The sequence below is a fragment of the Sphingopyxis sp. GW821-FHT12F08 genome, from assembly GCF_058806755.1.
This window is the reverse complement of record NZ_JBXAQA010000003.1, coordinates 1-228,146: the sequence shown is the minus strand read 5'-3', so window position 1 is coordinate 228,146 and position 228,146 is coordinate 1. Positions and strand designations below refer to the sequence as shown.

203 protein-coding genes, 1 tRNA gene, 1 pseudogene and 2 riboswitches (1 of these 207 running past the window's edge) are annotated in these 228,146 nt (G+C 66.9%); of the genes and pseudogenes, 89 read left to right on the top strand and 116 right to left on the bottom strand.

Annotated elements, in window-relative coordinates; all coding sequences use genetic code 11:
• Positions 1-3,162: the 5' portion of a TonB-dependent receptor gene (locus tag AC1RNQ_RS09985; RefSeq protein WP_493170930.1), read on the bottom strand. 9 nt of this gene lie to the left of the window's left edge; only the first 3,162 of its 3,171 coding nucleotides appear in the window; its start codon is at positions 3,160-3,162; its stop codon lies off the left edge, out of view.
• A gap of 216 nt (positions 3,163-3,378) precedes the next feature.
• Between AC1RNQ_RS09985 and AC1RNQ_RS09980 the strand changes: the two genes are divergently transcribed.
• The 5 genes from AC1RNQ_RS09980 to nagE all read left to right on the top strand — a co-directional run bounded on the left by AC1RNQ_RS09980 (position 3,379) and on the right by nagE (position 10,933).
• Complete coding sequence (locus AC1RNQ_RS09980; RefSeq protein WP_493170928.1) at positions 3,379-4,455, top strand: acyltransferase family protein; 1,077 nt, start codon at positions 3,379-3,381, stop codon at positions 4,453-4,455.
• 101 nt (positions 4,456-4,556) lie between these two features.
• Complete coding sequence (locus AC1RNQ_RS09975; protein WP_493170926.1) at positions 4,557-5,594, top strand: SIS domain-containing protein; 1,038 nt, start codon at positions 4,557-4,559, stop codon at positions 5,592-5,594.
• Entirely contained in the window at positions 5,591-6,754 is a 1,164-nt protein-coding gene (gene nagA, locus AC1RNQ_RS09970; protein ID WP_493170924.1) for an N-acetylglucosamine-6-phosphate deacetylase, read from the top strand. Before AC1RNQ_RS09975 ends, nagA begins: the two co-directional genes overlap by 4 nt.
• 19 nt (positions 6,755-6,773) lie before the next feature.
• Positions 6,774-9,263: a phosphoenolpyruvate--protein phosphotransferase gene (gene ptsP, locus AC1RNQ_RS09965; protein ID WP_493170923.1), complete on the top strand. Its 2,490-nt coding sequence runs from the start codon at positions 6,774-6,776 to the stop codon at positions 9,261-9,263.
• A complete protein-coding gene (gene nagE, locus AC1RNQ_RS09960; protein ID WP_493170922.1) occupies positions 9,260-10,933 on the top strand; it encodes an N-acetylglucosamine-specific PTS transporter subunit IIBC in 1,674 nt (557 codons plus the stop codon). The genes ptsP and nagE overlap by 4 nt, the downstream gene beginning before the upstream one ends.
• A gap of 76 nt (positions 10,934-11,009) precedes the next feature.
• On the opposite strand, the gene AC1RNQ_RS09955 is transcribed toward nagE, so the two are convergent.
• Complete coding sequence (locus tag AC1RNQ_RS09955) at positions 11,010-11,852, bottom strand: glycoside hydrolase family 16 protein (RefSeq protein ID WP_493170920.1); 843 nt, start codon at positions 11,850-11,852, stop codon at positions 11,010-11,012.
• An 83-nt stretch (positions 11,853-11,935) separates the two neighbouring features.
• On the opposite strand from AC1RNQ_RS09955, the gene AC1RNQ_RS09950 reads away from it, so the two are divergent.
• Positions 11,936-12,454 carry a hypothetical protein gene (locus AC1RNQ_RS09950; protein ID WP_493170918.1) on the top strand — a complete coding sequence of 173 codons (519 nt, stop codon included), beginning with the start codon at positions 11,936-11,938 and terminating at the stop codon, positions 12,452-12,454.
• 219 nt (positions 12,455-12,673) lie between these two features.
• Positions 12,674-15,331: a TonB-dependent receptor gene (locus tag AC1RNQ_RS09945; RefSeq protein WP_493170916.1), complete on the top strand. Its 2,658-nt coding sequence runs from the start codon at positions 12,674-12,676 to the stop codon at positions 15,329-15,331.
• A 211-nt stretch (positions 15,332-15,542) separates the two neighbouring features.
• Here AC1RNQ_RS09945 and AC1RNQ_RS09940 read toward each other — a convergent pair whose 3' ends face one another.
• The gene (locus AC1RNQ_RS09940) at positions 15,543-16,301 is read right to left on the bottom strand and encodes an AraC family transcriptional regulator (protein WP_493170914.1); all 759 of its coding nucleotides are present in this window, start codon (positions 16,299-16,301) and stop codon (positions 15,543-15,545) included.
• 171 nt (positions 16,302-16,472) lie between these two features.
• Here AC1RNQ_RS09940 and AC1RNQ_RS09935 point away from each other — a divergent pair, with 171 nt between their 5' ends.
• Genes AC1RNQ_RS09935 through AC1RNQ_RS09925 form a run of 3 tightly spaced genes read left to right on the top strand, consistent with a single transcriptional unit; the run spans position 16,473 to position 18,992 of the window.
• A complete protein-coding gene (locus AC1RNQ_RS09935; RefSeq protein ID WP_493170912.1) occupies positions 16,473-17,435 on the top strand; it encodes an alpha/beta hydrolase in 963 nt (320 codons plus the stop codon).
• The gene (locus tag AC1RNQ_RS09930; protein ID WP_493170910.1) at positions 17,419-17,991 is read left to right on the top strand and encodes an FMN-binding negative transcriptional regulator; all 573 of its coding nucleotides are present in this window, start codon (positions 17,419-17,421) and stop codon (positions 17,989-17,991) included. Before AC1RNQ_RS09935 ends, AC1RNQ_RS09930 begins: the two co-directional genes overlap by 17 nt.
• Positions 17,988-18,992, top strand: coding sequence for a histone deacetylase family protein (locus AC1RNQ_RS09925; protein ID WP_493170909.1), 1,005 nt, complete (start codon positions 17,988-17,990; stop codon positions 18,990-18,992). The genes AC1RNQ_RS09930 and AC1RNQ_RS09925 overlap by 4 nt, the downstream gene beginning before the upstream one ends.
• Positions 18,993-19,149: 157 nt before the next feature.
• Here AC1RNQ_RS09925 and AC1RNQ_RS09920 read toward each other — a convergent pair whose 3' ends face one another.
• Positions 19,150-21,357, bottom strand: a complete 2,208-nt coding sequence (locus AC1RNQ_RS09920; RefSeq protein WP_493170907.1) for a TonB-dependent receptor — start codon at positions 21,355-21,357, stop codon at positions 19,150-19,152.
• A 527-nt stretch (positions 21,358-21,884) separates the two neighbouring features.
• Between AC1RNQ_RS09920 and AC1RNQ_RS09915 the strand changes: the two genes are divergently transcribed.
• Positions 21,885-24,059 carry a S9 family peptidase gene (locus tag AC1RNQ_RS09915; RefSeq protein WP_493170904.1) on the top strand — a complete coding sequence of 725 codons (2,175 nt, stop codon included), beginning with the start codon at positions 21,885-21,887 and terminating at the stop codon, positions 24,057-24,059.
• Here AC1RNQ_RS09915 and AC1RNQ_RS09910 read toward each other — a convergent pair.
• Positions 24,056-24,454: a hypothetical protein gene (locus AC1RNQ_RS09910; RefSeq protein ID WP_493170903.1), complete on the bottom strand. Its 399-nt coding sequence runs from the start codon at positions 24,452-24,454 to the stop codon at positions 24,056-24,058. The two genes, AC1RNQ_RS09915 and AC1RNQ_RS09910, sit on opposite strands and share 4 nt — an antisense overlap.
• 235 nt (positions 24,455-24,689) lie before the next feature.
• Here AC1RNQ_RS09910 and AC1RNQ_RS09905 point away from each other — a divergent pair, with 235 nt between their 5' ends.
• Positions 24,690-26,498 (top strand): arylsulfatase, encoded by a 1,809-nt coding sequence (locus tag AC1RNQ_RS09905; RefSeq protein WP_493170902.1) that lies wholly within the window; start codon positions 24,690-24,692, stop codon positions 26,496-26,498.
• Here the strand turns inward: AC1RNQ_RS09905 and AC1RNQ_RS09900 are convergent.
• Positions 26,481-27,107, bottom strand: coding sequence for a TetR/AcrR family transcriptional regulator (locus AC1RNQ_RS09900; RefSeq protein ID WP_493170900.1), 627 nt, complete (start codon positions 27,105-27,107; stop codon positions 26,481-26,483). The two genes, AC1RNQ_RS09905 and AC1RNQ_RS09900, sit on opposite strands and share 18 nt — an antisense overlap.
• A 122-nt stretch (positions 27,108-27,229) precedes the next feature.
• On the opposite strand from AC1RNQ_RS09900, the gene AC1RNQ_RS09895 reads away from it, so the two are divergent.
• Positions 27,230-27,874: a hypothetical protein gene (locus AC1RNQ_RS09895; protein ID WP_493170899.1), complete on the top strand. Its 645-nt coding sequence runs from the start codon at positions 27,230-27,232 to the stop codon at positions 27,872-27,874.
• Positions 27,875-27,885: 11 nt separating this feature from the next.
• Positions 27,886-29,532 carry a sulfatase-like hydrolase/transferase gene (locus AC1RNQ_RS09890; RefSeq protein WP_493170897.1) on the top strand — a complete coding sequence of 549 codons (1,647 nt, stop codon included), beginning with the start codon at positions 27,886-27,888 and terminating at the stop codon, positions 29,530-29,532.
• Positions 29,533-29,721: 189 nt separating this feature from the next.
• Here the strand turns inward: AC1RNQ_RS09890 and AC1RNQ_RS09885 are convergent, their stop codons facing one another.
• Entirely contained in the window at positions 29,722-30,654 is a 933-nt protein-coding gene (locus AC1RNQ_RS09885) for a winged helix-turn-helix transcriptional regulator (protein ID WP_493170896.1), read from the bottom strand.
• Between the two features lie 135 nt (positions 30,655-30,789).
• Complete coding sequence (locus AC1RNQ_RS09880) at positions 30,790-33,090, bottom strand: TonB-dependent receptor (RefSeq protein ID WP_493170894.1); 2,301 nt, start codon at positions 33,088-33,090, stop codon at positions 30,790-30,792.
• 182 nt (positions 33,091-33,272) lie between these two features.
• Between AC1RNQ_RS09880 and AC1RNQ_RS09875 the strand changes: the two genes are divergently transcribed.
• Genes AC1RNQ_RS09875 through AC1RNQ_RS09850 form a run of 6 tightly spaced genes read left to right on the top strand, consistent with a single transcriptional unit; the run spans position 33,273 to position 40,457 of the window.
• Positions 33,273-34,175, top strand: a complete 903-nt coding sequence (locus AC1RNQ_RS09875) for an NAD(P)H-dependent flavin oxidoreductase (protein WP_493170893.1) — start codon at positions 33,273-33,275, stop codon at positions 34,173-34,175.
• Positions 34,172-35,668: a carotenoid oxygenase family protein gene (locus AC1RNQ_RS09870; protein ID WP_493170891.1), complete on the top strand. Its 1,497-nt coding sequence runs from the start codon at positions 34,172-34,174 to the stop codon at positions 35,666-35,668. The genes AC1RNQ_RS09875 and AC1RNQ_RS09870 overlap by 4 nt, the downstream gene beginning before the upstream one ends.
• A 1-nt stretch (position 35,669) precedes the next feature.
• Complete coding sequence (locus AC1RNQ_RS09865) at positions 35,670-37,361, top strand: class I adenylate-forming enzyme family protein (RefSeq protein WP_493170889.1); 1,692 nt, start codon at positions 35,670-35,672, stop codon at positions 37,359-37,361.
• Position 37,362: 1 nt separating this feature from the next.
• Positions 37,363-38,592 carry an acetyl-CoA acetyltransferase gene (locus AC1RNQ_RS09860; protein ID WP_493170888.1) on the top strand — a complete coding sequence of 410 codons (1,230 nt, stop codon included), beginning with the start codon at positions 37,363-37,365 and terminating at the stop codon, positions 38,590-38,592.
• 1 nt (position 38,593) lies between these two features.
• Positions 38,594-39,748, top strand: a complete 1,155-nt coding sequence (locus tag AC1RNQ_RS09855; protein ID WP_493170887.1) for an acetyl-CoA C-acyltransferase — start codon at positions 38,594-38,596, stop codon at positions 39,746-39,748.
• Between the two features lie 40 nt (positions 39,749-39,788).
• The gene (locus AC1RNQ_RS09850; protein WP_493171363.1) at positions 39,789-40,457 is read left to right on the top strand and encodes a DUF7010 family protein; all 669 of its coding nucleotides are present in this window, start codon (positions 39,789-39,791) and stop codon (positions 40,455-40,457) included.
• Between the two features lie 3 nt (positions 40,458-40,460).
• On the opposite strand, the gene AC1RNQ_RS09845 is transcribed toward AC1RNQ_RS09850, so the two are convergent.
• From AC1RNQ_RS09845 to coxB, 21 genes are all read right to left on the bottom strand, one after another.
• Entirely contained in the window at positions 40,461-41,765 is a 1,305-nt protein-coding gene (locus AC1RNQ_RS09845; RefSeq protein ID WP_493170885.1) for a sugar MFS transporter, read from the bottom strand.
• Positions 41,766-41,805: 40 nt separating this feature from the next.
• Complete coding sequence (locus tag AC1RNQ_RS09840; RefSeq protein ID WP_493170883.1) at positions 41,806-44,271, bottom strand: glycoside hydrolase family 3 protein; 2,466 nt, start codon at positions 44,269-44,271, stop codon at positions 41,806-41,808.
• Between the two features lie 94 nt (positions 44,272-44,365).
• Positions 44,366-45,574, bottom strand: coding sequence for an MFS transporter (locus AC1RNQ_RS09835; RefSeq protein ID WP_493170881.1), 1,209 nt, complete (start codon positions 45,572-45,574; stop codon positions 44,366-44,368).
• Positions 45,567-46,625 carry a LacI family DNA-binding transcriptional regulator gene (locus tag AC1RNQ_RS09830; RefSeq protein ID WP_493170880.1) on the bottom strand — a complete coding sequence of 353 codons (1,059 nt, stop codon included), beginning with the start codon at positions 46,623-46,625 and terminating at the stop codon, positions 45,567-45,569. The genes AC1RNQ_RS09835 and AC1RNQ_RS09830 overlap by 8 nt, the downstream gene beginning before the upstream one ends.
• Positions 46,625-47,563, bottom strand: a complete 939-nt coding sequence (locus AC1RNQ_RS09825) for a glycoside hydrolase family 16 protein (RefSeq protein WP_493170878.1) — start codon at positions 47,561-47,563, stop codon at positions 46,625-46,627. The genes AC1RNQ_RS09830 and AC1RNQ_RS09825 overlap by 1 nt, the downstream gene beginning before the upstream one ends.
• Positions 47,560-49,056 (bottom strand): tryptophan halogenase family protein, encoded by a 1,497-nt coding sequence (locus AC1RNQ_RS09820; RefSeq protein ID WP_493170876.1) that lies wholly within the window; start codon positions 49,054-49,056, stop codon positions 47,560-47,562. Before AC1RNQ_RS09820 ends, AC1RNQ_RS09825 begins: the two co-directional genes overlap by 4 nt.
• Positions 49,053-50,084: a cupin-like domain-containing protein gene (locus AC1RNQ_RS09815; protein ID WP_493170874.1), complete on the bottom strand. Its 1,032-nt coding sequence runs from the start codon at positions 50,082-50,084 to the stop codon at positions 49,053-49,055. The genes AC1RNQ_RS09820 and AC1RNQ_RS09815 overlap by 4 nt, the downstream gene beginning before the upstream one ends.
• Positions 50,077-50,796 (bottom strand): SapC family protein, encoded by a 720-nt coding sequence (locus AC1RNQ_RS09810; RefSeq protein WP_493170872.1) that lies wholly within the window; start codon positions 50,794-50,796, stop codon positions 50,077-50,079. Before AC1RNQ_RS09810 ends, AC1RNQ_RS09815 begins: the two co-directional genes overlap by 8 nt.
• Positions 50,797-50,806: 10 nt before the next feature.
• Positions 50,807-52,324, bottom strand: coding sequence for a tryptophan halogenase family protein (locus AC1RNQ_RS09805; RefSeq protein WP_493170871.1), 1,518 nt, complete (start codon positions 52,322-52,324; stop codon positions 50,807-50,809).
• Between the two features lie 104 nt (positions 52,325-52,428).
• The gene (locus AC1RNQ_RS09800; RefSeq protein ID WP_493170869.1) at positions 52,429-55,443 is read right to left on the bottom strand and encodes a TonB-dependent receptor; all 3,015 of its coding nucleotides are present in this window, start codon (positions 55,441-55,443) and stop codon (positions 52,429-52,431) included.
• Between the two features lie 181 nt (positions 55,444-55,624).
• Entirely contained in the window at positions 55,625-55,996 is a 372-nt protein-coding gene (locus tag AC1RNQ_RS09795) for a PRC-barrel domain-containing protein (RefSeq protein WP_493170867.1), read from the bottom strand.
• Positions 55,997-56,251: 255 nt separating this feature from the next.
• Positions 56,252-57,130, bottom strand: a complete 879-nt coding sequence (locus AC1RNQ_RS09790) for a class I SAM-dependent methyltransferase (RefSeq protein ID WP_493171362.1) — start codon at positions 57,128-57,130, stop codon at positions 56,252-56,254.
• Between the two features lie 4 nt (positions 57,131-57,134).
• Complete coding sequence (gene thrC, locus AC1RNQ_RS09785) at positions 57,135-58,532, bottom strand: threonine synthase (RefSeq protein ID WP_493170865.1); 1,398 nt, start codon at positions 58,530-58,532, stop codon at positions 57,135-57,137.
• Between the two features lie 26 nt (positions 58,533-58,558).
• Entirely contained in the window at positions 58,559-59,200 is a 642-nt protein-coding gene (locus AC1RNQ_RS09780) for an SURF1 family protein (protein WP_493170864.1), read from the bottom strand.
• Positions 59,193-59,579, bottom strand: coding sequence for a DUF983 domain-containing protein (locus AC1RNQ_RS09775; RefSeq protein WP_493170863.1), 387 nt, complete (start codon positions 59,577-59,579; stop codon positions 59,193-59,195). Before AC1RNQ_RS09775 ends, AC1RNQ_RS09780 begins: the two co-directional genes overlap by 8 nt.
• Positions 59,580-60,455 (bottom strand): cytochrome c oxidase subunit 3, encoded by an 876-nt coding sequence (locus AC1RNQ_RS09770; protein ID WP_493170862.1) that lies wholly within the window; start codon positions 60,453-60,455, stop codon positions 59,580-59,582.
• 83 nt (positions 60,456-60,538) lie between these two features.
• Positions 60,539-61,108, bottom strand: a complete 570-nt coding sequence (locus AC1RNQ_RS09765; protein WP_493170861.1) for a cytochrome c oxidase assembly protein — start codon at positions 61,106-61,108, stop codon at positions 60,539-60,541.
• Complete coding sequence (locus AC1RNQ_RS09760; protein WP_493170860.1) at positions 61,105-61,281, bottom strand: cytochrome c oxidase system small membrane protein; 177 nt, start codon at positions 61,279-61,281, stop codon at positions 61,105-61,107. The genes AC1RNQ_RS09765 and AC1RNQ_RS09760 overlap by 4 nt, the downstream gene beginning before the upstream one ends.
• Entirely contained in the window at positions 61,278-62,189 is a 912-nt protein-coding gene (locus AC1RNQ_RS09755; RefSeq protein ID WP_493170859.1) for a heme o synthase, read from the bottom strand. The genes AC1RNQ_RS09760 and AC1RNQ_RS09755 overlap by 4 nt, the downstream gene beginning before the upstream one ends.
• A 59-nt stretch (positions 62,190-62,248) precedes the next feature.
• Positions 62,249-63,925 (bottom strand): cytochrome c oxidase subunit I, encoded by a 1,677-nt coding sequence (ctaD, locus tag AC1RNQ_RS09750; RefSeq protein ID WP_493170857.1) that lies wholly within the window; start codon positions 63,923-63,925, stop codon positions 62,249-62,251.
• 16 nt (positions 63,926-63,941) lie between these two features.
• Positions 63,942-65,063 (bottom strand): cytochrome c oxidase subunit II, encoded by a 1,122-nt coding sequence (gene coxB, locus AC1RNQ_RS09745; RefSeq protein ID WP_493170856.1) that lies wholly within the window; start codon positions 65,061-65,063, stop codon positions 63,942-63,944.
• Between the two features lie 244 nt (positions 65,064-65,307).
• On the opposite strand from coxB, the gene pyrE reads away from it, so the two are divergent.
• Genes pyrE through AC1RNQ_RS09710 form a run of 7 tightly spaced genes read left to right on the top strand, consistent with a single transcriptional unit; the run spans position 65,308 to position 70,274 of the window.
• On the top strand, positions 65,308-65,889 hold the full coding sequence (gene pyrE / locus AC1RNQ_RS09740; RefSeq protein ID WP_493170853.1) for an orotate phosphoribosyltransferase: 582 nt from the start codon (positions 65,308-65,310) through the stop codon (positions 65,887-65,889).
• Positions 65,886-66,959, top strand: coding sequence for a serine hydrolase domain-containing protein (locus AC1RNQ_RS09735; protein ID WP_493170851.1), 1,074 nt, complete (start codon positions 65,886-65,888; stop codon positions 66,957-66,959). The genes pyrE and AC1RNQ_RS09735 overlap by 4 nt, the downstream gene beginning before the upstream one ends.
• Entirely contained in the window at positions 66,956-67,687 is a 732-nt protein-coding gene (locus AC1RNQ_RS09730; protein ID WP_493170849.1) for a pyridoxine 5'-phosphate synthase, read from the top strand. The genes AC1RNQ_RS09735 and AC1RNQ_RS09730 overlap by 4 nt, the downstream gene beginning before the upstream one ends.
• Positions 67,684-67,917 carry a hypothetical protein gene (locus tag AC1RNQ_RS09725; protein ID WP_493170847.1) on the top strand — a complete coding sequence of 78 codons (234 nt, stop codon included), beginning with the start codon at positions 67,684-67,686 and terminating at the stop codon, positions 67,915-67,917. The genes AC1RNQ_RS09730 and AC1RNQ_RS09725 overlap by 4 nt, the downstream gene beginning before the upstream one ends.
• Positions 67,914-68,315 carry a holo-ACP synthase gene (acpS, locus tag AC1RNQ_RS09720; RefSeq protein ID WP_493170846.1) on the top strand — a complete coding sequence of 134 codons (402 nt, stop codon included), beginning with the start codon at positions 67,914-67,916 and terminating at the stop codon, positions 68,313-68,315. Before AC1RNQ_RS09725 ends, acpS begins: the two co-directional genes overlap by 4 nt.
• A 12-nt stretch (positions 68,316-68,327) precedes the next feature.
• Positions 68,328-69,167 carry a signal peptidase I gene (gene lepB / locus AC1RNQ_RS09715; RefSeq protein WP_493170845.1) on the top strand — a complete coding sequence of 280 codons (840 nt, stop codon included), beginning with the start codon at positions 68,328-68,330 and terminating at the stop codon, positions 69,165-69,167.
• Between the two features lie 12 nt (positions 69,168-69,179).
• Positions 69,180-70,274, top strand: a complete 1,095-nt coding sequence (locus AC1RNQ_RS09710) for an AI-2E family transporter (RefSeq protein ID WP_493170843.1) — start codon at positions 69,180-69,182, stop codon at positions 70,272-70,274.
• Positions 70,275-70,422: 148 nt separating this feature from the next.
• Here AC1RNQ_RS09710 and AC1RNQ_RS09705 read toward each other — a convergent pair whose 3' ends face one another.
• From AC1RNQ_RS09705 to AC1RNQ_RS09690, 4 genes are all read right to left on the bottom strand, one after another.
• Positions 70,423-70,962, bottom strand: coding sequence for an FKBP-type peptidyl-prolyl cis-trans isomerase (locus AC1RNQ_RS09705; protein WP_493170841.1), 540 nt, complete (start codon positions 70,960-70,962; stop codon positions 70,423-70,425).
• A 290-nt stretch (positions 70,963-71,252) separates the two neighbouring features.
• On the bottom strand, positions 71,253-71,459 hold the full coding sequence (gene rpsU, locus AC1RNQ_RS09700; protein WP_037510267.1) for a 30S ribosomal protein S21: 207 nt from the start codon (positions 71,457-71,459) through the stop codon (positions 71,253-71,255).
• Between the two features lie 184 nt (positions 71,460-71,643).
• On the bottom strand, positions 71,644-72,204 hold the full coding sequence (locus AC1RNQ_RS09695; protein WP_493170839.1) for a hypothetical protein: 561 nt from the start codon (positions 72,202-72,204) through the stop codon (positions 71,644-71,646).
• Between the two features lie 64 nt (positions 72,205-72,268).
• Positions 72,269-74,335, bottom strand: coding sequence for a YadA-like family protein (locus tag AC1RNQ_RS09690; protein ID WP_493170837.1), 2,067 nt, complete (start codon positions 74,333-74,335; stop codon positions 72,269-72,271).
• Positions 74,336-74,648: 313 nt separating this feature from the next.
• Here AC1RNQ_RS09690 and AC1RNQ_RS09685 point away from each other — a divergent pair, with 313 nt between their 5' ends.
• The 4 genes from AC1RNQ_RS09685 to AC1RNQ_RS09670 all read left to right on the top strand — a co-directional run bounded on the left by AC1RNQ_RS09685 (position 74,649) and on the right by AC1RNQ_RS09670 (position 78,722).
• Entirely contained in the window at positions 74,649-75,413 is a 765-nt protein-coding gene (locus tag AC1RNQ_RS09685; RefSeq protein ID WP_054729410.1) for a class II aldolase/adducin family protein, read from the top strand.
• Between the two features lie 27 nt (positions 75,414-75,440).
• Complete coding sequence (locus tag AC1RNQ_RS09680; protein WP_187138855.1) at positions 75,441-75,986, top strand: (2Fe-2S)-binding protein; 546 nt, start codon at positions 75,441-75,443, stop codon at positions 75,984-75,986.
• A 135-nt stretch (positions 75,987-76,121) separates the two neighbouring features.
• The gene (locus AC1RNQ_RS09675) at positions 76,122-77,144 is read left to right on the top strand and encodes an RcnB family protein (RefSeq protein WP_493170835.1); all 1,023 of its coding nucleotides are present in this window, start codon (positions 76,122-76,124) and stop codon (positions 77,142-77,144) included.
• Positions 77,145-77,450: 306 nt separating this feature from the next.
• Positions 77,451-78,722 carry a metal-dependent hydrolase family protein gene (locus AC1RNQ_RS09670; RefSeq protein ID WP_493170832.1) on the top strand — a complete coding sequence of 424 codons (1,272 nt, stop codon included), beginning with the start codon at positions 77,451-77,453 and terminating at the stop codon, positions 78,720-78,722.
• 253 nt (positions 78,723-78,975) lie between these two features.
• Here the strand turns inward: AC1RNQ_RS09670 and AC1RNQ_RS09665 are convergent, their stop codons facing one another.
• Positions 78,976-81,588 (bottom strand): EAL domain-containing protein, encoded by a 2,613-nt coding sequence (locus tag AC1RNQ_RS09665; protein ID WP_493170829.1) that lies wholly within the window; start codon positions 81,586-81,588, stop codon positions 78,976-78,978.
• Between the two features lie 179 nt (positions 81,589-81,767).
• Between AC1RNQ_RS09665 and AC1RNQ_RS09660 the strand changes: the two genes are divergently transcribed.
• The gene (locus tag AC1RNQ_RS09660; protein ID WP_493170828.1) at positions 81,768-82,808 is read left to right on the top strand and encodes a fatty acid desaturase family protein; all 1,041 of its coding nucleotides are present in this window, start codon (positions 81,768-81,770) and stop codon (positions 82,806-82,808) included.
• A 95-nt stretch (positions 82,809-82,903) separates the two neighbouring features.
• Here the strand turns inward: AC1RNQ_RS09660 and AC1RNQ_RS09655 are convergent, their stop codons facing one another.
• The 9 genes from AC1RNQ_RS09655 to AC1RNQ_RS09615 form a co-directional block, all read right to left on the bottom strand.
• Positions 82,904-83,674: an HvfC/BufC family peptide modification chaperone gene (locus tag AC1RNQ_RS09655; RefSeq protein ID WP_493170827.1), complete on the bottom strand. Its 771-nt coding sequence runs from the start codon at positions 83,672-83,674 to the stop codon at positions 82,904-82,906.
• Entirely contained in the window at positions 83,667-84,512 is an 846-nt protein-coding gene (gene bufB / locus AC1RNQ_RS09650) for an MNIO family bufferin maturase (protein ID WP_493170825.1), read from the bottom strand. Before bufB ends, AC1RNQ_RS09655 begins: the two co-directional genes overlap by 8 nt.
• 70 nt (positions 84,513-84,582) lie before the next feature.
• The gene (locus tag AC1RNQ_RS09645) at positions 84,583-84,891 is read right to left on the bottom strand and encodes a BufA2 family periplasmic bufferin-type metallophore (RefSeq protein WP_493170824.1); all 309 of its coding nucleotides are present in this window, start codon (positions 84,889-84,891) and stop codon (positions 84,583-84,585) included.
• Between the two features lie 231 nt (positions 84,892-85,122).
• Positions 85,123-85,605 (bottom strand): asparaginase domain-containing protein, encoded by a 483-nt coding sequence (locus AC1RNQ_RS09640; RefSeq protein ID WP_493170823.1) that lies wholly within the window; start codon positions 85,603-85,605, stop codon positions 85,123-85,125.
• On the bottom strand, positions 85,602-86,087 hold the full coding sequence (locus tag AC1RNQ_RS09635; RefSeq protein WP_493170821.1) for a DUF3291 domain-containing protein: 486 nt from the start codon (positions 86,085-86,087) through the stop codon (positions 85,602-85,604). The genes AC1RNQ_RS09640 and AC1RNQ_RS09635 overlap by 4 nt, the downstream gene beginning before the upstream one ends.
• A gap of 11 nt (positions 86,088-86,098) precedes the next feature.
• Entirely contained in the window at positions 86,099-87,715 is a 1,617-nt protein-coding gene (locus AC1RNQ_RS09630) for a lysine--tRNA ligase (RefSeq protein ID WP_493170818.1), read from the bottom strand.
• A 201-nt stretch (positions 87,716-87,916) separates the two neighbouring features.
• Positions 87,917-88,453 carry a DUF4199 domain-containing protein gene (locus AC1RNQ_RS09625; RefSeq protein WP_493170815.1) on the bottom strand — a complete coding sequence of 179 codons (537 nt, stop codon included), beginning with the start codon at positions 88,451-88,453 and terminating at the stop codon, positions 87,917-87,919.
• A 98-nt stretch (positions 88,454-88,551) separates the two neighbouring features.
• On the bottom strand, positions 88,552-88,962 hold the full coding sequence (locus AC1RNQ_RS09620) for a response regulator transcription factor (RefSeq protein ID WP_493170814.1): 411 nt from the start codon (positions 88,960-88,962) through the stop codon (positions 88,552-88,554).
• Positions 88,963-89,006: 44 nt separating this feature from the next.
• The gene (locus AC1RNQ_RS09615; RefSeq protein ID WP_493170813.1) at positions 89,007-89,918 is read right to left on the bottom strand and encodes a copper chaperone PCu(A)C; all 912 of its coding nucleotides are present in this window, start codon (positions 89,916-89,918) and stop codon (positions 89,007-89,009) included.
• A 115-nt stretch (positions 89,919-90,033) separates the two neighbouring features.
• Here AC1RNQ_RS09615 and AC1RNQ_RS09610 point away from each other — a divergent pair, with 115 nt between their 5' ends.
• The 3 genes from AC1RNQ_RS09610 to AC1RNQ_RS09600 all read left to right on the top strand — a co-directional run bounded on the left by AC1RNQ_RS09610 (position 90,034) and on the right by AC1RNQ_RS09600 (position 94,206).
• A complete protein-coding gene (locus tag AC1RNQ_RS09610; protein WP_493170812.1) occupies positions 90,034-90,405 on the top strand; it encodes a PilZ domain-containing protein in 372 nt (123 codons plus the stop codon).
• 461 nt (positions 90,406-90,866) lie between these two features.
• On the top strand, positions 90,867-93,602 hold the full coding sequence (locus tag AC1RNQ_RS09605; RefSeq protein ID WP_493170811.1) for an ATP-dependent DNA helicase: 2,736 nt from the start codon (positions 90,867-90,869) through the stop codon (positions 93,600-93,602).
• 58 nt (positions 93,603-93,660) lie between these two features.
• Positions 93,661-94,206 carry a SixA phosphatase family protein gene (locus AC1RNQ_RS09600; protein ID WP_493170810.1) on the top strand — a complete coding sequence of 182 codons (546 nt, stop codon included), beginning with the start codon at positions 93,661-93,663 and terminating at the stop codon, positions 94,204-94,206.
• Positions 94,207-94,346: 140 nt separating this feature from the next.
• On the opposite strand, the gene AC1RNQ_RS09595 is transcribed toward AC1RNQ_RS09600, so the two are convergent.
• The 5 genes from AC1RNQ_RS09595 to rpmF all read right to left on the bottom strand — a co-directional run bounded on the left by AC1RNQ_RS09595 (position 94,347) and on the right by rpmF (position 97,394).
• Positions 94,347-94,751, bottom strand: a complete 405-nt coding sequence (locus AC1RNQ_RS09595; RefSeq protein WP_493170808.1) for a MerR family transcriptional regulator — start codon at positions 94,749-94,751, stop codon at positions 94,347-94,349.
• 2 nt (positions 94,752-94,753) lie between these two features.
• Positions 94,754-95,047: an integration host factor subunit alpha gene (locus AC1RNQ_RS09590; RefSeq protein ID WP_493170806.1), complete on the bottom strand. Its 294-nt coding sequence runs from the start codon at positions 95,045-95,047 to the stop codon at positions 94,754-94,756.
• Between the two features lie 148 nt (positions 95,048-95,195).
• Entirely contained in the window at positions 95,196-96,161 is a 966-nt protein-coding gene (locus AC1RNQ_RS09585) for a beta-ketoacyl-ACP synthase III (protein WP_493170803.1), read from the bottom strand.
• A complete protein-coding gene (plsX, locus tag AC1RNQ_RS09580) occupies positions 96,158-97,192 on the bottom strand; it encodes a phosphate acyltransferase PlsX (protein ID WP_493170802.1) in 1,035 nt (344 codons plus the stop codon). The genes AC1RNQ_RS09585 and plsX overlap by 4 nt, the downstream gene beginning before the upstream one ends.
• A gap of 22 nt (positions 97,193-97,214) precedes the next feature.
• Positions 97,215-97,394, bottom strand: a complete 180-nt coding sequence (gene rpmF, locus AC1RNQ_RS09575) for a 50S ribosomal protein L32 (protein ID WP_056348227.1) — start codon at positions 97,392-97,394, stop codon at positions 97,215-97,217.
• Between the two features lie 301 nt (positions 97,395-97,695).
• Between rpmF and AC1RNQ_RS09570 the strand changes: the two genes are divergently transcribed.
• Positions 97,696-98,130: an MAPEG family protein gene (locus tag AC1RNQ_RS09570; RefSeq protein ID WP_493170800.1), complete on the top strand. Its 435-nt coding sequence runs from the start codon at positions 97,696-97,698 to the stop codon at positions 98,128-98,130.
• A 117-nt stretch (positions 98,131-98,247) separates the two neighbouring features.
• On the opposite strand, the gene AC1RNQ_RS09565 is transcribed toward AC1RNQ_RS09570, so the two are convergent.
• The 4 genes from AC1RNQ_RS09565 to ygfZ all read right to left on the bottom strand — a co-directional run bounded on the left by AC1RNQ_RS09565 (position 98,248) and on the right by ygfZ (position 101,040).
• Positions 98,248-98,913 (bottom strand): MBL fold metallo-hydrolase, encoded by a 666-nt coding sequence (locus tag AC1RNQ_RS09565; RefSeq protein ID WP_493170799.1) that lies wholly within the window; start codon positions 98,911-98,913, stop codon positions 98,248-98,250.
• Positions 98,914-99,091: 178 nt separating this feature from the next.
• Positions 99,092-99,646, bottom strand: coding sequence for a retropepsin-like aspartic protease family protein (locus AC1RNQ_RS09560; RefSeq protein WP_493170798.1), 555 nt, complete (start codon positions 99,644-99,646; stop codon positions 99,092-99,094).
• A gap of 45 nt (positions 99,647-99,691) precedes the next feature.
• A complete protein-coding gene (locus tag AC1RNQ_RS09555; protein ID WP_493170796.1) occupies positions 99,692-100,282 on the bottom strand; it encodes a hypothetical protein in 591 nt (196 codons plus the stop codon).
• A gap of 32 nt (positions 100,283-100,314) precedes the next feature.
• Positions 100,315-101,040 carry a CAF17-like 4Fe-4S cluster assembly/insertion protein YgfZ gene (gene ygfZ, locus AC1RNQ_RS09550; protein WP_493170794.1) on the bottom strand — a complete coding sequence of 242 codons (726 nt, stop codon included), beginning with the start codon at positions 101,038-101,040 and terminating at the stop codon, positions 100,315-100,317.
• Between the two features lie 67 nt (positions 101,041-101,107).
• Between ygfZ and pyrC the strand changes: the two genes are divergently transcribed.
• Positions 101,108-102,127 carry a dihydroorotase gene (gene pyrC / locus AC1RNQ_RS09545; protein ID WP_493170792.1) on the top strand — a complete coding sequence of 340 codons (1,020 nt, stop codon included), beginning with the start codon at positions 101,108-101,110 and terminating at the stop codon, positions 102,125-102,127.
• Positions 102,128-102,314: 187 nt separating this feature from the next.
• Here pyrC and rarD read toward each other — a convergent pair whose 3' ends face one another.
• Together rarD and AC1RNQ_RS09535 are read right to left on the bottom strand one after the other, a co-directional pair.
• Positions 102,315-103,232, bottom strand: a complete 918-nt coding sequence (gene rarD, locus AC1RNQ_RS09540) for an EamA family transporter RarD (protein ID WP_493170790.1) — start codon at positions 103,230-103,232, stop codon at positions 102,315-102,317.
• Positions 103,233-103,251: 19 nt separating this feature from the next.
• Entirely contained in the window at positions 103,252-103,473 is a 222-nt protein-coding gene (locus tag AC1RNQ_RS09535; RefSeq protein WP_493170789.1) for a hypothetical protein, read from the bottom strand.
• Positions 103,474-103,666: 193 nt separating this feature from the next.
• Here AC1RNQ_RS09535 and AC1RNQ_RS09530 point away from each other — a divergent pair, with 193 nt between their 5' ends.
• A complete protein-coding gene (locus AC1RNQ_RS09530) occupies positions 103,667-104,065 on the top strand; it encodes a glycine zipper 2TM domain-containing protein (protein ID WP_493170787.1) in 399 nt (132 codons plus the stop codon).
• A 263-nt stretch (positions 104,066-104,328) separates the two neighbouring features.
• On the opposite strand, the gene AC1RNQ_RS09525 is transcribed toward AC1RNQ_RS09530, so the two are convergent.
• A complete protein-coding gene (locus AC1RNQ_RS09525) occupies positions 104,329-104,673 on the bottom strand; it encodes an arsenate reductase family protein (protein ID WP_493170785.1) in 345 nt (114 codons plus the stop codon).
• 168 nt (positions 104,674-104,841) lie between these two features.
• Between AC1RNQ_RS09525 and AC1RNQ_RS09520 the strand changes: the two genes are divergently transcribed.
• A complete protein-coding gene (locus AC1RNQ_RS09520) occupies positions 104,842-105,588 on the top strand; it encodes a murein L,D-transpeptidase catalytic domain family protein (protein WP_493170784.1) in 747 nt (248 codons plus the stop codon).
• A gap of 148 nt (positions 105,589-105,736) precedes the next feature.
• On the opposite strand, the gene AC1RNQ_RS09515 is transcribed toward AC1RNQ_RS09520, so the two are convergent.
• The 5 genes from AC1RNQ_RS09515 to AC1RNQ_RS09495 form a co-directional block, all read right to left on the bottom strand.
• Positions 105,737-107,071 carry a L,D-transpeptidase family protein gene (locus tag AC1RNQ_RS09515; protein WP_493170782.1) on the bottom strand — a complete coding sequence of 445 codons (1,335 nt, stop codon included), beginning with the start codon at positions 107,069-107,071 and terminating at the stop codon, positions 105,737-105,739.
• Positions 107,072-107,275: 204 nt separating this feature from the next.
• Complete coding sequence (gene accC, locus AC1RNQ_RS09510) at positions 107,276-108,637, bottom strand: acetyl-CoA carboxylase biotin carboxylase subunit (RefSeq protein WP_493170780.1); 1,362 nt, start codon at positions 108,635-108,637, stop codon at positions 107,276-107,278.
• A 7-nt stretch (positions 108,638-108,644) separates the two neighbouring features.
• On the bottom strand, positions 108,645-109,127 hold the full coding sequence (gene accB, locus AC1RNQ_RS09505; protein ID WP_493170779.1) for an acetyl-CoA carboxylase biotin carboxyl carrier protein: 483 nt from the start codon (positions 109,125-109,127) through the stop codon (positions 108,645-108,647).
• Positions 109,128-109,208: 81 nt separating this feature from the next.
• Entirely contained in the window at positions 109,209-109,649 is a 441-nt protein-coding gene (locus AC1RNQ_RS09500; RefSeq protein ID WP_493170777.1) for a type II 3-dehydroquinate dehydratase, read from the bottom strand.
• Between the two features lie 154 nt (positions 109,650-109,803).
• A complete protein-coding gene (locus AC1RNQ_RS09495) occupies positions 109,804-109,959 on the bottom strand; it encodes a hypothetical protein (RefSeq protein ID WP_493170775.1) in 156 nt (51 codons plus the stop codon).
• Between the two features lie 70 nt (positions 109,960-110,029).
• On the opposite strand from AC1RNQ_RS09495, the gene thiS reads away from it, so the two are divergent.
• The 5 genes from thiS to AC1RNQ_RS09470 all read left to right on the top strand — a co-directional run bounded on the left by thiS (position 110,030) and on the right by AC1RNQ_RS09470 (position 112,830).
• Positions 110,030-110,236 (top strand): sulfur carrier protein ThiS, encoded by a 207-nt coding sequence (thiS, locus tag AC1RNQ_RS09490; RefSeq protein ID WP_493170774.1) that lies wholly within the window; start codon positions 110,030-110,032, stop codon positions 110,234-110,236.
• Positions 110,233-111,003 (top strand): thiazole synthase, encoded by a 771-nt coding sequence (locus AC1RNQ_RS09485; RefSeq protein WP_493170772.1) that lies wholly within the window; start codon positions 110,233-110,235, stop codon positions 111,001-111,003. Before thiS ends, AC1RNQ_RS09485 begins: the two co-directional genes overlap by 4 nt.
• Before the next feature lie 30 nt (positions 111,004-111,033).
• Complete coding sequence (locus AC1RNQ_RS09480; RefSeq protein WP_493170770.1) at positions 111,034-111,639, top strand: nucleotidyltransferase family protein; 606 nt, start codon at positions 111,034-111,036, stop codon at positions 111,637-111,639.
• A gap of 30 nt (positions 111,640-111,669) precedes the next feature.
• Positions 111,670-112,521 carry an amidohydrolase family protein gene (locus AC1RNQ_RS09475; protein ID WP_493170768.1) on the top strand — a complete coding sequence of 284 codons (852 nt, stop codon included), beginning with the start codon at positions 111,670-111,672 and terminating at the stop codon, positions 112,519-112,521.
• A 126-nt stretch (positions 112,522-112,647) separates the two neighbouring features.
• Positions 112,648-112,830 (top strand): CsbD family protein, encoded by a 183-nt coding sequence (locus tag AC1RNQ_RS09470; protein ID WP_493170767.1) that lies wholly within the window; start codon positions 112,648-112,650, stop codon positions 112,828-112,830.
• A 94-nt stretch (positions 112,831-112,924) separates the two neighbouring features.
• Here the strand turns inward: AC1RNQ_RS09470 and AC1RNQ_RS09465 are convergent, their stop codons facing one another.
• The 4 genes from AC1RNQ_RS09465 to recF form a co-directional block, all read right to left on the bottom strand.
• The gene (locus AC1RNQ_RS09465) at positions 112,925-113,671 is read right to left on the bottom strand and encodes a hypothetical protein (RefSeq protein WP_493170765.1); all 747 of its coding nucleotides are present in this window, start codon (positions 113,669-113,671) and stop codon (positions 112,925-112,927) included.
• A 347-nt stretch (positions 113,672-114,018) separates the two neighbouring features.
• Positions 114,019-114,465: a DUF1330 domain-containing protein gene (locus AC1RNQ_RS09460; RefSeq protein ID WP_493170763.1), complete on the bottom strand. Its 447-nt coding sequence runs from the start codon at positions 114,463-114,465 to the stop codon at positions 114,019-114,021.
• Entirely contained in the window at positions 114,462-115,037 is a 576-nt protein-coding gene (locus tag AC1RNQ_RS09455; RefSeq protein WP_493170761.1) for a GNAT family N-acetyltransferase, read from the bottom strand. The genes AC1RNQ_RS09460 and AC1RNQ_RS09455 overlap by 4 nt, the downstream gene beginning before the upstream one ends.
• A gap of 193 nt (positions 115,038-115,230) precedes the next feature.
• Positions 115,231-116,340, bottom strand: coding sequence for a DNA replication/repair protein RecF (gene recF / locus AC1RNQ_RS09450; RefSeq protein WP_493170759.1), 1,110 nt, complete (start codon positions 116,338-116,340; stop codon positions 115,231-115,233).
• Between the two features lie 341 nt (positions 116,341-116,681).
• Here recF and AC1RNQ_RS09445 point away from each other — a divergent pair, with 341 nt between their 5' ends.
• Both AC1RNQ_RS09445 and AC1RNQ_RS09440 read left to right on the top strand, forming a co-directional pair.
• On the top strand, positions 116,682-116,810 hold the full coding sequence (locus AC1RNQ_RS09445) for a hypothetical protein (RefSeq protein WP_493170757.1): 129 nt from the start codon (positions 116,682-116,684) through the stop codon (positions 116,808-116,810).
• Positions 116,811-116,871: 61 nt separating this feature from the next.
• On the top strand, positions 116,872-117,051 hold the full coding sequence (locus AC1RNQ_RS09440) for a PspC domain-containing protein (protein ID WP_493170756.1): 180 nt from the start codon (positions 116,872-116,874) through the stop codon (positions 117,049-117,051).
• A 97-nt stretch (positions 117,052-117,148) separates the two neighbouring features.
• On the opposite strand, the gene AC1RNQ_RS09435 is transcribed toward AC1RNQ_RS09440, so the two are convergent.
• The 3 genes from AC1RNQ_RS09435 to rpoB form a co-directional block, all read right to left on the bottom strand.
• The gene (locus tag AC1RNQ_RS09435; protein ID WP_493170755.1) at positions 117,149-117,865 is read right to left on the bottom strand and encodes a TonB-dependent receptor; all 717 of its coding nucleotides are present in this window, start codon (positions 117,863-117,865) and stop codon (positions 117,149-117,151) included.
• A 364-nt stretch (positions 117,866-118,229) separates the two neighbouring features.
• On the bottom strand, positions 118,230-122,510 hold the full coding sequence (rpoC, locus tag AC1RNQ_RS09430) for a DNA-directed RNA polymerase subunit beta' (RefSeq protein ID WP_493170753.1): 4,281 nt from the start codon (positions 122,508-122,510) through the stop codon (positions 118,230-118,232).
• A gap of 122 nt (positions 122,511-122,632) precedes the next feature.
• The gene (rpoB, locus tag AC1RNQ_RS09425; protein ID WP_493170752.1) at positions 122,633-126,811 is read right to left on the bottom strand and encodes a DNA-directed RNA polymerase subunit beta; all 4,179 of its coding nucleotides are present in this window, start codon (positions 126,809-126,811) and stop codon (positions 122,633-122,635) included.
• Between the two features lie 424 nt (positions 126,812-127,235).
• On the opposite strand from rpoB, the gene AC1RNQ_RS09420 reads away from it, so the two are divergent.
• Positions 127,236-127,616 carry a RidA family protein gene (locus AC1RNQ_RS09420; RefSeq protein WP_493170750.1) on the top strand — a complete coding sequence of 127 codons (381 nt, stop codon included), beginning with the start codon at positions 127,236-127,238 and terminating at the stop codon, positions 127,614-127,616.
• A gap of 5 nt (positions 127,617-127,621) precedes the next feature.
• Here the strand turns inward: AC1RNQ_RS09420 and AC1RNQ_RS09415 are convergent, their stop codons facing one another.
• Positions 127,622-128,236 carry a TetR/AcrR family transcriptional regulator gene (locus AC1RNQ_RS09415; protein ID WP_493170748.1) on the bottom strand — a complete coding sequence of 205 codons (615 nt, stop codon included), beginning with the start codon at positions 128,234-128,236 and terminating at the stop codon, positions 127,622-127,624.
• A gap of 210 nt (positions 128,237-128,446) precedes the next feature.
• Here AC1RNQ_RS09415 and AC1RNQ_RS09410 point away from each other — a divergent pair, with 210 nt between their 5' ends.
• Both AC1RNQ_RS09410 and AC1RNQ_RS09405 read left to right on the top strand, forming a co-directional pair.
• Positions 128,447-130,798 carry a TonB-dependent receptor gene (locus AC1RNQ_RS09410; RefSeq protein ID WP_493170746.1) on the top strand — a complete coding sequence of 784 codons (2,352 nt, stop codon included), beginning with the start codon at positions 128,447-128,449 and terminating at the stop codon, positions 130,796-130,798.
• Positions 130,799-130,967: 169 nt separating this feature from the next.
• A complete protein-coding gene (locus tag AC1RNQ_RS09405) occupies positions 130,968-131,855 on the top strand; it encodes a DMT family transporter (RefSeq protein ID WP_493170745.1) in 888 nt (295 codons plus the stop codon).
• A 218-nt stretch (positions 131,856-132,073) separates the two neighbouring features.
• Here AC1RNQ_RS09405 and AC1RNQ_RS09400 read toward each other — a convergent pair whose 3' ends face one another.
• Both AC1RNQ_RS09400 and AC1RNQ_RS09395 read right to left on the bottom strand, forming a co-directional pair.
• On the bottom strand, positions 132,074-133,858 hold the full coding sequence (locus tag AC1RNQ_RS09400) for a sensor domain-containing diguanylate cyclase (RefSeq protein WP_493170743.1): 1,785 nt from the start codon (positions 133,856-133,858) through the stop codon (positions 132,074-132,076).
• 91 nt (positions 133,859-133,949) lie between these two features.
• Positions 133,950-134,555, bottom strand: coding sequence for a TetR/AcrR family transcriptional regulator (locus AC1RNQ_RS09395; protein ID WP_493170742.1), 606 nt, complete (start codon positions 134,553-134,555; stop codon positions 133,950-133,952).
• A gap of 85 nt (positions 134,556-134,640) precedes the next feature.
• Here AC1RNQ_RS09395 and AC1RNQ_RS09390 point away from each other — a divergent pair, with 85 nt between their 5' ends.
• A complete protein-coding gene (locus AC1RNQ_RS09390) occupies positions 134,641-136,083 on the top strand; it encodes an 8'-apo-carotenoid 13,14-cleaving dioxygenase (RefSeq protein WP_493170741.1) in 1,443 nt (480 codons plus the stop codon).
• Positions 136,084-136,184: 101 nt separating this feature from the next.
• The gene (locus AC1RNQ_RS09385) at positions 136,185-136,517 is read left to right on the top strand and encodes a beta/gamma crystallin-related protein (protein ID WP_493170740.1); all 333 of its coding nucleotides are present in this window, start codon (positions 136,185-136,187) and stop codon (positions 136,515-136,517) included.
• Here the strand turns inward: AC1RNQ_RS09385 and AC1RNQ_RS09380 are convergent.
• A complete protein-coding gene (locus tag AC1RNQ_RS09380; protein ID WP_493170739.1) occupies positions 136,449-137,336 on the bottom strand; it encodes an NTP transferase domain-containing protein in 888 nt (295 codons plus the stop codon). The genes AC1RNQ_RS09385 and AC1RNQ_RS09380 overlap by 69 nt on opposite strands.
• On the bottom strand, positions 137,333-138,361 hold the full coding sequence (locus AC1RNQ_RS09375) for a D-alanine--D-alanine ligase family protein (protein WP_493170738.1): 1,029 nt from the start codon (positions 138,359-138,361) through the stop codon (positions 137,333-137,335). Before AC1RNQ_RS09375 ends, AC1RNQ_RS09380 begins: the two co-directional genes overlap by 4 nt.
• A 135-nt stretch (positions 138,362-138,496) precedes the next feature.
• Between AC1RNQ_RS09375 and AC1RNQ_RS09370 the strand changes: the two genes are divergently transcribed.
• Complete coding sequence (locus AC1RNQ_RS09370) at positions 138,497-140,011, top strand: hypothetical protein (RefSeq protein WP_493170735.1); 1,515 nt, start codon at positions 138,497-138,499, stop codon at positions 140,009-140,011.
• Between the two features lie 209 nt (positions 140,012-140,220).
• Positions 140,221-141,195, top strand: coding sequence for a hypothetical protein (locus AC1RNQ_RS09365; protein WP_493170733.1), 975 nt, complete (start codon positions 140,221-140,223; stop codon positions 141,193-141,195).
• Between the two features lie 100 nt (positions 141,196-141,295).
• Here the strand turns inward: AC1RNQ_RS09365 and rplL are convergent, their stop codons facing one another.
• Both rplL and rplJ read right to left on the bottom strand, forming a co-directional pair.
• Positions 141,296-141,667 (bottom strand): 50S ribosomal protein L7/L12, encoded by a 372-nt coding sequence (gene rplL / locus AC1RNQ_RS09360; RefSeq protein WP_493170732.1) that lies wholly within the window; start codon positions 141,665-141,667, stop codon positions 141,296-141,298.
• Between the two features lie 59 nt (positions 141,668-141,726).
• Entirely contained in the window at positions 141,727-142,242 is a 516-nt protein-coding gene (rplJ, locus tag AC1RNQ_RS09355; RefSeq protein WP_493170730.1) for a 50S ribosomal protein L10, read from the bottom strand.
• A 436-nt stretch (positions 142,243-142,678) separates the two neighbouring features.
• Between rplJ and AC1RNQ_RS09350 the strand changes: the two genes are divergently transcribed.
• The 5 genes from AC1RNQ_RS09350 to AC1RNQ_RS09330 all read left to right on the top strand — a co-directional run bounded on the left by AC1RNQ_RS09350 (position 142,679) and on the right by AC1RNQ_RS09330 (position 144,864).
• Positions 142,679-142,885 carry a hypothetical protein gene (locus tag AC1RNQ_RS09350; RefSeq protein WP_493170728.1) on the top strand — a complete coding sequence of 69 codons (207 nt, stop codon included), beginning with the start codon at positions 142,679-142,681 and terminating at the stop codon, positions 142,883-142,885.
• A gap of 120 nt (positions 142,886-143,005) precedes the next feature.
• On the top strand, positions 143,006-143,623 hold the full coding sequence (locus AC1RNQ_RS09345; protein ID WP_493170726.1) for a PadR family transcriptional regulator: 618 nt from the start codon (positions 143,006-143,008) through the stop codon (positions 143,621-143,623).
• Between the two features lie 2 nt (positions 143,624-143,625).
• A complete protein-coding gene (locus tag AC1RNQ_RS09340; protein ID WP_493170724.1) occupies positions 143,626-143,946 on the top strand; it encodes a DUF2218 domain-containing protein in 321 nt (106 codons plus the stop codon).
• A 184-nt stretch (positions 143,947-144,130) separates the two neighbouring features.
• A complete protein-coding gene (locus AC1RNQ_RS09335; RefSeq protein WP_493170722.1) occupies positions 144,131-144,655 on the top strand; it encodes a DUF2975 domain-containing protein in 525 nt (174 codons plus the stop codon).
• Positions 144,655-144,864, top strand: a complete 210-nt coding sequence (locus tag AC1RNQ_RS09330; RefSeq protein ID WP_493170721.1) for a helix-turn-helix domain-containing protein — start codon at positions 144,655-144,657, stop codon at positions 144,862-144,864. The genes AC1RNQ_RS09335 and AC1RNQ_RS09330 overlap by 1 nt, the downstream gene beginning before the upstream one ends.
• Positions 144,865-144,962: 98 nt before the next feature.
• On the opposite strand, the gene AC1RNQ_RS09325 is transcribed toward AC1RNQ_RS09330, so the two are convergent.
• Positions 144,963-146,579, bottom strand: a complete 1,617-nt coding sequence (locus AC1RNQ_RS09325) for an LCCL domain-containing protein (RefSeq protein WP_493170720.1) — start codon at positions 146,577-146,579, stop codon at positions 144,963-144,965.
• Between the two features lie 307 nt (positions 146,580-146,886).
• Here AC1RNQ_RS09325 and AC1RNQ_RS09320 point away from each other — a divergent pair, with 307 nt between their 5' ends.
• Positions 146,887-147,144 carry a TFIIB-type zinc ribbon-containing protein gene (locus AC1RNQ_RS09320; RefSeq protein WP_493171361.1) on the top strand — a complete coding sequence of 86 codons (258 nt, stop codon included), beginning with the start codon at positions 146,887-146,889 and terminating at the stop codon, positions 147,142-147,144.
• On the opposite strand, the gene AC1RNQ_RS09315 is transcribed toward AC1RNQ_RS09320, so the two are convergent.
• Together AC1RNQ_RS09315 and AC1RNQ_RS09310 are read right to left on the bottom strand one after the other, a co-directional pair.
• Positions 147,145-148,542, bottom strand: coding sequence for an amino acid permease (locus AC1RNQ_RS09315; protein WP_493170718.1), 1,398 nt, complete (start codon positions 148,540-148,542; stop codon positions 147,145-147,147). It lies immediately after the preceding gene.
• A 231-nt stretch (positions 148,543-148,773) separates the two neighbouring features.
• Positions 148,774-149,061 (bottom strand): 4a-hydroxytetrahydrobiopterin dehydratase, encoded by a 288-nt coding sequence (locus AC1RNQ_RS09310; RefSeq protein ID WP_493170717.1) that lies wholly within the window; start codon positions 149,059-149,061, stop codon positions 148,774-148,776.
• 52 nt (positions 149,062-149,113) lie between these two features.
• Here AC1RNQ_RS09310 and AC1RNQ_RS09305 point away from each other — a divergent pair, with 52 nt between their 5' ends.
• Genes AC1RNQ_RS09305 through AC1RNQ_RS09290 form a run of 4 tightly spaced genes read left to right on the top strand, consistent with a single transcriptional unit; the run spans position 149,114 to position 151,177 of the window.
• Positions 149,114-149,545 carry a metallopeptidase family protein gene (locus tag AC1RNQ_RS09305; RefSeq protein WP_493170715.1) on the top strand — a complete coding sequence of 144 codons (432 nt, stop codon included), beginning with the start codon at positions 149,114-149,116 and terminating at the stop codon, positions 149,543-149,545.
• The gene (gene ccmA / locus AC1RNQ_RS09300) at positions 149,542-150,126 is read left to right on the top strand and encodes a heme ABC exporter ATP-binding protein CcmA (RefSeq protein WP_493170713.1); all 585 of its coding nucleotides are present in this window, start codon (positions 149,542-149,544) and stop codon (positions 150,124-150,126) included. The genes AC1RNQ_RS09305 and ccmA overlap by 4 nt, the downstream gene beginning before the upstream one ends.
• A complete protein-coding gene (locus AC1RNQ_RS09295) occupies positions 150,123-150,770 on the top strand; it encodes a heme exporter protein CcmB (RefSeq protein ID WP_493170712.1) in 648 nt (215 codons plus the stop codon). Before ccmA ends, AC1RNQ_RS09295 begins: the two co-directional genes overlap by 4 nt.
• Entirely contained in the window at positions 150,767-151,177 is a 411-nt protein-coding gene (locus AC1RNQ_RS09290; RefSeq protein ID WP_493170711.1) for a VOC family protein, read from the top strand. The genes AC1RNQ_RS09295 and AC1RNQ_RS09290 overlap by 4 nt, the downstream gene beginning before the upstream one ends.
• 601 nt (positions 151,178-151,778) lie before the next feature.
• Here the strand turns inward: AC1RNQ_RS09290 and rplA are convergent.
• The 6 genes from rplA to AC1RNQ_RS09260 all read right to left on the bottom strand — a co-directional run bounded on the left by rplA (position 151,779) and on the right by AC1RNQ_RS09260 (position 156,295).
• Complete coding sequence (gene rplA / locus AC1RNQ_RS09285) at positions 151,779-152,477, bottom strand: 50S ribosomal protein L1 (protein WP_056373862.1); 699 nt, start codon at positions 152,475-152,477, stop codon at positions 151,779-151,781.
• 4 nt (positions 152,478-152,481) lie between these two features.
• Positions 152,482-152,913 (bottom strand): 50S ribosomal protein L11, encoded by a 432-nt coding sequence (gene rplK / locus AC1RNQ_RS09280; protein WP_325545309.1) that lies wholly within the window; start codon positions 152,911-152,913, stop codon positions 152,482-152,484.
• Between the two features lie 157 nt (positions 152,914-153,070).
• Complete coding sequence (locus AC1RNQ_RS09275) at positions 153,071-153,997, bottom strand: acyl-CoA thioesterase (protein ID WP_493170710.1); 927 nt, start codon at positions 153,995-153,997, stop codon at positions 153,071-153,073.
• 40 nt (positions 153,998-154,037) lie between these two features.
• Entirely contained in the window at positions 154,038-154,574 is a 537-nt protein-coding gene (gene nusG, locus AC1RNQ_RS09270; protein ID WP_058808268.1) for a transcription termination/antitermination protein NusG, read from the bottom strand.
• Positions 154,575-154,602: 28 nt separating this feature from the next.
• Entirely contained in the window at positions 154,603-154,800 is a 198-nt protein-coding gene (gene secE, locus AC1RNQ_RS09265) for a preprotein translocase subunit SecE (RefSeq protein WP_077028836.1), read from the bottom strand.
• A 184-nt stretch (positions 154,801-154,984) separates the two neighbouring features.
• Complete coding sequence (locus AC1RNQ_RS09260) at positions 154,985-156,295, bottom strand: MFS transporter (protein WP_493170709.1); 1,311 nt, start codon at positions 156,293-156,295, stop codon at positions 154,985-154,987.
• A gap of 369 nt (positions 156,296-156,664) precedes the next feature.
• Here AC1RNQ_RS09260 and AC1RNQ_RS09255 point away from each other — a divergent pair, with 369 nt between their 5' ends.
• The gene (locus AC1RNQ_RS09255) at positions 156,665-158,314 is read left to right on the top strand and encodes an alkaline phosphatase family protein (RefSeq protein ID WP_493170707.1); all 1,650 of its coding nucleotides are present in this window, start codon (positions 156,665-156,667) and stop codon (positions 158,312-158,314) included.
• Positions 158,315-158,394: 80 nt separating this feature from the next.
• Here the strand turns inward: AC1RNQ_RS09255 and AC1RNQ_RS09250 are convergent, their stop codons facing one another.
• Positions 158,395-158,583, bottom strand: coding sequence for a hypothetical protein (locus AC1RNQ_RS09250; RefSeq protein ID WP_493170706.1), 189 nt, complete (start codon positions 158,581-158,583; stop codon positions 158,395-158,397).
• A 179-nt stretch (positions 158,584-158,762) separates the two neighbouring features.
• Here AC1RNQ_RS09250 and AC1RNQ_RS09245 point away from each other — a divergent pair, with 179 nt between their 5' ends.
• Positions 158,763-160,034, top strand: coding sequence for an FAD-dependent oxidoreductase (locus AC1RNQ_RS09245; protein WP_493170704.1), 1,272 nt, complete (start codon positions 158,763-158,765; stop codon positions 160,032-160,034).
• Between the two features lie 23 nt (positions 160,035-160,057).
• Positions 160,058-160,927 (top strand): alpha/beta hydrolase, encoded by an 870-nt coding sequence (locus tag AC1RNQ_RS09240; protein ID WP_493170702.1) that lies wholly within the window; start codon positions 160,058-160,060, stop codon positions 160,925-160,927.
• Positions 160,928-160,949: 22 nt separating this feature from the next.
• Here AC1RNQ_RS09240 and AC1RNQ_RS09235 read toward each other — a convergent pair whose 3' ends face one another.
• On the bottom strand, positions 160,950-162,290 hold the full coding sequence (locus AC1RNQ_RS09235; RefSeq protein WP_493170701.1) for a metal-dependent hydrolase family protein: 1,341 nt from the start codon (positions 162,288-162,290) through the stop codon (positions 160,950-160,952).
• A 103-nt stretch (positions 162,291-162,393) separates the two neighbouring features.
• The gene (locus AC1RNQ_RS09230) at positions 162,394-162,873 is read right to left on the bottom strand and encodes a hypothetical protein (protein WP_493170700.1); all 480 of its coding nucleotides are present in this window, start codon (positions 162,871-162,873) and stop codon (positions 162,394-162,396) included.
• 199 nt (positions 162,874-163,072) lie between these two features.
• Between AC1RNQ_RS09230 and AC1RNQ_RS09225 the strand changes: the two genes are divergently transcribed.
• On the top strand, positions 163,073-163,540 hold the full coding sequence (locus tag AC1RNQ_RS09225; RefSeq protein ID WP_493170698.1) for a cupin domain-containing protein: 468 nt from the start codon (positions 163,073-163,075) through the stop codon (positions 163,538-163,540).
• 7 nt (positions 163,541-163,547) lie between these two features.
• Here the strand turns inward: AC1RNQ_RS09225 and AC1RNQ_RS09220 are convergent, their stop codons facing one another.
• From AC1RNQ_RS09220 to AC1RNQ_RS09195, 6 genes are all read right to left on the bottom strand, one after another.
• Complete coding sequence (locus AC1RNQ_RS09220) at positions 163,548-165,752, bottom strand: M20/M25/M40 family metallo-hydrolase (protein ID WP_493170697.1); 2,205 nt, start codon at positions 165,750-165,752, stop codon at positions 163,548-163,550.
• An 86-nt stretch (positions 165,753-165,838) separates the two neighbouring features.
• Complete coding sequence (locus tag AC1RNQ_RS09215; protein ID WP_493170696.1) at positions 165,839-167,149, bottom strand: MFS transporter; 1,311 nt, start codon at positions 167,147-167,149, stop codon at positions 165,839-165,841.
• A gap of 69 nt (positions 167,150-167,218) precedes the next feature.
• Positions 167,219-167,980, bottom strand: a complete 762-nt coding sequence (locus AC1RNQ_RS09210; RefSeq protein WP_493170694.1) for an IclR family transcriptional regulator — start codon at positions 167,978-167,980, stop codon at positions 167,219-167,221.
• A 57-nt stretch (positions 167,981-168,037) separates the two neighbouring features.
• Positions 168,038-168,802 (bottom strand): SDR family NAD(P)-dependent oxidoreductase, encoded by a 765-nt coding sequence (locus AC1RNQ_RS09205; RefSeq protein WP_493170692.1) that lies wholly within the window; start codon positions 168,800-168,802, stop codon positions 168,038-168,040.
• Between the two features lie 9 nt (positions 168,803-168,811).
• On the bottom strand, positions 168,812-170,293 hold the full coding sequence (locus tag AC1RNQ_RS09200; RefSeq protein WP_493170690.1) for an aldehyde dehydrogenase: 1,482 nt from the start codon (positions 170,291-170,293) through the stop codon (positions 168,812-168,814).
• 132 nt (positions 170,294-170,425) lie between these two features.
• The gene (locus AC1RNQ_RS09195; RefSeq protein WP_493170688.1) at positions 170,426-173,122 is read right to left on the bottom strand and encodes a helix-turn-helix transcriptional regulator; all 2,697 of its coding nucleotides are present in this window, start codon (positions 173,120-173,122) and stop codon (positions 170,426-170,428) included.
• Positions 173,123-173,327: 205 nt separating this feature from the next.
• On the opposite strand from AC1RNQ_RS09195, the gene AC1RNQ_RS09190 reads away from it, so the two are divergent.
• The 4 genes from AC1RNQ_RS09190 to AC1RNQ_RS09175 are packed head-to-tail and all read left to right on the top strand — an operon-like array spanning position 173,328 to position 178,192.
• Positions 173,328-174,932 carry a hydantoinase/oxoprolinase N-terminal domain-containing protein gene (locus tag AC1RNQ_RS09190; RefSeq protein WP_493170686.1) on the top strand — a complete coding sequence of 535 codons (1,605 nt, stop codon included), beginning with the start codon at positions 173,328-173,330 and terminating at the stop codon, positions 174,930-174,932.
• On the top strand, positions 174,922-176,028 hold the full coding sequence (locus AC1RNQ_RS09185) for an S-methyl thiohydantoin desulfurase family protein (protein ID WP_493170685.1): 1,107 nt from the start codon (positions 174,922-174,924) through the stop codon (positions 176,026-176,028). The genes AC1RNQ_RS09190 and AC1RNQ_RS09185 overlap by 11 nt, the downstream gene beginning before the upstream one ends.
• Positions 176,025-177,302: a purine-cytosine permease family protein gene (locus tag AC1RNQ_RS09180; protein WP_493170683.1), complete on the top strand. Its 1,278-nt coding sequence runs from the start codon at positions 176,025-176,027 to the stop codon at positions 177,300-177,302. The genes AC1RNQ_RS09185 and AC1RNQ_RS09180 overlap by 4 nt, the downstream gene beginning before the upstream one ends.
• Positions 177,303-177,313: 11 nt before the next feature.
• A complete protein-coding gene (locus AC1RNQ_RS09175) occupies positions 177,314-178,192 on the top strand; it encodes an alpha/beta hydrolase (protein ID WP_493170682.1) in 879 nt (292 codons plus the stop codon).
• A 16-nt stretch (positions 178,193-178,208) separates the two neighbouring features.
• Here AC1RNQ_RS09175 and AC1RNQ_RS09170 read toward each other — a convergent pair whose 3' ends face one another.
• Positions 178,209-179,948, bottom strand: coding sequence for an amidohydrolase (locus AC1RNQ_RS09170; protein WP_493170681.1), 1,740 nt, complete (start codon positions 179,946-179,948; stop codon positions 178,209-178,211).
• A 270-nt stretch (positions 179,949-180,218) separates the two neighbouring features.
• Between AC1RNQ_RS09170 and pdxR (AC1RNQ_RS09165) the strand changes: the two genes are divergently transcribed.
• The 4 genes from pdxR (AC1RNQ_RS09165) to AC1RNQ_RS09150 all read left to right on the top strand — a co-directional run bounded on the left by pdxR (AC1RNQ_RS09165) (position 180,219) and on the right by AC1RNQ_RS09150 (position 184,266).
• Positions 180,219-181,670 (top strand): MocR-like pyridoxine biosynthesis transcription factor PdxR, encoded by a 1,452-nt coding sequence (gene pdxR / locus AC1RNQ_RS09165; RefSeq protein ID WP_493170680.1) that lies wholly within the window; start codon positions 180,219-180,221, stop codon positions 181,668-181,670.
• Between the two features lie 25 nt (positions 181,671-181,695).
• The gene (locus tag AC1RNQ_RS09160) at positions 181,696-182,799 is read left to right on the top strand and encodes a PepSY-associated TM helix domain-containing protein (protein ID WP_493170679.1); all 1,104 of its coding nucleotides are present in this window, start codon (positions 181,696-181,698) and stop codon (positions 182,797-182,799) included.
• Positions 182,800-182,945: 146 nt separating this feature from the next.
• Positions 182,946-183,575, top strand: a complete 630-nt coding sequence (locus tag AC1RNQ_RS09155) for a hypothetical protein (protein WP_493170678.1) — start codon at positions 182,946-182,948, stop codon at positions 183,573-183,575.
• A 19-nt stretch (positions 183,576-183,594) separates the two neighbouring features.
• The gene (locus AC1RNQ_RS09150) at positions 183,595-184,266 is read left to right on the top strand and encodes a Fe2+-dependent dioxygenase (protein WP_493170676.1); all 672 of its coding nucleotides are present in this window, start codon (positions 183,595-183,597) and stop codon (positions 184,264-184,266) included.
• Positions 184,267-184,269: 3 nt separating this feature from the next.
• Here AC1RNQ_RS09150 and AC1RNQ_RS09145 read toward each other — a convergent pair whose 3' ends face one another.
• Together AC1RNQ_RS09145 and AC1RNQ_RS09140 are read right to left on the bottom strand one after the other, a co-directional pair.
• Positions 184,270-186,207: an NAD(P)-binding protein gene (locus AC1RNQ_RS09145; protein WP_493170674.1), complete on the bottom strand. Its 1,938-nt coding sequence runs from the start codon at positions 186,205-186,207 to the stop codon at positions 184,270-184,272.
• A 96-nt stretch (positions 186,208-186,303) separates the two neighbouring features.
• Entirely contained in the window at positions 186,304-188,334 is a 2,031-nt protein-coding gene (locus AC1RNQ_RS09140) for a TonB-dependent siderophore receptor (RefSeq protein WP_493170672.1), read from the bottom strand.
• 372 nt (positions 188,335-188,706) lie between these two features.
• Here AC1RNQ_RS09140 and AC1RNQ_RS09135 point away from each other — a divergent pair, with 372 nt between their 5' ends.
• On the top strand, positions 188,707-189,897 hold the full coding sequence (locus AC1RNQ_RS09135; protein ID WP_493170671.1) for a CaiB/BaiF CoA transferase family protein: 1,191 nt from the start codon (positions 188,707-188,709) through the stop codon (positions 189,895-189,897).
• 96 nt (positions 189,898-189,993) lie between these two features.
• Here the strand turns inward: AC1RNQ_RS09135 and AC1RNQ_RS09130 are convergent, their stop codons facing one another.
• From AC1RNQ_RS09130 to AC1RNQ_RS09105, 6 genes are read right to left on the bottom strand one after another with little or no spacing between them, the layout of a single operon-like run.
• On the bottom strand, positions 189,994-193,233 hold the full coding sequence (locus tag AC1RNQ_RS09130; protein ID WP_493170670.1) for an amidohydrolase family protein: 3,240 nt from the start codon (positions 193,231-193,233) through the stop codon (positions 189,994-189,996).
• On the bottom strand, positions 193,218-194,264 hold the full coding sequence (locus tag AC1RNQ_RS09125) for a hypothetical protein (protein WP_493170668.1): 1,047 nt from the start codon (positions 194,262-194,264) through the stop codon (positions 193,218-193,220). The genes AC1RNQ_RS09130 and AC1RNQ_RS09125 overlap by 16 nt, the downstream gene beginning before the upstream one ends.
• Positions 194,265-194,287: 23 nt before the next feature.
• A complete protein-coding gene (locus tag AC1RNQ_RS09120) occupies positions 194,288-195,625 on the bottom strand; it encodes an MFS transporter (RefSeq protein WP_493170666.1) in 1,338 nt (445 codons plus the stop codon).
• A gap of 54 nt (positions 195,626-195,679) precedes the next feature.
• On the bottom strand, positions 195,680-196,966 hold the full coding sequence (locus tag AC1RNQ_RS09115; protein WP_493170664.1) for an amidohydrolase family protein: 1,287 nt from the start codon (positions 196,964-196,966) through the stop codon (positions 195,680-195,682).
• Positions 196,963-198,345, bottom strand: coding sequence for an amidohydrolase family protein (locus tag AC1RNQ_RS09110; protein WP_493170661.1), 1,383 nt, complete (start codon positions 198,343-198,345; stop codon positions 196,963-196,965). Before AC1RNQ_RS09110 ends, AC1RNQ_RS09115 begins: the two co-directional genes overlap by 4 nt.
• A 16-nt stretch (positions 198,346-198,361) precedes the next feature.
• Positions 198,362-199,018, bottom strand: a complete 657-nt coding sequence (locus AC1RNQ_RS09105; protein ID WP_493170659.1) for an FMN-binding negative transcriptional regulator — start codon at positions 199,016-199,018, stop codon at positions 198,362-198,364.
• A 165-nt stretch (positions 199,019-199,183) separates the two neighbouring features.
• On the opposite strand from AC1RNQ_RS09105, the gene pdxR (AC1RNQ_RS09100) reads away from it, so the two are divergent.
• The 7 genes from pdxR (AC1RNQ_RS09100) (at position 199,184) to AC1RNQ_RS09070 (ending at position 209,025) form a co-directional block, all read left to right on the top strand.
• The gene (gene pdxR, locus AC1RNQ_RS09100; protein WP_493170658.1) at positions 199,184-200,644 is read left to right on the top strand and encodes a MocR-like pyridoxine biosynthesis transcription factor PdxR; all 1,461 of its coding nucleotides are present in this window, start codon (positions 199,184-199,186) and stop codon (positions 200,642-200,644) included.
• Positions 200,645-200,738: 94 nt separating this feature from the next.
• On the top strand, positions 200,739-201,233 hold the full coding sequence (locus AC1RNQ_RS09095) for a hypothetical protein (protein WP_493170657.1): 495 nt from the start codon (positions 200,739-200,741) through the stop codon (positions 201,231-201,233).
• On the top strand, positions 201,230-202,900 hold the full coding sequence (locus tag AC1RNQ_RS09090; RefSeq protein ID WP_493170656.1) for an amidohydrolase: 1,671 nt from the start codon (positions 201,230-201,232) through the stop codon (positions 202,898-202,900). The genes AC1RNQ_RS09095 and AC1RNQ_RS09090 overlap by 4 nt, the downstream gene beginning before the upstream one ends.
• Positions 202,901-203,067: 167 nt before the next feature.
• Positions 203,068-205,218 (top strand): TonB-dependent receptor, encoded by a 2,151-nt coding sequence (locus AC1RNQ_RS09085; RefSeq protein ID WP_493170655.1) that lies wholly within the window; start codon positions 203,068-203,070, stop codon positions 205,216-205,218.
• Positions 205,219-205,375: 157 nt separating this feature from the next.
• Positions 205,376-206,476 (top strand): PepSY-associated TM helix domain-containing protein, encoded by a 1,101-nt coding sequence (locus AC1RNQ_RS09080; protein ID WP_493170653.1) that lies wholly within the window; start codon positions 205,376-205,378, stop codon positions 206,474-206,476.
• Positions 206,477-206,530: 54 nt separating this feature from the next.
• Positions 206,531-207,832: a putative porin gene (locus AC1RNQ_RS09075; RefSeq protein ID WP_493170651.1), complete on the top strand. Its 1,302-nt coding sequence runs from the start codon at positions 206,531-206,533 to the stop codon at positions 207,830-207,832.
• Positions 207,829-209,025: a carbohydrate porin gene (locus tag AC1RNQ_RS09070; RefSeq protein WP_493170649.1), complete on the top strand. Its 1,197-nt coding sequence runs from the start codon at positions 207,829-207,831 to the stop codon at positions 209,023-209,025. Before AC1RNQ_RS09075 ends, AC1RNQ_RS09070 begins: the two co-directional genes overlap by 4 nt.
• Before the next feature lie 136 nt (positions 209,026-209,161).
• Here the strand turns inward: AC1RNQ_RS09070 and AC1RNQ_RS09065 are convergent.
• Positions 209,162-209,237, bottom strand: a tRNA-Trp gene (locus AC1RNQ_RS09065).
• 155 nt (positions 209,238-209,392) lie between these two features.
• Here AC1RNQ_RS09065 and AC1RNQ_RS09060 point away from each other — a divergent pair.
• Genes AC1RNQ_RS09060 through AC1RNQ_RS09050 form a run of 3 tightly spaced genes read left to right on the top strand, consistent with a single transcriptional unit; the run spans position 209,393 to position 211,755 of the window.
• The gene (locus AC1RNQ_RS09060) at positions 209,393-210,325 is read left to right on the top strand and encodes a DMT family transporter (RefSeq protein WP_493170647.1); all 933 of its coding nucleotides are present in this window, start codon (positions 209,393-209,395) and stop codon (positions 210,323-210,325) included.
• Complete coding sequence (locus tag AC1RNQ_RS09055) at positions 210,322-210,942, top strand: glutathione S-transferase family protein (RefSeq protein ID WP_493170645.1); 621 nt, start codon at positions 210,322-210,324, stop codon at positions 210,940-210,942. Before AC1RNQ_RS09060 ends, AC1RNQ_RS09055 begins: the two co-directional genes overlap by 4 nt.
• A gap of 12 nt (positions 210,943-210,954) precedes the next feature.
• Positions 210,955-211,755: an SDR family NAD(P)-dependent oxidoreductase gene (locus AC1RNQ_RS09050; RefSeq protein ID WP_493170643.1), complete on the top strand. Its 801-nt coding sequence runs from the start codon at positions 210,955-210,957 to the stop codon at positions 211,753-211,755.
• 9 nt (positions 211,756-211,764) lie between these two features.
• Here the strand turns inward: AC1RNQ_RS09050 and AC1RNQ_RS09045 are convergent, their stop codons facing one another.
• The 3 genes from AC1RNQ_RS09045 to AC1RNQ_RS09035 form a co-directional block, all read right to left on the bottom strand.
• Positions 211,765-212,439, bottom strand: coding sequence for a hypothetical protein (locus AC1RNQ_RS09045; RefSeq protein ID WP_493170640.1), 675 nt, complete (start codon positions 212,437-212,439; stop codon positions 211,765-211,767).
• 149 nt (positions 212,440-212,588) lie between these two features.
• The gene (locus AC1RNQ_RS09040; RefSeq protein WP_493170638.1) at positions 212,589-212,996 is read right to left on the bottom strand and encodes a GFA family protein; all 408 of its coding nucleotides are present in this window, start codon (positions 212,994-212,996) and stop codon (positions 212,589-212,591) included.
• Complete coding sequence (locus AC1RNQ_RS09035) at positions 212,993-214,549, bottom strand: fatty acid--CoA ligase (protein WP_493170636.1); 1,557 nt, start codon at positions 214,547-214,549, stop codon at positions 212,993-212,995. Before AC1RNQ_RS09035 ends, AC1RNQ_RS09040 begins: the two co-directional genes overlap by 4 nt.
• 280 nt (positions 214,550-214,829) lie before the next feature.
• On the opposite strand from AC1RNQ_RS09035, the gene AC1RNQ_RS09030 reads away from it, so the two are divergent.
• Together AC1RNQ_RS09030 and AC1RNQ_RS09025 are read left to right on the top strand one after the other, a co-directional pair.
• A complete protein-coding gene (locus AC1RNQ_RS09030) occupies positions 214,830-216,050 on the top strand; it encodes a hypothetical protein (protein WP_493170634.1) in 1,221 nt (406 codons plus the stop codon).
• 71 nt (positions 216,051-216,121) lie between these two features.
• Entirely contained in the window at positions 216,122-217,375 is a 1,254-nt protein-coding gene (locus AC1RNQ_RS09025; RefSeq protein WP_493170632.1) for a hypothetical protein, read from the top strand.
• On the opposite strand, the gene AC1RNQ_RS09020 is transcribed toward AC1RNQ_RS09025, so the two are convergent.
• The 11 genes from AC1RNQ_RS09020 to AC1RNQ_RS08970 all read right to left on the bottom strand — a co-directional run bounded on the left by AC1RNQ_RS09020 (position 217,345) and on the right by AC1RNQ_RS08970 (position 227,813).
• The gene (locus AC1RNQ_RS09020) at positions 217,345-217,995 is read right to left on the bottom strand and encodes a DUF938 domain-containing protein (protein ID WP_493171360.1); all 651 of its coding nucleotides are present in this window, start codon (positions 217,993-217,995) and stop codon (positions 217,345-217,347) included. The genes AC1RNQ_RS09025 and AC1RNQ_RS09020 overlap by 31 nt on opposite strands.
• Positions 217,996-218,009: 14 nt before the next feature.
• Positions 218,010-218,456 carry an ABA4-like family protein gene (locus tag AC1RNQ_RS09015; protein ID WP_493170629.1) on the bottom strand — a complete coding sequence of 149 codons (447 nt, stop codon included), beginning with the start codon at positions 218,454-218,456 and terminating at the stop codon, positions 218,010-218,012.
• Between the two features lie 48 nt (positions 218,457-218,504).
• Positions 218,505-218,855 (bottom strand): hypothetical protein, encoded by a 351-nt coding sequence (locus AC1RNQ_RS09010; RefSeq protein WP_493170627.1) that lies wholly within the window; start codon positions 218,853-218,855, stop codon positions 218,505-218,507.
• A 9-nt stretch (positions 218,856-218,864) separates the two neighbouring features.
• Entirely contained in the window at positions 218,865-219,797 is a 933-nt protein-coding gene (locus tag AC1RNQ_RS09005; RefSeq protein WP_493170625.1) for a hypothetical protein, read from the bottom strand.
• Positions 219,798-219,837: 40 nt separating this feature from the next.
• Positions 219,838-221,430, bottom strand: a complete 1,593-nt coding sequence (gene gcvPB / locus AC1RNQ_RS09000; RefSeq protein WP_493170623.1) for an aminomethyl-transferring glycine dehydrogenase subunit GcvPB — start codon at positions 221,428-221,430, stop codon at positions 219,838-219,840.
• A complete protein-coding gene (gene gcvPA / locus AC1RNQ_RS08995) occupies positions 221,427-222,785 on the bottom strand; it encodes an aminomethyl-transferring glycine dehydrogenase subunit GcvPA (protein WP_493170621.1) in 1,359 nt (452 codons plus the stop codon). The genes gcvPB and gcvPA overlap by 4 nt, the downstream gene beginning before the upstream one ends.
• Before the next feature lie 118 nt (positions 222,786-222,903).
• Positions 222,904-223,275 carry a glycine cleavage system protein GcvH gene (gcvH, locus tag AC1RNQ_RS08990; protein ID WP_493170619.1) on the bottom strand — a complete coding sequence of 124 codons (372 nt, stop codon included), beginning with the start codon at positions 223,273-223,275 and terminating at the stop codon, positions 222,904-222,906.
• Positions 223,276-223,278: 3 nt separating this feature from the next.
• On the bottom strand, positions 223,279-224,421 hold the full coding sequence (gene gcvT, locus AC1RNQ_RS08985; protein WP_493170618.1) for a glycine cleavage system aminomethyltransferase GcvT: 1,143 nt from the start codon (positions 224,419-224,421) through the stop codon (positions 223,279-223,281).
• A 54-nt stretch (positions 224,422-224,475) separates the two neighbouring features.
• Positions 224,476-224,582: riboswitch (glycine riboswitch) on the bottom strand.
• Positions 224,583-224,684: riboswitch (glycine riboswitch) on the bottom strand.
• Between the two features lie 59 nt (positions 224,685-224,743).
• On the bottom strand, positions 224,744-225,397 hold the full coding sequence (locus tag AC1RNQ_RS08980; protein ID WP_493170616.1) for a Rossmann-fold NAD(P)-binding domain-containing protein: 654 nt from the start codon (positions 225,395-225,397) through the stop codon (positions 224,744-224,746).
• 296 nt (positions 225,398-225,693) lie between these two features.
• Positions 225,694-226,869 carry a deoxyguanosinetriphosphate triphosphohydrolase gene (locus AC1RNQ_RS08975; protein WP_493170614.1) on the bottom strand — a complete coding sequence of 392 codons (1,176 nt, stop codon included), beginning with the start codon at positions 226,867-226,869 and terminating at the stop codon, positions 225,694-225,696.
• Between the two features lie 164 nt (positions 226,870-227,033).
• Positions 227,034-227,813, bottom strand: coding sequence for a hypothetical protein (locus AC1RNQ_RS08970; RefSeq protein ID WP_493170612.1), 780 nt, complete (start codon positions 227,811-227,813; stop codon positions 227,034-227,036).
• Between AC1RNQ_RS08970 and AC1RNQ_RS08965 the strand changes: the two are divergent.
• Positions 227,797-228,146 (top strand): annotated as a pseudogene (locus AC1RNQ_RS08965) (hypothetical protein); the annotation flags it as partial. The gene AC1RNQ_RS08970 and the pseudogene AC1RNQ_RS08965 overlap by 17 nt on opposite strands.

Here is a 228,146-nt window from a genome sequence, read left to right as displayed (position 1 = left end):
CAGGCGCGCGCCGATCTGGTAGCGGCGGTCGTTCTTGAACCAGGCGTTGCGCTTGAGCGGCCCGGTCGAGTCGACCTGCTGGAACAGCACGGTGTCGGTGCCGAGCAGGTTGGTCGCCTCGAGCACGAACTCGACATTCTTCGTCGCGCGGAGGCGGAAGGAGGCGTCGAGATAGCCCGTGCTCTTCTGCCAGATCGGGAAACCGACGCAGCAGTCGATCGCGGTGACGAGATATTTGGAGCGCCAGTTATAGGCGACGCGCGCCGAAACGGGGCCCCTTTCGTACATGCCGACGAGGTTGTAGCTGTGCTTCGACACCCCCTCGAGCGCGTTCGCCTGCACGGTCGAGGTATCGTAGCTGATCCCCCCGCCCGCGGTGCCGGCGCCGGTCTCGTTGGTCAGGTTGACCGTCTCGATCCCGTTGTTCTTCACATAGGTGTAGTTGGCCTGGATCCCGAAGCCGTCGAGCGGCGACGGCAGGAAGTCGAAGAAGGTCTGGAACTGGAACTCGGCGCCATAGATGGTCGCGCCTTCGCCGTTGACCGGCCGATTGACGCGCACTTCCTCGGTCACCCCATTGTTGGTGACGTCGAGGTTGAACACCCCGGCCTGGATATAATCGTAGAATTTCTTGTAGAAGCCGGTCGCGGTGAAGCTGCTCGACCGGCCGAAATAATATTCCATCGTCAGGTCGAACTGGTCGGCGGTGATCGGTTTCAGCCCCGGATTGCCCGATTGGCCGGTATATTGCCAGTCATAGGCGATCGCCTCGCCCGCCGCGTTGCGCGTGACGCGCGTGTCCGAGCGGTCGTTGAGGTTCGGCGTGAGCCGGTTCACGGTCAGGAAGTTGCGCAGGAGGCCAAAGTCGGGCCGCGACATCGCGCGCGAATAGGCGAAGCGCGACACCAGCTTGTCGGTCAGGTCGAATTTGATGTTGAAGCTGGGCAGCGCGTGGAAATGATTGACCTTGGTCACGTCGCCCACCGTGGCGCCGTTGCCGAAGGCGATTTCCTTCTGCGTCACGACGCAACCCGACGAGGCGAGCGGCAGGCCGGTGCCGGGGTCGGTGCCGCGCTCGCAGATCAGCCCGGTGGGGGTGAACGGCACGGGCAGCGTCGTCGCCCCCTCGGTGTCGTCGCGCGTCCAGATCAGGCGGACGCCGACATTGCCCGAAATCGGCACCCCGCCGATCGCCAGATCGTCGCCGCCGAACTTGGCCATCGCATAGGCCGACACAGTACGCTCGCTGACGCGGTGGACCTCGCTCGGGAAATAGCAGCCATAGGCCTTTTCGATCGTCTCGGCCCCGCGATAGCCCGCGCCCGAGCAGACCGGGAAATAGTCGCCGACGCCGATCGTGGGCCGGCCGAGCGTCGCCGCGAGCGATTCGCGGTTGGCGAGCAGGTCCATGTTGAAGAAGGCGAAGGCGTGGTGGTCGATCTGGTTGCCGGCGAAGAAATCGCCGCCGAAGCTGTGGATGCCGTTACTGCCCGGCGCGTAGACGGGGCGGTCGATGTTGAAATAGGGCGCCTGGGTGAAGGTCCAGGTGTTCGAGATATTCGCCCAATTATAGGCGCCCCAGCGCACCGTCTGGTCGCGGTCCGAATAGCGCGCGCCGACCTTGATCGCGTCGAGCCAGCCCGAATCGACGTCATATTCGACGTCGGCGCGCAATGCGACTTCCTTGCCGTCGCTGTCCTCGGTGTGGTCGGTGACCGCATAATAGAAATAATTGTTCGGATTGGTCAGCCCGCCACCCGCGAGGTTGATATTGTCGGCGGTCGTCGGCTGGAATTCGAGCCGCGGATATTTGCCGGTCAGGTCGACATAGGTGTTCGCGAAGCTGCGCGCGGTGACCGAGGCGTTGTAGTTGTTGACGCTGGCGTCGACATATTGCCCGTCGAGCGTGACGCGCACCTGCTCCGAGACGTCCCAGCGGAACTTGAGCCCGAAATCCTGGGTGATCTGCTTGTTCTTGAGCGCGTTGGCGGCGGTATCGACCTGCGGCGCGCGCTGCGAATTGGTGCAGCCTTCCCAAGCATAGCAGCGGTTGAAGAAGGCCTCGCCATCCTCGTTCACGCCGAGGCCGAGATTGTCGTTGCCTTCGCCCACGTAAGGACGCGGTGCCGACCACCAGCCCGAGAGGAAATTGCCCTCGTCGTCGAAGGCGAAGGGCGCGGTGCCCTGTAGCGGGTTCACCAGCGTCGGGTCGGTGACGAGATAGTCGCTGGGCTGGCCATAGATGCTGAACGCGCTGGAATAGACGGCATATTCGCGCCAGCTGTTGTTGTACTGCGACCGGTTGTACTGGCCGGTCAGCTCCATGTCGCCGTCGAGCGAGCGCCACTGGAACGCCGCGGCGACGCCATAGCGTTTGCGGTCATATTCGTTGTCGCGCATGTAGATGCCGCTGGGGATATATTGCTTGCCCGGGCCGAAGACGCCGTCGAAGATCGCCATGCGGTCGAACTGGATGCCCTGGCTCGCGGTCTTCGAATGCGCATAGGCGCCGTTGAGCATCAGGCCGATCTCGCCGATCCCGGTCTCCCAGCGGTCCGAGACGATGCCCGAGATTTCGGGCGTCGATTTCTTCGCGATGTCGCCATAGGTGTTCTTGATCGAGATCGAGATCAGGCGGCCGTCCTGGTCGAAGGGCACGCGGGTGCGCAGGTTCACGGTGCCCGCGATGCCGCCCTCGATCATGTCGGCGGTCTGGTTCTTGTAGGTGTCGATGCCGCCCAGCAGTTCGGGCGAGATGTCCTGCCACGACAGGCCGCGCGACGAGTTGGCGCTGAAGGTGTCGCGGCCGTTGAATTCGGAACGGACCTGGCTGAGGCCGCGGACGATGACGCCCGAGGGCTCGGCCGAGAAGTGCGCGGTATCGTCGGTGCCCGCGAAGCGGTTGACCGTGATGCCGGGGACGCGCTGCAGCGCTTCGGCGACCGACTTGTCGGGGAAGGAGCCGATGTCTTCCGCCGTGATCGAATCGACGACGGTGTCGGCGTTGCGCTTGCGGTTCTGGGCCGATTCGAGGTTGGCGCGGATGCCGGTGACGACGATGTCGGTCTCATTCTCGTCGGTCGAATCGGCGGGTGTTTCCTGCGCCGCGGCGGGCAAGGTGATCGCGCCCGCGAGCGCGGCGACGCAGATACCCTGCAGCAATTTGCTGCGATTTCCGGCGGTTCTTGCAGCCCCATCAACCATATTATTATCCCCCACTCGGTCCGTCGCGATTGCTTCCCTACAATCTTTATAAGACCAATTGCGTCATTGGACTATTACCAATAGACTACAAATCCGACGCGCTGTCCATTGCAAAAATATGGCAGTGCGCGGAAAACCGCCGCGGGGGTGCGGCCAAACCGGGGAGGATGCGCGATGCGCCTGATTTCGCTCGACGTGTTGCGCGGGCTGACCGTGGCGGGGATGATCCTCGTCAATTCGGCAGCCGGCATGAAATATGGCGCCGAGGCCGATGTCGCGCCGATCCTGCTGCACGTGAGATGGGACGGGCTGACGCTCGCCGACCTGGTTTTCCCCGGATTCCTGACGATGGTGGGGATCGCCATCCCCTTTTCGCTGCGCGCCGGCGGCGACCCGCAGACGGGGCGGATCGTGGCGCGCGCGGGGCGGCTGCTGCTGCTCGGCTTCCTCCTGAGCAACCTCTACTGGTTCCAGAGCTTTGCGTCGGGCGAATGGCGATTGTTCGGGGTCTTGCAGCGAATCGGGCTGGTCTATGCCGCCTGCGCGCTGCTGTTCCTCGGCACCGGGCCGAAGCTGCGAATCGGGCTGATCGTGGCGATTCTCGCGCTCTATTGGCCGCTCGCGCTGCTACCCTCGCTCGACGGGCTCGCGACCGACATCTGGGTGCGCGGGCATAATTTCGTCGCTTCGGTCGACCGGTTGTTGCTCGGCACGCACCTCTATGTACAGGGCCCCGAGGGCTATGATCCCGAGGGGATATTGGGCACGTTGCCGGCGATCGCGCAGGGGCTGATCGGGGTCGCGATCGGCGAGCTCTTGATCCGCCGCGAGGGCGCCGCGACAAGGCAATTGGCGATGGCGGGCGCGGCGATGCTGGCGGTCGGCGGGCTATGGTCGCTCGCCTTTCCGATCGTCAAGGATATCTGGTCGAGCAGCTTCGTGCTGATCACCAGCGGCGTCACCGCACTGGCGCTCGCGGCGCTCCACCATCTGCTCGACCGCGAGGGGCGCAAACCGGGGATCGCCGCGACCGTAATGCTGGCGTTCGGCGCCAATGCGATCGCGGCCTACACACTGCACCAAATCACCGCGGGCATGGTCACCTGGGACCTGTTCCTCGCGCCCTTTCGCGCGACGCGGGGCACGCTGGGCGATCCGGTCGCATCGCTGATCCCGGTGCTTTTCTACATGATCTTCATCTGGGCCGCGATGGAATGGCTGCGCCGCAAGCGCTGGTTCGTCAAAATCTGACCCGGAGCGAAGATACCTCTTGATGAGACATATATAACCTATATAGTACCAATAATAGGGCACGACCGAGAGGCCCGTCCGATTACGGAGTCGAACGAGAGATGTCGCGGCATAGCGCAATGAAGGTTCCCGAGACGCTGATGGAGGCCGAGGCCGGCGAAGCCGCCGCCGCGGTCGCGACGATGCTGGCCGCCAATGCCGGGGCCTTCGCCGCTATCGGCGCGCGGCTGCGCGCCTCGCCGCCCGCCGCGGTCGTCACCTGCGCGCGCGGATCGTCGGACCATGCGGCGACCTATGCCAAATATCTGATCGAGACGATGACGGGCACGCCGACGGCGTCGGCGGCGCTGTCGGTCGCCTCGCTCTACGACGCGCCGACGCTGGCCGGCGAGCGGCTGTGTCTCGCGATCTCGCAGTCGGGCAAGAGCCCCGACCTGCTGGCGGCGGTCGAGGCGCAGAAGAAAGCCGGCGCCTATGTCGTCACGCTGCTCAACGCCGAGGATGCGCCGCTGTGCGCACTCGCCGACGTGGTGATCGCGCTGAAGGCGAGCCCCGAGCGGTCGGTCGCCGCGACCAAATCCTACATCAGTTCGCTCGCCGCCATCGCGGCGCTCGTCGCCGCCTGGGCCGAGGATGAGGCGCTGGGCGAAGCGCTGACCGCCCTGCCCGGGCAGCTCGCCGACGCCTTCGCGCTCGACTGGTCGGCAGCGATCCCCGCCTTTGCCGAGGCGCAGAACCTGTTCGTGCTCGGGCGCGGCTATGGCTATGGCGTCGCGCAGGAAGCGGCGCTGAAGTTCAAGGAAACCTCGTCGCTCCACGCCGAAAGCTTCAGCGCCGCCGAGGTGCGCCACGGGCCGATGGCGATCGTCGGCGATGCCTTTCACGTCCTGGCCTTCGGCGGCAGCGACCGTGCGGCGGAGAGTGTGCGCGAGGCGGCGGCCGAGTTTCGCGGACGCGGCGCGACAGTGCTGCTCGCCGACCCGGCAGGCGGCGACCTGCCCGCGCTCGCCGCGCATCCGGCGATCGAGCCAATCCTGCTGATCCAGAGCTTTTACCGCATGGCGAGCGGGCTGGCGATCGCGCGGGGCCGCAACCCCGACTCGCCCCCGCACCTCAACAAGGTTACCGAGACGATATGATGTTTCGCTTTCACAACGGCCGGGTCGCACTGCCGGGCGGCGTCGTCGGCGCGGCGGACATCGCCATCGCCGATGGCGCCGTCGCCGCCGTGAAGACCGAGGAAACCGGTGGCGCCGATCGCGTGATCGATCTGGAGGGCGGCTGGCTGCTGCCCGGCTTCGTCGATACGCAGGTCAACGGCGGCGGCGGAATCCTGTTCAACGACCATGTCGACGTCGAATCGATCGCGGCGATCGGCGAGGCGCATGCGCGCTTCGGCACCACCGCCTTCCTCCCGACCTTGATCAGCGACACCGCCGAGCAGATCGCGTCGGCGCTGGCGGCGGTCGATGCCGCGATCGAGGCGGGGGTGCCCGGGGTCGTCGGCATCCATATCGAGGGGCCGTTCATCAACGAGGTGAAGCGCGGCATCCACGAGGCGCACCGTATCCGCAAGCTCGACGATGCGATGCTGACGCTGCTCACCGCGCCGCGCCGCGGCAAGGTGATGCTGACGCTGGCGCCAGAGCTGTGCGACGCCGAGGATATCGCCACGCTGGTGCGGCATGGCGTGATCGTCAGCGCGGGGCACAGCGACGCGACCTATGACGAGGCGCAGCGCGCGATCGCCGCGGGGCTGTCGGGTTTCACCCATTTGTTCAACGCGATGTCGCCGCTGCACCATCGGGGTCCCGGCGCGGTCGGCGCGGCGTTCGATTCGGACTGTTATTGCGGGCTGATCGTCGACGACGTTCACCTGCACCCCGCGGTCGTGCGGCTGGCGGTGAAGGCCAAGGGGCTGGAGCGCATCATGCTGGTCACCGACGCGATGCCGAGCGTCGGCACCGACGACAGCGAGTTCACGCTGCAGGGCAAGCGCATCGCGGTGAAGGACGGCGTCTGCATCTTCGAGGACGGCACGCTGGCGGGCACGCATCTCGACATGGCATCGGCGCTGCGCAAGACGGTCGAAGTCACCGGTCTTCCGGTCGAGAAGGCTGCCGTGATGGCAAGCGCGACACCCGCGGCCTTCCTGGCGCTGTCGGAGAGCCATGGCGCGATCGCACCGGGGTGCCGCGCCGATTTCGTATGGCTCGACAGCGCGCTCGCGCCGCGCGAGACATGGATCGGTGGCAGTGCCGTCGCGGACGCACCGCCTTTCGTCCAGGCCGCTCAATAATATAAGAGGATATTAGCCGATGAGCCTGATCATCACCTCGCCGCTCAGGGGTTGGGCGTCGGCGCTCGATCAGGTTCCCGATCCGGTGTTTGCGCAGCGGATGATGGGCGACGGCGTCGCGATCGAGCCGCTGGGCGACACCGTCGTCGCGCCGTGCGACGGCGAGGTGACGACGCTCCACGATTCGGGCCACGCGGTCGCGCTGCGCAGCCCCGAGGGCGCCGAACTGCTGATCCATATCGGGCTCGACACCGTGACGCTGAAGGGCAAGGGGTTCGAGCCGTTGGTCAAGGCGGGCGACCGGGTGGCGCGCGGCGATCCGCTGATCCGTTTCGACATGGACGCCATTGCCCTCGCCGCGCCGAGCCTGATCACGCCGGTGATCGTCACCAACGCCGAGGCCTTCACGATCGTGAAGCGCACGATCGATTGCGCGGTCGGCGCGTGCGAGGCGCTGATGGTGCTCGCGCCGGTCGCGGCCGATGCGCGGCGGCGGTCGGACGACGGGACGCTCGTCGAGCAGGCGGTGACGCTGTCGCTGCCGCACGGCATCCATGCGCGCCCGGCGGCGCGGATCGGCGAGGCGGCGCGTGGCTATGAGGCGGACGTCCATTTGCTGCTCGGCGAGAAGCGCGGCGATGCCCGGAGCACCGTCGCGCTGCTCGCGCTCGGGACGCGTTTCGGCGACGAAGTGACGGTGCAGGCGCGCGGCGACGATGCCGAGGCGGCGCTGGCAGCAATCGTGGCGCTGCTGGGTACCGATATGGACGAAGGCGCGCCTGTCGCCCCTGCCCCCGTCGCGGCGCCGGCGGCGGCGCTGGCCGAGGGGCAGATCGGCGGGGTGATCGCCGCGCCGGGGTTGGCGATGGGGCCGGCGGCACGATTGCAGCGCGCCGAGATCGCAGTAGCACGCGAGGGCACGGGCGCGGTCGAGGAGCGCGCCGCGCTGATCGCGGCACGGGCCGAAGTACGTGGCCGGATCGCGGCGCGCGCCGAAAGCGCGGGCGGCAGCGTCGCGGCGGTGATGGCAGCGCATCTGGCCTTGCTCGACGACCCCGAGCTGCTGACAGGCGCCGAGCGGCGCATCGCCGAGGGCGCGAGCGCGGGCTTCGCCTGGCGCGGCGCGGTGCACGACCAGATCGACGCGCTGCGCGCGACGGACAATAGGCATCTGATCGAACGGATCGACGACCTGGTCGATATCGAGCGGCAATTGCTGCTGGTGCTGAGCGGCGCGCCCGCCGAAAGCGCCGCGATCGCGGCGGGATCGATCCTGGTCGCCGACGATTTACTGCCCTCGCAATTGGTGACGCTGGCGGCGAGCGGTCTGGCGGGGGTCGCGCTGGTCCGCGGCGGGCCGACGTCGCACGTCGCGATATTGTGCGCGGGCATGGGATTGCCGGCGCTGGTGGCAATGGGCGAGGCGCTCGACGGCGTGGCGGATGGCGCGATGCTGCTGCTCGATGCCGAGGCGGGGCATGTGACGGTCGATCCGGATGCCGGCGCGGCGGCGGCTTTTGCGGCACGAATCGCGGCGCGCGACGCCCGACGCGCGGCGGCGCGCACGGCGTCGACCGACGCCTGTCATAGCGCCGACGGGACGCGGATCGAGGTCTTCGCCAATATCGGCACCGTCGAAGACGCCGCGCTCGCCGCGGCGCAGGGCGCCGAGGGATCGGGACTTGTGCGCAGCGAATTCCTGTTCCTCGGCCGCGACAGCGCGCCGTCGGAGGCGGAGCAGCTGGCGGCCTATCAGGGGATCGCCGACGCATTCGCGGGCAAGCCGGTGATCGTCCGCCTGCTCGACATCGGCGGCGACAAGCCCGCGGCCTATATCCCCTTCGCGGCCGAGGAAAATCCGGCGCTGGGCCAGCGTGGCATCCGCGTCGGCCTCGCCCATCCCGACCTGCTCGAGACGCAGCTGCGTGCGATCTTGCGGGTGCAGCCCGTGGGCCAGTGCAGGATCATGGTGCCGATGGTCGCGAGCGTCGCCGAACTGGTCGCGGTGCGCGCCATGGTCGAGCAGCTGCGCGGCGAAATGGGGATCGCCGAGGCGGTCGAGGTGGGCGCGATGGTCGAGACGCCCGCGGCGGCGGTGACTGCGGACTTGCTCGCGGCCGAGGCGGACTTCCTGTCGATCGGCACCAACGACCTCACCCAATATGTGCTCGCGATGGATCGTGGCAATCCGGCGGTCGCCGCCGGGGTCGACGCGCTGCACCCCGCAGTGCTGCGGATGATCGGCGAGACGTGCCGGCTCGCAGCGACGCGCGGGACGTGGGTCGGGGTGTGCGGCGGACTGGCGTCCGACCCAGCCGCGCTGCCGATCCTGGTCGGGCTGGGGGTGACCGAGATTTCGGCGGTGCCGGGCTTCGTCGCCGAGGCGAAGGCGATCGTCCGCGGCGTGACGATCGAGGCGGCGCGCGCGCATGCGGCGCGCGCGCTGGCCTGTACATCGGCGGCGGAAGTCCGCGCGTTGGCGCGGCAATTCGAAGGAGTGGCGGCGTGAGGAAGATACTCGAAACGCTGCAGCCGCTGGGCCGCGCGCTGATGCTGCCGATCGCGGTGCTGCCGATCGCGGGCCTGCTGCTGCGCATCGGCCAGCCAGACCTGCTCGACATCGCCTTCATTTCGGCGGCGGGCGGCGCGATCTTCGAAAATCTCGGCATCCTCTTCGCGATCGGGGTCGCGGTGGGCTTCGCGCGCGACGGCAATGGCGCGGCGGCGTTGGCGGGGGTGGTGTGCTACCTCGTGACCACGACGGGGGCGCAGACCTTCCTTGTCGCGCCGCCCGACGTCAGCGCGGGGCTGCCCGAGGCGGCGACGGCGTTGGCGGCAAAGAACTGGGCGCTGACGCAGATCGACAAGCTCGAAGTGCCGATCGGCATCCTGTCGGGGCTGATCGGGGGCAATTTCTACAACCGGTTCGCGACGATCGCGCTGCCCGAATATCTCGCGTTCTTCGGCGGGCGGCGCTTCGTGCCGATCGCGAGCGGGGTCGCGGGGCTGCTGCTCGCGGCGGTGATCGGCTATGGTTACGCGCATATCAGCGGCGCGATCGACGCGGCGAGCCGCACGGTGGTCGAGAGCGGCGGCACCGGCCTGTTCGTCTATGGCGTGCTCAACCGGTTGCTGATCGTCACCGGGCTGCACCATATCATCAACAATGCGGCGTGGTTCGTCGTCGGCGATTTCGCGGGGGCGACGGGCGATTTGCGGCGCTTCTTCGCCGGCGATCCCAACGCCGGCGCCTTCATGTCGGGCTTCTTCCCGGTGATGATGTTCGGCCTGCCCGCCGCGTGCCTCGCCATGTATCACGAGGCGCGGCCCGAGCGGAAAAAGGCGGTGGGCGGCATGCTCTTCAGCCTCGCCTTCACCAGCTTCCTGACCGGGGTGACCGAGCCGATCGAGTTCAGCTTCATGTTCGTCGCGCCGCTGCTTTACGGCATCCACGCGCTGCTGACGGGGGCGTCGATGGCGCTAATGAACGCGCTGGGCGTCAAGCTGGGCTTCGGCTTTTCGGCGGGACTGTTCGACTATGTGCTCAATTTCAGCCTGGCGACGAGGCCGTGGCTGCTGCTGCCGATCGGGGCGGCTTATGCCGGCATCTATTACGGATTGTTCCGCTTCTGCATCCGCCGTTTCAACCTAGCGACCCCGGGGCGCGAGAGGGGCGATGTCGCCGAAGCCGCGACTGCGTCGGCGGGGAGCGCGCGCGGCGAGGCTTTCGTCGCGGCGCTGGGCGGACCGGGCAATCTGTCGAGCGTCGATGCGTGCACGACGCGGCTGCGGCTGATCGTCGCCGACCAGGAAAAGATCGACGAGACGGCGCTGACCGCGCTCGGCGCGCGCGGGATCATCCGGCCGTCGGCCAACGCCGCGCAGGTGGTGCTGGGGCCGGTCGCCGACCTGGTCGCCGAGGAAATCCGCGGCGCGCTGGCGGGCGGCGGGGCTACGGTCGCCGCGGTGGCGGCGCCGGTGGTAGCGGCCGAAGCCGAACTGCCGGCGGCGATCGTCGCGGCGCTGGGCGGGCAAACCAATGTGCGCAGCGTCAAGGCGCTGGGCGGACGCGCGCGCGCCGAGGTCGCCGATCCGGCGCTGGTCGACGAAGCAGCGCTCGCGGCGGCGAGCCGCGGCGTCGCGCGGCCGGGCACCGACGTGCTGCATATCCTGATCTAGGTTCCCGCCTCATCTTCCCAGAGGTCGCGGAAGTGGCGGCGCGGCCCGAAATGGACTGAGGGCCGCGCCGCCACGTTCATTCGGGGGTGGCGGCAGGCGCCGCGCCGCGCACCGCCTGGCGGTAGACGCGGACATGCTCGATCTCGAAGGTCGTCGGGAAGATCGCATCGTCGACTTCGCCGCCCATCTCGCCGCCAACCGCTAGGTTGAGCAGCAGATAATGCGGCCGGTCGAACGGCCATTGCTCGGTGCCCGTGCCGGCGTTGGAGTAGCGGTGATAGGGTTTGCCATCGACCGCGATGCGCAGCTCGCGCGGAGTCCAGAGCAGCTGGTAGTCATGGAAGGCGGTGCAGGCGTCCTCGACGCGCGCCTTGCCGCCGTTGCCGAAGGTCCCGGCGGTCGCGCGGTTATGGATCGTGCCGAAGACGTCGCCGGGAGTCGCGCCGACATGCTCCATGATGTCGATCTCGCCGCCATCGGGCCACGGCGCGGTGGCGCCGAGGGTCCAGATCGCGGGCCAGCTGCCCTTGCCGCACGGCAGCTTGGCGCGGACCTCGATCAGGCCGTAGGTGAATTCGGCCTTGCCCTTGGTGATCAGCCGCGCCGAGCTATAGCCCTGCCCGCCATGGTCGGGGCGGTCGGCGAGCGTCTCCTTTCGCGCGGTGATGATCAGGCGGCCGCCCTCGACGCGGGCGTTTTCGGGGCGGTCGGCGGCGTAATATTGCAGTTCGTTGTTGTACCAGCCGATCTTGTTGGCGTGGGTGTCCCACACCCATTTGGCGGGATCGGGCGGGCCGTCGGTGTCGAATTCGTCGGCCCAGACGAGTTCGTAGCCGCCGCCTGCCCGCTCCTGCGCCTCAGCGGGAACCGCGGCCAACGCGATGACAAGGCCGATGTTGGCGAAAGTGCCACGCAGCATAAGCTTTCCCCTCGACAATTGGTATTAGATTGATATTCTACTTGTACGCATAAGATCATGCGATTGCCAAGGGGAGAATGGCGATGAGGATGCTGCGTGCTGCCCTGTTTTCCACGATGATCGCCCTCGCCGCCATGCCCGCGGCGGCGCAGGAGGCGAGCGCACCGCCGATGCTCAACACGCCGACCGCGGGATGGAATGTCTACGGCCCCGGCCAGACGCACAAGGCGCGCAAGGACGGCGCGGTGCAGGGCGGCAGCGCGATGCGCGTCGCGATCCCTACGAAGCCGGCGAACGCCTGGGACATCGGTGCGTCGGTGCCGATCGACAAGGCGATCGCCAAGGGCGACAGGCTGATCCTCGCCTTCTGGGTGCGCAGCGCCGAGGGCGGCACGCTGGGCGCCGCGATTCAGCAGAACAGCGCGCCCTATGCGCCGATCGTCGCGGGGCGTGTCGACGTGGGGGCCGAATGGAAGCTCGTGCACATCAAGGGCATCGCCGCCGCCGATCAGGCCGCGGGCGCGGCGAATGTCGCGCTGACCTTGGGCGATCAGGCGCGAACGATCGACCTGGGGCCGGCATTCGTGATGAAGGCGGAGTGAGTCCCGCCGGCGGCAGCGCCTCCCGACCGAAACATGCTTAGCCAGCTAATTACCATTCCAATACCAAAATGGGTCAAAACGCCGCCGAAGCGATAGAAAAATGCGGCGAAATGCCCCGCCCAAACTCTCCGCTTGCGGTGAATCGATAGAATTGGTACTTTTAGCATGATACCAATCAAAACCATCAATAAAACCAAAAGAGGGAGAATGACTGTGGCCATGTCCAACAAATTTCTGGCGACCGCGAGCGTGCTCGCGAGCATCGCCTGCACCGCCCCCGCCTTTGCGCAGGAGGCTGCGCCGGCCGAAGGCGAGGAAATCGTCGTCACCGGCTATCGCGGGTCGCTGAGTCAGTCGATCGACGCCAAGCGCGAGCTGTCGGTGATCGCCGACGTGGTCAGCGCCGAGGATATCGGCAAGTTCCCCGACAAGAATGTCGCCGAGGCGCTGCAGCGCGTCCCCGGCGTCGTCGTCAACCGCGAATTCGGCGAGGGCGAGCGCGTGTCGCTGCGCGGCACCGCGCCGAATCTGACCAAGACCCTGCTCAACGGCCACAGCGTGGCGACCGCCGACTGGTTCATCCTCGACCAGGTCGCCTCGACGCGCAGCTTCAACTACCTCACTTTGCCCGCCGAGATCGTCGGCCGGCTCGAGGTCTACAAGAGCCCGCAGGCCGATGTTGAGGAAGGCGGCGTTGGCGGCACGATCAACGTCATCACGCGCAACCCACTCGACCTCGATCCCTTCACGGTGTCGGCATCGGTGCAGGCGGCCTATTCGGACCTGTCGGACAAGCTGGACCCGCAGGTGTCGGGGCTGGTGAGCTGGAAGAACGAAGACGAGACCTTCGGCGTGCTGGTCGGTGCGATCTATCAGAAGCGCCGCACGCGCCGCGACGGCATCGAGCTGTTCGGCTATCGCTCCTTTGCCGTCGGCGGCGGGCAGAATGCGCTGGTGCCGACCTTGATCGGCTCGACGATGTTCGAGCAGGAGCGCGAGCGCTACGGCGCGAATATCGGCATCCAGTTCCGTCCCTCGGACGAGCTCGAAATCAACATCACCGGGCTCTATTCGCGGTTCAACGCCGATAACTTCAACCAGAATTACATCGCCTGGGGCGAGCAGGCGCTGGCCGGCGGCGGCACGATCACCGGCGCGGTTGTCGAGGACGGGGTCGCGGTCGCGGGCAATATCGCCTCGCTCAACGGCGGCACCGCGGGCTTCGGCACGGTGTACGACGCGATCGACCGAAAGGCGGTCGCCAAGACGGTCTCGGCCGATTTCGACCTGACCTGGCGCCCCGCCGACGCGCTGTCGGTGCATTTCAAGGCGGGCTGGACCAAGGCCAATGGCGACACGAGCAACGAGAATTTCATCGAGTTCGCGGGCCCCGGCGCGTTCAGCTACGATTTGCGCAGCGGGCGGCCCGAGGTCCAGTTCACCCGCCCCGATCCGCTCAATCCGCTGGGCATCCGACCCGATTTCGCGCGCATCCAGTCGGTGACCAACGACGATGAGGAGAAATATTTCTACCTCGACCTGGAAAAGGAAGTCGAATGGGGGCCGCTGACCGCGCTCAAGGTCGGGGTCAAATATACCGACCATGACCGCGTCGCCGACCGCTTCGCGACAAACGGCGGGGTCTTCACCCCCGGGCTGCGCTGCAATGGCGCGCCGTGCACCTCGGCCGATTTCGCGACGGGCGGCGGCATGCCGGGCGATTTCCTTGACGGCATCGCCGCGCCGGGGACGCTCACCGATTATTGGCGCGTCGACCCCGCGAAGCTGCGCGCCATCTATGCCGCGCAGACCGCGCCGGGCACCGACCGCTTCCTGGTCCCCGGCAACAGCTATGCGATCAACGAAAAGGCCTATGGCGGCTATGCGCTCGCCAAATTGGGCGGCGAGGGCTGGCGCGGCAATGTCGGGGTGCGCGTGGTGCGCACCGACCAAAGATCGGACGGCTTCATCATCGGCGGCGCCAATCCGCAGTTCACCAACCCGTTCGGCGGCTTCACCCCGTCGACCGCGAAGCGCTCCTACACCGACGTGCTGCCGAGCGCGAACGTTTCGGTCGACCTGTCGGAGCAGGTTGTGTTGCGCTTCGGCGCGGGCAAGACGGTGACGCGGCCGGACTTCGTCGACATCACGCCGGGGATCGACCTCAACGGCACGCTGCTGACCGGGCGCGGCGGCGACCCGAACCTCGATCCCTATCGCGCCAATCAGTACGACCTGTCGCTCGAATGGTATCCCGATCGCGAGACGATCGTCGCGCTCGCGCTCTTCTACAAGGATATCCAGTCGTATATCGTCAACACGACCTCGGTCGAGATATTGCCCGGCGTGTTCGTGCCGGGGTCGCAGCCCGCGGGCTGCGTCGCGGCGGGCGGCGGCAATCCGAACCTGTTCAACTGCCCCTATCAGATCAACCGGCGCAGCAACGGCGCGGGCGGGCGCAACCAGGGCTTCGAAATCCAGGCGTCGCGCCCGATCTGGGGCGGCTTCGGCGTGGCGGCGAATTACACTTATTCGGACGCCAAGGCGAGCAACGGCGACCCGATCCCGGGCAATTCGAAGCATTCGCTGAACCTGACGGGCTATTTCGAAAACGATCTGGTCAGCGCGCGGCTGTCGTATAATTACCGGTCGAAATTCTTCATCGACATCGACCGGGCGGCGCCGCTGAACCAGGCCGCGCTGTCGTCGCTCGACGCGTCGGTGAGCTTCAACCTGACCGACCAGATCGCGCTGACCGCCGACGCGGTGAACCTGACCAACGAGCCGATCGAGCAATATTCGGGCACCCCGGCACGCCCGCGCGCGATTTACGACAATGGCCGGCAATTTTATTTCGGCGTGCGCGCGAAATTCTGATCCGCCCTAGGGTGGTCGCAGGAGGCCCGCCGTGGTCCCGGGAAGCCGGGGTTGCGGCGGGTTTTCTGTTTGGAAGCTGATCCTCCCCCAACGGGGGAGGGGGACCACCCGGAGGGTGGTGGAGGGGTACGTGCAGTCTAGCGCGGCGTATGCCTTCTGTGCCCCTCCACCATGCTTCGCATGGTCCCCCTCCCCGTGCCGGGGAGGATCCTCACGCCTTCAGATACTGGCTCGGCGGGACGCCGAAGGCGCGGCGGAACATCGCGGCGAAGCCGCTGGGGCTGTCGTAGCCGACCTCGTAGGTGACCTGGGTGATCGAGGCGCCCGCGGCGAGCATCGACAGCGCCTCCATCAGCCGCACCTGCTGGCGCCAGACCGCGAGGCCCATGCCGGTTTCCTGCTTGAAGCTGCGCGTGAAGGTGCGGCGGCCCATCGCGGCGAGCCCCGCCCAATCGTCGATGTCGCGCGGGTCCGCCGGGTCCGCGAGGATCGCGTTGCAGACGCGCAGCAGCCGGAGGTCGGCGGGCATCGACACCTGATAGGGGGCGTTGGGCATCAGCTCGATCTCGTCGAGGAGCAGCCCGATGATCCGCCCCTCGCGCCCCGCGACGTCGTAGAGCGGCGGGAAGTCGCACGCCGCGAGGATCAGCGACTTCAAGAGGTTGGAGACTTCGAACACGCGGCAGGCGCGGGCTTCCTCGCCCGGCGCGCTCGGCAGGTAGAGCGTGCGCAGCGACACCGGGCCGCGGCACGCGACCTCGTGCTTCATGCCCGCAGGCAGCCACACCGCGCGTTGCGGCGGGATGACGAAGCTGGTTTCGGGGGTGCGCACCGACATCACGCCGGAAGAAGCGTAGAGGATCTGGACATGCTCGTGGCTGTGCATCGGGTCGACGAAGCCCGCGGGATATTCGTCCTGCAGCGCGATCACGGGGCGATCGAACGAGAGAACGTCGACACTGTGCTTCATGGCCCGATCTCCACAAATATCAGTAAACGCCATGTTACAGGCCTTCGCGGTCACTGAACAGTCACAAGCCGGGCTATGGCCTGTGCGGCGTGGTGATTGGCCCGAACGGGCGATAGAAGCGAGGGCACAAAAGCTATCAGGATGGAAAGACCGTCCGGGGAGAATGCCAATATGTCGAAGGGCTTGGATGCCGTGCAGGACGCGATGGTCGACCCCGACATCCGCCGCTTCGTCGATGCGATCAATGCCGCCTATGCCGAGCATGGCGTCCCCGATGCCGACATGGCGACGCGGCGCGCCATAGCCGAGCGGGTGCGCCGGCCGTGGCGCGAGGCTGGCCCGATCATGGCCGAAAGCCGCGACATCGCGCTGGACGGCATAAGGCTGCGGCTGCACCGGCCGGTGGCCGATGCGGTGTTGCCGGCCATGCTCTACATCCACGGCGGCGGCTGGACGCTGTTCAGCATCGACACGCACGACCGGCTGATGCGCGAATATGCGGCGCGCGCGGGGATCGCGGTGGTCGGGATCGATTACAGCCTGTCGCCCGAGCATAAATTCCCGGTGGCGCTGGAGGAATGTTCGGCGGCGCTCGACTGGATCGCGGCCAATGCCGAAGCGCTGCGGCTCGATGCGGAGCGCGTGCTGATCGGCGGGGATTCGGCGGGGGCCAATCTGTCGGTCGCGGCCTGCCTGTTGCGGCGCGCGCAGGGCAAGGCGCTGCCCGCGGGCATGGTGCTGAATTACGGCGCCTTTGCGCCCGAGCATCTGCCGAGCTATGCCCGTTTCGGCGAGGGCTTTTCGCTCGAGGTCGGGGAGATGGACATCTTCTGGGACAATTATGTCGACGGTCCGGAGCAACTGAGCGAGCCGCTGGTGGCGCCGCTGCTGGCCGATCTGGCAGGGCTGCCGCCGGCGTTCGTCGCGATCGCCGAATGCGACATTTTGGCCGACTGCAACCATGGGTTCGCGGCGAAGCTGGCCGCGACGGGCGTGGCGGTGCGCGCCGAGACCTATCAGGGAGCGACGCACAGCTTTTTGGAGGCGATGTCGATTTCTTCGCTCGCGCGGCGTGCGCTGTGCGAGCAGGCGGCGTGGATCGGCGAGACGGTCGGGCATGACCGGGGTCTTTGAGCCGCGCCGCGCGGACGATCCCGCGCGGCTGATCGCCGACTATCCGCTCGGCTGGCTGGTGTCGGCGAATTTCAACGCGAGTCCCCTGCCCCTGCTCGCCGAGACCGACGCCGACGGCGCGGTGGTGTCGCTGTTCGGGCACTGCGCGCGGGCCAATGTGCTGGTCGCCGATTTCCGCGCCGATCCCAAGGGGCTGGTGCTGTTCAACGGGCCGCATGGCTATGTCTCGCCGGCGCTGGTGTCGAAGCCCGACTGGGCGCCGACGTGGAATTATGCGGCGCTGCGCTACCGCGTCGAGGTCGAGCTGGTCGAGGGCGAGACGCGCGAGGCGATCGAGCGGCTGGTCGCGGCGATGGAGCGCGGCAACTGGTCGACCGACCGGGTCGGGCCGCGCTATGAGACGATGCTGACGCACATCGTCGCCTTTCGCGCGCATATCCGCTCGGCCGAGCCGGTGTTCAAGCTGGGGCAGGACGAAAGCGCGGCGGGCTTTGCCGAGATCGTCGCGGGGCATAACGACCGGACGCTCGCGGCGTGGATGGAAGGACAGAGGTGAAGCTTTTCTTCGACGATCGACAGGCCGAGCACGCACCCGAGCGCGAGCTGCACAATGGCGAGTTCGTGCCCTATGCCGAGAATGCCGAGCGGCCGCGTTCGATCGTCGACGCGCTCGCCGACTGGCAGCCGGTGCAGGATTTCGGACGCGAGCCGCTGCTGGCGGTGCACGACGCCGACTATCTCGCCTTCCTCGAGCGCGCGTACGACGGCTGGGTCGCCGCGGGACGCAAGGGCGATGCGATCGGCTACAGCTTTCCCGTGGTGCGGCGGCGGGCGCGGAAATTCGCGCGGATCGATGCCGATATCGGACTCTACAGCTTCGACGCCTCGACGCCGATCGCCGCGGGGACCTGGACCTCGGCCTATTGGTCGGCGCAATGCGCGCTGACCGCGCTCGAGCGGCTCGCCGAAGGCGATGCCCATGCCTTCGCGCTGTGCCGGCCGCCGGGGCATCATGCCGGGCGCGACTATATGGGCGGCTATTGCTACCTCAACAACGCCGCGATCGCGGCGCGGCGCGCGGCGGCGCTGGGGCTGGGGCCGGTCGCGATCCTCGATGTCGACTATCATCATGGCAACGGAACGCAGGACATCTTCTATGAGGATGGAAACGTGTTCTTCGCGTCGATCCACGCCGATCCGGTGACCGATTACCCCTTCTACTGGGGGCACGCCGACGAACGCGGCGAAGGCGCGGGCGAAGGGTCGACGCTCAACCTGCCGCTGCCGCGCGGGACCGACGGGGCGGCTTACCGGCCTGTGCTCGAGACAGCGCTGCGGGCGATTACGGACTGGGGCGCGCGCTGCCTGATCGTGTCGTTCGGGGCGGATACGCACAGCAGCGACCCGATCTCGAACTTCATGCTCGAGCGGCCCGATTATGCCTGGATCGCGGGGGCGATTTCGGGGCTGGGACTGCCAACGCTGGTCGTGATGGAGGGCGGTTATGCCGTCGGCGACCTGGGGAAGAATGTCGCGGCGTTTCTGTCGGGGTTTTAGCTAAATTCCTCCCCGCTTGCGGGGAGGTGGCAGCGCGGAGCGCTGACGGAGGGGGTTCGCGTCCTTACGCTACGCTACGTTGCGTTAGGCTGCGAGCCCCCTCCACCACCCGCTTCGCGGGCGGTCCCCCTCCCCGCAAGCGGGGAGGATTTCCCGGTCAATTCAAACTGAACCGCAGCGTCGCGCCCAGCGTGCGCGGGCGCGTCACCGAGCCCGCGAAGGAGAAGGGCGCGTTCAATATGCCGTACTGGTTGAAGAGGTTCTTCGCGAACAGCCCGAGTTCGACGCGATCGGCGACCGTCACCGAGGCGTTCAGGTCGACGATGTGATAATCGCCCTTTTCGAGCGCCGCGCCGAATGCCACCGGCGCCCCCGACATATAGCGGTGCGACAGGTTGAACCGTGGTTTCAGCGATGAATCGGGGAAATTGAGATCGATGCTGTTCGACAGGATCCAGTCCGACGCACCCGGAAGCTGCGTCCCCTTCGCATAGCCACCGCCGGGCGCGAAGCTGTCGGGGAGCAGCGACGACAGCCGCGCATCGTTGTAGGTCACGTTCGACGCGAAGGTCAGGTTGCGCGTCGGACGCAGCGTCAGGCTGATCTCGACCCCGTCGACGTCGGCGCCGCCGCCGTTCACCGTATAGGCATTGAAGTCGACCGGCGTGAACAGCCGCGCCTGGATATTGTCCCAGTCGATGTGGAAGGCGGTGACATCGACGCTGAGCGTCTTGTCGATCAGGTCGAAGCGCGTGCCGATTTCGTAGTTCTTGGTGGTATCGCTCTCGAAGGTCAGCGGCAGCCCGGGCACCGCCGCCGAATAGACGTTGATGCCGCCGATGCGGAAACCCTCCGAATAGAGCGCATAGACCATGACGTCGTCATCGGGCTTGTACGTCAGCGAGACCTTCGGGATGAAATCCGAATCCTTGCTGGTGCCAGGCGCAAAGTCGAAGGGCGGGATGAGGTTGGCGTTGGGCAGATATTGGAGGCGCGGGCTCGAGCGATATTCGAACAATCGCCCGCCGAGCGTCAGCGTCAGGCTGTCGACGATATCGAACGAAGCTTCGCCGAAGACCGCCTTTTCGGTGACGCGGTTGCTGCTGACGGTGCGCGTCGCGAGGTCGCCGGGGGCCAGCGTGTCGCCCGATTGGCCGCCGAACATGCCGGGATTGGCATCGATATAGTCGCCGATCCCCGCGATGAAGGTGCCGTCGACATTGTTCGAGCGCAGGCGGGTATAGTTGGCGCCGATCAGCCAGCGGAAGCGCCCGGTGTCGGGCGACGCGAGACGCAGCTCGCCATATTCGGTCTTCGACTTGCCGTCGCTGCTCGCCAGCGCGGGCGTGCCGGTACGCGGATCGTTGCCGCCGAAGATCGAATTGTCGAACGCCAGATTGGCCTTTTTCTCGGTGTAGCTGCCGATCGCGGTCAATGTCGCGAAGCCGAGGTCTTGTTCGAGCTTCAGGCTGTGAAGCATGAAGCTGGTGTCCTGGAATTCGGCGACATTGGTCGCGCGGTCGAAGGTCCTGGGCGGCCCGAAGATCACATAGGTCTGATCGTCGAGATCATATTCCTGATACATGCTGAGCGCCGAGAGCGTCGTCGTCTCGGTCGGGGTGAAGACGATCGACCCGCGCAGGCCGCGTACGCGCAGGTCGTTGCTGCCGTCCTCGCCGAGCAAGGTGTTGTCGAGATAGCCGGCGTCGACGCGCTGGAGCGCGACGAGGCGCACCGCCAGTTTGTCGGTCGCGATCGGCACATTGACCATCGCCTTGGCGGCGTAATTCACCTCGCCCGCGCGCCTCGTCGACGACAGACTGCCCTCGAAACCGGCGTCGAAGCCGCCGGGGTCGGCTTCGTTGACGACATAGTTGACCGCGCCGCCGAGCGACGACGAGCCGAAGAGCGTGCCCTGCGGCCCGCGCAGCACCTCGACACGGTTGACGTCGAACGCGTCGACGTCGGGAATGACGAGCGGAAAGCCGGGCTCGATCAGCGGCACCTGGTTGAGATAATAGCCCGTCGTCGCCTGGTTCGCCTCGTGATAGGTGGTCGAGGCGATGCCGCGGATCACGACCTCGGAGACGCCCGGCTGGTAATCGTTGAAGACGATGCCGGGGACACGGGTGATATAGTCGGAGAGGCTTTGCGCGTTGAGCTTCCGCAGCGTCGCCTCGCTGACCGCGGAGACCGATCCGGAGACGTCGCGCACCGACTGTTCGCGCTTGGCGGCGGTGACGACGATCTCGCTGTCGTCGGTCGGCGCGGCGGCCGCATCCTGCGCCATCGCGCCCGTCGCCTGGCCGAGCGCCAGCGCCGAAATCCCCCAAACCACGACCCGCTTTACCGATGCAATGGACATGCTTGCCTCCCTGATTGCGACTGCGATGCAATTTCCGACGATCAAGCTATCAGGTTGAAGGCGCGTGTCGGCGATGGTCGGGCCATTATCGCGCCCTATCGGGCCAGCGGGTTGGCAGGCGGATGGCGGCGCGAGATGGCGGCTTTGGGGTGGGGAGCGGGATTGCCGATCCTCCCCCGCAGGGGGAGGGGGACCACCCAAAGGGTGGTGGAGGGGCACAGGACGTTTGCGTAACGTCGGACCGATAAGCCCTTCATTTCCGGCAACGTCGCCGTAGCGAAGCACCTCACCGGCAAGACAAGCCGCCTGTGCCCCTCCACCAGCTTCGCTGGTCCCCCTCCCCGTGCCGGGGAGGATCGCTTTCGTCCGCTAACGCCCGCAACCCGTCATCCCGCGTCGCATCCTCGACGAACACGATCACCGCCGATTTTGCCCGAACGGTGGAACGGCGGGCCTGATCGGCGCAGTATGCCAGCGCTTGTTCCATAGGCTGGGGCCATTAGGACGAACCCGAGGGAGCGGTCGAGATGGCGAAGCTGGACAATGCGGCAAGGCGGACATTCATGGGCGGCGGCGCAGCGCTGGCGTTCGTGGCGAGCGGCGGCAGCGGCTGGGCCAAGGCGGCGGCGAAAGCGGCGGGGCGCTGGCCCGCGGCGAAGCCGCCGACCTCGCCGCGCATCCCGCAAGCGATCGAACAACTCGGCCGCACGCGCGACGACGCCTATTCGTGGATGAAGTTCATCCCGGCCGAGGGCGAGCGCACGCGGACCAACCTGCCCGCGCCGATCGCGAAGATGCTGGGCGACGAGAACGCCTATGCCGAGGCGGTGCTGAAACCCGTGCGCGCCGAGCAGGACGCGCTGGTCGCGGCGATGCTCGCGCGGTCGGCGGGTGCGGTCGCGGCGCCAGCGGTGGTGCGCGGGGGGTGGGCCTATAGCTCGGCGCTGCCCGAGGGGGCGGCGCATGCGGTTTACAGCCGCCGCAAGGATGATGGCCCGGTCGAGACTTTGGTCGACGAGGCGGTGCGCGCCGACGGCCGGCCCTATTATCGCAGCACGGGGCACCAGCCGAGCCCCGACCAGCGCTGGTTCGCCTGGGCCGAGGATATCATCGGCAACGACCGCCACCGCATCTGCCTCCGCGACAATGACAGCGGCGAGATCCGCACGCTCGTCGAGAAGGACGCCTATGGTTATGGCGGGCTGGTCTTCGGGCCCTCGTCGCGCTGGCTGTTCTGGATCTGGCGCGACGCGCGCAACCGGCCGACGCGGCTCTATCGCACCTCGCTCGACGGCAAGACCACCGCGCTGGTCTATGAGGAAAAGGACCCGGCGATCTTCATGGGGGTGAAGCGCACCGCGGCCGACGGCTTTGTCGCGCTGACTTTGTCGGGCCCCGAGACCGCCGAGGTAAGGCTGGTCGCGGCGGGCGACGAGACGGGCGAGCCGCGTATCGTGTGGCCGCGCCAGAGCGGCGTGCGCTACGAGATCGACGAATGGGACGGCGCGCTGATCGCGACGACCGACGCCGACGATTCCTATGACATGAAGTTGCTGCGGCTTGACGCGAAGAGCTTCGAGACAGCGGCAACGCTGGTGCCGCACCGGCCGGGGGTGCCGATATTGCAGGTGCAGCCCTTCGCGGCGGCGTTGGTGCGGCTCGAGCGCGTCGAGGGATTGCACCAGCTGGTCGTGCAGCGCGCCGACGGGAGCGAGCATAAGGTCGCGTTCGCCGATCCCGCCTATGCGATCGAACTGCCCGCCGAGCAGGACTTCGCCGCGCTCGCGGTGCTGATCGTCCATGAATCGCCCAAGTCGCCGCGCCGCTGGATTTCGGTCGACCTGAAGAGCGGCACGCAGACCGTCGTCCAGCGACAGGCGGTCGCGGGCTTCGATCCCGACGATTATGTCGTCGAGCGATTGATGGCGCCCGCCCCCGACGGCGAGACGGTGCCGATCACCCTGCTGTCGCGGCGCGGGACGCCAAAGGACGGCAAGGCGCCGCTGCTGCAATATGGCTATGGCTCGTACGGCGTGAACAGCGATCCGCTCTTCTCGATCCCCGCGCTGACGCTGGTCGACCGGGGGTGGCGCTATGCGATCACGCATGTGCGCGGCGGGTCCGAAAAAGGCCGGCGCTGGTTCCTCGGCGGGCGCAAGTTCACCAAGCGCAACAGCTTCACCGATTTCGTCGCCTGCGCCGAATATCTGGCCGCCGAGGGCTATACGGCGAAGGGCAAGGTCGTCGCTTACGGCCTGTCGGCGGGCGGGCTGCTCGTCGGCGCGAGTATGAATATCGCCCCGGCTTTTTGGGGCGGCGTGATCGCCAAGGTTCCCTTCGTCGACATGCTCAACACGATGAGCGACGCCGCGCATCCTTTGGTGCCCTTGTTCCGGCCCGACTGGGGCGATCCGCTCGCCGAGGAGCGGGCGTACGACTATATCGCGTCGATCTCGCCCTATGAGAATGTCCGCGCGGTGCCCTATCCGCCGCTGCTGTGCACCGCGGGGCTGAAGGACGACCGCGTGCCCTATTGGGAGCCCGCGAAGCTGGTCGCCGAGGTGCGGCACCAATCGACGAGCGCCAACCCGGCGCTGCTGCTGACCGACATGGACAGCGGGCACCAGGGCAGCGGCGATCTGAAGAGCGAATATCGCGAATATGCGCTGTTCTGGGCCTTTGCGATGCGCTGCGTCGGTTAGGCGGCGGCGGGGCGGCCGTCATCCTTGCCGGCGAGGCCGAGCAGGGCGCGCGTCGAGCAGAGCGCGCAGTCGAGCGTCTGCGCGGCGCCCTCGTCGAGCGCGAGGCAGCGCGGCAGCTGGCCCGTGGTGCGGAGGAGATTGGCGAGCAATTGCTCGTCCTCGGACAATCCCGCCGACCAGCCCACCGCGAAGGAGCGGCCGACCGCGGCCTCGTAGAGGCCGAACAGGCTGTCGAAGGCGGCGGCGAGCATTGGGCATTGCGCTTCCGCGAGCAACGCGTGGAGCGGCGGCGTCGGGGCGCGGCCAGCGTCGCGTTCGGTGCGCCAGCAGCGCGCCGCAGCGGTGAGCAGGTCGGCGCGGACGGGCGGCGCTTCGGGGAAGGTGACGTGCTTCATGCCGCGGCCCGCGACCACAGCCGCCCTGAGCGGCGGTGACAGGCATTTCCTCGTTGGGCTTTTTGGATCATGGCTTCACCTCTCCGCTGGCTTGGCCTTTCATAATATGATTGAGAATAATTCTCAATAGCAGAGAATGAGGCGCAACGGGACAGGGCGAACGCGGACATTGCCATGCAGCGAAACTATCGGCATTATATGTGTCATAATATGCGGCAGGGGGAGGATTCGCGGGATGAAGAGGCTGGGAACGAGCGCGCTCGCGGCGGCGCTGCTGCTGGCTCCGGTTCAGGCCGCGCGCCCTGTCCCCGCGCCCAAACAGCCGAACATCGTGATCCTGCTCGCCGACGATTGGGGGTTCAGCGATGTGGGTGCCTTCGGCGCCGAGTTTGCGACGCCCAATCTCGACGCGCTGGCCCATGCGGGGATGCGCTTTTCGAACTTTCATGTCGCGGGGTCGTGCTCGCCGTCGCGCGCGATGCTGCAGACGGGGGTGATGAACCACCGCAATGGGCTGGGCAACATGCCCGAAACGATCCCCGACGCGCATCGCGGCAAGCCGGGGTACGACACGGCGATGAGCCACCGCGTGGTGACGATCGCCGAGCTGTTCGGCGCCGCGGGCTACAACACCTATCTCACCGGCAAATGGCATCTGGGGAGCGACCGGACGCGGCTGCCCGAGGCGCGCGGCTACGACCGCGCCTTCAGCCTGGCCGACGCCGGGGCGGACAATTTCGAGCAGCGGCCGATCGAGGGGATGTACGATACGGCGGCGTGGACCGAGAATGGCAAGCCCGCGACGCTGCCCAAGAATTTCCATTCTTCGACCTTCGTCGTCGAGAAAATGATCGACTATATCGACGCCGACCGCGCGAGCGGCAAACCCTTCCTCGCGTCGATCAACTTCCTCGCGAACCATATCCCCATCCAGGCGCCCGACAGCGACATCGCGCGCTATGCGGCGATGTACCGGGACGGCTGGACGAAGCTGCGCGAAGCGCGCGCGAAGCGCGCGGCGGCGCTGGGCATCGTCCCCGCGGGCGCGCCGATGGCGGTGATGGCGACCACCCCCGACTGGGTGAAGCAGAACGAAGAAGAGCGCGCGGCGGCGGTGCGCGTGATGCAGGCCTATGCCGGCATGGCGACCGCGATGGACCGCGAGATCGGGCGACTGGTGACGCATCTCAAGGCCAGCGGCCAATATGAGAATACGATCTTCGTCTTCCTGTCGGACAATGGCGCCGAGCCGACCAATCCCTTCGGCAGCCTGCGCAACCGGCTGTTCCTCGACATGCAATATGATCTGTCGGCCGCCAACATCGGCCGGCGCGGCAGTTTCGCCGCGATCGGGCCGGGCTGGGCGAGCGCGGCCGCGTCGCCGCTGTCGGGCTACAAGTTCAGCGCGGCCGAGGGCGGACTGCGCGTGCCGCTGATCGTCGCCTGGCCGGGCAATGCCAAGGTCCAAGCGGGCGCAGTGAACGGCGGGCTGGCGCATGTCACCGACATCTTGCCGACCTTGGCCGAACTGGCGGGGGTCGAGGGCCATGGTGGCGAGTGGAAGGGCAAGGCGGTCGAGCCGGTGACCGGGCGCAGCCTGGTGCCGATGCTGGGCGGCGCGGCGGGCAGCGTGCATGGCGACGATCCGCTGGGTTACGAGCTTTCGGGCAACAGCGCGCTGTTCCGCGGCGACTACAAGCTGGTGCGCAACCTGGCGCCGACGGGCGACGGCAAATGGCGGCTCTATGACCTGAAGCGCGATCCCGGCGAGACGCGCGACCTGTCGGGGGCCGAGCCCGACCGCTTCGCGGCGATGATGGCCGACTATCGCGCCTATGCGAAGGCGAACGGCGTGCTCGACATGCCCGCGGGCTATACGGCGGACGAGCAGATCAACCGCTATGCGTGGGAGCAGCAGGGCAAGAAGCGCGCGATCGCGGCCGGGCTGTGGCTGGGCGGCGGGATCGCGGTACTAACCCTGCCGATCTGGGGCTGGCAGCGCCGGCGGCGCGCGCGGCGCGCCGCGTCAGGCGGCGGCGTCTGAGATCGCGGCGATCAGCGCTTCGACCATATGCGCGGTGACCCGGCCCGCTTCCGCGGCGGTCAACCCCTGATCGTGACGCAGCGCGCGCCAGGTCTGGAAGGAGAGCGCGGCGCACAAAGCCTCGACGCTGACCTTGTCGCGGCGCACCGCGTCGGGGAGCAGGCGCAGCGCATAGTCGCGCTCGAGCGCGACGACCTGGCCGTACTGCCCCATCAGGAAGGGCGACTGGTAGCGCTTGATGTTCGCGGCAAGGCGGAAGGGCAGCATCGTTTCGAAGACGCGCACGCGTCGCCCGACGAGATCGCGCATATCGGCGCGCCAATCGGTACCGGCATAGGGCGCGTTGGCGATCGGCAGCACGCGCGCAGCAATGGTCTCGGACATTTCGCGGTAGAGCGTGTCCATGTCGTCGAACTGGCGGAACACGGTGCGCAGGCCCACCCCCGCTTCCTCGGCGACGCGCGCTGCGCTGGGGGTCAGATCGCCGCGGTCGATGAGGTCGAGCATCGCGGCGACGATGCGCGCGCGGCTCGACCGGCTGCGCTCGCGCCGCCCGTCGATGCGCGGCGGTGCCGGCTCTTTCTGCTTCGATTCCACCTTCGTTCCCATGAGTCTCCGCTGGCCCAGCTCGGCGCCGGGGTCAATGCCGCGCCGAACGATCTTGCATCGCGCGGTACATAATGACACATATAGTGCCATAATATACGAAACAATCGAAAGTCGGTGGGACGATGGAGGATCGGGGGCTGGTGATCGCGGCGATCTGGGCGGGTGCGCTGCTGCTGTGGCTCGCCTTCCTGTTCTTTTACGACGGCTTTCGCCGCCCGCTCCGGCGCGGCGAGATCGATGATTTTCTCGCGACGCTTGGCCCGCGCATGGATGCGACGGGCAATGATGCCGAGCGGCTGCGCGCCTTCCTCGAGGCCGACGACGGGCGCGAGTTCGTGATGCTCAACCTCGTGCGGACGCGCCCGGGGCCGGTCACCGATCCCGCGAGCGGCGAGACGCGCGAGGGCAGCGAATGGCTGCGGCGCTATTCGGACCCGTTCGTGCGCGGATTGATGCGGCGCGGCGGGCATCCCCTGTTCGTCGGGCACAAGGTCGGCGGCTATATCGATGCCTGGAACACCGAAGCCGATCCCGGCTGGTCGCTGGTCGGCACGATGCGCTACCGCAGCCGCCGCGACCTGGTGCGGATGGCGAGCGATCCCCGGTTCCGCGCGGCGCATCCGGCGAAGTCGCTGGGGATCGAGAGCACTTTCTCTTTCCCGACGCAGCGCCAGATCGGTTTTTACGCGAGCCCGCGCGTCACCGTGGGGCTGTCGCTCGCGCTCGCGGCGGCGCTCGTGCACCTCGCAATACTGACATTCGGATAGGAGGGGCCGGGATGAGGAAGCGCTGGATCGCATCGGGTGTGGTCGCTCTGCTGGGAGCGGGGGGCTATTGGGCGTATGAGGCGAACAAGTTTCGCCTGCCCGGGCTGATCCAGGACTGGCAGGAGCCCGTGCAGCCCAACCGGCGGGTGGCGTGGCAAGCGGGGCCGGCGGCGGCGCCCGCCAGTCCGTCCGGGGGCGAGCGACCGCCGAACATCATCCTGATCGTTGCCGACGACCTGGGGTGGAACGACATCAGCTTGAACGGCGGCGGGGTCGCGGGCGGGATCGTCAAGACGCCGAACATCGACGCGCTCGCGCAGCAGGGCATGAACTTCACCACCGCCTATGCCGCCAACGCGACCTGCTCGCCATCGCGCGCGGCGATGATGACGGGGCGCTATGCGACGCGCTTCGGCTTCGAATATACCGCGGTGCCGGTGCAATTTTCAGAGAATCTCGCGCATGGCGACGGCGTCGGACCGCTGAAGGCGATATTCCACAAGGAGCTGATCACCCCTGACATTCCCGATTATTCCGACATGGGGGTGCCGCCAAGCGAGGTGACGATCGCCGAGGCGGTGAAGACCGCGGGCTATCACACGCTGCACATCGGCAAATGGCATCTGGGCGAGGCGCCGAAGCTGCAACCCCAGCGCCAAGGGTTCGACGAGAGCCTGGCAGTGCTCGGCGGCGCGGCGATGTTCCTGCCCGAGGACGATGCCGACGTCGTCAACGCCAAACTGCCGTGGGACCCGATCGACCGCTTCCTGTGGGCGAACCTCCGCCACGCGGTGACCTTCAACGGCGGCGAACGTTTCCATCCCAAGGGGCATATGACCGACTATTTCGCCGATCAGGCGATCGCCGCGATCGAGGCGAACAGGAACCGGCCCTTCTTTATGTACCTCGCGTTCAACGCGCCGCACACCCCGCTGCAGGCGACGAAGGAGGATTATGCGAAGCTCTCGGCGATCAAGGACCACAAAACGCGTGTCTATGGCGCGATGATCGCGCAGCTCGACCGGCGGATCGGCGACATCATGGCGAAGCTGAAAGCCGCGGGGATCGACGACAATACGCTGGTCATCTTCACCAGCGACAATGGCGGTGCGTGGTACAATGGCATGCCCGATCTCAACAAGCCGCACCGCGGGTGGAAGGCGACCTTCTTCGAGGGCGGCATCCGCACGCCCTTCTTCATGCGCTGGCCGGCGAAGATCGCACCCGGATCGACGCGCGCCGACATGACGGGGCATATCGACATCTTCTCGACCATCGCGGCGGCGGCGGGGGCGAGGCTGCCGACGGGCCGCGTGATCGACAGCGAGGACATATTGGCGGGGCCGGCGAAGCGCGCAGCCCTGTTCTGGCGCTCGGGCGAGTATCGCGCGGTGCGCGCGGGCGACTGGAAACTGCAGGTGACCAAGCGGCCCGCGAAGGCGCGGCTCTATGATCTCGCCGAGGACCCGACCGAGCAATATGACCTCGCCTCGGCCGAACCGGCGCGCGTCGCCGCGATGACGGCGATGCTCGAGGCGCAGAACAAGGGCATGGCGAAACCGATCTGGCCGGGGCTGGTCGAGGGGCCGGTGCGTATCGACGTGCCGCTGAACGCGCCGTGGCAGGACGGGCAGGATTATATCTACTGGACGAATTGAATCATTCCCCCTCCCCCTCGATGGGGGAGCTAGCGAGACTTACGAACTTGTTCGTTAGTCGCAGCGGCGGGGGTGCGGTCCGAACCTGAAACGGATGGTGCGAGGACGCACAATCACCCTCATCCAACTCCGCCTAACCCGCTGCGCGGCCAAGGCTTCGTATCCTTCTCCCATCGAGGGAGAAGGAGGTCAGGCCGCGCCGGTTTCCTCGATCGTAAACCCACTGTTGGCGAGCTGGAGCTCGTCGCCGCAATGGCTGCATGCGACAAGCATGTGGAGGTCGTGGCTGCACGGGCTGTGGGTGAGCAGCAGCGGCGGGCCGCGCTCGTCGGCGAACCAGCGGTCGCCCCATTGCAGCAGCGCGAGCAGCACCGGATAGAGGTCGCGGCCCTTTTCGGTCAGCCGATATTCGACGCGGTCGGCGTGCGCCGAATATTGGCTGGTGCGCAGGATACCCTGCCGCACCAGCCGTTCGAGCCGGCCGGTCAGGATGTTGGTCGCCATCAGCGTGTCGCGCTGGATGTCGTCGAAGCGGTTGATGTGCGTGAACATCGCGCGGACGACGAGCGTCGCCCAGCGGTCGCCGAACAGCTCGATCATCGTGTCGACCAGCGGGCGCCCGCCGGGGCGGCGGACGTCGCCGTTGAAGCGGCGGCGCTCGTAATGCGGGATCACCTGCGCAAGCCCCGGCCCTTCGCGCCAGGCGACGTCGCGCGGGTCGATTTCGGCACGGCAATGGCCGCACACCGGCACCGGCTCGGTCGCGTGGCCACAGGTCGCGTGGTGGAGGCGGACCTGGAAATCGCGCTCGGCGGCCTCCCACTTATGCTGCCAGCGCAGCATCATCAGCGCGTTGGGAAACTGGTCGCGGCCCTTCTGGGTCAGGACATAATGGAAACCGCGGCCGCCCGTCCTGGGCTTCTTGGCGAGGCAATCCTCGTCGACCAGCTTCTTGAGCCGGCCGTTGACGACCGAGCGCGCGAGGCCCGTGCGGCTCACGAATTCGTCGAAGCTGTGCGTGCCGAGGAAGGCCTGCTCCATGATCAGCAGCACCGGCACGTCGCCGACCACGTCGAGCGCGCGCCAGATCGAACAGGCCCTGATCATACGGTCGTGTTTCAAGCGCTTCCCTATCCAAGATCGTCATCCCGGCGAAGGCCGGGATCTCGCCGCTGCGCAGAAACGCGAGGGTGAGGTCCCGGCCTTCGCCGGGATGACGTCTTTATGATAAAGGCGGCGGAAATTGAAACACTCCCCTCAAAAGCGCCCCGTCAGCTGCACCGCGATGGTGCGCGGGCGGTCGACGATGCCGTTGTATGCATTGCCGGCGCCCCGCGTGATCGTGGTGGCGAGCGGCATCGAACTCGCGGTCTGCAGGATGCGCTGATTGGTGAGGTTGCGCCCGATCAGCGCGATTTCCCATTTGTTGTCGATCTCGGCGAGCGCGAGGCGGGCGCCGAGCTTGGCATAGCTGCCCTGCCGCGTGCGCGGGTCGAGGTTCGCCGCGGCGATATAGGCCGAGGAGAAATCGACGTTGAAATTCGCCGCGATCTTGATGCCGCTGCTGATCGGTGTCGTATAATCGAGGTTGAGGTTGCCCGACCATTTGGGCGACAGCGCGTTGCGCTTGCCCGTATAGTCGCAGAAACCCCCCGGCCCCGGCGTCTGCAGATAGAAGCATTGGCCGTTGGTGAAGTTGGTGAATTTGAAGTCGAGATAGGCGATCGCACCACTGAGCGTCAGCCCCTCGGTGAGCGCGGCGCGGAAGTCGGCCTCGACCCCCTGCGTCTTCGCCCCCGCGGCGTTGCGGACGTTGAAGTTCAGCGTGCCGTCGAAGATGTTGACCTGAAGATCGTGATATTTGGTCCGGTAAACCGACAGGTTGAACGCGAGGTTGCGCCCCTTGTATTTGAGCCCGCCCTCGAAATTGTCGGCGCTCTCATCCTCGAACATGAAGGCGCCGGCCTTGGCGACGGTGGTCGAGGTCGGCAGCGAGTTCGATCGAATGTCGAAACCGCCCGCCTTGGTGCCCTTGGCGTAGGAGGCGTAAAGCATCAGATCATCGGTGGCGTCATACTGGACGTTGACCATCGGGTTAAAGCTGTCCTCGCTGAGTTTGCCCGAAATGCTGTGAGCCTCGATATTGAGCGCGCGGAACACCGCCGCGACGACCAGCGGATTGAAGGTGTTGAGCGGCCCCTGGACGATCGCGAGGGTGCGACTGCCGCTCTTCTTCTCATGGTTGAAGCGCGCGCCCGCGGTGATGCGGAGTTGATCGGTGATCGACAATTCGCCCTGCGCAAAGGCCGAGATCAGGTCCGACTTCTGGGCATAGTCGCGGTCGTTGCGCGTGTCGCCGATCGCGTTGAACGGCGGACCCAGCGCGAGGAAGGTCGGGTTGAACAGGGTGAAGTCCTGCACGTCGAGCTTGGCGTTCTGGTAGTAGACGCCCACGATATAATTGAACGCCTCGCCGCCCGGCGAGGCAAGGCGCAGTTCCTGCGAATATTGGCGATAATCTTCGCGGAGGTTCGTGCCGTCGAGGAAGCTGATGCCCGAGAAGTCGACATCGACGATCTCGCGCGTCTTGTAATCGAGCAGCGCGCTGGTCGAGGTCAGCGTATGCTCGCCGATCTCGAGATCCATGTTGAGCGTCGCGCCGAACACCTTGTTGCGGCTCTGATAGCCATTGTCGGCGCGGACATAGTCGGGGGTCGTGCTGACAAAGAAAGGCCCCTGGAAGACGGTGTTGTAATTGCCGACCGCGCCGAACACGTCGCGCGGCTGGCCCTTGGCTTCGAAGTCGGCATATTCGAGCTTGAGCTCGGCCGCGAACGGCCCGCCCTTGTCGAAGTCCAGCTTGCCGCGGAAATATTTCTCGTCGACGTTGGGCTCGTCGCGGTCGAGCTTGGTGTTGTAGAAATAGCCGTCCATCGCGCGATAATAGCCGACCACACGCGCCTCGACGCCGTCGGCGAGCGGCCCGGAGAGCACGCCGTTGAGCTGGAATTCCTTGTGGTTGAACTCGTAGAGGCCGCTGAGCGAGCCTTCGAAGGTGTCGGTCGGGCTGCGCGTCGTGATGTTGACCGCGCCGGCGATTGCGTTCTTGCCGAACAGCGTCGGCTGCGGCCCGCGCAGCACCTCGACGCGCTCCATGTCGATCAGCGGCAGGCGCGACAGCTGGTCGCGGCCGTAATAGACGCCGTCGACGAACATCGCGACCGACTGTTCGAACCCCTTGTTGTCGCCCGAGGCGATGCCGCGGATCGCGATGCGATTGGCGATCGCGGTCTGGGTAATCTTGAGGTTCGGGACCGCCGACGAAATCTGTTCGAGGTTGGTCTGGCCGTAATTTTCGATCTGCTTGCCGCTGACCGCCGAGATCGAGATCGGCACGTCGGAAAGGCCTTCGGCACGCTTCTGCGCGGTGACGATGATTTCCTCGAGCCCGCCCTGATCCTCCGTCGCTTCGGGGGCGGGTGCGGCATCCTGCGCGAAGGCGATTCCGGGGGCGCTCAGCGCGGTCGCGGCGAACAGCATGGCAAAGCCGGTCTTCATATAATGTCTCCCTCCCACCATCATCGGGTTCGCCCCGCGATGTCTTTCTGACCTTGCGACTCATATCGTCTTTAAGTATCGTTATGCAAGTCAGATATTTCGAGAGAGGACAAAAGTTGCCAAAACACGGCCTTCCACCGGCGCTGACGCGGGGTTTGCGCCTGCCCGCGATTGCCGCACCGATGTTCCTCGTCTCGGGCCCCGAGATGGTGATCGCCGCCTCGCGCGCGGGCGTGATCGGCAGCTTCCCTGCCCCCAATGCGCGCACGTCGGCGGACCTTGAGGATTGGGTGAGCCGGATCGACGCGGCGCTGTCGAACGATCCCGAGGCGGCGGCATGGGCGGTGAACCTGGTCGTCCATCCGTCGAACAGCCGGTTGCCCGAAGACCTCGCCTGCGTCGTCCACCACAAGGTGCCGCTGGTGATCACCGCGCTGGGCAGTCCGGCGCGGGTGGTCGAGGAAATCCATGGCTATGGCGGGCTGGTCTTCGCCGACGTCAATTCGGTCGGCTTTGCGCGCAAGGCCGCCGCGGCCGGAGTCGATGGGCTGGTGCTCGTCGCAGCGGGCGCAGGCGGACATACGGGCGCGACCGCGGGCTTCGCCTTCGTCGAGGAGGTGCGGCAGTTCTGGGACGGACCGCTGGTACTCGGCGGCGCGATCTCGACCGGGCACGCCGTGCGGGCGGCCGAAATCCTCGGCGCCGATCTCGCCTATCTCGGCACCGCGCTGATCGCCTGTACCGAGAGCATGGCGGTGCCGGGCTACAAGGAGATGGTCGTTGCCGCGGGCGCCGAGGATATCGTGCCCTCCAAGGGCATCACCGGCGTGACCGCCAACTGGCTGAAATCGAGCCTGATCGCGGCGGGCTACGACCCCGCGAACATGCCCGAGGACAAGCGCCCGAACTTCTCGGACGCGCAGGACGATGCCAAGGCGTGGAAGAACGTCTGGTCCGCCGGACAGGGCGTCGGTGCGGTGCGCGGCATCGAACCCGTCGCCGCCATCGTCGACCGCCTGGTTTCCGAATATGATGCGGCCGCCGCAAGGCCGCGCTTTGCAGCCGCCGAAGGAGTCCCCGCATGACCGCCGAACTCGTTGACACGATCGCCACCACGATCCAGCCGAACGACCACCCCTATATGAAGGGCGCGTGGCGCCCGACGTATAACGAGTGGAACGCGATCTTCGCCAATGGCGATGCCGAGGTGGTCGGGACGATCCCCGACGACATCGACGGCGTTTATGTGCGCACCGGCGAGAACCAGGTGCACGAGCCGATCGGGCGCTATCATCCGTTCGACGGTGACGGTTTCATCCATTCGATTTCGTTCAAGGATGGCCGCGCGAGCTATCGCAGCCGCTTCGTGCGCACCAAGGGTTTCGAGGCCGAGAAGGAAGCCGGGCGTTCGCTGTGGGCCGGGCTGATGGAGCCGCCGCACAAGTCGACCCGCCACGGCTGGGGGGCGCAGGAATGGCTGAAAGACTCGAGCTCGACCGACGTCACGATCCACGCGGGCAGGATCATCTCGACCTTCTATCAGTGCGGCGAGGCATACCGCCTCGACCCGTTCACGCTCGAACAGTTCGGCACCGAAAGCTGGGTCCCGCTCGACGGCATTTCGGCGCATTGCAAGGTCGACCTCGCGACCGGCGAGCTGATGTTCTTCAACTATTCGAAGCACGCGCCCTTCATGCATTATGGCGTCGTCGGGGCGGACAATAAGCTGAAGCACTATATCCCGGTGCCGCTCGCCGGGCCGCGGCTGCCGCACGACATGGCGTTCACGAAGAATTACACGATCCTCAACGACATGCCGCTCTACTGGAACGCGGAGCTGCTCGAGCGGAACCTGCACGTCGTCCAGTTCCACCCCGACGAGAAGACGCGCTTCGCGATCATCCCGCGCCACGGCCAGCCCGAGGATATCCGCTGGTTCGAAGCCGAGCCGACCTACACGCTGCATTGGCTCAACACGTGGGAGGAAGGCGACGAGATCATCCTCGACGGCTATTATCAGGAAGAGCCGATGCCGAAGTCCTATCCGAACGCGCCCGAGGGGCTCGAACGGATGATGGCCTATCTCGACCAAGGGTTGCTCAAGCCGCGCCTCCACCGCTGGCGCTTCAATTTGAAGACCGGCGAGACCAAGGAAGAGCGGCTCGACGACCGCGATCTCGAATTCGGCATGTTCAACCATCGCTATGCGGGCAAGCCCTATCGCTACGCATACAGCGCGATCCCCGAGCCCGGCTGGTTCCTGTTCCGCGGGCTGGTCAAGCACGACCTCGATGCGCGAACGAGCGAGAGCTACGAGTTCGGCCCCGGCCGCTTCGGAAGCGAAGCGCCCTTCGCGCCGCGCATCGATGCGAAGGACGAGGACGACGGCTATCTCGTCTCCTTCATCGCCGACCTCGAAACCGACACATCCGAATGCGTGCTGATCGACGCGAAAAATGTTGCGGCGGGGCCGGTGTGCCGGATCATCCTGCCCGAGCGCATCTGTTCGGGAACGCACACCGTGTGGGCGAGCGGCGATGATATCGGGATGGGCGAAAATAGCGTGCTGGCCGCCTGAGATGATCGCAGCGGGAGAGGATAAGAGGCGGCGACATCGGGAGAGCGGCTGGTGGGGAGACAGGACGTTCGCCGACCTGTTTTTCGCCAATGCGGTGGCGCACCCCGATCGGTTGGCGCTGGTCGACGCGCCGAATCGCGGCGACTTCGCTTTCGGCGAACCGCAGCGGCTGACCTATGCCGAACTCGAGGCCAAGATCGACCGGATCGCGGGCGCGCTGGTCGTCGCGGGGATCGGCAAGGACGATGTGCTGCTCGTCCAGCTTCCCAACATCAGCGAGTTCGTCGCGCTCTATTTCGCCGCGGCGAAGATCGGCGCGATCGTCAGCCCGGCGGCGGTGCAATATCGCAGCCACGAGCTGAAGGGCATGCTCGGGGTGGTCGAGCCCAAGGTCTTCGTCTGCGCGACGACGGTCAAGGGATGCGACCATGTCGGCGTCGCGGCGCCGTTGCTGGACGGCATCCAGTTGATGACCTTCGGCCCCGACGCGCCTGCGAACGCGCTCGACCTGTCCACTGCCGAGGGCGACGAAGCCGCCCTCGCGGCGCATGTCGCCGCAAACCCGGTCGATGCCGACGATATCTTCACCATCTGCTGGACCTCGGGCACGACCGGCGTGCCCAAGGGCGTACCGCGCAGCCATAACCACTGGATCGCGGTCGCGGGCGCCGGTTACGAGGCGATGAAGGTCGGGCCGGGCGATGTGCTGCTCAACCCCTTCCCGCTCATCAACATGGCGAGCATCGGCGGCATCACCATGTGCTGGCTGACCAGCGCGGGGACAATGGTGCTGCACCATCCCTTCGACCCCGGCATCTATCTGAAGCAGATCGCGACCGAGCGGCCGAGCCTGACGATCGCCCCGCCCGCGGTGCTCAACATGCTGTTACAGAATGAAGCTTTGCTCGCGTCGGTCGACCTGTCGAGCCTGCGCGTCATCGCCTCGGGCTCGGCGCCGCTCGCGCCCGCGATGGTCCGCGGTTTCCAGGAAAAGCTCGGCATCATCATCGTCAACGTCTTCGGGTCGAACGAGGGGATGAGCTTCATCACCGGCGAGGGCGACATGCCCGATCCCGACAAGCGCGCGAGCCTGTTCCCGCGGCGCGGTACCTATCAGCGCCCCTATGGCGAGGGCCGCGCGCCCAATATCGAAAGCCGGCTCGTGCCGCCCGGCGGTGGCGAACCGATCGGGCGGGACGGCGTCTCGGGCGAGCTGCAAATCCGTGGGCCGACCTTGTTCGAGGGCTATCACAACGCCCCCGACCGGACCGCAGAAGCCTTTACCGACGACGGCTGGTTCCGCACCGGCGACCTGTTCGAGATCGCCGAGGGGGGCGACTTCTATCGCTTCGTCGGGCGCTGCAAGGATCTGATCATCCGCGGCGGCGTCAATATCTCGCCCGAGGAGATCGACCAGTTGCTCGGGGGGCATCCGCTGCTCGCCGAAGCCTGCACCTTCTCGCTGCCCTGCGCGAAGATGGGCGAGCGCATCGGCCTCGCTTACGTTCCGCGCGGGGCCGACAACGTCGGGCTCGGCGAGGTCGCCGACTATCTGCGCGGGCACGACCTCGCAGTGTTCAAACTGCCCGAGCGATTGTTCCGCTTCGACGCTTTGCCGCGCAACGTCACCAACAAGGTGATGCGCAGCGAAGTGCGCGAAATGGCGCTCGCAACCCTCGAAAAGGAAGCCTGACATGGCGAAAGACGTCTTCATCCTCGGCGGCGCGCAGACCGACTTTGCGCGCAACCTCGAACGCGAGGGGGGCGGGCTGTTCGAGCTGTTCCGCGATGTCGCCGAAGCGGCTTTCGTCGCGACCGGGATCGAACCCAGGGAAGTCGAGACCGCGCATGTCGGCAATTTCGTCGGCGAACTGTTCGCGGGGCAAGGCCAGCTCGGGGGCTTCTTCGGCCATGTCCATCCCGACCTCGCCGGCATCCCCGCGTCGCGGCACGAGGCCGCCTGCGCCTCGGGCAGCATCGCGATCCTCGCCGCCGCCGCCGAGATCGAAGCCGAGCGCTACGGCCTCGCGCTCGTGCTCGGCATCGAGCTGATGCGCAACGTTCCCGGCCAGCGCGCCGCCGAATATCTCGGCGCCGCCGCCTGGGCGGGGCGCGAAGCGCAGGAGGCCCGTTACCTCTGGCCGTACATGTTCGCGCGCGTCGCCGAGGAATATGACGAGCGCTTCGGGCTCGATCGTGCCCATCTGCGCGGGATTTCGGCCAATAATTTCGCCAATGCGAAGAAGAACCCATATTCGCAGACGCGCGGCTGGGCGGTCACCGACGACCATCTCGGCGAGAATGACGAGGTCAATCCGCTGATCGAAGGGTCCTTGCGCAAGTCCGATTGCGGGCAGGTTACCGACGGCGCGGCGGCGACCTTCCTCGCCTCGCGCGAGGTTGCCGAAGCTTATGCGAAGCGCCGTGGCATTCCGCTGGACACCATCCCCCGCATCAAGGGCTGGGGGCATTCGACCGCGCCCCTGCTCTATTCGACCAAGGTCACGGACAGCCGCGGCGGCGACTATGTCTTCCCGAGCGTGCGCAAGGCGATGATGGACGCGCTGCGCCGCGCCGAGATGCCCGACATCTACGCCTGCGACGGGGTCGAGGTGCACGACTGTTTCTCGATCACCGAATATATGGCGATCGACCATTTCGGGATCACCAGGCCCGGCGAAAGCTGGCGCGCGGTCGAGGATGGCACCATCGCGCTCGGCGGCAAGCTGCCGGTCAATCCGTCGGGCGGCCTGATCGGGCTCGGCCATCCGGTCGGTGCGACGGGCGTGCGGATGCTGCTCGACAGCTGGCGGCAGGTGACGGGCAACGCCGGCGACTATCAGGTCGAGGGCGCGAAGAATTTCGCGACCTTCAACGTCGGCGGCAGCGCGACGACTGCGGTCAGCTTCGTCGTCGGCACCTGATTTGACCGACGCCTTTCTCTACGATGCGGTGCGCACGCCGCGCGGCAAGGCGCGGCCCGATGGCGGGCTCGCAAGTCTGAGCCCGCAGGAGCTGGTGCATAGCCAAGCGGTGGCGCTCGCCGCGCGCTGCGGTGCGTTTGAACCCGAAGCGCTGATCCTCGGCTGCGTGACGCAGAGCGGCGCGCAGGGCGGGCATATCGCGATGCTGGCGAAGCTGCATGCCGGGCTGCCCGATGCCTGCGCGGCGCACAGCCTCAACAATTATTGCGCCTCGGGCCTGTCGGCGATCGGCCAGGCGGCGGCGAAGGTCGCGAGCGGCGAAATCGGCGTCGCCTTGGCGGGCGGGGTCGAATCGATGAGTTCGGCACCCTTCCTCGGCGACCGCGCAGGTTTCTATATCAACGACGAACTGCCGCCCCGCGCACGCTTCGTGCCGCCGGTGCTCGCCGCCGACCGGCTGGCGAACAACGAGAGTATCACGCGCGCCGAACTCGACGCGGTCGCCCTCGCCTCGCAGCAAAAAGCCGCAGCGGCGGAGCAGGATGCGGCGTTGCAGGCCTCGCGCATCGCGACCGGCGCGCTGGCGGGCGAGGAGTGCATCCGGCCGCAGACGACGGCGGAAACGCTCGCCGCCGCGCCGCCCGCCTTCGGCGAATTGCAGGCGCAATATGCGGGCGCGCTCGAGGGCGCGAGGTTCGAGCCGCTGCATGCCGTCGCGCACGCGCCGCCGATCTGCGACGGCGCGGGGTTGGCGCTGGTCGGCGGCGAAGGACTTGGCCCCAAACCGCGAGCGCGCGTCGCCGCCTTTGCCGAGAGCGGCGGCGACCCGGCGGCGTCACTGACCGCGGGCTTTGCCGCGATGGACAAGGTGCTCGCGCGCGCTGGAATGACTCTCGCCGACATGGACCGCATCGAATTCATGGAGGCCTTCGCGGTCACCATCGCCAAATTCCTGCGCGACCAGGGCGCCGATCCGGCGCGCGTCAATGTCGGCGGCGGGCACCTTGCCAAGGGGCATCCGATGGGCGCGAGCGGTGCGATCCTGACCTCGTCGCTGCTCGATGCGCTCGATGCCTGCCGCGGGCGCTATGGGCTCGTCGTGCTCACCGGCGCGATGGGGGTCGGCGCGGCGATGCTGGTTGAGCGGCTCAGCTGATCCTCAACGGCGTTGAAACGGGACCCGTTTCACCGTAGCGCTGAGCCTGTCGAAGGGCTCCTCGCCGAGAAGCGCCCTTCGACAGGCTCAGGGCTGCGGTATAGTATCGGGCCACAGAAGATTCGAGGAGGCAGTCATCGATATCGAACAGGCACAGGCGGAACTACGCGCGGCCTATCAGGGCGGCGCGCCGGGGGTCTTCGCTTCGGGGCTGGCGTGGCTCGCCGCCGACGCGGCCTGGTATATCGCGGGCGGGCTCAACGCCTTTTTCACGATCTTCATCGGTGGAATGCTGATCATGCCGCTGGCGATGCTGATCGCGCGGCTGTTCCGCGCGCCCAGGACGAGCAAGGGCAATCCGCTGGTCCTGCTGGCCTTCGAGGCGGTGCTGCCGTTATTCGCCGGGCTGCTGATCGCCTGGGGCCTGATGCCGGTGTCGGAGAGTTTCGCCTTCGCCGCGCTCGCGCTGGTCATCGGCGCGCGCTACCTGAGCTTTGCGACCATGTATGGCGAACGGCTCTATTGGGCACTCGGCGCGGTGCTGTTCGCAATCGGCACCGGCTTTGCAATCAGGGCCGACCTCGCGCCGTTCCACGTCACGCTGGCGGTGGGTTGCGCCGAACTGCTGTTCGCCGCCTGGCTGTTCACGCGCTGGAACGCATCGGTCGCGCGAACATCAGCCGGCGCCGGCCAGGCGGGCATCACCTGACCGTTACGCGGTGGCCCGGCGCGCCGCCCACAGCCCGAAGCTCGCGATGATCGCATAGCAGATCAGCGGCACCGCCAGCGCGAGCCGGATGTCACCGCTCAGGTCAGCCACGGTTCCGAACAGGAAAGGGACGATGGCCCCGCCGATGATCGCGGTGCACATGATGCCCGACCCCTGCGGTGTCTGGTCGCCCAGCCCCTCGGTCGCGAGGCTGAAGATCGTTGGGAACATCAGCGAATTGCAGAAGCCGACGAGGATCAGCGCCCAGCCCGACAGCGCACCCGTGGTCACCGCCGACAGGATGATCAGCGAAATCGCGCCCGCCGCGAAGGTCGCGAGCACGCGTCCGGGCTTCGCCAGCCGCAGGATGAAGCCGCCGAGCAACCGGCCGACCAGCGCGCCCAGCCAGTAGATCGCGACCAGCTTGCCCGCGGTCTGGAGATCCAGTCCCATCACGCTTGGATCGCCGAGATAGGCCATCAGGTTCGAGCCGATCGCCACTTCGGCGCCGACATAGACGAAGATACACAGCGCGCCGAACTGGACGCGGCGGTTGTGGGTGAGCAGGCCCCAGGTGCCCTCGAGCTTCACATCTTCGGTCTTGGCGTGGTCGAGCGCCGACCGGTACATCCAGAACACCGCCGCGATCACCAGCATCAGCACGCCGAGCCACATATAGGCGGTGCCGATCGACGCGCCCTCGGCAACGCGATAGGCTTGGATCTGCGCCTCGCTCGAGGTTTCGGGATCGATCGGCGTCGAATCGCCGAGCAGGAAGGTCGCGCCGCCATAGACCATCAGGAACACGCCGATCGAATTGAACGCCTGCGCGAAGGTCAGCCGGCTGTGCGAGGTTTCGACGGGCCCCAGCGTGGTGATCACCGGGTTCATCGCGACCTGCAGCACCGTGATTCCCGCGCCGATGCAGAAGAGCGCGGCGAGGAAGCCGGGGTAGGAGGCCGCGGCCGAAGCCGGGATGAACAGGAAGGCGGCGGCCGCCACGATGATGAAGCCGAGCACGAAGGTGCGGATATAGCCGAGCTTCGACATGATGATGCCGGCGGGGATCGAAAAGGCGCCATAGGCGATGAAGAACGCCATCTGCACCAGGTTGGCCTCGGCGTGCGTCAGGTGGAACATCGGCTTGAACTTGCCGACGAGCAGGTCGTTGATGTTGGTCACCCCGCCGAGCAGGAAGAATACCGCGAAGGCGAGGATCAGCACCACCTTCGTGCTGCCACCGCCGCTGCCCGGCTGGTGGGCCGCGTTCGGATCCGCGCTCGTCGCGACGTTCGGCGCCAATGCCATGTCTCTCTCCCCGACCTTTGTTATTTATCGCGTGGTGTCGTCATTTTACCTTGGGCGGGCAAGGCAGATTCTCGCCGACCGCCTGGACATTCGTATGCAGCAGGGTGGCGGCGAAACCCTTGTCGGCGGCGACGCTGAGCGCATAGTCGAGCTTCTGGAGGTTCGCGCCGGCGTCGGCGAAGCAACGCAGCGGAATGCGGAACGAGCTCACCTGCCCCTTGGGCGCAGCCTTGACCCAGTCCGAGACGTCGAACGCCTGCCCGCCGAGCGCAACCGTCACCGGCCCGGTGCCGAGCGCATCGACGCGCCATTCGACACGCAAGGCAAAGCTGTTGTTGAGCTGGCGCGAGAGGTCCGCATAAGGCCCCGAGAGGTGGAAGGACGCGGGGCCGGTCCAGACGAAGCTCTTGCCGTCCTCCTGCGCCTTCACGTCGACCGAGCGCGCGGCGATCAGCCCGCCGGGGCTGGTGACCGGCGGCGATTCGACCGGGCGCGCGCCGCCCGCGTCGGTGACGGTGAGCACCCACGGCGCGCGCGCGCGGCCGCCGGCGAAATAGGTTTCGACGTTAAGCGCGGCGGCGACGTCGATACCGAGCGCTTCGGACAGCGGCCCGACGGGCTTGCTCTCGCCATATTTGAGGCCGTAGCCGGTGGCGAAGAGCGGCTTTTCGACCGGTGAGCGCGCGTCGGCGGGCCAGGCGAAGGGGAGCGTGCCGGTGAAGGCGCGCGCCGGCTTGTCGCCCTTGCCCGCAACGATCACGTCGGCGACGCCCGCGCCCTGCGAGCCGGGCAACCAGCCCGCGACGAAGGCATCGGCGGCGTTGATTTCGGGGCTGGTAAACATCGGGCGGCCCGAGAGGAACAGCGCGACCACCGGGATGCCCGCGGCCTTCAGTTTCTTGAGCGTCGCCAAGTCGGTGGCGTCATTGGGCTGGTAATCGAGCGTCGGCACGTCGCCCTGGAATTCGGCATAAGGCGCCTCGCCGAAGACGACGATCGCGACGTCGGGCTTTTCCTTATAGGCGCCGCCGTCGGACAGCGTCGCGATGCCCCCTGCGTCGCGCACCGCCTTGTCGAGGCCTTCCCAGATCGTCTGGCCGTTGGGGAAGTCGCCGCGCACGACGTCGGTGCCCTGCCAGCTGATCGTCCAGCCGCCCGACTGCATCGCCATATTGTCGGCGCCGGGGCCCGTGACCAGCACGCGCGCGCCGGGCCTGATCGGCAGCAGGCTGCCATTGTTCTTGAGGAGAACCAGCGACTTGGCGACCGCTTCGCGTGCGACGGCGAGATGCTCGGGGGTGCCGATCGCCTTGACCCGGCTGCGGTCGACATGTCCCTCGGGGAACAGGCCGAGCTTGTACTTGACGCGCAGGATGCGGCGGACGGCGTCGTCGAGGCGGGCTTGCGAAATGGTGCCGTCCTTCGCCTGCTTGACGGTGGTTTCGTAGAGGCCCTTCCAGCTGTCAGGCGCCATGAACATGTCGAGCCCGGCGTTGATCGACCGGGCGCAGTCGGTGACGCTGCACCCCGCGACCTGGCCGTGGCCGTTCCAGTCGCCGACGACGAAGCCCTCGAAGCCCATCTTTTGCTTGAGCGCGTCGGTGAGCAGCCCCTTGTTGCCGTGGTGCTTGACCCCCTGCCAGCCCGAGAAGCTGGCCATCACCGTCAGCGCGCCGGCGTCGATCGCGGCGGGATAGCCTTGTCCGTGCTTGGCGATCAGCTCCTTCTCGTCGATCCTGGCGTCGCCCTGGTCCTTGCCCTCGAAGGTGCCGCCGTCGGCGAGGAAATGCTTGGCGGTCGCTGCGACATGCGCGGGGCCGACGCTCTTGCCCGAAGCGAGCGGGCCTTGCAGGCCGATCACCATCGCCTTGGCATAGTCGGCGATCAGCCCCGGATCGGCGGCATAGCCCTCATAGCTGCGCCCCCAGCGCAGGTCCTGCGGCACCGCGAGCGTCGGGGCGAAGGTCCATTCGATGCCGCTGCCCGCGATCTCGGCGGCGGTGACCGCGCCGATGCGCTGGATCAGCTCGGGATCGTGCGCGGCGCCGAGGCCGATATTGTGCGGAAAGAGCGTCGCGCCGGGGATATTGTTATGGCCGTGGACGGCGTCGACGCCGAAGATGATCGGGATGGCAACGCCGTTCGCCTGCGGCTTCATCGACACCGCGCGGAATTCGCCGACGAGCTTCGCCCAGTCGGCGGCGCTCGCGCGCTCGTTGCCGTTCGGGCCGCTGTTGCCGCCCGCAAGGATCGAACCGAGCGGCCAGGTTTCGAGATCCTTCGGCGTGATCGTGCTGATGTCGCCCTGGATCAGCTGGCCGACCTTCTGCTCGACCGTCATCCTGGCGAGCAGCGCGTCGATGCGCTTTTCGGTCGCGGCATCGGTGATCGTCGCGGGGCTTTTCGCGGCGGGCCAGAGGTCAGGATGAACCGCCGCGGCACCGGTGTCGGCGGGCTGCGAGGCCACCTTGGTCGCGGTCCCGGCCAGCAGAAGCGCCGTCGTCATGGCAAGTGCGGAACGCCGCATCGTCTCTCCCATCCCTCTTATGTGAACGTTATCAAATTTCCCTCTCGCATAGCATGCGAAGGAAAGCAAGCCGCTATTCGGGAAAGGATCGGCGGAGGTTGGGCATCGTCGCGAGGAGCAGCACCGCCGCGCTCGCGAGCGCTGCGAGCAGCAGGAACAGCGCATCGAAACCGAAGCTCGGGACGAGCGAAATGGTGAGCCAGGGCATGATCAGCGACGGCACGGTGTTGGTGAGGTTGAAGAGGCCGAGGTCGCGCCCGCGATGCTCGGGGCGCGGCAATATGCGCAAAGTCTGGCCGCTGTGGAGCGAGAGGAAGATCGTCGCGGCGATCCCGAAGACGACATAGCTTGCCTTCGCCGCGAACAGCGTTTCCGAAATCCCCATCGCAGCGAGGCCGAGGGTCAGGATCGTCGCGCAGATTACGAGCGGCAGGATCGGGCGGTCGTGGCGGTCGGCCCAGCGGCCGGTGAGCAGCGCCAGCGGCACCGCAACGGTGAGCACGACGCTGAACAGCCGCGCGGTCTCGCTGTCGGTGATCGCGGAGTCGATCGAGCGGAACCAGAAGAAAAGATAGGCGAAGAGCGCCGCCTCGGCGATCTGGACGAGAAGGCGCGCGAGCCACATGCGCACGACGATCGCGGCCGGGCGCGTGGGCTCTCCCCCGACTTCCTGGGGTGCGCGCGGCGCCGAGAGTTCGGGAAAAGGACGCGGGCGGCCGAGCAGCAGCACGGGCAGCACCGCCGCCGCGACGAGCAGGCCGACGAGCACGAGCCGGCCGTCGGCATCGGCGAGGCCGGGGATGGTGACGAGCGCGCACGACACCGCGCCGAGCGCCGGCGAGAAGGCGAGCAGCCCGCCGAGCAGCCCCTTTTGCTGGTCGGGCACGCAGTCGCCCGCCCAGGCGGCGAGCGGGCCGAGCATCATGTTGAGCGCGAGCTGCCAACCGACGATGATCGCGATCAGCGCCGGCACGTCCTCTGCCAGCGGCACCGCGACGAGCAGCGCGATCGTGAGTATCAGCCCCGCCGTCACCCAGCCGCGCCGGTTCCGCGTGCGGTCGCTCAGCCAGCCGAAGAGCACGCCGCCGGTGCTGGCGGCGATGGCGCCGAAGAAGGTGACGTAGCCCAGCGCCTGAATGTCGTTCGCGCCCGCGAGCGCGGTCATGCGCACCGGCAGCAATATCGTCAGGAAGGGCACATAGGCGATGGCACCGCCCGCCGCAGCGAGCGCGTAGAGCAGCAGGAAGCGGGTCGTCTGGCGGGGCTGGAGCGCCTCAGCCATCGCTGGCGGGCGCCGCCGTCGAGCCGCGCTCGATCAGGCTGGCATGGACGATGGTCGGAACGGTCGGGCGCGGTTCGCCGCGCTGGGCCGCGATGATCAGCTCGACCGCGCGCGACACGGTGGCGGCGATCGGCTGGTCGACCGCGGTCAGCGCGGGCTGGGTGAAACGCACGATCGGGGTGTTGTCGAAGCTGACCAGCGACAGCTGGCGCGGCACGTCGATACCGAGCTCGCGCGCAACCTCGAGCGTCGCGAGCGACATCTGGTCGTTGCTCGCGACGATCGCGGTCGGCGGGTTGGCGCCGCCGAGCAGCTGCCGCGCCGCCGCCTCGCCCGAGGCGAAGCTGAAGTCGCCCTCGGCAAGCAGGCCGTCGGTCGCCAGCCTCGCGGCGTCCATTTCGGCGCGCCAGCCGTCGATGCGCCAGTGGCTGAGGTCATATTCGACCGAGCCCGAGATGAAGCCGATGCGGCGGTGGCCGAGATCGATCAGGTGCCGCGTCGCGAGCGCCGCCGACCCCTCGTCGTCCATCGTCAGCGCAATCCCGGCGTCGCCGCCGTGCGAGCCGATGCGCGCGAAGGGGATTTTCTGGTAGTGCAACAGATCGACGATCAGCACATTGTCCGAATGCGGCGGGGTCAGGATCACGCCGTCGGGCTGGAGCGCGGCGATGATCGCGCGGAGCTCGCGCTCGACATGGTCGTTGTGCGTGTCGACCAGCTCGAAGATCATGCGGTAGCCGAGCTCGGCGCATTTGAGCATGCCGCCGAACAGCATCTGGTCGACCCAGTCGGTGCCCTGCCGCGCTTTCCAGTCGGCGATCGTGCGTTCGCGGTCGTTGATCGCGAGGATGAGGTAGGAGCGCGAGCCGCTCATCCGCTGCGCCGCGATCGAGGGGACATAACCCAGCTTGTCGATCGACGCCTGGACGCGTTCCTTCATCTCGGGACGCACATTGGGCTCGTCGTTGATGACGCGGCTCACCGTCTGCAGCGACACCCCTGCGTCGGCCGCCACATGCTTGATCGTCACCGACTGCCGCCGACGCCCCATTATCGTGCCTGGTCCCCGCTTGTCGAACAGGCGGCCCTGCTAGCGGCATCTTCGCCGCATTGCCAGACGCGAACCCAGTCGATCTCGAAGCTTTTGGGATAGCCGCGCCCGTCGACGCCCTTTTCGGTACGGCTTTCGGCGAGCCCGCCACCGACCGCGAGGTTGAGCAGCAGGTGGAAGGGACGGTCGAAGGGGGCGTAAGGGACGCTTGAACCTGTGGTGCTCCAGTCGCCCGCGCGCTGGGTCGCATAGACTTTGCCGTCGATCGTCCAGTCGATCCGGCCCGCCTCCCAGATGATGCCGAAGACATGGAAATCGTCGATCGGCGCGGGCAGCACCGTCTCGTCGCCCTTGTGCTTGTTGCCCGGCCATTGCCCGCCGGAGTGGAGCGTGCCGAGGATGCGGTTCTCGATCCCGCCGGGGCACTCCTTGCATTTGGCGCCGAGGTTCACCGCCTCGAGGATGTCGATCTCGCCCGAGGCGGCCCAGGTGCCATAATGATGATCCTCGGGCAGCATCCAGATCGCGGGCCAGGTCCCCTGCCCCTGCGGCAGCTTTGCGCGCACCTCGACCTTGCCGTAGGTCCACGCCGCCTTGCCGCGCGTGACGAGGCGGGCAGAGCTGTATTCCTTGGTCGCGCGGGCGTTGGCCTTGGCGGGGTCGCCGCGCTGCGCCAGCGGGAAGGCGGGGCCGCTCGCGGCCTCCTTGCGCGCGGTGATGATGAGCTTGCCGTCCTTGACAGAGGCATTGGCCTTGCGGTCGGTGTAGCATTGGCGCTCGTTGTTGCCGCCGCCCCAGCAATCGACGTCATAATCCCATTTCGACCGGTCGATCTCGGGCCTGTCGAACTCGTCGGACCAGACGAGATTCCAGCCGTCGGAGGCTGCCGCGGAGGGCCCCACGAGCGCGGCGAGCAGCAGGGGGAGCGCGCGCCTCATGCGGCCTGCGACACGTCGGCGCCGCAATAGCGCGCGACATAGGCGTGGTGCTCGGGCAGCTTGGCGACGGTTTCCGACACCTGCTGGCGGATCATGCCGAGCAGCCGGTCGAGTTCGTCGTCGCTGAGCTTGGCGGCGATCGGGTGATAGCTTTGCGGCGCGATCCCCTGCCCCATCATCACCTGCACCCAGCTGTTCTCGGCGAAAAGTTCCTCATTCTTGCGGAAAACGCGGCCGGTTTCGCGGAACAATTCGATCTTCTGCGCCAGGCTGTCGGGGATCGCCATGTCGGCGCATTGGCGCCAGAAGGCGCTGTCGCGGCGGTTGGTGGCCTTATAATGGAGGATCAGGAAGTCGCGGATCTGCAGATTGTCCTGAAGCTGCTGTTCCTCATATTCGGCGATGTCGCGCGCGCTGGGGCGCCCCAAGGGCAGCATGCGGATGAAGCGCAGGACGCTGCGCTGGATCAGGTGGATACTGGTGGACTCGAGCGGCTCCATGAAGCCCCCCGACAGGCCGACCGCGACGCAGTTGCGCATCCATTGGCGACGGCGGATGCCGGTGGTGAAGCGCAGGAAATTGGGCTCGGTCAGCACCTCGCCCTCGACATTGCCGAGCAGGCGACCCAGCGCTTCGTCGCGGCCGAGGTAGCGGCTGCAATAGACGAGGCCGTTGCCGGTGCGGTGCTGGAGCGGGATGCGCCATTGCCAGCCCGCGTCATGCGCCATCGCACGCGTATAGGGGACGGGCGGGCGGACATTCGGCGTCTGCAGCGCGATCGCGCTGTCGCACGGCAGCCAGTGCGTCCAGTCGTCGAAGCCCGCGTGCAAGGCGCCCTCGATCAGCAGCGCGCGAAAGCCGGTGCAGTCGAGGAAGAGGTCGCCCTCGACGCGGCGCTCGCCGTCAAGGATCAGCGCGGCGATGTCGCCGCTCTCCGCGTCGAGCTCGACATGGCCGATCTTGCCCTCGATCCGGACGGTGCCGTCGCCCTCGGCCATCTGGCGGAGGAAGCGGGCGTAGAGGCCGGAGTCGAGCTGATAGGCGTAGTTGATGCCGTCGTTCGGCAGATGCGCGAACTTGCCTGCCAGTGCGGCGAGCAATTCCATGCAATAATCGTCGTAGCTCTGGTCGTGACCCTTCGTGCGGCCGTGGAGCCAGAAATGCTGGAAGCCCGCCGACCAGTGGTCCTTGCCGGTCAGCCCGAAGCTGTGGAAATAGCGGTGCCCCTCTTCCTTCCAGTTATCGAACAGGATGCCGAGCTTGAAGGTCGCCTGCGTCGCGCGCATGAAATCGGCCTCGTTGATCCCGAGCAGCCGGTTGAAATTGACGAGCGGCGGGATGGTGCTTTCGCCGACGCCGATCGTGCCGATCGCCTCCGATTCCACCAGCGTCACGCTGACCGCGCGGCCCATGGTGCGCGCGATCGCCGCGGCGGCCATCCAGCCGGCGGTGCCGCCGCCCGCAATCACGATACGCTGGATGGGCTGGGTCATCGGCTGAGCGTCCTAAGCAGGAAAGCGCGGAGGCGTCTGGCGCTTTCGGGGGTGAGCGGGGCGAGCACGCTGCGCGCGGCCTCGGGGATATGGTCGGTGACGCTGGCGTCATTCTCGAACACATAATGATCGAACAGCGCGCGCCAGATCGCCTTGTCCACGTCGGGCAGGTCGCGGATCGCGAGGATCGCGTGGTTGAGCGCTTCCTGCGGCTGGCCGAGGAAGGCGGGGGTTTCGCGCCACCAGTAGTTGACGAGGATGTTGAAGGCTTCGAGCCCCTCGACATGGTGCCACCACATCGACGGGATGAAGAGCGCGTCGCCGGGTTCTAGCTCGGCGACCTGCGCCTGCGCCATCGCCTCGGCGAAGCGCGGATGGGCGGCGAGGTCGGGGGCGTCGAAATCGACCATGGAGACCGCGCGGCCAGCGGGGGTGTTGTCGATCGGCCCCAAATAGAGGTTCTTGTACTGGTCGGGCGGGAAGAGCGTGAAGCGGCGGCGGCCGGCGGCGCAGCAGGCGAGATTGTCGGGGAAGTCATTGTGCGCGGCGATGCGCGTCCTGGTGCCGATCCAGATGCTTTTCAGCGGGTTGCGGGTGCCGAGGTCGAGCGGGTTCGCCGCGTCGAGCCCGTCGAAATGCGCGGGGATGTCGATCGACGCGAGATAGACGGTGCGATCCTCGCCGCGTTCCTCTGCAGTGTCGATCCCGGCGAAGATGTCGGGCAGCTTGCCGGTGCCGGTGCGGAAATTCATCGCCATCTCGGCGTCGTAGAAGAGCCGCCCGTCGTGCCCCGGCGCGCCGATCGACACGGTGAAAGGGCGGTCGCGCGCATGATCGAGCAGATGCTGCCGCGCCTCGCGCGCGCTGCGCCGCGCCGCCTGCACCAGCGGCCAATCGGCGACGAGGCCGCGCAAAATGAAGGGCTCGCGCACGCCCGAAAGCAGCGCGTCGAGCCCTTCCCCCTTATTCCAGGCGCGCTTGGCCACTTTGGCGAGCCGCGGGTAGATGGCGCCGTCGCGCTCAGCCATGGCCGAGCTTCGTGTTGCGGCGGTCGACGAGCCCCGCGAGCTGCGACAGCGAGGCGAGCGCCATGAACATCGGCATCAGATGCCCCTCGGCGTGGAGCTTGCCGAGCGTCTCGGCACCCAGCGCACGCAGCTTCGCCTCGTCGATGATGTGAAAACCGACGAGCGAATTGACCGAGCCATCGTCGAGCGTGACCTCGAGCGTGAAGGGTTCGAGCAAGTCGTGGTCGGCGAGCGCGGCGAAGAACGTGCCGCTGGTCCGATAGCCTTCGTCGAGTGCACCGAGCTTTTCGGCGACATCCTCCAGATAGGGAGTCGCCTGCCCCTCGGCATCGAACAGGCGGATGCCCTCGCCCCCGGCGGCGATGCGCGGATGGTCGAGGTCGATATGCACCTGCCCCGGCCCGTCGCCGTTCGCCGGGCGGCCGACGAGGAAGGGCTGGATCGCGATCGACAGCGGGCGATAGCGCGCGTCCCACCGCTCGCCGTCGAGAAAGAGATTCTCGCCATTTTCGAAACCGAAGAGCGCGACGGCGATGAACGGGTCCTGCGGATTTTCGCGACGGAAGAGGATCGGGTAATGCGCCTGCACCTGGCGGAACTCGCTCGGCACCGTCAGCGTCGCCATCACCGCATCGCCGCGCGCCGCGCCGGCGCGCGGATCGATGCGCAGGTCGCGGTGGGCATTGGTATCAAGGGCGGCGTGCTTTGTCATTTAAGACCCTTCATTCGGCGGCAGCGACGCAAGCGCCGAGCGCGCCCAGATAATCGCGGTTGGTGGGGAGCGCGGCGGCGAGCGACCGGGCGCGCTGGCGCTGTTCGGCGAGCGCGGCGGCGGCGCGGTCGCTCGGCGCGAGGCCGGGCGGCGGGGCGAAGCCCATGCCGTAGAGAATATACTGGTGGCTTTCGGCCGGGAAAATCTCGTCGACCTGCGGGAAGTCCCAGGTCGAGGGCGGCTGATCCTGCCATAACGTCAGCATCGCGGCGAGGCCGGGCGGGATATGCGCCGGATCGCGCTGCGCGAGCCAATAAGGCTCGGTGCGGCGGCTCAGCACATAATGGAGCTTGAGGAAGTCGACGATGCGATCCCAGCGGTAGCGGAACAGCGTATTGAAGCGCGCGGCGTGGATCGGCAGTGCCGCCGCGCTCGCGGGGAAGTTGTCGATCAGCGCGTTCAGCGACAGCTCGATCATCACGATCGCCGAGGCCTCGAGCGGTTCGATGAAGCCCGCCGACAGGCCCACGGCGAGGCAATTGCCCTGCCAGAATCGCGCGCGGTGGCCGGTCGGGAAGCTGAGGCGGCGGACCGGCACCGCAGGCGCGTCCGGCAGCCACTCGGCGATATAGGCGCGCAGCACCGCCTCGGCCGCGTCGTCGGACAGGAAGCAGCTGGCGTAGACGCAGCCGATGCCGCGCCGCGTGGGCAGCGCGATGTCCCAGATCCACCCCGCGCGGTGCGCAGTCGAGATCGTCTGCGAGGCGATCGGGCTGTCGGGGTCGGTCGGCACCTGCGCCGCGAGCGCGCGATCGTTGAAGAGCGTGTCGCTGCGGTCGATCCATTCGACGCCGAGCGCGCCGCCGATCAGCAGCGCGGCGTGGCCGGTACAGTCGAGGAAGAGGTCGCCGGCGATCTCGCCATGCGCGCGCGTGACGACCGCGGCGATATGGTCGCCCTCTCCGCGCCGTACGCCGGTGACGTGATCGGCGACATGGCGGACGCCGAGGCGCTGCTTCGCATGCGCCATCAGCAGCGCGGCGAATTTGCCGGCGTCGAGATGATAGGCGTAATTGGCCGCGCCCTGATAGCCGGGCATCGTACGCTGGCGCGGCGCGAGATCGAGGTCGCAGACCACCGCCTGCGCGGTCATCGCCGCGGCGAAGGGCTGCCCCGGCTCGCTCGCCTGCCACGCCGCGAGCAGCTCACGCGTCGCCAGCGGCGGCGGCGGGGTGAAGGGGTGGAGATAGCGGTCGTCAGCCGCCCCGCTCACCCAGCCGTCGAAGCGCGAACCCTGTTTGAACGATCCGTCACAGGCGGTCAGGAATTCGCCCTCGTCGATGCCGATAGCGGCGAGCGTCGCGCGCATCGTCGGCCAGGTCCCCTCGCCAACCCCGATCGTCGGGATGTCGGGCGCCTCGATCAGCGTGACGGAGAGCGCGGGACGCGCCGCAGCGATGCGCGCCGCCGCCAGCCAGCCGGCGGTGCCGCCGCCGACGATGACCACCCTCTCCACTTCGCTCGTCATTTGGAACGTTCCTACGCGTTTCGCCCCGGCGCGTCACGCAAAAGAGCCGCACCTCACGGGGAGATGCGGCCCTCTCGCCAGGAACCCGGCGGGCGGAGCCGCCCTTAGAAGTTGAACCTGACACCCGCCGCGTAGCGGGCGAAGCCCGGCGAGGCGAAGGCGACGTTGTTTTTGTGGCGCAGGTGACCGCGGCGGCTTTCACCGGTCAGGTTGATCGCCTCGACGAATGCGGTGAAGCCCGGGATGAACTCGTAGCTCGCACTCGCGTCGATCTGCCAATATTCCTCTACATAGAAGGGGTTGGGACCCGTTCCTGCGAGGAATTTGTCGCGCCAGTTCCATGCGACGCGCGCCTGCAGCCCATTCTTGTCGTAATAGGCGACCGCGTTGGCGCTGTCGGAGAGGCCGGTCAGCGCGAACTGCGGCACGGTCGACGGCTTGCTATTGTCGTATTTCGCGTCGCCGCGCACGATCGTGTAGTTCAGCAGCACGCCGAAGCCCGTGTCCCAGAAGCTGTGCTGGAGCGCGAATTCGAAGCCGTGAATCTTCGCCGACTGGTCGCTGTTGATCGGCGTCGCGATCTCGAAATTGAGCAGCGGATCGTCGGGGGTACTGAAGATGATCCCGTCGCGGAGGCCATTGGCATCCTCGACCGGCAGGCCGGTGTTCGGATCGAGCCGCACCTGCACCGTGTTCGGATAGTTGCGGATGATGAAGTCGCGGATCTGCTGCGCGGTAGCGTTGGCCCCCAGCGACGCGAGCGCGGCATTGTAGCGCGGACCGAAGGCCGGCGTGCGCAGCCCGAAGGCTTCGGAGTCGATCCGCGTCGACGACAGGAAGTTCGACACGCGCTTGTGGAAGAAGCCCGCCGAAATATAGCTGTCGCGGGCATAATACCATTCCGCCGACAGGTCGATGTTCTTCGACTTGTAGGGAAGCAGCCCCGGGTTGCCCTGGCTGCCGCCGCCGCCGCCGATGCGGAACAGCGAGTCGATGGTGCGACCGCCCTGCAGGCTGGCATAGTCGGCGCGGGTGATCGTGTGGCTGTACGAGGCGCGCAGCTTCACATTCTCGATCGGCTCGATGTCGAAGTCGATCGCGGGCAGCCAGTGGTCATAATCGCCCTTGAAGCGCGTGAAGTCCGAATCGGGGCCATAGATGACGTTGAACTCGTTCGCGGCGACCCAGCTCGTCCCCGTGGGGATCGGCACGAGCGCCGAGGAATCGACGCTGGTATGTTCGTAGCGGACGCCCGCGGTCAGATGCGCCTGGCCGGCGCCGACGTCGAACTCCGTGCCCACCTGGAGATAGGGCGACAGCGTCTTTTCGGTCAGGCGGCGATCGACGGTATAGTTGGCGAGACAGGTGCCGGGCATCGCGCTGCCCGTCGCGGGATCGCTGCACACTTCGTACAGATCCTCGATCAGATCGGCCATGCGTTCGAAGTCGAACGTATAGAAGCTGGGGATGATGCCCGATGCGCCGTTCACCCCCTTGAACTTGTCGGGCAGCGTCTGGAGCTGGAAGATATCGTCGGGGATATCCGACGGCGGCCCCGCACCGCCCCAGGTGTCGTTCTGGATGAAACCATAGGCCGACCGGACCTTGTTCTCGATGTACGAGACGCCGAAATCGATGCTGTCGAGGAAGGCCCCGTCGTGATCGTAGCGGCCCTTGAGCTGAACCTGATCGATCGTGTCCTTGAAATAGGCGTTGCGAAAGGCGTTGCCCGTCGAGCGGATCAGCCCCGCGTTCAGCGGATCGATGCCCGGGTGCATGTTGTAGGAAATCACCGGCAGATCGGATTCGAAGTCGATCCGCTGGTTGGCGACGCCGAAGATCGCGTTGCCGACCGAGACGCTGGTCCCATATTTGTTCGTCGGCTTCGATTCGGCGGTCGAGTGGTGGAAGTCGAGCGCCATCGTCACCCCGCCGGGGGCATCCCAGGTGAGATTGCCGCCGAGCGACTTGTTCTCGGTGCGGTTCGCGACGAGCGAGCCGCTGTACGACAGATCCTTGTTCTCGCCCGCGCCAAAGGCTTCGGAATAGAAGATCGGGCCCGCGACGGGACCGTCGGTCCAGCTGCTCGAGGTGTTGTTGTGGTTGAACCACACGCCGACATTGCTGTTCCGCACTTCGACGGTGTTGCGCGAATAGGTGTAGTCGATCGTCGCGGTGAGCGAGTCGATCGGGCGGAATTGCAGCACCGCCTGGCCGTTGATGCGCTCGCGGTTGATGTCGTTGAGGTCGTAGGAGGCGTTCTGGGGCACCTGGTAGACGTCGGTCGCGTCGGGACGGTTGGTGATCTGCGCGAAGCGCGGATCGGCGGGGTTCTGGGTCAGCGAGCCCCAGTTGTTTTCATTGCCCAGATAGCCGTCGCGCCAGCCGACGTTCGCGGTGTTCACGCTCGCCTTGCGCTTCTGCCACGAACCCGCGATCATGATGCCGATGCGGTCGTCGGCGAAGGTGGTCGACAGGATGCCCGACACTTCGGGGGTGATCGGATTGCCCTCGTTGCGCGAGCTATCGTAAACGCCCTTCACCGCGAGGCTGCCCGACAGGCCGGGCTTGTCGAGCGGGCGCGGGGTCTTGATGTTGATCGACGAGCCGATGCCGCCCGAGGGGATGGCGGCGCGGCCGGTCTTGTACACCTCGACCGAGGCGATGCCTTCAGATGCGAGATTGGCGAAGTCGAACGAGCGCGACGAGGGCGCGCTGGCGCCGTCGCCGAGCGACGAGGTCGGCATCGCGCGGCCGTTCAGCGTGACGAGGTTGAATTCGGGGCCGAAGCCGCGAACGGTGACGAAGCTGCCCTCGCCGTTCGAGCGGTCGATCGACACGCCCGAGATGCGCTGGAGCGATTCGGCGAGATTGGTGTCGGGGAACTTGCCCATGTCTTCGGACGAGATCGCATCGACGACGCCCTGGCCTTCGCGCTTGATATCCGCCGAGGCCGCAAGGCTGGCGCGGATGCCGGTGACGACGATTTCGTCGCCGTCTGCGACGCCCTCAGCCGGCGGCGCGTCCTGCGCCATTGCGACCTGCGCCATGCCCATCAACGCCACCGCCGATGTGCCGGCCAGAATCCTGGCGAGCCGAAGCTTATGCGAAGCCTGCATCCCATTCCCTCCCGTTTAACCGCTCGTTTTTCGGCGGCATTTCTTCAATGTGAACGTTATCTAAATGAGAACGTTCTCATTGTCAACGCGGGTCGCATTGCATTCCTATGCAATCGGAAGGTCTGTGGCGAGGGGCGCCGCGAAGCGGGCGGACGGATCACTCCGCCCGCCCCGCACCGGATCAGAGCATCGGGTAGCTCAGCCCGTAATAGCCGTAGATCGTCCGGCCATATTCGTCGGTATATTCGGGGGTGTCGTCGACGCCGTAGCGCGGCGCACCGGTCACCTGTTCCTTGCTGATGTCGACGACATAGCCGCCCTTGGTCGTGTCGTAGGACAGCATGTCCCAGGGAATCGGATAATGGTCGCTGCCAAGGCCGAAGAGGCCGCCGAACTGGAGCACCGCATAGTCGGCCTTGCCCGAATATTTGTCGATCATGACATTGGCGATGGTACCGAGCTTTTCATCCTGCGGATTATAGACCGCGGTGCCCTCGACCTTGTCGGAGGCGATGAGGCGGTTGGTTTCGCTGCGTTCGAGTGTGTCGGCCATGATGCGTCTCCTTGCTGGGCGGAGGCGGATCGCGGGCGAGAGGGAGTCGGCCCGCGCCGCCCCCAGTTCCGAGCAACGGCGCGCGCGGAACGGAGTTGCTCCGCTCATCGCAAAGGATCGTCCGTTGGAAGCTTCGAGCCGAGCGACATTCATCTAGGTGCTCACCCCTCCCTCTCCCAGCGGGAGAGGGAGGGAGGCGCGAAGCGCCGGAAGGGTGAGGGTCAACGCCGGTACGACGAGATCACATCATCCCGATCAGCGGCTCCAGCGCGCAAAGATCGCGGTCGGGAGCAGCAGTCCCCGCGCCTCTTCGCGCACTGCGAGTTCGCCGCATTCGACCTTGCCCGGCAGGTCGGCGAAGAGCTGGTTCAGCAGCTCGCCGATCGCGAGCGCCGACATGCGCACCGCATAGACGGTGAGGAACAAGGCGCGGCTGTCGGCATCGAGCAATTGGCGGCAGTCGGCGAGCAGCGGCGCGAGCCCCTCCTCGAGCTGCCAGCGTTCCTGGTTCGGGCCGCGGCCGAATTTGGGCGGGTCGAGCAGGATCGCGTCATAGCGCTTCTTGCGCCGCACCTCGCGCGCGGTGAATTTGCCGGCGTCGTCGACGATCCAGCGCACCGGCTTGTCGGCCATGCCCGCGAGCGCGGCATTTTCGCGCGCCTGCGACACCGACTTCTTGGACGCGTCGACATGCGTCACCGAGGCGCCCGCGGCGGCGAGCGCCTGACTGCCGACGCCGGTGTAGCCGAACAGGTTGAGGAAGGCAGGGTCGGGCTTGTCCGCGAGCCTTTCGCGCAGCCAGTCCCACACCGGCGCCATGTCGGGGAAGAAGCCGAGGTGGCGGAACGGCGTGCACGACGCGGTGAAGCGCGTCTCGCGCCAGCCGAGCGGCCAGCCCTCCTGCGGCACGGGCTTGTTGTAATACCAGCGACCGCCGCCGTCGTCGTCCGACGCGGGGACGAACTCGCCATCGGCCTGATCCCATTCGCTTTGCGGCAGCGCGGGCGCCCACATCGCCTGCGGCTCGGGGCGGATGAAGCGATAGCGGCCATAGCGCTCGAGCTTGCGCCCGTTTCCGCTGTCGACCAGCCCATAATCGTCCCACGCCTCGCCGACGAGCGTGACGAGGGGCAGGAGCTCAGCCACGCGCGGCTTCCGCGAGGATGAAGTCCTTGACTGTGCCATAGTCGCCGGGGAGCCTGGTGTAGCGTTCCTCGCGGTCGAACAGGTTGCCGAGCCGCGCGGGCAGCGCCGGACGCACGCCGGTCGCACGCTCGACCGCCTCGCGGAACTTCGCCGGGTGCGCGGTCGCGAGGGTGACGACAGGGATGTCGGCATCGATGTCGAGCTGGCGTGCCGCGGCGAGGCCGACCGCGCTGTGCGGATCGATGACCTGCCCGCCCTTCTCCTGCGCCCAGCGCAGCGCGAGCGACATGCTGTCGCCGTCGATGCTGGCGCTGGAGAAGAGGGTGCGCGCGCCGCTCAGCATGTCGGCGGGGATCGTCATCGCGCGCTTCGCGTCGAACTCGCCCATCATGCCGGTGATCGCCCCGCCGTCGCGGCCCGACAGATCGAACAGCAGCCGTTCGAAATTGCTGCTGACCTGGATGTCCATGCTCGGCGTCGCGGTCGGCGTCACGGTTCCGGCGCTGTAGTCGCCGCTGGTGAGCGCGCGATGCAGGATGTCGTTGACGTTGGTCGCGACGACGAGCCGGGCGATGGGGAGGCCCATCTGCGCCGCGACATAGCCCGCGAAGACGTCGCCGAAATTGCCTGTTGGGACCGCGAACGCCACCGGGCGGTCGGGGCCGCCGAGGCGGACCGCGGCGTAGAAATAATAGACGACCTGAGCCATCAGCCGCGCCCAGTTGATGCTGTTCACCGCCGACAGCGTGACCTGGCTCCGCGCCTCTTCGTCGCCGAACAGGCGCTTCACCATCGCTTGGGCATCGTCGAAGCTGCCGTCGATCGCGATATTATGGACGTTGGGGGCGAGCACGGTGGTCATCTGGCGGCGCTGGACGTCGCTGACGCGGCCCTCGGGGTGGAGCATGAATATCTGGATATGCTCGCGCCCCGCGACCGCCTCGATCGCCGCCGAGCCGGTATCGCCCGAGGTCGCGCCGACGATCGTGATGTCGGTGCCGCCGCCGGCGAGGAATTTCTCGAACAGCTGGCCGAGCAATTGCAGCGCGACATCCTTGAAGGCCAGCGTCGGCCCGTGGAACAGTTCGAGCAGCCAGTGGCGATGGTCGAGCTGGACGAGCGGGGTCACCGCGTCGTGGCTGAAGCGGCCGTAGGCGGCCTTGCACAGGGTACGCAGCTCGTCCTCGGAGAGCACGTCCGCGACGAAGGGGGTCATCACGCGCACCGCGGTTTCGACATAGTCGAGGCCGGCGAGCGCACGGATCTCGTCCTGGCTCAGTTGCGGCCATTTCGCCGGCACATAGAGGCCGCCGTCGCTGGCGAGGCCCGCGAGGGTGGCGGCGCGAAAGTCGAGGGTCGGCGCAGAGCCGCGCGTGCTGATATAGTCCATGGCGCCCCGCGCCTAGCCGCCTGCGATCAAGGCCGCAAGCGGCGGCGCACGGCGATGATGTAGATGACCAGCGCAGAGATCGCGAAGAAGAACCATTGCCCGGCATAAGCGAGATGGTTGTTCGGCGTATCGGCGGCCGAGGGCACCGCGCTCGGCCGCAGCCCCGGCGCCGGCACGTCGGCGACGAGCAGCGCGCGCGCGGGCATCGCCTTGCCCGTCAGCCGCTCGATCATCGTCGGCTGTTCGGGACCGGGGACGATCGTGCCCTGCACGATACCGCCCTTCCACACCGGCGGCTTGAAATCGTCGGCGGTACCCATGTCGACCAGCACGCCGGGTCCCTCGGCGCCGGTGCGGCAGTCGGCGATCATGCGGATGCCGTTCTTGCCCGCGCGGTCGGTCCCCCCGCGCTGGTCCCAGCGCACCGGCTCGAGGCAGGTGACGCTGCTCTTGCGATAGAGCATCGCATCGGGAACCGGCGGCAGTTCGGGATAGGTCACCATCGACGACATCGCCATGTTGCGCTGGAAGAGCGCGATCAGCGCTTCCTTCTCGCCCTTGCGCTGCCATTGCCAGACGCCGAGCGCGATCATCGCCGCGACCGCGGCGAGGACGAGAATCGTCGGGATCACCGGCCAGCGGCGCGGGCCTTGCGCGGGATCAGTCATCTTTTACCTTCCCTTCGGCCGCCTGGCGCTGATGCTCGCTGGCGAGCAGCGCCGCCTTGCCGACGCGCAGGCCATAGATCACCGCGACGAACGTCAGCGGCACCCAGAGCAGGACATGCACCCAGAACGGCGGGTTGAGCGCCGTATCGAGCGTCAGCGCGGCGGCGATCAGCAGCGCGCCGATGATCATCGTCAGGAACGCCGCGGGTCCGTCGCCGACATTGTAGCGGCCATTATCCAACCCGCACGACGGGCAACGCTCGCGGAACTTGGCGGGCCATTCGAACAGCCCGGGCGCGCCGCATTCGGGGCAGAGCGCAAAAAGGGCAGCGCGCCAGACCGGCGGCTGCCCCTTTTGGCTTTGGTCGGATGCCGTCACTTAGTGCGCGGCGACCGGTGCGCCCCAGCCGCCCCAGACATAGACGATGATGAAGAGGAACAGCCACACGACGTCGACGAAGTGCCAGTACCAGGCGGCGGCTTCGAATCCGAAGTGCTGCTGGGGGGTGAAGTGGCCCTTGTAGCTGCGCACGAGGCAGACGCTCAGGAAGATCGTGCCGACCAGCACGTGGAAGCCGTGGAAGCCGGTCGCCATATAGAAGGCCGAGCTGTAATTGCTCTGGCCGAAGGCGAACGGCGCATGGGCATATTCATAGGCCTGGATCGAGGTGAAGATCGCGCCGAGGATGATCGTCGCCCACAGGCCCTTCTTCAGGCCCTCGCGGTCGCCGTGGATCAACGCGTGGTGCGCCCAGGTGATCGTCGTGCCCGAGCAGAGCAGGATCAGCGTGTTGAGCAAGGGCAGCGAGAAGGCGTCGATCACTTCGATGCCCTTCGGCGGCCACATGGTGATCGCGGTCGCGCCGTCCTGGCCGAACAGCGAGGTCACGCCGTCGGCGGTGACTTCGATCGGCACCGGGAACAGCGAGAAGTCGAACCACGCCCAGAACCAGCCGACGAAGAACATCACTTCCGAGGCGATGAACAGGATCATGCCGTAGCGCAGGTGGAGCTGGACGACCGGGGTATGGTCGCCGCTGTGCGCCTCGTTGATGACGTCCGACCACCAGCTGAAGAAGGTCGCGATCACGCCCATGAAACCGAGGCCGAGGACCCATTTGCCGGCGGCGCCGAAATGATCCTCGTGCATGAACATGACCAACCCGAAGAACATCGTCAGCGCCGCGACCGAGCCGATCAGCGGCCAGACGCTGGGGTTTACGAGGTGATAGTCATGATGTTTGGCACCGGACATGGCGTGTTTCCCGTTTTTAGCAGCCCCAGCATCGCGATTCCCCATCGCCCGCCGGTCTTGTTAAGACTCTGTCGATGGCGGCCTTAGCTCGCCTTTTTGCCCCCGTCTACCGGCTCTACAGGATGGAAGGTGTAGCTGAGGGTGATTTCCTGGATGTCGCGCGCGTCGGGATCGTCCATGATCGCGGGATCGACGAAGAACAGCACCGGCATGCGAACCTGCTGCCCCGGCTCGAGCTTTTGCTCGGTGAAGCAGAAGCACTGGATCTTGGTGAAATATTTGCCCGCCTGCGTCGGCGTGACGTTGAAGCTGGCGGTCCCGGTGACGGCATGCGCCGACTGATTCTCGGCGATGAAGATCGCCATGTCGCGCGCGCCGACGCTGACCGTGTCGGTCGGATGCTCGGGGTGGAATTTCCACGGCAGCCCCGGCGACACATTGGCGTCGAAGCGGATCGACATGGTGTTGCTCAGCACCTGCGGCGTCGCCGCGGCGGCGACGGGATCGTAACGCTGCGTCGTTCCGCCGAAGCCGGTGACGCGGCAGAACAGGTCGTAGAGCGGCACCGCCGCGAAACCAAGGCCCACCATCGCCACCGCGAGCAGGCCCGCGAGGCTGGCTGTCTTCGCATTGGGGGACAGGCGCGCGATCATTGGAAGATCTGCATCTTCGCGATGGTGATCAGGAAGAACAGCACCGCGAGCGCGATCAGCAGCACCCCCATCAAATTCGCGCGGCTGCGCTGGCGGCGGCGATATTCCTGTTCGTCGAACGGCGGAGGCGTCGCCTCGGCCGGGTCGGGGGCGTCTTTGTTCAGATCGGTCATAGCGGCCACCAATGGTCGGCGACGACCGCGCCGAACAGAATGAAGAGATAGGCGATCGAGAAAGCGAAGAGCCGCTTTTCGGGCAACATCGCATCGGCCTCGCGCGTGGTGCGTGTGCCGACCTGGACCGAGAGCGCGACGAAGATCGCCGACATCAGGATCGCGGTCCAGCCGTAGAGCGCGCCGGTGTAGCCGAGCGGCCAGGGCGCGATCGCCCCCGCCGCCATGATGACGGCGTAGAAGAGGATCTGGCGCCGCGTCGAGGTCTCGCCTGCGACGACGGGCATCATCGGGATGCCCGCGGCGGCATAGTCCGAGCGCATGAATAGCGCGAGCGCCCAGAAATGCGGCGGGGTCCACAGGAAGATCAGCAGGAACAGCAGCACCGGCAGCGGCGCGACGCTGCCCGTCGCGGCGACCCAGCCGATCAGCGGCGGAAAGGCGCCCGCCGCGCCGCCGATGACGATATTCTGCGGCGTCCGCGGCTTCAGCCACATCGTGTAGACGAAGACGTAGAAAAGGATCGAGACGAGCAGCAGCAAAGTCGCCTGCCAGTTCGACGCGAAGAGCATCAGGAACAGCGAGAAGGCCGCGAGCCCGACCCCGAACTGCAGCGCGGTCTGCGGGTCGAGCCGTCCGGCGGGCAGCGGCCGCCCGGCGGTCCGCTTCATCTTGGCGTCGAGCCCCGCCTCATACCATTGGTTGAGCGCGCCCGAGGCCCCTGCCCCCAACGCGATCGCGAGGATCGACGCGAAGGCGAGCACCGGATGCACGTCGCCCGGCGCGGCGAGCAGGCCGCACAGCGCGGTGAACACCACTAGCGACATGACGCGCGGCTTGGTCAGCGCGAACAGGTCGCGCCAGTCGGCGGGGAGGGCCGTTTCGCCGTGGGTCAGGCTCTGCGCCATGCTAACTCCGGCCTGCGGGGTCGCGCCCCCTGCCGGATGTCAGCAGGGGGCGATACCGATCAGGCGATACGCGGCAGTTCGTTGAACTGGTGGAACGGCGGCGGGCTGGGCAGCGTCCATTCGAGCGTCGTCGCGCCTTCGCCCCACGGATTGTCGGCCGCCTTCTTGCCCGCGAACAGGGCCCAGCCGATGTTCAGGAAGAAGAAGATCATGCCGACGCCCATGATCACATAGCCCCACGACGAGACGAGGTGCCAATAGGCATAGGCTTCCGCATAGTCGGGGTAGCGGCGCGGCATGCCCTGCTGCCCCAGGAAGTGCTGGGGGAAGAACAGGACGTTGACGCCGATGAAGAAGACCCAGAAGTGCAGCTGTCCGAGGAACTCGTTGTACATCCGGCCCGACATTTTCGGGAACCAGTAATAGAAGCCGGCGAAGAGCGAGAAAACCGCGCCCAGCGACAGCACATAGTGGAAGTGCGCGACGACATAATAGGTGTCGTGGAATGCGGTGTCGGCGCCCGCATTGGCGAGCACCACGCCGGTCACGCCGCCGACGGTGAACATGAAGATGAAGCCCATCGCCCAGACCATCGGGGTCTTGAAGCTGACCGAGCCGCCCCACATGGTGGCGATCCAGCTGAAGATCTTGATGCCCGTGGGAACCGCGATGACCATCGTCGCGGCGGTGAAGTACATCTTGAGGTTCACGCTCATGCCGACGGTGAACATGTGGTGCGCCCACACGATGAAGCCGACGACGCCGATCGCGACCATGGCATAAGCCATGCCGAGATAGCCGAACACCGGCTTCTTGCTGAAGGTCGAGATGATCTGGCTGACCATGCCGAAGCCCGGCAGGATCATGATGTAGACTTCGGGGTGGCCGAAGAACCAGAAGAGATGCTGGTAGAGCACCGGATCGCCGCCGCCCGTGGCATCGTAGAAGGTGGTGCCGAAGTTGCGGTCGGTGAGCAGCATCGTGATCGCCGCGGCGAGCACCGGCAGCGCGAGCAGCAGCAGGAAGGCGGTGACGAGGATCGACCACACGAACAGCGGCATCTTGTGCAGGGTCATCCCCGGCGCGCGCATGTTGAAGATGGTGGTGATGAAGTTGACCGCGCCAAGGATCGAAGCCGCGCCCGCGAGATGGAGCGAGAAGATCGCCATGTCGACCGCGGGCCCTGCCGAGCCGCTGGTCGACAGCGGCGCATAGACCGTCCAGCCGGTGCCCGCGCCGAGCCCGCTGCCGCCGGGGACGAAGCTCGACCCCAGGAGCATCACGAAGGCGACGAAGGTCAGCCAGAAGGACACGTTGTTCATGCGCGGGAACGCCATGTCGGGCGCGCCGATCATCAGCGGCACGAACCAGTTGCCGAACCCGCCGATCATCGCGGGCATGACCATGAAAAAGACCATGATCAGGCCGTGCGCGGTGATCAGCACGTTCCACAGATGCTTGCCCTGCACCTCACCCGCGGCGGGGTCGAGGAAGGCGGCCCAGCCCTGGAGATACTGGATGCCGGGATGCGCCAGTTCGAGGCGCATCATGCCCGAAATCGCGCCGCCGACGATGCCGGCGACGATCGCGAAGATCAGGTAGAGGGTGCCGATGTCCTTGTGGTTCGTGGACATGAACCAGCGGACGAAAAAGCCCGGCGTGTCGTGATCATGGTCGTCATGCGCGTGAGCATGATCGTGGCCATGCGCGGGTGCAGTCGCTGCGATATCGGTCATCTGTCGGACCCCTTGATTATTTCTTGGCGGCCGAGGCAGCGGCGGGAGCCGCAGCCGGCGCTGCTTCGGTCGTGGCGGCGGCAGGGGCCGCAGCGGGGGCGGCGGCCGGCGTCGCAGCGGCGGGCGCCGGCGCGGCCGCGGCGGGGGCCGCGGGCTTGGGCGCGGGATCGCCGCCCTTCGAACGGACCCACGCTTCCCACTTTTCGACCGGGAGAACCTCGACGGCGATCGGCATATAGCCGTGGTCGACGCCGCAAAGCTCCGAACACTGGCCGTAATAGACGCCAACCTTGGTCGCGGTGAAGGTCGTCTCGTTGGCGCGGCCCGGGACCGCGTCCATCTTGGTCCAGAAGGCCGGGACCGCGAAGCTGTGGATCACGTCGGCGCCGGTGATGATCAGCTTCACCTGGCGCCCGACGGGGACGACCATGCGGTTGTCGACCGCGAGATGATAGGGCTCGCCGGCGGCCTTGGCCTGCTCTTCGGTCAAAATCTTCGAGACATATTCGGCGATACCCTGGTCGGGATAGGCATAGCCCCAATACCATTGATAGCCGGTGACCTTGATCGTCAGCGCTTCCTTCGACGGCGGCTCATATTGCTTGGCGAGCAGGCGGATCGACGGCACCGCGATCACCGCGAGGATGAGCACCGGAATCGCGGTCCAGATGATCTCGATGAAGGTGTTGTGCGTCGTCTTCGACGGCACCGGGTTCGCCTTGGCACGGTAGCGGACGACCACCCAGAGCAGCAGGCCGAGCACGAAGATCGAAATGCCGAAGATCACCGGCACCAGGATGACATGGTTGAACCAATAGGCATCCTCGCCGATGGGGCTGACCTGCGGCTGGAAATCGATGCCTGCGTCGATCGGCTGGCCGACGCCGGGCGTGGGCTTCATCGGCACATAGGTCGCGTCGCCGGCCGGCGCAGCGGCCTTGGTCGCCTCGGTTGCCGCCGGAGCCGCGGTCAGCGCCGCCACCACGGGGGCCAGCGGGGCCGGATTCGCCGTCGTCGTGGCCGCGGGGACCGTGGCGGGTGCCGCCGCCGGCGCTGCCGCCTGGCCTGCGCCAACCGCGCCGAGCGACAAAGCCGCCGCGATTAGCGCCTTCATTACAGGGGTTTTCAAGCTCTTCATAAGGATAGTGCCGCCCGTTGCCTGTTGTTCTTATCGATGCTTCATTCCCGCCGAAAGGGCACCGGACATGCGTCGCGGCAGCCGTCCGGCGGGCTGAATCTCGCGGGCGCTATAGACCCGCTTGCCGCTTGCCTCAAGCATCTCTAACACTATTTTACGGCTGGCAAATCTGCCCGCCCCAAACCCCGCCGCACACCCCGCCCGACCAGGGGCGCGGCGTCCTGAACAAAAGACCCATTCTCCCATGACCGACGACGAAATCCTGGCCGAATTCCGCGCCGCCGACGCGCTGCTGCAGGGACATTTCCTGCTCTCCTCGGGCCGCCACAGCGAATATTATCTGCAATGCGCGCGCGTGCTGATGGACACCGAGCGCGCCGGGCGGCTCGCCATCGCGCTCGCCGCCAAGCTGCCGCGCGAGCTTCGCCAGGCGATCGACATCGTCGTCTCGCCCGCGATGGGCGGGGTGATCATCGGGCACGAAATGGGCCGCGCATTGGGCAAGCCCGCGATCTTCGTCGAGCGCCCGACGGGCAGCTTCGAACTGCGCCGCGGCTTCACGATTCCCCAAGGCGCGAAAGTGCTGATGGTCGAGGATGTCGTGACCACCGGCCTGTCGTCGCGCGAAGCGATGGCGTGCGTCGCCGGGGCGGGCGGCGACGTCGTGGCCGAAGCCGCGCTGGTCGACCGATCGGCGGGCAGCGTCGACCTCGGCGTTCCCTTCTACCCGCTCGTCGCGATCAATTTCCCGACCTATGCCGAGGACGAACTGCCGCCCGAATTGGCCAAGAGCAAAGCGGTGAAACCCGGGAGCCGCGCGAATTGACGATCCGTCTCGCCCTTGCGGCGATGATGATGGGGCTGCCCGGCGCGGCGGCCGCGGCTGCGCCCGTCGATGTCGATGCCGACGCGATCATCGTCCGCGCCGAGGCGGCGAAGTTCGACGGGGTGATCCTGATCGGCGAAGCCGACGGCCGATATCGCATCCTGACACCGCCAGCCGGTTCGGCACTGGCCGACGCGACATGGCGCTGGGCGTCGATCACCAAGCAGCTGGCGGCGGTGATCGTAATGCAGGAAGTCGCCAGGGGGACGCTCGACCTCGACGCGCCGGTGACGCGCTACTGGCCCGAATGGAAAGCCCCCGAAGGTGCGAATATCCGCATCCGCGACCTGCTGCTCCACAACAGCGGCCTGCCCCAGCCCGACACCAGCCCCGCCGACGCCGACGGCGTGCCCTCCTTCTATCGCGCGTCGGCCGCGACCCCCGATAGGGCCGCCGCCGGTTTCTGCGCCGGCCCGGCCCGCGCGGCGGCACCCGCCAAGTACGACTATAATAATTGCGACACGATCGTCCTCGCCGAAGTCCTGCGCCGCATCACCGGGAGCGATTTCGCCGCGCTGCTGCAGGGCCGCCTCGCCGCGCCGCTGGGCATGAAGAGCCTCGGCGTCTATCCGCTCGGCGGCGCGCCGGGCCATGTCGTTCCGACCGGCGAATATGCCGATCTCGACCCGCTGCTGAACCTCGGCGTCTACGGCGCCTCGGGCGGCGCCTATGGCACGATCGCCGACCTGTGGCGTTTCGACCACGCGCTGATGAAGGGCGATCTGTTGCCCGAGCCGGCGCGCGCGGCGATGTGGCAGAGCGAGCGCAGCAACGGATTTTACGGGTTCCAGCAATGGATATTCCCCGCGACGCTCGCGGGCTGCGATGGCGAGACGCAGGTCGTCGAGCGACAGGGACAGATTGCCGGCTTCGAACATCGCAACTATCTGCTTCCCGCCAGCGGCCGCGCGGTGATCTTCTTCTCGCGCCACCGCCCCGCCGATTATGGCGATCCCTGGGAAGGCAAAGGGTTCGCTTATGATATTTTGTCGAAAGTGAATTGCCGATGAGCTCGCGCCTGCGCCTGGGGGTCAATATCGATCATGTCGCGACGATCCGCAACGCGCGCGGCGGCGAGCATCCCGATCCGGTGCGCGCGGCCGAAATCGTCGCGGCGGTCGGCGGCGACGGCATCACGGCGCATCTGCGCGAGGATCGGCGGCATATCCGCGACGACGACCTCGCGCGTATCCAGGCGGCGACCGACCTGCCGCTCAACCTCGAAATGGCGGCGACCGACGAGATGGTCGAGATCGCGCTGCGCCATGCCCCGCACGCCGCGTGCATCGTCCCCGAAAAGCGCGAGGAGCGCACGACCGAGGGCGGGCTCGACGCCGCAGGGCAGCACAACCACCTCGCGCCGATCGTCGCCCGCCTGTCCGATGCGGGCATCCGCGTCAGCCTGTTCATCGAACCCGATCCGCGCCAGATCGAGGCCGCGATGCGGCTGCGCGCGCCCGTCGTCGAGTTCCACACCGGCCGCTACGCGCATGTCGAGGGCGCGGAGCGCGCCGCCGAGCTGCGCCGGATCGCCGACGCCGCGGCGCTGGCGTGGAAGAACGGCATCGAGCCGCACGCGGGCCACGGCCTCACCTATGACAATGTCGTGCCCATCGCCGCGATCCCGCAGCTCGCCGAGCTCAACATCGGCCATTATCTGATCGGCGAGGCGATCTTCACCGGGCTCGACACCGCGGTGCGCCGGATGCGCGATCTGATGGACGAGGCGCGCGGGTGAAGGCGGGCAGCCAAGCCTTGTGGTTTTGGGCGACCGCCGTCTGCAAGGCGATCATGTTGCTGCTTGGCACCCTGATCCTTTGGAAAGTCGGCGTCGGCCTTTATCGCGACGCCGTGGTCGACCTCGGCAGCCTGCCCGCCCTCTTCGCCGCCTCTGCCGCAATCTATCTCTTGTCGTGGGCAATCTGGCGCAACGCCCGAGCCTCAGAAGCTCGAAAGACGCGTCCATGATCATCGGCCTCGGCTCCGACCTCTGCAATATCGAGCGGATCCAGAATTCGCTCGACCGCTTCGGCGAGCGCTTCGAGAAGCGCGTCTTCACCGAGGTCGAGCGCGCCAAGGCGGCGCGGCGGCCGTTCACGCGCGCCGGCACCTATGCCAAGCGCTTCGCCGCCAAGGAGGCTTTTTCGAAAGCCGTCGGCACCGGCTTCAAGCGCGGGGTGTTCATGAAGGACATCGGCGTCGTCAATGCCCCATCGGGCGCGCCGACGCTGGCGCTGACCGGGGGCGCCGCCGAACGGCTCGCAGCGATGATCCCCGCGGGGCACACCGCGCATATCCATCTGACGCTGACCGACGACCATCCCTGGGCGCAGGCATTCGTCATCATCGAGGCGCTGAAAGATTAGACAAGGACCGACATGGCGAAGAACAAGGAAAAGGGCGAGGAAAGCTGGGGCAAGTTCAGCCGCGACATCGCGGTGATCCTGCTGCTGGTGCTCGGCATCCACAGCTGCGCGGCCAAGCCCTTCTATATCCCCTCCGATTCGATGATGCCGGTGCTGCTGAGCGGCGACCGGCTGCTGGTCAGCAAATATCCCTATGGCTGGTCCTATGCCTCGGTCAGTTTCCACCTCGCGCCGAAGATGGCGGGGCGCATCTTGGCCAAGCTGCCCGAGCGCGGCGACATCGTGGTGCTCGAGCATCCGGTCGACCGCACCGACTATATCAAGCGCGTGATCGGCCTGCCCGGCGACACGATCGAGATGCGCGATGGCGCGCTGGTGCTCAACGGCACACCCGTGAAGCGCGAGGTCCAGCCGATGATGGCGATCCCGGTCGATACCAACACGCCCTCGTTCGACAGCAGCCTGAAAAGCCTGATCCGGACCGACGCCGAGGGCCGCGCCACGCTCGAACTGCCGATCTACCGCGAGACGCTACCCGGCGGCGCCTCCTATGACACGATCGATATGGGCGATTATGAAGTCGACCATTTCGGGCCGTACAAGGTCCCGGCCGGCCATCTGTTCCTGATGGGCGACAACCGCGACGGCAGCGCCGACAGCCGCGTCAAGGTCAGCCAGAAGGGGCTCGGCGGTGCGGTGCCGTTCGACGCGATCGCCGGCCGCGCCGAAATCGTCACGTTCTCGACCGACGGCACCGCAGAATGGTACAACCCGATCACCTGGTTCAGCGCGCTGCGATCGGGCCGCGCGGGAACCGATCTGACCCCCGAGCGTGAGGGCATAGCGAAGTAGGGAGTGAGCGGCATGGCGGATACCGACGGTAAGGCCAGAGTCCGCGCCCGCGCCGAGGCGCCCGGCCCCACCGAGATCCGCAGCCAGCTGGTCCGCACCGAATTGCTGAAGGCCGGCGTCTGGCTGGGCCTCGCGCTGCTCGTCGGCGCGTGCATCATCCTGATCCAGCCGATCCTGCTGATCTTCGCGGGCATCGTCGTCGCGGCGATGCTCGACGGCGGCACGCGCCTGCTCGGGCGCATCCTGCCGATCGGGCGCGGATGGCGGCTGATGATCGTCTGCCTGCTGCTCGTCGCCTTCCTCGGCTGGACGGTAATGTTCGCGGGTTCGCAGATCGCCGACCAGGTCGCGACCTTCCAGCGCGTCGTGATGGCGCAGGTCGAGCGGCTGGCCAATTGGGCGAGCGAGCACGGCATGGGCAATTTCCAGCTCGACGCCAAGACGATCTCCGACAATCTGGCGGGAACCGTCGGCCGCGTCACCGCGGCGGTCGGCTCGGTCGTCGGCGCGCTGACCAGCGCGGTGATGATCGTCGTGCTCGGCATCTTCATCGCGATCGAACCGCGGCTCTACGAACGCGGGGTCGCGTGGATGCTGCCAATGAAGAGCCGCGAGAATTTCTATATCACCACCGCGCGCATGGGCTTCACGCTGCGCCGGCTGATGGCGGGACGGCTGCTCGGCATGGCGGTCGAGGGGGTCGGCACCTGGCTCGCCTGCCTCGCCTTCGGCGTGCCGATGGCGGCGCTGATGGGGCTGCTCACCGGGTTGCTCGCCTTCATCCCCAATATCGGCGCCATCGTGTCGGGGATGCTGCTGGTGCTCGTCGGCTTTTCGGCGGGGACCGACACCGGGCTCGCCGCGATCGTCATCTATCTGGTCGTCCAGACCGTCGACGGCTATCTGATCGTCCCGATGGTCGCGAAGCGCACGGTCGACCTCGCCCCCGCGCTGGTGCTCGGCGCCCAGATCTTGCTGGGGGCCCTGCTGGGGATCATGGGGCTGGCGCTCGCCGATCCGATCGTCGCGATGATCAAGGTCGCGCTGGAACGCGAGGCCGAGCGCAATGCGGGCGCAGCACCCGAAACAAAGGCGGCGGCCGGATAACTAAACACCAGGGATCTTACGTGCCCAAATAGAACCGTAGCCCTGAGCCTGTCGAAGGGCGCTTCTCGGCGAGGCGCCCTTCGACAGGCTCAGGGCTACGGTGACGGAACAGGCCCGTCGCTTTCGTTTGTGAGATTAGCCGACCGCCTTACGGCTGCGGCGGAACCGCGCCCGGCGGCGGGCCGCCCGGTGCGCCGGGACCGCCCTGCATCTGCTGCATCATCTGTTGCTGCTGCATCATCTGCTGCTGCATCGCGCGCACTTCGGCCTCGGTGCGATAGTCGAGCAGTTCGACGTCGAAATGCAGCGTGCTGTTCGCGGGGATCGGCCCGGTCGCCTTGTCGCCATAGCCGAGCGCGGGGGGGATGGTGACCTTGTACTTGCCGCCCTTCTTCATCTTGACCAGCGCCTGCGAAAAGCCGGGGACGACCTGCGACACCTGCATCGGCGCCTGTTCGTTGGCGTCGAACACCGTACCGTCGTCGAGCTTGCCTTCATATTTGAGGAGCACGACGTCGGCCTTGGTCGGGCTGAGGCCGGTGCCTTCCTTGACGACCTCGAACCCGATGCGCGGGGTCGATTTGATCGCAAAGCCGATCGCCACCGCGATCAGCGCGGCGACGCCGAACCACATCAGCCACAGCCCGCCCTTGCTCACCGGGCGCAATGGAACCGTCGTCACGCTCATCGTCTGATCCTTCCCCTGCCGCCAAGATCTTTGGCGCGGCAAAATGTTGCGCCAGCCTATAGGCGTAGCGGCAAGGGACGGTCCAGAGGGAAGTTCGGCGGGGCGGCGGGAAACGCTGGCCGCTTCGGCGTGGATTCCCGGTCATTAAACCCCTCCTCTTCAGAGGAGGGGCTTGGGAACATCCGCAGCCACCCGAAACCGCCCCTCACCGCCGTCCGCCAACGAAAAAGGGCGCCGCGTTGCCGCAGCGCCCCTTTCACGATCAGGATCCCGAACGGGAGTGACGGGTCTTACTTGATCCCGTCGCGCTCCATCCGCTTGCGCTCCATCTTGCGGGCGCGGCGGACGGCGGCGGCGTGCTCGCGCGCACGCTTTTCGCTCGGCTTCTCGTAATGACGACGCAGCTTCATCTCGCGATACACGCCCTCACGCTGCAGCTTCTTCTTGAGCGCGCGAAGGGCCTGGTCGACATTATTGTCGCGAACGATGATCTGCATAAACCGTCTCGTCTCCTGTTCGTCAAAACGACCCCGACCGGGAGGATATCCGGTTCATCATGAGTCGCCGATATTCGGGCAATAAAAAGAGCGCCACGAACCCGCGACGTTCCGATGGAGCGCCACTAAAGGGATTCGCGGCCAAATGCAAGCCCCTGCGCGGCGGCAGGGGCCGAAAACGTGGCTACTGCCCGCCTCGGCGCCGGGCGTCGGGCACCACGGGGCCCGAACCCGGCTGCTGCGTGGCGAGCGGCATCGGCGAGATCGCGACCCCGAACAGCCGCCACTTGCCGTTATACCACTGGAATTCGAAGTCGAAGGCGACCGCGGTCGGGCGCAACCCGAAACTGCCCCGCACGCGCAGGATATTGCCCGCGCCGACCTGCGGCGCGCCGTTGTAGACGGGCGCGAGCAGCAGGCTGTTCGACAGGTCGACGCGATTGTCGCGCAGCGAGGCGAAGATCTGCCCCAGCCGCGACGGATCGTTGGCGATCTGGAACGCCGGCGAGCTGATGTCGCGCAGCACCGAATAATTGCCCGACTGGTTGGCGTGGTCGATCGCGGTGATCGTCGACCAGATCAGCTTGGCGAGTTCGAGATCGCCGGGCACGGGCATCGCCGCGACGGGCGGCGCTGCGGCGGCACCGGTCTGCGCCTGCACCGGCGACGCGATCGCGAGCAGCGCGGCGGACAAAGAAAAAGCGGCCGCTTTCGCACCGCGTTTCGAAGGGATGATGCTGTCCATAAAATCCATCATGAAAGGGCGATGCTCCCTTGGCAAGGAAGCATCGCCCGATTTCATCGCAAGCTTACCAGACGACCTGGAAGCCGCCGCGCGCGCCGATCTCGCCCGAGTCGAAGCCCGCGCCGACGCCGGCCGAGAAGGTGGCCTTCTCGCTGATCCGCGCGGTCAGCGCGACCGATCCGGCGGTGCGGTCATTATAGTAGCCGATGCCGCCCGACAGGCCGAACTTGGCATCGGCGGGCAGCGACGGGGTTTCCATCGACAGCGCCAGCGCCACACCCTCGTTGGCGAGACGCGCCTGCCGCGCATTTTCGCCCGACTGCGCGAACAGCGTGTTGATCTGACCGGTGTGAATGGCCGTCAAGCCCTGCAGCGCAGTGACATTGGCGTTGGTCGCGGCCAGCGCCGCGGCCGTCGCCAGGCTGGCGACCGTCGGACCCGCGCCCAGCGTGCCCGACGCATCGACGGTGGCGACACTGATCGTCCCCGTCTGCGCGGCGGTGCTGGCGGCGAGGTCGCCGACCGTCACGCTGCTGCCCGCACCGCCCAGCTTGACCTGGCCCGCGCGGTTGGTGGTGGCGCCGAAGCCGATCGCGGTCGAATTGTCGAACGCGGCATTGGCGTTCTTGCCGACCGCGGAGGCGTTGATCCCCGCTGCATTGGCCTGGTGACCCACGGCAAGGCTGAGGTTGCCGCTCGCGACCGCCTGCCAGCCGAACGCCTGCGCGCCGCGACCCGAAGCGACCGATTCGCCGCCGACGGCGGTCGAATGGAAGCCCGAGGATAGCGCGCCCTGGCCGACCGCCACGGCATCCTCGTCGGTTGCACGCGCGAAGCTGCCGACTGCGGTCGAGGTAAAGCCCGATGCGAGGGCCGAGTCACCAAGCGCATGCGCCTGCTGTCCCGAAGCCACCGTCTGCGTGCCGGTCGCGGTCGAGAAGTCGCCGGTGGCGCTGGCGACGGCGCCGACCGCGACCGACTGAATGCCCGACGCGACCGCCTGGGCTCCGAGCGCCGTCGAAGCGGTACCGCTGGCGTTCGCGAGCTGGCCGATGGCCGTCGACAGCGTGTTGCTCGCGCTCGCCGCGTCGCCGATGGCGATCGAGGAGGCGCCGCTGGCGCTGGCGGCAAAACCGCCGGCATAGCTGTTGCTGCCCGCCGCATTGGCGTTCTTGCCGACCGCGGTCGCCTGCAGCCCCGACGCATTGGCCTGATGGCCGATGGCGGCGCTGAGGTTGCCCGTCGCCGACGACTGCCAGCCGAACGCCTGCGCGCCGCGGCCCGAGGCGAGCGATTCGCCGCCGACGGCGGTCGAGTGGAAGCCGCTGGCCGTGGCGTTATCGCCGATCGCTACCGCATCTTCGTCGCTGGCCGTCGCGAGATTGCCAACAGCCGTGCTGGTGGTGCCGCTCGCTTCGGCCAACCGTCCGATCGCGGCCGAAGCGTCGCCGCTCGCCAGAGCGGCCGTGCCTATCGCTATGCCATCGTCGCCGCTGGCGGTCGAGCTGTTGCCGATCGCCACGCCGCTGGTACCCGATACGGTGTTGAACGCACCGACCGCGACACCGAACGCACCGGTATCGGCAATCGTGTTGAAATCGCCAACCGCGGTTGCGCCGGTAGCACCGGCTGCGATTTGGCTTCCCGTACCGACCGCGGTGCTGAAACCCGCTGCCGCGATCACCGGCCGCGACGCAACGCCCCCGCTGCCGAGCGCGGTCGACGAACGGCCGCTGGCGACCGCCGCGTCACCGACGGCAACGGTGTGCGTGTCCGACGCCTGGCTTTGCACGCCGACGGCGATCGATCGCGTGCCGCTCGCGGTCGAGAGATAGCCCAGCGCCGAACTGGCGGAGCCCGATGCGGTTGCCGTGGAGCCGACCGCGGTCGATCCGCTGGCATTGGATTGCGCATTGGCGCCGACCGCGGTCGAATTATTGCCCTGCACCAGCGTGTTCGGGCCGCAGGCAAGCTGCGTGTCGTTCGACGAGATCGCACCGCCGTCGGTGTCGCCGGCATCGGCCACGCCATTGTTGTTGGTGTCGAGAATGCATTCGGCCGCCTGTGCGGGCGTCGCCGAAAAGGCCGAATAGGCCGCCAGCGCCAGTACCGACGCGGACAGTTTGATCATGGTACGCATTTCACCCTCACTCCCCAAAACGCGGGCAGCAGGAGGCCGCACCGCGAAAACACGCGCTGCAACCAGCATGAGGGAATGGCCGGGTCGGACCATGCGCACGCACGCCAGCGGACCACATTGCCTCTTCGGACAAATGGAAGCCCCGCAGCTCGACCCGATTCGAAGCCTGACGATTAACGCTACCGACGTCAACGTTTTATCGCTTTTGTTAACCAGTCCGCCGCAGCCGCCCGCGGGATTGTGCACGCGCCCCCGGCTGTGGCATAGGTGGCACAACGAAACCGACTGCGAAGAGGATCAGGCGATGGCGACCCAGCTGAAGCGCAACAGCAAATATAGCGAAGCCGAATGGACGGCACGGCAGGAGCTGGCCGCCTGCTACCGCATCTTCGCGATGATGGGCTGGGACGAGATGATCTTCAACCACATCACGGTGAAGCTGGAGGATCAGGAAGGCGCCTTCCTGATCAATCCCTATGGCATGCATTTCAGCGAAGTGACCGCGTCGAGCCTGATCAAGATCGACATCGACGGCAACAAGCTGGACGAGGATAACCCCTGGCACGTCAACAAGGCGGGCTTCGTCCAGCACAGCCTGTTCCACCGCGTGCTGCCCGACGCGCATGCGATCATCCATACCCACACCACCGCGACGATGGCGGTGTGCGGGCTCGAAGGCGGGCTGCAGCCGACCAACTTCTATGCCTGCAACTTCATGGGCCAGCTCGCCTATCACGACTTCGAAGGCGTGACGGTGCGCGAAGAAGAAGGCGAACGGCTGGTCGAGCATCTCGGCAACAAGCGCATCCTGATGCTGCGCAACCACGGCCCCGTGGTGATGGGCAAGTCGCTGAGCGACGCCTTCATCAAATATTGGGCGCTGCAGCGCGCGTGCGAGATCCAGCTCGCGACGATGAGCATGGGCAAACCGATCCTCGTCGACGAGGAAGTGATCAAGGTCCACCAGCGCGACCTCTACATGGCGGCGATCCCGGGCCAGTCGGGCAAGGCCGAGTTCGACGCGATGGTGCGCAAGGTCGACAAGATCGACACGAGCTGGCGTGACTAATCGGACGGGGCCGCTACTAGGGGCCTTATGACGCGCTTTTCGGTCAACGACCGCCCGATCGAATATCGGATGGATCCCGAGACGCCCCTCTTGTGGGCGCTGCGCGACGCGTCGAACCTGACGGGCACCAAATATGGCTGCGGCACCGGCGAATGCGGCGCGTGCACCGTCGATATCGACGGCGAGGCGATCCGCAGCTGCCTGGTCACCATTGCCGAATGCGAAGGCCGCTTCGTCACCACGATCGAGGGGCTGACCCGCGATCGCAGCCACCCGGTGCAGCAGGCGTGGGTCGCGGAGCAAGTGCCGCAATGCGGCTTCTGCCAGTCGGGGATGATCATGGCCGCCGCAGCCTTGCTGCGCACCAACAGCAACCCCAGCGATGCCGAGATCGATGCGGCGATGACCAACATCTGCCGCTGCGGCACCTATCCGCGCATCCGCGGCGCGATCAGGCGCGCCGGGCGCGTGCTGCGCGGCGAGGAGCGTATCGCCGCCGCCCCGCCGCCGGGCATCCGGCCGCAGGATGCCGCGGGCGCGGTGCCCGCGATGCGCGCGCCGCCGGAACACTGAAACCCCGCCGTTCATCTAGCTGAACCGCAGGCAACATTGCGGTTCAGCGGTGACTCATCTTGCCGCCGGTAAATATCGTTTCATCTTCCCGGTCGGCCCTTTGCCGCCCATGGGACCCGAGTTCGGAGACAAGAGATGAAGAAGTTTATCGGAGGGTTGCTGATCGCCGCGACGATGCTCACGCCGATCACGCCGGTCCTGGCGCAGGCGCGCGAGGGTCAGCAACTGGCGCAGCGCGGCGACGGCGATCGTGGTAATCGCGGCGGCAATCGCGGTCCCGGCGCCAACCGCGACAACCGCGGCGGCGATGCCCCCCGCGCCCAGCGCCAGCAGGTGCGCCAGCCGCAGGTCCAGCGCCAGCAGGTCCAGCGTCAGCGCGATGCTGCGCCGCGCCCGCAGCAACAGCAGCGCCGCGACTGGTCGCTGAACCGCGACCGCCCGGCGCCGCAGGTCCGCCGCGACGGCAATGCCCAGGTGCAGCGTCAGCAGGCCCAGCGCCAGCAGTGGCAAGGCCAGCGCCAGGACCGCAACCGTGGCGCCGCCGACCGCAATCGCAATGGCGGCGCCTATGACCGCAACCGCGACGGCCGCGTCGACCGCCAGTGGGACCGCAACCGCAACGGCCAGGTCGACCGGCGCTATGACCGCAACGACAACAACCGCGTCGATCGCCGCTACGACCGCAATCGCAACGGCGACCTCGACCGCCGCTGGGATCGCAACGACAACGATCGCATCGACCGGCGCGACCCGCGGTACGATCGCAACCGCGACGGCCGGATCGACCGGCGCTACGACCGCAACGACAACAACCGCGTCGACCGCCGCTATCGCGACAACCGCGGCTCGAACTGGAACCGCGGCTGGCGAGGCGACAACCGTTACGACTGGCGCAACTATCGCCAGCGCTACGGCAACCACTATCGCCTCGGCAGCTATTATTCGCCGTACCGCAACCATCGCTACACGCGGTTCAGCATCGGCTTCAGCCTGAACTCGTTGTTCTACAGCCAGCGCTACTGGATCAACGATCCCTGGTATTATCGCCTGCCGCCCGCCGACGGGGGATATCGCTGGGTCCGCTATTATAACGACGTGCTGCTCGTCGACACCTACAGCGGCGAAGTGGTCGACGTGATCTACGATTTCTTCTGGTAATAGCTTTCGGTTATCAGCGGACAAACTGTAGGGGCCGGGTTTCCGGCCCCTCTTTTCGTGCGCCGAACCGATGTTGGTTTTCGGGCGGGGACGGTCGTCCTTCTCCCCTCCCTGCAAGGGAGGGGTTGGGGGTGGGTGGCCGCCGAAGGCGGCGCTCTTCCTTCTTGCTCGCTGCGCTCGCTACCCACCCCTAACCCCTCCCTAAAAAGGGAGGGGAAAATCCGTCGCAAACCGCCTCTCCCGTTTGCCCCCTTGCCCTCCCCCGCGCGGCGCGCCACCTTGGCTGCACAGAACAGGGGAAATCTCATGCGTAAACTGGGACTCGTCGCCGCGGCGACACTGGCGCTGCTCGGCACGACCGCCGCCGCCAAGACCACAATCATCTATGCCGGACGCGTCATCGCCGATGCCGACAAACCGGCGCTCGGCGCCTCGACCGTCACCGTCGCCGACGGCCGTATCGTCTCGATCGTCGACGGCCGCACCCCTGCTCCCGCGGACGCCGAAGTCGTCGATCTCGGCGACAAGACGCTGCTCTCCGGCCTTATCGACCTCCATGTTCACCTGACCGGCGATCCCGGCGGCGATTATCGCAGCGAGGCGGTCGATCCCGAAGAATGGGGCGTCGTCGTCGGGGTCAAGAACGCCGGCATCACGCTGCGCGCGGGCTTCACCACGGTGCGCGAGGCGGGGTCGGCGCAATATAGCGCCTATTCGCTCCGCCGCGGCACCGCGAACGGCTTCATCCAGGGACCGCGGATCATCGCCGCGGGCCCGGCGCTGTCGATCGTCGGCGGGCACGGCGACGTCACCGGCTTTCGCGAGGACGTCCACGGCGTGCTCGATTACGGCTATACCTGCACCGGCGCGGTCGAATGCGCCGAAAAGGTGCGCAAGGCATCGCGCGCCGGCGCCGACATCATCAAGATCACCGCGACCGGCGGCGTGCTGTCGCAGCAGGGCCGCGGGCTCGAGGGGCATTTCAGCCGCGCCGAACTCGACAGCATCGCATCGACCGCGCATTCGCTGGGGCTGAAGGTCATGGCGCATGCGCATGGCGCGCGCGGGATCGAGGATGCCGCCGCGGCGGGCATCGACACGATCGACCATGGCACCTTCGCCGACGACGCGGCGCTCAAGGTGATGAAGGCGAAGGGCACCTATCTGGTCCCGACGCTGATGGCGTTCGAGGGGATCAAGGAGCGGCTCGGCAAGAATATCTACACGCCCACAGTGGAGGAAAAGGTCCGCATGACGATGGGGAGCGTCGGCAAGGCGGTGACCCGCGCCAAGGCGCTCGGCGTCCCCGTCGCCTTCGGCACCGACGCCGGGGTGTTCGAGCATGGCCGCAACGGCGGCGAGTTCGCGCTGCTCGTCGCCAACGGCCTCACGCCGCGCGAGGCCATCGCGGCGGCAACGACGGTCGCGGCGAAGGCGCTGTCGATGGAAAGCGAAATCGGCCGCATCGCGCCGGGCATGTCGGCCGACCTGATCGCGGTGTCGGGCGATCCGCTGGCCGACGTGCGCGTGCTCGAAAAGGTCGAATGGGTGATGGCGCGCGGACGGATCGCGGAATGATACGGGACTGGCGGGAGCGGACAAGAGCGATCCTCCCCCAAGGGGGGAGGGGGACCACCCGAAGGGTGGTGGAGGGGCACAGGAGGTTTGCGTAACGCCAAACCGACAAGCCGCTCATTTCCAGCCGCGGATCTGCAGTGCGTTACCTGACCGGCAAGACAAACCGCCTGTGCCCCTCCACCAGCTTCGCTGGTCCCCCTCCCCGTGCCGGGGAGGATCGGCTACCACCCCAAAGCCGCCCTAGCCTCGCGGCCTAAGCCGCCCGGTCGATCCTCGCCCGCACCGCCGCCGCCGCCGGCACCGCGCCGCCGATCAGCGAGGCGATCTCCACTGCCCGCGCAAATTGCACGCCGACGCGGTTCTGTTCGGACCAGCGCGCCTGGGCGTCGAGAATCAGCTCGGGTCCGAATTCGAGGCGGAAATTGGTACCCTCGGGTACGTTCCACAGCCCCTCGATCAGCGCGCCGCGCGTCGAGACGTTGCGGATGATCGCCTCGTAGCGATAGCCGCCGCTTTCGACATGGATCGTGCGGAAGGTCAGCCGCCGCGGCTCGCGTGCACTCTTGTAGCCCTCGGCCGACACGCGCCCACCGCCGGTGCGCAATAGGTCGAGCGCGTCGGCGAGCGCCATCGGCTTGCCATAGATATAGCCCTGGACATGGCTGCAGCCGAGACCACGGATCAGGTCGAGGTCGTCGTGGGTCTCGACCCCCTCGGCGGTCGTCTCCATCTTGAGCGCGGCGGCAAGGCCGACGATCGACGAGATGATCGCGGCGTTCATGCTGCTCGGGTCGGCGGCGCCGCGCACGAAGCTCTGGTCGATCTTGATCTTGTCGAACGGCGCCTTCTTGAGATAGCCGAGCGCCGAATAGCCGGTGCCGAAATCGTCGAGCGCCAGCCTTACCCCGGTGCGCTTCAGCCGCTGGAACATCTCCAGATTCTCGGGGCTTTCGTCGAGGAATATACCCTCGGTGATCTCGAGCTCGAGCTGTTCGGGACGGATGCCCGCCGCCGAGACCGCGCTCATGATCGTCGCAGGCAGCTTTTCGTTCGCGAACTGGCGCGGCGAGACATTGACTGCGACGCGGTAACCGGGGCCCAGCTTGACGATCGCATCGCATGCCGAGCGGATGATCCATTCGCCGATCGGGATGATCAGGTTCGATTCCTCGGCGATCGGGATGAATTTCGATGGGCTGATCGCCTCGCCGCCACCCCGCTGCCAGCGGATCAGCGCTTCGAAGCCCGAAATCCGCTCGCTCGCGACGTCGACGATCGGCTGGTAGACGAGCCGGAGCTCGTCCTTCGCCAGCGCGTCGCGCAGCGCATCCTCGATCGCCTTCCTTTCGCTCGCCTGGTCGTGCATCGCGTCGGCGTAGAAGCGATAGACGCCGCGCCCGGCGTCCTTGGCGGCATAGAGCGCGAGGTCGGCGTTGCGCACCAGCGCCGACGAGGGCACCCCCGCGCCGTCGGACACCGAGATGCCGATCGACGAGCCGACGCGCACCATCTCGCCCTCGATCGCGAAGGGCTTGGCGAGGCTGAGGATGATCGAGTTCGCGATATTGGCAAGCTTGTCGGGCTGGGTGATCTGCGGCAACACGATCTGGAACTCGTCGCCGCCGAGGCGCCCGACCTGCCCCTTGTCGCCGATGATCTGCGTCAGCCGCCCCGCGACCTGCTGGAGCAACTGGTCGCCGACGGGGTGGCCCAGCGTGTCGTTCACCGCCTTGAAGCGGTCGAGGTCCATCAGCAACAGCGCGCACGGCTGCGGCTGGCCGATATGGTTGCGCAGCGCGCGTTCGAGCAGGTCGGTGATGTGCAGCCGGTTCGCGAGCCCGGTGAGCACGTCGTAGCGCGCGAGCTGGTTGATCTCGCGCTCGGACTTCTTCTTTTCGGTGAGGTCGGTGCCGCTGCCGCGAAACCCCTGGAAATTACCGAGATCGTTGCTGATCGGGTGGCCCGAGATCGACCACCAGCGCTCCTCGCCCTGCACCGCGGCCTGCACGGTCAGTTCCTTGAACGGCGTGCGCGAGGACAGGCTGAAGCCCAGCGTGCGCTCCTCGCTGTCGTCGTTGCCGATACGTTTCCTGATGATGTCGGTGAAGGGCTTGCCGATCAGGCTGCTCGCCGGCCGGCCGAGCTTCGCGGCAACGGTCTGCGAGATATAGACGAGCTGGCCGTGGCGGTCGGTTTCCCAGAACCAGCCGCGCCCCGCGCGCTCGAAATCGCGCACCAGGTTGAGCGCGCGCTGCTGCTCGCTCGCCGCCTTTTGCCTGGCGCGGCGGGTGCGGTTCTGGTGGCGGACATCCTCGCGCACCATCACGATCAGCAGCAGCAGGAAGATCATCGCGGCGATGGCGAAGGGCACCGACCCCTTGCCGATCGCGCCGCCGAGCGCGGTGGCGCCCGCGAAGGTGAAGAAGGCGGGGCGCGCGATCGCGACCGCCGACGCCGCGACGAGTATGGTGCCGATACGGATCGCCGCAAAGGCGTCGACATAGGGCCCGCCCCCCATCCCGCCGTTGACGAACATCGCGATGCTGGTGAGCAGCGTCCCGAGCGCGATCAGCGTCATCACCGCGGCGCACCACACCCCGGCCCGGGCGGGAAGCCCGCGCTGCGGCGAACGCGACAATTGGCCGATCACGGTCAGCACGAGGTCGCAGCCGATGCCGAGGGCGAGCAGCAGCCACTGCGACGGCCTGTCGAAAAAGCCGGGAAGTCCGGGGAAAAAGGCGCAGGCGAAATAGACGAGGACGCGGCTGACGAGCACATAATGCCACAGCTGTGCGACGCGCGTCAGGCGCGTCACAAACTCCGGTGAATCGAACAGCGCTTCGTCGGTCGACGTCTCGCTGGCCACCGGCCTCACTATGGCCCGCTTCAACCCCAATCCCGCTGTTCCCGCAATAGTCGGTCCTTTGTGCGGTTTCTGTGCCAGAAAGGGGTTTCCAAAACCTTATGCTTGGGGCGCGTAAAGCCGCGTAATTGCTCCATAACGGGAGGGATTGGGTTTTCCTTCGCAACGGGTTATAGTGCGCCATGCCTGCCGTTCGCCTCCTGCCGCCGACCCAGTTTTTTGACCGTGACGAATGGGCCGCGATCACGCGCGTGTCGCCGTGGCGCGGCATCTGGCTGGTCGCGCACGGCTGGATCGTCAGCATAACGGCGGTCGGCCTGGCCGCTTGGCTCGCGAATCCTCTCGCGTGGCTCGCTGCGGTCATCCTCGTCGGCGGGCGGCAACTGGGGTTCGCGATCCTGATGCACGACGCCGCGCACGGCGCGCTGCACCCTAATCGCAAGCTCAACAATTTCCTCGGTGACTGGCTGACCGGCGCGGCGGTGGGATCGGACCTGATCGCCTATCGCACCTATCACCTCCAGCATCACAAATTCACGCAGCAGGCGGAGGATCCCGACCTGGCCCTGTCGAAGCCCTTCCCGACCACGCGCGCCAGCCTGTGGCGCAAGGCGTTGCGCGACCTGACCGGGCAGACCTTCTTCAAGCAGCGCACGCTGCAGTTCGGGCTGGCGATCATCGGGCTGAAGGCGATGCTGCGCGGCGAGAAGGCCGAGAAGAAGGGCGCGAGCACGCGGGCGGGCACGCCGTTCAACAAGCAATCCGACGACGGCGTCACTGCGCCGGCGGTCGACGCGGCGGGCGCGATGGCGGTGACGCGCGCGGTCGGACGCTTCCTGGCGGTGCAGGCGGTGCTACTGGCGCTGTCGCTGCTGCTCTATGGCTGGATGCCGTACCTGCTGTGGCTCGCGGGGCTCGCGACGACCTTCCAGCTGTACCTGCGCATCCGCAACATCGCCGAACATGCGTGCACGACCACCGGCAGCGACGATCCGTTCAGCCATGCGCGCACGACGCGCGCCGGCTGGATCGCGCGCGCCACGGTCGCGCCTTACTGGGTCAATTATCACGCCGAGCATCATCTGTTCATGGGCGTGCCCTGTTATCGGCTGCCCGAGGTCCATGCCGCGCTGGGCCGTGCTGGCAGGCACGAGGCGATGACGATCGCGCCCGATTATATAAGCGTGTTGCGGCAGGTGACGTCGCGACCCGCAGCCGCCTAGCCCCTTTCGTCATCCCGGCGAAGGCCGGGATCTTGCCGGTGCGTCATGATCCGAGGTCGAGATCCCGGCCTTCGCCGGGATGACGGAAATGTTGGTCAGTCCGCCAGCACCAGCAGTTCGTCGGCGAGCCAGCGGCCGAGCCACGCCGCGAGGGCCTCCATCGCCGCGGCCTCGCCTTCGGCCTCGATCAACGCTGCGCTGAGGTCGGTGAAGCTGGCGCCACATTGGAGTAGAGCCAGCGCGCCGGCCTCGTCGGCCATGAGGCTGCGGAAGCGTGACTGGCCGTTTTGCCGACACACCAGCAGCGTCGCGGGTTCGGGCAGGGGTTCGGCTTCGGGCGGCTCCTCCTCGGCATCGAGGCTGCTCCACAGCATCGCGACATTGTGGCAGACGGGCAGCAAAGTCGCCGAGGGATGCAGCGTCAGCCGCCGCTCAATCCAGCTGTCGCCCAGTTCGCCGACCGCGGCCGCATCGAGTGGCGGGGTATCGGCGGCGTCGAAGGCATGGCGCAGCGCCCAATCGAGCGCCGCCAGCTCGGCAAGCTCGCCGTCATCCGGATAATGCTGCGCCAGGAACGCCGGGAATTGCTCGCCATAATAGCGCAGATTGCGCGTGTGCGACGGAAACGCGTCGACATAGGCCCCGGCCAGATTGCCGAACTGCTCGTCGCCGACATAGGCGTGCAGCCGCTCATAATGATCGGCGAGTACCCCGGTCAGGCTGGAGCGGTAGTTGTTGCGATAGATGGCGAGGCGTTTCGCCGCGCCGACGCGGTTGTCGTCGACGATCAGCGCCTCGGCGCCGGCGTCGTTCGCGATGACGCCCGCGAGGAAGCGCGCCTGCATGTCGCGGAGCGGCTCAGCCATGCACCGGCTCCAGCACGCGTGCGGCGAGCGCCCGCGCGCGGTCGAGTTCGGCGATCACGTCGGCCAGCGGCGGGATATGGTCGTCGCGCTCGATCATCGTCGCGACGGGACCGAACATTTCCACCGCGCGGCCGTAGAGGTCCCACACCGCGTCGCAGACGTCGGCGTCGTGGGTGTCGATGACATAGTCGCCCATGTCGCTGTGCCCGGCGAGGTGGATCTGCTGGATGCGATCGGCGGGAAGGCCTGCGAGATAATCGAGCGGGTCGAAGCCATGGTTGCGCGCGCTGACATAGATATTGTTGACGTCGAGCAGCAGCAGGCAGTCGGCGCGCTCGGCCATTTCGGCGAGGAAATCCCATTCGCTGCGGTCCGACGAGCGGAAGGTCACATAGGAGGACGGATTCTCGATCAGGATGCGGCCGCCCAGATAGTCCTGCACGCGGCCGATATTGCCCACGACGCAATCGAGCGCCGGTGCGTCATAGGGCAAAGGCAGCAGGTCGTGGCTGTTGTGCGCGTTGATCCCGGTCCAGCAGAGGTGGTCGGAAATCCATAAAGGTTCGACGCGCTCGGCCAGCGCCTTCAGCTCGGCGAGATAGGCCATGTCGAGCGGTTCGGCCGAGCCGATCGACAGCGACACACCGTGCATCACCACCGGATAGTCGGCGCGGACGCTGTCGAGCATCGCCAGCGGCTTGCCGCCGGGGACCATGTAGTTTTCGGAAATGATCTCGAGCCAGTCGACCGGCTGCGGACCGGCGCAAAACTCGGCATAATGTTCGGGGCGCAGCCCCAAGCCGAAGCCCGGCGACGGCGCCGTCTTGCTGTCCATCATCGGTCCTGTCGGCAAGGGGTCCGCAGGGGGGTCGGCAGGCCCGGACGCGCCGGGCCTGCCCTGTCCCGGATCAGACGACGATCTTGCCGCCGTCGGTCAGGCACTTGCCCGCGGCGAGCTTTTTCCAGCCCTTGCCCTTGCAGGTGTTCGCGCCCTTGCAGCTGTTGCCCGCCGAGCCGCAGCCCGACGCGCCGCTGCACGAGCTGGCGTCGGTCTTGCAATCCGATGCGCCCTTGCAGCTGTTGACGCCTGCGCATTTGACTTCGTCGGCGGCGCCGATCGTCTTCGACTTCGGCGCTTCGCCGGCGAGCGCAGCGCCCGACAGCGCGAGCGCGGTCGCCGACGCGGCGATCAGCCCGGCCAATTTACTGCTGGTCATGAGTTTACCCTTCCCTTTGGTTGTCCATTTCAGGCGGGGCAGCGACTCACCGCCCCCGGTCTCTTTTTCACACGACCCGGGGGCATGATGGCATGATCTCGATCACAGCGGGAAGATTTTTCGATGGAGCGACAACCCGACAATTAACCGTAGCCCTGAGCCTGTCGAAGGACGCCTCACAGAGAAGCACCCTTCGACAGGCTCAGGGTTACGGCATTGGGATGGATCGAATTACGGCGCCGACCGGAAACGCCCGGCGGCGCGATCCTTTTCGGTGGTCGCGGGGTCGAAGATCATCCCGTTCATCGCGACATAGACCCCCGGCGGCAGCGTCTGCGCCGCGGCGAGCGCGAAGCCGACGTTGAACTCGGCGTCGCTCGCGCGCACCGACGCGGGCTGCATCGCGCCGGTCATCACGATCGTCTTGCCCGCGATGCCCGCGAGCACGCGGCCGGTGACGACCATCGTGTCGGTGCCGTGGGTGACCAGGATGCGCGTCGCATCGCTCGCTGCGACCGCGGCGCGGATCGCCTCGCGGTCGGCGTCGTCCAGCTCGAGGCTGTCCTTGCGCATCAGCTGGGTGACGCGGTGCGGGACATGGACGAAATTCTCGCGCAGCAGGTCGGGGATCGTCGCCGGGCCGACCTGATATTCGGAAAGCGCGTCGAAATAGACTTTGTCGATCGTGCCGCCAGTGGTGAAGATGTCGATCACGCGCATTCGTCCTGAATGGGAAGCGCCGGAGTGCCGTCGGGCGCCGCGAAGGGCTGCTTGAAGGTGAAGGCCTCCGCCGTCGGCCCGTTCGCTTCGATCATCGCGATCCGCGCCATGCCCTCGGCGACGGTCGGGCGATGCCCCGCGGGGACCCACCACAAAGCCTGATAGGTCGCCATATGGTCGAACCACTCCTTGCGCCGCTTCATGATCGTCAGATGATCGGGGGTGCGATAGACATAGGCCGCGAGCGCATCGATATCGCGCCACACCGACATGTTCGCGATCAGGTGCGGATCGTCGGTCACCGGCACGTCGGTCGCGTTGTTGCCCTCGCCCGTCAGCCGCCAGACGAAGCCGTCGGCGGCCTCGGCAACGGCGTTCACATGGTCGAGCGCGTTCATGAAGTCGCGGTTGGCGACATGCTCGGGCGGCAGGCGAAAGCGGCCGATGTTGATCTGCGCGAGTTCATAGGCCGCCATGCAATCTCCTCTCAAGCCAGCGCCTCGGCGATCAGCCGGCGCGTGTTGGCGATCCCGAACAGCGCGATGAAGCTGCCCATGCGCGGCCCCGCGCTCGATCCCAGCAGCGTCTCGTAGAGCGCCTTGAACCAGTCGCGCAGATTCTCGAAGCCGTGCGCTTCGTTCTTGCCGATCTCGTAGACGATATTCTGGATATCGTCGGCCGAGGCGTCGGCGGGCAACGCCGCGAGCTTCGCGTCGAGCTCGGCGAGCGCCGCGCCCTCGCCGCCCGCCGGCTTGCGGCGCTTCAGCGTCGGCGCGACATAGTCGCGGTTATACGCCATCGCATTGTCGATCAGCCGGTCGAGCTCGGGCCAGGTCGCGGCATTCGCCCCCGCGACATATTGGCCGAGGTAGCGCCAGATCTGCTCCTTTGACGCGTCGGCGCCCATCACGCCGACGAGGTTGAGCAGCAGCCCGAAGGTCACCGGCAGCGCGGCGGCGGGAACCTGCTCGCCGCGCGCGACATGGACATGATGCACGGGGTTGCCGAGCTTCTTGTCGCCCTCCTGCGCGGGATAATTGCCGCGCATCTGCAGATATTCGTCGACCGCCTTGGGGATCACGCCGATGTGCAGCTGCTTCGCCGCCTTGGGCTCGCGGTAGGCGAAGAAGGCGAGGCTTTCCTCGCTGCCGTACGACAGCCATTGCTCGAGGCTGAGGCCATTGCCCTTCGACTTCGAAATCTTCTCGCCCTTTTCGTCGAGGAACATTTCGTAGATCAGCCCCTCGGGCTTCTGCCCGCCGAGCGCGCGCGCGATCTTGCCCGACTGGATGCCGCTGTCGGTCAGATCCTTGCCGTACATTTCGTAATCGACGCCGAGCGCGACCCAGCGCATCGCCCAGTCGACCTTCCACTGCAGCTTCGCGCCGCCGCCGAAAATGCTGTGCGTGATCGTCTGACCCTCGTCCTCGAACGACACGAGCCCCTTGTCGGCATCGACCACGGTCACCGGCACCTGCAGCACCATGCCCGACGTCGGGCTGACGGGCAGGATCGGCGAATAGGTCGCGGCGCGCTCGGCGCGCAGCGTCGGCAGCATGATGTCGAGGATGTCCTGGTTGTGGCGCAGGACATTCTTCAGCGCCGCGTCGAAGGCGCCCGACTTGTAGCGCTCGGTCGAGCTCACGAACTCGTAATCGAAACCGAACCGGTCGAGAAACTCGCGCAGCATCGCATTGTTATGATGCGCAAAACTCTCATACTTGCCGAACGGATCGGGAATGTCGGTCAGCGGCTTGCCGAGATAGCCGCGCAACATCTCCTGCTGCGGCACATTGTCGGGCACCTTGCGAAGGCCGTCCATGTCGTCGCTGAATGCGATCAGCCGCGTCGGCGCGGCCACCCCGGATTCATTGACGGTCAGCGCCTCATAGGCGCGGCGGACCATCGTCGTGCGCAGCACTTCGTTGAAGGTGCCGATATGCGGCAGGCCCGATGGGCCGTAGCCGGTCTCGAAGATCGCCGCCTCACCGCCCGGCTTGCCCTGCGGATAGCGTTTCACCAGCTTGCGCGCTTCCTCGAACGGCCAGGCCTTAGACGTTTGCGCGGGTTCGCGCAGCGAAGGGTGAAGGTGCAAGTCAGTCATGGCGCGCGCCATAGCGATAAGCGACGGCAGGACGAAAGGCAAAAGTGCGAGCGGGCTTCGACGATCCTCCCCGGAACGGGGAGGGGGACCAGCGAAGCTGGTGGAGGGGTACAGGCAGTCCAGCGCGGCGTATGACCGCCTGTGCCCCTCCACCACCCTTCGGGTGGTCCCCCTCCCCCTGCGGGGGAGGATCGCCTTTTGTTACCCGCGCGGCTGCACCGCGGGCATGAAACCGCTCTTGCGCAGCAGCGCCGCCGCGATCAGCGATACCAGCAGCCCCACGGGCAGGATTTCGGTGAAGGTCAGCGCCATGCGGAACAGCGGGTTCTTGTACTGCTCGGCCATGGCGTTCATCTCGGCCGAGAATTTTGCGATCTCGGCCGCCGATTTGCCCGCGGCGCGCATGTCCTCGACCATGCTCGCCATATATTCGGCCATGAAGGTCCCGCCGGTCTGCCACATATAGACCTCCCAGCTGAGCACATAGAAGAGCGAGGCGACGCCCGCGATGCCGAGCCCGACGCCGAACGCCTTGCCGAAACCGATCACCCCGCCGAGGTTGACGTCGCGGTAGCGCTTCACCCCGACGAACACGAAGATCATCGCGACCAGCATCGACAGATAGCCGGCGACCATGCCCAGCGTGCCATGGTCGGCGACGAAAGCGATGCTGGTATACATGCCGATGATGACGATGACGCCCGCGATGGCGCCGTAGACTGCGATAATCCTGCCCATGGTCATTCTCCCCTGTTGGTGGATGCGATGCGGGGTGGCCCCGGACAACGGGCGAAATCCATCGCCCAAACGGGTGATTTGGCGCTCATCGCCCGATTTTACGGCAGGATGTCGAGCGCGCGCGCCTTTTGCACCGCCTGCGTCCGGCTTGCGACCTCGAGCTTTTCATAGACCCGCGCGATGTGCGTCTTCACCGTGTTGGGCGAGATATCGAGCTCGCGCGCGATGACCTTGTTGGCGTGGCCCGCCGCAAGCATGGCGAGCACCTCGCATTCGCGCGCGCTGATCCCGAGCGCGGCGATCGCCGCCTCGTTGCGGACGAAAGCTTCGCGTGGGCGCGCGGTCAGCCGGTTGCCGACCCAGACGCCGAGCGCGACGCAGAGGAGCGCAATGCACACGACATAGAATTCGGTCGACCAGCGATGGACGACATGTTTGTAGTTCAGCCATTCGAGCAGGAAGGCCGCCGCTGCGAGCGCGATGCCGTAGAGGATGATCGGGCGAACCATGGCGCCCGGTAGATCATTGCCGGTGCCCGCTGGCAACAGGCGGCTCAGCCCTCCCAGCCCTTTGCGCTGTCGGCGACGATATGGAAATCGACACGCACCGCGCCCGCGCGCTCGAACTGCAGGATGACGGGCACGCTGCCGCCGAGGGCCAGCGGCGCCTTCAGCCCCATCAGCATCAGGTGCAGCGGCGTGCCGGGCCTGACCTCGGTCCGCGCGCCGGGGGCGATGGCAAGCGGCCAGACATTCTCCATCGACACCTTGCCGTCCGCGCGGACGACGCGGTGCAGTTCGACGCGCTCGGCGCAAGTGCAGCGCGCCGACAGCAGCCGGTCGGCTGTGTCGCCCATGTTGGCGACCGCGACATAGCCCGCGACGTCGCTGCCTGCCTCTGCCGAATCGCGGACGATCGCGCGCGCGACCTGGAGCCGGTCGAACGACAGGGTCGCGGGCGACGGCGCGGGGCCGACCGCGGCGAAGCGCATGCTGAACAAGGGCGTCCACGCCTCGCCCTCGCGCTTTTCGGATTCGGCGACATAGCCGCCCGCGGTGTCGAAGCGCAGCGTGTTGCGGATCGCCATCGCCTTGCCGTCGGGGCCGACATAATCCTCGTCGGGAAAATCGAAGCCGCCTTCGACCGGGATCGCACGCCCCTCGCTATAGCCGCCGTCGCCGGCGAAATAATGATAGAGGATCGTGCCGCTCTTCGCGTCGCGGCGATAATAGCTGATCCCGCCATAGGGTTCGCTGCCGCCGCTGACGATATGGCGATCCTCGACATAGGCGCCGCCCTCGACGAGGCGGAAGCAATGCGTGTCGCGCGCCTTGCCGCCGGGGAATTCGGCGGTCCAGCAGCGGCCGAGCAGCGGCGCGAAACGCTCGGCGAGCGTCGCTTGCTCGTCGGCGGCCGCGGGCGACGCTCCGATCAGCAGGCCCGCAATCAGCACCGCTTTGCGCATATCGGCTCTCCCCCATGTTCGGGGCGATCCTATCGCGACTTGAATGATCGATCAAGTGAGCGATTGGCAAAACATCGTTACCGGAAAATTTACCATCTTTGCCTAGCCTCGCGGCATGACCAGCACCGCTTTCCCCCGCCCGCGCCAGCATGTGCGCACCAGCGTTTCGCTCGACGTGACCGTCAACGGCGTGCTCAATGTCGTCGAGGGCCGCATTACCGACCTGTCGGAGGGCGGGGCGCGGATCGAGGGCGGCGTGATCCTGCCGATCCGCTCGCGCTGCGAGGTCCATTATGGCGGCCAGACGGTCTATGCGATCGTGATGTGGGCCGAAGTCGACCGCATGGGGGTGCGCTTCCCCTATGAGCTCGTCGACGGCGCCCTCTACAACGCGCTCGAACGCGCGCGCGGCGCCTGGCCCAGCGAGCCGGCGCAGGTGTTTCGCAGCATGCGGACGGCGAGTTTCGGGCGGCGCGGGTTGAGTTGAACCGCAAAGGGCGGATTCCGGGCGGTTTCGGACATTCCCAGCCCCTCCTCTTCAGAGGAGGAGTAGCGAGACTTACGAACTCGTTCGTTAGTCGCAGCGGGGTGGTGCTCTCGGGCGTGGCGTAAGCCCTCGGCCACCACCCCGTTCGACTAAGGCCCGGCTGCGCCGGACCAAGTCTCGCTGCCCCTCCTCTGAAGAGGAGGGGTTTTAGGTCTGGAAACCACCCCAAAGCCGCCGCCCTCAAAAAAGGCCTTTCCTAATAAATCCGGCTATGCCAGCGTCGATCTCGACTCTTCCGCTCGGCGAATACAGCGGCCTCCGAGGTCTCTATTCGGGAGGCGCACGGGGCTGAACTTTCCTGAACTTTGGAATGAGGCGAGGCCGGCTCCCCACCTCAAAGCCGCCACTAGCCCCACACCCCAACCCTTGCCGCGTTCCTCTTTTGTCCCTAACCTGCATCGATGCTGGCGCCCCTGCCCCTCCCCGCGATTCATGCGAGCCATGTCGGCATCTGGCTCGCCGACGGTGAGGGCCGCGCGCGGCGGGTCGATCGCGGCGCGGCGATCGCGGCGGTCGCCGGGACGCCGCATATATTGCTGGGCGCGCCGCTGACCGGCGACCGGCTCGGCTATCCCGAATTGTCGGGGCTCGACCTGCTCGAGCTGTTCGCTTTCCTGTTTCCCGCACGCTTCGCGGTGCCGACCCCGGCGGGGATCGCGGCGGCGCTGGGGCTCGATGCGCCGCAGCGCGAGGACGATATCGCCGCCTTCCTGCCGCTGGCGGCCGCGGCGATGCTCGGCAGCCTCGACGACAAGGGCTGGCCCGAGCGCGAGGGCGCGTGGCACGGGCTGCAGGCGCTCGCGCGGCAGCGCTGGCCGTGGGCGCCGCTGGTCCAGCCGCGGCTGGCGGTCCCCGACAAGGACGAGCGCTGGCTGTTCACGCGCCTGCCCGACTGGGAAGAAGCGCCGCCGCGTCCGCAGCCGCGGCAGGTGACGGTCAACGCCGACGACGTCGCCGCACGGCTCGACCGGCTGACCGGCGACGGCGCCGAACGCCGCAGCGGCCAGCAGGATTATGCGCGTGCCGCCGCGAGTATCTTCGCCGCACGCGAGCGCAAGGATGCGCCGCAGATGCTCGTCGCCGAGGCGGGTACGGGGATCGGCAAGACGCTGGGCTATCTCGCCCCCGCCAAGCAGTGGATCGACCAGTCGGCGGGCGCCGTCTGCATCTCGACCTTCACCAAGGCGCTGCAACGCCAGCTCGCGCGCGAGACCGAGCGGCTCTATCCCGACCCCGCGACGCACCGCGAAAAGGTGGTGGTGCGCAAGGGGCGCGAAAATTACCTCTGCCTGCTCAACCTCGAGGATGCGTTGCAGGGCGGCTTTTCGGGGCGCGCGGCAGTGCTCGCACAGCTCGTCGCGCGCTGGGCGGCCTATAGCCGCGACGGCGACATGGTCGGCGGCGACCTGCCCGGATGGTTGCCGGCCCTCTTCCGCCGCAACGGCACCACCGCGCTGACCGACCGGCGTGGCGAGTGCATCTATGCGGGCTGCCCGCATTTCCGCAAATGCTTCATCGAACGCTCGGCGCGCGCGGCGGGACAGGCCGACATCGTCATCGCTAACCATGCGCTGACGATGGTGCAGGCGGCCCGCCCCCGCCCAAGTTCACAAGGTGGGGGCGGCGCCCCCGCAACGCGGCTGATCTTCGACGAGGGCCATCATCTGTGGGATGCCGCCGATTCGATGTTCGCCGCCGCGCTCACGGGCCAGGAAGCGATCGAGAGCCGCCGCTGGGTGCTGGGGCCCGAGGGCAAGTCGCGCGGGCGGCGGCGCGGGCTCGCCGCGCGGCTCGCCGATGTCGCGAGCTATGACGAGGCGGGCGACAAGGCGATCCAGGCCGCGATCGCCGCCGCGGGCGAACTGCCCGGCGACGGCTGGCTCGGGCGGCTGGCGGAGAATTCGCCCTGGGGCGCGGTCGAGTGCCTGCTCGCGGCGGTGCGCGCGATGGTCTATGCGCGCAGCGCCGATGCCAAGGGCGGCGACAGCGGTTACGGGCTCGAGACCGAGCTCGCCGATCCCGACGCCGGGCTGGTCGCCGCGGCGGCGAGCGCGAGCGACGCGGTCGAGGCGCTGCTGCGTCCGCTGATGGCGCTCGGCAAAAGGCTCGACGCGCTGATCGAAGACCCGCCCGACTGGCTCGACGGTCAGGCGCGCGCGCGCGTCGACGGCGCGCGCCACAGCCTCGGCAACCGGATCGACACGCTGGGCGCCTGGCTGTCGCTGCTCGGGCGCGTCGGCGGTCCCGCCGATCCCGATTTCGTCGACTGGCTCGCGGTGAACCGCATCGACGGGCGCGAGATCGATGCCGGGCTGCACCGCCACTGGCTCGACCCCGCCAAGCCGATCGCCGACATCGTCTACGCGCAAGCGCATGGCGTGATGGTGACCTCCGCCACGCTCCGCGGGTCGAACGACTGGCACGACGCCGACATCCGCACCGGCGCGCGGCACATGGACGGCGGGGTGCAGCATTTCGCGGTGCCGAGCCCCTTCGACTATGCGCGCCAGTCGGAGGTGATCATCGTCACCGACATCGCGCGCGGCGACCTGCCCGCACTCGCGGGAGCGTACAGCCGGCTGATCGAGGCGTCGGGCGGCGGTGCGCTCGGGCTGTTCAGCGCGATCCGGCGGCTGCGCATCGTCCATGCGCGCATTGCCGACCGGCTGGCGCGCGCGGGCCTGCCGCTCTTTGCGCAGCATGTCGACCCGCTCGACACCGGCACGCTCGTCGACATCTTTCGCGCCGACCCGCACGCCTCGCTGCTCGGTACCGATGCACTGCGCGACGGCGTCGACGTGCCCGGCGATTCGCTGCGGCTGGTGGTGATGGAGGGCGTGCCCTGGCCGCGCCCGACGATCCTCCACGCGGCGCGCCGCGCCGCGCAGGGCGGCGCGCGCTACGACGATATGGTGATCCGCGGGCGTATCGCGCAGGCCTTCGGCCGCCTCATCCGCCGCAGCGACGATTATGGCCAGTTCGTGATGCTGTCGCCCAGCTTCCCCTCGCGCCTGCTCTCGGCCTTCCCGCCCGGCACCCCGATCCGCCGCCTGCCGCTCGACGAGGCGGTCAATCATGTCGCCGCCGCCAATATCGAAAGGCGCAAAAGCGCATATCGCGCCTTTTCACCGTCATAAGATTGCGGCACAAGGCCAGCGATCACGGGGAAAAGCGCGGGGCGCGCGGGGAGAGATTTTGAAGACGCTGACGATCCTGCGCCATGCCAAATCGGGCTGGGATGCCCCCGTCGAGCGCGATTTCGACCGTCCGATCAACGCCCGCGGCCGGCGCGGCGCCGAACTGATAGGGCAATATCTAAAGCGTCAGGGCCTGCCCATCGACCGCATCATCGCCTCGCCCGCGGTGCGCGTGACCGAGACGCTCGACATCTTCCAGCCCGCGGCGAATCTCGATGCGATCGAGCCGCATTGGGACCGGCGCATCTACCTCGCCTCGGCGGCGACGCTGATCGACACGATCCGCGACACCGGGCGCGAGGCGCAGCATCTGCTGATTGCGGGGCATAATCCGGGGCTCGAGGATCTGATCCTCGAGCTGGTGCCCGAAAGCGACGGCGGCGACCTCCGCGCCCGGGTCGAGGAAAAATTGCCGACATCGGCGATGGCGCGGCTGGAGATCGACATCGCCGACTGGCACGGCCTCGACGTGAAACAGGCGCGGATCGTGAACTTCATCCGCCCACGCGACCTGGACCCGACGCTGGGTCCGGCGATGGATTGAGTGAGAAATCCTCCCTGTGGCCGGAGGCCATGGGGAGGTGGCAGCGCGAAGCGCTGACGGAGGGGCCTTGGTGCGCCGACCCCTCCACCACCGCTTCGCGGCGGTCCCCCTCCCCATCGCTTCGCGACAGGGAGGATTATTCAGATCAGCACTCCGATCGCTTTCGCCAGCCGCTGGCGCAGTTCGATGAGGTCTGCGACCGGCACCCCCGGTTCGCGCCACGGCGCCGATGCGGGCGCCGCCTGCGGATCGAGCTCTTCGCGCGTCAACGGCGCGCGGGCCGCACCATCGTCCTTGCCGGTCAGCGCCTTGCGCGCGCCCTCGACCGTATAGCCCTTCACATGGAGCAGCTCGTGGATCTGCTCGGCGAGCGCGACATCCTCGGCGCGGTAATAGCGTCGGCGCCCCGAGCGCTGCAGCGGTTTCAGCTCGGGAAAGCGCGTTTCCCAATAGCGCAGAACATGGGTGGGCACGCCGATGCGGTTCGCCAGCTCGCCGATTGCGAGCATGGCGCCGTCGGCCTTGCCGCCGTCATCGTCCTGCATGCTTAGCCGCCCGCGACGCGGCCGCGCATCGACTGGCTGGCGCGAAAGGTCATCACCCGTCGCGGCAGGATCGGAACCTCGACGCCGGTCTTCGGATTGCGGCCGATGCGCTGCGCCTTGTCGCGCAGCACGAAGGTACCGAAGCCCGAAATCTTCACATTCTGGCCGTCGGCCAGTGCGTCGGACATATGGTCGAGGATCGATTCGACGATGGTCGCCGACTCGTTGCGCGACAATCCGATCTGATGGTTGATCCGCGCCGCGATGTCTGCGCGGGTGAGCGTGCCTGCTGCCATCCTAGTCCCTCCCCTGACGAAGCAAATGCCCGATCGGGTCCCGCCGGTCCCCCACCGCTGCGAGTCCCTGACACGATATGTAACAAAAGCGAATTAATCCGCCAAACTGAAACGGATGGAGCGAGGAGTTAAAGCGGCGAGCGCTTTGTCAGACGCGCAGGACCGCCGCGCCCCAGGTGAAGCCGCCGCCCATCGCCTCGAGCACGACCAGATCGCCGCGCTTGATACGCCCGTCGCGGACCGCGAGGTCGAGCGCCAAGGGAACGGAAGCCGCCGACGTATTGGCGTGCTGGTCGACCGTCAGCACGACGCGCTCGGCGGGAAGTCCCAGCTTTTTGGCGGTCGCGTCGATGATGCGCTTGTTCGCCTGGTGCGGGACGACCCAGTCGATCTGGTCGGCCGACAGCCCGACATCGGCCATCACCTCGCCGAGCACCGAGGCGAGATTGGTCACCGCGTGGCGGAACACTTCGCGCCCCTGCATGCGGACATGCCCGACGGTGCCGGTGGTCGAGGGGCCGCCGTCGACATAGAGCATGTCGCAATATTTGCCCTCGGCATGGAGCCGGGTCGCGAGGATGCCGCGGTCGTCCGCTACGTCTTCCGCCGACAGCACCACCGCGCCCGCGCCGTCGCCGAAGAGGACGCAGGTCGTGCGATCCTCCCAGTCGAGGATGCGGCTGAAGGTTTCACTGCCGATCACCAGCGCGTGCTTCGCAGCACCCGTGCGCAGCATCGAGTCGGCGACCGACACGGCGTAGAGAAAGCCCGAACAGACCGCCGCGACGTCGAAGGCGATGCAGTCGGGCGCGCCGAGGATCGCCTGCACCTTGGTCGCGCTCGCCGGAAAGGTATTATCGGGGGTCGCGGTCGCGACGATGATCAGCCCGATGTCGGCGGGTTCGAGCCCTGCAGCCGCCAGCGCCTGCTTCGCGGCGTCGGCGCCCAGGGTCGCGGTCGTCTCGTCAGGCTCGGCGATGTGCCGGAAGCGGATGCCGGTGCGCTCGACGATCCATTCGTCGCTGGTGTCGACGCGCTCCGCCAGCTCGGCGTTCGACACGCGCGTGCGCGGCAGCGCCGAACCGGTGCCCGCGAGAATCGCGCGCAGGGTCATGCCGCGGTGTCCCGGCGGAAATTGGCGAGATCCTCGGTCACCTGGCGCGTGATGTCCTTTTCGACCAGTTCGGCGCACACATGGACGGCGTTAGCGACGCCCTTGTCGTTGGCGCTGCCGTGGCTCTTGAGCACGACGCCGTTGAGGCCGAGGAACACCGCGCCATTGTGGTTGTTCGGGTCGAGATGGTGGCGCAGCAGCTCGGTCGCGGGGCGCGAGATCAGGAAGCCGATCTTCGAGCGCGTCGACGAAGTGAAGGCGCGGCGGAGCAGGTCGGTGACGAAGCGCGCGGTGCCCTCGATCGTCTTCAGCGCGATATTGCCCGAAAATCCGTCGTGGACGACAACATCGACGTCGCCGCGCGACAATTTGTCGCCCTCGATGAAGCCCGCGAATTCCATCGGCAGGTGCGTCGCCGCGCGCAGCAGCGCGGCCGCCTGACGGATTTCGTCGGTGCCCTTGAGCTCTTCGGTGCCGATGTTGAGCAGCGCGACGCGCGGGCGCTCGAGCCCCATCACCGTGCGCGCATAGGCCGCACCCATGACTGCGAACTGCGTGAGGTTGTTCGCATCGCAATCGGTGTTGGCGCCAAGGTCGAGCATCACGACATCATTGGCACCGAGCGTCGGCAGCAGCGCCGCGAGCGCCGGCCGGTCGATCCCCGGCATCGTGCGCAGCGCGAGCTTGGCCATCGCCATCAGCGCGCCGGTGTTGCCCGCCGACAGCGCACCGCCGGCATCGCCGCGTTTCACCGCGTCGATCGCCAGCCCCATCGAGCTGGTCTTCGCCTTGCGCAGCGCCTGGCTGACCTTATCCTCGCCCGACACCACGCCGTCGGTGTGGATGATGTCCGACGCCGCGCGCAGGTTCGGGTGGTTTTCAAGCGCCGCCTTGATCTGCACCTCGTCGCCGACGAGCAGAAAGCGCAAGCCGTCGTGCTGGTGGCGCGCCATCGCGGCGCCGGCGAGCATCACGCGCACGCCGACGTCACCGCCCATCGCATCGATCGCGATTCGCGGTGTGAGGCTCATCCGAACGCTTTCCGGTTAAGGCTTAGGCGCCGACCGACACGACTTCGCGGCCGTTATAGTGGCCACAGGCGTTGCAGAGGTTGTGCGGGCGCTTGAGCTCGCCGCAGTTCGGGCATTCCTGATAGGCTTCGACCTTCAGGCTGTCGTGGCTGCGACGCATGCCGCGCTTCGAGGGCGAAGTTTTTCGCTTGGGGACGGCCATGATATTTCCTGCATATTTAGACGTTTATACGAATCGGCTACCCGGATTTGTCGCCCCCGTCGCCGGGAATGACTGGCCCGCCCGCCGTGCCGAAGCCCGTCCTGCCTTGAAATGACAAGAAAATCTTCCGCCGGAAGGTGCCTCAACGCCAGATGGTGTCGGGTGCCGGATCGGGCGGGGCTATAGCGTTTTTGCTCGCAAAGGCAAGCCCCGAGCGGCGCTTGCCGCCCGGGCGCGGGAATGCCACATGTCGGCCACCGCCGGGCCTTTACGGCTGCGGCCAATATAATGGGGAAGCAAAATGACGATATTGCCGATCAGCCTGACGATCGCCGCGGGGGCGGCACTGCTCAACCTGTGGCTTTCGATGCGCGTCGGGCGCGTACGCGGGCAGGAGAAGGTCTGGGTCGGCGACGGCGGCAACGAGCGCGTGACGCGCCGCATGCGCGCGCACAGCAATTTCGTCGAGAATAGCGCCTTCGTGCTGATCCTGCTCGCGCTGGTCGAACTCGCCGCCGGCTCGTCGACCTGGCTGTGGGCCGTCGGCGCGCTCTATCTGGTCGGGCGCATCCTGCACGCAATCGGCATGGACGGGATGATGTGGGGCCGCATGGCCGGCACGACGATCACGATGCTGGTCCAGCTCGGGCTGGCGGGCTTTGCGCTGTTCACTGTCTATGCGACGCCGACCAACATCACGTCGACGGCGACCGAGACGGTGGTCGTCGACAAATAGGGATGATCCTCCCCTCCCGCTTGCGGGAGGGGTCGGGGGAGGATGTGTTTCCGATGTGCCGGACGGGAGAGGTCACATGCCCTCCCCTAACCCCTCCCGCAAGCGGGAGGGAGACCGTCAGGCGCCCATCGCCATGTCACTGACATAGGGGTTGGTGCGCCGTTCCTGGCCGAATTTGCTGTGCGGGCCATGCCCCGGCAGGAACACCGTGTCGTCGCCGAGCGGCCAAAGCTTCTGCGTGATCGAATCGAGCAGTTGCTGGTGGTTGCCGCGCGGGAAGTCGGTGCGGCCGATCGAGCCCTGGAACAGGACGTCGCCGACGATCGCGAGCTTCGAGGGCTCGTGGTGGAAGACGACATGGCCCGGTGTGTGCCCGGGGCAATGGATGACATCGATGCTGAGGTTGCCGACGGTCACCGTGTCGCCGTCGACCAGCCAGCGGTCGGGCTCGAAGGGCTCGCCCTCCATGCCGAAGCGCTCGCCCGCGGTCGCCAGCCCCTCGATCCAGAAGCGGTCGTCCTCGTGCGGCCCCTCGATCGGCACGCCGAGTTCCTTCGCGAGCACGCCCGCCATGCCGCAATGGTCCATATGGCCGTGGGTGACGAGGATCTTCTCGACCTCGACCCCCGTCTGGCGCACCGCCTCGCGCAGCTTGTCGAGATCGCCGCCGGGGTCGACGAAGGCCGCCTTGTTGGTCTCGGTGCACCACAGCAGGGTGCAATTCTGCTGGAAGGCGGTGACGGGGACGATGGCGGCACGCAGCGGCGGATTGGGAGCGTTCATGGGTTGCCATTTGGGCAAAGCCGACGGGATTGGCAAGGGTAGCGATCCTCCCCGGCACGGGGAGGGGGACCATGCGAAGCATGGTGGAGGGGCACGTGCAGTCGAGCGCGGCACACGATCTCCTGTGCCCCTCCACCACCCTTCGGGTGGCCCCCCTCCCCCACAGGGGGAGGAGCCGCTAGCGCAGCGTCATCGTATCGCCTTCGACATTCACCGCATCGAGTTTGGCGAGATAGCTTTGCCCGAGCAGCGACACCCCCATGTCGGCGTCGACCACCGCGGCCTCGACGCGGCGCACCTCGATGCCGTCGATGTCGACGCTGTCGAGCATGACGCGGCGCATCGGGACGTCGCCGCCGGCGGTGCGCGCGGTGCCCGCGACGGGCAGGCTGTCGACGTCGATCCCGATCGCCTCGGCATCGCGGCGCGTCAGCGCGACGACCGAGGCGCCGCTGTCGACCAGCATGCGGATATTGGTGCCGTCGACATTGGCGTCGGCATAGAAATGCGAATCGCCCGCACGGCCGAGGCGGACCTCGCCCGACGACGATAGCGATGCCGACGTCGGTGTCCCGCGCTCGACGCGTTCGCTGGTGGTGAAATTCCCATGGTCGCCGGACACCGTCGACGCCAGTGCGTCGCGCTGCGGATCGGTCGAGCGAATCGCCACCCCGGCCACGCCGACCGATATCGCCGCGATCACCGCGACCAACAGGATGAAACGCCCCAGCATCGCCCTATCCTCGCCCCATATCCTTGGTTTTGCGTTAAGCGCGGGTCAGGATCGCCCCGCCGCCGGCTGCTCGATGAACGCGCGCCAGCCCGGCGTCTCGCCGCGCATATTGAATACGATACGCGCGCAGGCATAGCGTCCCGCGTCGTTGCCGGCGTCGCGCGCTGTCGCGGGCCAGGGGCCATCGCCGTTGCTGCCGCCCGACCAGCAGACCAGCGCCTCGGCCTGCGGTCCCGCTTCGATCGCCGCGCGTTCGCCGGCATCCAGCGACGCGGGCGCGCTCCAGCCGAGGATGCGCTGATGGGTAAAGCCGCGCGCGAAGAGCGCGTGCCGGAACGGACTGTGCGGATCGGCGAGCAGGCCCCGGACGCGGGCGCGGTCGGCGGCGGCGAGCCACTGGCCGCCGAGCATCGGCCCCCAGCGCGCCTCGTCGCGCGATCGCAGCGCCGCGACGAGTTCGGCGGCCGCCGCTTCGAACCGCGGCGTCCACACCGAATCGGCGGCGAGCGGCGCGAGCGGCGATGCGGGCGACGCCGCCTCGGCTTCGACGGGCAACAGCGAGGCCGGCGCCGCATGGGCAGGCGCGGCCAGGGCGAAAGCGGCGACGAACGCCGACGGCATCAGCTTCGCAAACATGGCGGTCAGCCTAGCAGAAAAGCCTGCACCTGTCATGAATCGACCCCCAGCCCTTCGCGCATCCAGTCCGGCGCGCTGGCCGGATCGATCGACTCGACCCGCCGATGCTCGACCGACAGGCCGAGATCTTCATAGCCGATAATCTGGCGTTTTTCATCGGCCTCGGCGAGCGGCACGACGACGAGCCGCCGATTGACCTTCTGCCGCCAGTTCATCCGCGCGGTATTCTCCTGTCCGACATAGCAGCCTTTGGTGAAGCTGACGCCGTATAATTCGGCGGCATTGCATTCGAGCCACAAGGTCGTGCCGTCGCCGAGCTCGGCGCGGCCCTCGGTGACGCCGAGCGCGAGGCGATGCGCGCGCCATTCGGCATCGGCGCCCTGGCTCTCGTCGGCGGGGGCGAGCCAGCGCTGGCCGAGTTCGGCGAGGCGCGGGTCGACGGCGCCGAGATCGCCTTGCTTCGCCCAATGCACCGCAAGCCCCTCCTCGAGCGCGATGGTGATCGCGCGGCGCAGGCGGTAGAGCGTCAAGCGCCTGGTCAGGTCGGCCGCGGCGGCGCGCTCGCAGTCGATCAGCACATCCGCATCGTCACCCCAGATCAGGAAATCGAACAGCGCCTTTCCCTGCGCGGTCAGCAGCGCCGCCCACACGGGCAGGTTCCCCGAGACATCGTTGGTTACCAGCCCCTGCAGGAAGCCGCGGACGTCGTCGCCCGACAGACGGATGAGCGCGCGGTCGTGAAGGGTTGTGTTGGCCATGCACCGACAATAGGGAGCGCATGAGCCAACTTAAAGCCCCTCGCCTTCAGGGGAGGGGGAGATTGATATGACCGACCGCCTGACCATCCGCCGCCCCGACGACTGGCACGTCCACCTGCGCGACGGCCCGATGCTCGATGCGGTCGCGAAATATACCGCGGCGCAGTTCGCGCGCGCGATCATCATGCCGAACCTGTCGCCGCCGGTGACGACCGCGAGGGAAGGCGCCGCCTATCGCGACCGCATCCGCGCCGCGGTGCCGGGCATGGATTTTACTCCGCTGATCGTCGCCTACCTCACCGACGACAGCGATCCCGACGAAATGGCGCGCGGGCACAGCGAGGGCGTGTTCACCGCCGCCAAGCTCTATCCCGCACACGCGACCACCGGCAGCGCGCACGGCGTCACCGACATCGGCAAGATCATGCCCGTGCTCGAACGCATGGCCGAGATCGGCATGCCGCTGCTGATCCACGGCGAGGTCACCGACCATGACGTCGACATCTTCGACCGCGAGGCGGTGTTCATCGAGCGCACGCTGAAAGGGCTGGTGCAGGGCCTGCCGAGCCTCAAGATCGTCTTCGAGCATATCACGACGTCGGAAGCGGTCGATTTCGTCAAGGCGGCGCCCGCCAATGTCGCGGCGACGATCACGCCGCAGCACCTCCACATCAACCGCAACGCGATGCTCGTCGGCGGCATCCGGCCGCACGCTTACTGCCTGCCCGTCGCCAAGCGCGAGCAGCATAGGCTCGCTGTGCGCGCCGCGGCGGTCTCGGGCTCGCCCAAATTCTTCCTCGGCACCGACAGCGCGCCGCACGCGGTGCACACCAAGGAAGCCGCCTGCGGCTGCGCGGGCATCTTCAACGCGCCCTTCGCGCTCGAAAGCTACATCGCCGTGTTCGATGAGGAAGGCGCGCTCGACAAGTTCGAGGGTTTCGCGAGCGAGCATGGCCCGAATTTCTATGGCCTGCCGCTCAATGGCGGCACGATCACGCTCGAACGCGGCGCGACGGTGGTGCCGGAGCGGTGCGGCGAGGTCGTGCCCTTTCACGCCGGCGAAACGCTAGGCTGGCGGCTGGCTTGAATTTTTTCGCACAAAGCCACGAAGCCACAAAGGGGCCTTTTCCCCGTTCGCCCTGAGCTTGTCGAAGGGCCGTTCTTCTCTTTGAGCAAAAAAGAAGGACAGTGCTTCGACAAGCTCAGCACAAACGGGATTGGGATGGGTCTCTTTGTGGCTTCGTGGCTTTGTGCGAGTCCAAAAAAGGACCGGCTCACGCGATCTCGATCATCCGGTCGGCGCGCATCTTGCGCCACATGTCGAAGCTGAACACCGCGATGCTGGTCCAGATCAGGAGGAAGCAGGCGAGCTGCGCGGGCTTGAGCGGTTCGTCGAAAACGAAGAGGCTGAGCAGGAAGGCGATGCTCGGCGCCAGATACTGGACGAAGCCGAGCGCGGCATAGCTCATCTTGCGCGCCGCGGTCGCGAAGAGCAGCAGCGGCACCGCGGTGACCACCCCGCCCGCGGCGAGCAGCCAGCTGATGTCGGCGCCCGAGCCGAAACCGCGCCCGTCGCCGAGCCAGACATAATAGACCGCCGCCGCGAGCGAGAGCGGCAGCAGCAATGTCGTCTCGATCGCCAGCCCGGGCAATGAGCCGACGGGCGCGACCTTGCGGATCAGGCCATAGGTGCCGAAGGTGAAGGCCAGGGTCAGGCTGATCCACAGCGTATCGAGCGCGCCCGCGAGCAGGATCGCGACGCCGACCCCGGCGATCGTCACCGCCAGCGCCTGCAGCCGCGACAGCCGCTCGCCGAGGAAGATCATGCCGAGCAGCACGTTGATCAGCGGGTTGAGATAGTAGCCGAGGCTGGCGGCGAGCACATGGTCGGTGAAGATCGCATAGATATAGACGAGCCAGTTGACCGCGATCAGCACCGAGCTGACGAGCAAGAGCCGCAGCGCCCGCCAGTCCTTCAGCGCGGCGAAATATTCGCCGATCTGGCGGCGGAACGCCATGATGAGGAAGCAGAGCGGCAGCGACCAGACGATGCGCTGCGCCAGCACCTCGACCGGCGGCACCGTGGTGAGCAGCTTGAAGAAGAGCGGGACGAAGCCCCAGATCGCATAGGCGCCGAGCGCATAGGGCAAGCCGCCCTGATCGCTCCCCGCGGGGGCCGGTGCCTGTGCCATGGTCGAAGCCGCTGCTGGATCAGATGATGCCGCCGCCGAGCATCAGGCGGATGACGCCGATGACGATGACGACGATATTGAGGTTCCGCCCGCTCGTCCGGTCCGACATCGCGCCGAGCGCGAGCCCGACGACCGCGAAGGGAATGATCACCCAATTCGCCCAGCCGAGGAAGGGGATGAAGGCGAAAACCGCGAAAATGAGCGCGATGACGCCGATGATGAGCGAACCGATGTTGAGCATGGGCCGAGTGTCGCACGGCGTCCCGCGTCCCGCAAGGGGGCTGTTTGCGCCACTCGCTTCATCGACGATATGGCTCGCTTCGTCTCGTTGCCCGACGTTCATGCAACGCCCGCTGCGATCGGGTCGTTCTCCCTCCGTAGCGCCCGATGCCACCGTGCGGGGTCGGGACGCCGAACCAGGAAAGGACTTATCGATGCGTATTCTCACCAAGGGCCTGCTGGGCGCCTTTGCCGCGATCAGCGTCACCGCGACGGCGCCGGTCTATGCCGGCATCACCGCCGCGCCGACGAAGAGCGAGGGCTATTACAAGCTCGAGCAGGACACCGGCTTTTACAAGCGCAAGAAGCGCGGCCGCTATTATGCCGACCAGCGCGTCAATTCGAACACGCGCATCTGGCGCGGCGAGGACGGCCGTTATCGCTGCAAGAGGGACAATGGCACCACCGGTCTGCTGATCGGCGGCGCGGTCGGCGGCCTCGCCGGCCACGAGATCGCGGGCAACGGCGACAAGCTGCTCGGCACCGTGCTCGGCGCCGCGGGCGGCGCGCTGCTCGGCCGCGAGATCGACAGGGATAAATACCGCTGCCGCTAAGGGACAAATATCACTGCCGCCAAGCGGCCAGAGCAACCGTTACGGGTGCGGGTCCGAGACCCCTCCGCCCGCATACGTGATGGAGAGGGCGCCGGTCGCAAGGCCGGCGCCCTCGACTGTTGTGTGTGGGGGGGGGGGGACGGTTATACCGTCGCGCCCGCGAAGGCGGGGGCCGCTATTGGTCTACGCAGCGCCGCTGAGCAAGGCGGCCAGCGGCCCCCGCCTTCGCGGGCGCGACGACGAAGCCAATCCCCGACCGGCCTTCAAAGAATCTCGTAGACCTTCTCCATCGGCCGGCACAGCCTGACGCCCTTCTCCGTCTCGACGAAGGGTCGCTCGACATAGGCCGGGTTCGCCGCCATCGCGGCGATAATCGCATCCTCGCTCCAGTCGGCGACCCCGCGCTCGCCGGCGTCGGTACCGCGCTGGCGAAGCGCGTCGCGGGCGCTCACATTCGCCGCTTCGAACAGCTGGCGCAGCTTGTCGGCCGCATAGGGCGTCTTCAGATATTCGACGACGGTCAGCTCGACGCCGGGGGTTTCCTGAAGGACGGCGAGCGTCTTGCGCGAGGTGCCGCAGGCGGGGTTGTGCCAGATGGTTGCTTTCATGCCCGCGGCTCTATCGCGCCCGCGGTCGCGATGTAAACCCGCCGTTCATGGCGATTATGCCACAACTCGCGGTATGACGACGATGAAGCTGCTTGCCTTTCGGGGCGAAGCTGCGGCTAATGCCCGTTCGAGGGATCGCCAGAGGCGACAGACGGGGTTGGGTTGCACGTGAACAAATTGATCGATCGCCGATCGATGCTGGCCGCGGCGGCGGGCGCGGGCGCTTTTGCCGCGACGACGTTGCGCGCACAGACGCTGCCGGGCTGGATCCAGCAGCCCGCGCCTTTTGTGCCGCCGCCGGTGGATTATGTCGCCGTCGCCAAGGCGCAGCTGGCGCTGCAGTCGCGCAACATATCGCAGACCGACCGCGTCGGCATCGTCGATTTCGGCCTGCCCTCGGCGCGCCCGCGCTTCGCGCTGGTCGACATGGTCGCGGGCAAGGTCGACATGTTCCCGGTCACCCACGGCCGCGGGTCAGACCCGCAGCACGACGGCTGGCTCAAAAGCTTTTCGAACCGCGTCGGCAGCCTCGCGAGCTCGCGCGGCGCCTATCGCACCAGCGACTATTATTGGGGCGCCAACGGGTCGTCGATGCGGCTCGCCGGGCTCGAACCCGACAATTATAACGCCGATGCGCGCGCGATCGTCGTGCATGGCGCCTGGTACGCCGAACCGTCGCTGATCGCGACGCAGGGCAAGCTGGGGCGCAGCGAGGGCTGTTTCGTGTTCGGCGAGGAATTGCTGCCGCTGATCCTCTACAAGCTGGGGCCGGGGCGCCTGCTCTTCGCCGACAAGCTGAGCCTGCCCCCGCCGGCGCCGGTGCCGTTCGAGCTGCCCGGAACCCCCGCGCCGGGGACCGAGAATATGGTGCGCACGAGCGCGCAGCAGGGCGTTTTTCCGACGACGGCGGATTGATTTTTCAGATCCTCCCCATCGCGAAGCGTTGGGGAGGTGGCAGCTCGAAGGGCTGACGGAGGGGTAATAGCGCTGGCGTCGAAACCCCTCCACCACCGCTTCGCGGCGGTCCCCCTCCCCATCGCTTCGCGACAGGGAGGATCGTTTCTTAATTCCCCACGCTGACCCCGCCCGCCGCGCTCGCCACCGTCGGCACGACCGGCGGCGCGATCATGATCGCGGCGGGGCGGCCGGGCTTGGCGAAGCTCGCCACCACCGGCGCGTCGCGGCCGTAAATGTCGGCGAGCTTCTTCACCCCGCCCTTGTCGCCCGGGATCATCGTCCAATAGGCGACATAGACCGGGAAGGGCTTTTCGAAACCGAAGCGTGTCGTCTCGCCGCTGGCGATCGCTTCGCCGAATTCCTCGGGCGTCTTGCCCGCGAACCACACGGTCATCAGCCCCGAAAATTTCAGCGCCTTTTCGGTACGGATGCAGCCATGGCTGAACGCGCGCGCGGCCGCGGCGAAGGCGCCCTGCGACGGCGTGTCGTGGAGATAGATGGCGTGCGGGTTGAGCATCTCGAGCTTCATCATGCCCAGCGCATTGCCCGGCCCCGCCTTTTGCACCACCGACAGCGTCTTGCCGCTGCCCGTCCAGGTATAGCCCTGCGCACGCGCCGAGGCGGGGTTGTTCGCGATCGTCGATCCGATGCCCTCGTTGATGATGCTGCGCGGCAGCGTCCAGGTCGGATTGACGATGACGCCCGTCGCCATCGGGTTGAGCTGCGGCGTCGCGGTCGCCGGCTTGCCGACCACCGCCTTGTGCTCGCCGATCTTGACCCCGTCATAGATGACGCGCGTCAGATATTCGGGGACGTTGGTGACGATATAGGTGGGGCCCAGGTCGCGCGGCATCCAGCGCCAGCGTTCCATGTTGACGCGGATCGCATTCGCCTCGGCCGGGGTTTTGGCGGTCGCGAGCGCGGCCTTCAACGCTGCGAAACTGGCGTGCGTCGGCGCGAAACCGGCGAGCGTCTCAGGGATCGTCCCCGCGACCAGCGCCGAAGTCAGCATCGAGACGAGCGGCATATGATCGGCGTCGCTGTCGGTCATGAACCACTGCTTGCGCGCCGCATTGGGCGTGCGGCCGTCGCGCAGGTGGGTGGCGAGCAGCATGAAGCTGTCGGTCGCGACGCGGTCGAGATGCGCCTGGTCGTCACCGATAATCGCTGCGGCGAGGCCTTCGGGACTGTAGTCCCTGGCGAACAGCCCCTCGGCGCCGGCGCCCTCGATCGCGCGCAGCAGCGCCTCGGCATTGGCCTTCGACCAGCTCGGCAGATTGGCTTCGGCGGCGCTTTCGACCACCGGCGCGTCGTCGACGACCTTGTCGGGCTGGACGACGACCGAATCTTCCTTGACGCTGGTCGTCTGGGCGAGCGCGGGGCTCGCGGCGAGCGCCAGCTGGAGGATCAGCGGGGCGGCGATGGGGGAGATTTTGATCATAGACCAAGGGCTATAGTCAAAAAACCGCACCAGTTAAAGTGATGCAGCGCACAGTTCGGCGCTCTTTAAGCCCCTCCCCTTCAGGGGAGGGGTTGGGGTGGGCTGGCGAGTTTTCCGCGAGGCTGCTGGCCCCCACCCGCTGCGACTAACGAACAAGTTCGCAAGTCTCGCTGCCCTCCCCTGAAGGGGAGGGCGCGGCGTGCGTTAGGCCGAAGCTTCCTCATCCTGCCGCGCCAGCCACTCTTCGAGCCACTTGATCGTATAGTCGCCGTTGATGACATCGGGATCGGCGAGCAAGGCCTGGTGCAGCGGAATATTGGTCTTGACGCCGCTCACCACCATCTCCTCGAGAGCGCGGCGCATCCGCATCATGCAGCTTTCGCGGCTGCGGCCATAGACGATCAGCTTGCCGATCATGCTGTCGTAATAGGGCGGGATCGAATAGCCGGCGTATAGCCCGCTATCGACGCGGACGTGCATGCCACCGGCGGGATGATATTGCGTGACCTTGCCCGGCGAGGGCAGAAAGGTGCGCGGATCCTCGGCATTGATGCGGCATTCCATCGCGTGGCCGCGGAATTCGAGGTCTTCCTGCCGCACCGACAGGCCGCGGCCGTCGGCGATGCGGATCTGTTCGCGGACGAGGTCGAAACCGGTGATCATCTCGGTCACCGGATGCTCGACCTGGATGCGCGTGTTCATCTCGATGAAGAAGAATTCGCCATTTTCCCACAGGAATTCGATCGTGCCCGCGCCGCGATAATGCATCTTGGCCATCGCGTCGGCGCACACCTTGCCCATATGCGCGCGTTCCTCGGCCGAGATCACGGGCGAGGGGGCTTCTTCGAGCACTTTCTGGTGGCGGCGCTGGAGCGAGCAGTCGCGCTCGCCGAGATGGATCGCATTGCCCTGCCCGTCGCCGAACACCTGGAATTCGATATGGCGCGGGTTACCCAGATATTTTTCCATATAGACGGTCGGGTCGCCGAACGCCGCCGCGGCCTCCGACGACGCCTGGCCCATCAGGCTTTCGAGGCTGTCCTCGTCGGGCACGACCTTCATGCCGCGCCCGCCGCCGCCCGACGCGGCCTTGATCAGCACCGGATAGCCGATCGCCGCAGCGAGCTTCTTGGTATCCTCGCTGAAGGTCACAGCGCCCGGCGAGCCCGGCACGACGGGCAGGCCCAGCGCGACCGCGGTGCGCTTCGCCTCGACCTTGTCGCCCATGGTGCGGATATGCTCGGGCTTCGGCCCGACGAAACAGATATTATGCGCCTCGATGATCTCGGCGAAGCGGGCGTTTTCGGACAGGAAGCCGTAACCCGGATGGATCGCATTGGCGTTGGTGACCTCGGCGGCCGAAATGATCGCGGGGATGTTGAGATAGCTGTCCTTCGCCGCCGGCGGGCCGATGCACACCGCCTCGTCGGCGAGGCGCACGTGCATCGCGTCGGCGTCGGCGGTCGAATGCACCGCGACGGTCTTGATGCCCATTTCGTGGCACGCGCGGTGGATGCGCAGCGCGATCTCGCCGCGGTTAGCGATCAGAAGCTTTTCGATGCTCATGCGAGCCTCAGGCGATGGTGAACAGCGGCTGGTCGAATTCGACCGGCTGGCTGTTCTCGACATGCACGGCCTTCAGCGTGCCCGACGTCGGCGCGACGATCGGGTTCATGACCTTCATCGCCTCGATGATCAGGATCGTCTCGCCTTCCTTCACCGCCGAACCGATCGCGGCGAAATTGGCCGCGCCGGGTTCGGGCGAGAGATAGACAGTGCCGACCATCGGCGATTTCACGGCATCGGCGAAGCTGTCGGCGGCGGGTACGGGCGCGGCGGCTACCGGTGCAGCGGCGACGGGTGCTGCGGCGGGCGCGGCCGGCGCGGGTGCATAAGCGACGGGCGCCGCGACCGCGGCTGCCTTGCGAGCGACGCGGACCTTGCGCGTTCCGTCCTCTACCTCGATTTCGGTGAGGCCGGTATCGTCGAGCAATTCGGCGAGCGCGCGAACATAGGCCGGATCGATGTTGATGCCATCGTCATTATGGTCACCCATGAGATATTTCCTGTTGTTATGGCGTCCCAAGAGGATGAAGCCCTCCGACGCTCTGACCCCTGTTTTCGATGCCGCCTCTTGTCAGAGAGACGCGGCGGCGTCCAGCGCCAGCGTATAGCTGTTTGCGCCATGCCCGGCAAAATGGGCCACCGCCGCCATGCCGACATAGCTGATATGACGAAAGGATTCGCGTTTCATCGGGTCCGACAGATGGACCTCGATCACCGGCACCTTGATCGACTTGATCGCGTCGTGCAGCGCCACCGACGTGTGCGTATAGCCCCCGGCGTTGAGCAGCACCGCCTTCGCGCCGCTGATGTACGCCTCATGCAGCCAGTCGATCAGCACGCCCTCATGGTTCGTCTGCCGGCATTCGAGGCGGAGGCCGAGCCCTTCAGCCTGCGCCTCGAGCCGCGCATGGATGTCGTTGAGCGTATCATGGCCATAAATTTCAGGCTCGCGCGTGCCGAGCAGGTTGAGATTGGGGCCGGAGAGGACATAGACGGTGGGACGGTCGGACAAGATAGGCGCTTTCGTTGTGGCGAAAAATAAACAGGGACCTGATCAACTTCGTCATCCCGGCGCAGGCCGGGATCTCATCGGTGCGTGAGAAGACAAGGGTGAGATCCCGGCCTGCGCCGGGATGACGAGCCAAGAGCCATGTCCGCTACTCTCATCACGCCGCGAAGAATCGGCCAAAAATTTCCACAATGTTGGCTTGATCGGAAAATTCAGGATGGGCCTCGGCGACACGATGGTCAATTTCAGTCATTTCCTCGGGCGAAAAGCCGTATTGCTCAGGCAGCAAAACGAATTTTTCGAGCGACGTCATGCGCGCATATTAAGGCAAAAAACTTGCCCGGCATATGGTGTTTTGTGGCGAAGGCGGTAAGCGAACTCCCATGTCCATCACCATCATCCTCAACGGCGACCCGCGGCAGGTGCGCGCAGGCAGCATCGCCGATCTCGTCGCTTCGCTGGGGCTCGACGTGAAGAAGGTCGCCGTCGAACGCAACCGCGCGATCGTCCCGCGCTCGACCCTCGCCGACGTCGCGCTCGCCGAGGGCGACGCGCTGGAAATCGTGCATTTCGTAGGAGGCGGTTGTTGACCGACAGTTGGAGCGTAGCCGGCCGGACTTTCACCTCGCGGCTGATCGTCGGCACCGGCAAATATAAGGATTTCGAGCAGAATGCCGCCGCGGTCGCGGCCTCGGGGGCCGAGATCGTCACCGTTGCGGTGCGGCGCGTCAATGTGTCCGATCCAGGCGCGCCGATGCTGACCGACTATATCGACCCGAAGAAGATCACTTACCTCCCGAACACCGCGGGCTGTTTCAACGCCGACGACGCGATCCGCACGCTGCGCCTCGCGCGCGAGGCGGGGGGCTGGGACCTGGTGAAGCTGGAAGTGCTCGGCGAGGCGAAGACGCTCTACCCGAACATGCGCGAAACGCTCGAGGCGACCGAGGTGCTCGCCAAGGAGGGCTTCCTGCCGATGGTCTATTGCGTCGACGATCCGATCGCGGCGAAGCAGCTCGAGGACGCCGGCGCGGTCGCGATCATGCCGCTCGGCGCGCCGATCGGGTCGGGGCTGGGCATCCAGAACCGCGTCACCATCCGCCTGATCGTCGAGGGCGCGTCGGTGCCGGTGCTCGTCGATGCCGGGGTCGGCACCGCGAGCGACGCCGCGGTGGCGATGGAACTCGGCTGCGACGGCGTGCTGATGAACACCGCGATCGCCGAGGCGAAAGACCCGGTGCTGATGGCGCGCGCGATGAAGCGCGCAGTCGAAGCGGGGCGCGACGCCTATCTGGCGGGGCGCATGGGGCTCCGCAAATATGCCGACCCGTCGAGCCCGCTGGCGGGGCTGATCTGACGGTCTCTCTTCCTTCGCCGGCGCTGCGCTGTGCGCGAAGATAAGGCGCCCGCTGCCTTGCTGGGGCAATTGTCCGAACTCGTTGCGAGGCATCCCTCGATCGCGCCCATATTGCGCCGCTGGGACGAGATTGCGCTGCCCGACGCGTGCCTCACGGGCAGCATCGTCGCGCAGGCGCGGTGGAACGAGCTGTTCGGCTTCGATCCGCACCATGGGATCGTCGATGCCGATATTGTCTATTTCGACCCTGACGATCTGTCGGGCGAGGCCGAAGAGCGCGCCGAGCTCCGGATCGCGGGCTTGTTCCCCGATTTGCCCGTTCGGGTCGACGTCAAGAATCAGGCGCGAGTCCATCTGTGGTACGCCGCGAAATTCGGCCACGCTATAAGGCCCTATCGGTCGGTGGCCGATGCGATCGGCACCTATCCCACGACCGCTTCGGCCATCGGGTTGCGCCGGACGACGGATCTGGAGGTCATCACCCCCTTCGGCCTCGCCGATTTGCTGCGTCCGGTGGTTCGGGCCAATGCCACGCAGATCACCGAATCCTATTTCGCGACGAAGACGGCGCGATGGCGGCGGCATTGGCCCGAGCTCGAAATCCTGCCATGGAGCGAAGCGGTTTCGCGCCCATAGCTTCCAGATGAGTTGACCCAAGGCTTGTCCATGAAAATTGCATATTGCCTCGCCGCAGCGCTCCTGCTCGTTCCGGGCGCTGTTTCCGCCCAGCCGGTGTTCGACACGCATGTCCATCTGTGGGATGGCGAGAAATCGCTGGGCGACTATCAGGCGCAGGTGAAGGCCGCGGGGCTCAGCACGAGCGGCCTCGGGGTGATGTGGTTCGGCGGGCCGAACCAGGCGCGCGAGGGCAATCCCGCCGACATCACCGCGCGCAACGATGCGCTGATCGCGCTGGCGTCGAAGCATCCCGGCGTGCTACCGATCGCGACGGTGCATCCCTATGACGGGCAGGCGGCGCTCGATGAACTGGCGCGCATCGCGGGGCGCGGCGTCCGGATGCTCAAGATCCATCCGCATACCCAGCGCTTCGACCCCGCCGATCCGCGCGTGCTGACCTTGGTCAAGCGCGCGGGCGAACTGGGCCTCATCGTCGTGATGGACAATGCCAACATCGTGCCGGGCGGCGACAGCGAAAAATTGTTCAACCTGGCGCTGGCGGCGCCGAAGACCAGGTTCGTCTTCGCGCATATGGGCGGGCTGAATTTCCGCTTCTGGAACATGCTGAAGCTCGCGCGCACCGCCGAGGGGCTGTTCGGCGACAATATCTATTTCGACATTTCGGCGATGGTCGTGCTCGCCGCCGACGCGCCGATCGAGGAAGAGTTTATCTGGACGATGCGCAACGTCGGGATCGACCATATCCTGCTCGCCTCGGACTATCCGCAATTCTCGCTGAAACAGACGCTGGGCGCGTTCGAGAGGCTCGACCTGACAACCGAGGAGAAGGCGAAGATCCGGGAGGGCAATGCGCGGAAGCTGCTGGGCACGCGACCTTAACCCAGGTTAAAACGGCTTTGCGATGAACGGTTTAACCCATTTTCCCGGAACATAGACCGTGCCTGCGTGTTGATCCTGCAAGAGGCCTTGCCCCTTCGGGCCTCTGACGAGAAAGGATTTTTCCCCATGGGTGAACTCAAGGAAAAATCGAAAGGCCTCGCCAACGAAGCCGCCGGCAACGCAAAGCAGGCGATCGGCAAGGCGACCGACAATGAGCGGCTGCGCGCCGAAGGCGAGGCGCAAGAGCGCAAGGGCGAGGCGCAGAATCTGAAAGGCTCGGTCAAGGGCGCGCTCGGCGACAAGGTCTGACCCGACCCGATTTCGACGAAGTCCGCTTCGTCACGCACGGAAAAGGCCCCGGATCGCTCCGGGGCCTTTTTTTTCTGTACCGGCGCTCGAAAGCTTAGCGGCCGCCCGAGGCCACCAGGTCGACGTCGGTCATCCCGCCGTCGGCGCGCGCCATCACGACATAGGCGAGCTCGCCCTTGGTGCCGCCCAGCATATGCTCGCTGCCGTTGATGCGGTGGTCGCTGCTGTAACCCGCGCGCACCGCCATGGTGTGATAATAGTCGAGCACCGCCTGCAGCGACGCCGCGGTCTGGAAATTGACGACGCGGATGTTGCACTTGCCGCCCGCGATCCCCGCGGCCTCGCGCAGCGTTGCGCGCGGATAGACTTTGAACGCGGCGGGCAGGCGGTCGGCCCAGGCATTGTTGTAGGTGAGCTTGGCGTCGCAACTGCCCTTGGCCTGGTCCTTCGCGAGCGCGCCGATGGTGACCGGGCGCTTCGCCTCGCAGCCGTCGCAGCCGGCTTCATAGGGCAGCGCCCTGGGCGCAGCGAGCAGCTTGCCGGCGCTCAGCGCCGCGGCGGCCTCGGCCGCGGTCGCCGCCTTGCCGCCGGCGACCGCGGGAACGCCGCCGGCGACCGGCTGGTTGCCCGGGGTCACCGCATTTTTATTCGCCTGGCCCGCCAGCTTGGGGTCGACCATGATCTTGTCTTCGAGCGAGCCCTTGATCGCCGGGTCGGCACCCGTCAGCCCGTCGTCGAGCGGCGACAGTTCGGCCTTGGCATCGGGATTGTCCCTGCACCCCGCCAGCGGGGCCGTCGCCATCAGCAGGCCGGCGACCAGCCATTTTCCGCGCAAGATCATCGCTAACACTCCCTTAATATCTGTCAGGGAATGCCCGATCCTGGTTAAGAAGGCGCGAATAAACGTTGTTAATGGGTAACGCTTTGTTAGCCGAAAACTGTCTCGCCCTGAGACGAAAAGGGTCTGGGTCCGGCGGTTTCGCCTCCGAGGCGCCGAAATGGCGAAGATATCGGGTTCGGGTGGCTGCAGCGGGTAGTGGTTCTACCCGCAAAGCTGCACGAGCCCGAGATCGAAGCCATTTCGGCGTCCCTTCGGGATTTGACCGATTTTGTCCATGGCGTCGTCAGCGAGCCTTGGAATATATTCATATGCCTGCGCCTCGCCTCCTAGCCCTGAACAAAATCGCTTCAAACCTCGGAGGCGAAACCGCCGGACCCAGACCCTCTTGGCGCGCAGCGGATCAGCCGCGACGTTTCGACCGCCGCCTGCCTGTGCTTGACGGCCTGGCGATACACCGGGTCGGTGACCATTTCCATGAAGGCGCTGCTATTCGGATATTCGGCGATGAACATCGCGTCCCAGCGCTCGCCGCCCGGGCCGATCAGCATCGCCTCCATCGTGCCGCGCCACACGATCGCACCGCCGACGCGCTGGAACACGGCTCCGCTGTCGGCGCCATAATGGCGATAGGCCTCGGCGCCCGAAAGTCCCTGCCCCGCGAACGGATGGCCCGCTTCATAGGTCGCCGCGGCCTTGAAGCGCACGAGGTTGAGCATATGGATCTTCGTATCGCGCGGCAGCGCCTTGAACGCGTCGAACTGCGCGCGTTCGGGGTCGACATGCCGCTCGCTCATGGCTGGAACGCCTTGCGCCTGATCCGCCAGGCGTCGGCGCTCTGCGTCCAGGCGTCGACCGGCGCGTCCTGAAAGGGTGCGGGCAGCCGCGTCGGGCCGCTGTTGGTCGCGCCGAGCCGCTTCGCCAGCGCCTGCGAGCGGCTGTTGGCGGGGTCGATGCTGTGCATCAGCTCGGGCCATTTCAGGAATTCGACCGCGAAATCGCACGCCGCGACCGCACCTTCGAAGGCATAGCCTTTCCCCGCGAATTTCGCGCGCACGCCATAGGCGATCTCGGGCGCGGGCCAGCCATCGGGCTCCCACGGCCCCAGCCGCCCGACCCATTCGCCGGTCGCGCGCTCGATCACCGAAAACATCGAAAAGCCGCGGATGTGCCAGGCACCCGCCAGCGTGCACCACAGCCGCCACGCCGAGGCGCGCGGCGCGGTGCCGCCGATGTAGCGCATCGTCTCTTCCTCGGCGCACATCTCGGCGAAGGCGTCGAAATCCTCGGTCGCCGGGGGGCGGAGGATCAGTCGCTCGGTGACGAGCAGCGGGCCGTTCAGCATCTTGTCTTCCCCAATATCGGCCATGCTTCTGCGGCAGGACGTCAGGCAGGGCAAGCGAAAGCCGGGTCTGGTTCAATTCCTCCCCGCTTGCGGGAAGGTGGCAGCGCGAAGCGCTGACGGAGGGTTCGCGTCCTTGCGCGACGTCGCCGCAGGCCGACAGCCCCCTCCACCGCCTGCGGCGGTCCCCCTCCCCGCAAGCGGGGAGGATTTTGCATGCCTAACCCGCCGCGATCCGCCCGTCCGCGATCCGGAAGCGCGTTACGGGTCCCGGCATGTCGCCGAACAGCGCCGCCTCGGTCCCCGTCAGCCACGCCTGCCCGCCCTGCCCCGCGAGCCGGTCGTAGAGCGCGGCGCGGCGCGAAGGGTCGAGGTGCGCAGCGACTTCGTCGAGCAGCAGGATAGGACGCTGCCCGCGCGCGCGCGCGATACAGTCGCTGTGCGCGAGGACGAGCGAGAGCAGCATCGCCTTTTGCTCGCCGGTCGAGCAGCGCGCGGCGCTGCGGCCGCTCGCTGCGTGGACCGCCGCCAGATCGTCGCGGTGCGGGCCGGCGGTCGCGCGCCCGGCGGCGGCATCGATGCGCCGGCGCACGGCGAACAGCGTGCGCAGCGTTTCGGCTTCATGCGGCGCCGTACGCTCGAGACCCTCGCTGTCGACCAATGTCAGCAGCGGCCGCGCAAAGGGATTATCGGGCTGCTCCGCGAGTTCGGCCGACAGCGCCGACAGCGCCCGCTGCCGCGCGACGTCGATCGCCGCGCCATGTTCGGCGAGCTGTGCCTCGAGGCTCGACAGCCATTGCGCATCGGCGCGCCCCGGATCGGCCAGCAGCTTGCCGCGCGCGCGGAGCGCCGCCTCGTAGCGATTGCCATGCTGCGCGTGGCGCGGGTCGAGCGCGAGCACCAGCCGGTCGAGGAAGCGCCGCCGGTTGCCCGCGGTCTCGACGAACAGCCGGTCCATCGCGGGGGTCAGCCACAGCACCGCCAGCCAATCGCCCAAGGCGGTCGCCGCCGCCGATGCGCCGTTGATCCGCACGATCCGCCGTCCCGGGTGCGCGGGCTCGATGCCGGTGCCCAGTGCGACCGGGGCCAGCTCCTCGCCCGCCGCGACCTCGGCGAACACCGCAAAGCCGCCGGTCGCGCCGTCGCGCACCATGTCGGCCAGCGCCGCCCGGCGCAGTCCGCGTCCGGGCGCGAGCAGCGAGATCGCCTCGAGGATGTTGGTCTTGCCCGCGCCATTGTCGCCGTGCAGTGCGACGAGTCCCGGGCCGGCCGCCATTTCCGCCGTGGCATGATTGCGAAAATCGGTGAGCGAGAGGCGGGCGATCGTCATCTGGGCCAAAGCCCTAGGGGATTTGCCTCGCAATTGGGAAGCGCCGTTTCTCCCTCCCGCTCGCGGGAGGGGTCGGGGGAGGGCCTGTTGCGATGCGCCGCTAAAAAACATGCCCTCCCCTAACCCTTCCCGCTCGCGGGAGGGAAAGTCGATTAATCCATGTTATAATTTTCCATTCATCGGTAATTAATCCCGATTTAGCGGATTTTTCCCGTACAAATAATCTGAGGGCATCCAAAAAACCCCAGTTAACCGCCAATGAATGAAATTGGCACGCCTCCTGCATTACCCTTGGCATCCACCGGATGGTCCGGTCGGAAGGTTACAGGAAGGACAATATCATGGCTCATTTCAACGTTCACGCCGTCAAGAGCTACGCTCTCGCTGCTTTCGCTTCGGTCTATGCCTCGGTCATGCTGCTCGCGATCGCCGGTCAGAATGGTGCGCAGGTTGGTTCGCTGGTCATCTGACCGGCGAACCCCACCACCCCGCGAAACGCCGGCCCTCGGGGCCGGGATGGAAAGGAAAGAAATGACACAGGGTTTTCGCAAGAATCGTCGCGATGGCATGGTCTTCGGCGTCTGCGCCGGCATGGCCGACCGCTTCGGCATCGACGTCTTGTGGACGCGCGTCGGCTTTATCGCGCTGACTTTGCTGGGCTTCGGCCTGCCGCTGCTGCTGTACATCACCGTCGCGATCCTCGCGCCTTAAGCAGCACCGGGTCGGGACGCCTTTCAGGCGCAGTCGCATCCGGCCCGCAACATTCCACAAATCAAAGGCTCGCCGGTCTCATGCCCGGCGGGCCTTTTCATTTGGGGCGCACGGTGAAGTCGTACGGCAGGTAGAGGAACACCTCGGTCGGGCTGGCCTGCGCCCAGGCGAGCTGCTCGTTGAGCCCGGACACGTCGACGCCATAATCGGGGCCGAACGCCGCGGCGGTCTTCAATCCCTCGGCCGCGACCAGCTTGACGATCTCGGCGCGATACTGGTCGGGATTCTTGATCGTCAGCGTGATGCCGCCGCGCTTCTCGATCAGCGCGCGGCCGTTCGGCGGCACCGCCCTGATGAAACCGTCGATGCGCTCCTGCGCGCTGCCGACCGAGCCGGCGAGCCCCGCCTTCACGAAGAGCTGGATGTCGCTCGTGTCGGGGCGCGGGCCGCGGCCGAAGGCCAGCCCCTTGTAATTGGCGAGCGTGACCCTGGTGAGTTCGAAATCGCCGGTGACCAGTTCGATCCCCGCCGCATCGGCGCGCCGGATCGCCGCCTCGAGCATCGCGTGGATCTCGCGCTTGCGCACTTCTTCCTCACGCGAGTCCGAGGTGAACTCGACGCTCTGGATCGCGCTGTCGGCGGTACGGCGCAGCCCGACCACCGGCTGGACGTCGGCAAGATAGCCCGCCGAGGCGCGCTGCGCGGTAACGACGACTTCGCCCTGGATATTGCTGTTGTCCTGTGCGGCGACGCCGCTGCCACCCGCCGCAAGCGCCAAGACCGCGGCCACCCTCCATGATTTACCGATGCGCATGATACCCTCCTCTTCGCGATGAAACGCGTCCCGGAGCGGAGGATATCAGGCTCGGACCTGCCTGAACATGAACGGCAGTTTTCGGGCGGAAGGCGACCTTCCTAATCCTCCCTGCGGCGAAGCCGTGGGGAGGGGGACCACCCGCAGGGTGGTGGAGGGGCCGATGAACCAAACTTCGGCTTGAGGCCGCCGCCCCTCCACCATGCTTCGCATGGTCCCCCTCCCCATCGCTTCGCGACAGGGAGGATTATTATGTCCGCTCACCACCTCAGAGCTGAAATCTGCGCGCGCCGAACGGAAAAAAGCCCCGCCGGATCGCTCCGGCGGGGCTGTTTTCTTGCGTCAGGCCGAACGGCCGAAGGCTTTATTCCTCGTCGCCACCTTCGGGACGGTCCAGCACCGCGACGTCGTCGGTGGTGAAATCCTCGCCCTGCACCTTGCCCAGCGGATCGTCGCCGATCGCGGCTTCGGGGCCCTGCGCCAGTTCGGCGGCATGCTCTTCAGCGGCGGTCTGCGGCGCGATCAGATGCTCCTGGTTCGCGCGCATCGCCGCACGCAGCGCCGCATCCTTCGACGAGGCAGTCACGCGGACACGGTTCATGGCAGCACCGGTACCCGCCGGGATCAGGCGGCCGACGATGACATTTTCCTTGAGGCCCTGCAGCGAGTCGATCTTGCCCTGCACCGAAGCCTCGGTGAGGACGCGGGTCGTCTCCTGGAAGGACGCCGCCGACACGAAGCTGCGGGTCTGCAGCGACGCCTTGGTGATGCCAAGGAGGACCGGACGGCCCTCCGCGGGAACGCCGTTTTTCGGCAGTTTGGCGTTATATTCCATCATCTCCAGATAATCGAGCTGTTCGCCGGGCAGCAGCGTGGTGTCGCCGCCGGCGGTGATCTCGACCTTCTGCAGCATCTGGCGAACGATCACTTCGATGTGCTTGTCGTTGATCTTCACGCCCTGCAAGCGATAGACTTCCTGGATTTCCGCGACCAGATATTCGGCGAGTGCCTCGACGCCCATGACGTCGAGGATGTCATGCGGGTTCGGCGAGCCCGAAATCAGCGCGTCGCCGCGCTTGACCTGGTCGCCTTCCTGCACTTCCAGGACCTTCGACTTGGGGATGAGATACTCGATCGCATCGCCTTCTTCCGGAACGATCGCGATCTTGCGCTTCGCCTTGTAATCCTTGACGAATTCAATGCGGCCGCTGATCTTCGCGATGACGCTGTTGTCCTTCGGAATGCGCGCTTCGAACAGCTCGGCAACGCGCGGCAGACCGCCGGTGATGTCGCGCGTCTTCGATGCTTCGCGGCTGACACGCGCCAGCACGTCGCCCGCCTGCACTTCCTGACCGTCCTCGACCGACAGCATCGTGCCGACCGCGAGCAGGTAGCGCGCGGCTTCGCCCGACTGTTCGTCGAGCAGGGTCAGGCGCGGCTGCAGGTCTTCCTTCTTCGACCGGCCCGCCGAACGATATTCGATCACGACGCGCTGGGCGATGCCTGTCGCTTCGTCGACTTGTTCGATCAGCGTCTTGGTGTCTGCAAGATCCTGATACTTCACGATCCCCTGCTTTTCGGTGATCAGCGGCATGGTGAACGGATCCCATTCGGCAATCCGGTCGCCCTTCTTCACCTTGTCGCCGTCCTTGAACAGGATCTGCGCACCATAAGGCAGCTTGTGCGACGCGCGTTCGCGGCCTTCGCTGTCGATGACCGCGACTTCGCCCGAACGCGACAGCGCCAGGCGGCGGCCGCGCTGGTCGACGATCGTCGCCATTTCGCGATATTCGATCGTGCCGTCCGAGATGGACTCGACGTTCGACTGCTCGTTGACCTGCGCCGCGCCGCCGATGTGGAAGGTACGCATGGTCAGCTGGGTGCCGGGTTCACCGATCGACTGGGCGGCGATGACACCGACCGCTTCGCCGATGTTCACCGGCGTACCGCGCGCGAGGTCGCGGCCATAGCATTTGCCGCAAACGCCCAGCGTCGCTTCGCAGACCAAAGGCGAGCGGATCTTGACCGACTGGACTTCGGCATCCTCGATCCGCTGCGTCGTCGGTTCGTCAAGCAAGGTGCCCACCGGCGCGATGATGTTGCCGTCCTTGTCGGCGACATCTTCGAGCGTAGTACGGCCTAGGATGCGCTCGCCCAGCGAGGCGATCGTCGAACCGCCCTGGATGATCGCGCGCATTTCCATGCCGCGTTCGGTGCCGCAATCTTCCTCGATCACGACGCAGTCCTGCGACACGTCGACCAGACGACGGGTCAGATAACCCGAGTTCGCCGTCTTGAGCGCCGTATCGGCCAGGCCCTTACGCGCACCGTGGGTCGAGTTGAAATACTCGAGAACGGTCAGGCCTTCCTTGAAGTTCGAGATGATCGGGGTTTCGATGATCTCGCCCGACGGCTTGGCCATCAGGCCGCGCATGCCGGCAAGCTGCTTCATCTGCGCCTGCGAACCACGGGCACCCGAATGCGCCATCATATAGATGGAGTTGATCGGGGCCAGACGGCCGTCGGGCAGCTTCGGCGTTGCGCGGATTTCGTCCATCATCGCGTTCGCGACCTTGTCGCCGCACTGCGACCAAGCATCAATGGCCTTATTATACTTTTCCTGCTGTGTGATCAGGCCGTCCTGATACTGCTGCTCGAAATCCTTCACGAGCGCGCGGGTCTCGTCGACCATCCCTTCCTTCGACGCCGGGATGATCATGTCGTCCTTGCCGAAGGAGATGCCCGCCTTGAACGCGTTGCGGAAGCCCAGCGCCATGATGGCGTCGGCGAACAGCACGGTCTCTTTCTGGCCAGTGTGACGATAGACTTGGTCGATCACGTCGCCGATTTCCTTCTTGGTCAGAAGGCGGTTGACGACATCGAAGGGCACGGTGTGCGACTTCGGCAGGCATTCGCCGATCAGCATGCGGCCCGGCGTGGTCTCGAAGCGGCGCAGATATTCATTGCCCTGCTCGTCGGTCTGCGGAACGCGGCTGATGACTTTGGTGTGGAGCGTCACCGAACCGGTGAACAGCGCCTGGTGCACCTCGGCCATGTCGGCGAGCAGCATGCCCTCGCCCGGCTCGCCTTCGCGCTCCAGCGAGAGATAATAGAGACCGAGAACCATGTCCTGCGACGGAACGATGATCGGCTTGCCGTTCGCGGGGCTGAGGATGTTGTTGGTCGACATCATCAGCACGCGTGCTTCGAGCTGGGCTTCCAGCGACAGCGGCACGTGGACCGCCATCTGGTCACCGTCGAAGTCGGCGTTGAACGCAGCACAGACCAGCGGGTGCAGCTGGATCGCCTTGCCTTCGATCAGCACGGGCTCGAACGCCTGGATGCCGAGGCGGTGAAGCGTCGGGGCGCGGTTCAGCAGGACCGGGTGCTCGCGAATGACTTCGTCGAGGATGTCCCAGACTTCCTTGCGCTCCTTTTCGACCCACTTCTTCGCCTGCTTCAGGGTCATCGACAGACCCTTGGCGTCGAGGCGCGCGTAGATGAACGGCTTGAACAGTTCGAGCGCCATCTTCTTCGGCAGGCCGCACTGGTGCAGCTTGAGTTCGGGACCAGTCACGATGACCGAACGGCCCGAATAGTCGACGCGCTTGCCGAGCAGGTTCTGGCGGAAGCGGCCCTGCTTGCCCTTGAGCATGTCGGACAGCGACTTCAGCGGACGCTTGTTGGCGCCGGTGATCGTGCGGCCGCGGCGGCCGTTATCGAACAGCGCGTCGACGGCTTCCTGCAGCATGCGCTTTTCGTTGCGGACGATGATGTCCGGCGCGCGCAGCTCCATCAGGCGCTTCAGACGGTTGTTGCGGTTGATCACGCGGCGATAGAGATCGTTCAAATCCGACGTCGCGAAGCGGCCGCCGTCGAGCGGCACCAGCGGGCGCAGTTCGGGCGGGATCACAGGGACGACTTCGAGGATCATCCATTCGGGGCGGTTGCCCGATTCGATGAACGATTCGACGACCTTGAGGCGCTTGATGATCTTCTTGGGCTTGAGCTCCGACTTGGTGGTCGCGAGATCTTCCATCAGGTCGACGCGTTCCTGTTCGAGATCGAGATTCTCGAGCAGCACGCGGATCGCCTCGGCGCCGATGCCGGCCGAGAAGGCGTCTTCGCCATATTCATCCTGCGCGTCGAGCAGTTCGTCTTCGGTCAGCAGCTGGAACTTCTCGAGCGGGGTCAGGCCGGGCTCGAGAACGATATAGGCTTCGAAATAGAGGACGCGCTCGAGCTGCTTGAGCTGCATGTCGAGCAGCAGGCCGATGCGCGACGGCAGCGACTTCAGGAACCAGATGTGCGCGACGGGCGCGGCGAGCTCGATATGGCCCATGCGCTCGCGGCGAACCTTCGTGACCGTGACTTCGACACCGCATTTTTCGCAGACGATGCCCTTGTATTTCATGCGCTTGTACTTGCCGCACAGGCATTCATAATCCTTGATCGGACCGAAGATGCGCGCGCAGAACAGGCCGTCGCGCTCCGGCTTGAACGTGCGGTAGTTGATGGTTTCGGGCTTCTTGATCTCGCCGAACGACCACGAGCGGATGCGCTCGGGGCTCGCGATGCCGATCTTGATCATGTCGAAGGTTTCGGGCTTCGCCACCGGGTTCATGAAATTGGTAAGCTGGTTCATATTCTGGTTCCTCGCTTAGCCCCTCCCCTTCAGGGGAGGGGGTGGGGTGGGGTGTCTCGGCTCGGCTCTGCCTCGCGAGACCCCACCCCCGGCCCCTCCCCTGAAGGGGAGGGGTGGAATATTTATTCGGCGGCTTCGGGAAGGGCGTCGGGCGCCTCGTCGGGATCCGTTTCCGCATAGGAAGACAGTTCGACGTTGAGGCCCAGCGAGCGCATTTCCTTGACGAGCACGTTGAAGCTTTCGGGAATGCCGGCCTCGAAGGTGTCGTCGCCCTTGACGATCGCTTCGTAAACCTTGGTGCGGCCGATCACGTCATCGGACTTCACCGTCAGCATTTCCTGCAGCGTGTACGCCGCGCCATAGGCCTGCAGCGCCCACACTTCCATTTCACCGAAGCGCTGGCCGCCGAACTGCGCCTTACCGCCCAGCGGCTGCTGGGTGACGAGCGAGTAGGGCCCGATCGAACGCGCGTGGATCTTGTCGTCGACCAGGTGGTGGAGCTTCAGCATATAGATGTAGCCCACGGTCACCTTGCGGTCGAAGCGATCGCCGGTGCGGCCGTCGTACAGGTCCGACTGACCCGATTCATGCAGCCCCGCGAGGGTCAGCATGTTCGTGACGTCGGCTTCCTTGGCGCCATCGAACACCGGGGTCGCGAACGGCACGCCAACGCGAAGGTTGTCGGCCAGTTCGATGATGCTTTCGGCATCGCGTCCCTTGATGTCGTCGACATATTCCGCGCCATAGACATGCTCGAGCGCGTCGCGCACGACTTCGGGCATCTGGCCGCCGACCGCGTCGGGATTGGCGTTACGCCATTCGTCGAGCGCCTGCGTCACCTTCTGCCCCAGACCGCGCGAGGCCCAGCCGAGGTGGGTTTCGAGAATCTGCCCGACGTTCATGCGCGACGGCACGCCCAGCGGGTTCAGCACGATGTCTACATGCGTGCCGTCTTCGAGGAACGGCATGTCCTCGACCGGCAGCATGCGCGAGATGACGCCCTTGTTGCCGTGACGGCCGGCCATCTTGTCGCCCGGCTGCAGCTTGCGCTTCACCGCGACGAAGACCTTGACCATCTTGAGCACGCCCGGGGCGAGCTCGTCGCCGCGCTGCAGCTTCTCGACGCGGTCTTCATACTTCGCGTTGATCCGCTTGATCGCGTCGTCATACTGCGCCTTGATCGCTTCGAGGGCGGTCTGGGCGTTGTCGTCGACGACGGCCAGCTTCCACCAGTCGCCGCGGTCGAGGTCGGTCAGCATGTCTTCGCTGACGACGTCGCCCTTCTTCAGGCCCTTCGGCACCGCGCTGGTGGCCTGACCGATCAGCAGGTCCTTGAGGCTGGAGAAGGTTGCGCGGTTGAGGATCGCGCGCTCGTCGTCGGCGTCCTGCTTCAGACGTTCGATCTCTTCACGTTCGATCGCGATCGCGCGCTCGTCCTTGTCGATACCGTGGCGGTTGAAGACGCGGACTTCGACGACCGTGCCCGACACGCCCGGCGGCAGGCGGAGCGAGGTGTCGCGCACGTCGCTGGCCTTTTCACCGAAGATCGCGCGCAGCAGCTTTTCTTCCGGCGTCATCGGCGATTCACCCTTGGGGGTGATCTTGCCGGCCAGGATGTCGCCCGGGCCGACTTCGGCACCGATATAGACGATGCCCGCCTCGTCGAGGTTGCGGAGCGCTTCCTCGCCGACGTTCGGGATGTCGCGGGTGATGTCTTCGGGGCCGAGCCGCGTGTCGCGCGCGGTGACTTCGAATTCCTCGATGTGGATCGAGGTGAAGACGTCGTCCTTCACGATGCGTTCGCTGATGAGGATCGAGTCCTCATAATTGTAGCCGTTCCACGGCATGAACGCGACGAGCACATTCTTGCCGAGCGCCAGTTCACCAAGCTCGGTCGACGGACCGTCGGCGATGATGTCGCCGGCGCGGACCACGTCGCCCACCTTCACCAGCGGACGCTGGTTGATGCAGGTGTTCTGGTTCGACCGCTGGAACTTCTGCAGGCGATAGATGTCGACGCCCGACTTGCCGGGTTCGATCATGTCGGTGGCGCGAATGACGATACGCGTCGCGTCGACCTGGTCGATGATGCCGCCGCGGCGCGCCGCGATGGCCGCGCCCGAATCGCGCGCGACGGTCTCTTCCATGCCCGTGCCGACGACCGGAGCCTCTGCACGAAGCAGCGGCACGGCCTGACGCTGCATGTTCGAACCCATGAGCGCGCGGTTGGCGTCATCGTTTTCGAGGAACGGGATCAGCGAGGCCGCGACCGAAACCAGCTGCTTCGGCGACACGTCCATCAGCGTGATCTGCTCGCGCGGCGCCATCAGGAATTCGCCCGCTTCGCGCGCCGAGATCAGCTCGTCGATGAAGCTGCCGTCGGGGTTGAGGTCGGCGTTCGCCTGCGCGACGGTGTGCTTCGATTCCTCCATCGCCGACAGATAGACGACCTCGTTGGTCACCTTGCCGTCGATGATGCGGCGGTACGGCGTCTCGATGAAGCCATATTTGTTGACGCGCGCAAAGGTCGCGAGGCTGTTGATCAGACCGATGTTCGGGCCTTCCGGCGTTTCGATCGGGCAGATACGGCCATAGTGCGTCGGGTGAACGTCGCGGACTTCGAAGCCCGCGCGCTCGCGGGTCAGACCGCCCGGCCCGAGCGCCGAAACGCGACGCTTGTGCGTCACTTCGGAGAGCGGGTTGGTCTGGTCCATGAATTGGCTGAGCTGCGACGAGCCGAAGAATTCGCGCACCGCGGCGACCGCGGGCTTCGCGTTGATCAGGTCGTTCGGCATCACGGTCGACACGTCGACCGAGCTCATGCGCTCCTTCACCGCGCGCTCCATGCGCAGCAGGCCGACGCGATACTGGTTTTCGAGCAGCTCGCCGACCGAACGGACACGGCGGTTACCGAGGTTGTCGATATCGTCGATTTCGCCCTTGCCGTCCTTCAGGTTCACCAGTTCCTTGACCACCGCGAGGATGTCCTCGCTGCGCAGCGTGGTGACCGTGTCCTCGGCGTCGAGGCTGAGGCGCATGTTGAGCTTGACGCGGCCGACGGCCGACAGGTCGTAGCGCTCGGGGTCGAAGAACAGGCCGCCGAACAAGGCTTCGGCGGTCTCGCGCGTCGGCGGTTCGCCGGGGCGCATGACGCGGTAGATGTCGCTGAGCGCCTGGTCGCGGTCCTCGGCCTTGTCGGCCTTCAGCGTGTTGCGGATCCAGGGACCGGTGTTGTTGTGGTCGATGTCGAGCAGCACCAGCTTGTCGATGCCCGCGCCGTCGATCTTCTCGAGATTGTCGGCGGTCACTTCGTCGCCGGCCTCGATATAGATTTCGCCGGTGGCGTCGTTGACCAGGTCATAGGCCGAGTAGCGGCCGAAGATTTCCTCGGTCGGGATCAGCAGCGTGTCGAGACCGTCCTTCGCCGCCTTGTTGGCGAGGCGCGGGCTGATCTTGTGGCCGGCGGCGAAGACGACTTCGCCGGTCTTGGCATCGACGACGTCGAAAGCGGGCTTCGATCCGCGCCAATTTTCGACCATGAAGGGCACGCGCCAGCCATTTTCGGCGCGCTCGAAGACGAGGCGGTCATAGAAATGGTTGAGGATTTCCTCGCCCGACATGCCCAGCGCATAGAGCAGGCTGGTCACCGGCAGCTTGCGCTTGCGGTCGATACGGACGTTGACGATGTCCTTGGCGTCGAACTCGAAATCGAGCCACGAACCGCGATACGGGATCACGCGCGCAGCGAACAGGAACTTGCCCGACGAATGGGTCTTGCCGCGGTCATGGTCGAACAGCACACCCGGCGAACGGTGCATCTGCGACACGATGACGCGCTCGGTGCCGTTGACGAAGAAGGTGCCGTTCTCGGTCATGAGCGGCATGTCGCCCATGTAGACGTCCTGCTCCTTGATATCGAGCACCGAGCGGGTGTCGGTTTCGCTGTCGACCTCGAAGACGATCAGGCGCAGCGTGACCTTCATCGGCGCCGCATAGGTGATGCCGCGCTGACGGCATTCGTCGACGTCGTACTTGGGCGATTCAAGTTCGTAATGGACGAAGTCGAGCTCGGCGGTGCCGGCGAAGTCGCGGATCGGGAAAACGCTGCGCAGCGTCTTTTCGAGGCCCGATACATAGCCAACCGAGGGGTCCGAGCGCAGGAACTGCTCATAGGATTCGCGCTGCACCTCGATGAGGTTGGGCATCTCCACCGCTTCGTGGATGTTACCGAACAGCTTGCGGATTCGCTTGGTCGCGGTTGCTTCGAGGGCCTTGCCCACCGACTTCGCCTTGGTCGCCATAAGTGATTGTCTCGCCTTGATAAATTAGCTCGCGGACGCGATAGAGACGCAAAAAGGCCGCAAGCAACCGTTGCCGGTTTACCGCAGCTTCTCGACGCATCTCGAAATCCCCGCCGACCTATCCGTACAGCCTGCCGCGCAAAGTCAGGCTCTATCTCGGACGGTGGGGTGTGCGGGCGATATAGGTTTCGCGTCCTATTTTGTCAACGCGGGTGTCCGGGAATCTCGGCCGGCCATGCATGCCATGGGGGTGAGTAGCCACTTTGGGGTGGGAACCCACATAAAGATCCTCCCCACGCGCAGCGATGGGGAGGATCTTAATGGCAGCTACCGCCCGTTTCCAGACTTCCTCCACCCCAGGCTTGACCCGCGGCTCCGCTTTCCCGATGTCCGGGCGACCGAGCCCGATCCGGAGAATGGCGATATGACCACCCGAAATAGCGGCGGACCGCATTATTCACCCTTCGCGCTCGGCGGCGGGCTGATCTTCGTGTCGGGCCAGCTGCCGCTGCGCCCCGGCCGCGATACCTCGCTCGCGGCGGCGCCCTTCAGGGAGCAGGCCGAACAGACGCTGCAAAATCTGAAAGCCGTGCTCGAACAGGCGGGCGCCGGACTGGACCAGGTGGTCAAGACGACCGTCTATCTCAGCGATATCGCCGACTGGGACGACCTCGACGCGGTGTACGGCGCGTTTTTCGGAGCGGTGCGACCGGCCCGGAGCGTGGTGCCCAGCGGGCCATTGCATTTCGGGTTCCGCATCGAGATCGAAGCCATCGCGCGGCCGAACGGCGACGCCGACGCCTGAAGCGGTCAGGCCCCGCCGCCCAGCCCGTCGATCTTGCGCTCGATCCGCTCGAGCCGCTCGGCGAGGTCGCCCGCCGCGCTCGCGGCGCCCGGCAGGCGCAGCACCGGCGTCACATAGATGGCGACTTGCGCGCGCACTTCGTCGAGCGAGGCATAGTCGCGCGCGCCGAGCACGAGCATCTGGTGCAGCAGCCATTCGGTCAGCGCCTCCAGATCGTCGGGCGGCGTCCAACCGCCCGAGGCCATCGCCCCTTCGAGCATCGAGCGCACCACCGCGCCGGTGATCGACTTATGCGCGGCGAGGAAGATCGAGAAATCGTCGTGGAGCAGCCCGTCCTTGGCGACCTTGTGGATCCACGGCGTGTTGCAGATGCTGAAGATGCCCCCCGCGATCACCTGCTCGAGCCGCTCTTCGAGCGGCCCCAGCCCGACCGCGATCTTGCCGCTCGCCTCCAGATACGGCCCCGCCATATGCTGGAGCAGCGCGAGCATCAGCCCGTCGCGATTGCCGAACCAGCGATAGAGCGTCGCGCGCGACACCCCCGATTCGCGCACGACATGGTCGATCGTGGTGTCGTGGAAACCGACGCGCGTCACGACGTCGATCGTCGCGTCGAGCACCGCCGCTTTTGCCGCATCGCTGCCCGCGGGCCGCGCTATGGGGCCGATTGTCGCGATAAAAACCTCCCTGGTGAGACGGTGCGGCTATCATATCGCACCTGATGAGGCAAATACTTGCGCTTGTCTCACTTAGTGTGATAAGTCACCCTCATTGTCTCGCGGATCGACAGACCGGCAAAAGCCGGTGGCGCGGGGCGGAGGGAGAGAAAAATGAAAGCACGCGAACTGTCCTTGCTGCTGGCGACGGCCAGCCTGGCGATCACCACCGGGGCCTTGGCGCAGGAGGCCCCGCCCCCCACCGACGCCGACACCGCGCAGGGCGGCATCGAGGACATCGTCGTCACCGCGCGCCGCACCAGCGAAGCCGCGCAGACCATCCCCATCGCGATCACCGCCTTCGGCTCGCAGCAGCTGACCGACGCCAATGTCGAGGGTATCGCCGACATCGCCAAGCAGACCCCGAACTTCTTCGTCCAGACCTCAAGCGCCGATCCCACCGGCGTGCTGCTGACGATCCGCGGCCAGTCGCAGCAGGATTCGATCCTGACCATCGAATCTCCGATCGGCGTCTATGTTGACGGTGTGAACTATATCCGCTCGTCGAACCTCGAGACCGCGCTGTTCGACACCGAGCGCGTCGAGGTGCTGCGCGGGCCGCAGGGGACGCTCTTCGGCAAGAACACCACCGGCGGCGCGATCAACATCACCACACGCCAGCCCGACCTCAGCGGTTTCGGCGGCTATGTGCAGGCAAGCGGCGCGACGCACGACCGCTACGACGTCGGCGCGGTGCTCAACCTGCCGCTGATGACCGACAAGCTCGGCGTCCGCCTCGTCGGCCGCTGGCTCGACAATGGCGCGCTCGGGGTCAACGGGCTCGGCGACGGCATCGGCGGGCGCGAGCAGATCGCCTTTCGCGCCAACACGCTCTTCACGCCGAACGATAGGGTCACTTGGGCGATTTCCGCGGACTACACCCGCACCCGCGGCGACGCGCCGGTGAGCAAGCTCGCCTTCGTCAGCCCCTTCCCCAGCCCGCTGCCGGGCACGCCGAACCCCGCGCCGGCGCTGATCGACATCGCGATCAGCCAGGGCATCCTCAACCCCGCGCTGCTCGCCGATCCGGTCGCCAACGGCCCCGCGATCGGCGCCGCGCTCGCGCAGGCGCAGGCGCTGTTCGCCAGCCTGATCGGCCGGCGCGGCTATTACGACAATGACGCGACGGGCCTGCAAGGCACCTATGCGCGCACCTATGGCGTCAGCTCGAACCTGGCGGTCGAGCTGACGCCAACCTTGTCCTTCCGCTCGATTTCGGCGGCGCGCTGGCTGAAACGCTCGCTCGACGTCGACCTCGACGCGTCGCCCTACACCTTGCTCGAGGCGAGCCTCGCCAGCCGCGCGAAGAACCTCAGCCAGGAGTTCCAGTTCGCGGGGCAGTTCGGCGAGCGGCTCGACTGGATCGTCGGCGCCTATTTCAACGAGGAAACCGGCCGCGACACCTCGCGCGCCATCGCGCTCGGCACGATCAACCCCGCCAATCCCAATTTCACCGACGGCTTCGTCAAGAACAGCAGTTGGGCGGTGTTCGGCCAGTTCAACTACGACCTCACCGATACCTTGCGCTTCACCGGCGGCCTGCGCTGGACCGACGAGAGCAAGGAACTACGCTCGTTCAACCGCTCGACCCCCGGCGGCGCGGTGTGCAACATCCCGGTCGCGCTGCGCCTCGGCGGCACCTGCCAGGCGCGCTTCAAGGACGGCTTCTCCGATTATAGCTATCTCGCCAGCCTCGACTGGACGCCACGCAGCGGCCTGCTTTTTTATGCGCGCACCGCGCGCAGCTTCAAGGGCGGCGGCCAGAATCTGCGCGGCACCGGCACCGTCGACAGCTTCGCGGCCTTCGCCCCCGAAACCGTCACCGACTATGAGGTCGGCACCAAGCTCGACCTGCTGGGTCGCCGGCTGCGCGTCAACGCCGCGATTTTCCAGGCCAATTACAAGGATATCCAGCGCACCATCGTCCAAGCCGCGCCCGGCGGCGCGATCGTCAGCCTGGTCACCAACGCGGCGCGCGCGCGCATCCGCGGCGGCGAACTCGAAGTCACGGCAATCCCGTTCGACGGGCTGACGCTGTCGGGAAGCGTCGGGGTCAATGACGCAAAGTATCTGGACTTCACCGACGTCACCGGCGACCGCTCGGGCGAGCCTTTCCAGTTCCCCAAATATAGCTATCGCCTCGGCGCGACCTATGCCGCGCCGCTCGCCATCGGCGATTTGCGGCTCAGTGTCGACTGGACCTGGCGCAGCAAAACCCAGCTCGTCGGCTCGGCGATCTACCGCGACAGCCTGAACCAGCCCGCCTACGGCCTGCTCGGCGCGCGTGCGGCGTTGACCATCGACAGCATCGGCAGCGAAATCGCAGTCTTCGCGACCAACCTCACCAACAAGCGCTATGCGGTGTCGGCGGTGCAGTTCGACAACAGCCTGGGGTTCAATACGCTCTACGCGGGCGAGCCGCGCATCATCGGGCTGCAACTGACGACGCGCTTCGGGGCGGAATGAAAAACGTCGAATCCGACCGAATTAACGCTGTAAACTTACCTTCGGAGCCGCCAGCGATGGCGGCTCCGAAGCAATTTTACCGATCGGCCCTTCTGCACCTTCCCTCCGTCCCCCTATCTGCTAACGCCTTTCGCGACGCGGGCGCTCTTGGCCCGCCACGGGAAAGACTGTGCGCGTCCGCGATTTCCTCCTCCTTGTTGCGGTGTGCCTGATCTGGGCCTTCAACAATGTACTGAGCAAGATCATCGTCAGCAACTGGGCGATCCCGCCGCTCTTCTACGTCACGCTGCGCTTTGCGGTGGTGGCCGTGGTCATGCTGCCCTGGCTGCTGCCGATGCCGCGCCCGGCGTGGCGGATCGTCGCGATCGCGCTGTGCCTCGGCGGCGGCAGTTTTGCGTTGCTTTTCATGGGGCTGCAGACGACCTCGCCCTCGGCGGCAGCGATCGTGCTGCAGCTCGGCGTGCCGTTCACCATGCTGCTGTCGGTGCTGATCCTCGGCGAGCGCATCCACTGGCGGCGCGGCATCGGGATCGCGCTGACACTTGCCGGCGTGCTGATCGTGACCTGGCGGCCGGGCGGCGTCTCGCTGTCGGCGGGGCTGTGGCTGGTCGCGGCCTCGGCCTTTTCGGGCGCGGCGGGCGCGGTGCTGATGAAGCAGGTCGACGATGTGACCCCCTTCCGCTTCCAGGCGTGGGTCGGTTTCGTCTCGGTGATCGCGCTCGGCCTCGCCTCGGCGGCGGCCGAACAGGGGCAATGGGTCGCGGCCGCGGCGGTGGGCTGGCCCTTCGCCGCCGCGGTGCTGTTCACCGCGCTGGTCGTGTCGGTCGGGGCGCATTCGGTCTATTATCACCTGATCCAGAGCTATGAGGCGAATTTGCTGGCGCCGCTGACGCTGATGACGCCGCTAGCGACGATCGGCCTCGGGGTGCTGATCACCCACGATCCCTTCGACCTGCGCATGGGCGTCGGCGGCGCGCTGGCGCTAACCGGCGTGCTGATCGTCGCGCTGCGGCGCAAGCCCGCGACCGAGTTGCTGGTGGAGCGCGAGGTGCGGTAAGATAGAGGGCGGAGGTTTTGGGGCGGGCGCTATCCTAAAGATCCTCCCCTTGGCGCAGCCATGGGGAGGGGGACCGCGCCCGCAGGGCGTGGTGGAGGGGTCTGGCCTTGCGCCGACGCCTGACGGCGTCGACCCCTCCGTCAGCCCTGCGGGCTGCCACCTCCCCATCGCTGCGCGTGGGGAGGATCTCTACGGCCGCAACCGTCCGAAAACGCCCTCTAAGCCGCCATCCTAAGCCGGTTCCGTCCCTCGCGCTTGGCGGTGTAGAGCGCCTCGTCGGCGCGCTGGAGCAGTTCCTCGACGCTCGCCTCGCCGGCATAGACGGCGAGTCCGATACTGACCGTCGCCGGCGGAACATTGTCGGTCGACCGGCCGCCGCCCTCGATCGCCTGGCGGATGCGTTCGGCGACCAGTTCGGCGGCCTGCGCGCTCGACCGTTGCAGGATGCACACGAACTCCTCGCCGCCGAAGCGCCCGACCATATCCTCTTCGCGCAGCGACGCCTTGGCGCGCTGCGCGACGCGGCGGATCACCGCGTCGCCCACGCCGTGGCCGTGGCTGTCGTTGATCCGCTTGAAATGGTCGATGTCGAAGATCGCGACCGCCAGGGGCGCGCCGGTGTCGGCGGCGCGGTCCACCGCATCCGCCAACACCTGAAGCGTATAACGGCGGTTGGGCAGCCCGGTGAGCATGTCGGTGTTCGCCGCCGCCTCGGCCACCTCGCGCGCCGATTCCAGCATCAGTTCATTTTCGACCGTGTTGGTGACGTCCTGCACCGTGCCGAAGATACCGACCGCCTTGCCGCTGCGGTTCATTTCGATCGATCCGTGCGACCGGACGTGCCGGATCGCGCCATCGGCGCGGACGATGCGGCCCTGAAATTCGAAAGGCTGGCCGAACCGAACCGCCTGTTTGAGGATATTGCGTACCGCGACCCGGTCTTCGGGAATATATTGCTCGACGCTATATTCGACGCCAACCGCCGATCCCGGTTCCAGCCCGTGGATGCGATAGGCCTGGTCGGACCATTGGATCGTCCAGCGGACCAGGTCGACGCGCCAGTGGCCGACCAGCGCCGCCGCCTCGGCCTGGAGCAGCCAGCGGTTGCTCTGTTCGAGCCGTTTCGCGAGGCGCTGGCGCCCGACGAGCAATGCCGCGAGCGGCAGCGCGGTGCCGAGCAGGGTCAGCAGGTAGAATTGCAGGAAAAGCACGACGATTTCGCTGCCGCCGTCGATGGCGGCGATGCGCCCCGACCCGTTGACCGTCATCCACGACGCGATCAGCGCCACGATCAGCACGCTCGACGCGGCGCCGAACGGCCCGAGCCGGAACGACGCGACCATGACCGCGACGAAAGGCAGAAAGGTCAGCGGATATTGATTTTGCCAGAAGCACAGCAAGGTCAGCGCAGCGGTGGCGCCGAGCAGCAGCCCTGCCTGGATTTTCGAGCCGGTCGTGGTCGCAGCGAAAGCGCGCGACATCATCATCCGGGCGAGGATCACGATGGGCGGCGCGACGATCAACATGCCGAGCACCACGGTCGTCAGCCACGAACGGAAAAAGTCGTAACTTCCCCCGGTCAGCAGCGAGGCGGTACCGGCGCTGACGAAACCAGCTGCAAGCGCAGCGAGACAAAAGGTCATGATCGCGCGCGGAACCATGAACGACAGGCTGCCGGCAATGTTCCGGTTGATCAGCCACATGGCCGTCGCCGCCTCCAAAAGATTGGCCGCGGTGAAGGCCGCCGTCAGCGAGAGCGGAGCACCGGCGAGCCCGTTCGCGGCGAAACTCGCGACGACGGCACCCGCATAGGCACCCTTTCGTGCGCGCATCGGCATCAGGATCAACATCGCAACCATGAAGCCGCTCGGCGGCCAGAGGGCGGCGATATTGTCGGCGCCTTTGGTGGCATAGAGCGACAGGCTCGCGAGCAGGAAATAGCCGAGAGCTGTCGAGAGCGACCAAAAAAGCGTCTCGACCGTGGGGGGTAGCGATCGCTTCATGCCCGCAATTTCGCGCGAAATGGCAAATAAACCGCTAAGATTGCGCGGTTTGCGGCGAACCGAAGTCGCGGCCCGGAAAGCGGGGGGAGCGTCAGGCGATCCCGCCGAAAGTCAGCCCGACCACCTTCTCGACCATCGCCTCGTCCCAGTCGATGCGGCGGTCGAGAACGAGCATCGCGAGGCCGTGGACCAGCGCCCAGGCGTGCAGCGCGGCAACATCGGGATCCTTCACCCCCGGCAGCGCCTCGCCGACGCTGGCGCGGAGCAGGTTGTACGCGACCTCGCCGCCGTCGTCGCCGTCCTTGCGTTCGGTCATCTGGCGCGTGAAGCTCAGCCGGAACAGCGCGGGTTCGTCATAGGCGAAGCGGACATAGGCGATCCCTGTCGCCTTGAACCCCGCCGAGCCGCCGCCGGCCTTGAGCCACGCCTGCGACTGGAGCGCACCGAGCCGGCGCAGCCCCTCGTTGGCGAGCGCGTCGAGCAGCGCCTCCTTGTCGGGAAAATGGCGGTAAAGCGCGGTTGCGCTGACCCCGACGTCGCGCGCCAGCGCGCGCAGGCCGAGCTCGGCGCTATCGCCTTCGGCCAACCGCTCGAGCCCCGCCGCGATCACCGCCGCGCGCAGGTCGCCATGATGATAAGCGCCTGCCGCTTTCGCGCCGTCGCTTTTTATGTTGACACTGTTATCTTTGATCGCCATAATGTTGTCACTGTAAACATGCCGAGTCGGTTGCGCAACCCCACGCTACGCGACACTTTCGCAAACATCCGTAAGGAGCAAATTCATGGCCAGCAATGTCGAAACCCTCATCCGCGGCGCCGTCGTCAAAACCATCGGCAAGGTCGCCGATTTCAACCGCAAGCGCCTCCCCCGCCCCACCGACGCGCATCCCTTCCTGACCGGCATCCACAAACCGATGACCGAAGAGGTGACGCTCGAGGAGCTGCGCGTCGATGGCGAAATCCCCGCCGCGCTGACCGGCCGCTACCTGCGCAACGGCCCCAACCCCGCGATCGCGCCCGATCCGGCCAGCTATCACTGGTTCACCGGCGCCGGCATGGTCCACGGCATCCGCATCGAGGGCGGCAAGGCCGACTGGTACCGCAACCGCTGGGTGCGCGGCAGCGAGGCGTGCGAAATGCTCGGCGAGGAACTGCCCCCCGGCCCGCGCGAAGGCCGCAACGACGCGCCGAACACCAATGTCGTCGGCCTTGCCGGCCGCACCTTCGCGATCGTCGAGGCGGGCGGCAAGCCGGTCGAGCTCGACTACAAGCTCGATACCATCGCGCACAACCCGTTCGACGGCACGTTGGTCGGCGGCTTCACCGCGCACCCGCATCACGACCCCGCAACCGACGAGATGCACGCGATCACCTATCGCGGCGACGAGCCGAACAAGGTGTGGCACGTCGTCCTCGACAAAGATGCGCAGGTGACCCGCGAACTCGCGATCCCGGTCAGCGACGGCCCGTCGATCCACGACTGCGCGATCACCGAAAATTATGTGCTGGTGCTCGACCTGCCGGTCACCTTTTCGATGAAGATGCTGCTGTCGGGCTATCGCTTCCCCTATGCGTGGAACGAGGCCCATCCGGCGCGCGTCGGGCTCCTCCCCCGGAAGGGCCGCGCCGACGAGATCATCTGGGTGCCCGTCGAGCCCTGCTACGTCTTCCACCCCGCCAACGCCTATGAGACCGAAGACGGCAAGGTGATCGTCGACGTCGTCGTGCACGAAACGATGTTCGCCCAGTCGAAGCGCGGCCCCGACAGCGAGAAATCGCGGATGGAGCGCTGGACGATCGATCCGGTCGCGGGCGCGACGGTGCGCGAGGTCATCCACGACCATGCGCAGGAATTCCCGCGCTATGACGAGCGGCTGACGACCCGGCCCTATCGCTATGTTTACACTGTTGCCTTGCCCGACGGCAAGTCGGCCGAGTGGGCGATGGCCGAGACGAAGCTGTTCCGCCACGACCTCGACGCCGGGATCACCGACGCCCATGATTTCGGCCCCGGCCGCCATCCCGGCGAGTTCGTTTTCGTGCCGCGCAGCGAAACGGGCGCCGAGAACGACGGCTGGCTGGTCGGGCTAGTCGTCGACATGAACGACGAGACGACCGACCTGGTCATCCTGAACGCCGACGATTTCACCGGCGCGCCGCAGGCGGTTGTCCATCTGCCGCACCGCGTCCCGCCCGGCTTCCACGGCAATTGGGTCGCCGATTGACGGCCCTATCGCTCTGAAACGGCGTAATCTTCCTGGCCGGTGTCACCAGTTGACGCCGGCCATATTTTTCCGCCATGAAAGGGAGCACAAGGAGATTTCGCATGATCCATTTCGCCCGCCTCGCAGCCGTTGCTGCCGGCCTTGCCATGCTTGCCGGCCCGCTCGCGGCGCAGGACAATTCCAAGACGATCGAAGGCACGCTGACCCTGTTTGAGGGCCAGAAGTTCGACCGTGATTCCTATCGTGTCGAAAAGGACGACCCATCGCTGCAGCACGACTTCCTGGTCGGCAGCATCGCCGTCTATCCCGGCGAAGTCTGGGAACTGTGCGACAAGCCCAAATATAAGGGCAATTGCCTGACCGTGTCAGCCAACGAGACCGGCATCGGCAAGGCGATGATCAAGTCGGTTCGCGCGATCAAGGCCAAGCAATAAGTCCGCGTCGGGCCGCTGCGGCGGCCGGCGCTTTTCCATGATCGCCTCGGTCGCGCGCAGTGACCGTTCGTTGTCGACATCGACCGCGGTCGCGCCGTCGCGCACCAGGAGCGGCGCCACATCGACCTTCAGATGCCGCGAGATGCGGCGGAAGATATGGTGGATCGGCCCGAGCCCGAAGCGGAAGCGCAGCAGGTTGATCAGGCCGAAAGCCTGCATCACCCGGACGGGTTTCTTGACAAACTGCCCACCGCCGCGAAACGCCTCGGCCGCCTTGAGCGCGCCGCGATGGCCGATCCAATAGCTGTTGCAGTTCGACACCGCGACGTCGGAAAATTCGTAGAAGCGCCGCTGCCCCTCGGGATGCGCCGCGAGCACATCCTCGCGCCGCGCGAGCGCCACGCCGGCCTCGACGCCCAGCCGCGCCGCCTCGGCGCCGATCTCGGCGATGGTGTCGGGGGTCAGCAGGCAATTGTCGGCGGTGGTGATCAGCAGCGGGAAACCGGCCTGCTCAGCCACCGCGAGCACCGAGTCGGCGAGATTGTCGGCCGCGCCCACGAAAACGAGCCGGTCGCCGAGGCGATCGACGACGATGTCGCCGAGATCGTCGGCAAGCCCCTGATGATGGCTCGACACAAAGATCGTCGCGGCGTCGCTCTTGGCCGCGCTGGCCAGCACATGCGCGATCATCGGGCGCCCCGCCACGGGGACGAGGCATTTGTCGGCGACGCCATGCGCCTCGGCCAGCGCATCGACCGCGCCCGGACGGCGCCCGGCGAGGATCAGGATCGAGCCCAATCTGGCGGGGGTGTCGGTCATGCCGCGTCCCTCCGCGCCGCGGCGGGCACCAGCTGGCGCAGCATCGATTCGGAGACGATCGTCTCGATCAGTTCGGCCTGGGTGAAGCCCGCGGCGATCGCGGCGCGGCCGAAGACCTTTTCGGACCAGAGGTTGCAGTTGAGGTTGACCTCGAGCAGCCGCACCTCGCCCGTGTCGAAATCGACGCGGAACTCGAAGCGGCCGAAGTCGAAGGGGCGGAAGATTTCGGCCATCTGCACCGTCAGCGCGGCGATCCGTTCGCCGATCCCGGGCGCGTCGAGCAGCTTGAGGCTGTATTTGGCGCTGCGGTCGACCAGGTCGCGCTTTTCCTGATAGGTCCTGAGATGCGTCGGGTCGGCCTGTTCGAAGATCATCATCGGCAGCATCGCGGGCGCGCCGCCCAGCGTGATCACCGGCACCTCGACGTCGCTGCCCGCAATGAAGGGCTCGACGATCGCATCATGATCGAGGGCGTGTATTTCCGCCACAGCCTGCGCCAGTTCGGCGCGATCGCGCGCGTCGCGGATGCCCCAGGAAGCCGAGCTGTTGTTGGGCTTGATCACCCAGCGCGCCGCAGGCGGGCAGCGCGACACATCGATCGGCGCGCCGCGGCGGAACAGCGCCCAGGGCGCGGTCGGCACGCCGCGCGCGGCGGCCTCGAGCTTGGTCAGATGCTTGTCGTCGGACAGGCCGCGCACGATCGGCGAGGCGCCGACATAAGGGAGGCGCAGCCGGTTGCAGAGCAAGGGCAGCAGCATCTCCGAATTGAAGAAGCCGCCCCGGTTGAGCAGCGGAAAGACGAAATCGGCGTCGGGTTGGTCGAACAGCGCGGTATAGGAGTCGGCGACGACGAGCGGCAGGCCGAGCCCTTCGAGGATCTCGCGAATCTCGCGGTGATAGAGCGCGTGATTGCCATCCTCGGGGTGAAGGCCGCCGGTCCAGCGCGCATGTTTGGCAATGAACAGCAGCCGCTGGTCGCGGAGGGTGTCGGTCAGCCGGGTCGGCTCGAGAAAAGTCGTTCGCATATGTCGCTTCGACCACAGCGAGGTTGCACCGCGATGACCTTTCGATGACGCGGCTGACACCAAAGCGCAAAATCACTGTCATCTTGCGCGCCTAAATGCGGGGCTCCCCCTCCTTCTGCGCAGGATCGCACTCGCATGTTGCTCAACGTCATCGCCGCCGACGAACCCCGCCTTCCGCCGGGCAAGCGCTATGCGGCGCGGCTGGCGACGGCGCTGGCCAGCGGCGGCGACGCGCGGATCCGGCCCGATGCCACCGGGCGCAACCAATATTATGCGAGCGTCCGGCCGTCCGACGCGCTGGCCTATGGCTCTTCGACGATCAGCAGCATTTCGGAGCATGCCTTCCAGACCCTGCTCGACCGCTGGCATCACGGGCTCGATCGCCCCGTCGCGGCGCACGACTATGCCGAGGGTCTCGCGATCCTGCGCTTCAAGCTGGGCGAAGCCTATGGCCATGCCGACACGCGCGTGGTGTTCGCCGCATCGGGGACCGACCTCGAATATGCGGGGCTCGCCGCCGCGTGGGACGGGCGACCGATCACTGCGATCCTGCTGGGGCGCGACGAAGTCGGCAGCGGCTGCATCCATAGCGCCGCAGGGCGTTTCTTCGCCGACGAAACGGCGACCGGCGCGCGCGTCGTCGCCCAAGCGGCGATCGACCCGGCCTTTGCCAGCACCGAACTGGTCGACGTTCCCGTCCGCGACGCCTCGGGCACGCCGCGCGCCTCGGCCGCGGTCGCCGATGAACTGGCGGCCTATGTCGGACAGGCCGCCGCGGCCGGCCGCAAGGCAGTCGTCCACGTCGTCCATGGATCGAAATCGGGGCTGACGCTCCCCGCGCTGACCGATGTCGAGCGGCTCGTCGCGGCGCATGGCGAGGCGATGACGATCGTCGTCGACGCCTGCCAGCTGCGCATCGCGCCCGCGGTCGTGCGCCGTTATCTCGCGCTCGGCTGCGTCGTACTGATGACGGGGTCCAAATTCGCGGGTGGACCGCCGTTCAGCGGCTTCGCGCTCGTTCCGGCGGCGCTCGCCGCGCGCGCGCGCCCGCTGCCCGAAGGCTATCGCCGCGTCGCGACGCGCGCCGAATGGCCCGCCGACTGGCCCGGTACCGGCCAGCTTCCGGACCAGGGCAATTTCGGGCTGCTGCTGCGCCTGCAGGCTGCGATGATCGAGATGGAGCGCTTCGCCGCGCTGCCCGCCGAGCGGGTGACCGAAGTCACCGCGCGCTTCAGCCACCATGTCATGCGCGTCGTGAAGCGGCTCGAGCTGGTCGAGGTGCCGGGCGCCGGCGGGACGTCGTGCCTCGCCACCGAGACGCTGCGCACGCTCGATCTGTCGGCGCGCTGGCCGGGGTGCGATTTCGCGGCCGCACGCGAGATGCACCGCCGCATCGCCGAGCAGTCGCGCCAGTGGCTGGGGCACGAGATCCGTCTCGGCCAGCCGGTGCGCACGCATGTGCTGCCCAATGGCGAAGCGGCGGGGACGCTGCGCCTGTCATTGTCGATGCCGCTGATTTCGGAGCTGGCGATGCTGCCCGATCGCGCGCTCGACGAGCGGCTCGACCGCGACATGTCGCTGGTCGGCGCGGCGATCTCGGCCGCCGCGGCGCAGACGCTGGGAACGCCGCACGCCGCACCGCTCGGCTGACCGCAGAGGCGACCCGGCGCCGCGACGAACCGCGCCCGATTCTTCGTCACGCCGATGCCGCGCCACGGTTCGCCGCGAAAATGCGGGCTTGCGGGCAGCGCTTTATGCGCCGCACTCGTTGCTTGGTCACTATGACAAAGAAACCGACCCTCTCCCGCCCCGCCGCAAGCGCGATTGCCGCGTTTCTGGCCCTGTCCACCCCCGCCGCCATGGCGCAGACGGCGCCTGCCACCGAACCCGCGCCGCCGACCGTGATGGCACCGCCCGTCGCGCCGACGACGCCGACGACAACCAACCCGGTCGCCGCACCGGCGCCCGCGCCCGCCCCGGTGATCCGCGTCCCGCTCGAACTTCCCGCCGAGCCTGTCGCCAAAGCTCCGCCGCGTCCCGCCGCCAAGGCGGCCCCGCGACCGGCGCCGAAGGCCGCGCCGCGCGCCGCCGCTGCCGAACGTACGGCGCCCACCGCTGCTGCTCCGGTCGAGGCCGCTCCGGTCGCCGCGACTGCTAGCGCCGCGAGCGCGCTCCCGGCCGCCGAAGTCGCTCCGATCGCGCCGGTGACCGACCCCGCGCCCACCCCCGTCGCCACCGAAGCGGCCGTTAACGGCGACGCCTTCCCTTGGGAACTCGCCGGCGGTGCCGCCGCGCTGCTCCTCGCGGGCGGAATCGGTCTGACCTTCGCCCGCCGCCGTCGCCGCGCGCTTCGCGCCGCCGATGCATGGGAATTCCGCGAGGCCGATGCCGAGACCGAATGGGTGCCGACCGCGGCTCCCGCCGTCGCGCGCGAAGCGGAGCCGATGGTCAATCCCGAGCCGATCCCTGCCCCCGCGCCCGTCGAAGAACCGGTGCGCCGCACGACGCCGAGCTTTGCCGCCGCGCCGAGCGGCAGCATGGGGCGCCATGAGGCGATGGCGCTGGTCGGTCCGACCGCCGACAATCCGTTCGAAACGCTGTCGAAGCGCCTGAGCCGCGCGCGCTTCCTCGATCGCAAGGAGCGCGTCGCCTATGACGAAGCGCTGGCGACGCCCGAGCCGCAGGCAGAGGAACCCGCGCGCAAGCCCGTCAGCGCCTGGGAAATCTCGCAGCGCCCGGCGCCCGCGCTCGCCGAGCAGGATGTGCGCCGCCCCGAGCCGGTCGCGCGGGGCCTGTCGCACAGCTTCCGCCGCCCGGGCTTCGCCCGCAAATAGGCGGGCTGGCCTTCGGGCACGAAAAAGGGCGGTGCCTCGCAGCACCGCCCTTTTTTTGCGTCGGACCCCGCCGGCGGACCGGCGGGAACCCGCGAACCGATTACTTCAGTTCGACGGTCGCGCCGGCGGCTTCGAGCTTCTTCTTCAGCTCTTCGGCTTCCGCCTTGCTCACGCCTTCCTTGATCGCCTTGGGAGCGCTTTCGACGAGCGCCTTGGCTTCGCCGAGGCCCAGGCCGGTAATCGCGCGGACTTCCTTGATCGCGTTGATCTTGTTGCCGCCGTCACCCGTCAGGATGACGTCGAATTCGGTCTGCTCTTCGGCAGCCGGGCCGGCAGCGGCAGCAACCGGAGCGGCGGCAACGGCAGCGGCAGCCGAAACGCCCCACTTTTCTTCGAGCATCTTCGACAGGTCAGCCGCTTCGAGGACGGTCAGCGTCGACAGTTCTTCAACGATCTTTGCAAGATCAGCCATGTTCATTCTCCATCAGAACCGGGATGTCCCGGCAGTAGTTTCAAGGGTTCAGTTCAAAATCATGCTGCTTCTTTGGCGGCATATGCGCCAAAAACCCGCGCCAGCTGGCCCGCCGGGGCTGCGGCAATCTGCGCAACCTTGGTGGCCGGAGCCTGCACCAGACCGATGATCTTGGCGCGCAGCTCGTCGAGCGAGGGAAGCGAAGCGAGCGCCTTCACGCCATCGACGTCGAGGACCACATCCCCCATGCCGCCGCCAACGATTTCGAGTTTGTCGTTGGTCTTGGCAAATTCCACCGCGATCTTCGCCGCCGCGACCGGATCGGTCGAGGTGGCAAGCGCGGTGGGACCGGTCAGCAGGTCGCCGATGCCGGTGTAGGACGTGCCATCGAGCGCGATTTTGGCAAGACGGTTCTTCGTGACGCGAAAGTCGGCCCCTGCATCGCGCATTTGCTGGCGCAGCACCGTCGACTGGGCGACGGTCATGCCGAGGTTGCGGACGACCACAACCGAAGCAGCTGACGACAGCGTAGCGTTCAGCGAGGATACGGCTTCGGCCTTTTCCGTACGATCCATGCCTATACTCCACTCATCTGCCCGGATGCGCAGGCGCCGAAACGCATACGCCGCCGGGCGGCTAACACACGCACAGGCCGCAGCGAGCCGAGGCTCGCCTGCCTGTGCGCAACGATGTCCGATGGGGTCGGTCAAGCCGCGAACGCCCGAAAGCCGGGCGGGCGACCGAAAAAGACTGTTCCCCGTCTCGGCTGGAAATTAAGAAGGGCAAATCCCCTTCACCAACTGTCTCGGACGGAATCACCACAGCCAGGGCCGTGGCGACACGCGGGCGCTCATAACGGGATCGCCGATCAAGTCAAGGCTCGTGCGGTGCCGCGCGGGGCCAGCCGTCACAATTCGGACCGCAATATCATGACAAAGCGCGCAAGGTCTGATAGATAGCGCGCGCTGATGCATTCCCCCCCTTGCATCTCCGGCATCGACAGGAGGTATCATGGGGTTTTTCGGATGGTTCGGCGGCCGCGAGGCGGAGCAGCGCCGCTATTATGACGATCTCGACGCATTGCAGCAGATGCGGCTGAAGCATGGCGACAACACGCGCGCCGAGCTGGAGCGGCGCGCCGGCGACCGGTCGCTGCGCGGCCGCGACCGCCGCCATTGGCAGCGACTGCTGAACGTCGACGACACCCTCGCGCCCTGAAGGCCGAGGCGCCGTTTTTCCGGAAGTTGGCGAAAGTGCCGCGCAGCGTGCATGGAGGGTCTTGCAAAACCCGATTAAAGATATATCTTAGAGCTATCAAGAATCACTCTAAGGATATGAATGATGCATTTTTACGGACATATGGGCGGGTGCGGCAAGCGCCACGGCATGCATCGCGGCGGACGCGGCCATGGTTTCGGCGGCGGCCGGTTCGGCCAAGGTTTCGGGCGCGGGCATGGCCGAGGCCATCGGGGCGACGACGAAGGCCGCGGATCGCGGCGGCGGATGTTCGACAGCGGCGAGCTCCGGCTCGTGCTGCTCAAGCTGATCGCCGACGAACCGCGCCACGGTTACGACCTGATCCGCCGGATCGAGGAGATCACCGGCGGCGCCTATGCGCCGAGCCCCGGCGTGATCTATCCCACGCTCACCCTGCTGGGCGACATGGGCCAGATCGCGGCGCAGGAAAGCGACGGCGCGAAGAAGCTCTTCGCGATCACCGCCGAGGGCCAGGCCGAGCTCGACGCCAATGCCGAGCTGGCAGACGCGCTGATTGCGCGGCTGGCCGCGGTGGGCGACGAGCGGCAGCGCACCGACAGCGCCTCGGTACGCCGCGCGATGGGCAATTTGCGCGCGGTGCTGGTCAATCGCCTCGGCGACCGCGACCTCGACGAAGCGCGGCTGCACGAGATCGTCGCGCTGATCGACGAGGCGGCGCAGAAGATCGAAAGGTTGTGAGCATGGATGTTTCCGCCACCGCCCACGTGCCCACCGCGCACGCGAGCAAATATCTGCAGCAGCTGTGCAAGCATTGGCAGCATAATCTGGTCGTGGAGTTCACGCCCGACCATGGCACCGTGACCTTTCCGAAGGATGCGCGCGGCGCGGCCTGGGAAGGCGACGCGCTGGTGACGTTCGACGCCGGCGCCGAGGCGCTGATGGTGCGGATCGATGCCAGCAGCGACGAGCATGTCGAAGCGATGAAAGGCGTCGTCGCGCGCCACCTCGACCGCTTCGCCTTTCGCGAGGCGCCGCTAAGCTTCGATTGGGCGACGACGTAATGGCGCCCCATTCCGTCATCCCGGCGAAGGCCGGGATCTCGCCGGCGCGTTGGAAAGCCAGGTCGAGACCCCGGCCTTCGCCGGGGTGACGGACGGAGACATATCGTTTTTCGATATTATCGATTGACGATAAGATAAGTCTCCCATATATCGTTCTTCGATACAGAACCTATCGGAGAACGATATGCCTAAGGATCATTCAACGCTGCTCGGCGCAACGCGCGCGCTGCTGTGGCTGATGCTGGCGCTGATCGCTGCGGCCTTGCTGTTCGTCGCCCTCTCGGCCGGCGCGCTCGCCGTCATGTGGCCCGAGATCGCGGTCGAGGCGAAGAACAGCGAGGTCTTCCTCGACGCCGAGGCGATGCGGCCGCAGCTCTTCGCGCTGCTCGCCATCCTCGCCGCGATCCTCGCCGCCGCGGTCTATGTCATCCGCCAGTTGCAGGCGCTCGTTGCGAGCGCCGCAATCGATCCTTTCATCCCCGCCAACGCCGGCCGGCTGCGCCGCATCGGCTGGGCGTTGGTCGCGGTGCAGCTGCTCGCGCTGCCGCTTGGATCGCTCGCGCGGAGCATAGCGGTGTCGACGAGCCAGTTCGCCGATATGGGCGGCATCAACCTCCAGAGCATTCTTTCGATCCTGCTCGCCTTCGTCCTCGCCGCGGTGTTCGAACGCGGCACCGCGATGCGCGACGAGCTCGAGGGGACGGTCTGATGACGATCGTGGTGAAACTCGACGACCTGCTCCACGCGAAGCGGATGACGCTGACCGACCTGTCCGACCGCATCGGCATCACGCTGGCCAATCTCTCGATCCTCAAGACCGGCAAGGCCAAGGCGATGCGCTTTTCGACGCTGGAGGCGATCTGCACCGAACTCGACTGCCAGCCGGGCGATCTGCTCGCCTTTGAAGCCGATAGCTGACGCGCGCGCCGGTTCGGGGCTTGGGCCCACGCCGTCTCCCCGGTCAGCGTGGGCCTTTTTTCATGTCGAACCAGCGCCAAGCCGGTCGACGACATATTTCAATCGGCGAGCGCGACCGAAAAACGGCGGCGATTGCTCAGAAAGTTGCCACCGGTGGATTCCACACCGTGGCGGAGACTCCCGACCAACGGCGAGCCGTCGGAGTCCATATAGCGAATCCGGAATCGGCCGCCGGTCCAGTCGATGACCCCGGCGTGGACGGCCGCAACGCATAGCGGCGACGAGGTTTCATATTCGTCCGTGCCATGTACGCCCGCGCTACTGCGATAGGGACTGGGACCGCATTCGATTATGTCGGTTTCGTTGAGCGAGGGGTGCCTGCCGCTCCAGTGCCACTTGAAACCGACAACCTTGGCGGCCTCCGCTGTCCGCACCGGCGGCGTGACGCCGTCGGGCCACCAATTCATCACCGCGCGCAACCCCGGCACGCGATCGACGAGGCGCGACTGGATCGCATCGCGCATCGCATTGCCATAGGTTTTGCCCGACAGGATGCCCTCCACCTTGCGCGCGCCGGCTATAGCGCGATCGACGGCACCCGGATCGTCGCGCAATGCAGCAGCGACGTCGTCGAGCGCATTGGCGGATTCGATCATGCCTTGGCGCGAAACACCGGTCATCGCAGCGGCGACTTCGGCGGGAATATCGACAATCGGACCGATGCTGGTCGCCAGCGGTGTCGGACCGATCGCGTCGCGGACACCATCGACGATCATTCTTCCGTCGCCGCTTTCGGTCCCCTGGATGAGGGCCGCGACGGCATAGGCCGTGGCAAGATATCGCGTCGCCTTGGTCTGGTTGTCACCGGTGACCGCGCCTCCGGGCGCGTGCACGTCGTCACGCAGCTGGCCAGCATATTTGGCGATGTTGAGCAGCCGCGCGGCGTCCTCCGCATCATATTTGCCCGCTTCCAGCGACTGGGTGAAAAGGGCCGCACGGTCCAATATCTCACCCGCGAGCCCCTGAAGCGAGCGTTTGCGCTCGGCCGGCGAAGCATTTTCGAGCGCCGCAATCGCCGCCGACAATTTCGACCGTTGCCCGATTGCATCGCGTTCGAGCATCAGTGCGAGCACCGCCGCGACATTCCGCGTGTCAGCCGATTCGCTATCATAAGCGTCGAGCCGATCGATGATGCCGCTCGTCTCGGCGCGGCGTGCGGCGGGCGTTGTTGCGCGCGCGACGGCGGCTTCGTCGATCGCCGTTTCGAGCAGCCGGACCGCGCGCTCAGTCGGTTCGGGACGCGCGATGTAGCAGGTGGACAGCGGGATCGCCGCGACGCGCCGATACAGCGCGTTCGACCGCTCGGCGACAGCGCGATGCCGGGCGACCTCCGCTTGGGCATCGGCCTGGCGTTGGCGCAGGGTCGCGGGGACCTGTTTGCCGCGGCGCTGAAAGTCGGCGATGGCCAGCGTGACGTCCATCGCATGCTCTTCGGCGGCCAGCCGGTTGCCCAGCGCCCTGGCATCGTCGAGCGCAAAGCTGCGGATGGCGTCATTCCGTTCGGATTCGCTGCACAGCCGCTGCGGGATATCCGGCGACAAAAGCGCGGCGTAAGCCGGCCTTGCCGGCTGTGCCGCCGCCGGGTTTGCGAGCGGAAGCAATATCGTCAGCGCGGTAACGCCGCAGGACAAGCGGGTCCAATGCATCCTTGTCATCATCGTCTCCTCTTCACCGACCCGGTCACCAGATCTGTGACCTAGGCCGGGAAATCAGAGACCGCAGTGACGGTGATTACAGGGCCGCCGAAGGGCGCGCGTGCGAAGGGAGATAGCAACGAAGCTCACAATGCCGCTGCCCGCCCTGCCTCTGCAGGCCGATTAGCCATTTTCCGTCCCTCGGGAACGCGAACGCCGATAGGGTGTTGACCCGCTGGCGGCTCTTGAGGCCGCCCTCTGCATGAAAGGAATATCCGTGACCGATGCCCAGGGGCTGCTTTGCCCGACCTGCCGCGTAAGCCTGACGATGTCCGAACGGCAGGGGATCGAGATCGACTATTGCCCGCAATGCCGCGGCGTCTGGCTCGACCGCGGCGAACTCGACAAGATCATCGAGCGCAGCGAAGGCGCGAGCGCCCCTGCCCCACGCCCTCAGGCCGCGCCGCCGCCGCCTCAGCCGCAATATCGCGACCGCGACCATGGCGAACGCGGCCATGACGACCACCATTACGGCAAGCCGCACAAAAAGAAGTACAAGAGCTTCCTGAGCGAGCTGTTCGATTGATCAGCCGGCGACCGCGTTCCGCCGCGCATAGAGGAAATAGACGGCCAGCCCGACGATATTCCAGATGAAGAACCACAGCTGGGTCTTCGCCGGAAGGCTGACGAAGAGGTAGATGCAGCCGAGCACCGCGATGCCGCCGACCACCCACGGCATTGGCGTGCGGAAGGTGCGCGGGGCATCGGGGGCGCGGCGGCGCATGATCAGCATGCAGATCGACACCGCGGTGAACGCCGCGAGCGTGCCCGCGTTCGCCAGCGCCGCCAGTTCTTTGAGTGGGATGAAACCGGCGAGCACCGCGACGACGAGCGCGGTAAAGATGGTAATACGCACCGGCGTGCCACGCGGCGACAACGCCGCGAGCGACTTGGGGAGCAGCCCGTCGCGCGCCATGGTGAAGAAGATACGGCTCTGGCCGTAGAAGAAGGCGAGGATCACCGTTGGCAATGCGATGACTGCCGAAATGGCGAGATATTGCGCAGCGAGCGGGCTGCCGAGTTCGCGCAGGATCAGCGCGAGCGGTTCGGGGCTGTTGGCGAATTTGCTGTAGGAAATCGCCCCGACCGCGGCGACCGCGACCGCGATATAGATGAGCACGCAGACGAACATCGACCCGACGATCCCGATCTTGAGGTCGCGGTCGGGATTTTTCGCCTCCTCGGCCGCGGTCGCGATCGCATCGAAACCGTAGAAGGCGAAGAAGATGATCGCCGCCGCGGCCATCACCCCGCGCTCGACCCCGTCGGGGCCGATATGCTTGGCGAAGCCATAGGGGCTGAAGGGTTCGAGATTGGCGGCGTCGAACGCGGGCAGCGCGACCGCGACGAAAACGCCCAGCGCGATGACCTTGACGACGACGAGGATCGCGTTGACCGTCGCGCTTTCGCGCGTGCCGAACAGCAGCATGCCCGCGACGATGGCGATGATCGCGATCGCCGGCAGGTTGACGATGCCGCCGAGTTCGGGCCCTTGCATCAGCGCCATCGGGACGCCCGCCCACGCCTGGAGCAAGGGCGCGGCATAGCCCGACCAGCCCACCGCGACCGCGCTGACCACCAGCGAATATTCGAGGATCAGGCTCCACCCGACGATCCACGCGATCAGCTCGCCGATCACGACGTAGCTGTAGGTATAGGCGCTGCCCGAGGCGGGGATCATCGTCGCCATTTCGGCGTAGGCGAGCGCGGCACAGGCGCAGATCAGCCCCGCGACCGCGAAGGACAGGATGACCGCGGGGCCCGCCTTGTCGGCGCCGACGCCGATCAGCGTGAGGATGCCGGTGCCGACGATCGCACCGACCCCCAAGGCGACGAGGTGCGGCCAGCCGAGCGTGCGCGCGAGCGCGGGACCCTTCTGCTCCTCGGGCACGATGGTTTTACGGCGCAGCAGGCTGTCGGTCATTCGGGCTCCCCTTGTTTTGGTTGCTTGTGAAACGGGATGGGGGAGAAGGCAAGCGGGACGGGGAGGGGGCGATGCCGATCCTCCCCGGAACGGGGAGGGGGACCAGCGAAGCTGGTGGAGGGGCACAGGAGGGATCGCCGCGCCAGACTGCACGTGCCCCTCCACTACCCTCCGGGTGGTCCCCCTCCCCCGTTGGGGGAGGATCGCCTACCACCGCAACCGCTCGCCAGCTCAGAACAACCCCTCGATCGCCTCGGCCAGTTTCGCGTCGCGCTCCGACAAACCATCGGCGTCGTGCGTCGTCAGCAATATGTCGACGCGGTTGTAGACGTTCGACCATTCGGGATGATGGTCCATCTTCTCGGCGATGATCGCGACGCTCGCCATGAAGCCGAAGGCCTGCGCGAAATCGGCGAATTTGAAGCGGCGCGTGATCGCGTCGCGGTGCGGCTCGTGCGTCCAGTCGGGGAAGCGCGCGAGCAGCGCATCACGGGCCGCATCGTCGAGTTTCTGGACCATCTTTTCTTCTCCCGCTGGCCAAGCTGCCGCGCTCCCCATAAGGAAGGGCGCGATGAGCGACAAGAGCAGCCTGCCCCTCGACCTGCCCGGCGCGTGGACCGGCACCGCCCCCGATGCCGACGCGCTGTTCGCGCTGGCCGAGGCGGCGTTCGAGACGATGCCCGATATCTTCAAGCCGCACCTCAAGGGCGTGGTGATCGCGATCGAGGAATTTGCCGACGACGCGGCGCTGAAGTCGCTCGATATCGAACATCCCTATGACCTGACCGGGCTCTACGAAGGCCGCCCACTGACCGAGCGCAGCATCGATGCGAGCGGCGGCATGCCCGACCGCGTGACCCTCTATCGCATCCCGATCCTGGTCGAGTGGATCGAGGGCGGCGAACGGCTCGACTGGCTGGTGCGCCATGTGCTGATCCACGAATTCGGGCATCATTTCGGGCTCTCCGACGACGATATGCACGCCCTGGAAGACATCGCGTGACGGCGCTGCTGCGGCTGGACGGCGTGGCGTGCATCCGCGGCGACCGGCTGCTGTTCGAGAGGCTGTCGCTGGCGCTGGCGCCGGGCGAGGCGCTGTGGCTGCGCGGGCCGAACGGCGCGGGCAAATCGAGCCTGATCCGGCTGGCCGCGGGGCTGCTGCGCGCCGCCGCGGGAACGGTCGAGCGTTTCGGGCGCGTCGCGCTGATCGACGAGGCGGCGGCGCTCGACGCCGAGCTGCCGCTGCGCCGCGCGCTCGATTTCTGGGCGCGGGTCGACACCGTCGACGGCCACACGGTTGACCGCGCGATGGAAGCGATGGCGCTGCATCCGCTCGCCGAGGTGCCCGTGGCGATGCTGTCGACCGGGCAGCGGAAGCGCGCGGGCGTCGCGCGTGTGATGGCGAGCGGCGCGCCGATCTGGCTGCTCGACGAGCCGGCCAACGGCATGGACGATGCGGCGCAGGCGCGGCTGGTCGCGGCGATCGCGGCGCATCGCGCGAACGGCGGCGCCGTGCTGCTGGCGTCGCATTTCGCGCTGGGCGTGCCCGATCTCGCCGAGCTCGACATGGGCGCGCTCGCGTGACGATGCTGATCGCCCTCTTCTGGCGCGACTTGCGGCGCGCCTGGGGCAGCGGGGCGCTGTGGCTGCCGATACTGTTCTTCCTGCTGGTGGCAACCGCCTTTCCCTTCGCCGTCGGGCCCGACGCGCTGCTGTTGCGGCGCGCAGGCGGCGGCATGGTGTGGGTCGCGGCCTTGCTCGCAGCGCTACTGCCGATCGACCGGCTGGTGCGACCCGACCGCGATGCCGGGGTGCTCGACCAACTCGCGGTGCGCGGGGTCGCCGACGAGGTGGTCGCGGCGGTGAAGATTTTCGCGCATGCGATCGGCTTCGGGCTGCCGCTGCTTATCGCGCTGCTGCCGGCGGCGGCGTTGCTGGCGCAAGACGGCACGCGGGTCGAGACGCTGGCGACGGGGATCGCGATCGCCGTCCCTGCCCTTGCCTCGCTCGCAGTGCTGAGCGCGGCGCTGACCGCGGGGCTCAAGGGCGGGAGCGCCATCGGCGGGCTGCTCGTGCTCCCGCTCGCGGTGCCCTTGCTGATCTTCGGCGCGGGAATGCTCGATCCGTCGGGGCGCGGCGCGGTGAAGCTGCTTGGCGCGGTGAGCCTGTTGCTGACGGTGATCGGGCCGTTTGCCGCGGGCGCGGCGCTGCGGGGGCTGCGCGAATGACGCGGCAATCGCTCGCGCATATCGCGCTCGTCGTGCGCGACTATGACGAGGCGATCGCCTTCTATGTCGGCACTTTGGGCTTCACGCTGGTCGCCGACGCGTATCAGCCGGCGCAGGACAAGCGCTGGGTACTCGTCGCCCCGCCGGGCAATCCCGAGGGCGGCGCGACGATCCTGCTCGCGCGGGCGGCGAACCCGGAGCAGGCCGAATTCATCGGCAACCAGTCGGGCGGGCGCGTGTTCCTGTTCCTCCAGACCGACGATTTCCGGCGCGATTACCAGCGGCTGCTCGACAAGGGCGTGCGGATCGAGCGCGAACCGCTGGAGGCCGATTATGGCACGGTCGCGGTCTTCCTCGACCTTTACGGCAACAAGTGGGATCTGATCGAGTTTTGCGGGGCTCGATGACCGCCAACGACCGGTTGCTGCCGCAGGCTATTTTCATATTCGCGCAGAGGCGCAGAGAGAACGATCTTTCCTCTCTGCGGGCTCTGCGCCTCTGCGCGCATTAAATTCAACAGATGCAGTTTGGTCGCTTTCGGGAAAAACGCGACATAGGCTTAGTCCACAACCGTCACCCCGGGCTTGACCCGGGGTCTGCCTTGTCTTGAAGAAAAAGGCGGATCCCGGATCAAGTCCGGGATGACGAAGAAGGGGCAACGGCAGTTCACCACCCCAAAGCGGTAATCACCTTCAAATAAGCCTTTCCTACATTATCCGGCTGTGCCAGCCTTCAACCGGCTCTTTCATTTGGTGGACAAAAGCGATCGCTGCCCGGCTTGCCGGTGCGACACGACGGGGTATGCCGGGCGCGTCCAGCACAAAACGGGGCGCTCATGGGGCTGAACTTTACTGAACTTTGTAACATCACGCGGCGCTGACGCCGACCGGGTCCGCGATCCAGCCCGGGATGATGAAACAAGGCCACGGCGGTTCTCCACCCCAAACCCGCCCATAAGAAAAGGGCCGGGGTTTCCCCCGGCCCTTCCCTAAATCATTTCGCCTGAAATCAGGCGCCGGTGACGTCGGCGGTGTCGACCTTGACGCCCGGGCCCATCGACGACGACAGCGCGATCTTGCGGACGTACTTGCCCTTCGCGCCGGCCGGCTTGGCCTTGACGATCGCGTCGACAAAGGCGTCGAAGTTCTGGCGGAGCTTTTCCTCGCCGAACGACAGCTTGCCGAGGCCGGCGTGGATGATGCCGACCTTTTCGACGCGGAATTCGATCTGACCGCCCTTGGCGGCCTTCACGGCTTCGGCGACGTTCGGGGTCACGGTGCCCAGCTTCGGGTTCGGCATCAGGCCCTTCGGACCCAGCGTCTTGCCGAGGCGGCCGACGATGCCCATCATGTCCGGCGTCGCGATGACGCGGCCATAGTCGAGGTTACCCGCGAGCATGTCTTCCATCAGGTCTTCGGCCCCGACCTTGTCGGCGCCGGCGGCCAGCGCCTTGTCGGCATTGTCGCCGCGCGCGAACACCGCGACCTTGACGTCCTTGCCGGTGCCGGCGGGGAGCGTCACGACGCCGCGGACCATCTGGTCGGCATGGCGCGGATCGACGCCCAGGTTCATCGCGATTTCGAGCGTTTCGTCGAACTTGGCCGAGGCCAGCTCGCGCACGGTCTTCAGCGCTTCGTCGACGGTGTGCAGCTTCAGCGCATCAACCTTGCCCTCGAGGGCCTTCTGCTTCTTGGTCAGCTTTGCCATGGGGTCAGCCCTCCGTCACTTCGAGGCCCATCGAGCGCGCGCTGCCCTCGATGATCTTTGTTGCCTGTTCCAGATCGTTCGCGTTGAGATCCTTCATCTTGATCTCGGCGATTTCGGTCAGCTTCGACCGGGCGATCTTGCCGCCGCTGATCTTGCCGGGTTCTTTCGAACCGGCCTTCAGGTTCGCGGCCTTCTTGATGAGGTAGGTCGCGGGCGGGGTCTTGGTGACGAAGCTGAAGCTCTTGTCGGCGAAGACGGTGATGATGGTCGGGGTCGGGGTGCCCTTTTCCATGGAATCGGTCGCGGCGTTGAACGCCTTGCAGAATTCCATGATGTTGACACCGCGCTGGCCGAGTGCCGGCCCGAGCGGCGGCGAGGGGTTTGCGGTCCCAGCCGGTACCTGCAGCTTGATATAGCCGCTAATCTTCTTGGCCATGATGGCCTCCTTTCTTTCTGTCGGTCCGCCGCGAACAGCGAGCCTCAAAATAAGCGGTCAAGCAGAGGGTTATCAGCCCTCCTCCCGCGCGGAATCACGCCCGTATCTGACGCGAAGCGGCGCCGTTAGCCGCAAATGCACGCGAAAGCAAGGCGTCTCAGCCCTGCGGCGCCAGTCGCAGCAGCCCTTCCTGCACCGCCGAGGCGATGAGTGTGCCATCCTGGCGATAGATCGAGCCGCGGTTGATGCCGCGGCTGCCGCCGGTCCAGTCGCTGTCCATCACATAGACGAACCATTCGTCGACGCGGATATCGTCATGGAACCACATCGCATGGTCGAGGCTGGTCGAGAACAGCCCGGGGGTCATGAAGTTGAGCCCGTGCGGGAGCATAGCCGAGGACAAGAGCCCCATGTCGGACGCGAAGGCGAGGAAACCCCGGTGAACGAGCGGGTCGTCGCCGATCGGCGCGGCGACGCGGAACCATTGATAATGCTGCGTCGCCTTCGCCGAAGCGGGCGGGCGATGGTTGCGCAGCTCGAACGGGCGGCGGCGCGCCATATGGAAGAAAGTCTCTTCGGACACATTGGGGTCGGCGGCGATCGTCTCGAGGAAGTCGCGGCATTGCTCGGGCGGCAACAGGTCGGGCATCGGCACCTGATGCGCGAGGCCGGGGGTCGGCAGCTGGAACGAGGCGGTGAGGTTGAAGATCACCTTGCCGTCCTGGCGCACGACGACGCGGCGGTTGGCGAAGCTGCGCCCGTCGAAATCGCGGTGGACGCGGAAATGCAGCGGCTTGGTCTCGTCGCCGCCGCGCAGGAAATAGGCGTGGAGCGAATGGACCTGCTTGCCCGGATCGACGGTGCGCGCCGCAGCGACCATCGCCTGCGCGATGACCTGGCCGCCGAAGATGCGGTCGCGCGCGGTGGTGGCGAGCGCGGGAAAGGCGAACTCGTCGGGCTCGCCCGCGGGTTCGAGGTCGAACAGCCGCGCGACCGCCGCGACGACCGGGCCGGCATCGACGCTGGCGTTGATCGCGCGGGCGCGTTCGATGCGGGCCTGAATCTGCTCGGGACTCAGGCTCATATAATCACCCGCAACTGATGGGAGAGGACGGCGCAGGCCGTCACTTCATCCGCTCGACCTGCTCGAAGTCCAGCTCGACCGGGGTCGCGCGACCGAAGATCGACACGCTGACCTTGACGCGCGCCTTGTCGAAATCGAGTTCCTCGACGAGGCCGTTGAAGCTCGCGAACGGACCCTCGAGCACCTTGACCTGGTCGCCGATTTCGTAATCGACGCGGATCTCGGTCTTCGGACGCGCCGCGGCCTCTTCCTTGCTGTTCAGGATGCGTGCGGCCTCGGCCTCGCTGATCGCCTGCGGCTTGCCCATCGAGCCCAGGAAGCCCGTGACCTTCGGTGTATTCTTGACGAGGTGATAGACGTCGTCGGTCATCGTCAGCTTGGCGAGCACGTAACCGGGGAAGAATTTCCGTTCGGCCTGCACCTTCTTGCCGCGCTTGACCTCGGTCACCGTCTCGACCGGAACCTCGACCGATTCGACGAGCTGCGACAGGCCCATGCGTTCGGCCTCGGCGATCACCGAATCGCGAACCTTGTTCTCGAAGCCCGAATAGGCGTGAATGATGTACCAGCGCGCCATCTTGTCCTGTTCCTGTTAGTGGCGCGGCTTAGCGCGCGAGCGACGTCAGCCAGGTGACGACCGCGTTGAAGACCGAATCGACGCCGAGGAAGAAGAAGGCAAGGATCGTGGTCATGATCAGCACCAGGATCGTCGTCTGCACCGTTTCGCGGCCCGTGGGCCACACGATCTTGCGCGCTTCATCCTTCACCTGATTGATGAATTGGCCGGGGCTGGTCTTCGCCATGATCCTGCTGTCCTCGTAAGCGTCAATAATATCCGGCCAGATGGGTCGCCGCCCGCCGCGCGTCAAGCGCGCTTCAGGCAATAGTCCGCCCACCCTTGCCGAGCATGCCGGCCAAAGGCGGAAGGAAAACGGCGCATCTGTCCGAATGGAGCGGCCTTTACCGGTGCCTGTGTGCGATTGCAAGTCATAGGCTGGACGCGCGGTGCGGCATGTGGCGGCGCATCAAGAGGAGCAGGCCGATCATCAGCGCCCAGGCCGCGCTCGGCTGGAGCGCGAAGAGCAGGTGGAGTTCGCGCGCCGCAGCCGCCCCGTCCTTCGGATCGAAGCCGACGATGTCGAGCAGCGTGTAGCTGACCGCGATCGCGGCGGCGACGCCGAATTTCTGCATCAGGTTGAGCAGCGCGAAGAGAAAGGCCGAACGGCTGCGCCCGCAGCGCGCGGCGTCGCGCGGGATCAGGTCGGCGAGCATCGACTGGGTGAAGAGCAGCCCGACGAAGCCCGTGCCGAGCAGCAGCGAAAAGCCCGTCGCCTGTGTGAGCCCGCGCGGCTCCTGCGCCAGCGTCGCGAGCAACAGCGTCGCGATCAGCAGCCCCATCGCGATCATCGTCCGCGGCTTGCCGAAGCGGCGCGCGAGCAAGGTCCACAGCGGCGAGGCGATCGCGCCGCCGATGAAGCTGGCAAAGAGCAGCACCGCGCTCTGCCCGTCGAGCCCGAGCACCGCGGCGGCGAAGAAGACGAAGAGCGAGGTCAGCGAACCGAAGGCGAAGCTGTTGAGGAACTGCACCCCGAACAGCAGCATCAGCGGCGGGAAACCGAGCGAGGCGCGGATCTCGTGGCGCCAGCCGATGCCGGGTTCGGCGATCACCGCGCGCGGCGGCACGCGCGCGATGGCGATCAATGCCACGGGCGCCATGATCAGGAAGATGGCAGCATAGGCGAGGATGCGGCCCTGCAGGTCGAGCCCGGGGATCAGCAATTGCGCCGCGGCGGGGGCGGCGAAAGCGACGAGCAGCGCGATCTTCGCGAACCAGTCGCGCATGCCATAGAGCAAGGCGCTGTCGGCGGGCGAGCGCACGAGTGCGGCGCCCCACGACAATTGTGCGACTTCGTAGAGGCTGAAGCTCGAGTAGAAGAGCACCATCACGAGGAAGAGCGCCGCGAACGCCAGGCTGTCGCCAACGGTGACGACCGTCAGCAGCAATAGCGCGAGCGGCACCAGCGCCATCAGCATCCAGCGCCGGTGCGCGCCGAGCCCGGTACGGACGCGGTCGATCATCGTGCCGATCAGCGGGTCGACGACGCCGTCCCAGATGGTGGTGAGCGAAAAGAGCAGCCCGACGAGGCCCACCGCGATCACGCCGCCTTCGGCGATATAGGGCGGGAGGTAGACGCTGAACGGCAAGCCGAGGATCGCGGTGGGGCCGGCGGTCGCGGCGAAGGCGGCGACGGTGTTGGGGCGGAGGGTGGTGTCGTCGGTGCCCGCCGCGGCGGGCATGGAGTCGGCGGGCGCCGTTGAAGCTTGCTGCTCTGCCACGTCGCCTTGTCTCCGATCCGAGGCGGGGAGAGTTTCAGCAATTGACATGGGTGTCAACAGATGAGGCGGCGGGTTTTGGGCGGAACGCGACGTTCGCGCAAACCACCTCCGTCACCCCGGGCTTGACCCGGGGCCTGCCTTTTCTTTCATCAGACGTCGGAAGAAGGAAGGCGGGTCCCGGGTCAAGCCCGGGATGACGATTAAACAGGCGGCAGCTCCCCACCTCAAACCGTCGCTCAAATATCGCCCAAATAGCCTTCAACCACCCTTCCCCATTCGCCGCCGCAAGCGCAATGTCCGCGCCACTTCGACTCCCGGGGGAACTCGACCATGTCCGACGTCGCCAAGGCCGCGATCACCAATATCTTCGTGCTGATGCTGGAGAATCATTCGTTCGATCAGATGCTCGGGCGATCGGGCCTGCCCGGACTGAAGATCGCGCCGCCGGATGCTTCGAACAGCTACAACGGCAAATCCTATCCCCTGTTCAGCCCCGCGCCCTGGTCGATGACGACCGATCCAGGGCATGAATTCCCCGACGTGCTACAGCAATTATGCGGCGCCGCGGCCGCGGCCGCCTATCTGGAGAAATGCGACAAGGGGACGAAGAAGGACCCGCACCCCGTCGATTGCAGCCAGTGCCATTATCCTGCGATCGACCTCAGCGGCTTCGTCAGCAGCTATGCAACCTCGACCAGCGAGGCGACGGGGACGCCCGAGCCCGCGCATTATGGCGACATCATGGGCTGCTTCGACACGGCTGCACAATTGCCCGTAATCTACCGGCTCGCGCAGGAGTTCGCGGTGTGCGACGCGTGGCACAGCTCGCTGCCGGGACCGACCTGGCCCAACCGCTTCTTCGTCCATGGCGGATCGTCGGCGGGGATGGACGTCAGCCCCGAGATGAACAGCGAACTGCCGTGGGAGACGCTGCGCGGGTTCGAATATGAAAATGGCTCGATCTTCGACGCGCTGAAGGCGGCGGGACACCGCTTCCGGCTGTATCAGGACAAGACAAACGCGTTCAGCGACAAGCCTTCGCCCTGGTGGCAGGGCGGCTGGATCTCGCAGGTCGCGTCGCTGAAGGGGCTGAGCCTCGCCGACATCTGGTCCTTGGGCTGGTTCAAGGGCGACGTGCACGCGCGGCGCGCCGACGGCAGCGCGGCCTATGCCGAGATTCCCTATACCTTCATCGAACCCAATTTCGGCGCGAGCTTCTTTTCGAAGCAGCACGACCCCGACGGGCAGAGCTTCGACGGGCCGCGCTACGCCGGCGGATCATCGCAGCATCCCGAGGATGACTGCTACGGCGGCGAGGCGCTGATCAAATTTGTCTATGAGACCGTGTTCGGACCCGCGTCGCCGATCCGCGACACCAGCCTGCTGATCGTCACCTATGACGAGCATGGCGGCTTCTACGACAGCGTTGCGCCCGGATGCGCGGTGCCGCCGGGCGACAGGGCGCCCACCGGGCAGGAGTATCTCAATCGCTATTGCTTCGATTTCAGCCGCTACGGCGTGCGCGTGCCCGCGGTGATCGTGTCGCCCTGGGTGCCCAGGGGCAAGGTCGACCCGACGCTTTACGACCACACGTCGATCCTCGCGACTTTGCGCACCAAGCTGGGGCTGAAGCATTTGACCGCGCGCGACCGGCAGGCGAACGACCTGTGGGATTTGCTGAGCGAGCCCGCGCCGCGCACCGACATCCCGGCGGTGCTGCCCGATCCGGTGAAGCCGCCCGCGCGCAAAGCCGCCGCGGACACGCCGCCCGACGACCTGCCGCTGCCGCGTTCGGGCAACATGATCGGCTTCCTGCACGTGCTGCTGAAGGCCGAGATCGAGTTGGCCGAGAAGAGCGGCGCGCGCGCGATCGCCGACATCGTCGCCGATTTCCACAAGATGACGACGCACGCGCATGCGAGCGCCTATGTCGCGAAGATGAAGGCGATGCTGGACGCGCTCGTTGAAGAATCACCCTAGCCCTGAGCCTGTCGAAAGGCGTTTCACTGGGAAGCGCCCTTCGACAGGCTCCGGGCTAGGGTTTGGTTTGCACAACCGACCTAGGCGGGCGAGGACAGCTTCATCAGCACCAGCCCCGCGACGATCAGCAGCGGCATGCGATCATCCGACCCCATCGCGGGATCAACGCGGGTCGAGCGGCTCGTCGCCGGCATTGTCCAATCGCAGCTCAGCCACATCCATTCCAGGGCGGGGTTCAGCAGCGAGGCCATGCCGATATCTTTGTTCATCGACGATTTGCTGGAAACGAGTCCGCCGACCTGGACGGCAACCGCGTAACGCTCTCGCCTCACCCGCTGCCGCTTACCCGAAATGCCCCGCCCATTACCTCTTGCCATTCTGGCGAGCGGGCCATCGGGATGTTTCTATTCGCGGGGCGCGGCGGCTGGCCGAGCGCAGGGAGGGACGAATGGCGAAAGACGAGACAGGGGTGCCGCAGGACCCTGCCGCCGCGCAATTGTCGCGCCGCCATATGCTGGGGGGATTGGCGGCGGCCGCCGCCGCGACGAGCACAGTGCATCCCGCGCCGGCGCGCGCCAAATCCCGGTCGGGATGGGACATCATCATCGTGGGTGCCGGCGTTTTCGGGAGCTGGACCGCGTGGAATCTCCAGCGGCAAGGACACAAGGTGCTCCTGCTCGACGCGTGGGGGCCGGCCCATAGTCGAGCCTCTTCGGGCGGCGAGACGCGGCTTATCCGGACCGAATATGCCGGCAACGCGCTCTACACGCGCTGGGCCTGGACCTCGCTCGCCGAATGGCAGGCGCTGTCGCGGCGGCACGAGAGCCCGATCTTTCACGCGACGGGCGCGCTTTATATCTATCCGGAGGACAATGCGACGATCGATCAGAGCATCGCGCTGCAGCGCGGGTTCGGCATTCCGATCGACAAACTCACCCCCCCGCAAATGGCCAGCCGCTGGCCGCAGATGAATTTCGACGGCATCGCGGTCGGGGTGATGCAGCCGACGATGGGCGCGCTGATGGCGCGTCGCAGCGTGCAAAATCTGGTCGCGGAATTCGTCGCGGCGGGGGGCGTTTACCGGCAGCTTGCCATCGATCCGCCGCGTTCGACCAAATCGGCGCTTTCGTCGATCGAGGGCAATGGTGAAAGATTGAGCGCGGGCCGCTTCATCTTCGCCTGCGGCCCCTGGCTGCCCAAGCTGTTTCCCGACGTCATCGGGGGCCGGATCGTGCCGACGCGGCAGGAGGTCTTTTATTTTGCGCCCGAGCCCGGCGACGACCGCTTCGCCGCACCGCATATGCCCGCCTGGGTCGATGCGGGCGATCCCGACCTGCATTATGGCTTTCCCGATATCGAGGCGCGCGGCTTCAAGATCGCGCTCGACGGCCATGGCCCCAAATATGATCCTGACGGGATGGACCGGCGGACCACAGATCAAGGGCTGGCCGATGTGCGCACCTACCTTGCCAAACGCTTCCCCGCCCTCGCCAAGCGCCCGCTCGCGGCGTCCGAGGTCTGCCAGTATGAGAATAGCGACAACGGCCACATGCTGATCGACCGGCATCCGATATGGAGCAATTGCTGGATCGTCGGAGGCGGCACCGGCCATGGCTTCAAGCATGGTCCGGCGGTCGGTCGCTATGTCGCGGAGCAGGTGCTCGGGACGGGCAAGGCCGAACCCGATTTCACGCTCGCCGCGCACAAGGTTCACGGCTAGATAAGCCAGCCGGGAGGACGAATATGATGCGTGCGTGGACGATGTCGGCGGCGGTGTTCGCCATGGCTTTCACCCTGTCCTTTGCGCCCGCGCGGGCGCAATCAGCCGGTCCCGCCTATGCCATGCCCTCGACCGAGATGTTCGAGACCAAGTCCGACGAGGGCGAGACCTATCGCATCTTCATTTCCTATCCGAAAGGCGACCCGCCCGCGGGGGGCTACCCCGTCCTCTATGTGGTCGACGGCAACGCCTATTTCGCCTCCTTCGCCGAGACACGGCGGCTGCTCGAATATGCCGAGAAGGGCCAAGCGCTGGTGGTCGGGGTCGGCTATCCGACCGACGAGGCCTATCATTCGCGCCGGACCGCCGACTTCCTGTTTCCGGTGCCGACCGTCAGTCCGCCCGCGCAGGCCAAATCGCAACCGAACGCGACCAACACCGGCCGCGACAAATTCCTCGATTTCCTGACCGGCAAGCTCAGGACCGAAATCGGCAAGCGCTACAAGATCGACCCCGACCGCCAATCGCTGTTCGGTCACAGCTTCGGCGGATTGTTTGCGCTCCACGCCCTCTATGCGCGTCCCGACGCCTTTCAGTCGATCGTCGCGGCCAGCCCCTCGCTCGAATGGAATGTGCAGGACATGCTGCGCGAGGAGCGCGCCTTCGCCGCCAAGCTTGCGGGCGGCAAGATTGGCAGGACCAGTCGCCTCATGCTCGTCGTCGGCGATCAGGACAGCGACGATGACCCCGAGCCCGCGCGCGCGCTCGCCGTGCGCCTCGAACCGCTGTCCGCCTATGGGCTCAGCACGCGCTATCGCCTGTACAACGACGAAATCCACATCACCGTGCCGGCCCGCGCGGTGACCGACACGTTGCGCTTCGCCTTCCGATAGGTCGGCGACGCGCTGCCGCCGGTCAGGCCGGCATCAAATTCTTGTGGATGACCCCGTCCTTGACGATCAGCAGCAGGTTGCGCTCATGGTCTTCGAGCAGCCGCAGGTCATCGAGCGGGTTGCCGCGCACCAGGATCAGGTCGGCCCAGGCGCCTTCCCGAACGACGCCGAGCGCCGCCTGAAGATAGGGGTTGCGCCGGCCGCTCCTGGCAAAAAGCTCGCAATTGCCCGATGTCGCGATGCGCAGCACCTCGGCATTCGAATAGATTGCGCCGAAGCGCGGCAGCATCGCATTCTCGGTCCGCAACGTGCGCGTGCGCGAAAACAGGTCGGTGCCGAAAGCGACCTTCACGCCATGTTTCTTCGCCAGCCGCACGGCCGCCTGCCAACCGCCGCCGCCGAGCGACTCGGCGGCCTTCGCCTGCTGCTCCTCGGTCAGGATATTGTCACCCGCCTCGAAGGGCTGGATCGAGAGCCACGCCCCTTTTTCGGCGATCAGCGCCGCGGTGCGGTCGTCGATCGCATGGCCATGCTCGATCGACAGCACCCCTGCCTCGAGGCAGCGGCGCACCCCCGCCGGCGTATAGGCATGCGCGCAGGCGTAGGTGCCCCAGTCGGTCGCCGCCTGCACGATCGCGCGCATTTCATCGAGCGTATATTGGACCGTGTCGATCGGGTCGTGATCCGATGTCACGCCGCCGCCGGCCATGATCTTGATCTGCGACGCGCCGCGCTTGAGCTGTTCGCGCGTCGCCGCCAGCACTTCGGGGACCCCGTTCGCGACCGCGGTCATGCCCTTTTGCTGGCGGACCGAAGGCCGGCCGCCGAGCGCGGTCGGAAGCTCGCCGACCGGTTCGGGATCGCCATGCCCCGATGTCTGCGAGATCGCCGCGCCGCTTGGATAACAGCGCGGTCCCGGCATCACGCCGCGATCGATCGCGGTCTTGATCCCGAAGATCGCGCCGGCGGTGTCGCGCACCGTGGTGAACCCGCGCATCAGCTGATATTCGGCGTCCTTGAAGATCATCGCGATATGCGTGGCGTCGTCCGACCCCATCCATGGCACACCGCGGACCGCCGCCATGTGCCAGTGCGCGTCGGTCAATCCGGGCATCAGCGTCTGCCCCGCGCCGTCGACGATCGTCGCGCCGGCCGGCACCGGGATATCGCCGGACGAGACCGCGTCGATGCGGTGGCCGCTGATCCGGACGTTGCGCGGCTGGCGGCCGCTGCCGGTGCCGTCGAACAGCTGGACGCCCTGGATCAGGATCGTCGCCGGCGGCTCGTCCGCCGCCGCGGCCGCCGCGAGCGGCGCCAGTCCCAGACCGGCGAGGACCGCCCGGCGCGTCGGATGCAAGCTCATTCGTCCTCCGCCATTCGATCGGCCCTCATCGGCGTCCTGCGAGCAGAAGATGCCAGACGCGGCCAAGCCTCAACCGCCAGATCGGCCAGCGCGAAGGGACCAATTATTTGCCGCGCTTCTTTTCGGCGCGCTGGCGGTCGATCTCGGCCACCCAATCGTCGGCGGTCATCGGTCCCGTCGCCTCGAAATGCACATGGTCGGCCATCCACTCGCGGATGCCGACGAAATAGAGCGCGCCGGTCGGCAGGCCCATTTCCTTGACCTTCGCCGCCATCGCCGCTTCCTGCGCCGCCGTGGGTTTGGGCCGCGCGGGCTTGTAGAGGAGGATATCCCAGCCTTCACCGCCGGCATGCAGGAACAGCTGCGTCGGCGGCTGGCCGCCCGCGATGCTGACCTTGTCCCACTTCGCCATGTCGCGGATGAAGGCCTCGGTCTGGCCCGGCGCCATACGGAACATCTCGAACACCGGGGTCGTCATTTCAACGGCCGCCTCGGCGCCGGCAGCATCGGGCGCCTTCTCCTTTGCCGCAGCGGGCATGGCGAGCGTGAATGCGAACAATGCAAAAGTCAGGCTGCGCAGCATCGGGTCCTCCCATCCTCTGATGCCCAAGCCTGCCCCGCCGCCGCCCACGCGGCAAGGCGCGAGGCGGGTGGCGGCGCGGCCAGATGGGTAAAGCCGGACCGCCTCGCGCAAGGAGTCGCGACCGCTCCTTACCCGTTTTGTCCGACATTACCCCTTTTCCGCCGTTCAAGCCGGCGCGCGCGCATTCTATCGATAGTCGATGGACGATATCAGCCGACGCAACATCCTCGCCGCCGCCGCGATCGGTGCGCTCGTCTCGCCGGCGGCTGCGACGGCGCGCCAACCGCGCTACAAGTTCGAAGGCGGGTCGGAAGGCTTCAACCGCTTCCATGCGGTGCACGAGGGGCTGGGCTCGATCGACGTGCGACTGTTCGACTTCGGCGGCGCAGCGGCGCCCGCCAATTTCCTGATCTACGACATTCCGGTCGGCGCCAGCGAAGGCGTCCATCTCCACAACCTCACCGACCCCGAACTCGGCCCTTATGAGGAATATTATTATATCATCGAAGGGCGCGGGCGGATGACGATCGACGGCGAGCAGATCCTCGTCACCGCGGGCGACCATGTCTTCGCGCCGCTCGACTGCTGGCGCGGCATCGAGAATATCGACGACCAGCACCACCTCAAGGTCTTCCTCACCTATATCGACCGGTCGGCGAAAGCCTGAACTGCCCCTAGCCGCCCGCCGACTTAAGCGGCAGTTTCAGGGGGCGGATCAGGACTTGCCGGTCGCCGACATGGACCGGCTGCGCCGCCGCGGGACGCTGCGACACCAGGCGCTGCGCCGCCTCCCCTGCCCCGTAACGCGTCCGCCGCCAGCTGATATCGGGCAGCTCCGCCTTGGGGGACAGCTCCAGCTCGATCTCGAGCCGCCGGCACGAACGACCGGTGCAGCCGATATAGACGGGAACGCCCCGCACCTTCGGGCGCGCGCCGTTGACGACGATGTGCCGGATCGCCTTGCCTTCCTTAATATGGAATTCCTGCCGGTCCGCCTGCGGCGCCTCCGCCGCGAGACGGATCGTGCGGCGATCGCCCGCCGTCACGTCCGACACGATCTCGATCTTTCCGGCATCGGCCAGCCGCGGCGCGTCGGCCCGCCAGTTGCCCTTGTCGTCGGTGGTCTTGTCGAATGCCGCCACCGCACGCATCGCCGAAGGCAGCGGTCCGTTGTCCTCGATCAGGAAGCGCGCCTTGCCATTGTCGTCCTCGTGCACGACGTTCAGGTGGCGCGGCGCCTCGCGGGTGTAGGCCGGCACGATCAGCGCGGCGGCGAACGACGCGGCCATGACGACGGCACACAGCGCCGGCGCCAGCCTCGCGCGAAGCATGCTGCCGGGCATGAAGAGGAGGAACATGAAGACCAGCAGCATGGTCGCCGGCGCCGCATTTTCGATGAACAGCCCCTCTTCCAGCCCGCCGGCGAGCGGCAGGACGATCAGCAGGAACAGGATCGCGGCGCACAGCAGCAGCGGCAACACGCCCCGCCGCGCCGCGGCGATCCGCGAGGCCACCGCGGCGGCGATCACGAACGGCATCGGCCATATAGCGAGGATCGCGAGGCCGGGCACGAAGGCAAAGGCCGCGAGGATCGGGGCGCCGAGCCAGAACCAGGCGGCGGCCACGCCGCGAACGCGGCTTTCCTCGCGCAAGAGCGCCAGCACCAGCGATGCGCCCGCGAGCGCCGCCGAGGCATAGAGCAGGCGAAAGGCGGCCGGATGGGCGGTCCCGAAGGCCGCCTCGGGCCGCAGCACCGCGACCAGCACCGCTGCGCCGATCGCAAGTGCGGTCCCCGCGGCGACCGCGAGCAACGGCGTGAAAGCGCTCCGAACGCGCCTGGTGTCACCCTCGCGCCAGAAGAGAAAAGCGGCCGCGGCGAGACCGGCGACAAGGATGATCGCGGCCACCAATTGGGGAACGACCAGCAGCAGCTTGCGACCGACATCGGTATAGACGCGCTTCCCCTCGGCATCCTTGGGGCGGTCGGCCGCAAAGCCGGTTACCGCCGTGAATGTGCTGGCGCCCATATGGCGCACCGAATTCCGGTCAAGATGGACGAGATTGTCGAGCGGCGTGTGATAGCGCTTGCCGCCGCCGATGATCGAATAATTGCCCGCGTCGATGCCGAGCGGCAGCAGCATCGTGAGATCGGTATCGTTCGGCAGCAATTCGTAGAAGTCGGTCGCGAGCGAATTGGCCGAGGGCAGCGGGCCGTCCTCGATCGCCGCGATATCACGCGCGTTCGGGCTGCTCGTCTGGAACATGTTGACCCCGCCGGTCGTCCCGCGCGCCTCCATATTGACCACCGCGCCCACCCGCCTGGCCAGCGGGTCGTGCGCCGCGAACGCCGCGGCGCCGACGAGCCCCGCTTCCTCGGCATCGGTCAGCAGCACCAGCACCGGACGCGCGAGCCGTTCGCCCTTGAGCCGATGCGCAACCTCGAGCGCGACCGCGACGCCGATGCCGTCGTCGGCGGCACCCGGACCCGCCGGGACCGAGTCATAATGCGCCGCGATCATCACGGCATCGTCGCCCGGCGGGGTCACCCAGAAGGCGATGTTGCGCGGCCGCGCGCAGATCGCCGCGCCCTCGCGAATGTCGTTGCAATGAAAGCGCTCGCGGATCTCGGGCACGAAACCGGCCTGCCGGATTGCGGCCAGAAGCCGCGCCTCGACCGCGTCATTGGCGTCGCTGTCGGTCGGATGCGCCCGTTCGTCGCCCAAAATCGTGGCCAGGCGTGCCACCGCCCGATCGGCGTCGAAGGCGGTCTCCAGCGTCTGCGGCGCATCGACGCCAAACGGCCGGGTCGTCCACAGCACAAGCAGGACAAGGGCTACGGCGACGCCCCACCAGTCTCTTGCCCCGCTCAATCGCGCCATCCGCTCCGTCCCCCGCATATGTCCATTCGCGGTGCGATCATGCCCGCCATCGCCCGCCGGTCAAAGGGAAAGCGGGCCGCATATGCTCAAACGCCCCGGGTTCGCTCGCGCGGCAGCAACAGGATCATCGCCGCCGCCAGAATTCCGCCGAGCCCCATGACCAGCGATACGAGGAGCAAGCTGCCGCCGCTCGCAAAGAGCGCACCCGCCACGACCGGCCCGAGCGCCGAACCGCCGCGGCCGATCCCGATGACGAAGCCGGTGCCGCTGGCGCGCAGCGATGCAGGGTAGGTCTGCGCGAGCAGCGGGTACATGCCGACCACCCCCGCGTTGATGAAGAAGGCCGCGATCGCGACGGTCACCGACAGACGCGTCAGATCGGCCCCGGCCAGACCGAACAGACCGATCGCGACAAATCCCGCGAGCATCGCCCCGGCCACGAGCGGGCGCAGGTTGAAGCGCTGGCTCGCGAGCCCGATCGCGAGCGCACCGGTGAGGTTGCCGACATTCGCCGCGACGAGCACACCGCCCGCCTGCGACGCGTCGAAACCCAGGTCGACGACGATCTTCGGCACCCATTTCTGGATGTAATAGAAGAACAGGATCTGCGCGAAATAGGCGATCGTCAGCAGGGTCGTGACGCGCGCGAAGCCCGACGCGAAGAGCGACGCGATAGAGGGTTTGAGCGCCCCGGCCGCGGGCGGCGGCAGCGCATCGACCGGCGCGTGGCCGAGCCGGCCGAGCGTCGCATTAACCCGCTCCAGCGCGCCGGACGGGCGGCGCGCGATCAGCGATTCGATCGATTCGGGAAGGAAGAGGACCGCGAGCGGGATCATCGCCGCGCTGGCGATCGCACCGAGCATGAACACCGAGCGCCAGTCGCCCGTTTCGGCGAGCAGCTTCGACGCGAGAAGCCCGCCCAATATCGCTCCGGTCGAATAACCCGCGATGTTGAGCGCGACGTTCAGCCCGCGCCGCTTGTCGTTCGAAAATTCGGCGACCATCGCGCTCGTCGAGGACAGCATGCCGCCGATCCCGATGCCGGTCAGGAAACGGATGACCGACAATGTGACCACGCCATCGGCGCGGGTCGCGGCGAACATGCCGAGCGCCATCAGCCCGAGGCAGGCAAGGATCGTCGGTCGCCGCCCGGCGCGGTCGGCGACATTGCCGATCAGCACCGACCCCGCCGCCATGCCGAGCAATTCCATCGACAGCACGATGCCGAGCGTTGCCTTGTCGACCCCCCATTCCGCGGCGATGCCGGGCGCCGCGAAGCTGATCGCCAGCACGTCGAAACCGTCGAGCGCGTTGAGCGCGATGCAGAGCGCGACCACCACGAGCTGAAGCCGGCGCATCGGCGCGCCGGCGATGACGGCTCTCGGATCCTCGTTCATGTCACGGCTCTCCCGCCGGGCGCGTGCCGCGTGGCCGCTCCGGTCCTTGTCGTGGGGGCGGGCGACCGCCTATTTCAGCTTGGCAAGATGTTTCGCGGCGATCGCCGCCATGTCGGGCCGCCGTTCGAGGCAGCGCGAGACCGGCCCCACGACGACCACCGAAAGCAACCGATCGCCGCCGGGCAGCGGCAGCGCGATACCCGCCAGATCGGGGGTATATTCGATATTGCTCTGATGCCAGCCCATCGCCGCGGCCTCGTCCAGCCGCGCCTCGACCGCTTCCGCACTCGCGGGCGTCGTCGGCGAATAGCGGACAAAATCGATCTTGCGGTACAGCCGGCCGCGTTCCTCGCGCGGCATTTGCGCGAGCAGAGCGCGCCCCGCCGACGTCGCGTGAATCGGGACGCGGTCGCCGACCTGCGCAAAATAGCGCACCGGTTGCTGCGATTCGACGACGTCGACGAAGGTCGCATGCGTTCCGGCGGGCGCGGCGATCGCAACGGTCTCGCCCGTCGCCAGCATCAGGTCGCGCGCGAGGCGATGGAATTTCTCGGGAAGCGGCTCGGCGCGCGTCACCGCTTCGGCCAAAACCAGCCAGCGCGGGCTCGGATAATAGCCGCCGCGCCCGCGCGGTTCGTATAAATAGCCCTTCGAGGCGAGGGTCGACACGATCTTGAAGGTGCTCGACCGCGGCCAGCCCAGATCCCCGGCGATCTCGGCACCGGTCGCAGGCCGCAGCCGTTTCGCGAAATATTCGAGGATTTCGAGCGCGTTCGCCGCCTGCCGCACGATCATGATCTGGTTCGCCTGAAAAAATTTGTGAACCTCCATATGGCCGAAGCGCGCCGCCCGGAAAAGCCGTCCGCATCTCCGGACGCCGGTCCATGCTCAGCGCGCCGTAAAGCCGCCGTCGACCGGCAGCGCGACGCCGGTCACGAAGCTCGCCTCGTCGGACGCGAGCCACAGCGCGGCGTCGGCCACCTCGCCCGGCCGGACGAGCCGGCCCATCGGCACCGCGCCGACGATCTTCGCCTCGTTCGCCGCCGCCTCGGCTAGATCGCCGCTGCGTCCGGTGAAACCGAGCTTCATCGGTGTGTCGGCAAGCCCCGGGCATATGATGTTGACGCGGATATTGTCGGCGGCAAAGGCGAGCGCGAGGCTCTTGCCCAGGCCGACGACGCCCCATTTCGCCGCCGAATAGATCGGGCTCATCATCGAGCCGACGAGGCCAGAGATCGACGCGGTGAAGATGATCGAACCGCCGCCGCGCGCGCGCATGTGCGGCGCGACCTGCCCGGCGCCGAGCGCCGCGGAGGTGACGTTGAGCGCGATCGCCTTGTCATAGGCGGCGATATCGAGATTCTCGACCGAGGCGGGTCCGGGCATGCCGGCATGGGCCCATAATATGTCCACCCCGCCGAGCGCCGCGACGGCTTCGTCGATGCTTCCCTTCGCTCCCTCCGGCGTCGAGAGATCGGCGACGATCGTCGAGACCTTGTCGGCGCCGAAATGCGCGATCAGGTCGTCGAGCGCTTCGCGGCTGATGTCGATGGCCGCGACGCGCGCGCCTTCGCGCACGAAATTTTCGACCCCGGCGCGGCCCATGCCGGAAGCGGCGGCGGTGACGATGGCGAGTTTGCCGTTGAGACGCATGATATTTCCTCAGCTTGCAAAGGGATTGGGAAATTGGCCGGTGGTCGAGACGATCGTCGTCTTGGTCTCGAGAAAGGGATCGAGCCCTTCGAGGCCGTTCTCGCGGCCCCAGCCGCTGGCCTTGACGCCGCCATAGGGGGTCGACCAGCGGATGTAGCGATAGGTGTTGACCCACACCATGCCGGCCTCGATCCGCGCGGCGACGCGGTGCGCGCGCCCGGTGTCGCCCGACCATAGCCCTGCGGCGAGGCCATAGGGGGTCGAATTGGCGATCGCGATCGCCTCTTCCTCGCCCTCGAAAGGGATGATCGCGGCGACCGGACCGAAAATCTCTTCCTGCGCGATCCGCATGCCGGCCGACACGCCCGCGAAGACGGTCGGCTCGACGAAGTAGCCGCCCGCCAAGCCGTCGCGCTCGATCCGCGCGCCGCCGGTCACGAGGTCGGCGCCTTCTTCGCGCCCGATCGCGACATAGGAAAGCGTCTTGTCGAGCTGCTGCCGGTGCGCCTGCGGCCCCATGTGGGTCGCCGGGTCGAGCGGCATGCCGACGCGGACCTGCGCGGCGCGTTCGCGAAAGGCGGTGACGACGCGGTCGTAGATCGGTCGTTCGACGAGCACGCGGCTGCCGAGCGCGCAGCTTTGCCCGCACAATGCCCAGGCCGAGCCGGTGGCGGCGTTGACCGCATTGTCGACATCGGCATCGGCGAAGATGATGTGCGGCGCCTTGCCGCCAAGCTCGAAAGTGCAGCGCGTCAGCGTGTCGGCGCCCGTTTTCAGGATCGTCTTCGCCGTCGCGCCCTCGCCGGTGAAACTGATCTTCGCGACGTCGGGATGCGCGACCAGCGCAGCGCCCGCAACGGGTCCGTCGCCGGGGACGATATTGACGACGCCGGGCGGGAAACCCGCCTCTTCGAACAGATGGGCGAGCGCGAGCGACGAGGCCGGGGTCTGCTCGGCGGGCTTGAGCACCACGGTGCATCCGGCCGCCAGCGCCGGGCCGAGCTTCCAGGCCGCCGCCATCATCGGCACGTTCCACGGCGTGATCGCACCGACCACGCCCACGGGATGCCGCGTCGTGAAGGCGTGGACGCTGTCGTCCATCGGGATCGTGCGGCCACCGAGCTTGTCGGCGAGCGAGGCGAACCAGTGATAATATTGCGCATGGAGGCCGATATCGCCGCGCGATTCGCGGATCGCCCGGCCATTGTCGCGGCTCTCGACCTCGGCAAGCGCATCGACCTGCGTCGCATAGAGATCGGCGAATTTGCGCATCAGCGCCGCGCGCTCCCACGGCGGCATCCGGCGCCAGGGACCGATAAAGGCCTCTTTCGCCGCGGCGACCGCACGATCGATATCGCGGACGCCGCCATAGGCGACATCGCCCCACGGCTGGCCGGTCGAGGGATCGATGCTCGGCCGGACGCCGCCGTCGAGCGGCACGACCCACTCGCCGCCGATGAACAAGCAATCATAGCGAAAGTCGCGCACCATCCTCACCCTTCTCAGTCTCCAATATTGGACATAATTGTCCCTATATGGAAACAAGAGTCAAGATGGCGATATGGGTAAAGGCTGGCCCGAGCGGGCAGCGCGGGTGGGTCGTGCCCGGGCGACCGGGTCCTTCTAGTGCGGCAGCAGATGCGCCGATGTCGGCCCGGCGGGGATGAGCCCGCGCTCGGCGGAGATCCGGACGGCATCGCGGCGCTTGCTGACGCCGATCTTGCGGAACACCGATTTCAGCCGGTATTTCACGGTGTCGGGCGACATGCCGATCAGCCGGGCGATCTCCTTGTTCGAATGGCCCAGGCTCAGATAGAGCAGCACCTCGGCCTCGGCCTCGCTGAACATGCCGAGCACGGTCACATTGTTGCGATAGACGGCGACCGATTTTGCCAGCGATTTCAGGAATTGCGCGCGGAACCGGTCGACCTGGACCTCGGTTTCCTGCGCCTCGTCGAGGCAGGGCTCGACGAACTGCCGCGCCTCGACGAAGGGCCGGACGATATTCTGGAACATCGCGATGCCGACGGCTTCGTCGAAACAGACGCGCCCCTGTTCGATCTCGCCCCGGCGGCGAAGGCTGGCGGCAGCAAGGATGTTGACGTCGATGAGCAGGCGGCCGGCGCCATGTTCTTCGGCCCAGCTGCGCAGCTTGGCCAGTTCCTCCAGTGCCAGATCGACCTCGCCGATCAGCAGGCGCAGCCGCGTCCGGCAGAGGCTGGCGGCGATCGCGACCGGGCGATATTGCGGCGACTCCTCGTGCATCATGTCGGCGAGCGGATCGAGCCCGATGACCGCGGCGGCGGCGAGGACCGCCTGCGTCGGCGAGCCCTGCGAAATCTGCAGCTCGATGCTGCAGATGTCGGCGAGCATTTCGAGCTGGCGCAGCCGCCGCCGTGCCGCGACGCGCCGCGCGCGGGCGATGACGTCGCACGCCTCTTCAAAAGCCCCCTCGCCGGCCAGCGCGCGGGCTTCGGTAAAATAGGCCGCGGCATAGACGTCGACCCAGCCGTCCGACTGTTCCATGTGCGGCAGCGCCCAGGACAGGAGGTCGCGCGCTTCGACGACGAGGTCCTGTTCGAAAAGCAGCTCGGCCTGAAACGCGGCGCAATTGGCGGCGAGATCCGAGCGGCTGCCGAAATTTTCGACGATATTGCCCCACGCCGCCTGCAGGATCGCCTCGGCCTCCTTCGATCGTCCCTGCGCCCGCTTGATTCGCGCTTCGAGAAAGCGCGTGAACAGGTCGCTGTAGAGCGATCCGATCGCGAGATAATGGTCGCGCGCGGCCAGCGTCGGCTGCAGCGCGCGTTCGAGCCAGCCGCCTTCGAAATATTTGGCGCCCAATGTCTCGCTGATGTTCGCGAGCACCAGATGGTCGTTCGCCGGCAGCTTGCGCAGCAGCGCCTCGCGCGCGAGCAGGTCGTCGAAGGTCACCGGCTGGTTTTCATAATCGGTGAGCGTGTCGCCGACGACGCGGACCTCGGTCTTGAGATCGACCGACAGGTCCGACTCGGTGGACTGTGCGAGAAAGAGATCGAATTCGACGCGCGCAGCGCCGAGTTCGCCGACCTTGATCTGCAGATAGACCTGCGCGAGCGCGAGGCGCGGCCGGGCGCGGATCAGCGGAACCGGCAGCTTGGCGAGTCCGCGCACGACGACATCCTGCAGCCCTTGCGGGATCAGCCGCCAGCCGCCGGCCTCTTCGAGGATCGACGCGACCAGCATGTCGTCGCCCGACAGGATCGCGTGGTTGACGGCATCGGCGACCAGCCCGCGCTCGGCGAACCAGCCCGCGATGCGCTTTTGCAGCGAGGCGAATTGCGCGCGGTCGGAGCGTTCGAGGCGGTCGCGCAGATATTCGGCGAACAGCTGGTGATAGCGATATTCGCGGCGCTCCCAGCTGACCGGCGACAGGAAGACGCCCTGTTGCTCGAGGCGTTCGAGGATGATCCAGCCGTCCTGCCGGTCGCAGAGAAGATCGACCATCTCGCCGGTCAGGCGGTCGACGAGCGCGGTGCGCGCCACGATGTCGCGCGTTTCCCGGGGCAGCGTCATCAGCACCTGTTCGGACAGATAGCGCGCCAGATCGCTGCTCGACCCGCAATATTCGTCGATCACCCGTTCGGCGCCGAGCCCGCGCTTGATCGAGAGCGACGCCAGCTGGACGGCGATCGGCCATCCCTCGGTGCGGTCGAGCAATGTTTCGACGTCGAGCGTTTCGAGCGCGCGGTCGGTCCGCGTCAGCAGGCATTCCGTCTCCTGCGCCGAAAAGCGGAGGTCGGCCGGGCCGATCTCGAGCAACTGCTCCTCGGCGGCGAGGATCGACTGGCCGATCCATGGATAGTCGCGCGACGCGAACATGAAATGGCAGTTGGGCGGAGCCAGCCGCACGAGCGATTCGAGAAACTGGCCGACGGGCTCGCTGAAGGCGTGATGCAGATCGTCGAGGATCAGCACCACGGGCGTCGCCTGTTCCGCGAGTTCGTTGATGATCGCCGACAGCGCGGCGCGCGGCGGCAGGTCGCTCGACGCGGCCCTGTCCTCGCGGTCGCGGCGAACCGCGAGCAGCAGATATTTGACGAAGCGCTTGAGATCGCGGTCGTCGCGCTCGAGCGTCAGCCAGGCGACCCGCGCCGCGGCCGGATCGAGGCTGTCGCGCCACTGCGCCAGCAGGCTGGTCTTTCCATATCCGGCGGGTCCGTGAACCAGGGTGAGCCGATGCGTCAACACGCCCTGCAGCCGACCGAGGAGCAAGTCCCGGCGAATCTGATCGCCCATCCACATGGGCGGATCGAACTTCGCGGCGATCAGGTCCTGCATCGGCCTCAACCTCTTACATAAAGTCGTCGGTTTCCGGTCGGAGAGGTTACGGTTCGATGACAGGTCTGACAACTGCCTGAGAAGACTTACCCGTCTTCACCAAAGCCATTACCCGTTCGCGCCCGGTAGCACCCGTTTTACGCGTTGCGCCGCCCCATGCCTGCCAGTGTAATCCGCCTGCAAGAGCTGCAGGGAGAAAGTACAGGTGCGCATTGGTGTCGACGTCGGGGGAACGAACACCGATGCTGTCCTGATCGATGGGCGCCGCGTCGTCGCATCGACCAAGCAACCGACGAGCGCCGACGTCAGCACCGGCGTCGCCGCCGCGATCTCCACGATATTGGCCGACGCCGGCATCGCCGCGGCCGCGGTGAGCGCCGTGATGATCGGCACCACCCATTTCACCAACGCGCTCGTTGAACGCAGCCGCCTGGACCCCGTCGGCATCATCCGGCTGGCAAGCCCGTCGGGCGAGGCGCTGCCGCCGCTGACCGGCTGGCCCGCAGCACTCGCGCGCCAGATCGAAGGCGCGACCTTCCTGCTTTCCGGCGGTTACGAAGTCGATGGCCGCGAAATATCGCCGCTCGACGAAGCCGGGGTCCGCGCCGCCGCGCTCGACTGCCGCGGGCGCGGCATCAACAGCATCGCGGTCAGCTGCGCCTTCGCGCCGATCAACGCCGCGATGGAAGACCGGGCGGCGGCGATCATCGCCGAGGCGCATCCGGGCGCGAGCATCAGCCTGTCGCACAGCGTCGGGCGCCTTGGCCTGATCGAGCGCGAGAATGGCACGATCCTCAATGCCGCGCTCGCGGGTCTCGCGCGGCATGTCGTCGCCTCGCTCGAACGCGCGCTCGCCGCAATCGGGCTCGCGGCGCCGCTCTATATCTCGCAGAACGACGGCACGCTGATCTCGGCGGCCGAAGCGGCGCGCTATCCGGTGATGACGATCGGGTCGGGCCCGACCAACAGCATGCGCGGCGCCGCCTTCCTGACCGGGGTCGACAATGGCATCGTGATGGATGTCGGCGGGACGACCTGCGACATCGGGGTGCTCGCCAACGGATTTCCCCGCGAATCCTCGATCGCGGTCGATATCGGCGGCGTGCGCACCAATTTCCGCATGCCCGACATCCTCGCGATCGGGCTCGGCGGCGGGACACGGGTGCATCTCGCCGGCGGGACAGACGACGATGAGCTGACCATCGGGCCCGACTCGGTCGGCTTCCGGATCACCACCGACAGCTTCCTGTTCGGGGGCTCGACCCTGACCACCAGCGACGTCGCCGTGGCGGCGGGCAAGGCCGGATTTGGCGATGCGAGCATGGTGCCCGCGTTGAGCCCGGTGCTGCGCGACCGGATATTCGCGCAAATCCAGGCGATACTCGCCGACGGGATCGACCGGATGAAGACCGCGCCCGGCGACGCGGTGATCGTCGCGGTCGGCGGCGGGCATTTCCTGATCGACGACGATCTGAAAGGCGCAGCAAAAGTGGTGCGGCCCGCGCATGCCGAAGTCGCCAACGCGGTCGGCGCCGCGATCGCGCAGATCGGGGCGCAGGCCGAGCAGATCGTCGACTATGATATCGAGCCGCGCCAGGTGGTGCTCGAACGCATGCGCGAAGATCTGCTCGCGCGGGTGATCGCCGCAGGCGCGACGAGGGAGAGCGCCGAGATCGTCGACATGGACGAGATATTCCTGTCCTATCTGCCCGGTCGATCGGCGCAGCTGCGCATGAAGGCGGTCGGCGACCTGGCGGAGGTGGCCATGCCCGTCGGCACCACGATCACGGAGACCCGCCATGCGCATTGAAACGGCCCTTGAGCTCGAAGATCTCGCGCGCGGCGCGGCGTTCCTGGGGTCGGGCGGCGGCGGCGACCCATATTACGGCCTGCTCCTCGCCGAGGCGGCGCTGGCGCGCTGCAGCGGTTTCGAACTCGTCTCGCTCGCCGACGTCGCCGACGATGCGCTGCTCGCGCCGTGCGGCTGGATCGGCGCGCCGACCGTATCGGTCGAAAAGCTGCCGAACGGCGGCGAAGCGGTCGGGGGGCTGCGCCGGCTCGAGGAGATCATGGGGCGGCCGATCGATGCGGTGCTGCCGATCGAAATCGGCGGCGGCAACGGGCTGGCGCCGCTGATCGCCGCGGCGGAGCTGGGCATCCCCGTCGTCGACTGCGACGGAATGGGCCGCGCCTTCCCCGAATCGCAGATGGCGATCTTCAACATTCGCGGCCTGTCCGCCTGTCCTTCGGTGCTGACCGCCGCCGACGGCTCGCTGAGCGTCATCGAGACCGAGGACAATCTGACCCACGAACGCATCGCGCGCGCGCTCGCGGTCTCGCTGGGCGGCATCGCGCATATGGTCGAATATCCGCTGAGCGGCGCCGAGGCGAAGGCGCATGCGGTGCCCGGCAGCGTGAGCGCCGCGATCGCCGTCGGCCGCGCGATCCGCGAGGCGCGCGCCGCCGGGCGCGATCCCTTCGACGCGCTGGGGGCGGCGCTGGAGGCGACGGGTCTCTATCCGCACTGCCTGACGCTGTTCGACGGCAAGATCGTCGATCTCGAACGCGAAACGCGCGGCGGCTTCTCGGTCGGCCGGGTGATCATCGACGGCTTTGGCGACGGCGGGCGCATGGAGATCGAGTTCCAGAACGAAAATCTGGTCGCGCGCCGCGGCGACAGGGTGCTGGCGATGGTCCCCGACATCGTCACCATCATGGATCGCGACACTGCCGACACGATCACGACGGAAAAGCTGAAATATGGCCAGCGCGTCAAAGTGATCGCCGCAGCCGCGCCGGACATCCTGCGCGAGCCACGCGCACTTTCCTTTGTCGGACCGCGCGCATTCGGTATGGCGTTCGACTTCGCGCCGGTAGAGGCCTTGAACGCGACGGAGACCGCATGAGCGCATCGCACGGTGGAAATTATGCAAGCGGGCCGCTGCCCGAAGAGCTGACCATCCCCGGCTGGCGCGTCGCGCTGATCATCGCGAGCTTCACCTTTTCGCTCCCCGGATTTCTGAACAACGCGCAAGCGGGCCTTGCGCTCGGTCTCGGCCAGGCGGCGCTGGCGGCGTTCCTTGCCGGACTGATCCTCTGCGCGGGCGCGTGCCTGACCGCGATCGTCAGCGTGCGGACGCGTCTCACCACCTATATGCTCGTCCAGCGCTCGTTCGGGATATGGGGCGCCGCGCTGGTCAATATCGTGATCGCAATCGTCCATTTCTGCTGGTTCGGGGTCAATGTCTCCTTCTTCGGCGACGCGATGGTCGCGGCGGCGCGTGGCGGATATGGCATCCCGGGCAATTTCCAGATATTCGTGATCGCGGGCAGCATCCTGATCACGCTGTCGACGATCTGGGGCTTTCGCACGCTCGACCGTCTCGCGATGGTCGCGGTTCCGTTCGTCGGGGTGATCCTGATCGCGGTGTGCGTCAGCGCGCTCGGCGCCGCGCCCGATCTCGACCTCGGGCCCGCCGCCGCGCCGCCGGTCCCGATGAGCTTCGGCATCGCGCTCTCGTCGCTCGTCGGGGGCAATCTGCTCACCGTCGCGGCGATGCCCGATCTGTCGCGCTTCATCCGCACCGAACGCGGCGCGGTGGCCGGCATGCTGCTCTCCTTTCCGATATGCGCGCCGGTCATCATGCTGGTGTCGGCGCTGATCGCGCTCGCGACCGGGCAGACTGACATCATGGCGCTCGTCGTCGGCATGGGATTCGGCCTCCCCGCACTCGCGATGCTGGTGCTGTCGGTGTGGACGATCAACGCGCTCAACCTCTATTCGGCCGGGCTGTCTATGGCAGCGACCTTTCCGCGGCTGAAGCAGTGGGTCATCGTCGTCACCGGCGGGGCGATCGGCTGCCTGTTCGCGCTGCTCGGCATCATCGACAGCTTCATTCCGTTCCTGATCGCGCTCGGCCTGATCATCCCGCCGATCGCCGCCATCTATGTGATCGACGTCTTCCTGACCTTTCGCGGTCGCGCCGATGCGCCGGCGGCGCCGGTCCGCTGGGAGGCGATCGGCGTCTGGCTGGGCAGCCTGGCGATCACCCTGCCCGCGACACGGTTCGGCTGGACGCTGACCACGGTCCCGGCGCTCGATGCGACGATCCTCGCGGCGGCCGCCTATCTAGCCGTGCTGCGGCTGCGCCGGCCGGCGGCGGAGGCTGTGCCATCCTGAAAGGGCAAGAGATGCGATCGATCGCGGTGCAACTGGCGGCGAGTGCCGCGCTGGCGCTTCTCGCCCCGGCGAGTGGCGCAGCCGCCCCGGCACCCGCGGCGCCCTACGTCCTGCCCGACACCGAGACATGGGACATGACGTCGGCGGCGGGCGAGGCCTACCGGATCTTCGTCTCGCGGCCCCCCGGGCCGGCGCCCGAAGGGGGATATCCGATCCTCTATGTGCTCGACGGCAATGCGATGTTCGCGGGTTTTGCCGAGGCGCGGCGCATCCAGGGATTCGGCGGCGGCGGGCTCGACAAGATGATCGTCGTCGGGATCGGCCATCCCGGCGAGCAGATTTACGACCCGCGGCGGATGGCCGATTTCACTGCGCCGATCGAAACCCCGGCGCTGAAACAGCTTTATGCCAAATATCCGTCGGGGCGCCGCGATCGCTTCCGGGCGTTCCTGCTCGACGAGCTCAGACCTGCGATGGCGAAGCGCTATGCGGTGCATCCCGAGCGACAGGCGCTCTATGGCCATTCGCTCGGCGGGCTGTTCGCGCTGCATATCTTCTATGCCCATCCGGGCGCGTTTCGCACGGTGATCGCCGCGAGCCCGTCGATCTGGTGGGACGATCAGGCGATCCTGGCCGAAGAGGCGGCCTGGCGCGCACGGACCGAAAAGGACGGTAGGCTGGCGCGCGGGACGCGGCTGCTGCTCATCGCCGGGGCGCTGGAGAGCGAAGGGTCGATCGCCGACGACACGTCCGCACTCGCCGGACGGCTGGCGCCGCTGTCGGGCGCCGGGCTGCGCAGCGAGCTGCTGCTGCTCGACGGCGAGGATCATGTATCGGTCCCGCACCGGTCGGTCACCGCGGCGCTGCGCGCCGCGATGCGCTGGCCCTGAACGGCGGAGCCCCGGCCTATCGGGCTTCGACCGCCGTCCAGTTGCCGTACACCGGCCGTCCCTTGAAGATCGTGACCAGCACCTTCGTCTTCGAAATCTCATAGACCGGCAGCTTGAAGATGTCCTTGTCGAGGATGACGAGGTCGGCGCTCTTGCCCTTGGCGATCGAGCCGGTGATGCCGTCGAAGCCGTTGACATAGGCGACGTTGATCGTGTGGCTGGCGATCGCTTCCTGCAGGCTCACACCCTCGGCGGGAAGCAGCGGCTTCGCGTCCGGATCGCCCGCGGTGCGCCGCGTCATCGCGACCTCGATGCCTTCGAGCGGATTGGCGCCGCCGACGGGCCAGTCGGCGCCATAGGCGAGCTTGCCGCCGGCGCGGACGATACTGCCCGCGGGATAGATATATTCCGCCCGCTTCGGCCCGATCGCGGCGACGGTCAGGTCCATATAATCGTACCACGACGCCCAGGTCGGCTGGAACTGGGCAAAGGTCGCCAGCTTGCCGAAGCGCGGCTGGTCGGCGGGGTCGACGACGTTCAGATGGGTGATCATATGGTGCGTCTTCCTGGCACCGTTCGCCTTGCGCGCCGCCTCGATCGCATCGAGCGAAATATGGACCCCGCCGTCGCCGATCGCGTGGAGGAAGGCATGCATGCCGCGGCCATCGACCGCGGTCACCGCCTGCTTGAGCAGGTCGGGCGCGATCTGCGGCGTGCCGCGCTCGTCGCCGCTATTCTCATAGGGGGCGAGCATGAAGGCGGTCTTTTGCGGGATCACGCCATCGACGTAGAATTTGACCGTGTGCGCCGGGATGCCGAGGGCATCGGCGCGCCCGGCCGCGCGGAGCAGGCCGGGCAGCTGGTCCATGCCGCGCTCGTTCTTCCATTTGAGCGAGACGGCGACGTGGCTGGTCAGCTTCCCGGCGTCGAGCACCGCCTTATAGGCATCGACCATCGCGCTGCCGCCATCATCGTCATAATCGACGCCGGCATCGTTCCAGCTGACGATCCCCAGGCTGTTGAAGTGATCGGCGACATAGAGGATCGAATTCTGCACTTCGGCGGACGACGGCGGCGGGATCATATGCTTGACCAGATCCATCGCCGCTTCCTGCAGGCTGCCAACGGGTTCGCCGGTCGCGGCGTCGCGGTCGATGGTGCCGTTCGGCGGATCCCTGGTATCGCGCGTGATCTTGCCGACCTCGAGCGCTTTCGAGTTCAGCCAATAGGTGTGGCCACCGGCCGATTCGAAGATCAGCGGGCGCGTCGTCGAAACCTGATCGAGCAGTTCCTTGCGCGGGATACCGCTCGGCGGAAAAAGCGCGTCGCTCCAGCCGATGCCATAAACCGCGCCGTCGCCGGGCACGGCTGCAACGCATTTGGCGATCAGTGCCTGATAATCGGCGATCGTCTTGCCGTTCTGAAGCGGGCAGCGCGAGCGGCTGAGCGCACCGAACAGCGGATGGACATGCGCGTCGCCGAACGCCGGGAGGACGAGCCGTCCGCCGACATCGACGATCCGCGTCGATGCGCCGCGGAGCTTGCCGACATCGGCCTGGCTTCCCACCGCGACGATCTGGCCGTCCTTGATTGCGACCGCTTCGGCCCAGGGCTTCCTATCCTCGACCGTATAGACACGCGCGTTGGTGAGGATCGTATCGGCGCCGGCGGATTCGGCTGCCAGCGCTTGCCCGCTTGCGGTAATCAACAACGCCGCGACCAGTGCGGCCATCCCGTTTTGCATCTCGATTTTCATTCCGCACCCCTCGTGCCAGCGGTTCGATTCCCGAATGCGCTACGTCGCTATTCGGCACGCCGCATTGAACAGCAAGGCCGTCGTCGGGCGAACCGCTTTTGAGGGTAACTACGGGCAAAGGCGGGTAAGCTTTTCGCTTGGCGAACCGAACACCCGCTCGCCGCCCTGCCCGCTCTCCCCATTTTTGCATCCGCCTTACCCGTCGCGCCGCTTCCTTCGCGAACCGAGCCACCGATAGTGACCCCATCGGCGACAAGGGACGAGGGAGCGATGCTGCAAAACTGGCCCATCAGCCTTGGCGACTGCGTCGACCGGTCGAGCCGCGAGACGATCCATTTCCAGCTGGTCAACGCGATCGTCCACGATATCGAGAGCGGCCGGCTGGCGTCGGGCCATTATCTGCCGAGCAGCCGCGACCTCGCCCGCATGCTCGGGGTCAACCGCAAGACCGTCGTGCTCGCTTATGAGGACCTGATCGCACAGGGCTGGCTGGTCAGCATGGGCACCCGCGGCACGATGGTTGCCGCTTCGCTTTCCGAATTTCCTGCCGCGATGAGCCCGCCAGCCGGGTCCAGGCCCGACAAGACCACCTATCGCTTCGCGGCGCCGCCCGAACGCCCTCTGGCGATCGGCGACGGCGACGGCATCGCACTCGACGAAGGCACGCCCGACGGCCGGCTGTTCCGGCACGACCTGCTAGTGCGGAGCTATCGCGCCGCCGCGCATCGCCTGGGCCGCGCCAACGGCTTCCGCTACCGCGATCCGCGCGGATCGGGCGCACTGCGCCGCGCGATCGCCGACATGCTGCGGTCGCGGCGCGGCATGGACATCAGCGAAGACAATGTCTGCATCACCCGCGGCAGCCAGAGCGGAATTCACCTCGCCTGCCAGCTGCTGCTGCGCCCCGGCGATACGGTTCTGGTCGAGGAGCTTACCTATGAGCCCGCCGTCGCAGCCTTGCGGGCGATGGGCGCCGAGGTGCTCGTCGTCGGGCTCGATCAGGACGGCATCGATGTCGAGCATGTCGCGGCGGCGTGCCGGCTACGCTCGGTCCGCGCGGTGTTCGTCACCCCGCATCACCAGTTTCCGACGACGGTCGTCATGCGCCCCGAGCGGCGCATGCGGCTGGTCGAACTGGCGCGTCTCCATGGTTTTGCGATCATCGAGGATGATTATGACCATGAGTTTCATTTCGAATCGCAGCCGCACCTGCCGATCGCTTCCTATGCGCCGGGGCAGGTCATCTATGTCGGATCGATGTCGAAGCTGTTGCTGCCGACGTTGCGGCTGGGTTTCGCGGTCGCGCCGCCCGCGGTGATCGACGCGATCGCGCACCATGTGTCGCTGACCGACGGGATGGGCAATGCGCTGGAAGAAGAGGCGGTCGCCGACCTGATCGCCAATGGCGAACTTCGCCGCCACCTGCGCAAGGCCCGGCAGGTCTATGCGGCGCGGCGCACCAGCTTTGCACATAACCTCGACGCGATATTCGGCGATCTGGTCGACTATCGCCGGCCCGAGGGCGGGCTCGCCTTCTGGCTGCGGTTCCGCACCGACATCGACGCGCTGGAGGAACGCGCCGCCGCCGCCGGGCTGCGCTTTGCGCGGTCGCAATCTTATCGGCAGCGCGACACCGCGCCGAAAGGCCTGCGCATCGGTTTCGCCAGCCTCGCCGAAGACGAGCAGGTCGCGGCGCTGCGCCTGCTTCGCGCCGCCATCTGAATTCCCCTCGCAGGACAATAATGAAATGACCGACGCACCGATCGCCCGTCCCAAAGCGCGAACCACGATCGTCAAACTCCATCGCTGGCTCGGGCTTGGCGCGGCGATCTTCTGGCTGGTCCAGGCGGCGACGGGTATTTTGCTCGCCTTCCATTTCGAGGCCGAAGACGCATTGCTGACCACCCGGCACAAGGCGACCGACCTTGCGGCGATCGAACAGCGCACGGACCGGCTGGCGGCGGCGGGCGGCGCGGCGAAGGTCGACTGGGTCTGGACGACGGCGGGGCTTCCCGACCGCTATGTCATTTCCTTCGCCGGCGCCGATGGCACCGCGCGCAAGGCCTATATCGACGGGGCCGGCGAAATATTGCGCGACCAGCCGGCAGACACCTACAGCTTCCTCGGTCTGATGCGCGAGATCCATCTCACGCTCATGGCCGGGACAACGGGCCACTGGATATCGGCGGTGACCGGACTTCTTCTCGTCACCAACCTGATCTTCGGGCTCGTCGCCGCCTGGCCGCGGCGCGGCGGCTGGCGGAGCGTGTTGAAGCCCGCCGGTCGCGGCGGATCGGCCACGGCGCTTTATTCATGGCATCGCGCGGTCGGGCTTTGGGCGATGGTTCCGGCGCTGGTGATCGCGGCGACGGGCACGATGATGCTGTTCGAGCATCAGATCCGCCATCTTGTCGGCGCCACCGAAATCAGCCTGCCCGCCAACCCCGCGACGGGCAAGCCGGTCGGCTTCGCCGCCGCGGCGCGGGCGTCGGTCGCGGCGATCCCGGGCAGCCGGTTCGTCGGCACCACGCTGCCGTCGGCAGAGGATGCCAGCTATCATGCGTGGGTGCGCGCGCCGGGCGAGCTTTATCGCGGCGGCTATGGCGGCAGCCTGGTCATCGTCGACGCCAATGACGGCAGCATCCGCGGCGCGTGGCCCGCGACCGACGCCGATGCAGCGCAGGCCTTCGTCGGCTCCCTCTATCCGCTGCACACCGGCGAGAGCCTCGGGCTGGCGGGGCGGATCATGACGCTCGCGATCGGGGTCTGGCTGACGGCCATCGTCATCCTCGGCGTGCTGCTCTGGTGGCGGAAACGCCCGCGCGCCCGGGCGCTGGCGGAACGCGAATAGGGCCGATCACCGCCTCTTACCCTTCGTATCTTCGCGCTTACCCGACGACCCTGCTGACCGCCCGCCCGCATTATGCTGTCTTCCAACCCGACGAGCCGGCGCGCACGCCGATTTTGGTCATTTCGAAAACAGGGAGGTTTTGGACAATGCAGACTTTCATCATGAAGCTTTGGACCGTTGCGGCGGGTGCCGCGGCCGCGACGACGATGGCGACGCCCGCCGCCGCGATGGCGGATCCCAACGCCCCGACCGCTCCCGCTCCGAGCGAGCTCGTCTATCCGACCGGCTTCGACAAGGCGCTGTCGCTGATGCTCGCCGGCGAAGGCGGCGAAAATGGCATCGGTTCGCACCGCGTCTGGCCGACCCTGTCCTTCCCTGCGCTGACCACCGAGCAGATCGGCAAGGCACTGGCCGGCAACACGCTCGCCATCCCCTATCATTATGCGCATCAATATAGCGCCGACGGCAAGGTCGGCGGTTACAACATCCGCTACGATGCCGTCGACGTGAAGAAATGTCCCAAGAAGGAAATCCCCGGCGACGGCCTCCTTCTCTATGAGGGCGTCTGCAGCGCGCAGGTCAACGAGCCGGTCACCGGCACCTGGAAGACCGAGGACAACAAGCTGTGCGTCGATATCGCCTGGGCCGGCAAGACGCAGATCACGGGCTGCTATACAATGTTCTTCGTGATGGATAGCGTGGCGATGGTGAAGCCCGACGGGACCGTTTCGGGCAAGGCGCATGCGCTCAAAAAGGGTGCCGCGCCCGATATGTAGCGACGACGAAGGACGATAATTGCTTATCTGCATCCCCGACATATTGAACGGCGACCAGCTCCAGACGCTGGTCGTCGCCATGGACCGGCAGAATTTCATCGATGGCCGCGAAACCGCGGGCTGGGCGGCCGCCGGGGTGAAGCAGAACAAACAGGTCGCCAGCAATTCCAGGGACTATGCCGCCATGCAGGCGACGGTCACGGAGGCGCTGGCGGCCAATCGTTTTTTTGCGACCGCCGCGATGCCGCGGGCCATGCGGCCGGTGCTGTTCAGCCGTTATACCGCGGGCATGAGTTACGGCCCGCATGTCGACAACGCGCTGATGGGCGACGCGCCGCAGACGCGGATCGACCTGGCCTTCACCCTGTTCCTGTCCGACCCCGACCGCTATGAAGGCGGCGAGCTCGAGATCGACGAGCCCGCGGGCACGCGATCGTTCAAGCTGCCTGCCGGGGCCGCCATCCTTTACCCGGCCAATTCGGTGCATCAGGTGACCGAGGTCATCTCCGGCCAGCGCGACGTCGCGATCGGCTGGATCCAGAGCCTGGTGCGCGAGGCCGACAAGCGCCGCGTGCTGTTCGAACTCGAGAATCTGCGGGCGACGATGTTCGCCGAGGGCGGCAAATCCGCGGCCTTCGACACGCTGACGCGCAACACCAGCGACCTCTGGCGGATGTGGGCCGAGACCTGATCCTTACAGCATCGCCATGACTTGCCCCGCGGCGCGATAGGCCTCGTGCATCGCGTGCGCCATCGCCATCTCGCCCAGCAGTTCGGAATGCGCAAAGACGATGCGGCCGTGCGGCTGGCGGATGACGTCGGACGGCGGCGGTGCGCCGTCGCGGCCGAGGTAGAAGCCCGGCTGCGGCGCGACATAGGCGTGGCCCCAGCGGTTGAGGATGATCCCCGCAATATCGCGCTTCGCGTCGAAACCCGCGGCCGCGAACCCCGCCGTCAGCTGCTCGCGCAGCTGGCGTTCGAAATCGGTGTAGCTGGTCGCGAACAGCCGCGCACGCGCCGCGGGTCCCTGCTGCGGTCCGGGAAGTTCGGGGTGCAGGAAGGGAATATAGAAGGTCAGCACGGTGGGACTGTCCGGGGTGAAGGCCTGCGCGCCGCCCATATCGACATTGCGCCGGATCGACGTCTGCCAGCCGAGCGCGTCGAACCAGCGCGTGTTGGTGAAGCCGAGCTTGTCGAAAAAGCGCCAGTTGCGGAGCGCGACATTGGCGACCATCACCGGGCCGTGGTGGAACGCACCATAGGCCTTGCGATGACCGTCGGGCATGTCGGCGACGATATGGCGGTTCACCCAGCCGCCCGATGCCATCACTACCGCTTTCGCGCGGACGCGGCGGACCTTGCCGCCCTGAACATAGCTGACGATCGCATGGTCGGCCTTCGCCGCGTCGCCGGGATGCCGCACGTCGATCGCGGTCGAGCCCGAGCGGATGCGGATCCTGTTGCCCGGCCGGTCGAGCTTCGACGGATCGATCGTCCCGCCGGCCGGCGCCAGACCGCCTTCGCCTTCGGTCCGGATCGCGCCGGGGATCATCCGTTGCAGCATGATCCGCATGAAGGCGGTGTTGCCGCCGGGGAAGGAAACGAGGCCGATGTCGGACGACGAAATAACCTTGCCCTTGATCGTCGTGCCCGGCAGCCGCAGCCGGTGCGCCGCATAGCCCGAGATCGCATTGCCGCACATGCCGTAATTCCCGACCGCGATGCCGGGGTCGATATAATTGCGGACCTCGGTACCATAGCCGAGTTTGTCGAGCAGGTCGTAATAGGTGATCGAATCGAGCCACGCCTCGGGGTTGGAGACCCCCGACAGGACATCGCGGCGGTCGGCGACGAAATCCTCGAGCTCCTTCTTCGCCGACGCCGGCCAAGGCGTGTTCGCAAAACCGTCCCTGGTGGGGTCCTTGACCCAGCCCTTGCCCGGGAAATGATAGCCGGTGGCATAGGCCTTTTCCCAGGCCGGCGCCATCGGGCCGAAATGATAGTCGGTCAGTGCATATTTCTCGGCCCCGCCACCGAGCGGTTCGAGGTCATATTCGGTGGGCAGGCCGAACTCGCGATAATAGTCGGTGAAGATGTCGTAGGTGCCCTCGCCAAAGCTGCCGCGGACATAGCCGGGGCGCGGCACGATCGCGCCGTTCGACCCCTGCGGCGCGATCAGGCGGCGGCCGTCGACGTCAAACTCGTTCTGTTTCGCCTCGCCGCCGACCACCGGGTGGTTGTCGAGCAGCAGGCAGGTCGCGCCCTCGCCTGTGCGTTTCGAAAATTCATAGGCCGCGGTCATACCCGAAAAACCGCCGCCGACGATCACCAGGTCGAAATCCTCGTCGACCGGCTTCGACGCCGGGTCGGGATAAAGGCGGTCGCGGATGCCGTGCGCGGCGTCGACCACCGCCTGGGTGTTGCCGTTCGACCAGGCATAGTCGCCGACCCCGCCGAAACCGGTCCAGGACGAGCCTGACGGCACCCAGGGACCGTCCGCCGCCCCGCCCCGTCCGCCGCCGCAACCCGCGACCAGCGCCGCGCCGCTCGCCACCATCGCGCCGTTCACGAAATCGCGCCGCGTGATTGCGCTGCCCATGCCGAGCAACTCGTCCGCCCTTTGTCCGCTCATCGTCTTGCCTCTCTCGGCGTCACGTCCGCCCCAAGAAAAACGGCGGCCGGAGATGCCCCGGCCGCCGCCCCATGAAGACCTTTGCTATGGCCCGGGTCAGAACCGGTAGCTCAGCGTCCCCTGCACCGTGCGCGGTTCGCCGTTCGCGCACGACCCGAAAGCCGAACAGCTCGGATAATAGAGGTCGTCGAACAGGTTGATCGCGTTGAACTGCAGCGTCCAGGCCTTGTAATCGAAGGCCAGCATCGCATCGACCAGCGTGTAGCTGGGCGTTTCGACGACGAAAAGCCCGCCGAAGGGGTCCGACATCTGCTTCCCCTGATAGCGCACGCCGCCGCCGATCCGCATGGCCACATCATTGGTGAGTGCGACCGTCTTGGTGCCGAAGATGCTGGCGAGATATTTCGGCGTATCGTCGCGCTGACGACCCTCGCCCGACAGCCTGACCTTGCCATAGGAGAAGGCCGCGGTGAGCGAGAAATCGTCGGCGACATTATGGTTGGCCTGGAACTCGACGCCCTTCGACTTGACCGAGCCGGTCTGGATCGAATTCAGCGGATTGTTCGGGTCGGTCCGGAGCGCATTGTCCTCCTTCAGATCGTAGAGCGACACACGCAGCATCGTCGTGCGAAGCGGCTGCCACTTGATGCCGATTTCCTTCTGCTTGCCCGACAGCGGCTGATAGGTGCTGCCGAACTGGTTGAGGCCCGAGATCGGCAGGAAGGATTCCGAATAGCTGATATAGGGCGCCAACGTCGATGTGGCGTTGATGGTCAGGCCGGCGCGCTTGGTCGTCTTGTTGGTCTTTTCGAGCGGCGCGCCGACATCGCGCTTGGTATAGCGGTCGCGCCGGATGCCGAGGACCAGCGACGCCACCTCGCCGAAATCGACCTGGTCCTGCAGATAGAAGCCGGTCTGCTTCAGGATCTGGGTGTTGAAGAAGGTGAAGACCGGGCCGGGTGCGTTGCCATAGACCGGATTATAGACATCGATCGCCCCGGCATCCTGGACGAAAGCCTGCCCGGACACTTGCTTGAAATAGGAATAATCGACGCCAGCGAGCAGCTGGTGCGAAGCCGGACCGGTGTCGAACTTGAACGCCACGCCATTGTCGGTGTTGAACGTCCTATATTTGATGTTGATCGCGAACAGGTTGCGCGGGATCAGCGTGGTCCCGGGGAGGAACGGGTCCAGCGGACCGCCCGGGCTCAGATAGGTCGCCAGATAATATTCGGCCTGCTTGGTATTGGCCCAGGTGTAACGGGTCGAACTGCGGAAGCTGAACGCGTCCGAAAATTCGTGGGTCGCGAGCAGCGAGAGCGCGGTATATTCCTTGTCGCCCCGGTTGATCCCCGGCTCACCGAAGAAGCGCGAGTCGGGGATACGGTCGCCCGGAAGCGCCAAGAGCGACCCGACGAGCGGCACGACATTGTAGTTCGGCGGGTTATGGTCTTCCTGATAGATGCCGATCGCGGTGATGTCGGTGCGATCGCCGGGCCTCCAGGTCAGCGCGCCCTGCGCGACGACGCGGTCGTTGCGCGTGAAGTCCAGGCGCGAGTCGGAATCGCGCACCACGCCGACGAAGCGCGCGGCCAGCGTATCGCTGAGCGGACCGGTGACGTCGACGATCGCTTCCTTGCGGTTGTGCGTGCCATAGCTGACGCTGGCGCTGCCGCCGAAGTCGAACTGCGGACGCTTGGTCTGCATGTTGGTCAGGCCGCCGGAGCTTCCTGCACCGTAGAGCACCGATGCCGGACCGACCAGCACCTCGACCCGCTCCAGCGTCGCGATTTCGGGGCGCGGCATATAGACGAAGCCGTAGTTGCGCTTCAGGCCGTCGACATACAGCACCGATTCAAAGCCGCGGATGATGTTGAAATCGCCGCGCGAGTCGTCCGACGCGTTGTAGACGCCGGCCGTGTACTTCAGCGCTTCGCGAATATTCAACGCGCCGCGATCCTGCATCTCTTCGAGCGACACGACTTCGATCGCCTGCGGAATGCGCAGGATCGGGGTGTCGGTCTTGGTCGCCGTCGTCGCGGTCACCCCGGTGACCACGATATCCGAACCGTCCTCCGTCTCGGCCGACTGCGCATGGGCCGGCGATGCGACAGCCAGCGCCAGCATCGATACCCCGATCGAACAACGCACCGCCCCCGCAATATGTTGATAGACACTTGTCATGACGCCCCCTTCCTTTTTATCCGGTGGATACAGACCCGCAATCGCTCGTCCGCCCTTGGCCGTCCTGCGATAGTAGATCGGCTGCGCGCCAGTGGTTGTCCGGATTCGGGTAATGCCGCACTTTGATGGGTGGATTTAACGATCCGCGTCGAATTACCCACGGGTAAGTGCGACGAATCCCGCTCGACGACAGCCTCATGCCCGACCCCGGCGGTCCCGCCAAGGCCTCTGCGAGGGGCTTCGCTCTTTCGATTCGGTTTCTAGATATGGACATTATCATCTCCATATGGAAACGCGTCAGCGAAGGAGACGATCATGCTGCCGCTGCTGAAGGGAATAAGGATCATCGAGGTCGGAGCGGTCGTGCTGGGCCCCTATGCCGGCCAACTGCTCGCCGACCTCGGCGCAGAAGTCGTCAAGGTCGAAGCCCTCGACGGCGATATCGCACGTCACGCCCACCCCGCCGGACCGGGTGGCGGCGCGCTGTTCGTCAACAACAACCGTAACAAACGTATGTTGGCCGTCGACCTCAAGCGCCCCGAAGGGCGGGCGGCGCTCGCGAAGCTGATCGCGACGGCGGACGTTCTTTTCCACAATATGCGCGTCGATGCAGCCGAGCGGCTGGGCCTGGGCTTCGACGCGGTCGCCGCGATTAACCCGCAGATCATCCATTGCGCCGCCATCGGCTTCGGACAGCACGGGCCATATCGCGACCGCCCCGCCTTCGACGATATCATCCAGGCAGCGAGCGGAATCGCCGGGCTCGGCGCCGCGAACGACGGGACGCCGCGCTTCGTCCCGACCATCGTCGCGGACAAGGTCGCCGCGCTGCACGCGGTCTATGCCATTCTCGCGGCGCTCGTCGCGCGCGCGAACGGGCGCGACGGCGCGATCCAGATCGAGGTGCCGATGTTCGAGGCGCTGGCCGCCTTCCTGCTCAACGAGCATCTGGCCGGCGCGACCTTTTCCGATAACGGCGCGGTGGGTTATCCCCGCATCCTTTCGCCAAATCGCCGCCCTTTCCGGACCGCCGACGGCTGGATCGCGGTGCTCCCCTATACCGATCGCCAATGGCGCGCCTTCCTGGGCGAAGTCGGGCGCGAGGATGTGATGCGCGAGCCGTGGTTCGACGATCCGCGCGCGCGGCCGGCGCATATCGACGAGCTTTATGCGCTCGTCGCCGCATGCCTCCCGGCGCGCACGACGGCGGAGTGGTTGACTGCGCTTGCCGCGCGCGACATTCCCTGTTCGGAGGTTCCGGCGCTTTCCGACCTGCTAGCCGATCCCCATCTTGCCGAGGTCGGATTCTTCGACGTGCCGCAAGGCTATCCCGAAGGCATCGCGCGCGCGATCCCGCAGCCGGTTCTTTTCGACGGAATCGCACCCGCTGCCGATACGCCGCCCCGCGCGCTCGGCGCCGACAGCCGTACCCTGCTGCGCGAATGCGGCCTTTCGGACGCCGAGATCGCTGCGCTCGTCGATGCCGGGGTCGTGCTCGCGGGCTGATCGGTCGAGCTTTCGCCGCGCCGCGTATCGGAAGGCGGATGCTGCGGCCCGCGCGCCTTTATCTCGTCGAGCAAGAGCCGGATTCGGGGCCGATCGTCATTCCACCGGCAGCCATTGCGCCTCCCTCGCGCCCTCGGCGAACCAGGGGGCGGGCAGTTTGCGTGGGGTCGGCCAAAGCTCGTCGAGCGTATCCGCATCGAACAATTGTCCGCCGCGCATCACCAGCCTGACCGACCGGGTGTTCCGGATGTCGGCGAGTGGATCGGCATCGAATATGACGAGATCGGCATATTTGCCCGGTTCGAGCGTCCCCATATCGCCGAGGCGCCCGATCGTTTCGGCCGCCCCCGCGGTCGCGGCGTGCAGCACCGCCATCGGCTTCATGCCGCCGAGCGCGTGCGCCTCCATCTCGTAATGATAGCCGATCCCCGGCTCGTCGCCGTGCGAGCCCATGCCGACGAGCGCGCCATTGGCGGCGAGCTTTGCCGCGTCGGCGGCAAGCGCGGGCATGCGCGACGCCTCGATCGAGCCCCATTCGCGGATCGCAAGCTTCTGCGCGATCGCGGGCGGCGGCCAGAAACGCTTCACCTTCGGGTCGAGCGCGGGGTCGTATCGGGCGACATAATGATGCCGCCCCGCCGGGCCGCTCGTATTCACCAGCAGGGTCGAGACATAGCTGGTGCGCGTCAGCCGATAGAGCTCGACCACATCCTCGCCGAAGGGGGCGATGGGCAGCGCATGTTCGTTGCCGGCATAGCCATCGATGATCTGGGTCAATATCAGCTTGGGATTATGGCTGCCCTCGGTGGTCGGCAGCAGGCCCTTTTCGCGCGCCGCCATCGCGATCCATTGGCGCACGATACGGCTCTCGCCGCGATATTGCTTGATGTTGCGCAGCCCCCAGGCATCGCGATAGCGGCCGAGCACGCCGCGCACCTGATCGAGCGAAGTGAAGCCCTCCTTCGAGAAGAGCGCCGGGCCGGTCGAGCGCAGCCGCGGCCCGACGACCAGCCCCGCGTCGATCAGATCCTGATAGGCGATCTGATCGATCCCGAGCGTCGAGGGGTCGAACGACGTCGTGACGCCATAGGCGAGCCGGGCGCGCAGTCCCCATTCCTCATAGCCGATGACGTTGCGACGCACCCCGCCGATATGGTCGTGATCGTCGATGAAGCCGGGCGCGACGGTCTTGCCGCCCAATTCGCGCGCCGCCGTTCCCGTGGGAACGGCGAAGCTGTCGCGCGGGCCGATCGCGGCGATGCGGTCGCCGGCGATTAATATATCGGCATCGTCGATTATTTTGTCGTCGCCCGCCATCGTCAACGCACGGGCGCCTCGCAAGAGGATGCTTCCGCTTGGCCGGGCGCGGGGGAGTTCGGCGACGAGCTCGACATGCGTCACTGGCGCAGGCGCGGTCGCCTCGGGCAGGACCTGCAGATAGTTTCCGACCGACCAGGTCAGGCTGCCGTCGGCGCGCCAGTCGAAGAAATCGGCGCCCATGCCGGTGACCTTGCGCCCCGGATTGTCCGGCGCGGTCAGGTCGACCGCGACCTTCGGGTCGGCGGGCACGGGCAGCACATAGAGCTGCTCGCTCGTCTGCGCGGCGAGCCATTTGCCGTCGGGGCTGATGCGAATGTCGTCGGCGTCGGCGGGCCGGTCGGTGAAATAATAGCCCTGCGTCTTCACGGTAGCGACCGCGCGCTGCGCGCCGCTGGCGAGATCGACCGCGACGAGCCCGTCGCCCCCGAGCAGATAGGCGGTGTCAGGCTGGCCCTGCACGAAATGCGGGCGCTGCCCCAGCGTACCGCGCGTCACGACGCGCGCGGCGCCGCCGTCCGCCGGGATCGCCACCAACTCGCCCGGTCGTACCGTGCCGAATTCGAAGCTCGTCTGCTGCCGCGCCGCGGCGGGCGAGCGCACCGCGAGGATCGTCTGGCCGTCGGGGGTGAAGGCGGGGTGCGAATAAAAGGCAGCAAGGTCGCTCACCTTCACCGGCGCGCCAGAACCGTCGGCGGCGATCGTCCACACCGCCCCACCCGCTTGCTCGCCCCACGTCACATAGGCGATGCGCGTCCCGTCGGAGCTCCAGCCGGGCAGCGACGGCGGATCGCCCGCGATCGGCAGCCGCAGCGCAGCGGCGGCATCGATGCTCTGGACATAGACGCTGCCGAGCGCCGCATAAGCGACGCGCTGCCCGTCGGGAGACGGCGTCGTCCCCTGCAGCAATTTGGCGCGCACCGGCGCGGTGTCTTCGCGGAAGCCGATCCGCGTGCTTGGCCCCACCGCGAGTTGCAGCCGCGCCTGGAAGGGGATCGGCGTCGCTGCCGAACCATCGACCGGGCGGCGCTCGATCTTGCCCCGATAAGCGATCAGGATCGCCTTGCCGTCGGGGGTGAAGCCGTAGCGCGGGACGAGGTCGAGCCATGCCGCGCCGTTCATCAGGTCGAGCGGTGCGGGGCCGAGGTCGCGGTCGGCGCCGGTCGCCAGCTCGCGAATCCGCAGCCGCGTTTCGGCCATCCGCCGCGTCGCATAGGCGAGCAGCTTGCCGTCAGGCGAGATCGCCGGGCGGAAGAAGGTTTCGCCCCCCGCCTCGCGCCCGCCCGAGCTGCCGACGACCGTTTCCTCGGCGCCGGTCGCAAGCGTGCGGCGGACGATCGTCCACGGCACCGGCTCGTCGAACGACAGGTCGCCGGTCCGGCGGGCATAATAAAGATATTGGCCGTCGCGCGAGGCCGCAGCACCGAGCGTGCTTTGCCAGGAGTGGCGCGGAGCGTCGTCTTTCGGCTTCGCCGGCGCGACCAGTTCGCCGGGACCGCCGTCGACCGGATGGCGCCACAGCTCGTAGCGGTCGATGCGGATGCGGTAGCGGCTGACATAGACCGACTTGCCGTCGGCGCTCCATTCGGGCGAGGTGCGCACCGCGCCGTCGTCCTCGTCGCTGATCCGCCGCGCGCCGCTGCCGTCGGTGCGGGCGATCCAGACATTGTCGCCGCCCGACCGGTCGCTGACATAGGCGATCCATTTGCCGTCGGGCGAGAAGGTCGGCTGGACCTCGAACGCCATGCCCGTCGCGATCGGCACCGCGCGACCGCCCTGCGCCGGCACCGCATAGATTTCGCCGAGCATGTCGAACAGGATCGTCTGGCCGTCGGGCGAGACCGCGAGCGACATGAAGGTGCCGCTCGCCACCTCGTAATCGAGCGTGCGCGCGCGCTTCATCGGCAGCGCGCTTTCGCTTTGCGCCTGCGCCGCCAGCGGAAGCGCCAGCGCCGCCGCCAGAACCAGTGATCGTCGAACCGCCCGCATCATCTCGTCGCCCTTCAGTTCGGCTGCCACGTCTCGACCCGGAAGCTGTCCGGATGATAGCGCGTCACCTCTGCGCCGCCATCCTTGCCGGGAAAATCGGTCGAGTCCGCATTGACCAGATAGAGTCGACCATTGCGGTGATCGATGTCCATCATGCGCGCGCCGAACTGCGTGCGTATCGTCGCGACGACACGCAGGCTGTCGCCTTCGCGCTGGACCACGGTTATCGACCCCTCGTAATTGCTGCTGACGATCCGCTCGCGCTTCTCGTCATAGGCGAGCGCGTCGAGCCCCTTGCCGATCGTCACCCGCGACAGGATGGCGCCGTTCGCGGGATCCATCAGGAACACCGCGGGCTTGTCGCCGGTGCAGGCGCCGAGCAGGCGGTTGGTCGCGGCGAGATATTTCATCTTCGACACATTGCAGCCAACGTCCCAGCGCGCCTCTTCCTTGAGCGTCTGTGAATCGAGTTTCAGCACGATCCCGTCGAGCCGCGCGGGGGCGTAGAGATGGCCTTTCCCGTCGGCGGCGGGATCGTCCATCTTGCGAAAGGGAAAGCGCGTCGTCCCGAGCAGCTTGCCGGTCGCCGCGTCGATGCTGAACCAGGTCGCTTCGGTGGGGCGCGTGCCGGTGATGACATGCAGCCGCCCGGTCGCGGGATCAAGCGAACCGCTATTCAGCCCGCCGTCGCTCGCGAGCGGCGTCCGCGCGATGACCTTCAGCGTCTTGAGATCGAAGCTGAGCAGCGACCCGTCGGCCATCGCCACGTAACCGCGGTTGTAGGCGGGCAGCAGGATCGGGCCGTTGGCACCGACCGAATTTTCCATCGTCATCACCGCCTTGCCCTGATCGACGTCATAGACGGTGAGCCCGTCCTCCAGCCGTCCCATGAACAGCCGCGCGCTGCCGGGTTCGAACTTCACATAGTCCCAACCCGTGTCGGTGCTGGGCAAGGTGACGCTGGCCGTCATTATATAGGGCAGGTCGGGCGCAGCCTCCCGCGCGAGTGCCGGGCCGGCGGCGAGCAGCGCCGCGGATACGAGAAGAGGGATGGCTTTCATCGCGAGAGCTCCGTTTCCTGATATCAGTGAAGATGGCCGTGCGCGCGCGGCTCTTTCATCCGCAACGCAACAAAAAACGCGACCGCGCAGATCGCCGAGACATACCAGGCAAAGGCCTGCTCATGCCCCATCTGCTTGAGCAGCAGCGCGGCATATTCAGCGGTCCCGCCAAAGATCGCCGAGGCGATCGCATGGCCCAGCCCGACGCCGAGCGCACGCACGCTCGCGGGGAAGAGTTCGGCTTTGAACAGGCCCGAGACCGAGGTGTAGAAGCTCATGATCGCGAGCGCCGCGAACACCAGCAGGCCGGCGACCCACACCGTCTGCGCCTGTCCGATCGCGCCGAGCAGCGGCACCGCGAACAGGGTCATCCCGCCGCTGAAAATCAGCAGGTTCGTCCGCCGGCCGATCCGGTCGGACAGGATGCCGAGGATCGGCTGGAACAGCAGGAAAGCAAAGGTGACGACGAGCATGATCCGGCTCGCCGTCGCGACGTCCATGCCCGCGGTGTTGACCAGATATTTCTGCATATAGGTAGTGAAGGTATAGAGCGTCACCGCCCCCGCGGCGCTCAATGCCATCACGGTCAGCATCGCGCGCGGGTGCTGCATCAATGTCTTCAGCGACCCCGCATCCTCGTCCTTCCCCGCCGGTTCGGCGGTCTCGTGCATCGCGTCGCGAAACAGGATGAATATGCCTGCGAGGATCGCGCCGAGGACGAAGGGGATACGCCAGCCCCATTCGCGGATCGCCGCGTCGGTCATTGCGGTCTGGAGCAGGAAGATCGTCAGCAGCGCGAACAATTGCCCGCCGATCAGCGTCACGAACTGGAAGGACGCGTAAAATCCGCGCTTCCCCGGCTCGGCGATCTCGCTCAAGTAAGTAGCCGCCGCGCCATATTGGCCGCCGGTCGAAAAGCCCTGCATCAGCCGCGCGACGAGCAGCAGCGCCGGCGCCGCTGCACCGATCGTCGCATAGGTCGGCAGGACCGCGACCAGCAACGACCCCGCACCCATCAGCAGAACCGAAGCGATCATCGCGGCGCGGCGACCGTGGCGGTCGGCGTAGCGGCCGAAGAACCAGCCGCCGAGCGGGCGGATCAGGAAGCCCACGGCGTAAATGGCGGCGACGTTCAACAGCTGCGCGGTGCGGTCGCCCTCGGGAAAGAAGGACGAGGCGAAATAGAGCGCGGTATAGGCATAGGCGTAGAAATCGTACCATTCGATCAGATTGCCCGCCGACCCCGCGACCGCGGCGCGGGCGCGCGTCCTGCGGTCGAGCTCGACCGGAATCGCGGGGCGCGTGTCGAGAGGGGCGTCCCCGTCGGCGGGCACGCCAATCATTCCAGGAATCCAGGTCATTGTCTCTCCTGCGCCGGCCGTCTTCGCGCCGGCTGTCCGTTCAGGCGCCCTTGATCAGCGCACATCCTTGTAGCGTTCCGCCAGCAGGTCCTGCCGCGACCGGTTCGACACCTGCCGGCCTTCGATGATCACGCTAAGGGCATTGGTCGACGGTTCGAGCGGATCGCCGTCCCAGACGACGAGGTCGGCGTCGGCCCCCGCGCTCAGCGTGCCGCCGCCGCGGCCCCAGATCGCCAGCGGATTGACCGTCACCGCGCGCAGCGCGTCGATATAGGGCAGCCCGTTGGCGACCGCGATGCCGGCGCCTTCGCGCAGCCCCATGCCCGCATTGTACGTCGTGTGGATCGGCCCACCTGCCTGTCCGATCGCGATCGGCACGCCGGCCCTGGTCAGGATCGCGGCATTGTCCTGCCGCGCGCCCAATTGGTCGAAATTGAACGGCAGATTGACCTGCGGGTCGAGGACCACTGCGACCTTCGCCGCCGCAAGCACATCGGCGGCGCGCCAGGCGTCGGTGCCGCCGACGACGATCACCTTGATCCCGAAATCGGTCGTCAGCGCCGCGGCCTGACGAATGTCGGACTCGCGGTGCGTCTGGATCGCCAGCGGCAGCGCGCCCGCGATCACATCGCGCAGCGCATTGTCGCCGCCATGCGGACCGCCGCCGGGGCCGCCCGGTGGACCGCCGCGCTCGCCCTTGTCCTTGTGCTTCCTGCCCTTGCCTGCGGCTTCGGGCGGCGGGGCGGCGGCGCGCCTGGCGTCGTCGAGCAGCTTGCGCAGCGCGGCCCATTGCTGCGCGCGCGCTCCGAGCCGGTCCCAGGCGCCGCCGCCAATCACGGCATAGACCGCGACCCCCTTGCGATCGAGGATGTCGACCCCGTCGCGAAGCCGCGCGAACGCCGGCTCGCCGCTCATCGGGGCGGCGCGCGACGGCGAGGGATAGATCAGCGCGCGGGTGATGCCGTCGGCGCGCGCCAGGCTGACCAGCGTCGAATTGCCGTTGAGCGCCCGGCTGGGGTCGAAGCCCGGCGCGCGCTCGTCGGCCGAGGCATCGTCGCGCGTGTCGGGCGATCCCGACACTTCGACCAACCCGATCTGCGTCGCGGCGTTGACGAGGCCCGGGGTGACCGGCTTGCCCCGTGCGTCGATGACCGTCGCCCCCGCGGGCACGCCGCCCGCCGCCGTCACCGAGACGATGCGCCCGTCCTCGATCAGGATCGTCGCGTCGCGGACCGGCTCGGCGCCCTCCATCGTCCAGGCCTCGGCGTGGGTGACGGCGAGCGTCTCGGCCGACACGGGCATCGCGATCGCCAGCGCGATCAGGCTTGCTGCCAGTCTCATTGGCTCACTCCCCCACGGCCGACCTCGAAGTCGGACACCGGCCCGCTTCGCGGTTTCGCGCGATCCCACGCCACCGCACCGTCGATCAGGACGAGATCGGCCTTGGTATAGATGCTGAACGGATTGCCCGACCACAGCACGACATCGGCCTGATAGCCCGGCGAGAGGGTGCCGACGCGCTTGTCGAGGCCGAGCAGTTTCGCGGGATTGCTCGTCGTCCATTTGATCATCCGCTCGGGCGGAATGTCGATCCCGATCCGCCGGCCGGCGGCGGCGGCCTTGGCCGCGGCGATGTTGAGCCGCTGGCCGTCGGCGGGCGAGTCCGAATGCATCATCACGCACACCCCCGCCTGCTCGAGCAGCGGCGCTTCGGCACGCACCGCGTCCTGCGCCTCCATCTTGAAGCCCCACCAGTCGGCCCATACCGCGGCGCAAGTCCCTGCGTCGCGCAGCAGCCCGGGGATCTTATAGGCTTCGGTGGCATGGTGGATCGCGCCGATGCGGAAATCGAATTCCTTCGCCATCGCCAGCACCGCGGCGATGTCGCCGGCGCGATAGCAGTGCAGGTTCACCCGCACGTCGCCCGACAGGATGCCGGCGAGCGCCTCGAGCTTCAGGTCGCGCGGCGGCATCGCGACGGCGCCCGCGCGCGCCTGTTCGACCGCGCGTCTGTAACGCTGCGCGTCGAGGAACGACTGGCGCATATAGGAGATCACACCCTGCCGGCTGGTGGGGCCCTCATTATCGTCGTCGGCGCCCCAGCTTTTGGGATTTTCGCCGCACGCCATCTTGAAGCCCTGGACGTTGCCGACCGCCTTCATGTCCCAGATCGTCGGCGCGTGGATCGGCTTCACCACCACCGAGCGCCCGGCAAAAATCGGGGTCGAGCCCGGCAGGATCTGGATCGTCGTCACGCCCGCCGACAGCGCGCGGTCGAAACCCATGTCTTGCGCATTCACCGCGGTTTCGACCCAGGTATCGGCGACATTGGGCGCGCTCGTTTCGGCGACGTCGGACGCTTCGCGATCGATCGCGGTCAGCGGCAGCACGAAAGTGCCGTCGTGGCTGTGCACGTCGATGACGCCGGGGGTGACCCAGCGGCCCCCAGCATCGACTTCGCGCACGCCGGGATTGGCCAGCGCCTTGCCGACCGCGACTATCTTGCCCCCGCGCACCAGTATGTCGCCGCCGTCGATGCGTCCGCCGGCGCCGTCGAGGATCGTGGCGCCCCTGATCAGCATGTCGTCGGGCGCCGGCGCGCGATAGCGGCTGGGATAAGGATCCTGCTGCCATGGCGCCGGTGCGCCGCGCTGCGCGCCGACGGGACCCGCCAGCATCAGCGCGGCCAACGCCACCAAAATCAACCGTGCCTTCGCCATGATCGACGCTCCCCGTTTACCGTCCCTGGTTGAACCGTCGCATCCACGCCGCGGTTTCGGCGTCGGGCAAGGCGCCGAGGATCGCATGCAGCGTATCCGGCGCCTCGTCCTGCCCCAGCTTGAACTTGCCCGACAGGCTGGTGACCGTCGCCCGGAACCCGATGATGCGGGGCAGCATGCCCCGATATCGCGCGCCCAGTTCGTCGACGTCCCAAGGTTCGGGACGCCCCGCCTCCATCGCGTCGATCAGGATCTGCAGCGACATTTCGGTGAACCCGTCGTCGAAGTCGATGGTCGCGCCGATCTTCAGCTGCGCATAATTCCACGTCGGCGCCCAGTCGCGCCGCCCGGCATGTTGCGGGCTGATATAGGCATCGGGTCCGGTGAACAGGATCGTCGAGCGCGGATCGGCCTGCAGCGCGACATGGAGCGGGTTCGATCGCATCAGATGGCCGATCAGTTCGACCAGCCGGCCCCCGGCGTCGAACACGCCGATCAGCGGCAGCAAGCTCGCCTGAAGGTTCGCCGCGCCGCCGCCGCTGACCCAGGCGAGCGGAAAGGCTTCGACCAGCGCGCGGACGTCGGCACCGGTGAACCGCTCGAACGGCGTCGGCTTGCCGCCGTCGTCAGTCGGGCTTGCCGCCATCTTCATGCGTTCGTTCGCCCCGTCCATCTGCCCCGATACCTTGTTTCGCTACCGTCTTCTTCCCTGTCCTTGGCTCTTCAGCAAGCACCAAAACAGAAAAGTTCGGGGGTCCAGTCCGCAGTTGCGGAGGCGCAAGGTTCGCGTTACCCTTGGCTCCCTGCCTATTCCATTTTTCCAACCATAGGGGGTCCAATGCTGCGTCCTTGGCAAGTCAGCCTCGGGGATCGGATCGATTCCGCGCGCGACGTCCCGATCTATATGCAGATCATCCAGGCGTTGATCCGCGACATCGAACGCGGCCGGCTAACCTCGGGTACCTATCTGCCGAGCAGCCGCGAACTCGCCCAGATATTGGGGGTCAACCGCAAGACCGTCGTCCTCGCCTATGAAGATCTGATCGCGCAGGGCTGGCTCGATTCGGCGGGCACGCGCGGGACGATGGTCGCCGCGGCGCTGCCCGATCCGGTGAAGCGCCATCAGGGCGAAGCCGAAGCGACGATGAGCAACGCCGTCATCGACTATCGCTTTGCGGCGCCGCCCGCGCGGCCGATCGCGGTGCCGGCGGGCCCGGGGCTCAAGATCGACGAGGGCGCGCCCGACGGCCGGCTGTTCCCCGCCGAACTGCTCGCCCGCGCCTATCGCGTCGCCGCGCACCGCGCGTCGCGCGAAAACGGCTTTCAATATCGCGACCCGCGCGGATCGCCGGCGCTGCGCGAAGCGATCGCAACGATGCTGAAAAGCCAGCGCGGGCTACCCGTCGCGGCGGAGAATATCTGCATCACCCGCGGCAGCCAGAACGGCATATTCCTCGCCGCGCAGGTGCTGGTCCAGCCGGGCGATTCGGTGATCGTCGAAGCGCTGACCTATGAACCCGCGGTCGCGGCCTTTCGCGCGCTCGGCGCCAATATCATCCCGGTCGACCTCGACGAGGACGGCATCGATATCGACGCCGTCGAGCAGGCCTGCCGCCGCAACGCCGTGCGCGCGGTGTTCGTCACCCCGCACCACCAGTTCCCGACCACGGTCTCGCTGCGCCCCGAACGCCGCCTGCGCCTGCTCGAACTCGCGCGCCAGTTCGGCTTTGCGATCATCGAAGACGACTATGACCATGAATTTCACTTCGAGTCACAGCCGTTGCTGCCGATGGCGGGTTATGGCCCGGGGCTCGTGCTCTATGTCGGATCGATGTCGAAGCTGCTGCTGCCGGCGCTCCGCATAGGCTATGTCGCGGCGCCGCCGGCGGTGATCGACGCGATCGCGCACCGCGTTTCGCTGACCGACGGCATGGGCAATACGCTGACCGAGGACGCGGCGGCCGAGCTGATCGACAATGGCGAATTGCGCCGCCATGCGCGCAAGGTGCGCCAGATCTATGCCAGGCGGCGGCAGGATTTTGCGGCCGAGATCGATCAGGCGCTGGGCGACGTCGTGGAATATCGCATGCCCGACGGCGGGCTCGCCTTCTGGCTGCGCGTGCACACCGACCTCGACCAGATGGAGGCGCGCGCCGCGGCGATGGGGCTGCGCTTCGCCTCGTCGCGCTCGTTCATGACGCGCGACGACGCGCCGCGCGGCCTGCGCATCGGTTTCGCCAGCCTCAATCGCCACGAAGCGCGCACCGCACTCGCGGCGCTTCGCGAAGCCGCCGGCTAGACGCGGCACCACTGGTCCCGTCGCTTGCGCGATTGTTGGATGTTTTCCGATCCACGGTTGAGGCGGATCGTGATGACAGTTCAGGAGGGAAATCATGACATATCGTTTCGCATTGGTCCTTGCCGCCGCGGCGCTGCCGCTGTCCCCGGCGCTCGCCCAGGAAGCCCCGGCACCCGCGCCGGCCGCCGCCGAGGCCGAGTGGCCCGAAGCCTGGTTCGAGATCTTCAAGCTCGCCCCCGGCAAGCAGGAAGAATTCATCCGCCGCATCGCGCAGGCCGACGAGGTTTCCGCCGCCGGCGGTTTCCCTCCGACCCAGCTGTTCTTCCATGAAAATGGCGCCGATTTCGACGTCATCCTGTTCAAACCGGTGACCGGCATCAAGCCGACCCCGGAGCAGGAAGCGGCGATGGCGAAGAAGCACCAGGAACTCGGCCTGCCCCGCGGCCCCGCCTATTTCGTCAACATCCGCGAACTCGTCGCCGAGCATACCGATTCCAAGACCTATGGCCCGCTCTCGGCCGCCAAATGGCTCGCGCGTCTCGACAAATGGCGCGCCGAAAATCCGCCGCGCAAGTCGACGAGCAAATGATGCTGGGTCGCCGCACGCTCCTCGCCTTCGCCGGCGGAACCGCGGCGGCGGCCGTCGCCCGCCCCGCCTTTGCCGGCGCGGGCGACCAGCTCGACATCGCCTATATCAACGCCAAAGTCTGGACCGGCGCCGGCCCCGAGGTGCGGACCGACGCGATCGGGATCAAGGGCGACCGCATCGTCGCGATCGGGGCCGACGCAGTGCGGGCGCATAGCGGCAAGCGGACGCAGGTCATCGACCTGCAGGGCGCCTTCGTCACGCCGGGCTTCATCGACCCACATGTCCATTTCGTGAAAGCATCCGAAATGCTGGCGCAGGCATCGCTCCGCGGCGCCGCCAACCGGCAGGAATTCGTACAGCTGATCGCCGCCGCGGCGAAGGCGCTGCCCAAGGGCCAGTGGCTCGAGGGCGGCAATTGGGATCAGGATCGCTGGGGCGGCGAAATGCCGCACAAATCGTGGATCGACGCGGTGACGCCCGATACGCCGGTCGCGGTGATCCGTTACGACCTGCACATGCTGTTGCTCAATTCGCTGGCGCTCAGGCTCGCGGGCATCGACCGCAACACGCCCGACGTGCCCGGCGGCGTGATCGAACGCGACGCCAGCGGCGAGCCGACCGGGATCGTCAAGGATGCCGCCAAGGACCTCGTGCTGCGCGCGATCGGTACGCCGTCCGACGAGCAGATCGACGCCGCGACGCGCAAGGGCATCGATCTCGCGCTCAGCAAGGGCGTGACGCAGGTCCATCCGACCGAACTCGAGACGATCAGCTTCGACTCGACGCGGCGCCTGCGCGCCAAGGGCGAAACCGGGCTGCGCTTCCGGCACTATCTGCCGCTCAAGGACTGGGAAAAGCAGGCCGCCCTGATCAAGGCCGAAGGCCGCGGCGACGCGTGGGTGCAATGGGGGGCGTGCAAGGTCGTGTTCGACGGCTCGCTCGGCTCGCGCACCGCGCGTTTCTATGAGCCCTATGCCGACGATCCGGCGACGCGCGGCATCGTCGTCACCGATCCCGCCGACCTGCGCCGCTGGATCGAGGGCGCCGACAAGGCGGGGCTGCAGGTCACCGCGCACGCGATCGGCGACGAAGCGAACGACATCGTGCTCGATGCCATGACCGCGGTCGCTAGGGTCAACGGCCCGCGCGACCGCCGGTTTCGCATCGAGCATGCCCAGCATATGAAACCGCATGCGATCGCGCGCTTCGAGGAGCAGGGCATCATCGCCTCGGTCCAGCCCTATCACGCGATCGACGACGGCCGCTGGGCGGTGCGCCGCATCGGCGAGGAGCGGCTCAGGACCAGCTTCGCCTTCGGTTCGCTGGTCCGGTCGGGCGCGCATGTCTGCATGGGATCGGACTGGCCGGTGGCACCGATCGACCCGCTCACCGGGCTCGATGCCGCGGTCAACCGCGAAACCCTCGACGGGAAAAACACCCAAGGCTGGCACCCCGAGCAACGCGTTACCCTCGCGCAGGCGATGCACAGCTACACGCAGGAAGGCGCCTACGCCGGGTTCAACGAAAAACGGCTGGGCCTCATCGCTCCTGGCTTCGTTGCCGATTTGGTGGTCTGGGATAGCGATTTTTTTGCTATTGACTCGCATTTGCTTGTCAAAGCAAAGGTGCTGCGCACGATCGTCGGGGGTCGCCAGCGCTACGGCTAAGGAACTTGCGGACGCGTGTCATATTGCGTCGCATTGGTCCCCTGCACCTGAGCAAACTGGATGTTTTAAGACCCAAGCACGACAATAATGTGAAATTTCCGGTACCGGGTTGGCCCAGCGCCTCGCCGCATCGGAGGGGCAGTTGGACACCAGTTGGGGGATTACACATGGTTGCCTATCGCAACATATTTCGCGGAGCCGGCCTCGCCGCTCTGGGCGTCGCTCTCGGCGCCGCGGCGCCCGCGCTGGCGCAGGAAGCGACCGAAGACGAAAGCATTGTCGTCACCGCGCAGCGCAGCAACGAAACGCAGGTCATCCGCAGCGGCTCGCTCGGCGCGCTCGGCGAAAAGGACGCGATGGAAGTGCCCTTCGCGGTCAAGGCGTATAGCGAGACGCTCATCCTGAACCAGCAGCCGCTGTCGCTCGGCGCGGTGCTCGAGAATGATCCGTCGGTCCGCACCTCGCTCGGCTTCGGCAACGCCTCCGAACAGTTCGTCATCCGCGGCTTCCCGCTCTTTGGCGAGGACGTTGCCATCGACGGCCTGTACGGCGTCACGCCGCGCCAGCTCGTCTCGCCCGAACTTTACGAGCAGGTGCAGGTGCTGAACGGTGCCAGTGCGTTCCTGTTCGGCGCCGCACCCGGCGGCACCGCGCTCGGCGGCACGATCAACCTTCAGCCGAAGCGCGCCAAGGACAAGGACACCAATCGCGTCACCGCCACCTATTTGTCCGACGCCCACTTCGGCGGCGCCTTCGACTTCGGCCGCCGCATGGGCAGCGACGGCGCCTTCGGCGTCCGGATCAACAGCGCCGGCCGCTGGGGCGATATCGCGATCGAGGACGAATATCGCAGCTCGGTCGTCGTCGGCACCGGCATCGATTTCCGCAGCGACCGCGCCCGCCTGTCGCTCGACCTCGCCTTCCAGCGCGCCAGGGTCCAGCATATGCGCCCGATGGTCCAGCTGTCGGGCGTGGCCTTCATTCCCGAGCCGCCCAAGGCCGACCTCAACTATGGCCAGGACTGGAACTATACGACGCTGCGCGACATCTTCGGCATCCTGAAGTTCGAATATGACATCAGCGACGATTTCATGTTCTACGCCGCCGCCGGCGCGCGCGATGCGGCCGAACGCGGCAATTACCAGAGCTTCACGCTGCTCAACGCAACGACCGGCGCCGGCCGCGTCACCGGATCGAAAATCCCGCGCAACGACAATAACGAAGCCGGCCAGGCGGGCATTCGCGGCGAATTCGCGACGGGTCCGATCACGCACGAATTCAACATCGGCGCCTCGCACAGCCGTTACATCAACCGCAACGCCTTTGCCTTCGGCTCCTTCACCGGCTCGCCGAACAATCTGTTCGATCCGGTCGACGTGCCCGAACCCGTCTATGGCGCCGGCTTTCTCGGCGGCAATCTTGCCGATCCGAACCCGGCGAACCGCACCCGCCTGACCAGCTTCTTCGCGTCGGACACGCTGGGGGTGATGGACGACAGGATCGAATTGACCCTCGGCCTCCGCCGCCAGACGATCTTCTTCCGGTCGTACAACGTCACCACCGGCGTGCGAACGAGCCGTTACAAGGAACGCGCGACGACGCCGGTGATCGGCCTGGTCATCCGCCCGAGCGAGCGGTTTTCGATCTATGCGAACCGCATCGAAGGCCTGGCGCAAGGGCCGGTGGCCCCCGCCGGGACGATCAACGCCGGCGAAGTCTTCCCGCCGTTCAAGACCAAGCAATATGAGCTGGGCGGCAAGGTCGCGCTGGGCAATTTCAACGCCTCGGTCGCGGTCTTCCAGACCGACAAGCCGCAGTCGCTGACGATCATCAACAGCGGCGGCCAGAACGAGTTCACGGTCAACGGCGTCCAGCGCAACAAGGGCATCGAGTTCAGCCTCGACGGCGAACCGGTGAAGGGCCTGCGCGTCATCGCCGGCCTGTCGCTGACCGAGGCCAAGCAGCGCCGGACGCAGGGCGGCACGACCGACGGGCGCGATGCGATCGGCGTTCCGGACTATACCGCGAACGTCAATGTCGAATGGGATTTGGGCTTCCTGCCCGGCGTGACACTGACCGGCCGCCTGATCCAGACCGGCAAGCAACAGGTAAACCTGACCAACACGCTCGACCTGCCCTCATGGACCCGCGTCGACCTCGGCGCGCGCTATGTCGTCGCCGCGGGCGATACGCCGGTCACCTTCCGCTTCAACGTCGATAATATCGCGAACGACAATTATTGGTCGTCGTCGCTCGGCGGCTATCTGGTGCAGGGCCAGCCCCGCACCTTCAAGACGTCGGTAACGGTCGAGTTCTGATCGCAACGATACGAATGGTTCCCTTGGCCCGGCTGGTGACAGCCGGGCCCTTTGCTTCGGGGCTGCGGCAGCCGTCATTGATCGCCTGCCACTGGACCCCTTGCTTCACGGAAAAGTGGATGTTTTTGGAACCTCCTGAAATGGGCAGACAGCGATCATGACCGGACCCGTCACCCCCGCGCGCGCGACTTTGCGCCGCCCGCTCCTCGCTGCGCATCGCTGGCTGAGCCTCGGCGCCGCGATCTTCTGGTTGCTGCAGGCGATCAGCGGCATATTGATCGTCTTCCACTGGGAAATCACCGATCGCGCGATCTCGGACATCCACCGCCCGACCGATCTAGCCGCGATCGAACGGCGGGTCGACGCCCTCGCCCCGCCCGGCGGCGGCGGCAAGGTCAGCACGATCTGGACGACCGCCGGCGCGCCCGATCGCTACAATATCTATGTCGAAGATGCCGCGGGCGAGAGCCGTTCGATCCGCGTCGCGGGCGACGGCACGGTCCTCGACACCCCGCGCGAAGACGAAACCCGCGTCATGGGATTCCTCGTCGACTTCCACCACGACCTCCTTGGATCATGGGGCAGCTGGATCGTGTCGATCAGCGGTGTCCTGCTCTGCTCGAACCTGATCCTCGGGCTCGTCGCCGCCTGGCCGAAGCGCGGAACATGGCGCCTGGCGTTCAAGCCGGCGACGCGCGGGCCGGACGTGGCGCGCCTCTATTCATGGCACCGAGCGCTCGGGCTGTGGGCGGTGATCCCGGCGCTGGTCATCGCCGCCACCGGCACGATCATGAAGTTCGAGGATAGTTTCGGCGGACTGATCGGCGCCGAACCGGTGTCGATTCCCGCGAACCCGGCGGCCGGGCCGCCCATCGGTTTCGCCACCGCCGCGTCCGCCGCGCTCGCCGCCATCCCCGGCAGCAGCCTGACGCAGGTCGCCTGGCCCGAGGACGGCGACGCGACCTATCGCATCCGCGTTCGTGCGCCCGGCGAAATCCGCCGCGGCTATGGCGGCAGCCTCGTCCTGATCGATGCCAATAATGGCACGGTGCGCGGCACTTATCCGATCGCCGAGGCCGAACCGGCGCGCGCCTTCATGAGCGCGCTATTCCCGATCCACACCGGCGAGGCGGGGGGACTGGTCGGCCGCCTGCTGTCGATCGCGACCGGCCTGTGGCTGATCACGATGATCGTCGCGGGCGTGCTGCTCTGGGCCCGGCGCCGGCGCGCGAGGGCAAAGCCGGTGTCGCGTCGGTGACGACCCCATGAGCGCTGCGCCTCGCCCAGGGACGGAATAGCGGAGGATCGAACAATGAAGACAGGTCGCGCACTTCTCGCCGCAACGGCGCTCTCGCTCGCCACGCCCGCTTTCGCGCAGGACGACCGCATCGACGCGCTCGAACGCCAGCTTGCCGCGCAGCAGCAGCGCATCGACCAGCTCGAGGCGCTCGTCACCAGGCAGGCCGACCTTCTGCAGCGGGTGACCGCCCCCGCCCCGCCGCCTCCGGCACCGCCCGCGACGCCGACGCCAGCTGCGCCCGCCGCGCCGGCCGCACCCCAGCTTGCTTCCGCACCGGCGACCGCCGACGGCGCATTCCGCATCCCCGGCCTCGACGTCGGCGGCGACATGCGCGTGCGGCAGGAATGGAATTTCACGGGCGGCCGCGACCGCTCGCGCACCGCCGTCCGCGCCCGCCTGCGCGCGACCTATAAGGTCAGCGACACATTCGCGGTCGGCACCCAGATCGCAACCGGCGACCCCGACGATCCGAACAGCACCGACGTCACCCTCGGCAATTTCGTAGACGATTTCCAGGTGGCGCTCGATCAGGCGTGGATCCGCTATCACAGCGGCGGGCTCACCGCCTATGCGGGCAAGTTCCCGCAGATCTTCCAGCGCACCGACATGCTGTGGGACGGCGACGTCTCGCCGCAAGGTGTCGCCGCCGCCTATAGCGCGGGGTTGGGCGGGGGCGCGAAGCTCGACGCGCGCGGCATCTATTTCGTGATCGACGAGGCCGCGGTCGCGCGCGACAGCGACATGCTCGGCGGCCAGCTCGCGCTGTCGGCACCGCTCGCTTCCGATTTCAAAGCCGGGCTGACGGGCAGCTATTACCACTACCGCCTCGGCTCGATCGCGGGCGCCGACGCCGGCGACTTCCGCGGCAACCTCCTTGCCGGCGGCCGCTATCTCTCGGACTTCCACCTGATCGAGGGAATCGGCACGCTTGGCTGGACCGGCCCGTCGGAGCGCTGGCCGGTCGCCTTCACCGCCGACTATGTCCGCAACCTCGGCGCTGCGGTCCCGGGCGATACCGCCTTCAACCTCGAGCTTGCCGCGGGCCGCACGGCAAAGCCCGGCGACATCCGCATCGCCTATAATTTCTCCGAGGTCGAAGTCGATTCGGTGCTCGCGGCGTTCAGCCACGACAATATCGACCTGTCGACCAATTACCGCCTCCACGGCTTCGGGCTTTCCTATGTCCCGGCGTCGAACCTCCAGCTCGACCTGCTGTGGTATCATTACCGCCCGCTCGATCCGGCCTATGCCGCAACCTTGTCGCCGTCCGACTGGCTCGACCGCATCCGCCTCGCCTTCATGGTCAGCTTTTGACTTTGCTCTCCGCCTTGATGCTCGCCGCGGCGAGCGAAGAAGCGCCTGCGCCGTGCCCGCACGGCCACCTGCCCCACGGCCACACCCACGCGCCAGGCGAGATCGACGAGACGCATGGTCCGTCGTTGTTGCAGCTCACCTATACCGGCGAGGTGATGGGCAATGCCTCGGGCGGCGTGCGGCGCGGCGCGCGCTATCTCGACAATCTCGACATCGTCTTCGAGGCCGACATGGAAGAACTGGCCGGATGGACCGGGGCGCAGGTCCATGTCTATGGCCTCTACAACAATGGCAAGTCGATCAGCGACTTCGTCGGCGATACGCAGGCGGTCAGCAATATCGAAACCGGTACCCGGGCGCTGCGTCTCTACGAAGCATGGATCGACCAGAAGATCGGCGGCAGCTTCTCGCTGCGCGGCGGACTCTACGACCTCAACAGCGAATTCGACGCGCTCGACGCGGCGGGCCTGTTCGTCAGCAGCCCCAACGGCATCGGCACCGATTTCGCGCAGAGCGGCCGCAACGGCCCCTCGATCTTCCCCTCGACCTCGCTCGCAGCGCGCGTTCAGCTAACGCCGGCCGAAGGGTGGACGATCCGCGCCGCGATCCTCGACGGCGTCCCCGGCAACCCCGCGCATCCGGGCCGCACCACGGTCAAGCTCGGCAAGGGCGACGGCGCGCTGCTCGTCGGCGAGGTTCAAGCGCCGCTCGCGGGCGGCAAGCTGCTGCTCGGACACTGGCGCTATACGGCGGACTTCGAGCGCAACGACGGCAACGGTTTCGGAACCGGCAATGCGGGCATCTATGTCCGCGCCGAATTTCCCCTCGCAGCGCAGCCGAACGGCAAAGTCGACGGCTTCGTCCGCTTTGGCACTGCCAATGGCCGTTTCAATATGTTCAACCGTTTCGCTGGCGGCGGTCTCAAATTCGGGGGCTGGGTGCGCGGCCGCGAGCAGGACGAGTTCGGGATCGCCGTATCGGCCGCGTTCACGTCGGACAGCTACCGCGCCGCGACGAACGCGGCGGCGGCCGAAGTCGCGGTGGAAGCCACCTACCGCGCGCAAATCGCCCCCTGGCTCGCGATACAGCCCAATATCCACTATGTCCGCCGCCCGTCGGCCGACCCGGACATCGCCGATGCACTGATCGTCGGGTTGCGCGCCGAAGCCAGCTTCAGCATCGCGGGGTTCTGATCGCGAACGGTGGAAGCTGCATGATCCACGGGATTGTCATGCGACGATCGTGGACGCGCCAAGCCCGGTTTGCCGCGGATGCCCAAGCGTAGAACCCGATACATCCCAAGACGCGGCGGGACACGATGCGACGGCCTGGCAGGGGCAGCAGGACTCGAACCCGCGACCCTCGGTTTTGGAGACCGATGCTCTACCAACTGAGCTATACCCCTAGGCCGGAGTGCGCCCTTAGCTGGACCGGGGAAGCGGGGCAAGCCTTATGGCGATGCACAGGGTCCATACTCGATTGCCGCGCCGTCGAGGCGCGCGGCAAGGAAGCACCGACCCTTCGCTTGCAAAGCATCCGCCGCCTGATATGCGCCCCTGCATGACCTCCGCCGCCGCATCCGATCCACCGCAAAATTATCTCGGCGGGATCGTGCTCCGGCTGCTCGCGATGCTGAGCCTGTCGGTGATGTTCGTGCTGGTCAAACATATCTCCGCCGCGGGGATCCATCTGGTGGAGAGCCTGTTCTGGCGGCAGGCGCTGGTGCTGCCGCTGCTCGCGGTCTGGGCGCTAACGCACGGCGGGCTGTCGATGTTCGCGACCAAGCGCATCGGCATCCACACACGCCGCGCGATGATGGGGCTGACCGGCATGGCGCTCAACTTCGGCGGCATGATCTTCCTGCCGATGGCCGAGGCGACGACGATCAACCTGTCGGTGCCGATCATCTGCGTCTTCCTCGCCGCCGCGATCCTGGGCGAGCGCGTCGGGTGGCAGCGCTGGGCCGCGGTGATCGTCGGTTTTGTCGGCGTGCTGGTGGTGCTCAACCCCACCACGCTGCTGATGCAGGGATTCGAGGGCGACCATGGCCTCGGCACGCTGATCGCGCTCGGCGGCGCGGTGATGACCGCGCTGATCACGATCCAGGTCCGCGACCTCGGCCGTACCGAAAGCGCGATGTCGATCGTCTTCTGGTTCAGCCTGATCTCGATGCTGCCGCTGGGCATCGCCCTGCCCTTCGTCATGACATCGCACAGCGCGGGCGAATGGGGGCTGCTGATCGGGCTAGGCCTGCTCGGCGCGGTGGTGCAATTGTCGCTGACCGGTGCGCTGCGCCTCGCGCCGGTTTCGGTGGTGACGCCGATGGATTATTCGAGCCTGCTCTGGTCGATCGCGTGCGGCTGGTGGTTCTTCGGCACCCTGCCCGCCGACACGACATGGATCGGCGCACCGCTGATCGTCGCGAGCGGATTGTTCATCGCGTGGCGCGAGCATCGCCTGCATATCGAGCGGATGAAGGATATCGCCGCATGACGCTTCCAATCCTGTACCACTGCGCCAATGCGCGCTCGCTGCGCTGTCTGTGGGCGATCGAGGAAGCCGGGATCGACGTCGACCTGCGCGTGCTTCCGTTTCCGCCGCGCGCCTTCGCCCCCGAGTATCGCGCGGTGAACCCGCTGATGACGGTGCCCGGCTGGGTCGAGGACGGGCGGCTGATGACCGAATCGGCCGCGATCTGCGAACGCATCGCCGAAGGGACGCCGCTCGAGGTGCGCCGCGACGAGGCGGATTATTGGGATTGGCGCAACTGGCTGCACCGCAGCGACGCCACCCTCACCTTCCCGCTCGCGATCATGCTTCGCTACACGCGCGTCGAAGTGCCCGAACGCCGGCTGGCGCAGGCGGTCGACGACTATAAGGCCTTCTTCGGCGGGCGCGCGAAGAGCATCGAGGCGGCGCTCGCCGACGGGCGCGAATGGCTGGTTGCGGGGCGCTTCACCATTGCCGATATCGTGATCGGCTATGCTGCGTTCCTCGCGACGACGCTGGGGGCGGACGATGTGCTGAGCGAGAAAACGAAAGACTGGCTCGCGCGCTGCACGGCGCGCGAGGCTTTTATCCGGGCGCGCGAGCGGCAGAAGACCGCATAGGGAGGGCCACCGATGGACCTGGGACTTAGCGGCGAACCGATCGTCATCGTCGGCGGCACGCAGGGCATGGGCTATGCGACTGCGCTGCAGCTTGCGCGGGAAGGGACACGCCTCGCGCTGGTCGCGCGCGATGTCGATCGCGGCGAAGAAAAGGCGGCAATGCTGCGCGCGCTCGGCGCCGAGGTGATCGTGCGCGGCGCCGATGCGACGCGGCCGGGCGAGGTGGAGGCGGCGATCGCGTCGGCGGCCGATCATTTCGGGCGGCTCTACGGGCTCGCGGTGACCGCCGGGCCCGTGCTCAGCCACGGCAGCTTCGAGGAGGAAGGCGAAGCCGCCTGGGAGGCGAGCTTTCAGGCGGTGCTGATGACGAGCGTGCGCGCGTGCCAGGCCGCGCTGCCGGTGATTGCGGCGTCGGGCGGCGGCGCGGCGGTGCTCACCGCTTCCTATTCGACGCGCGCGGCGGCGGCGCATCTCTATCCCTATGTGGCGATGAAATCGGGGATCGCCGCGCTGTCGAAGAATCTCGCCATGGCCTATGGGCCGCAAGGCGTCCGCGTGAACTGCGTCGCGCCGGGCGCGGTGGCGACCGAGGCGCTCGACGGCGCAGCCGAGCAGGCGGTCGCGGCCTATGGCGGCGATCCGGGCGAAGCGCTCGACCGCTGGATGCGCGAGCAATGGGGGATGAAGGTCGCGCTGGGCCGCGTCGGGCGCCCGCACGAACTGGCCGACCTCTTCGCCTTCCTGCTGTCGAAGCGCGCGGCCTATATGACCGGGGCGATCATCAACCAGGACGGCGGGACGCAGTTTTTCTGACGTGCGGTCTCAGTCGGCGCCGTGCATCCAACGCGCCTCGCCCTGGAAGGGGTAGCGGGTGGACACCGCCCATTTCTTGCCGCCGATCTCGACGGCACCCCGCTCCGTTCGCGTCTCCAGAAAGGCGCGGAGTTCGGCGCGCTTTGTCGAAGGCACGAAGAGGCTGTAGCTTTCCTCGCCGCGCTTGCGCGTGTCGGGATGGTCGAGCCCCGGCCAGTCTTTCGGCCAATGGATCGATGCGTCGGGCGCATAGTCATAGGGCCAGATCATCACCTCGATCGTGTCGGGAACCCATTCGGCCGCATCAGCACGGCTGAATTTGGCAATGACGTCGTAGAGGCGCTGGACCGCCGAAGGGACTTTGCCGCGCGAAAAACGGCTCGGCTTGTCGCCGGTCGGTGTCATCCGCCCATATACCCTGATCGCCCATGGCTCGTCGCGATCGAAGCCAAGGAACAATTGTTCGGGCTGGTCGGTGGCGTGGGTCAATTTGAACGACCCGGCCTGTTCGGCGGCAGCGGACAGATTCATGTCCTGCAGCAGTGCCGCACTTTCCGCGACCGACAGCCGGACGATGCGATAGATATTTTCATCGCGGTAGATGATGTCGCCGTTTTTATAGAGCACGAATGCGGGCGAATCCGATCCGATGGCCATCAGCCAGGGATTGGTCTCGATCATCACGATTAGCGGATCTTTGGCAGATTGCCCTGCTGCTGGCAACGGGATCGCCAACGCTGCGAGGACGAGTGCGAGCATGAATCGAAGGACGGTCATGCAGCACGCCTAGCGCGTCGCACCATCCTCGCCCAGCCCCACCGCAGCGGCCGTCGTCAGAACCACATATTGCGCACCACACGCCCATCCGACGGCAGTTCTTCGAAGCTCTCCAGCCCCTCGAAATGGTCGATCGGCAGGTCGGCGACCGCCTCGGGATCGGCCAAGCGGATATTCACCGCCATGCGCCGCCGGCCGTCCTCCTCTAGCCGCAGGCCACGCCAGGCGAGCAGGCAGCCACAGGTCGGGCAGAAGTGGATTTCGAGCGCCGGATCGGCCTTGCCGACGCGGGTGAAGGTGCGCGTCGCGCCCTTGAGCGCGATGCGCCCACCCTCATAATCATAGGCCCAGAGCGCGCCGTAGCGGCGGCACAGCGTGCAATTGCACGCGGTGATCGATCCCGGATCGCCCGTCAGCGTCCAGCCCGCGTCGCCGCAGAGGCAAGTGCCTTCGAGCGAGGTCAATTGACCATCCGCTCATAGCCCTCCCAATAGGGCGCGCGGAGGTCCTTGCGCAGAATCTTGCCGCTGGCATTGCGCGGCAGCGCCTCGATCACGTCGATGCTGCGCGGGGCCTTGAAGGCCGCGATGCGTTCGCGGGCCCAAGCGATGATGTCGTCGGCATCGATGCTCATCCCCGGCTTGGGGACGACGACCGCCTTCACCGTCTCGCCCCATTTCGCGTCGGGGATGCCGATCACCGCGACCTCCTGCACCGCGGGGTGGCCGAAGATCGCGCTCTCGACCTCGGCCGGATAGACATTCTCGCCGCCCGAGATGATCATGTCCTTCATCCGGTCGTGGATATAGAGATAGCCGTCGGCGTCGAGATAACCCGCGTCGCCAGTGTGGATCCAGCCGTCTGCGGTCATCGTCTTCGCCGTCGCCTCGGGCAGGTTCCAGTAACCGATCATATTGTTCGACGAGCGCGTGACGACCTCGCCCACCTCGCCGACCGGAACCTCCTGCCCGCTGTCGCCGAGGATCCGGATCTCGACCCCGGGGAGCGGCTTGCCCGCCGAGCGCATGCGCTGGTTGCCCGCGGGATCGTGATCCTCGGGCGGCAGCATGCAGATGGTGCCCGTGGTCTCGGTCATGCCATAGGCCTGGATGAAGTCGGCGCCGAACATCTTGATGCACTGGCGCAGCAGTTCGAGCGGGATCGGCGCGGCGCCGTAGAGGATATATTTGAGGCGGCCGAAATCGGTCTCGGCGCAGCGCGGATGCATCAGCAGCATCTGGAGCGCCGCGGGGACGATGAAGAAGCGTGTCACGCCATGCTGTTCGACCGCGTCGAACACGCCGTCGGGGTTGAATTCGGCAAGCACGACACCCGGGAGCCCCGCCGCGAGCGCCATGATGCCGAGCCCCGTGCCGCCGATATGCGCGCAGGGCATGGCGACCAGCACCGCCTCGTCATCCTCCCATTTGGTATAGGGCATGTCGAGCTCGCTCGAATTGCGGCGTAGCGCGAAAAGGTTGCGGTTCGACAGCACCGCGCCCTTGGGGTTGCCGGTGGTGCCCGAGGTGTAGAGCTGGAGCACCGCGTCGTCGGGGCCTGCCGCCGCAAAGGAGGCGCGCGGGGTCGCGGCGATCAGCGCGCGCGCGCCGGCATCGGTCAGGATGCGCGGGTCGTGCTCGAGCTTGCCGGAGAGCTGCCAGGGAATCGCCTCGAACCCCGGCCCCGTGAACAGCATCTTTGCGCCGGTATCGTTCAGCACATAGGCCCATTCGGTCGGCGACAGCCGCCAGCCGATCGGCGCCATCACGATGCCCGCGCGCGCGGCGCCGAAGAAGAGCTGGAAATAAAGGTCGCTGTTCTTGCCGATCCACGCGATGCGGTCGCCTTTCTGTAGCCCCGCGGCGAACAGCGCGCTCGCGACCCTGGCGGTAGACTCGTCGAGTTCGGCATAGGTGTAGACCCGGCCCTCCTCGCGCAGCGCGATGCGGCCTGGCCGGTCGGCCGCCCAATGGGCGATGAACTCGTCGAAGGTCAGAAGGTCGGCCAGATCTTTCATTCAAACTCTCCCGGATACCGTTCGCGGCAATTCTCAAGCCTGATAACAAACGCGCGGGCGGTTTGACAAGCGGCCCGCGCGCCGTGCGTCGCCGCGCATCTTGAAGAGTGTTCGAACGCCGTGCAATCCCGCGCGGCGGCGGGCGTTCGTCGAAGAGCGTGGCGCATTGGGCGGGGAGCGATTGTACCCGCCGCGCCGCAACTTATTGCGACGCTTGGGCAATCCCTCTATGGTGGATTATCGAAATAACACAGCCGGCCCCGGCCGCACGGAGATTCATGTGACCAAGACCCGCCTGTCGATTTTGCTCCTCGCCTCGGCGCTGGCGCTTCCCGCCGCCGCGCAGACGAACGGCGATCCCGAGATCGTCGTCACCGGCCGTTCGCTGAAGGAAACCGCCGACGACCTCGCCGCCTGCCTCGCGCGCAATTGCCCGCCCGACCAGGATGTCGCGGCCAGCCTCGCGCATGCCGAAAACCAGCTGCTGCAGGGCGATTACAAGGATTCGCGCACGACTTTGCTCAAGTCGATCGGGCGCAACCGCAAGCATGGCGACAAATTCCCCGTCGAGGTGTCCGACCTGTTCCGCGCCAACAGCCGCGTCGCCGAACATGTCGGCGAGGCCAAGAATTTCCAGCTGTCGGTGCTCGACATGCGCAACACGCTGAAGGCCGGGCTGGGCGAGAAGGACCCGCGCGTGATGGTCGCGCAAGTCGAGGTCGGCGACAGCCGCGCCAAGCTGGGTTTCCCCGACGAGGCGAAGCGCATCTATCAGGATGTCGAAAAGGATGCGCTGGCGAAAGGCCAGAACCGCGTCGCGATGTTCGCGCGCGTACGCGGGGCGCTGCTTGCCCAGACCGAGGCCGAAGCCTCGGGCCTCGACGCCGACTATGCTAAGGCGCGAGGGGCGCTCGACGCGATCATCGCCGCGCCGCTCGCGGGCGGCGAGGATTTCGCGCTGGTGGCGAAGGTGATGCGCGCGCGCATGGACCGCAAGAAGGGCGATTCGAGCTCGACCGACGCGATCCTCAAGGACTTCGCCGACAAGGGCGGCGCGACGCGCCCGATGCTGTTGTTCAGCGAGCCGATCAAGCGCATCGACCTGACCGAGGATTTTGGCAATGACCAGCCGCAGGCGAACACGCTGCAACGGCTGACCGCGCTCAACAGCGTCGCCAAATGGGCAGACGTGGGCTTCTGGATCAATGCCGACGGACGGGTCAGCGATGTCGAGGTGCTACGCAGCGACGGCACCAAACAGTGGCTGAAGCCCGTGTTCAAGCAGATCCAGACGCGCGTCTATGCGCCGCTGCGCCGCAGCGACAATGATGCGAGCCCGGGTTTCTACATGATCGAGCGCTATACGCTGACCGCGCGCTGGACCGACGATGCGACGGGCACCAACATGCGCCGCCGCGAGGCGACCCCGCGCATCGAACGGCTCGACATCACCCCCGAAAATTACGAGCGGCCGGTGGTGGAGAGCGGCGCGGCAAGCTGATCCTCGCGGCTTGACGCTAGGGCGCCTTCGTGAGACCCTTCGCGCCTATATAGCGTGAAGGGAGGAAGCTTATGCGCCGTCTCGTTTTTCTCGCCCCGCTCGCCGCGACGCTGGCCGTCGCGCCTGCGCTTGCCGCCGACAGCGACGGCCCCATCATCGTCACCGCGCAGCCGCTCGCCGAGACCGCCGCCGCGCTCGCGGCCTGCCTCGCGCGAAGCTGCCCACCCGATCAGGATATCGCGGCGACGCTCGCGCACGCCGAAAACCAGTTCGTCGCCGGCAGCTACAAGGCGGCGCGCACGACCTTGCTCAAATCGATCGACCGCAACGAGGCGCATGCCCGCGCCTTTCCGGTCCCGGTGTCCGACCTCTACCGCGCCAACGGCCGCGTCGCCGAGCATGTCGGCGAGGCGCGCAGCTTCCAGTCGTCGGTACTCGAAATGCGCGACACGCTGCGCGAGGGGCTGGGCCGCGGCGATCCGCGTGTGCTGGGCGCGCAGATCGAGGTCGGCGACAGCCGCGCGAAGCTGGGTTTCCCCGACGAGGCCGCGCGCATCTATGCCGATGTAGAAAAGGAAGCGCTGGGCGACGGCCTCAATCGCATCGCGATGTACGCGCGCCTGCGGCAGGCGGTGCTCGTGCAGGTCACCGCCGAAGACAGCAACCTGCCCGCCGAACGCAAGCGCGCCCGCGCGATGCTGGAGGCGATCGTCGCCGATCCCCTGCCCGGCACCGACGACCTGCGGCTGGTCGCGCAGGTGTCGCTCACACGAATGGATAGGAAGGCGGGCCGCGAGGAATCGACCGCGGCGCTGATGCGGCAATTCGCCGAACAGGGCGGCGCCGCGCGGCCGATTCTGATCGCCGCATCGCCGATCAAATCGCCCGGCATCGACACCATTCGCAACGCCGCGAACCAGAGCCTGGCCGACAACAGCACCAGCGCCAGTTTCCTTACCATTGCCGCCGCGGACACCTCGCGGCGGCTGGTCGCGTTCAATTCGATTGGCAAATGGGCCGACGTCGGCTTTTGGGTGACGCCGTCGGGCAAGGTGTCAGATGTCGAGATATTGCGCGTTAGCGGCGGAACCGGGTGGCTAGATCCCGTCGTTACCCATCTCGAAGGCCGCGTCTATGCCCCGCTCAAGGCGAATTCGGACGGCGTCAATCCGGGCTTTTACATGGTCGAACGCTATTCGCTGACCGCACGCTGGACCGACGACGCGACGGGCACCAACATGCGGCGGCGCGAATTCACGCCGCGGATCGAACGGCTGGACATCACGCCCGAGAATTATGGGCGGCCGGTCACCGACGGCGCCTGACCGGCGCGGCGAAAGAGCAGCATCAAATTGTTCGCGGGCATCGCGCGCCGTTCGGCGAAGACGAAGCCCGCAGCGGCGGCGGCCGCCTTGACCGCATCGGTATCGCGCAGTCCCCAGGCGGGATCGCGGGCGCGCAGGCTGGCGTCGAAGGCGTGGTTGCTTTCGGCGGTCGGCACGCCGGGCTCGATATATGGCCCATAGAGGACCAGCGGCGCGCCGGGCGTGAGCAGGCGCGCGGCGCCGGCGAAGAGGCCGAGCGTTGCTTCCCACGGGCTGATATGCACCATGTTGATGCACAGGATCGCGTCGGTGCGGTCGACCGGCCAATCGGGCGCGGCGGCATCGAGCGCCAGCGGCGGCGCGATATTGGGCGATCCGGCCTCGACGCGCCAGGCGGCGATCGAGGCGAGCCCCGCCGGATCGGGGTCGCTCGGCTGCCAGAGCAGATGCGGAAAGGCGGCGGCGAAATGGACGATATGCTCGCCCGACCCGCTCGCAACTTCGAGGACCGCTCCCGACGCGGGCAGCCAGTCGGCGAGCACCGCGGCGATCGCGTCGCGGTTGCGTAGCGTCGCGGGGGCATGGCGCTTTGCCGCCGCCCCGTCCGCGTCGCCCGGCATCCAGGGCTGCGGGCTCACGCCTTGGCCTGCGCCCGCGCGCGGCGTTCGCGCACCACCAGCCAGGCGAGCAGGCCGACCGGACCGACCATCAAGGTGAGGAACAGGAAAGGGATCTGGACGATGCGGCCGAAACCCTTGTTGTCGGCGTCGCGCGCGATCCACAGGCCGGTGAACAGGTCGAACGCCAGATAATGGATCCAGCCGAGCGTCGTGCCGCCGGGGGTGGCGAACAGCTTCATGACGCCGGCGAGCGTGGTGAAACTGCCGCCGCCGGGGCCGCCCGGATCGATCGTGCCGGTTACGAAACCGATAAGCAGCACGGCATAGCCGAGGCTGAGCAGGAAAACGCCCGCATAAAGGATGAGCGCCAATATCTTCGGGTTGCGCGGCAGGGCGGCAAGCGCGATCCAACCGGCCATCGCCCAATAATTGGCCAGCAGAAACAAGCTGTCCCAGCTCATGGCTTATCCCCTTTGTGCAATCGCCGCCCTGCCCTCTTCTTGCCAGCGCTAGATCAGCCCGCCAAGTCCGAAGAGCAGAATCGCGGCGAACAGCGCGGCGAGGCCGGCGACCACGATCAGCAAGGTCAGCCGCGCCGCCGACAGCCGCCGCGTCGCCGCAAAGCCTGCCGCAGTTGCAGCACCAAAGGCGATCAGCGGTGCCCACAGGAACGCCCAATCATAGCTGAACTCGCGGCGCACGCGGACCATCTCCCACTGCTCGACGACGAGGCCGTAGAGGGTGATCGCGGCGAGCCAGACCGCGACGAAGACGACCGCGAACAAGGCGCCGGCGGCGATGCAGCCCGTAGCGCCGCGGCGCGCGCCCTTGGATGGATCGGGCGGCGGCGTGTCGGGCATGCGCGTCTCCTATTCGGCGATATAGCGCCAGGGCGCCTCCGGCGTATCACGATGCCAGATCGTGAAAAAGGGCGATGCAAGGATGGGCGCGTCGGGCGCGAGCCCCGCGGGGCGCTGCTTGGGCGTGATGCGGCCGAAGCTGACGCCGAGATCGCCCGACGGCGCGACGATTCCGAAGTCGGGACCCCAGTCGATCGCCTGCCCGGGCTGCGGTTCGGGATCGAAGCCCGCAGCGATCGCCGCCGCGCCTTCGGTGAGCCCCGCCTCGGCGCCGAGGTTGATCGCATCGGTCCGGCCATATTCGCCGAAGGCGGGGCCGACCCCGGCGACCTGCGCTCGCGCCGCGAAGGCGCGTTCGGCGGCAAGCATCGTATCGAGCGCATCGGACGGCGGCGTGCCGCGCCAGACCGCGGCGTCGGGCAGGCCGAGCGCGCGGAAGCTGCGGTCGACGGCGCCCGCGGCGCGCGGCAGACGCTTATACGCCAGCACGCGCCAGCCCTCGGGCATCCGGCCCCAATAGGCGAGATATTTGCCGAGTTGCTCGGTCCCGTCGGGCAGCGCCGCGGCGAAATAGCCCGCGGTGAAGCCGTGCCGGCCGTCGGCCGAAATGCCACCGCGCACGGGGAACCAGTCGGCGCGCCCTTTCGCCGCGGTCGAGTTGGCGTGCAGATAGGCGACGATCCCGCTCCGCGAGCGCAGGAAGGGTTTGTCGCCGCGCGCAGGCATCACCGCATCGTCGGCGAGCATTGCGCCGATCGCGTCGGGAAGCAGCCGTTCGCGTCCCGCGGCGGCAAAAGCGCGGTCAGCCTCGACCAGCGCTGCCAGCTGCGCCGCGGGGAGCGCCGCCTCGGACGCCGGCAGCGCGGTCGGCTCCTCGGCGAACGCTCCCGCAGGCAGCACAATCGCCAGCGCGGCGGCCGGCCAGAACAGGAAATGCGGCATATCGTCCCCTTCGCCTATGCGGCGAAGAAGCCGAAATGCCTCAACCGCCGCCGATTTCGCTCGCCACCGGCACGCCCGGAGCGACCGCGGGTTCGAACCAGGCCAGCACGGGGTTACGCGCCGCCCGCGTCTCGTCGAGCCGCGCGCGCGGCGCGAAGTGCGGCGCCGACTTGAGCGCCGGATCGCCATTCTTCGCGCGCAGCGCGACGCTGCGCAGCGCCCCGATGAACTGGTCTAGCACCGCCTTGCTCTCGGTCTCGGTCGGTTCGATCAACATCGCGCCATGGACGACGAGCGGGAAATAGACCGTCATCGGATGATAACCCTCGTCGATGATCCCCTTGGCGATATCGAGCGTCGAGAAGCCCTCGGCGAGGCCATTGTCGGTGAACAAGGCCTCATGCATGCACGGGCCCGAGCCGCCAAAGGGCGCTTCGAGCACATCGTCGAGGCTGCGCAGGATATAGTTGGCGTTGAGGACGGCGTCCTCGGCGACCTGCTTGAGCCCGTCGGCGCCGTGGCTGAGCATATAGGTCAGCGCGCGCGTGAACATGCCCATCTGGCCGTGGAAGGCGGTCATGCGCCCGAAGGTGTCGGGATGTTCCGCACCCGCGCTTTCCTCCTCGACCAGCTTGAACGATCCGTCGGCGTAGCGCGCGGCATAAGGGATCGGGCCGTAGGGCGACAGCGCTTCCGACAGCACGACCGGACCCGAGCCGGGCCCGCCGCCGCCGTGCGGGGTCGAGAAGGTCTTGTGGAGGTTGATGTGCATCGCGTCGACGCCGAGGTCGCCGGGGCGGACCTTGCCGACGATCGCGTTGAAATTGGCGCCGTCGCAATAGACGTAACCGCCCGCCGCATGCACCGCGTCCGAAATCGCCTTCATGTCGCGCTCGAACAGCCCGCAGGTGTTGGGATTGGTGATCATCACCCCCGCGACGTCGGGACCGAGCCGCGCCTTGAGCGCCTCGAGATCGACGCGGCCTTCGGGGGTCGCGGGAATATCCTCGACGCTGAAGCCGGCAAAAGCCGCGGTCGCGGGGTTGGTGCCGTGCGCGCTCTCCGGGACGAGCAGCACGCGCCGGTCCTCGCCGCGCGCTTCGAGCGCCGCCTTGATGCACAGGATACCGCAGAGTTCGCCATGCGCACCCGCCTTCGGAGTCATCGCGACGCCGTGCATGCCGGTGAGCTTGATCAGCCACATCGCGAGCTCGTTGATGACCGCGAGCGCGCCCTGCACCGTTTCCTGCGGCTGGAGCGGGTGGATGTCGGCGAAGCCCGGCATCCGCGCGACCTTTTCGTTGAGGCGCGGGTTGTGCTTCATCGTACAGCTGCCGAGGGGGAAGAGTCCGAGGTCGATCGCGTAGTTCTGGCGGCTGAGGCGCGTATAGTGGCGCACGGTCTCGCCCTCGCTGAGACCCGGCAGGCCGATCGGCGCCAAGCGCGCGAGCCCGCCGAGGTCGAGTGCCGGGGCCGCTTCGTCGAAATCGACGCCGGTGGTCTCGGTCGAACCGATCTCGAAGATCAAAGGCTCTTCGAGCGTCAGCGCGCGATTGCCGGTGAAGGTGGTCGTGTCGTCGGCACCGCCCGCGTTCATTTCGGGGCGCCAGCCGGATGCGTTGAGCGTGCTCATGCCAGCACCTCCTTCAGCGCCGCGGCAAAGGCGGCGATGTCCTCCGCCGTGCAGGTTTCGGTGGCCGCGACGACCAGCCCGTTTTCGAGCCCGCTGTTCTCGGGATAGAGCCGGCCGAGCGACACGCCGCCGAGGATGTCGCGCTCGGCGAGCTGATGAACGACGGGCCGCGCGGCGGTCGGGAGCAGCAGGGTGAATTCGTTGAAGAAGGCGGTGTTGAGCACCGAAACGCCCGGCACGTTCGATAGCTGTTCGGCCGCCGCGAGTGCGCGGCCGTGGTTGATCGCCGCGAGCTGGCGCAGGCCGGCCTCGCCGAGCAAGGTCATGTGGATGCTGAAGGCCAGCGCGCAAAGCCCCGAGTTGGTGCAGATATTGCTCGTCGCCTTTTCGCGGCGGATATGCTGTTCGCGCGTCGACAGCGTCAGCACGAAGCCGCGCTTGCCATTGGCGTCGACGGTCTCGCCGCAGAGGCGACCCGGCATCTGGCGGACATATTTGGCCTTGCACGCAAAGAGCCCAACATAAGGTCCGCCGAACTGCAGGCCGACGCCGATCGACTGGCCCTCGCCGACGACGATGTCGGCGCCCATTTCGCCGGGCGACTTGATCAGGCCGAGCGCGACGGGTTCGGTCACCACCGCGATCAGCAGCGCGCCCGACGCCTGGCACGCCGCGGCGAGCGCGCTCATGTCGTCGATGCGGCCGAGGATGTCGGGATATTGCACGACGACGCAGCTCGTGTCCCTGTCGACCGCGGCGGCGAGATCCGCCCAGTCGGTGCCGGGTACCAGTTCGGGATCGGCCTCGACGAGCACATCGCCAGTGTATTTCGCCATCGTCCGCGCGACGCTGCGGTAATGCGGGTGCACGCCGGTCGAGAAGAGCGCCTTGGCGCGCCTGGTGATGCGGCGCGCCATCACGACGGCTTCCCAGCAGGCGGTCGAGCCGTCGTACATTGACGCGTTCGCCACATCGGTGCCGAGCAGGCGCGCGACCTGGCTCTGGAATTCGAACAGCATCTGCAGCGTGCCCTGCGCGATTTCGGGCTGGTAGGGCGTATAGGCGGTCAGAAACTCGCCGCGCTGGATCAGATGATCGACGCTCGCGGGGACATGGTGGCGGTATGCGCCCGCGCCGAGGAAGAAGGGCCCATCGCCTGCGGCGCGGTTGCGCCGCGCGAGCGCGCCCATGTGGCGCTCGACCGCGAGTTCGCTGGCTTGGTTCGGCAAATCGGCGATGGGACCGTCGAGCCGCGCCTCGGCGGGGACGTCGACGAACAGGTCGTCGATCGACGCGGCGCCGATGACGCCGAGCATGGCCGAACGGTCGTCGGCGGTGAGCGGGAGGTAACGCATTTCACTATCTCCCCCCTCCCGCTTGCGGGAGGGGTCGGGGGAGGGATTGGTCGAAGGAAAGCCCGTCCCCTGACAGGCCCTCCCCTAGCCCCTCCCGCAAGCGGGAGGGGGACTGAGGTCAAAGATTGTCGCAGAAGGCCTTATATTCGGTCGCGTTCATCAGCGCGTCGAGCTGGCCCTTGTCGCCGAGCGTCATGCGGAAGAACCAGCCTTCGCCTTCGGGGTCCGAATTGACGAGCGCGGGGTCTTCCTCGAGCTGGCCATTGCCTTCGGTGACGGTGCCGTCGACCGGGGCGTAGACGTCGCTTGCCGCCTTGACCGACTCCACGACCGCGGCGTCGCCACCCTGGCTGAGTTCGGCGCCGGTGTCGGGGACCTCGACGAAGACGATGTCGCCGAGCTGGCCCTGCGCGAAGTCGGTGATGCCCACCGTCGCGACGTCGCCGTCGACGTCGACCCATTCATGCTCTTCGGTATAATAACGCGGCATCGGTCAGCCTCCCTGTTTGCGGACATAGCGGTGTGGAACGAAGGGCATCGCGGTCACGGTGCAATGCACGCGCTTGCCGCGGACCTCGGCGGCGACCGACTTGCCGGGGACGGCATGGTCGCGCGGGACATAACCCATGGCGATGGGGGCGCCAACGCTCGGCGCGAAGCCGCCCGACGTCACGACGCCGATCTCGTCCTCGCCATCGAACAGCTTGGCGCCCTCGCGCACCGGCAGCTTGCCGTCGACGGTAAGGCCGACGCGCTTGCGTGGGGACCCGTCGGCATAATGGCCGAGGATGCGCGCGGCGCCGGGGAAACCGCCTTCCTCGCGGCGGCGCTTCTGGATCGCGAAGCCGAGGTCGCCTTCAATGGGGTCGATGGTGGGGTCGAGGTCGTGGCCGTAGAGCGGCAGCCCCGCTTCGAGCCGCAGGCTGTCGCGCGCGCCGAGGCCGATCGGCTTCACCTCGGGCTCGCCGCAGAGCAGGTCGGCGACCTGCTGTACCTTGTCGGCATCGACAGAGATTTCGAAGCCGTCCTCGCCGGTGTAGCCCGAGCGGCTGATCCACGCGTCGACGCCGCCGATCTGGTACGGCCCGCCCATCATGAAGACGAGCGCGTCGAGCGGCCATTGGCCGGTCGTGTGGCGCTTCAACGCGTCGAAGGCCTTCGGCCCCTGCAGCGCGAGCAACGCGCGCTCTTCCAAGTGGTTGATGGTGATCGCGTCGGGCAGCTCTTCGCGCAGGTGGCCGATATCTTCCCACTTCACCGCGCCGTTGACGACCATATAGATGCCGCCCGGCCAGCGGCTGAGCATCAGGTCGTCGAGAATGCCGCCGTCCTCGGCGAGCAGAAGCGAGTAACGCATGCGCCCGACCGCGAGGCTCTTCACGTCGCCGGGCAGCACCGCCTCGAGCGCGTCGTCGAGCCCCTCGCCCGAGAGATAGAGCTGGCCCATATGGCTGACGTCGAACAGCCCCGCATTTTCGCGGACCCACAGATGTTCGGCCATGATGCCTTCGTACTGGATCGGCATCCAGTAACCCGCGAACTCGACCATGCGGCCGCCCTTGTCGCGGTGCCAGGCGTCGAGCGGCAGCGTCGCGGTTTCGACCGCTTCCTCGCCCGTCTGTTCATTTTCGGTCATGTCAGTCTCCCGCGGTTGCACGGCGAACACGCGGCGGGGTGCCGCGGCTTCGACCATGCCCCCTCTGTCACGGGAACCTGAGAGTTTTCCCCCATGAAGCCATGGGGTTACCCCTTCGGTGGTTCCAGCCTAAGGCTGGAACGCTTTCCAGAGTGTCCGTTCCAGCCCGCGCGGTCCGCTTGACCTGAGAGTTTCCGGGGCGGTTGCTCCTTCGGTGGCGAGGTGCGGGTTACCCCGCCCCCGCGCTCTCCCGCGCGGCCGGTCGAATCCCCCATGGGAAACCCGACAGACGCCCGAGCCTTGGCGGGCGCTTTTCGCAGAGTCAATCGGCGAGCCGCCGCATCGCGTCATTTTCGTGGATTCGCACGCCGGGCTGCGCGATTCCGATCAGCAATACGATCGCGCGCGCGACGGTGTCGCCGCGGATCGAGCGATAGCGGCGCAGCGAGCCATGGAGCAGCGCGTCGGTGAAGGGCGCGGCAACCATGGCGATCCCCTCGCCCAGCCGCTTGGGCCCCGCGCGATCGCCCATAAGCAGCCCGGGGCGCAATATATCGAGCCGATCGAAACCGAGCGCGCGCAGCCCGTCTTCGGTCTCGCCCTTGGTCTTCAGATAGAAGTTGCGGCTCTTCGCCGAGGCGCCGACCGAGCTGACGAGGATCATCTGTTGGGTGCCCGCCATCCGCGCGCCCCGCGCCGCCGACAGGATCAGGTCGTGATCGACCGCGCAGAAGGCCGCCTCCGACCCCGCTTGGCGGATCGTCGTGCCGAGGCACGAGATGAGCACTGCGGGGCGCTCGACCGCGACGATGTCCGCCCAGCGCTCGGGCGGCGCGACGAGCCGCGCATGCTGCTCGGGCAGGTCGCCCATCTCCCGCCGCGTGAGGATGGTGAGCGGGCGGTCGCCGGCATTGGCGATGACCGCCTGCCCGATCATGCCGGTCGCGCCGAGGAGCAGGGTGCTGTGGGTCGTCATAAGCGCGAGCTTATAGGCATCGCGGGGCGATGGCGAGAGCGCGTGCCGCATAGGGATTTTAATGGCGGGTTATGGACGGAACATCGGCCTAAAACCGAAACGTTGGTGAGATTTTTTTCGCGCAAAGACGCAAAGACACAAAGATGTCGTGCCTGCCGCGAAGCGGCTTTTTCCCACATCGTTGGTTTGAACCGCCGCGAAGATGGAAAAAGCGGCCTTACGGCCACGCGCCATCTTCTTCGTGTCTTTGCGTCTTTGCGCGAAATATGGCGGCGCTGCCCGCCAAAGCCGCCGGATCATGCGTGCGCGAGGGCCTCCGGCACCTGATTGCGCCCGAATATCTCGGCATAGCGGTCGATGGCGAAACGATCGGTCATGCCCGCGATGTAATCGCCGATGTGGCGAACGGTGTCGCCTTTCTCGTGCGGCAGACGGGCGGACCAGTCGGCGCCCATCAGCCGCGGGTCGGCGGCATAGGCGTCGAACAGCCGCGCGATGACCTGGTTCGCGGCCTCGGCCGCCGCCATCTGTTCGGGGTGGTGGTAGAGATTGGCGTACATGAAGCGCTTGAGATCGCGCTCCTCGGCCGCGAGTTCGGGCGAGAAAGTGCCGAGCTTGCGGCCCGCTATCCGCACCTCGTCGGCGCTGGTCACGCCCGCGTCGGCGACATTGGCCGTCGTCGCGGCGATCACGTCGTTGACCATCACGCCGATCTGGTCGCGCACCAGTTCGCGCAGCAGCCGCTCGCGCGGGGCGCCGGGGAAGCGTTCTTCGACGCCCCTGAAATTGGCCGCGACGAAGGGCTGCGTCATCAGCTGGTCGAACTCGAGCAGGCCCGCGCGCAGCCCGTCGTCGATGTCGTGATTGTCATAGGCGATATCGTCGGCGACCGCCGCGATCTGCGCCTCGAGGCTGGCGTGGCTACCCAGGTCGAGCGTGAAGCGCGCGTCGATTTCGGCGAGCGCCCAGCCGGGGTGTGTTACCGGGCCATTGTGCTTGGCGAGCCCCTCGAGCGTTTCCCAAGTCAGGTTGAGGCCGTCGAAGCGCGGATAGGGGCATTCGAGGCAGGCGAGCGTGCGCAAAGTATGACCGTTGTGATCGAAGCCGCCATAACCGGCCATCGCCGCTTTCAGCGCGTCTTCGCCGGCATGGCCGAAGGGCGGATGGCCGATGTCGTGCGCGAGGCAGAGCGCTTCGGTGATATCCTCGTTGAGCCCCAAGGCGCGCGCGATGCCGCGGCCGATCTGCGCGACCTCGATGCTGTGGGTCAGGCGGACGCGATAATGGTCGCCGTCGGGCGCGACGAAGACCTGCGTCTTGTGGCGCAGGCGGCGGAAGGCGATCGAATGGATGATGCGGTCGCGGTCGCGCTGGAAATCGTCGCGCGGTCCGCGCACGACGCGGCCGACCTCCTCATGCAGGCGCCCGCGGCTTTGCGCGGGGTCGCTCGCGCAGGCGGAGACGGCGGCCATTCAGATCCTCCCCACGCGAAGCGATGGGGAGGTGGCAGCGGCTTTAGCCGCTGACGGAGGGGTAATGGCGCCGACGTTGCCGACCCCTCCACCATCCGCTTCGCGGACGGTCCCCCTCCCCAACGCAGCGCGATGGGGAGGATCTATCTTGGCATCGCCCAAGCTCATTTGACCGGATCGACTTCCTGGCCCGCGTCGCTGTTGAAGAGGAAGCCGTCGCCGCCCGCCTTCTTGTAATCGGCGAGCCAGGCGTCGGCGCCCTTCTTGTTCGGGAAGGGCCCCACGAGCAGGCGGCGCGTGCGGCCCCATTCGGTGCTGGCGCCCGCCTTGCCCTTGAACAAGGCCGGATTCTTCTTCGCAAACTTGCCATAGTCGAGCGCGAGGGCCTTGGCATTGGCGCCGGTCGCGACCTGGACCCAGAGGCGTGCGGGGTTGGCTTTCTTTTCAGCAGCTTCAGCCTTGGCCTTCGCATCGGCTTCCGCCTTGTTCTTGGCGGCTGCATCGTCCTTGATACGCTTCGCCTCGGCGGCCACCTCGGCCTTGCGCTTGTCCTCGCGCAGCTTCGCGAGCGTCGCGGCGTCGACGGCGTCGGTCGATGCGGCCATTTCCTCGGCGGGGATTTCGAGCGAGCCGACGATGTCGGCGAGCGAGGCGAGCGGCGCCGCGGGGGTCGGCGCGAAGGTCGGCGCGGCGGCAACCGCCGAGGTCGGCGGCGGGGGCGCGACGTCGGAGGCGGCGACCTCGACCGGCTGCGGCGCCGTGGCCGCGGGCGGGGTCGACGGCGCCGGGGCGGGCGTCGCCACCGCGGGCTGGCCGATGTCGGAGATCGAGAAGCCGGGGCCGACCGGGCCGCCGTCGCGGATCGCCACCCCGATGGGGGCGACCGCGGCGGGCGGCGGCGCGGGTGTCGGCGTCGGTGTCGGCAGGATGGCCGCGGGCAGCATCGCGGTCCCGGCGACCGTCGCCGCCGGCGGCGTCGTGATCGGCGGGGGAGCGGGCGTCGGCGCGGAGGTGGGCCGTGGGGCCGGGGTGGGTGCCGGACGGACCGGAGCCGCGCTGGCGACCGCCACGGTCGGTACCTGCCGTGGCGGCGTCGCGGCGGGCGGATCGGGCTGGCGGCGCACACTCACCGCCGGCGGGGTCGCAGTGGCGGGCGACAGCGTGCCACGCGCGCGGTCGCGCTCGCTGGGGCGGCGGCGGTCGGGCCTGGCGGTTGCGGCGGGCGGCAGCGCGGCGGGCGGCGGGGTGGCGGCCGCGCCCTGGACCGGCGCGCGCGG

Coding starts and splice junctions, on each gene's coding strand:
- AC1RNQ_RS09980 (WP_493170928.1), top strand. CDS start 3,379: ATGCGCCTGATTTCGCTCGACGTGTTGCGCGGGCTGACCGTGGCGGGG.
- AC1RNQ_RS09975 (WP_493170926.1), top strand. CDS start 4,557: ATGTCGCGGCATAGCGCAATGAAGGTTCCCGAGACGCTGATGGAGGCC.
- nagA (WP_493170924.1), top strand. CDS start 5,591: ATGATGTTTCGCTTTCACAACGGCCGGGTCGCACTGCCGGGCGGCGTC.
- ptsP (WP_493170923.1), top strand. CDS start 6,774: ATGAGCCTGATCATCACCTCGCCGCTCAGGGGTTGGGCGTCGGCGCTC.
- AC1RNQ_RS09955 (WP_493170920.1), bottom strand. CDS start 11,852: ATGCTGCGTGGCACTTTCGCCAACATCGGCCTTGTCATCGCGTTGGCC.
- AC1RNQ_RS09950 (WP_493170918.1), top strand. CDS start 11,936: ATGAGGATGCTGCGTGCTGCCCTGTTTTCCACGATGATCGCCCTCGCC.
- AC1RNQ_RS09945 (WP_493170916.1), top strand. CDS start 12,674: ATGTCCAACAAATTTCTGGCGACCGCGAGCGTGCTCGCGAGCATCGCC.
- AC1RNQ_RS09940 (WP_493170914.1), bottom strand. CDS start 16,301: ATGAAGCACAGTGTCGACGTTCTCTCGTTCGATCGCCCCGTGATCGCG.
- AC1RNQ_RS09935 (WP_493170912.1), top strand. CDS start 16,473: ATGTCGAAGGGCTTGGATGCCGTGCAGGACGCGATGGTCGACCCCGAC.
- AC1RNQ_RS09930 (WP_493170910.1), top strand. CDS start 17,419: ATGACCGGGGTCTTTGAGCCGCGCCGCGCGGACGATCCCGCGCGGCTG.
- AC1RNQ_RS09920 (WP_493170907.1), bottom strand. CDS start 21,357: ATGTCCATTGCATCGGTAAAGCGGGTCGTGGTTTGGGGGATTTCGGCG.
- AC1RNQ_RS09915 (WP_493170904.1), top strand. CDS start 21,885: ATGGCGAAGCTGGACAATGCGGCAAGGCGGACATTCATGGGCGGCGGC.
- AC1RNQ_RS09910 (WP_493170903.1), bottom strand. CDS start 24,454: ATGAAGCACGTCACCTTCCCCGAAGCGCCGCCCGTCCGCGCCGACCTG.
- AC1RNQ_RS09905 (WP_493170902.1), top strand. CDS start 24,690: ATGAAGAGGCTGGGAACGAGCGCGCTCGCGGCGGCGCTGCTGCTGGCT.
- AC1RNQ_RS09900 (WP_493170900.1), bottom strand. CDS start 27,107: ATGGGAACGAAGGTGGAATCGAAGCAGAAAGAGCCGGCACCGCCGCGC.
- AC1RNQ_RS09895 (WP_493170899.1), top strand. CDS start 27,230: ATGGAGGATCGGGGGCTGGTGATCGCGGCGATCTGGGCGGGTGCGCTG.
- AC1RNQ_RS09890 (WP_493170897.1), top strand. CDS start 27,886: ATGAGGAAGCGCTGGATCGCATCGGGTGTGGTCGCTCTGCTGGGAGCG.
- AC1RNQ_RS09880 (WP_493170894.1), bottom strand. CDS start 33,090: ATGAAGACCGGCTTTGCCATGCTGTTCGCCGCGACCGCGCTGAGCGCC.
- AC1RNQ_RS09875 (WP_493170893.1), top strand. CDS start 33,273: ATGTTCCTCGTCTCGGGCCCCGAGATGGTGATCGCCGCCTCGCGCGCG.
- AC1RNQ_RS09870 (WP_493170891.1), top strand. CDS start 34,172: ATGACCGCCGAACTCGTTGACACGATCGCCACCACGATCCAGCCGAAC.
- AC1RNQ_RS09865 (WP_493170889.1), top strand. CDS start 35,670: ATGATCGCAGCGGGAGAGGATAAGAGGCGGCGACATCGGGAGAGCGGC.
- AC1RNQ_RS09860 (WP_493170888.1), top strand. CDS start 37,363: ATGGCGAAAGACGTCTTCATCCTCGGCGGCGCGCAGACCGACTTTGCG.
- AC1RNQ_RS09845 (WP_493170885.1), bottom strand. CDS start 41,765: ATGGCATTGGCGCCGAACGTCGCGACGAGCGCGGATCCGAACGCGGCC.
- AC1RNQ_RS09840 (WP_493170883.1), bottom strand. CDS start 44,271: ATGACGACGGCGCTTCTGCTGGCCGGGACCGCGACCAAGGTGGCCTCG.
- AC1RNQ_RS09835 (WP_493170881.1), bottom strand. CDS start 45,574: ATGGCTGAGGCGCTCCAGCCCCGCCAGACGACCCGCTTCCTGCTGCTC.
- AC1RNQ_RS09830 (WP_493170880.1), bottom strand. CDS start 46,625: ATGGGGCGTCGGCGGCAGTCGGTGACGATCAAGCATGTGGCGGCCGAC.
- AC1RNQ_RS09825 (WP_493170878.1), bottom strand. CDS start 47,563: ATGAGGCGCGCGCTCCCCCTGCTGCTCGCCGCGCTCGTGGGGCCCTCC.
- AC1RNQ_RS09820 (WP_493170876.1), bottom strand. CDS start 49,056: ATGACCCAGCCCATCCAGCGTATCGTGATTGCGGGCGGCGGCACCGCC.
- AC1RNQ_RS09815 (WP_493170874.1), bottom strand. CDS start 50,084: ATGGCTGAGCGCGACGGCGCCATCTACCCGCGGCTCGCCAAAGTGGCC.
- AC1RNQ_RS09810 (WP_493170872.1), bottom strand. CDS start 50,796: ATGACAAAGCACGCCGCCCTTGATACCAATGCCCACCGCGACCTGCGC.
- AC1RNQ_RS09805 (WP_493170871.1), bottom strand. CDS start 52,324: ATGACGAGCGAAGTGGAGAGGGTGGTCATCGTCGGCGGCGGCACCGCC.
- AC1RNQ_RS09800 (WP_493170869.1), bottom strand. CDS start 55,443: ATGCAGGCTTCGCATAAGCTTCGGCTCGCCAGGATTCTGGCCGGCACA.
- AC1RNQ_RS09795 (WP_493170867.1), bottom strand. CDS start 55,996: ATGGCCGACACACTCGAACGCAGCGAAACCAACCGCCTCATCGCCTCC.
- thrC (WP_493170865.1), bottom strand. CDS start 58,532: ATGGACTATATCAGCACGCGCGGCTCTGCGCCGACCCTCGACTTTCGC.
- AC1RNQ_RS09780 (WP_493170864.1), bottom strand. CDS start 59,200: ATGACTGATCCCGCGCAAGGCCCGCGCCGCTGGCCGGTGATCCCGACG.
- AC1RNQ_RS09770 (WP_493170862.1), bottom strand. CDS start 60,455: ATGTCCGGTGCCAAACATCATGACTATCACCTCGTAAACCCCAGCGTC.
- AC1RNQ_RS09765 (WP_493170861.1), bottom strand. CDS start 61,108: ATGATCGCGCGCCTGTCCCCCAATGCGAAGACAGCCAGCCTCGCGGGC.
- AC1RNQ_RS09760 (WP_493170860.1), bottom strand. CDS start 61,281: ATGACCGATCTGAACAAAGACGCCCCCGACCCGGCCGAGGCGACGCCT.
- AC1RNQ_RS09755 (WP_493170859.1), bottom strand. CDS start 62,189: ATGGCGCAGAGCCTGACCCACGGCGAAACGGCCCTCCCCGCCGACTGG.
- ctaD (WP_493170857.1), bottom strand. CDS start 63,925: ATGACCGATATCGCAGCGACTGCACCCGCGCATGGCCACGATCATGCT.
- coxB (WP_493170856.1), bottom strand. CDS start 65,063: ATGAAGAGCTTGAAAACCCCTGTAATGAAGGCGCTAATCGCGGCGGCT.
- pyrE (WP_493170853.1), top strand. CDS start 65,308: ATGACCGACGACGAAATCCTGGCCGAATTCCGCGCCGCCGACGCGCTG.
- AC1RNQ_RS09730 (WP_493170849.1), top strand. CDS start 66,956: ATGAGCTCGCGCCTGCGCCTGGGGGTCAATATCGATCATGTCGCGACG.
- acpS (WP_493170846.1), top strand. CDS start 67,914: ATGATCATCGGCCTCGGCTCCGACCTCTGCAATATCGAGCGGATCCAG.
- lepB (WP_493170845.1), top strand. CDS start 68,328: ATGGCGAAGAACAAGGAAAAGGGCGAGGAAAGCTGGGGCAAGTTCAGC.
- AC1RNQ_RS09710 (WP_493170843.1), top strand. CDS start 69,180: ATGGCGGATACCGACGGTAAGGCCAGAGTCCGCGCCCGCGCCGAGGCG.
- AC1RNQ_RS09705 (WP_493170841.1), bottom strand. CDS start 70,962: ATGAGCGTGACGACGGTTCCATTGCGCCCGGTGAGCAAGGGCGGGCTG.
- rpsU (WP_037510267.1), bottom strand. CDS start 71,459: ATGCAGATCATCGTTCGCGACAATAATGTCGACCAGGCCCTTCGCGCG.
- AC1RNQ_RS09695 (WP_493170839.1), bottom strand. CDS start 72,204: ATGGACAGCATCATCCCTTCGAAACGCGGTGCGAAAGCGGCCGCTTTT.
- AC1RNQ_RS09690 (WP_493170837.1), bottom strand. CDS start 74,335: ATGATCAAACTGTCCGCGTCGGTACTGGCGCTGGCGGCCTATTCGGCC.
- AC1RNQ_RS09685 (WP_054729410.1), top strand. CDS start 74,649: ATGGCGACCCAGCTGAAGCGCAACAGCAAATATAGCGAAGCCGAATGG.
- AC1RNQ_RS09680 (WP_187138855.1), top strand. CDS start 75,441: ATGACGCGCTTTTCGGTCAACGACCGCCCGATCGAATATCGGATGGAT.
- AC1RNQ_RS09675 (WP_493170835.1), top strand. CDS start 76,122: ATGAAGAAGTTTATCGGAGGGTTGCTGATCGCCGCGACGATGCTCACG.
- AC1RNQ_RS09670 (WP_493170832.1), top strand. CDS start 77,451: ATGCGTAAACTGGGACTCGTCGCCGCGGCGACACTGGCGCTGCTCGGC.
- AC1RNQ_RS09660 (WP_493170828.1), top strand. CDS start 81,768: ATGCCTGCCGTTCGCCTCCTGCCGCCGACCCAGTTTTTTGACCGTGAC.
- AC1RNQ_RS09655 (WP_493170827.1), bottom strand. CDS start 83,674: ATGGCTGAGCCGCTCCGCGACATGCAGGCGCGCTTCCTCGCGGGCGTC.
- bufB (WP_493170825.1), bottom strand. CDS start 84,512: ATGATGGACAGCAAGACGGCGCCGTCGCCGGGCTTCGGCTTGGGGCTG.
- AC1RNQ_RS09645 (WP_493170824.1), bottom strand. CDS start 84,891: ATGACCAGCAGTAAATTGGCCGGGCTGATCGCCGCGTCGGCGACCGCG.
- AC1RNQ_RS09635 (WP_493170821.1), bottom strand. CDS start 86,087: ATGGCGGCCTATGAACTCGCGCAGATCAACATCGGCCGCTTTCGCCTG.
- AC1RNQ_RS09630 (WP_493170818.1), bottom strand. CDS start 87,715: ATGACTGACTTGCACCTTCACCCTTCGCTGCGCGAACCCGCGCAAACG.
- AC1RNQ_RS09625 (WP_493170815.1), bottom strand. CDS start 88,453: ATGGGCAGGATTATCGCAGTCTACGGCGCCATCGCGGGCGTCATCGTC.
- AC1RNQ_RS09620 (WP_493170814.1), bottom strand. CDS start 88,962: ATGGTTCGCCCGATCATCCTCTACGGCATCGCGCTCGCAGCGGCGGCC.
- AC1RNQ_RS09615 (WP_493170813.1), bottom strand. CDS start 89,918: ATGCGCAAAGCGGTGCTGATTGCGGGCCTGCTGATCGGAGCGTCGCCC.
- AC1RNQ_RS09610 (WP_493170812.1), top strand. CDS start 90,034: ATGACCAGCACCGCTTTCCCCCGCCCGCGCCAGCATGTGCGCACCAGC.
- AC1RNQ_RS09605 (WP_493170811.1), top strand. CDS start 90,867: ATGCTGGCGCCCCTGCCCCTCCCCGCGATTCATGCGAGCCATGTCGGC.
- AC1RNQ_RS09595 (WP_493170808.1), bottom strand. CDS start 94,751: ATGCAGGACGATGACGGCGGCAAGGCCGACGGCGCCATGCTCGCAATC.
- AC1RNQ_RS09590 (WP_493170806.1), bottom strand. CDS start 95,047: ATGGCAGCAGGCACGCTCACCCGCGCAGACATCGCGGCGCGGATCAAC.
- AC1RNQ_RS09585 (WP_493170803.1), bottom strand. CDS start 96,161: ATGACCCTGCGCGCGATTCTCGCGGGCACCGGTTCGGCGCTGCCGCGC.
- plsX (WP_493170802.1), bottom strand. CDS start 97,192: ATGAGCCTCACACCGCGAATCGCGATCGATGCGATGGGCGGTGACGTC.
- rpmF (WP_056348227.1), bottom strand. CDS start 97,394: ATGGCCGTCCCCAAGCGAAAAACTTCGCCCTCGAAGCGCGGCATGCGT.
- AC1RNQ_RS09570 (WP_493170800.1), top strand. CDS start 97,696: ATGACGATATTGCCGATCAGCCTGACGATCGCCGCGGGGGCGGCACTG.
- AC1RNQ_RS09565 (WP_493170799.1), bottom strand. CDS start 98,913: ATGAACGCTCCCAATCCGCCGCTGCGTGCCGCCATCGTCCCCGTCACC.
- AC1RNQ_RS09560 (WP_493170798.1), bottom strand. CDS start 99,646: ATGCTGGGGCGTTTCATCCTGTTGGTCGCGGTGATCGCGGCGATATCG.
- AC1RNQ_RS09555 (WP_493170796.1), bottom strand. CDS start 100,282: ATGTTTGCGAAGCTGATGCCGTCGGCGTTCGTCGCCGCTTTCGCCCTG.
- ygfZ (WP_493170794.1), bottom strand. CDS start 101,040: ATGGCCAACACAACCCTTCACGACCGCGCGCTCATCCGTCTGTCGGGC.
- pyrC (WP_493170792.1), top strand. CDS start 101,108: ATGACCGACCGCCTGACCATCCGCCGCCCCGACGACTGGCACGTCCAC.
- rarD (WP_493170790.1), bottom strand. CDS start 103,232: ATGGCACAGGCACCGGCCCCCGCGGGGAGCGATCAGGGCGGCTTGCCC.
- AC1RNQ_RS09535 (WP_493170789.1), bottom strand. CDS start 103,473: ATGCTCAACATCGGTTCGCTCATCATCGGCGTCATCGCGCTCATTTTC.
- AC1RNQ_RS09530 (WP_493170787.1), top strand. CDS start 103,667: ATGCGTATTCTCACCAAGGGCCTGCTGGGCGCCTTTGCCGCGATCAGC.
- AC1RNQ_RS09525 (WP_493170785.1), bottom strand. CDS start 104,673: ATGAAAGCAACCATCTGGCACAACCCCGCCTGCGGCACCTCGCGCAAG.
- AC1RNQ_RS09515 (WP_493170782.1), bottom strand. CDS start 107,071: ATGATCAAAATCTCCCCCATCGCCGCCCCGCTGATCCTCCAGCTGGCG.
- accC (WP_493170780.1), bottom strand. CDS start 108,637: ATGAGCATCGAAAAGCTTCTGATCGCTAACCGCGGCGAGATCGCGCTG.
- accB (WP_493170779.1), bottom strand. CDS start 109,127: ATGGGTGACCATAATGACGATGGCATCAACATCGATCCGGCCTATGTT.
- AC1RNQ_RS09495 (WP_493170775.1), bottom strand. CDS start 109,959: ATGACGTCGCTCGAAAAATTCGTTTTGCTGCCTGAGCAATACGGCTTT.
- thiS (WP_493170774.1), top strand. CDS start 110,030: ATGTCCATCACCATCATCCTCAACGGCGACCCGCGGCAGGTGCGCGCA.
- AC1RNQ_RS09475 (WP_493170768.1), top strand. CDS start 111,670: ATGAAAATTGCATATTGCCTCGCCGCAGCGCTCCTGCTCGTTCCGGGC.
- AC1RNQ_RS09470 (WP_493170767.1), top strand. CDS start 112,648: ATGGGTGAACTCAAGGAAAAATCGAAAGGCCTCGCCAACGAAGCCGCC.
- AC1RNQ_RS09465 (WP_493170765.1), bottom strand. CDS start 113,671: ATGATCTTGCGCGGAAAATGGCTGGTCGCCGGCCTGCTGATGGCGACG.
- AC1RNQ_RS09460 (WP_493170763.1), bottom strand. CDS start 114,465: ATGAGCGAGCGGCATGTCGACCCCGAACGCGCGCAGTTCGACGCGTTC.
- AC1RNQ_RS09455 (WP_493170761.1), bottom strand. CDS start 115,037: ATGGCCGATATTGGGGAAGACAAGATGCTGAACGGCCCGCTGCTCGTC.
- recF (WP_493170759.1), bottom strand. CDS start 116,340: ATGACGATCGCCCGCCTCTCGCTCACCGATTTTCGCAATCATGCCACG.
- AC1RNQ_RS09445 (WP_493170757.1), top strand. CDS start 116,682: ATGGCTCATTTCAACGTTCACGCCGTCAAGAGCTACGCTCTCGCTGCT.
- AC1RNQ_RS09440 (WP_493170756.1), top strand. CDS start 116,872: ATGACACAGGGTTTTCGCAAGAATCGTCGCGATGGCATGGTCTTCGGC.
- AC1RNQ_RS09435 (WP_493170755.1), bottom strand. CDS start 117,865: ATGCGCATCGGTAAATCATGGAGGGTGGCCGCGGTCTTGGCGCTTGCG.
- rpoC (WP_493170753.1), bottom strand. CDS start 122,510: ATGAACCAGCTTACCAATTTCATGAACCCGGTGGCGAAGCCCGAAACC.
- rpoB (WP_493170752.1), bottom strand. CDS start 126,811: ATGGCGACCAAGGCGAAGTCGGTGGGCAAGGCCCTCGAAGCAACCGCG.
- AC1RNQ_RS09420 (WP_493170750.1), top strand. CDS start 127,236: ATGACCACCCGAAATAGCGGCGGACCGCATTATTCACCCTTCGCGCTC.
- AC1RNQ_RS09410 (WP_493170746.1), top strand. CDS start 128,447: ATGAAAGCACGCGAACTGTCCTTGCTGCTGGCGACGGCCAGCCTGGCG.
- AC1RNQ_RS09400 (WP_493170743.1), bottom strand. CDS start 133,858: ATGAAGCGATCGCTACCCCCCACGGTCGAGACGCTTTTTTGGTCGCTC.
- AC1RNQ_RS09395 (WP_493170742.1), bottom strand. CDS start 134,555: ATGGCGATCAAAGATAACAGTGTCAACATAAAAAGCGACGGCGCGAAA.
- AC1RNQ_RS09390 (WP_493170741.1), top strand. CDS start 134,641: ATGGCCAGCAATGTCGAAACCCTCATCCGCGGCGCCGTCGTCAAAACC.
- AC1RNQ_RS09385 (WP_493170740.1), top strand. CDS start 136,185: ATGATCCATTTCGCCCGCCTCGCAGCCGTTGCTGCCGGCCTTGCCATG.
- AC1RNQ_RS09380 (WP_493170739.1), bottom strand. CDS start 137,336: ATGACCGACACCCCCGCCAGATTGGGCTCGATCCTGATCCTCGCCGGG.
- AC1RNQ_RS09375 (WP_493170738.1), bottom strand. CDS start 138,361: ATGCGAACGACTTTTCTCGAGCCGACCCGGCTGACCGACACCCTCCGC.
- AC1RNQ_RS09370 (WP_493170735.1), top strand. CDS start 138,497: ATGTTGCTCAACGTCATCGCCGCCGACGAACCCCGCCTTCCGCCGGGC.
- AC1RNQ_RS09365 (WP_493170733.1), top strand. CDS start 140,221: ATGGCGCAGACGGCGCCTGCCACCGAACCCGCGCCGCCGACCGTGATG.
- rplL (WP_493170732.1), bottom strand. CDS start 141,667: ATGGCTGATCTTGCAAAGATCGTTGAAGAACTGTCGACGCTGACCGTC.
- rplJ (WP_493170730.1), bottom strand. CDS start 142,242: ATGGATCGTACGGAAAAGGCCGAAGCCGTATCCTCGCTGAACGCTACG.
- AC1RNQ_RS09350 (WP_493170728.1), top strand. CDS start 142,679: ATGGGGTTTTTCGGATGGTTCGGCGGCCGCGAGGCGGAGCAGCGCCGC.
- AC1RNQ_RS09345 (WP_493170726.1), top strand. CDS start 143,006: ATGATGCATTTTTACGGACATATGGGCGGGTGCGGCAAGCGCCACGGC.
- AC1RNQ_RS09340 (WP_493170724.1), top strand. CDS start 143,626: ATGGATGTTTCCGCCACCGCCCACGTGCCCACCGCGCACGCGAGCAAA.
- AC1RNQ_RS09335 (WP_493170722.1), top strand. CDS start 144,131: ATGCCTAAGGATCATTCAACGCTGCTCGGCGCAACGCGCGCGCTGCTG.
- AC1RNQ_RS09330 (WP_493170721.1), top strand. CDS start 144,655: ATGACGATCGTGGTGAAACTCGACGACCTGCTCCACGCGAAGCGGATG.
- AC1RNQ_RS09325 (WP_493170720.1), bottom strand. CDS start 146,579: ATGACAAGGATGCATTGGACCCGCTTGTCCTGCGGCGTTACCGCGCTG.
- AC1RNQ_RS09320 (WP_493171361.1), top strand. CDS start 146,887: ATGTCCGAACGGCAGGGGATCGAGATCGACTATTGCCCGCAATGCCGC.
- AC1RNQ_RS09315 (WP_493170718.1), bottom strand. CDS start 148,542: ATGACCGACAGCCTGCTGCGCCGTAAAACCATCGTGCCCGAGGAGCAG.
- AC1RNQ_RS09310 (WP_493170717.1), bottom strand. CDS start 149,061: ATGGTCCAGAAACTCGACGATGCGGCCCGTGATGCGCTGCTCGCGCGC.
- AC1RNQ_RS09305 (WP_493170715.1), top strand. CDS start 149,114: ATGAGCGACAAGAGCAGCCTGCCCCTCGACCTGCCCGGCGCGTGGACC.
- AC1RNQ_RS09290 (WP_493170711.1), top strand. CDS start 150,767: ATGACGCGGCAATCGCTCGCGCATATCGCGCTCGTCGTGCGCGACTAT.
- rplA (WP_056373862.1), bottom strand. CDS start 152,477: ATGGCAAAGCTGACCAAGAAGCAGAAGGCCCTCGAGGGCAAGGTTGAT.
- rplK (WP_325545309.1), bottom strand. CDS start 152,913: ATGGCCAAGAAGATTAGCGGCTATATCAAGCTGCAGGTACCGGCTGGG.
- AC1RNQ_RS09275 (WP_493170710.1), bottom strand. CDS start 153,997: ATGAGCCTGAGTCCCGAGCAGATTCAGGCCCGCATCGAACGCGCCCGC.
- nusG (WP_058808268.1), bottom strand. CDS start 154,574: ATGGCGCGCTGGTACATCATTCACGCCTATTCGGGCTTCGAGAACAAG.
- secE (WP_077028836.1), bottom strand. CDS start 154,800: ATGGCGAAGACCAGCCCCGGCCAATTCATCAATCAGGTGAAGGATGAA.
- AC1RNQ_RS09260 (WP_493170709.1), bottom strand. CDS start 156,295: ATGCCCGCCGCGGCGGGCACCGACGACACCACCCTCCGCCCCAACACC.
- AC1RNQ_RS09255 (WP_493170707.1), top strand. CDS start 156,665: ATGTCCGACGTCGCCAAGGCCGCGATCACCAATATCTTCGTGCTGATG.
- AC1RNQ_RS09250 (WP_493170706.1), bottom strand. CDS start 158,583: ATGAACAAAGATATCGGCATGGCCTCGCTGCTGAACCCCGCCCTGGAA.
- AC1RNQ_RS09245 (WP_493170704.1), top strand. CDS start 158,763: ATGGCGAAAGACGAGACAGGGGTGCCGCAGGACCCTGCCGCCGCGCAA.
- AC1RNQ_RS09240 (WP_493170702.1), top strand. CDS start 160,058: ATGATGCGTGCGTGGACGATGTCGGCGGCGGTGTTCGCCATGGCTTTC.
- AC1RNQ_RS09235 (WP_493170701.1), bottom strand. CDS start 162,290: ATGAGCTTGCATCCGACGCGCCGGGCGGTCCTCGCCGGTCTGGGACTG.
- AC1RNQ_RS09230 (WP_493170700.1), bottom strand. CDS start 162,873: ATGCTGCGCAGCCTGACTTTTGCATTGTTCGCATTCACGCTCGCCATG.
- AC1RNQ_RS09225 (WP_493170698.1), top strand. CDS start 163,073: ATGGACGATATCAGCCGACGCAACATCCTCGCCGCCGCCGCGATCGGT.
- AC1RNQ_RS09220 (WP_493170697.1), bottom strand. CDS start 165,752: ATGGCGCGATTGAGCGGGGCAAGAGACTGGTGGGGCGTCGCCGTAGCC.
- AC1RNQ_RS09215 (WP_493170696.1), bottom strand. CDS start 167,149: ATGAACGAGGATCCGAGAGCCGTCATCGCCGGCGCGCCGATGCGCCGG.
- AC1RNQ_RS09210 (WP_493170694.1), bottom strand. CDS start 167,980: ATGGAGGTTCACAAATTTTTTCAGGCGAACCAGATCATGATCGTGCGG.
- AC1RNQ_RS09205 (WP_493170692.1), bottom strand. CDS start 168,802: ATGCGTCTCAACGGCAAACTCGCCATCGTCACCGCCGCCGCTTCCGGC.
- AC1RNQ_RS09200 (WP_493170690.1), bottom strand. CDS start 170,293: ATGGTGCGCGACTTTCGCTATGATTGCTTGTTCATCGGCGGCGAGTGG.
- AC1RNQ_RS09195 (WP_493170688.1), bottom strand. CDS start 173,122: ATGCAGGACCTGATCGCCGCGAAGTTCGATCCGCCCATGTGGATGGGC.
- AC1RNQ_RS09185 (WP_493170685.1), top strand. CDS start 174,922: ATGCGCATTGAAACGGCCCTTGAGCTCGAAGATCTCGCGCGCGGCGCG.
- AC1RNQ_RS09180 (WP_493170683.1), top strand. CDS start 176,025: ATGAGCGCATCGCACGGTGGAAATTATGCAAGCGGGCCGCTGCCCGAA.
- AC1RNQ_RS09175 (WP_493170682.1), top strand. CDS start 177,314: ATGCGATCGATCGCGGTGCAACTGGCGGCGAGTGCCGCGCTGGCGCTT.
- AC1RNQ_RS09170 (WP_493170681.1), bottom strand. CDS start 179,948: ATGAAAATCGAGATGCAAAACGGGATGGCCGCACTGGTCGCGGCGTTG.
- pdxR (WP_493170680.1), top strand. CDS start 180,219: ATGCTGCAAAACTGGCCCATCAGCCTTGGCGACTGCGTCGACCGGTCG.
- AC1RNQ_RS09160 (WP_493170679.1), top strand. CDS start 181,696: ATGACCGACGCACCGATCGCCCGTCCCAAAGCGCGAACCACGATCGTC.
- AC1RNQ_RS09155 (WP_493170678.1), top strand. CDS start 182,946: ATGCAGACTTTCATCATGAAGCTTTGGACCGTTGCGGCGGGTGCCGCG.
- AC1RNQ_RS09145 (WP_493170674.1), bottom strand. CDS start 186,207: ATGAGCGGACAAAGGGCGGACGAGTTGCTCGGCATGGGCAGCGCAATC.
- AC1RNQ_RS09140 (WP_493170672.1), bottom strand. CDS start 188,334: ATGCTGGCGCTGGCTGTCGCATCGCCGGCCCATGCGCAGTCGGCCGAG.
- AC1RNQ_RS09135 (WP_493170671.1), top strand. CDS start 188,707: ATGCTGCCGCTGCTGAAGGGAATAAGGATCATCGAGGTCGGAGCGGTC.
- AC1RNQ_RS09125 (WP_493170668.1), bottom strand. CDS start 194,264: ATGAAAGCCATCCCTCTTCTCGTATCCGCGGCGCTGCTCGCCGCCGGC.
- AC1RNQ_RS09120 (WP_493170666.1), bottom strand. CDS start 195,625: ATGACCTGGATTCCTGGAATGATTGGCGTGCCCGCCGACGGGGACGCC.
- AC1RNQ_RS09115 (WP_493170664.1), bottom strand. CDS start 196,966: ATGAGACTGGCAGCAAGCCTGATCGCGCTGGCGATCGCGATGCCCGTG.
- AC1RNQ_RS09110 (WP_493170661.1), bottom strand. CDS start 198,345: ATGGCGAAGGCACGGTTGATTTTGGTGGCGTTGGCCGCGCTGATGCTG.
- AC1RNQ_RS09105 (WP_493170659.1), bottom strand. CDS start 199,018: ATGGACGGGGCGAACGAACGCATGAAGATGGCGGCAAGCCCGACTGAC.
- pdxR (WP_493170658.1), top strand. CDS start 199,184: ATGCTGCGTCCTTGGCAAGTCAGCCTCGGGGATCGGATCGATTCCGCG.
- AC1RNQ_RS09095 (WP_493170657.1), top strand. CDS start 200,739: ATGACATATCGTTTCGCATTGGTCCTTGCCGCCGCGGCGCTGCCGCTG.
- AC1RNQ_RS09090 (WP_493170656.1), top strand. CDS start 201,230: ATGATGCTGGGTCGCCGCACGCTCCTCGCCTTCGCCGGCGGAACCGCG.
- AC1RNQ_RS09085 (WP_493170655.1), top strand. CDS start 203,068: ATGGTTGCCTATCGCAACATATTTCGCGGAGCCGGCCTCGCCGCTCTG.
- AC1RNQ_RS09080 (WP_493170653.1), top strand. CDS start 205,376: ATGACCGGACCCGTCACCCCCGCGCGCGCGACTTTGCGCCGCCCGCTC.
- AC1RNQ_RS09075 (WP_493170651.1), top strand. CDS start 206,531: ATGAAGACAGGTCGCGCACTTCTCGCCGCAACGGCGCTCTCGCTCGCC.
- AC1RNQ_RS09060 (WP_493170647.1), top strand. CDS start 209,393: ATGACCTCCGCCGCCGCATCCGATCCACCGCAAAATTATCTCGGCGGG.
- AC1RNQ_RS09055 (WP_493170645.1), top strand. CDS start 210,322: ATGACGCTTCCAATCCTGTACCACTGCGCCAATGCGCGCTCGCTGCGC.
- AC1RNQ_RS09050 (WP_493170643.1), top strand. CDS start 210,955: ATGGACCTGGGACTTAGCGGCGAACCGATCGTCATCGTCGGCGGCACG.
- AC1RNQ_RS09035 (WP_493170636.1), bottom strand. CDS start 214,549: ATGAAAGATCTGGCCGACCTTCTGACCTTCGACGAGTTCATCGCCCAT.
- AC1RNQ_RS09025 (WP_493170632.1), top strand. CDS start 216,122: ATGCGCCGTCTCGTTTTTCTCGCCCCGCTCGCCGCGACGCTGGCCGTC.
- AC1RNQ_RS09020 (WP_493171360.1), bottom strand. CDS start 217,995: ATGCCGGGCGACGCGGACGGGGCGGCGGCAAAGCGCCATGCCCCCGCG.
- AC1RNQ_RS09015 (WP_493170629.1), bottom strand. CDS start 218,456: ATGAGCTGGGACAGCTTGTTTCTGCTGGCCAATTATTGGGCGATGGCC.
- AC1RNQ_RS09010 (WP_493170627.1), bottom strand. CDS start 218,855: ATGCCCGACACGCCGCCGCCCGATCCATCCAAGGGCGCGCGCCGCGGC.
- AC1RNQ_RS09005 (WP_493170625.1), bottom strand. CDS start 219,797: ATGCCGCATTTCCTGTTCTGGCCGGCCGCCGCGCTGGCGATTGTGCTG.
- gcvPB (WP_493170623.1), bottom strand. CDS start 221,430: ATGAGCACGCTCAACGCATCCGGCTGGCGCCCCGAAATGAACGCGGGC.
- gcvPA (WP_493170621.1), bottom strand. CDS start 222,785: ATGCGTTACCTCCCGCTCACCGCCGACGACCGTTCGGCCATGCTCGGC.
- gcvH (WP_493170619.1), bottom strand. CDS start 223,275: ATGCCGCGTTATTATACCGAAGAGCATGAATGGGTCGACGTCGACGGC.
- gcvT (WP_493170618.1), bottom strand. CDS start 224,421: ATGACCGAAAATGAACAGACGGGCGAGGAAGCGGTCGAAACCGCGACG.
- AC1RNQ_RS08980 (WP_493170616.1), bottom strand. CDS start 225,397: ATGACGACCCACAGCACCCTGCTCCTCGGCGCGACCGGCATGATCGGG.
- AC1RNQ_RS08975 (WP_493170614.1), bottom strand. CDS start 226,869: ATGGCCGCCGTCTCCGCCTGCGCGAGCGACCCCGCGCAAAGCCGCGGG.
- AC1RNQ_RS08970 (WP_493170612.1), bottom strand. CDS start 227,813: ATGCTGCCCGCGGCCATCCTGCCGACACCGACGCCGACACCCGCGCCG.